A 176,458-nucleotide genomic window follows, 5' to 3' on the forward strand; every position below is an offset into this window, starting at 1 on the left:
GAAAGAAAATAGTTATCAGGGCCTACCGATCCAAGGGACGCTTGACAGTAACAGTCTTCTTTACTTAGACAAGCTGTTAAACACGATAAATTTATCTCTATTAGAACATCCTCGAACTTACGCTATTAGGGTTGATCTTAGGCTTCCAGGTTTTGATGTCTATGATGATTGCTTAAGTCGAGATGAGATAATTAGCTACAATTGGGATCGAATAAACCTGATGAAGAGATTTATAGAATCGTTAAGCGCAAAGGTTAAAGCCCAAACAAGGAGGATGTGTAGAGAAGGTAAAAGAGCTCGTCCTTGTACTGTAAGGTATGCATGGGTAAGAGAGCGATATACTTCTAGAAACGATCATTATCATGTCGTTCTTTTCTTTAATAAAGACAGGTATTACAAAGCAGGTCAGTATTCGTCTGATGGAAGCTTAGCGTCAATGATTATTGATGCTTGGTCTAGCGCTTTAGGTTGTAGCCTTGCTAGTAACTCTCGTTTGGTCGAGTTCCCTAAGGATCATGGCTACTTTCTGAATGAAAATGATCGGAATTTTTCACAGCAGTATAGTGACCTATTTCATCGAATAAGTTATATGGCAAAAAAAAGAACCAAGCATTACGGGGAAGGTCGGCGATGTTTTGGTTGTAGCTCTCGTTGATGATTAGCAGAGGGCTCTTAAAGCCCTCTTAGTTAACGTTTCGTTAAATTCCATGCTCTCCATTGCGATGTGTCTAAAAAAAGCTTGGCGTCCTTTTTAAGCTGCCTGAGAGAGAAGGTGTTTGATGTGAAGTTCCCTGTGATGCAGTAACTACAAAATTGGTGGCAGTTATTGCTCAGTAGAGAATATGTGCTATTGGTTCCAATCATCATTTCTGCATCATTAGCTACGTGCTCATCACCTATTGGTTCTCCATTGCTATTACAACTTATGTAGATCGTAATGGCGCTAATGGTGTTTTTGAATTGATTGATCGATACGAGTTCAACCGCCCCCTGGCCATTCTTGTGGACTACTTGGTTATTGCCGACATAGATGCCGGAATGTTCAGCAGCACCAAATGCCAAATCACAATAAAGAATGCTTCCTCTGACGGGGCCATTTGTTTTGTAGAAAAGATTGTCGGTTAGGCTTTTAGCTAAATTGCCTACTAGTATATTTCCTAAGAGTGCTAATGGATTCATAACTTATTACTCAGCTGAGCCAGCGTAGATCGTTGGCAATTTTGTGGAAGGGGTTACTTAAGCTGACAGTTGTTTCTGTGACTACAGCTCAAGCGATACAAAGTCTTTGTCTAATTCATCTTGGGTAATGCCTATGTAACGTAAGGTGACGCCCTCCGAGCTATGGCGAAGCATCTTCATTACTCGGGCAATGTCCTTCGTTGCTTGATATAAAAAGTAACCTCGTGTTTTGCGCATAGAGTGTGTCCCTAAAATAATATTCACCTCTTTTCCTACTTGCTGAAAAGCCATAGACACGGCACGTCGTGAAATCGGTTTGGGCGCTGTGTGCTTTATTTGCTGACATCGATGGGATTGGAATAGATAAATATGTGAAGGGTACTGAGCTTGGATTCTTGAAATATGTTCAAGAGTTTTAGTGTTCAATTGAATGTTGGCTAGTTTTCCTGTTTTGCTTTCTCGAATTATTAAACGGCTTCCATGAATATCTTCAAAACGAATAGAAAGCAGATCTGATATCCGTAACGCTAAGTTGAGGCCAATGTTCCATACATCCGCCATTTGTGGGTTAAAGCGAATACTTAGTAGATGGCCGATCAGATGGATCGTGTCGCTGTCTTTTACCGCTTGCACTTCAGCCATTGTCTGTTTCCTTTTTTGTTTGTAGGTGGGAGTTTTGAGAAGCAGAGAGGGGGCGCGATAGCTAAACCCTTATTTCATGGGCGGTTGCAGCTTCCCGTTTTAACAATATGGGAAGCAGTTGCTTAGGCGCGTGTCTGTGCTGATGGGGTTAGTTTGTTGCGATAGATTGAAACGTGATGAACTGAAAAGATGAGTTTGCAGAGAGAGTGATGGTGTTAAAGACTTTGTATTTGAATCTGGTCGTAAACATCCATCGTTAAGTAAGCGATAAAATTACTTTCCCATAGCTGATAAAGCTCAGCCATCTCTGGCAACGAAATGTCTATCCAGCCAAAAGGACGAGAAAGGGCCAATGAGTTACCAAAATCAAAATCTAAGTCTCTTTCAAGTTCTTCTGGTGAATGCCCACAGTAACTGAAGTCCGTGATGTAGCTAATCACGTAATGGTGCTCAGCCATTTTGATCAAAGAAATTTCAACAGGATGATACCCACCTTTGGCTGCTGAATAGCTGCTGTCCTTAAAGTTAATTGTGATGTGGTTGTCGTTTAGATCCACGACATGTTCACCAATAACACGCCTTAGTTGATCCATAAACTCAGTAGAAATGGGTAACACTGATTTGCAAAATGAAATAGCAGAAATTTGAGCAGACATAAGTACTCCTTGGTATTCGCTGAGTAACACCATTGTTAGATTTATATAGAACGAAAGGTTTTGGTCAGACAAGTTGTCATTTCAATAGCAGGTAATTTAGATCAGTCCTCTTTCTGCGAGCGACACGCATTGTTCCCCCACGACGATATGGTCGAGCACCCTAACATCAATAAGCTTGAGTGCTCGGACTAACGTGTCGGTGATGTTTATGTCTGCCTGTGATGGCTCTGCTGAGCCTGACGGATGGTTATGAGCCAGAATGACAGCGGCAGCATTGGCATTTAAAGAAGCTTTAACCACTTCTCTTGGATAAACCGCAGCGGCATCAATCGTTCCAAAGAACAACTCTTCAAATCGAATTAACTGATGCTGGCTATCTAGCAGCATAAGAGCGAATACTTCTCGATCATAAGACCCAAGCTTTAGTTTTAGGTATTCCTTCACGTTGCTAGCGTTGGTGAATGTGCCTTCGCGTTTGTACTTCTGAGCAAGCGCATCAGCAGCTTGCTCAAGTAGTTCGGTTAGGTGTGAGGCTTGGTGTGATGGATAAGATGCATTATTGGATAACGGTTTAGATGAACGCATAGAGTGTCTCCTTTGACATGGTTAATGGGGCTATGCGTAACGATGATATATATCTGAAAAAGCTTTCAGTTGTAGAGGGATTAAGACATTAGGAAAAGACCATTCATAGGATCGGGTATGGTCTAAAAAGCACACTTCAGTAACGTCCATTACGGTATTTTTTAATGATGAAAGTTATCCATTGGAAGAAATTACATATAAGGGGATTCCAATGAGATTCATGAAATTAAAAGAAGTTATCCGTGTTACTGGGTTGGGTCGTTCTAGTGTATACAGCTTTATGAGCAAGGGGGAATTTCCACAAAATATTACCCTAGGTGAGAGAGCGGTAGGGTGGCTTGAGTCAGAGGTTTTAGAATGGATGCAAGATAAATTAAAGCAAAGAGATGAGACTTCATTTAAACGGTAATGATCGATTCAGATCAAAATTAGTCCAATTGGCCTCATTATAAGACACCAACGCCTTAGATTAAATCCAAGAAGACAAAAGCTCAAACTCATTAACAACATTGCGCTATTCATGGGAATAGAAGAGAGTACCAGCGTTGCCGTGCAAGTGGCTGGGATAATCACGGTCTAAACCATCGAACGTGTAAAAAAGATACTTCGGGAAGTGTGAGAGCAATTAAGAAGCTCAAGGGGCATTTAAAATCCGAGTCTTTAGCTGAAGGAGGAATGTGGTGGACAGGTAAAAAAGAAAGTGAGCGGACAAAGCTTATAAATACCCTAGTAAAAGAGCTTAATTGTTAAGCATTCATTCTACGCTAACTGTTTCAGTAATTGCTTTTCCAGAATTGTTCAAAATGCAACATTTTTACACGTTGATCTTGATGATCAGCAATGTATTTTTCATGGCCCCTTTGTGATTCAGTTCAGTAGATAAGAAAAGAACGCTCTTATGAGTGGGATGGGCTTTCATTAATCGGTCTTTACGGATTTCGGCTTTTATCAAACAACCGGTTTGATCAAACGATGAGTCGATTGCTAAGTAACTAGACTTAACTCCTTACACTTATGAAATAGCACTGGAAAGCTAGTGACCATGGAGTATAGTAATAAGAACAAGGAGATAAAAAGGAAGCGATAGTGTCAAATACCGATTTAGTACGAGCCAGTAGAGACGGAGATCAATTTCACTATATATGGGCGGCTCGTCGGTGTCTGTTGTTGCTTTCTCCAACAGCAGAGTTAAAGGCTGTCACCATTGAAGGTCCTTCACTAAGGGAAGGGACAGAGCAAATTAAGGATGGGGAAGAGCTGGTTGATGTTGGCGAATACTTCGGTAGTGAGCATATAGAACAAGCTTCTCGAATCCGTTATGTTCAGATTAAGCATTCTACTCATCAAGAAGATGAGCATTGGTCCCCAAGCGGTTTACAAAAAACCATTAAAGGTTTTGCTGAGCGCTATAAAAAACTCCTTCTAAATTATTCAACAGTTAACTTTCATGAAAAGCTTGAATTCGTTTTTCTAACCAACCGACCAATCCATACAGAGTTTGTTCAAGCGGTAAAGGATGCTGCGTTAGGTAAGTCAATTACTGATAAAACTAACCATGAGAAGCTTAAAGGCTACACAGGCCTTAGCGGTCAAGCGTTGTCAGAATTTTGTCAATTACTGACTTTAGAGGGAGAGCAAGATGGTTTAAGGAGTGAAGCGCTGAGTTTGGTTCAAGACTTAAAAAATTATTTACCAGATTCTGATGCAGATGTGCCAACAGCGTTAAAAGAACTTGTCACAGGAAAGGCTACTTCAAAAGGTACTGATAATCCTTCGATTACGAAAATAGATGTTCTTAGAGTGCTGAAAACGACTGAGGAGCGTTTGTTTCCAGCCCCATGCTTAATAAAGCAAGTAGATAACCTAATTGCCCGTAATCAAGAGCAAGATTTATTTGAGCAGATAAAAAGTACTGAAGGCGTTCCTATCATCATTCATGCTGATGGTGGTGTAGGGAAGTCAGCATTTGCTACACGGATTCTTTCTCAATTGGTTGATGATGAGAATGATGGGATCTTGTATGACTGCTTTGGTGACGGACAATATCGCAGTGCCAGTGGTTACCGTCATCGGCATCGAGATGCACTTATTCAGATTGCCAATGAATTAGCAGCAAAAGGTTTGTGTCACCCTCTAATACCAACTCCTCATGCCGATTCGTCTGCTTATATGCGGGCGTTTCTTTATCGTGTTCAGCAAAGCATCGCTAGCTTACGAAGCCATAATGCTAAGGCATTACTTTATTTAGTGATTGATGCAGCAGATAACGCACAAATGGCTGCAATGGAAGTAGGGAGTCATCATGCTTTTGTTCGAGATTTGATTCGTGAACAAATGCCGAATGGTGTTCGCTTAATCTTTTTATGTCGCAGCCATCGACGTGAGCATTTGTCTCCGCCTTCTCAAACCTTGGCTTTGTCTTTATTGCCATTTGAACAAGAAGAAACAGAGCGTTATTTAAAACAAACCTTTCCTGATGCTCAGGTACAGGATGTCAGCGAATTTCATCGACTCAGCTCCCAGAATCCTAGAGTGCAAGCGTTAGCCCTTGCACAGCAGTTAAGTTTACCAGATATGTTACGTTGGCTTGGCCCAACGCCTACGACGGTAGAAGACACAATAGCTAATTTACTTAAATCTTCTGTCGAGAAGCTGCGTGATGAAGCTGTGGGAAATATAGATAAAGAACAAATTGACAGCGTCTGCGCTGGGCTAGCAGCTTTACGTCCTCTTATCCCAATATCAGTGCTGTCGTCTATTTCTGGTGTGGATGAAGCGGCAATAAGAAGCTTTGTTTATGATCTTAAACGTCCGTTATTTATTGCTGGTGACCGAATACGCTTTTTGGACGAACCAACCGAAACGTGGTTTAGAGAACACTTTAAACCTACTAAAGAAAAGTTAGCACTATTTATTGCAAAGCTTATTGTTATTGCGCCAAGCAGTGCCTATGTCGCAGCAACCTTACCGCAATTAATGCTAGAAGCTGGAATGTTGGCAGAATTGATTGAGCTTGCTTTATCGTCTCAAGCGCTTCCCGATACCAGCCCTATCGAAAAACGAGATATTGAACTACAGCGATTAGATTTTGCCTTTAAAGCCTGCTTGCGAGAAAAACGCTATACCGATGCCACGAAGCTGGCACTTAAAGCGGGTGGTGAAAACGCAGGGGATAAAAGGCAAAGAGCAGTATTACAGCAAAATACCGATCTTGTTTCCTGCTTATTGAGTAGCGAGAAACTGGAAGAGCTTGTGGCCCAGCGCGTCTTTAGCACTTCATGGATGGGTGGACACTATGCTTATGAAGCCTCAATGCTATCGGGTAAAAGTGATCTTTTAGGTGAGGCTCGTTCTAAATTGCGCATGGCTGATGAGTGGCTTAGAAATTGGAGTAAGTTGTCAGAAGATAGAAAAGATAAGGAAAGGGTTAGTCGAAAGGATATTGCTAATGTGATCTGGGCTTATCTTAATATTGATGACGTTAACTCATGCGCTGTTGAGTTGAGGCGTTGGAGTCCTAAATCAATATCCTATGATGTGGGACGAATCCTAGCCCAAAGGCTAATAGATCAAGGACGTTATAAAGAACTAGAAGCTTTATCCATCGCAGCGGAAAATAATGTCTACCTTGTGTTGGCAATCAATCAAGAACTAAGAGAAGTTCATAAGGTCATCCCCAAAAAGTCAGTGGAACGCTGTTACAAATTAGTCAATCGAGCTAAATTTAATTCCGCCAATAAGCTTAATTTGCAAGCTATTACTGCGTTGGTGGAATCTGTCTATATCCATTCTATTACCAGCAACCAAAATCTAACAGATTTACTCACTCGTTATTTGCCAAAAACGCCACCACCAAGCTTCTCTGCACGCTACGAAGCCACGGCAAGTAAATCCGTGTTGCTATGGGCTTATGTGCTTAAAGGTTGTTTACTGAATCGGCCTGTTGAGTTAGTGGATCTAGCTTCTAGTGAAATAAAAAAAGAGCTGCAATCAAACAAGAGCAGCTACTCTCATGTAGAGGGTGTTCGCCGCCTTAAAGAGAATATTGGAGCGTTGTTACCTTGGTATCAGCTATGGGGAAAAGTGTTTGTTGGTAGCATTGGTGAACAAGAATACGCTCAGGAGCTGATAGTCACGAAAGCTCTGTCCGGTAACGCCGCTGCACATATCTATGATCATGATAAAGTGCTGATTAGCAATGAAATCATCCTTGTCTGGTTTACGAGTTTGCTATCTTTACCCAAGGTTAGTGAATCCAATTGGCAGGCCTTTTATGACTATGCAACAGAAGAGATAGAAAGATTACTCACTCCCACTTCGACATATCTCTCTCGAATATCCTCTCGCCGAGAAGAACTGCAAGAATACGGTTTAGAGTTTGCTAGCGCCTCTTTTGAGCGCATCAATGCAATAAGAGAAGATGCTGACACGCAAATTAACCAATGCATCGAATTATCACGGGCGGTATTGGCGTTAAGCCAGTCTGAGGCAAACGCTTATTTTGATCAGGCTATTCAAGTTGCCAGTAAAGTAGGGGATGAAAACTTTGATCGGTGGAAAGCTTTGCTAACCTTAGCGAACTATCCTCAGGCAAGCTCTGATTTTCAGCCAGAGACAGCATATAAATTAGCACGCTGTGCGGAGCTTACTCATGAATATCTAGGGCGTTCTGAAGATTTGGGTTGGGATGATACCATTAAAGCGATAACTACTTTATGCCCTACTTCCGCTTTAACCATTGTCAGCCGCTGGCGAGATCGAGATTTTGGTTATCATCAAAGCATTCTTCCTGTAGTAGTTCTGCATTTGCTGGAGCAACAAGCTTTAGCGCCAAAATCTGCATTGGCTTTGCTGTGTATTCGGGCAGATTGGAATATTCCTCAATTACTGTCTTATTATCTTGCGAATGAAGCCGATCAGCAAGAAAAGCAGAGAGTTGCAGAGTATATGTTCCGCTACTTCTCGTTGGAAGAGCAAAGTTGGAAAGACTGGCAAGCATTCCAAGTCTTATTGCAGAAGTATAAGCTTACTATTGATGACTTCTCCCAATGCATGGAAAACAACACGCCGCAACAGATAGGTCAAAGACATGATGACTATGATGATTTGAAAGTGGGCCGCTCTACTGAAGAAGAAAAAGATTGGACGAGTATATTTTCAGAGGTGGATTTATACCAAGCGGATGGTGTGCGAAAGGCTTATAAGAAATTTCGTGCAAGTGATCGGTCTTATTCTGAAGGGCCGTTTTTTAGCGAAGCTTGCCGTCATGTAGGTGTGGGTAAGGAAGCAGATTTTATTAATGCTATAAGCGATGCAACTTGTTTTGGTTTTAACGAGATTAGAGATCTTTTGGAGTATTTTCCCGAAAAATGGCAAAAGCGTTTAGCGATCAAACCTGCTTTAGCCAATATGATCAAAACACTTTGTCGCCGATCTTTCTCCAGATTTAGCTTAAATCAATATTACCAATCCCTACCGATGCAGCAGGTATATGAGCTCGCTGGCTTAACTCAGGAAGAATTAATTGATCAAGTCTTGCTTGGTATCGCAGAAGCAACCGAAACACCAGAAAAAAAACATTATTTCAAATGGGCGGGCTTTCTTGTCAGCAAACTGGATAGAGAGCAGTCCATTGAGGCTCTGAATTTTGGCTTGGATTTACTTGAAGATGTATTAGAAGAAAAAGATAGTGATGGCCCTTGGTCTACCGAGCTTATGCCTCCTGCGGATATAAACACAGCGTTAGCAGGTTACCTATGGAGTTGTTTGGCAGCGCCTCAAGCAAGCCTTCGCTGGGAAGCAGCTCATGCAGTACGGACATTAGCCTACTTCAACGATAAAGCCGTCTTACCTCAAATTGTGGTAATGGATGGACATACCATTTCGTCGGTATTTGTCGATGCCAGTTTGCCTTTTTACCACTTACATGCTCGTCTTTGGCTACTGATTGCCTTAGCTCGCTCAGCCCAAGAATCCCCTGAGCAAGTGGCTTGCTACCAAGATTATCTGCTACAGAACGTTTTCTTAAATGAGCCTCATGTATTAATACAAGCATTCGCTAAACAAGCACTATTAGAGTTAGTGAAGCAAAAATGTCTTGTGCTACCAGAAGAAACATACCAGCGTTTAGTACAGGTAAATACTTCACCTTTCCCTATTATTAAATCTGAAAAAAGGATTCGTTCTTCAAGGTCTCCTAAGCATGTTGTTTATGAAAATACAGAAGAAAAGCAATTCTATTTCGGCATTGATATGAGGCCTTATTGGTTTGAGCCGTTAGCAAGGTGCTTTGGTGTTACTCAGCAATACATTGAAAAGGAAGCCGCTCAAATCATTATAGATGAGTGGGGAGGGCAAGGTAGTGCGCGAGGTGATAACGATGCCCGTTACACCAAGAATATTTATAAATGGCAAGATACGCGTCATTCACAAAGTTCCTCACCGAAAACGGACGATTTGCAGTTTTATCTTTCATACCATGCCATTATGGTGGTCGCAGGGAAATTGTTAACTCAAAATCCTGTATGCAAAGATGTTTATAGTGAAAGACAAACAGATCAATTTTCCATTTGGCTAAGAGAACATGGTCTTTGTCGATATAACCAACGTTGGTTGGCTGATCGTCGTGATCCCAATCCACTGGCAAAATCTGCGTGGCAAAATGAGCCTGATTTCAAAGAATGGCGCTTGAATCTCAATAAAACAGATTTTGAGCGAGTTTTAATCACTGAAACAGAGCGTTTAAATCTATGGGGGCAGTGGATTCAGGTTAATAATGAATGGGCTCGGGAAAGTAAAAGCAGAAAAGAATCTATTAGTATCCGCAGTGCCCTAGTGTCACCTGACAACTCTCAGGCCCTATTAAGAGCTTTGCAAAGTACTATTAGTCCCCATGATTACTGTATTCCTTCAACGGAAGATAACGAACATCTCCAGCTAGATTTCAATGACTTCAAATTGCAAGGCTGGGTTTCTGATGACTATTCTTGCAGTGGGCTAGATGAGAAAGACCCTTGGCGAGGAGAGATCCAATATCCAGCACCTAAATTAGCGTCTTATATTTGTGAATTGATGCAGATAACCTCAGATACTGAGAAACGAAATTGGTTCACCGAAATGAAAGAAGAGGTGGCTCGATCCTATTTATGGGGGCAGTTAAGTGAAAATGATCGAGATACCGAACTGGATCATGGCTCACTGCTACAAGTCTCTTATCCATTTGTTATTCGGCTATTACAACGACTCAATATGGATCTCATCGTAAAAGTTGAGATTGAGCGCACTGCGAAATATTTTAATGATGAAAGGAGTGATGATCATGGCTTCCGCTATATCCCCCCCAATACCAGACTCTTCCTTATCCGAACCGACGGTCGAATTGTTACGGTGTGAGGCGGTATTAGAGCTGGGGAAGAAACTGACCCAAGAGCTCGATTTGGATAAATCCGTTGATACATTAGGGCGATGGATGGCTCATTACATTGCTGAATTAATGCAAGAAGCAGAACAGGCCGTGGAAGAAGAGCGTATTGAGAAAAGACGAGTTTGCGCTGAAGCAATATTATCTCTTTGGAAACACCGAGCTGGTCTAGCAGAGCATTCAACGCCGTTAAGCGAATTCCGCCCATTGCTGGAATTCTTGCATGACCTAAATCCGAAAAGTACGAGGCCTTGCTATTCTGACCCATCAGAAAAAATTACTGAGGAGTATCAATTAGACGAGTCTCAAACACAGAGTTTACAGCTTATAGAGTCTATAGACACCACCGCTAAGATTCTTATCCGACATGCTTTAATGTGCGCATCTACATCCGCCGCCATAGGCTCTAAAGAATGGCTCAACCTGATAGAAAATGCAGGCTTAGAAGACGATCCAGAAACCTTTCTAGCAAAACTTATGTATGGAGAAGCCGACACCCACTTTGGCGCACACTCGGATAAAAAGAAATACCAAGAACTGGAAAAGCGTATCAACCAATTAGAAAGCTTTAGCAAGGTGGCACAATGCTTTGCCGCAGATTGGCGTAAACATTTAGCTAATGCCGAAGCACAAGATGCGATAGAAGAATAAATAATGGGCAGTTATACATTTAAAGGTTTAGCTAAATACTTCTAGCTTCCTGTAATACTTGTTATCGCCATTATTCAGGGACGACTATCCAAGCCTTTAAGAAGCGTCTTACTTTTCTACTACGTTTGGTATTGGAGCCAGTCTGTTTCTGGTGCAGCATTAGGCTTGGCAATTTATTCGTTTGTCTTACAGCAACAGCAGAATGATCAATTTGAGCAAGTTACTATGAAATCATTAGAGGGGCAGGTCGAAGCGCTTGACCTTCTGAAAAAAGCCATAGATGAACAGGCTTCAACAGCAAAAGTAACTGCGCTTAACACATTAATAATGATGGATGAGCGACGTGTGCAAGACCTAAAAGAGTGGGGTAAAAGTGTTGGCGATATTAATAAATAGGCTGGTGGAATAAATAAAGCGAAAACTCGAATAGAAGAAAATCGAGTAAAGATAGAATTAATTAATGACTCAATATAAGGATAAATCGATATGGATGTCACTACACACATCCCTCATTCAAGCGAGTACTGGTTAAAAACCATGCTGCACAAGCGTGGTTTGGAGAAAGCGACTTTCAAACCATTATTTACATATCAACTCACAGATACTGAGTACCAAGAACTCAAAATAGTTCTTAAGCGGCAATCAGTCAGTGGTGAACGAATAAAAAGTCATGAGTGGTGCGCTGCTTTTTGTTTATTCTGCTCGGAGTGGTATCGACGTGAATACAAGGCGGGTTGGTCATGGGATGGTATTTGGGTTGCTTTGAGTTATAAAGTGGAGGCAAATCAACGACCTGGCTTGATTGAAAAAGGCTTTGTCTATTGGGGGCGACGAGTTAATCGTTATGAAAGTGAGCGTAATGATTATCTTGGCTCTATTTTCAGTGAAGGTGGTCTTCCTTTTGGCTTGCTCGCTAGTGAAGGGAGCCGTTTTCAGCAGCTATTCAAAAAGCTTTTGGGTGAGTTCGATAAAGCAAAATCGTTTGGCGTGTCTCCTATTCCTCTTATCCAAAAGCAATTAGAGAGAATGCCTGATGCATTTAAGCAGGACACAACAGTACTGTTGCTGAATGAGATGGTTGAGCGTCTATATGGCTTTATTGATCACTATGAGCTCGATACTCAATCTGATCCAGTAATGCACTTGGATCATTCGTTACCGTTATGGCGTAATAGCTTCCCGATTCCACTAGATGATTCAACAGGCAATGAGTTTTTAGCTGGACTATTAAAATCTGCTGCTTCACAACGTCAAGAAACGAAGAAACAACAGAGGCGGCTAACGCTTACTCAATGGCTTTCAAACACGGATGAACTGGGTTTCTCAGCGAAAGTTGTTTGCGATAAACAGCTACAGATATCAATTGGGCGAAAGGCGTTTTCACACCCAAATGCAGAACTATTGATTTACGAAGGTAAGCAGCAGCTTAAAAGCATGGGCCGCGTTCGCTTAGAATCCTCTGAGAACCATACAACGTTACATTTGCGAGCAACAAGTTTTCAACTATCGAGAAAGCGCTGGGAAGCGCCTTTAAGTTTAGTTGTCATGCAAGATGGTACTATTCGGTATCAAGAGCTGATTCCTAGTTCCGCTATTTTACTATCTGATATGCCTGTTGTGCTTGAGCAGGTTGACGAAGTAAATCAAATAGTAGGGCAGGGCAGCTTCAGTAAAAAAGCCTCTAATCTTTGCGTTGTCGCCCCTAGCTTTTTTGAAATATCTAATTCAGATAACTCTGCTGTGATTTTAGATCACACAGAGTTTGACGGAGCACTCCAATGCATACGGTTTTCAGGTGACCTGACGCTTAGCTCAAATATTGAAGGTGAATCAGATCAGTATATTATTTCTACTAAAGCAGATGCTTTTTCTAAGGAGCTTCTTGAGATTGAAGGCCCTGAGCTAGAGTTTGAGACAGTTCAAGGGTACCCAGTTTATAAGGGGCTCCCTAAGTTGAGGTGTTTATACCCAGATGCAAAGCTCTATATAGGGGATCATGAACAAGGTGAATGGGATCGTATTGCCAGTATGTATGGTCGACAGGTTTTACGCGTAAAAGTCGATAATAAGACACTCTACAGAAGAAAAATTGCTATTTTACCTAACAGCTTAGAAATTAAAATCCAGCCAGGAAACTCTCCGCGAAAAGGATCATTGTTACTCAATTGTGAGCAAAATCTGAACTCCAGAGTTACCACTGATATTACAAACAAAGTGTTCAAGACTGAAACTGGTAAACGTTTTGACTTGTCTGTTGACGATTCGCCACCAGCTCAGATAGAGCTTGAGATTAGAGCGAATCTATTAGCCGAGCCAATCGCCTTGAAAGTACCTTTCCCTGCCCGAGGCGCACTGTTATTTGATGGTGGTGGGAACCAGCTAAGTCGCCGCATAACTGTAGAAGATTTGCTAGGAGCACGCGCTTTACTATTCTCAGAACCAAATAAGGGTATCACCAAATTCGATATTGAGCTTAGAGCGCCCACGCGCTCAATGGATAGAGTATCAGTTAATTATAGTTACACCGTGCGCGAGTGTTTCAGTGAAATCAACCTATATGAATTAAGCGATAAAATCAAAGAGCTGCTGGCGACTTCTGATGGATTGGATGAAACTGTTCGAATGGTTGTTAGTAGTCCGAGCTGTGACTCTATACAGTTTCAAATAGGGCGCTATACGACGAGCCCTCGTAAAGAGGGCTTGATCTTGTCGTTTGATGAGCGGGAGGTCATTGATTTCGGCGATTTACATGTTGAGCTTATTAATTTAGAAAACCCAGAGGAAAAACCAATAAAACTTCAACAGAGGACTTCTAGTGAGGCTCCAATAGGTAAATTCGAGCTGCCTTTGTTAGTTAGTTCGCCAAGACTTGCCGTACCGGCAAGGTCATCAAAAATACCTTTTAGATCGGTATTCATAGCCGCCAACCATTCTAGCTTGAATGTTGACAAAGCTAAGACGCTCAATAAGGCGGTTTCAGAGTTTCATCCAGTAACAAATCCGAATGCTTTTTTACCGATCTTTGAGGATATGGTCGTTAATTTTTCGCATTCAGGCTGGTTGTATCTTGATGCATTATTTGAAAATTATGCTTATTTACCCATGCAAACTTTTGAGGTGTGGAAATCTTTAGCACATCATCCTAAGTGCCTTGTGTGTTATCTATTTGTAAGTAAGCATAAAACAGAAGAGCTGATGCAGCGATTTCAAACAGAGTTCAATATTGTATGGGAATTGATTCCCCTGCAATTGTGGCATAGCGCCATATCACGCTACCGAGCATCAATGGCAGAAGAGGCCTACCCTGAAGAGTTAATTAATATTTTTTCTTCGCGAAAAAAAGATGAGCTAGTCAACTTTTTAGGGCTATCTGGGATATTTAAGCTAAGTAAAGCCTATGGGGCCATGTACCCAGCAATAGTCAACAGTTGGCGGGAGGAGTTGCTTCGTTCTAACGCTGAAAATGATAATTGGCCAACACATTATTCTTATGCTTTTAATCAGTGGGTTTTACAGCATAACTCGGAGTTAATGTGTTTTGATATCCCGCATCAGTTTCAGACTTCTGTGATGCTATTTCCAATTGTAGCAGCAGCGGTTGTTTCAAATCTGACTACTTGGAGTGATGTATTGGGCGTTCCTGACGTAAATAATTTATTACTAAGACAGATCATGGATTTTGATCATGACTGGTTTAATTCTGTTTTCCAATGTTGTTTATCTATTTTTGCTACGGAGTAAATCATGGAAGAGTATTTTTCAACACTTAAAAAGCAAGCTAACTCTCGTGCAAAAGAAGCGACATTGAGTGTCCTAGGTATTAATAAACCTAATTTGCGTATCCATTTAAATGATTTATTTGAAAACGATGAGCCTTTTGTTCATGGGCCAGTTTTCGAACAGATGTTTGGTTGGGAGCCATCAAAAGTCACAATCAAAGATCTAAATGAAGCAAAATACGGTGCAATTTTAAGCACAGAAGTTCTAAACGCATTAGATGATACGCCACATAAGCCGAATTGTAAGCGGGATGAGAAATGTAGATGCCGATATGTCTTGAGCAGAAATATTCGACCTTATGCGCACCAATACCAGGCATGGACTGATCTACTTGATGAGACTCCTAAGTCCCGAATTATTACCAGTGGTACTGGCTCAGGTAAGACAGAATGCTTTATGGTGCCAGTGCTTGAAGATTTGTATCGCGAATCAGTGCAATCAGTGCAAGCGCTCACAGGCGTCAGGGCAATTTTTTTGTACCCACTAAATGCATTGATCAACTCTCAACGAGAGCGTTTGAATGCTTGGACCAAGCACTTTGAAGGTGATATACGTTTCTGTCTTTACAATGGTAAAACGCCAGAAAATCTGAAAAGCAAAGATCGCCAAAAGCAAACCGCAAATCCGCAAGATGTAATGTGCCGTAAAGGAATGCGAGATGATCCAGCGCCAATATTAGTGACAAATGGCACTATGCTTGAGTATATGCTGATCCGCCAAGCGGATGCGCCTATCATTGAACAATCTAAAGGTAAGTTACGCTGGATTGTGCTAGATGAGGCACATACTTACATTGGCTCACAAGCCGCTGAGTTAGCATTACAGTTGCGTCGTGTGATGCAAGCTTTTGAGGTGAAAGCGGAGGACATTCGTTTTGTAGCTACATCCGCAACAATCGCAGGAAAAGACGCAGAAGAGAGTTTAAAGCGTTACTTAGCTAATTTAGCAAATATTTCGGTTGATCAGGTTGCGGTGATTGGCGGCAAACGAGTTGTCCCAGAACTTACTCAAGTAGATCTTGTTAGTCGTACGATAGATGAAATAGAAGCTATCGAGCCTGAAGGGCAACAGCCTTCTAAGTCAAAAGATGAGCAAAAGGAAGATGTATCAGCCGAACGTTTTAGAGCACTAGAAGAATCACGAATTGCTGTCTCTCTTCGCAATATCCTAACTACTGAAGGTACAGGACCGAAGTCAATTGATGATTTGGTTTCTGATATGTCGCTCTTTAAGCTAAAAGAAAGCGAGATTTATCGCTGGTTAGACTTATGTACAAACACTAAAGCATCCCCTAAATCTGAAGCCTTTTTAAAAGTACGTTCGCATTACTTCCAGCGGACTCTAAGTGGGCTTTGGTCTTGTGTGAACCCAAATTGTTCTCATAAACAGCACACAAAATTAGAGCAGGATTGGCCATATGGCTATGTTTACACAAAGCAACGCCCACACTGTGAATGTGGCTCGCCTGTCTTAGAGTTAGCATTTTGTAATGAGTGTAGTGCCCCACATTTATTAGGTACGATTGATACTAATAACAGCAAGCTAATGCCTTGGGTTGATCGCTCCCATGATGAGTTTACCTTAACGGAAGGTGATTTAGATGAAGAAGAGGGTGATAGCCTAGATAGTTCAGAAGGTAGAGCGGATGAACAAAGTCAAACTTCAAAACCTTCTGGTCTTATTGTCGTAGGAACAAAGGCATCTGATGAGTACAACTATGTGTTGCGGCAATTTACGAAGGATGGCAATGAGTCATTAGATGAAAAAAACATTCAACTTTTTGTACGTGACGGCGCGAAGAAAGAGAAAGAACCAGATAAGCCAGTATGCTCAGATTGTGGTCATTCTGGAAGAGGGGTTCACGGTCAAGCATTAAGACGTTGTATGTTGGGTGCTCCGTTTTACTCTACAAATGCTGTACCCACCATATTAGAGTATTGTCCAGACTTTGAGCCGGAGGATGATGCTGAGATCAAGCGAACACCTGCTGAGCTTCCTGCACGTGGCCGACGTTTAATTACTTTTACAGATAGTCGGCAAGGCACAGCCAAAATGTCAGTGAGTATGCAGCAAGAAGCTGAACGCTCTTTGTTACGTGGCATTATGGTTCGCGAATTAAAACAACATATCGAAGAAAAAGCAGATGTTGATCCCGAGCTTCTAAAGCGTGTCAAAGACTTCATTTCCATGTCATCTGAAAAGATAAAGAGTCTTTTGAAATTTATTGAAATGGAAAGCCCTAATGAAGCGAACGACCTCAAAACTTATCTCTCTTTATTGACCGAAGCAAAGAAACAGACACCTATGCCTGTTACATGGAATGATTTGATTCGGGAGCTGAGAATGGATCAAAATGTTTCCCACTCTATGACTTGGGAGAATCGATACTTAGATCCTGATGCATTTGATAATAATGACGCAACTAAGTTATCTGAGATGATATTAACAAGGGAGATAGCTCGTCGACCTAAATACCGCAATAACGTAGAGACTCAGGGGTTAGTACGTATCGTATATCCTGGGATTGAATCGATCACCTCTGTGCCGGAAAGGTGGTCTGAGTATGGGCACTCTCTAAAAGACTGGAAAGATTTTCTCGTGGTTTGCATGAACTTCCATGTTCGAGAAAACACCTTTGTTCAGCTCAATGATAATTGGTCTAAATGGATTGGAATGCGTTTCTTCTCTAAGTCATTAATCAGTCCAGAGTCGAAAGATGATCAAGGAAATAGAGTAAAGCCTTGGCCACAGGTGAGACCAAAAGCCAGACAGCAATCTCGACTTATTTCTCTGTTGGCTAAAGCAAGCAAGTTAGATCCAACAGAGGCAAGGGCTGAAGCCATCATCAATATTTGGTTAAAAGCTGCATGGAATTGCTTGGTTAGTGGAAAGTCGAAAGCGCTTAGTGAGTTTTCAGGTAAACAGTACCAGCTTAGATTGGATACCATTAGTTTTTCCTTGATGACAAAGGCTTACGTTTGCCCAATCACGAACAAATTAATTGACACTGTTTTTAAAGACATTACTCCCTATATCCCTTGGAATAAATTTCCAGAAAAAGAACCTGAAAAGTACCTATGTAAACAGGTTGATTTGCCTAGTATCTGGGAGCTTGATACATCTACTGATAACAGTCGTTATATCTCAGTTATTCGAGAAAATGTGTCCGCTAACGAAACTATCAGTCAGCTACGACAGCAGAATTTATGGACGGATATCAATGATCGAGTTGTTGAAGGTGGATTTTATTATACGTCTGCAGAGCATTCTGCGCAGCAATCAGCAGAGAAGCTTGAGAGGTACGAAGAACGATTCAAGCAAGGACAAAAAAACGTTTTAAACTGCTCAACTACAATGGAGATGGGGGTAGATATTGGTGGTATTTCAGCTGTTGTAATGAATAATGTTCCGCCACACCCTGCTAATTATCTTCAACGTGCTGGCCGTGCAGGGCGTTCTAAAGAGGCACGGGCTATTGGTTTTACGATATGTAAAAATAACCCACATGATCAGTATGTGTTTAACAAGCCAAAATGGCCTTTTGAAACTGTCATTCCTGCGCCTCATGTGGCCTTCAGTTCAGCTAAAATAGTCCAACGTCATATCAATGCGTTTTTATTAGGGATATTTTTACGCAATGTAATTGGCGAGACAGCAAAAGAAAAGTTTTTCTTAAGTTTAGAGTGGTTCTATACGTCTGAAGCCTCAGAGCATGCTCCTTGTTCTCGCTTTATAAATTGGCTTGGTGGGAACCAACTCCTATTAGAAGAAGAAATTGAAACGCTTAAGCTACAGACGAAGCTTGAAAATTCAAGAGTAGAAAGTTTAGTCAATACAACCTCAGAAACGATCGAACTTTTAAACAAAAGATGGCTGAAAGAATATCAATACATTCAGGCAGAGCTTGGTTCTGCGGATAAAGAAAGTGCTTATGCTTATAAGCTGAATGGCGATTTAAATCGCCTGTGTAATGAGTACTTGCTACGTGATCTTGCTAGTCGCGGTTTTCTTCCTGGTTATGGCTTTCCAACAGATGTGGTTAATTTAAATGTAGGGAACCTTGAAGATTATATCCGTGAGAAAGAAAGTAAAAAGACAAAGCAAGATGACCGTGAAGACAATGTTTCGATCAATAGAGGCTTACCAAGCCGAAATCTCGCAGTAGCCATTCGTGAATATGCACCAGGGACAGAAATTGTTCTTGATGGTCGTGTGCACAAAACGGCTGGTATATCATTGGGTTGGCAGAAAGCCCATGTAGAAGGGCTTAAAGAAATACAAAAATTTGATGTTGCGTGGCACTGCTCAAATTGTGGACAAACTGGATATGAGCCGGATCTTAGTCAACAAAACAATATTATGTGCAGTAATCCCGCTTGTGCCAAACCCATCAAATTAAAAGATCAACGTAGGGTAATTCAACCAATAGGTTTTGTAGCAGATTTCTATCAGCCTCCAAGCAATAATGTATCGCAGACGGCTTTCATTCCCGTTCAGAATCCATGGGTTATGGGTAAAGGTGATAAAATATTATTGCCTAATCCTGAACTAGGTCACATGGTTATTGATACATCAGGACATGTTTTCTATCACAGTTCAGGCTTACATGGTACTGGCTATGCTCTTTGTCTTGGCTGTGGGCGTGCCGAATCTATGACGGCCACTGAGGAGAAGCCAAAGACGATGTCGCTTGATAAACTGCATAGGCCACCTATGCCAAATAAGTTTCAACGTGATGAAAACGGTAAACCGGAGTGTGGTGCAACTGGTAAAATAATGGAAAGTATCCATCTTGGTTTTAATACCACAACGGATGTTTTTGAATTAGTGCTCCGAAACCCAGTAACAGCTGAGTATCTGAATGATAAAAATATTGCGGTGACTTTAGCTGTCGCTCTTAGAGAGGCATTAGTCGATAACCTTGGTATTTCATCTAATGAAGTTGGCTACGGAACTAGACCTGCGATTGTGGGCCAAGGCGCTAAAGTACAAGTCATTCAGTTATTTGATACGGTGAGTGGTGGAGCAGGATTCTCGATCTCGGCTGCTACTTTAATAGATAGTCTGCTTCGAAAAATGACGGCAACCCTTAAGTGTAAGGATGAGTGTGACCGTTACTGTCACTCTTGTTTGTTGGAGTCTGACTCTAGGCATGATATCGACCGACTAGACCGCAAGTTAGCATTGGCTTGGCTCGAAGGAGCTGAATTCGCTAATCATATTGATTTGCCAGAAAAGTACCTCAGCATGTTTGGTTCCGAAAACGTTAAATATAACCCAATGTCGATCAAAGAAAAATTTGTCGCGTTACAGCGTGATAAACCAACGCTGGTTAAATTTATTCTTTCTAGCAATGTTGATGATTGGGATATTTCTCTAGGTTTCTTAAAATCATTTTTTCATGGTTTGCTTCATAATGGGCTGAATGTTCAAGTGATTGTTCCTGTGAGGCATTGGGAAGGCGAGGTGAGAGATTTCCTAGCTGAACTGTCCGCTATGAATATAGCGATTTTAGAAGCTAACGTAACAATACCTGCCGTTATTCAAGTGCGCACTGATAGTGTTTGCAACACTATTGGATGTTTAGATGATAATGCTCGTAAATTTGGTGATAGCTGGCTTTCTACGTCAGACATTTCGGTTACCTCGGAATTTGTGTCTGAAATAGTTGGAAAAGAGTTAACTTTTGCTGAACCTACAATTATTCAAGGTGCTACAGATTGTGCAATTCTTGCTGAGCTTGATGGTCCTTTGAAAGGCTTTGGTAATCGATTAATCACTTACTTGAAAAAAAGTGATTCAAGGCTGAAAAGCTTAATGGAAAAAGATGAAATCATGTCTATTCGTTATACAGACCGTTATCTTCAAAGTCCTTCTAGCCTTCTTATGTTGGCTGAAATGCTTGGCGAGCTTTCAACGCAAGAAAATGAGATAACTGTAATAACATGCTTTGATGATAAAAAAAGTGCCTCTCCTGGCTTTGCAATTCATCATGATTGGGTATACGAAGATGACTACGGAGTCATTTTTAAAGGATGGCTAAAGAAAATTTGTGGCCCTGATACATCTGTTGTGTTCAATAATAAAGCAGAAATTCCTCACAGGCGTAGTCTTGAATTGGCTTTTAAATCAGGCTCAAAAGCTCAAGTGATTTTTGATCAAGGGCTTGGCTACTGGCGTTTAAAGACCGAACGAGGCTTTCATAATTTTGATTTTCGTCGAAGTATACTTGATCAAATCAACAGGTTAGGTGAAACTAAAAAAGAAGCAAAAATAGGACATAGTGACAACTGTGATTGGCAAACATATTTGTCGGTAAGCGTTAAGTCATAACGAAGAAAAACTCACTGCTATTTAAAGCTGGTGGTGAGTTATTGAATATAAATGATCAATACAACATACCTTAGAAATATACTAAAGCTTCAAGTAAAGGAAACTTAAAGAAATGCCTATTTTCGATGTCAATGACATTAAAATTTCTATCGCCAAATAGATCAAGTGGCTTGAAAAATACCTAGAAGGAAGTTATGTATGTCAGTTAGCGTTTCGCACATAACACATATTGATAATCTGGCCAGTATCATTGGTCAAAACTGTCTGTGGTCTGATGCTAAACGTATCGAGCTAGGTTTGCTGAATCAGAATATAGGTTACAGTCACATCAAGGCAAGACGACTTCAAAAGCCAGTCAATGTAGCTTCTGGTGGAATGATTGGGGAATATGTTCCTTTTAATTTTTGTCCACGCTCGGTGATGTTATATGTAATACATCGTAGGCATAAGGACTTTGATGGTGGCCAAGAAAGAGTACTACATTTAATTAGTGATACAGATACAGTTAGGTCAACGAATCAACATTGCTTCTTTACTGACATTCACGCAGACTTGGATTATGCAGAACAGATTGATGATTTCACGCGTATTTCAGAGTTAGATATTCAACGAATAATTAATGAAAGATACTGGCAAGACTTCAAAGAAGAAAAACAGGCTGAATTTCTAGCTTATGAGTCTGTTCAATGGCGTGCTATTAATCGTATTGGTGTTAGGTCGCAAGCAGTAGCCGATGAGGTACATGTATTGTTACAATTAGCACGCTATAAGCCACTGGTCGAAGTTCGACCTGAATGGTACTACTAGAGGTTGTTATGATTATTTATCAAACTGGAAATATATTGCATGACCAAGCAGATGCCATCATCAATACCGTCAATACAGTTGGCGTGATGGGAAAAGGCTTAGCTCTGCAATTTAAAAAAGCGTTTCCAGACAACTTTAAAGTTTACAAAAAAGCGTGCGATGACAAAGTTTTTCATACAGGACAGGTATTGCCTGTATCCTTGAACTCCATGAATGCTCCGTTTTACATAATTAACTTTCCAACAAAGTCTCATTGGAAAGGTAACTCTAAATTTGAGTACATAGAACACGGTTTAGAAAGCTTAAAGTTAGAAGTAAAACGCTTAGGGCTTAAATCTGTTGCTATACCTGCATTAGGTAGTGGTTTAGGTGGCTTACCATGGGATCAAGTTGTGAAACTAATCGAATCTTCTCTGGTTGAATTGCCTGATGTTAAATGGATTATTTATCCTCCCCAAGTTGCTCCAGCAGCTGAAGCTATGCCGAATAAAACAAAGCGACCTGCTATGACAATAGGTAGAGCCGCTGTACTTGGTTTGATTCAACAATATGTGTCAACAGGTTTTGAATACCGGCTATCACTATTGGAAGTACAAAAACTCGTCTACTTTTTAACAACAGCAGGAGAGCCGTTAAATAAGGTTGCGTTTCAGAAGCATCACTATGGTCCATATGCTGATGTTCTCCGTTATGTTCTTGATAAAATGGAAGGACACTTTATTACTGGCTATGCTGATGGATTGAATAAGCCTGAAACACCCATTGAACTTAAAGGTGATGCAGCAAAAGAAGCTTTTAGTTTTCTGGAAAAAAATACAGAAACTAGGCTGCGGTTTGATAAAGTCTCAGAGCTGATTGAAGGTTTTGAATCTCAAAATGGTATGGAGCTACTGTCAACTGTTCATTGGGTAGCGACTCAAGAGCTTGGCGGTAAGACAATTACTAACGATGAACTAGTGGATCAGGTTCATAGCTGGAACCCTAGAAAGGCGCAAATGAAATCTGTTCACATTATCGCGGCATTTGACAGACTAAAACAACAAAATTGGTTAGAGCTAAAAGCACCAACTGTTTAAGTTTCCTAATGAAGCTTTTGAATTTAAAAATACACCGTGATTGGATTAGCAAATCACCCTCTTATCTATGCTAATTCTGTCACTTCTTGTTAAGCTCTCAATTGCGATTAGGAAAATCAGAAAGGATTTGTATGCTTAAAATGGACTTAAGCCAAATTAACTATAAACTTTGGTTAGCTTTAATTTTCGGCAGTTTCATCCCCCTCATTTACTCGACAACTCGTATTCATTTTATTGGAAGTATGCCAGATAGTTGGTCCCTCAGCATTGCGGCTCAAGTTGCCTGGTTAAACATTGGTTATGAGGTTATTGGTGAAGCTCTCATGCTTCCATTGGCCTTCATATTGGGACAAGCTTTCCTAAACCCCGTAGAGTTTAGAAAAAGGGCAGTTTCATCTTTAGCTATCATTGTTTTGGTTTATGCCATCATGACGGCTTTTGTCATTCAATTTACTGCTCAACTTGTTACAGTTATGCAGCAAAACAGCATGCTGTTGCAGGACACTATTGTTTATATCCGCTTAGAAGCACTCGCTATTTTTATTGCTAGTGGGTATATGTTTATGAATTTGCTTCTTGTGCTTCATAGTAAGTACAAAGCACTTTATACGCTTTTAGTCATCCAAACAGTACTTACCGTAGTTTGTGATAGTGTCCTGGTTAGCCAACTACCGTTCTCTTATAAGCTTGGTATAAATGGCATTGCAGTGACAAATATTTTGGTGAATTCATTGTCGATTGTTGCTGCTCTTCAGTTGCTTAAACGCAATGCTATTAAGCTGTCTTACAAAGACATACGTTTTAAAAAACAAGCCTGGTTAAGGTTATGGTTCAACGTAGGCAGCAAGTCTGGCTTAGAGTCTTTTGTTAGAAACACCGCATTTGTGGTTATGATTCTTCAGTTGATGAATCAGCTTCAGCAGGCAGGGACGTTTTGGGTTGCAAATGGATTTATTTGGGGGGGGTTGCTATTACCTATATTGACTCTAGGAAAAGTGGTGAAGAGAGATGCAGCAACGAACAACGGGCTTAGTGAGGAGCGTGTTAATAGCTATTTAATAATCACGCTAGGTGTAGTTGCACTATGGTTGCTGACGCTACCGTTTTGGGAAAGCTTTGTTCACAATGTCATGGGAATAAACAATGCTTCTGAAGTAACACATTTAGTAATGGTTATGATTGGCTTCTATGTTGTCTTTGCCTTCAACAATGTCATCGATAGCTATTTTTACGGCATAGGTCGAACTGACTTAATGTTGTATCAGTCGTTGATCGTAAACACCCTGTTTTATGGCGCTGCATTTGTTAGCTACCAACAAGGCTGGTTTATTCCATCGTTGAATAAAATCGCGATTATGTTTGGACTTGGCATCATTCTAGATGCGGCCATTACTTGGCTTTTATATCGAATGGTAAGGAAACAGACAAAAGTTATGGGGAAAGACTGTAAGCTTTCGCTATTTTAAGTAAGACACGCTTAGTCTTGATGGGGAGCGGACGGTAACTAACACAGATAAACTAGTCCCTAAACTCAAAAAAGAAAACCGTATAAGAACTATATAGGCTTCACTTGTCGTCGAACAAAATACATTATCGTTAGAGCAGGTCACCGCTTTGGTATATGGTAAGACTGTATTAGGTTCTCCTATAGGGCTTCAAGAAATTCATAATCCCTTACTGTCTACAAGTAGATGGATAAGTGGTCAGAAAAGAATTTTGTGGATTTACTCCATGCACATGGTCTTATGATGAAAGGGCTTATTGCCGATGCCGGTCATTAGCAAAATGGAGGGGTAGATATTGATCGAGGTGAACATCAAGTTTAGCGATTAATAATTTGTCTAATAGAATGTGTTATTTTCACCGTTCAGTGGGCGTATAGGGCGCTTCATATCAGCTCAAATTCTCTCAATTTCACATTATTTAAAAACTCTGGATTATTATAAATGAACACTATGCTACCAAATTGGTAGAGTCAAACTACGTGTTGTCGAACATCAACATGTAGGAAGATTACTATGCGTTCTATCGTTATTCTAGGGAAATGCTCTAATCAAATTTTATCAAAGGCAATGCTTCTAATTAGGTCACTTCAAAGTGAAAATGTTAGGTATAAAAAACTATCCGGATTGCGGCGTTACTCTGCTATCAAAATCAATAAAAATTACCGTATTCTCTTATCTCCGTCTGGATCTATTTTTGTTGGTTCTCACAGTCAGTATGAGCGAAAGATTAAGCAGTTAAGGAAGGTAGGAGAAGGAAAATGAAGAATAAATCCATTGCTTTGAAAGATATGGTGAAAGAGCTTGGCTATGAAAATATTGACTCATTATCAAACCAAATCAGAGACATTCTAAAAGATAAGGAAGATTTTAAGAAGCGTTATGTTATTGACGAAAGTATGGATGTTAGAAGCCGTCAAGAAAGATTTTTAGTATCGAATGATGCGGAGACGTTAGTAGATAACATTGCCATAATTCAGCAGTATTCAAACTTATTTGGAAAGGCACCTGAAGGTGAAAAATGGAAGTTACCTTATTACCACCAGTTAAAAAATGGTGTTGATGAAAAATCATTCAAAAAAAATATTCATAAACAGATGGATAAGTTGAATAGCAACCTTAACAGAACAAAACGTAGTTTGAAAAGCTTGCCTATTTTTAGCAATACCGTCCTAAACAACCCTAAGCTTGATATCCGAGATACCAGTATTCGAGAGCTAATGGAGAAGGATTTAGGATCGGATAATCTGATTGATTTTGGAAAGGTATATGAGCTAACCACATGGAACGAGCTTCTTGATCTACAAGAAAAGGTAGCAGAAGGGGAAACTACATCGCTGAATTATCAGTTGATTGGTGACAAATTGATGTCTCTTGGAGATATCGAACAGTCCATAGTGGCACTTGAGGAGTCAGTAGAATTAGATTCTGAAAACGGAGTTGCTTGGGCTCTTCTCTCTCATATTTATTATCAGATATTGGCAAAACATCTGAACGAACACCATAAAGCACTTGCACGAACAGAATTTATTGGTTTCATTGAAAATCCAATTAACTCTGAAGAGTATTGGATTAACGAAAGAGTTGAGGATACGTTTAATGATGTATCAAAATTGAGAGAGCAGTTTGTTAATGTTGCCATTAAAGCGTTACGGTATTGGCCATCTTGGGAAGGGCTACCGATAAGATTAGATGATGGTACCGAGAAGCCAAACTACTACCATTCTCTACAACAAAGTGGAGGAACATCATTAGAGCTAAAAAGAAGTGATTTATTTTTAATATTCCTTAACCAAATCAATGAACAGGACTTCCTGCAGAACCGCGATCAATACATTGAAATTTTACGCTCTTTTCAGCATTGGAATATAGATTTATATCCACTTACAAATATCCATTTTTTTCCATTAGATTTTTATGGCCCCTTAATACGTTACATAAGTTGGGTTAATAAAGGCGAAGTGGCTAACGTTATTAAAAAGTTAGCGAAGCAACTAGAGTGCTATAGCCATTCTGCAGATAAAAGCATTATGTTTCTTCAAAATCCATTTGTTAGTCAAATGTTTTGGAAGCACCTTGGAAGAAAGGAGTATACAAATCTCCTAATGTCGTTGGAAGGTATGGTGTGTAAGAATATTTGTAATTCACGAATCGAGACATTAGCAACGTTACAATTGGAAGAGATTCTTAATTGCTTCAAAGACCTTAGTAAGTTATTGCAAGAAGAGTGGTTCACTTGCCATAAGCTACTAGATGTAAGCGAAAATCGAGAAATATCCGGTGTTTCTAGCGAAGCAGTTAAGAGTCAATTAGACGTTTCGTCTCATAGCTCACTGAAGCTTATCGATAGTTGGAAAAGTTATCTCGATGATGCTTTATATACCAAGAACGTGCACGCTCCAGGAGATAGGCATGTACTTATTTTTATGGCTTCATTTATTGAGGTTTACCATAACCTTAATATCAATGAAAACTCAGAAATTATGATGTTATTTGTCAATAATAAACAGTATTTTTCCTACGTTAGGGCACGTCTTGACGAACGCGTGATATCACTGTTTTTTAACTATATTTTAGATAAAAAACAATTTTTTGAGACAAACCTATATGACGCGACACAGAAATTAATCCTTCTAGATCAGGAACTAGCGATGGAAGACTTAGAGTTTTATTAAGGCTAATTGATTAGAGATTTGTAACCAATGAAAAAACATAACCAGTTTTAAGCTGGTTATGTTTTATTAATTTGCCATGCTCCTGAGATACCAATCCTCCATAAGTAGCTTTCTTTTCTGTAGTAGATCCCCACGCTGATACGCGGCCTCAGCCTGGTCCTTCAGTTTATGTGCAAGAGCATGCTCAATCACTTCTCTTGGATAGCTGGTTGTTTCACCGGCCCAGTCACGAAAAGTTGAACGAAAACCGTGTTGAGTTAAGTCTTTTCTATCCATGCGCTTAAGAACGGCTGTAAGCGTCATATCTGACATCTGCTTACCTTGTTGACCTGGGAAGACTAAATTTCCACCAGCAACCCTAGGGAGCTCTTGAAGTATCTTAATGGCACCTGTTGAAAGAGGGACTCGATGTTCCTTGCGAGCTTTCATGCGCTCTGCTGGAACAATCCATATCTTGTTATCAAAATCGATTTCATCCCATGTAGCACCACGTACTTCACCAGAACGAGCAACCGTTAAGATTGAGAATTCAAGCGCTCTGGCTGAAAGGCCGGGGCGCTTGGATAGCTCTTTCATGAAGTCAGCAATTTCAGCATAAGGGAGGGCAGCATGATGTTTGCGTTTCTGAATCTTACTTGGTTCTGGAAGCAACGGTTTGAGCATGCCTTTCCAACCGGCTGGATTATCACCTTCTCTAAATTCTTTTGCTTTCGCATAGTCCAAGATCGTTTCAATACGACCACGCAGACGACTAGCGGTTTCATTCTTTTCAAGCCAGATCGGCTGAAGCACTTCAAGTATGTGTGTTTTATTAATTTGATTGACAGAGAGGTGACCAATAATAGGGAAGGCGTATTGCTCTAAGCTTGAGCGCCATTGAGCTATATGCTTTATGTTCTTAAGCTCTTTTTCTTTCATGTTTAAAACTAATTGAGCGCACTCATTGAAAGTAGTATTTCTACCCTGTTGACGAATGATTTCAGCTTTTCGCTCTTTCTTAGCTTCTATTGGGTTGATACCGGCTTTGATCTCACTACGAAGCTCTCTAGCTTTATCTCTTGCTTCAGAGAGTGTTACTTCAGGATAACTGCCTAAACCAAGAAAGAGACGGTTAGGGACTTCTTTACCTTCTTTGTTTATTCTGGTCCCCATAAGCATGTTGAGAACCCAGCTTCTGGAGTTACCAGCAACTTTCAAAGATAAGCCACTAACACCACCAACAGCATGACGACCATCTTGTTTTATCTTAGAGACAGCTAGGGCAGTAAGCTCTTTTGCAATTTTTGGCATCGAATTACCTTGTACATCAACCAGTACATCAATAGAAGTGAGATTTTAGTATATCCGGCTGGACGCTATTGGAAAAGGGTTTTTTATAAGTTACTGATATATAATGCTTTAATATATCATAATGAACTTTATTGGAAGCTATTATGGCGGACTTGCTCACCGCCATTATTAAAAAAAGACATCATATGATGTCTTTTTTTTCATCTATAGTTTATCAACTCTGCGCTCTTTACTCCCAAGTAGCATCTTGCTCAGAAAGTCTAAAATGTATATCACGACCATCCGAACACAGTTGGATAACTGTAGATGGCGAGCCATCTTTATTTAATGATACTAAGCTTACACCTGATGCATTTAGAAGGCGTTTTCCATTATCTGATGTTTCTGGCTTATGAGGAATAACTTTCATGCTGCGCCGTCTAGTAAACCAGTTTAATGGCGAGCGTGGTGAGTAAAGCCAACGGTTTAAGCGATCAAAAATCCCCAATAACCGCTTAGGAAATTCGTTTTTGATTCCACTGCTGGTAATTTGCCATAAGTCTGACCCTTGTTTATTACCGCGCAGTTGGATGTCGTAAACAAAAGAGTAATGAACATCTCCTGATAAAATGACAAAGTTTTGTGGCGTTTTATTGTGTCTAAACATATTCACTAGGGTGTATGCTGAGCCAGGATGGGCCATCCAGTTTTCTGCATCCACCATCAGGGACTGGCCAAACCAAGTAAACACTCGTTGAACACTTTCAATGAGTTTGACTCCAAAAATGGGCGCAGGCGATACAAGGATAACCGCCTCTAGACCTTTCAACTGCTGCTGTAGATCCGTTAACGCCTCCCAGTCCATTAAACCTGACGGTTTTTCTAATGATTTTTCAGAGCGCCAGCGATGAGTACGTGTATCCAATACAACAAGAGGTGGTGTTGTCTGCCAAGTGTAGTTCCAATTAGAGAAATAGAAGAGCTTGTGTAGTAATTCATCATGATGCTTTTTGCCTGGTTGAATCAGTACGGTTTGTATTTCGTGAATCAGCTCATTCGAAAAATGTTCGGGGGCATTGCCCCACCCTTGGCACATTAGATAGCCGAGTAGGGCGTTGCCAATAATTCGAGCCGAAAAATCATGATTATAGGCTGCGTCTTCCCAAGCTGCGGTAAGGTTCCAGTCATCCGTAATATCATGATCATCAAAAATCATGGCTACGGGAAGGTGGGCAAGGGAACGACGAACTTTAGGTAAGCCTTTAACAAAATCTTCGATGATCGGTATTTGTTTAGTAAAAATGGCTTCATGCTCATCAGACAAGCCTGGAGGGACAGATATTCCCCCTTTCTCAAATATTAAATCCCAGCCTTTAGGAGACCAAACAAGTGCATACATAGCAAACACTTCAGCTAATGAAATCAAATGATTTTGAGCTGTGTCTGTTGTAAAAACAGGCTTTCGTACGCCACCAAAAACTTGATCTATCATGCCTCGGTTCTGTTTGTTTTCGGGTAGAAGTGTCTCTCGTGCGTAGTAGTAAGCCGTTGTTTTATGTAGTTGATGGGAGCTATTAATCTCCGCGCAGGGGAGTTTTTCGTCGGGCATTCTGAGGCGTGGAATAAGTTGATGAATAGCCCATAACATTGGCGCTGCGACATCGTCGGCGTATATTTGATCGCCACTCATCATCAAGACGCTTGGCCAATCACTGGGAGCTGTATCTTGCAACAACTCATCAACTCGTAATAATCCATCTTTGCTTGGATGGTGAGGCTTTCGGCAGGAGCCATGCAAGATTTTATTTATATTCGGTTGAATGATAAAAAATGGTAATGGCTGATTAGGATAAACAAGATCTTCAGCCCAATACGTCCAATCTAAGCCATTAAGTCTCAGGTCATAATGAATCGGTTGGCTAGTTGGTAAAGTATTCTCTAGGGCAATATCAAGTAGGTTGATGAAAAGACCATCACCCGCTTTCAGTTGTGTGTGGTATTTGGCTATTTGATGAGTCTTAAGTGTCAATAAAATAGCATCGTTTTGAAGCAACGTGAGATCTAATTTTACGGACTCTGTAGTCATCAACCAAAGCGTTAGCCTATCGGCTGTCATTCTTCTTAATAGCGGCCCAGCTAATACCTGCATAATTTCTCCCATATCAACTTAGTGATAATACTTAACAGCATTTAACACGTCGTTGGTTTAGGGTGCAGCTAAATGGTCGACAATAGCTTTTCCTTTCTTGGTGGTAGAAGTGACTGTCATTTTTGCACTGAGTATTAATTGATCATTATCAGAACGATGAACTTGTTGAAGAAAGTTTAGTTTGAGCTTAGATAGGCGTTCTACCGTTGACTGAATATAAAATACATCACCACTTCGCATAGATTGAATATAGTCGATTTCCGCTTTGATCAAAACAAGATAAATGCCTTGTGCGGTGATATTGGCAAAGTCTAGCCCTCTTGTCTTTATAAATTGATGCCTAGCGTGCTCTAAATAATTTTGATAAACGGCGTTGTTAACAATCCCTTGTATATCGCATTCATAATCACGGACCTCAAAATAAATACGATCTTTTTGACTCAAGTTGTCCTGCATTGTATTACCTTATACATAGTTGTTTATTCATGGTGGGCAATCTGATTTTTGCCAGACCGTTTTGCATACATCAAATAGTGCAGTGAACGTTGCACTAGTTCATTAGGACTTTCATCACCGAACAATGTCGCAACACCAACGGATACAGTTACTTGACGGAATAAAACCTTGGTGTTTTTATAGCGAATTTTTTGGATAGATACTTTATTGCGGATAGACTCAGCTAATTGAGAGGCGACACTAAGCTCGGTTTCACTTAGGAGCATGGCAAATCGACCTCCTTTTAAGCGCGCAATAAAGCCATTATCAGGCAGGAGAGCATGCAGAAGTTTTGCAATGTATCGAATAAGTGAAGTGCCTGCTTTGTTTCCATACTCTTTATTAACAAGGCCGAGATTATCAATATCTATCAGTAATAAAGTTAAGTCGTCTTCCGCATAAGGAATCATTGAAAATAATGATCGCTCAAAGCCCTTTTCATTAGCTAGTAAAGTCATGGAATCAAGTTCAGTATTCTTCTTTGCATCTAATAATTCTGAACGTAGCGTGGCTAACTCTTCTTGAGCAGACTGTAGAGCGCTGCTAAAAGTATCAACGGCCTGACTCGCTTTGAATGCACCTTGCTCTAGAAGTAGTGCGATTTGTTCAATTTGCGTTGCTTCCTTAGCATTTGTCAAAGCCGCTTTGCTGGCGCGTAGGTTACGATTAAAAGAATCTAACTCAATGGATATATTTTTCGTGTCTGTTTCTAATGTAGTGGTTAACTCTCTCAACGCTGGCTCTTGGCGATGAGCATGATGAAACTCTTCTGGTAATAGGAACTCATTAAACAGTTCTTGAGATACGAATGCGGGTAAACCGCCAAATCGGCGTAAAGCGCGGTCAACAACCTGATTAAATTGAGGGTTTCTATTAGAGGCGTACTCGTACCATATTCCATAATTATACGGAGTTGGTGGAATATCCAGCTTCGCCATAAGTGGCACCGCTGAACGCAATAGCTGATTAGCTTGCTTTATATTATGTTGGAACATCGGAACCTCTGTTGCCATGATTTACCTCCAAGACGTCCCATTTCATTGGTGATAACTTTTATGTTTATAAAAGAGCGCGAAAGCTCGGTAACATTACGGCTTCGATTTTATAACGACTTTGTCACGTTTTCGTATTCTTGAAAACAAAAATATAATAGTTCTTTTAAAAATTAATAACTATTAACCGCCAGTAAATTTACTAGAATAGCCTTCTTTTTCAAGTAGTTCTTTTACTTTTGCTCTATTGTCACCTTGAATCTCTATCTGGCCATCCTTGACAGCACCACCAGTGCCACACTGAGTTTTTAGTTTTTTACCGAGTTGCTTTAAGGCATCCTCAGCAAGAGGAAGCCCTGCAACAACAGTAACGCCTTTCCCTTTTCGACCCTTTGTTTCTAAGGATATCAGGACTTTACCATTTCCAATAACGCTCTCTTTTTTACATTTGCATTGAGAAGTAGAAAGCTCGCAGTCTGGGCAAAGGCGACCTTGATCAGTTGAATACACCAAGTTTCGATTTTTCATGGGCTTTGACAACCTTTAATATCTGTTCAAACTCAGCATTTTATCACTTCAATAAATTCGAAACAGATAAAAATTGCATATTTCAGCATTTCGATAAAATCTGCGCTAAGATAATGATAATAGTAGTTTTAAAAAGCGTGTTGGATATGAAAAAATTACTGAAAATTCGACAGGCCACAGAAGCCGACCTTAGACATATATTGCTGTTTGAATTCCGCAATAGGGGGTGGTTTTCCCAGTTTTTACCCGGTCAAGTGTTACAACAACAAACGGAAATGTATTTTAGGCGTTTGCTGCGAAGTGATTTTAAACATTTACAATATCTAGTGTACTTACCAAATGATGTTCTTATTGGGCGCTTTAATGGACAAATATTAGATAAAAAATCGGTAGAAGTCTCTTATCGTATAGCGAAGAATTTCACTAACCAAGGTATTGCAAAGCATGTATTGAAGCATGTGCTTATTATTTGGGCGAGCAATGGGATAACAGAGGTGTACGCACAAGTAGCGGATCACAATAAAGCGTCAATAAAAGTTCTTTTGTCATGTGGGTTCGAAATTAGTGAAGTGCAAAAAAATGCAATCAATTTAGGGCCTGAAATTCATGATAGCCTAGTCTTCCGCTGGTCGATAGCGGAAGACTTACCTTGCAACGTGGCTAAGTTCGATAGTATTCCAGTTTGCTGAGTATATTGACTATCCTGTCACTGAAGTCAGCGGTGAGAGTAATAGGCTGATTTGTAATAGGGTGTGTGAAATCAAGGCTTGAAGCGTGCAACATCAATCTAAAATCATCAACCCAGATGTCTTTGGCTACTTTATTGATATGACGACAACCATAGCAAGAATCACCAACAAGAGGGGTTAAGTGGTGTTTGAAGTGTCGGCGTATTTGATGCTTTCTGCCTTGCTTAGGCGAAACCTCAAGCCAACTTAGACGCATGCTGTCATAGCGGCTTACCGGAACAGGTAGCTGAAACTGTTTTAATCTAACAAAACTTGTCACCGCTTCTCTTTCCGTACCTTCAATTTTAAAGCGAGAACGACCTTTTTGTTCATTCAGCTTCGCTAATGGATAATCAATAACACCCGCGTCATCGCAGTAACCACGAACTAAGCAATGATAGATTTTTTTAGTTGTAGACTCAGAAAACTGAGTAGCAAGGCGCCTTGCCACTTCAGGCGTAAAGGCCATAACCAAAACGCCAGATGTCCCTCGGTCAAGGCGATGCACAGGGAAAACCCATTTCCCTGTCTGGTCTCTTAATCTTTGAACGACCGCGTCTTCTTCATCTTTGGCTAAATGTGTGCGATGAACCAGTAACCCCGCAGGCTTATTGACGGCAACTAGGTGTTCATCTTGGTATAAAATCTCTAATGTCATTCTGGCGTATCTATAAAAGAGGCTATTTTTTCCATCGCAATGTTGACTAGGGTTTGCATGGCTTCATCACTGGCCCAGGCAATATGAGGCGTGAGCAAAAAATTTGGCTGTTTAGTTAGTGCTTGAAGTGGGTGGTCTGACGGCATAGGTTCTTGGGTTGATACATCGAAAGCGGCCCCTGCGATGCTATTGCTCTGAAAAGCTCGCACTAATGCATGCTCATCAACAATGCCACCTCGACTGAGGTTCAATAGTAAACAACTTGGTTTCATTAACAAAAACTCGGCGTCACTAATCAAATCTTGCGTGTCTAGTGTTAATGGGCAATTAATACTGATGACATCGGCAACTTTTAACGCTTCTTCAAATTGAATATAACCCGCACGAATATTACTTTCCCCTTTGCGTTCGGCAAAGATTACATGCATCCCGAAGGCGAGAGCAATGGCGGCTACCTGTTTGCCTAGAGTTCCGCTACCTATAATGGCCATAGTTGAACCTGACAAATCTTTTATAGGGTAATCTAGAAAACAAAAATATTCAGAAGAAGCCCATTCGCCTGCTTTTACGGCATCCAAATAGGACACCAGATTTCTTCTAAGTGCCAATAACATCGCAAAAGTATGTTCAGGCACACTGATTGTAGAATAGTCAGCGACATTTTGAACGGTGATATTGCTCTCTTTGCAAGCGACTAGGTCTACATTATTTTTACCTGTGGCCATGACTTGTACCAGCTTCAAGTCTGATGCACTGTGAATCGCTGCCGCATCAACAATAGCCTTATTGGTCAGTACAATGGAAGCATTTTTGATACGCTCTGCAACTTGCTCTACCCTTGTATTTTGGTACTCAACAACCTCTTTAATACTCGCTGGCAACTGGATTTTAATGTGCTCAGGGAAGGAGCCTCTGTCTAGAAAAACCGCTTTCATTTAACTTTCCTTATTTTTGTACCTAATGTTATCTAATAATGGCTGTAAATATGGCAATATATTTTGCAATACAATAGGTTGACCTGCTTTATTTGGGTGCAGTCCATCGTTTTGCATCAGGTCTTTGTTTAATGCCACATTCTCAAGCATGAAGGGTAAGTAGGCGATATTGTACTTACTAGCAATATCCTTATATAGATTAAAGAACATTTGCGTATAACGCTTGCCATAGTTTTGCGGGATCTGGTTGCCTATTAACAATACTGTCGCATTAGCTTTATGGGCTTGCTCAACCATTTTTTCTAAATTCAGTATGGTCTGATTAAGAGGGTAACCGCGTAAAGCATCATTAGCACCGAGCTCTAACACTACCCAATTGGGTTTGTGGTTGTCTAAAAGATCACCAAAGCGAGATAAACCACCTTGGGTTGTTTCACCGCTAACACTGGCATTTACAACCTGTACTTCTGGGTGAGATTGAGAAAGTTGATTTTCAAGTAAACTAACCCAACCATCTTGTTGTCTTAAATTATAGGCTGCACTGAGACTGTCTCCCATAACAAGTAAGGTAGTAGCCGAAGCAAATGAGCTAATAAATAGCAGTGTAATTAGTGTACAGAGTTGCCTTAATGGCTTTTTTAAAAACATATCAAACCTTTTTAGAGTGAATCACCATGCCTAGAAACACCGCGATTAAAGTATCTAATTTAACTCATACTGTGACATCGAATACAGGGGATTTAACCATATTGAAAGGAATCAATATGGAAATCAAGGAAAGTGAGTCTGTTGCTATCGTTGGTTCGTCTGGTTCAGGGAAGTCCACTTTGTTAGGTCTTCTGGCAGGATTAGAGGTAAATACGTCAGGTGAAATCTTCCTATATGAACAAGAGTTTTCTAGCCAGTCTGAGGAGCAACGGGCTCTCGTTCGAGGCCAATATGTAGGCTTTGTTTTCCAATCGTTTCACCTTTTGCCAAGCCTTCAGGCCATTGAAAATGTCATGTTACCTGCTGAGCTAAAGGGTGATAAAGAAGCTCGTAACAAAGCAGAAGCACTACTGGAAAAAGTTGGTTTGTCACACCGTTTGACCCATTATCCCAATCAACTATCAGGTGGTGAGCAGCAACGTGTTGCCATTGCCCGTGCTTTTGCTTCTAATCCTAAAATACTCTTCGCCGATGAGCCAACAGGAAACCTTGATGAAGAAAATGGCAAACTGATTATTAAATTGCTATTTGACCTTAATCAATCACAAGGTACGACACTGGTAATGGTGACTCATGACAATGAACTCGCCAAAATGTGCGATCGTCAATTGGTTATGTCTGCTGGTCAACTAACGGAAAAATCCCTATGAATTTTGCCTTTCGTTTAATGTTCCGAGATATTCGTAGCGGAGACTTACTCACGCTTTTATTAGCTTTGGTTATTTCGGTAAGTACTGTCACATCGATAGGCCTGTTTATCGACCGCTTGCAACTGTCCTTTGAGCAAGAGTCAGCCAATTTATTAGCGGCGGATCGTCTCATTCGTTCAGATGATGATATTCCAAAAGAGTGGGAAGCCAAAGCTAATGAGCTTTCTTTACAAGCAGCACAAAGAACGTCTTTCACCACCATGATGTTTGCAGGGGATTCACTCCAGCTGTCCCAATTAAGTGCGGTTACGGACAGCTACCCATTAAAGGGCGCTTATTTGGTCGATGACGTTTTGTTCGGTACCGGAAAGCGTTCCACTGATACACCTAAGCAGGGAGAAATTTGGGTATCATCTCGGTTAGCCAGTTTACTCAAACTGAACCTTGGCGATCAGGTGGAAGTAGGCGATGCTTCCCTTAAAGTGAGCCAATATTTGGTCCGAGATCCGGGCTCCAGTACCTCTGCGTTTGCCATTTCCCCTCGTGCAGTGATGAATATGGCAGATCTTGCAGCGACAAATGTCATCATACCTGGTAGCCGAGTGCGTTACTCTCTTTTACTTGCAGGAAGTAGAGAGGCGCTTGATGAGTACGAGAATTGGATTACTCCGCGATTAAGCGAGGGACAGCGTTGGCAAACCCCCACTCAGCGTGGAGAGCGCATCGGCGATACTATTGGTCGAGCCGAATCTTTTTTATTGTTGGCTGGAACGTTAGCGGTGGTCATGTCCGGTGTTGCTATGGCGCTGGCTTCAGCACGCTTTGTAAAGCGCCATTTGATGCAGGTCGCGATTTTAAAAACCATTGGTGCCACACCAAAGCTACTAGGACAATTGTTCCTTTTGCAGCTGTCAATATTATTTATGGTTGGCGCCCTAATAGGTTTAGGAATTGGCTGGGGGTTACAAGAAATTATCGCCTCCTTGCTGTCTGGGCTAATGTCGACCACATTACCAGAGCCATCTATTAGTCGTCTGTGGTTAGGTGCGGCTACAGGGCTAATTTCTATGGTTGTTTTTTGCTTGCCCTTGATGTCGCGCCTCATCAAAATTTCACCATTATCCGTGCTTCAACCTAATGCCAGAATTGAACTTAATGGCTTTGCCATTTACGTAATTGGCTTCATTGGGATGTTCGGCTTGATGTGCTTGTATACCAATGGTTTCTTGCTTCCAAGTATTATGACAGCAGCCATTTTGGGGATTGCCTTGTTTGTTGCCGCCATTGGTTGGTTGGCTTTTAAATTAGGGCGTTCATTAACATCGGGGGCCACTAGCGGTTGGCAAATAGGACTTGCTTCGCTATATCGAAGGTTGATCCCAAACCTATTTCAGCTATTGGTTTTTACGTTAATTATCATGCTGACTCTTATTTTGATTGGTGTGAAATCCAGCTTGATTGCTGACTGGCAACAGCAGCTACCAGAAGATGCGCCTAATCATTATTTGTTCAATGTGCAAGCCAACCAGATTGATCAGATTAATAGTGATACCACTCAATTGGGCCTCAAAAAATCCGATTGGTATCCAATGGTGCGTGGTCGAGTTACCGCAGTCAATAACACAACAATTCAGTCTCTGTATCCTGAAGAAAGAGGTGAGCCAGAACTCTACGAGCGAGAGTTGAATCTCACCTGGTCAGACACATTGGGAAAAGGCAATGAGCTTGTTGAAGGAGATTTCTTCGCTGAAGGGCTTTCTGTAGAACTGAAAGCCGCTAAAGAGGCTAACCTAGAAATGGGTGATGAGCTGACCATTAATATTGGTGGCAACATCATTACCTTGCCAATCACTTCAATTCGTACTGTAGATTGGGGGTCAATGCAGCCTAACTTTTATTTGATTTTACCTAAAAGTGCGTTAGAGGATTACCCGGCAAATTTTGTGAGCAGCTTATTTATTAGTGATGCACAAGCGCAGGCTTTTTATCGAGCCATGGCGCATTTTCCTACGGTGTCTATTTTGAATGTGGGTGATATTTTAAAACAAATTCAAACCATAGTAGGGCAATTATCCCAAGCGATTCAGTTGGTGTTACTTTGCATCTTGAGTGCTGGCGCTTTGGTATTATTGGCTAGCGTTCGTTCGACATTAGAAGAGCGTTTAGAAGAAGGGGCTTTATTGCGAGTACTAGGAGCACGAGGGGCGTTAGTGAGACAAGCGCTATTGGTTGAATTTGGGGCTCTTGGTTTCTTTGCTGGCCTCATTGCTGCGATAGGCGCTGAAACTTGTTTGTTAGGATTGCAGGTTTTTGTATTTAATGCGGAAGCAAGTTTTCATCCTCTATTATGGCTGTTAGGACCGGCTATTGGTATCGTTGTCATTTCAACCATTGGTATATTTGCCAGTAGGACTGTGCTAAAAGTGCCGCCCGTGTTGTTACTGCGTGGGTTATAATTAAAAAACGTATTCTATGCGTTTTTGAATTATGTGCTTTTTTATATACTGGGCTGTTTAGATGTTTGTAGAAAAAACTGGCTATATTGTGAGTCGCCATACAAGAGAAGTTAACGGCCACATTGAAATGAGCCTTTTTATTAAAACGCCGGAAGGAACCGTTAAGGTCCTTCCGGACCGACAGCTTAGCGTCTTTTTCACCAATGCCCCCTTACAAAGCCTTCCTAATGATATGGTGGGCGTTCAATGTTCTGAATCCGCATTAAAGTCCTTCAATAATGAACCTGTCATCTTAGTTCAAAGTACTAGCCTGACGCTCCACCAGCAAATGATTAACTTGGTAAAACGTAATGGCTTCTCTGTATTTGAAGAAGACATCAAGGCACACAACCGTTATTTGATGGAACGTAAGATCCGCGGTGCTGTGCGCTTTATTGGGGTTGCTGATTTAAACAATCAAACATTCCGCCAAGCTAGAGTCATTGCAGGTAATTGGCAGCCTGATTGGAATGTGTGGTCTCTGGATATTGAAACCTCTGTTTCGACCAACACCTTGCTTTCTATTGGTATCACATCACGAGATCAACGCGTTGCTTTTGTTGTTACTGATCAAGAAAACAGCTCACCGATCATTCATCGCTTTAGTGATGAAAAAAGCTTGTTGTTGGCGTTTATTCGTTATGTAAGAAAGCACTCACCAGATATTTTTATTGGCTGGAATTTAATAGGCTTTGATTTGCAGTTTATTGATCAGCGCTGTCAAGTATTAGGTATTCGTCCGGCGTTTGGTGTGAATGGGGAAAATTGGAATATTCGTTCTTCAGATAATCAAGGGAAGTACTTTGCGAGTATTCCCGGTCGTGTTGCCTTAGACGGTATTGCTTTATTAAAAGTAGGTGGTTATCACTTTGAGTCCTACAGTCTTAACAATGTCAGTAATGAGATTCTTGATGATGGCAAGCTACTACATGGTGGTGAACGTTGGCAAGAAATAGAAAGGTTACATAGAGAGGATTTAAATGCTTTTGTTGCCTACAACCTTCAAGACTGTGATCTTGTCATGCGTATCTTTGAAAAACTTAAGCTCATCGAATTGCAGCAAACTCGGGTTGATTTAACAGGCATTCCTTTTGAACAGACAGGTGGATCGGTCGCGGCCTTTGAAAACTTGTATTTACCAAGATTGCATACTGCGGGTTGGGTCGCACCGGCTTGGAGTGACGACGACTTTGTCGCCAGTCCTGGTGGTTTTGTAATGTCATCCATACCAGGCCTGTATAAAAATGTATTGGTGTTTGATTTTAAAAGCCTGTACCCAAGTATTATTCGTACCTTCCATGTTGACCCTTTGGCTCGTATTACTGCTCAATACTTGTCCAGCAACCCCGTTAAAGGGACACCATTAGCGGCGCAGTTGGTGCCTGGTTTTTTAGGGGCCAGTTTTAATCGCCAACAAGCTATATTACCCTCTTTGGTTGGTGAGCTCGCTCAGGCAAGGGAAGAGGCCAAAAGAGTTGGTAACGGTATATTAAGTTACGCCATTAAAATCATTATGAATTCTTTTTATGGCGTATTGGGATCAAACGTCTGCCGTTTTTATCATGCCGAATTAGCTAGTTCTATTACTATGCGTGGTCATGAACTGTTAGGTAGGACTCAAGCTTGGATGGAAGAGCGTGGCGCAAGAGTGATATATGGCGATACGGATTCACTTTTTGTCACACTGAACAGTGATCTAGAAAATCCCCAAAAACAGGGTGAGCAGCTACGCGACGATATTAATGCTTGCTTATCACGTTGGTGTAATGAATACGCTCAACTTGATTCCCATTTAGAATTAGAGTTTGAACGTGTTTACGAGCGCTTCTTTATGCCGACTATACGTGGTCAAGAGGAAGGCAGTAAAAAGCGTTATGCTGGGAAGTCAAAGGGAGAGCTCGTCTTTAAAGGCTTAGAAGCAGCGCGAACGGATTGGACGCCTTTAGCAAGGCAGTTTCAACGAGCATTGTTTGAAAAAATATTTAATGATGAAAATCCTATTGTCTATATTCAACAAACGGTCGAGACATTGAGGGCTGGTGGCTATGATGAACAGTTAGTTTATAGTAAACAGTTAAGTCGCCCTTTATCTTCTTACACGAAAAATAAGCCGCCTCATGTCAGAGCAGCGGCAATCATCGATCAAAAAAGAGCGGAGCAGGGACTTCCCTTAGAATACAATAAAGGTAGGAAACGTGTTTATTACTTTTATCAACGTACTGGTGTAGTGCCTTACGAAAGTGCCGAGGACTTAATCGATTTGGATTACGAGCATTACATCGAAAAACAGATAGAACCTATAGCCGACAGTATATTGCCATTTTTTAAAACCAATATGGCAAGCTTACTCTCCCAACAAATTTCTTTGCTTTAATGCTTTGCTTGAGCGGTTAAACACGAATGCCAAATATAGCGTCAGTATTCTTTTCGGTTGCTTTCGTCAACTCTTCGATAGAAATCCCTTTTAACCTTGCAACTTCTTGTGCAACCCAGGGCAAATATTTAGGGTGATTTTTCTTAGGGCGCGGCCGAATAGTACGTGGTAATAAGTATGGGGCATCGGTTTCAATAAGCAGTCTGTCGAGTGGAATGTGAGGAACCGCAGCTTGTAACTCAGAACCTCGTCGCTCGTCACATACCCAGCCAGTAATACCAATAAACAACCCTAGCTCTAAATATTGATCTAACTCAGTTCGACTTCCAGTAAAGCAATGAATAACCGATTTTTGTGCCAAATTTGGGTGTTGTTTCAGTATTTCTACCATTTCCTTGTGGGCATCTCTTTCATGGAGATATAAGGGAAGTTTATGTTCAGTTGCTAATTCTATTTGCTCATCAAATGCAAAAATCTGCTCTTTTGGCGTTGAGTAGTTACGATTGAAATCAAGTCCGGTTTCACCAATGGCAACAGGTCTTGCTGAAAGAATTAACTCAGAAAAATGAGACTTACTTTCTTTATCCCAAGTTTTTGCTTGATGAGGATGGCAGCCTATTGTGTTCCACATAGCCGAATGATTTTGACTTAATGTTTGGATTTTTCGACTTTCTTGCAAATCAGAGGCAATGCAAATCATACCCTTGACGCCGACCTCTTGCATATCAATAAATGTCTGATCCATGTCGTCAAGAAAATGACGGTGATTTATATTGACTCCGATGTCTATCATACGTTCCCCATCTCTCTAGCTTCTTTTAACCCCTCTATATAGAGTTCTTTCAAGCATTGTTTGGATATGTTTTTGCTTTCAAGTAGATCAAATGGAATTTTTTCCCAGCGACCAGCTTCATAAGCAATGACTATTTTTAAGATGCCACCCAAGTTGCCTTTGTATTCTAATAAGGCTGTTTTTATATTTTCATCTAAGGGTAAATCTTTCAAAAGAGAGGGCAGATCTTCGTCAAGAAAGCTAGGCAAATATGAGAACAAACCTACCAAAAATGCGCCTTCTAATTTTGGAAACAAAGCAGCTGAAAGGTTTTGGCAAAAACAGGCTCTAGATACAGCCATGGGAAATAAGCAATCTGGTTTGCCTGGCACACTACCAAACATAACAAGACTGACCCATTTGATTAGATCTCTAATGCCAATAATTTCAATTGCTCTTTGTGCGTTAGAGACATTAAATTGACTTCGATACATTACTGTATGAGTCAGTTTGATAATCCGATAGGTAAGTGTTGGGTCGCGTTCAATGAATTCTGCTAATGCGCGTGGAGAGGACTCTCGATTATTTAATGCAACCAATAAATCCACTAAAATTGCTTTATAAGCCAAGATGCGCTTTCCCTTCACAGGCTTTATTTTATGGATGGCATTACCACTAAATTGGCCTTGCGGGATGCTGTTTTGTAGTTGGTGAAATTGCTCTACATCTTCTATTTTGTTTACCCAGATATTTTTTACAGATAAAGACGGGTGCTGAATAGCTTCAACCACGTCTTCAGTCGACTGACAATCCAACGTAAAAAGCAAATAAGAAAAAACGTTAAAAAAAGTTGCCGGGAAAAGTTTCGGGTCAGGATTTATCATGCCTAGCTGGTAGCCTTGTAGCCGGAATTCAGATAAAGAATCGAAATCCATTAGAGTTAATTCATCACAACTTAAAAAAATCACCATATTAATATTGGTTTGTAAGGGGAGAGCACCAAGCTCATGTAAAGTTGTTTGAAAATAAATGGTTTTTTGTTGTGTTATTTCGGTAAGATTAACATCAACAAACAGGGAGCTTAAAAAAGAGGCGTCTTGGCCTTGTACTTCGCTATTTGGATGCAATATGTAAAATGCGACAGTTTCGGATAGTCGATTTACAACTGTTTTGCGACAAAAAAGTACATCGGCGTCTTTCATGAGGAATCCTTGCTAGAAAGAGTGAACACAAAAAAATACTGTAAGATTTAGCCTTATAGAATATCATGGTTATAATGGATTAATGCCTTAATTTAAAAATGTTTGGAGTAAATATATGGCAAGCATGTTAGACGCTGTAGACCAAAGAACTAAGTTGGTGGGTGAAAACCGCTTAGAACTTCTAATGTTTCGCCTAGGCGGAATGCAAATGTTTGCAATAAACGTTTTTAAAGTTCAAGAAGTAGTCATGCTACCTAAATTGAACCTAATGCCTCATAGACACCCATCTGTGGCAGGAGTAACACATTTTCGTGGCAGAACAGTGCCTGTTATCGATTTATCTGAATCCATTGGCATGAGACCAATTGACCGCACTCAGCCATGCAATTTAATAGTGACCGAATACAATAATACCGTACAGGGTTTCATGGTCGGTGAAGTGGATCGCATTATTAATATGAATTGGAATGAAATTTTACCGCCACCAGATGGTACTGGCCGTCAACACTACTTGACAGCAATAACTCGAGTTAATGACCGAATAGTTGAAATTATTGACGTAGAAAAAGTCTTAGCCGAAATCTCTCCTTATGACAGCACAGTAAGTGACCATATAATAGATAAAGACTTGTTAAGTTTGGCCAAAGGTTTGGAAGTATTAGTTGTTGATGATTCGTCTGTCGGCTTGGCTCAATGCCGCTCAACATTAGATTTTATGGGCATTACTGTCCATGAAGCGACTGATGGCAAGAAAGGGCTAGAAAAATTAAAGCGTTGGGCCGATGATGGAGAGATTGTTCCTGAAAAACTATTAATGGTGATCACCGATGCAGAAATGCCTGAAATGGATGGCTACCGACTAACTCGTGAAGTGCGTGAAGATTCAAGGCTAAAAGACCTTTATATCGTCTTACATACATCCTTAAGTGGCAGTTTTAACAAGGCTATGGTGCAAAAAGTAGGCTGCGATGACTTTTTGTCGAAGTTTCAGCCTGATAAATTAGCGTCTTTGATTCAGGATAGAATTCGCAGCGTTGTTAATCAAGACTAATAAAGAAGCTATTCATTTATAATTTCTTAATCTTTCTTACAAAAAAGCAGGCAAAAGCCTGCTTTTTTGTAATCAATTCCCGTGGCAAGGAAAGGTGTTTTATCATATGCCAAGTATTGAAATGTTTCTTTTATTGATTTTTATAGGGGCAGCAACAGGTTCGGTGAGCTCTATTATAAAAATAGCGCCTGCGCTAATTGCAATCCCCGCCTTGTACTTTTTTCTACCGGTGTTTGACCTGTCCTTTCAAAGCCTTTTGCTTCCCGCCATTGCCACTTGTATCACGGCGTTTATTCCTGCTCACCTTTATGCCTGGATAGGGGCTATGAAAAGAGGGAAAGTCGATTCACAACAGCTGATTAATTTTGCTCCAGGTGTTGCCATGGGCGGTGTGATAGGTGCACAACTGTTATCTCTAAGTAATTCACTTGTCTTCTGTATTGCTTTTTCGTTCGTCTCTCTCATTGCGGTGTTAAACATTGTATTTTATTCCAAACTAGAAAGGTTGCATGTTAAGAAGTTAGGGCGGTACTGGAATTTGCCCATCGGCCTAGGTATTGGTGTGTTATCACTCTTGGCTGGTAGCTGCGGCCAAGTTCTAAGTCGTCTGTTATGTGGACTTGTAGGGGTTAAAGCGGAACGACAGCAAGGTACAGCTGATGGTTTTGTTGTTTTTGCTTCTATCGCTGCAATGGTGGGTTTTATATATCCGGCTCAACCATTCAACCAAATAGGCTTGTCCGGTTTTGCTGGTGCTGTGCATTTACCGGCAATGATTGTTCTTGCGTGCAGTCATATGCTTTTTTATTGGTTGTGCCGTCATCGTGGCAATGAGCTTGACAAAAGTGTCCTATCTATCAGCTTTGTCGTATTTATGGTTTTCTCTGTTATTCGTCTATGGCTTTCATAACTTGGCTTATTCCACAGTCTAAATATAATTTGCTGGACCTGAGAGAAGACTGACACTTGGATACGAAACTAAACAATATCAAGGCTGAAATAGCTTGGTATTTTCATTATTGTCCCCATTTTATTGTCTTATAATGCATTAAGAATTCAAACTAAAAGGTATAACATGAAAAACACGAGTGACTATGGCGTATTGATGATGAACTTGGGGACTCCAGATGCTCCACAGACACCTGAAGTTCGCCGTTATCTTAGAGAATTTCTTTCTGATTCTCGTGTTGTCGATCTAAATCCTTTGATTTGGAAGCCTATTCTTAATCTAATTGTATTGACGTTGCGTCCGCCAAAAGTGGCAAAAATTTATCAGCAAGTCTGGATGGATGAAGGTTCGCCATTATTGGTATTAAGCGAAAGATTAAAAGGCAATGTAAAAAAAGCGTTATTCGATAAAGTAGGTCAAAATGTTCCTGTTGAGCTCGCAATGACGTATGGCAACCCAAGCGTTGAAACAGCGGCAAAGAAATTACGAGAGCAGGGCGTTAAACATATCCTTGTGATGCCAATGTATCCACAATTTTCAGCCACTACCACGGCGGCGGCTTACGATAGATTCATGAAGTCGTTAAAAAAATGTCCTCATTGGCCATCCTTGCAACTTTTACATGATTATGCGGATCATCCCTTATACATTAAGGCGCTAGCAAACTCAGTCCGTACCCAATGGGATAAACAGGGGGAAAGGCGCCATTTGGTTTTCTCATATCATGGCATTCCTAAGCGTTACGTAACCAATGGGGACCCTTATGCACGACGATGTGAAACAACCAGTCGGTTAGTTGCTGAAGAATTGGAATTAGGTGATCACGAATGGACTCATGTTTATCAGTCAAGGTTTGGGCGTGAAGAGTGGCTTAAACCCTATGCTGACGCCACATTAAAAGCGATGCCTTCGATGGGGATTAAAAAAATCAATATTATTAGTCCTGCTTTTTCAATCGACTGCATAGAAACACTCGAAGAAGTTACTTTAGAGCTAGGCGATGAATTTAAAAATAATGGCGGTTTAGCCTTTGACTACATTCCTGCGTTAAACGACTCACTAGATCAAGTTGCTTTGTATGTTGACTTGATTGAACAAAATACCAAGCAATGGACATAAAATGCGTTTAAGTAACTCAAACATCCAAACAATTGCATTTGATGCAGACGATACACTGTGGCGAAATGAAGATATCTTTGTTCATGCTCAAGATGAGTTTATTAATTTGCTACTGCCGTATCATGAGGAAGCTTATATTCGCTTTCACCTAGGGGGCGTTCAGGTTAAAAACCTAGAGCACTTTGGCTATGGCATAAAAGGTTTCACTTTGTCTATGATCGAAACGGCAATTGAACTAACGGAAGGCCGTATCTCAGGAAGCGAAATACATGAAATTATTCAGCTTGCCAAATGCATGCTTGCTTCTCCAGTAGAGCTATTACCCAATGTAAAACAGGTATTAACCGACTTAAAAGGAAGCTATCGCTTATTAGTTATTACCAAAGGAGATTTGCTTGACCAAGAAAGTAAGCTTGCTAAGTCTGGGATTGCTGATTACTTCGACGCTATTGAAATCGTTAGTGATAAAACGTCTGATGCTTACCAGCAAATACTGCAGCGTCATCATGTAGCTAGCAAACACTTTTTGATGGTTGGCAACTCATTAAAATCAGATATTTTGCCTGTATTGGATCTTGGCGCTAAGGCCCTACATATTCCTTATCACAGCACTTGGGATCATGAAAAAGTAGCTGATGACACCTTGTTGCTTTACCCTCAGCTCGAAACCCTTAGTGATATTGCTCAACTTCTTGATTGGTTAAACGTGTCGACTACTGTAAATAGAAAGGCGATATGATGAAATATATAAAAGTAATTGTTTGTTCATTTATTCTTATTTCTACTTTGGCGCAATCACAGGAAAGTGCTCTTGATAAAGTAAAAGGAGGTGCGCAAAATCTGTGGGAGAAAACTAAAACAGCCACGGTTGAAATAGCTGACACCACAGCAGAAAAAGCGTCGGAGTTGGGAGATAAAGCATCGAAATTAGGAAGAAAAGCATCATCAACAACCAAAGAAACAAGCGGAATTGTTTGGGATAAAATGAAAGAAGCTGGAGCAGCAACGGCTGATAGCGCAAGAAAAGGCGCTTCAAAAATCAGAGAGTTCGTTGACCAAGACGAATGCCAAGGCAGTCATGCGCTTTGCGATAAGCGCAAAGAGTAATAGCAATGCCAGAAAACGACGATCAAGCACCAATATCACCTTCTAGCAATTGGGAGCAAGAATTCCTAGAACAAAGTGATGACGCCCATATCAGATCGGCTAAAGTGCGATATCGTTGCCCAAAATGTGAAAGTCTGCTGACCTTAAAAGAGGGCGCCAATGGGCTATTTTGGGGGTGCGAATCTTATCCTGCCTGCAACTACACCGCAAACAATGAAAATGGTAAACCAGTTAGAGCAAAGCGCTACCTGTGCCCAGCTTGCGACTCTCCTCTAAGAAGGAAAACGTTTAAAGATAATGCTTTTTGGGGGTGCTCCAGCTACCCTGAATGCAAAGTCACAGTAGAAGATGATAATGGCGTTCCTTCCAGCACAAAAAAATACCCTTGTCGTGCCTGCGGTCATTATTTAGTCCGGAAAAAAAGTAAAAATGGCTACTTTTGGGGGTGTATTACTTACCCTATCTGTACTCACACACTGAATGATGACAAAGGTTTACCTGTATTAAAAAGGAAACGATGACCAAAATGTCGGCTTATCAATGGCATCTTTCAATGTCTATTAGCGCATGATCTATATTCTTATACTGAAATTCAAAACCCTGTTTTTCTAACCTTTGAGGAACAACTTTTGCACCTTCTGTTAACAGTGATGCCATTTCTCCCAAAATAAGATTTAGCATCCATCTAGGCGTCGGAAAGAAGGTTGGTCGTTTTAAAGATGCTGCATAAGATTGAGCAAAACGTTTTTGTTCAATCAACTGTGGAGCGACTAGGTTAAAAGCCCCTTTATATGATTGATCATCAATAGCAGCAATAATAGCTCTAACTACATCGTCTATGTGAATCCAGGAAAACCACTGCTTACCACCAGCGATTGGGCCGCCTAAACCACATAAAAATGGCAGTCGCATTTTACCGAGTGCTCCGCCCATACCTAGCACAACCCCCAAACGAAATATCACAACGCGGGTATTGTTATTCGAAAAGGCATTCGCAGACTCTTCCCAAGCTGCACATAGGTCATGAGCAAAGCCAGATTTTGGTGGTGTATTTTCATAAAAAACATCGTGCCTTGCTACCCCATAATAACCAACCGCTGACATCGAAATAACCGTTTTAGGTGAATGCTTCAAAGCTTGCTGGATGTTATTTGTCAGTACTACTCTACTTTCGAATAAAGTCTGTTTGCGTTTTTTCGTCCACGGTTGACTAGCAATGTTTTCACCAGCAAGGTTTATAAACACATCTAATTGTTCTTCAAGTTGCGTGAGTGACTTTATCGTCAGTTGGTTAACTCTACTGTCAAGGCGATTATCAACTTGTTTCACCAGGGCATAAATTTCGTAACCTTTTTTTAGTAACGTTTGAAGTAAATGTTGGCCAATAAAGCCCGTGGCTCCTGATAACAAAATCTTCACTTTTACATGCTCCATGTGTTGCGATAGTTATTCATTGTACGTATAAAAAAGGAAATAGGATCAATAACTTCCTAAACTTAGCTCATAAACTATTTTTTGCCCAATTTGGTCAGAAGATTTGAAGCTTTTTTACTCTGCACCTTCTTTTTCTGACATAGGATGGCTAAAATGGGGGGATCAAGAAACATTAGGTATCAAAATGCTACGCAAAGAATACGATCACATCATACTTCTTGCACATGGAAGCCCTGATCCTCTTTGGAAAGAGCCCTTCGAATCACTTTATCATCAAGTGTCGCAAACATATGGTGAAAACAATGTGAGTTTGGCTTATATGGAACTGACTGCTCCCTCTTTGGAAGATGTTGTCGCTAAACTAAATAAAGATGTTCGTAACCTAGCTGTTTTGCCTCTATTTTTAGCCATTGGTCGTCATCTAAGACATGATGTACCAGCCCAAATAGAGTCATTGCAGAGTGATGAACTTCAAATAGAATTGCTACCGCCAATCGGGGACGATGTATTAGTAAAACAGGCTATGCAAACAGTCGTTGCCAATCATTTAGGTAAGGTTTAAACATGCCATTAGTTATCGTTAATTCATGGAGCCGGGTGAATGTTATTTAGACACTTACCTGATGAAATATTTCAGGCATTAAGCGGCTCTAATAGGGCGTTAATTGAAGCGGTATTAAATGATCTTGCAGATGTCTTTTATGATCATGCAGAAGACCCCATAAAAGACAAATCAACCATTATTGAATCAATTGAAGACACCTTACACAAATTGGATACACTAGCTTGGCATGACGATCAGAAAGAATCCTTTGATTCGCCAAAAACTATCCATGACTATGCACTAAGGATTTACCATCGCTTAGTTAATACCGGCTGGTTGGTTGAAGAGCAAGAACTGTATCGTGTTAGCGTACTAATGACACCGCAAATATCCATGTTGCTGCGTTCTTTAGTCGAAATTAGTCGACATGGTAAGCGTAATTACGGCGCAACCGTATTAAGTATTTTAAGTAATCTAGAATCTGTTGCAAAACACCCCAAAGAGCGTGGTGTAACATTACGCCAGTCGGCGGAAGCCTCTAGAGATTTTTCTGCACATTTGAATCAGATACTGCTTGGTATCCGCAGTTTGCAACGAGAGTTGTTTGCAAGCCGAGACCCTAAGGCAATAGTGGCCGGTTTTTTTGATTTATTTGTCGAAGGCATATTGATCGCGGACTACAAAACGATCAAAACCAGCAACAACCCATTCCGGTTTAGGCGCCAAATTCTTGAGTTGACTCAGGAGTTTCTAAGTGATCCTGAAGTCATGGGGCAAGTTGCTCAATGCTATGTTGATCAGCAGTTAATCACAATGGCAGAAGCTCAAGCCATGGTAGAGAAAGACTGTCGGGACATTATTCAAACCTTTAGCAATATTGAACAACGCTTAGAACGCATTGATGAATATAGGTACAGATTAGAAAAGCGTGCCGCCGATACAGCTCGTTATATGGACAGCTCAAGGCCTGGTATGGCAAATAAAGTCGCGGGGATCATTACTGATGTAGCGAAATATGACAAACTTCCTATTTTAAAAGAAGTAGTTGGCGCTCGGTTTGTCGGAATGGCCTCTGCAGCACAACCGACTAAACGCCGAGAGCCACCACCTCCACGAGTAATGACACCAGCTGAAGTGTCTGCGGATGCGATTAAACTTCGCGATCAACAGCGTCGCTTCCATGAAGCTAGACAAGTGACTATTCCAAAGATGCAAAGCTATTTAGATAAGCAAATCGCTTCGGCCGATAGCAAGCATATCTTGGATTTCACCATAGAGTCGGTAGAAGATTTTGTTTGTTTCGATCATTTGCGTTATGTCGGCTCACTTGGCGTGAGTGCAAAGAAAATAGAAGATTTATTTGAAATACAGTTTACTAACCAATATTTGGATGTGCACAACTTCGTTGAATGTCGCGAATTTACTGTAGTGCGTAGGAGCAAAGCGTAATGCTTAGAGAACTAAAAAAAGTCGTTGAAGAGTCCGGCAAAGACGCTCAAGAATTCCAGCAAACCGCAAACTTTGTTATTGCGAACCAATTTGCTAGCGCCTACAAACATGGCCAACGTAAGCATTATCTCCTTCTAGAGTCTTATCAGGACTACTTCGCTAATCTTTTCGATGCCTTGGGCATGACGCTCTACATTAATGAAAACGAGCGATTGGCGGGCGTTTTACCCGTTCAAAAAGAAGCGTTTGTACGCTTGAAAACTGATGAAACATTGTTTTTGTTGGTACTTCGCCAAATTTACGAAGAAAAAATAGAAAATTTTGAAGTCGATAATGGTTTTGTAGCGACAAATACTCACACCATTTTGGATAGATTTGTTCAGCTGGTCAAACGTGAAATTCCAAATGAAACACGTTTTAAAGACATCTTGGCTTTGTTTAGCCGCCATGGGATCCTTATCCGTGGCAAATCTTACGAAGAAGACAGTAAGAATCAAATGATCAACATTACCCCAGTAGTAAGATTGATTGTAACCGAAGCATATTTAAGGCAATTGGAGTCTTTTAATGGCACAGACCCGGATGAAGACGAAGTTGCCGATTCAGATGCTGAAACAGAAACAACGCAAGAAACCAATCAAGACTAGGGCCAAAATATGAAAAAGTTAAATCGAATCGTATTAGTAAATTGGTACCTGCTTGGTGCAGAAGAAATTAACATTCGTGGCAACACGGCTATTATCGGCCCAACCGGTTCCGGTAAATCATCTTTACTCGATGCCATTCAAACCGTACTAACAGGTGCCAGTAAGCGTCATCTTAACTACAACGCCAGTGCCAATGATGGAAAAGCCAGTGGTCGAAGCATTCGCTCTTACATTTTGGGGATGATTGATTCAGGCCAAGCCAATGTAAAAGCCTTAGGGACACAACCGAGACAGGATGCAACAAGTTACCTTGCATTGGTGTTCGAAGACAGCATCACAGGTAAAGAGTCAACGGTTGGTTTAGCACTAAGTGCTTCATTAGCATCTCCTGAAGAAGATGTGCTTGGCCGCTTTGTTCTATCAAACTTTGGGGTAAGGAAATCTGATTTTATCGACTCGATGGAGGGTAATAGTTACAAAGCTAAACCTTGGATTGAAGTTCGAGAAACAATAAAAAAAGTTTGCCTAGATCCTTACATCAAATCAGGTAGCGCGTCAGCGACACAATACATCAACCGCTATCTTGAAGAGCTAAGTCCAAGTCCAGATCATTTGATCACACTGGATAGCTTCCTTAAAAACTTTAAAAATGCCTTAAAGTTTGTCCCCATTGCCTCCCCAACGCGTTTTGTCCAGGATTTCGTTCTGGCAGAAGCTCCATTACAGGTGGGTGCATACCAAAAGTCGTTGAATGAATATCGTCATTTGGAAGCTAAAACGCTTGAAGTTTCTAAGCGAATTGATGATCTCAAGCTTATTCAGCAGGATTGTGATAAAAAACATCAGCAGGAACAAAGCGCAGTCAATTATCAATGGATCGCGACTGAGGCACGTTTTGATGAGTTAGGCAGCAAACAAGACGACATTCAAGATCAATACGAGCTACAAAGAGAACGCGAAGAGGAGATTGAAGAAGAGTTAGCAACTCAAAATAGTTTGTTAAAACAACTTCAAGGACAACTCCTACGGTTTGAGCAACAATACGAGCATTCTGATGTTGGCTTGAAACTACAGCAGCTTGAGCAAAATAAGAAGCTACTTACTTTGCAAGGTCAGCAAGATCAAAAAGCCATTTTACAAGTTCGTCAGTTAACTTTGCTTTTATCTGCACTGAATTCCTTTGAGGACCTATTGTCCCAAGAAACTATCGCTCTGGTAAAAGAGTTCTCAGCTTTCAACGGCTTGATAACAGAAGAGGGACGTGTTGAGGGCAGTCTTAAACCGTTGACACAGAAATTAGTCGAGCTAAATGAAATATTAGACAAAGAAAAATCTCAAGTCTTTGCTCAACGTTCGGAACTAAACCGTACTATTCTGAATTTAAAAGACGAATGTAAGCAACTTGAATCCGATGTTTCCTCACTGAAAGGTGGTGTAAGCCCACTCTCTCAAAATACAAAGCGTTTAATTGCGTTATTAAAAGACGCGAGCATCACAGCGACTCCACTTAGTCATTTAGCCGAAGTAACAGACAGAAAGTGGCAGGATGCCATCGAAGGTTATCTTGGTGCTCAACGTGAAGCTCTTATTGTTGAGCCTGAGGATGCAGAAGAAGCAATTCGGATTTTTCGCGCGCATCGACGCCAATTAATGGGCTGTCGTGTTATCGATACCACGCAGACTCGACTATGGCTCAATCGTGGTGACCATCATTCTGCCTTGCGTTTTATTCGATGCAATAATGATCATGCTCAAGCCTACCTGAATCGTCGTTTGGGTGGCATCAAACCTGTCGACACAGAGCGCGAGCTGTTGCGTGAAGACAGCGCTATGACTGCTGATGGTATGTTAAAGCTTGCTGGTACTATTTCTACCATTCGTTTCGTACCACACATGATGGTTGGTATTAATACTGAAGGCATGCGAGAGTCACGTGAAAAACAACTTGCCAATTTAAGTGGCGAGCTAATGAACTTTCTAAAAGCAGATCAACGTCTTGAGCAAGCAGATTCCTTGCTTGGGCGTGTTATGGCGAATAACCAATTTGATGCCGAAAGCATTGGCAATGCAAGCCACACAGTGGCGCGATTAACACAAGAATTAGAGTCAGTTGAAGCGGAAATTTCGCAACTACAAAAGCATGACGATACCGAATTGCAAGAACGTATCGAAGCGCTTAAGTCGCGCATAGCTAATGTCGAACTAGATCAGAAAAAATTAGATCGTGAGCGCCAACAAATAGCGGAACAATTTGGTGCATTAAACACGCAAAAGAGTCAATTAAGTTCCGCTTTATCCGCGCTTGATGAAGAGCGTAACCGCCTGACATCAAACCCAAAATACGATGCTGAGTTTGCTAGTGAGCGATATGCTTTATTGGAAAGTAGCATGGTAAACGGTGCGGCTATTTATAAAGAAGCGATTAGCCGTGCTGACAAAGCCAGTGAAAAAGCACGCAGTTTTGATCAGAAGGTCCGAAAAGAAGTGGCTGATCATTATGGCAAATACCATCATGCTAATTTAGATAACGATATTCAATTAGACTACTTAGAGTCTAAGTTCGAAGAGTTTGAGCACTATGTGACGTATCAAATAGACGTATTGAGCGACACTGAATTGGCAAAATACGCTAAGCGTGCTGAACTGGCCCGAAAGGAAGCCGAGGAAACTTTTCGCTCAGATTATGTTTCTAAATTGAAAGATTCTCTAGATCAGGTTGCGCATATTATTCGTGAGCTTAACCACAGTTTGAAGCGTCGCCCATTTAACCAAGAAATTTATCAGTTCCGCTATTACCCAAATGGCGACATGAAGGATATTTTAGATCTTGTCGAACGCTTTAGTGCCCAAGATCAAGCTAATGTAGGTGGGTTATTCGATCCGCATTTAAGTGACGACCCTGATCACGTTCGTGCTATCGCATCGATTCAAGAGCTAATATCGGATGATGAAAAACAGCAGGACCTGGCGGATTATCGTAAATTTTATAACTTCGAAGTCGATATCTTAGATGCAGAAGGCAATAAAAAAACAACCCTTAGTCAGCGAATTCAGACTGGTTCCGGTGGTGAGCACCAAATCCCTTTCTACTTGGCAATTGCTGCCGCTTTATCTACTACTTATCGCTTACATGAAACCATGGAAGGCGAAATTGTTGGTGGTTTTTCATTAGCCATGTTTGATGAGGCTTTTAATAAGATAGATATGGTGAAAACATCTACTTGTATGGGATTCATGAAGGATATTGGTCTACAAGTTATTGCGGCAGCACCAGACGATAAGCGTGCTGTTATGGCCGCTAATATGGATACTGTTATTAGCGTATGGCGAGAAGGTGGTGCAGTGTCTATTGATGTCGCTTACCCGAAAGAAAAGGGTCAAGTACTACTTAATGGTGAATCTGACGCCTCAGCAACTCCAGCATAACTGAGAATAATATGATCGTACAAAATCAAATAGATCAACGCATAAATGAACAGCTGGAGGTTCATCATATGACACTCGAAAACGAGAGTTATATGCATAATGTTCCAGAAGGAAGTGAGTCTCACTTCAAATTGATTCTTGTTAGCGATATTTTTGAAGGTAAGAGATTGGTCCAGCGCCATCAGCTTGTTTACGGTGTACTGCAAAAAGAGATGACAAAAATCCATGCTCTTGCTATGCATTTATACTCAATTAAAGAGTGGCATGAGCGCAATGCGCTTGCGCCTTTATCGCCAAAATGCCACGGAGGCGAGCAGGGTGAATAGCCCTAACTCGATTAACTAATGAGTATTTCAATAACAGTTAATGAAACCAAAGACATTGCTACAATCACCATTGTAGGGAGTTTTGATTTTTCTTTGTTTAACGAGTTTCGAGCTGCTTATTCAGACCTCGAGAGATGCTACAAAACCTACGTAGTTGATATGAGTATGGTTGAGTATTTAGATAGTGCTGCGCTTGGTATGTTATTAAGTATGCGCAATGGGATTGAGGAAGAAAGTAATATTCAGTTAACTGGAGCAAATGCTTTTATTAAGAATATCCTCATGATTTCTCGTTTTGATAAACGCTTTGATATCCAATGAAGGCTAAATAAATGAAGTTGTTATGCGTAGACAGTGAACCCGTTTATCGCGAAATTATTTCTTTATGCGCTGAAAAAGAAGGGGTAACGGTCAAAGCTGTGGCCAGTTACCAAGAAGCTATTATAGCATTCGAAAGCTATGCTCCAGATATCGTCACTTTGGATGTAATAATGAAGGGAGGTAGTGGCTATGCTTTGGTACAAAAGCTTAAAACTTTATCTGGTAAACGGTTTGTACCAATGATTTTCCTTGCATCGCATACTACCGATTCTGTTATGGATAAGTGTTTCAAGGCTGGCGCTGACGATTTTATCCCCAAACCATTCAATGAAATGCTGCTTAATATTCGACTGAAAACACACATGCGTCATGTCGAACTCATGAAAGAGATGTACCGCAAGAATAAAGCGCTAACCTATTATCAAGCTATGATCGAACGAGAGCATGAAATGGCTCATCATGTGCTTGATCACATTCAAAATCGCAGTGATAAAAACTCAGAACAAGTTGCGATTACAAGATTATCCGCAGCCAGCTTTAATGGCGATTTAGCCTTGATAAAAACCCGTTTGGATGGTGCCCGTCTTGTATTTGTAGGCGACTTTACTGGACACGGTCTTCCAGCCTCTATCGGCGCATTGCCAGTTATGCAGACTTTTTTTGATGCTGTTGATGAGGTTGTTTGTGTTAATGAGTTAGCGGTACGAATTAACAAAATACTTTTTAGTATTCTACCAGACTATATGTTTTGTGCTGGTTATCTCTTGTTAATGACTCAAGAAGGTGGCATTACATATTGGGGTGGAGGAATGCCCAACGCATATATTCGACGGGCCAATGGCGGGTTTGATTATTTACAGTCAAGTCATATGCCATTAGGAATTCTTTCAATGAATGACTTCGAGGCAGACTTGCAGAGTAACCAATTAAATTCCGGAGACACCTTAATTATTGTGTCTGATGGTGTGTTAGAGCTTAAAAATTGCCACAACGAAATGCTTGGAGACGATCAAGTTAAAGCCCTCATTTCGTGTATTTATGCCGACGCAAGCTTAATAGCAGCCCAACAAAAAATTGAGTTGAAACTTGCTGAATACCAAGGGGAATCAGAGCAACTAGATGATATTACTCTCGTTGCTCTGAGAAGCTCTTACTTGCAGTAGCATATTACAAGTAAGAGCAAGATTAAGATTTTTTACCGTTCTTTTTCTTGTTATTACCCTTAGTTTTAGCTTGAGCTTTTGGAAATGGACGCTTTTCAGGCTCAGTACGAAGCACTAAAAATAAATCAGTTACTACTTCTGGAATTTGAGCGATGCATGAATTGGTTAGTTTTTCGCTCTGACGAATTTGCACGACTTCTTCGTCATCAAACAAATCAGACGCTACCATTATCGGCAACAAAAGTTCAGCGACAACTTCTTCTTTTTCTGACTCAAACCAGTGACTTTCTGACATGAATACGCCTTCCATAAATCCGGTAGCCCACTCTTGCAATTCACTAAGTTCTTCTGGTGATGAACCCATTTCAATCTCACAAGGCACCATAAAACCATCTTCGGACTCTAGTTCTTTTTGAATATCGACAAAAAGACGTGATAAATACTGAAGTATTTGTTTTTCTTGTTTCTCGTTTTCAAATTGCGGCGTGTCTTCGAAAATCACTGGCAGCCATTTATCTTCGGTTGTAAGAACAGGGCAAATAGACAGTGCGGTTAAGAAGCCATGAGCCATAACAAAGTTCTGACATTCCTCATGAACGTGATCTGACTCCAAAAAAATTTCTAACGTCTCTAATTCAAGATCATCAAGAGGTTGGTGTGCCATGTAAATGTTTCCCTAATACAGATTAAGTGAATGATTCTAGCGAAAAGAGGGTGAAAAATCGATGCAGAAAACGTTGTGTTAAGGGATAATTCATAAATGAATGTAAAGAAGCATACACTTTCACGTCTGGGCTACTCTGAATATCGTCCTTTGCAAGAGCGGGCGATCGATGCCCTATATTCAGGACAAGACGTTTTGCTTGCTGCGCCTACCGGAGGCGGTAAGTCTTTAACTTATCAAGCAGCCGGACTGATGCGAAATGGAGTGGCTGTCATTGTTAGCCCTCTATTATCTCTTATGTCTCAGCAAGTAGAGGAATTGAGCAAAAAAGGCATTAGAGCTAAATTTCTAAACTCCACTTTAAACCCCGGTGAACAAGATGACCTTGTTTGGGCCTTGCGGCATCAGCATATTGACTTGCTGTATTTATCACCAGAGAAATTGGTTCAACCTTCGGTTATAGGTTTTCTGCACAGCTTTGATATTTCACTGTTTGCTATTGATGAAGCACATTGTATTTCTCAGTGGGGAAGTTTTTTCCGTCCAGAATACAGTCAACTTGGGCAACTAAAATCTTCATTTCCTGATGTTCCTATTATTGCTCTAACTGGAACCGTTGATCAAAAAACCATGACAACGATTCAAGAGTCATTGCAGCTTAAAAATTGCTTGGTATTACGCAATAGCTTTGATCGTTCCAATATTAAAATTCAAATTGCTCAAAAAAGAAAAGCCAAACAACAAATTTTGTATTTTTTACACCACGAAGTACCTGGTGAAACTGGTATTATTTATTGTCGCTCACGGAAGAAAACAGAGGAACTTGCCAGCTGGTTAAGTGACCTTGGTTTGCCCAGCTTGAGTTATCATGCTGCCATGTCAGAAGAAGACAAACAGAAGAATCATAATATCTTCTCCGAACAGCAAGGCACTATTATGGTGGCAACCACAGCTTATGGTATGGGGATTGATATTGCCCATGTGAGATTTGTGGTGCATTTAGATTTGCCAAGTAGTCCAGAGTCTTATTTTCAAGAAGTGGGGCGGGCAGGGCGAGATGGGAAACCAGCTAAATCTCTTTTGCTCTACGGTTTACAAGACATGCTACAAGCGCAGCAATTGGCGACGCTCCAACCTTTGTCCGCAACAACCGAAGTACAGCACTTAAGCAGCTTGTTTCGTATTTTAGAGGGGCGAGGTTGCAGGCGGCAAAATTTGCTAGCGCATTTTGATGAACATATTCCAGCTTGTCAGCACTGTGATCGATGCCTTTCAAACAAGTCTGAGCAAAATATGACGATTGCTAGCCAGAAGTTTTTATCTTTGATTTATCATACTAAAGGGCTACAGCCCTTTTCAGTGCTTATCCAGATTTTACTGGGAAAAAAAACCAAACCTGTTTTAGCTATTAGCGCTCAATCGTTGACCTTATTTGGTAAGGGTAAAGAGTTAAGCGAAGTTCAGTGGAAGTCAGTTATTAGGCACTTGATTGCGTACAACTACATTACTCTTGGTACATTTAGTGTTTTTAGCGTACACATCAATGAGAAATCACGAAATGTTCTTCAAGGTAAATCCCAGATAATTATTCCTAGCGAGCATTACTATCCGACACTTCAAGAAGATCATATCGCAATAGATAGCCTTAATTGGCATAAAGTCTTGGCATGGAAATACAGCCATGGCAAAACGGACCTTAGTGAAACCCAGCTCAGGCTCATTTGTTTACACAAGCCTAACTCGGTCGCCTCACTAAGTCGGTTAACTGGGCTATCAAAAGATAAAGTGGCCGATTTTGCTGAAGCACTCATTAAACTCATTCATGACGTTGATTCAAAAGAGGCTGGTACCCTATGCCCTTAAGCTCCCAACAGACAAACACAAATGGTGAAGAAGACGTCTTAACGCTCGTTATCGACAAGGCAAATGAGTGTTTTAATCAAGCCGATGTTTTTTTTGGCCATAAATTCAAACGCTCAAACTGCAATTTAAAGCAAAGAGGTCGGGCGGCAGGTACTGCTCATCTACAAAAGAATGAGCTGCGTTTTAACCCTTTTATGTTTCAGCAAAATCCAGCCGAATTTCTTGAGACTGTGGTCCCTCATGAGGTTGCACACATTATCGTTTTCCAGATTTATGGTAATGCAGTAAAACCTCACGGAAAGGAGTGGAAAGCCGTCATGCTAAAGGTGTATGGCCTTTCACCTAGTAGAACACATACTTTTGATGTACCTCCTCAAAAACAGAGCTATGAATACCGCTGCTCTTGTCAAAGACATCAATTTACTAAACACCGCCATACAAGGGCCCAGAAAGGTGTTGAATATATCTGCAAAGGTTGTCACGCCACATTACAGTTTGTTAACGCGAATAAGTAACAACTCTTAAAATATAAGTGAAAAATGATTTTTCATGCACTTTTGCCTTATATCCTCCATTTTTGATGCGATAGCTGCGTCCTTATAGTAATATAAACGCGTTTTGTTTACAGCGTGTATATGATGGATTTATCTAATCGACCTAAAGAAAAATTAGAGCTTAATAAGCTCCAAAAACGCCTTCGCAGATTAACTGGCCAAGCAATTGCTGACTTCAACATGATTGAAGATGGCGATAAAGTTATGGTGTGCTTATCCGGAGGAAAAGATTCCTATACCATGCTTGAGATTCTGAGAAATCTACAGGCAAGTGCGCCTATAAACTTCAGCATTATTGCTGTGAATTTAGACCAAAAACAACCAGGCTTTCCTGAGCATATTTTACCTGCGTACTTAGAAGAGCTTGGTGTAGATTTTCACATATTAGAACGTGATACCTACAGCATAGTAAAAGAAATCGTGCCAGAAGGAAAAACCACTTGCGGCCTGTGCTCTAGACTACGCCGCGGTTCTTTATACGGTTTTGCTGAAGAAATTGGCGCAACAAAAATTGCACTTGGCCACCACAGAGACGATATACTTGAAACGCTATTTTTAAATATGTTCTTTGGTGGCAAGCTAAAGTCCATGCCACCAAAATTGCTAAGCGATGATGGGAAACACATTGTCATTCGACCTTTGTCCTACTGCAAAGAAGAAGATATTGAAGCTTTTGCAACGATGAAGGAATATCCGATCATTCCTTGCAACCTTTGTGGTTCACAAGAAAACTTACAAAGACAAGTCGTAAAAGATATGTTGCAAAAGTGGGAAAAAGAATTTCCCGGCAGAACAGAAACCATGTTCTCTGCTATGCAAAACATTGTTCCATCACATTTAGCAGACACAGACTTATTTGACTTTAAAGGGTTAAAACAGTCCTCTGCAGCTCTTGACCGATTAAATATTATTTCACTATAGGTAATAGAAATGAATCTTACACATAAAACGTTACTACTAACCGCCTGTATTTTTGGGTCGTCTGTCGTTAGCGCTTCTACTGCTGGTGTCAGCTTAACAAATGATACTGTAAAAGGTGATGTAAACTTAGATATGGGTAGTTTTGGTATAGACGCCGGAGTTACTCATGATAAAGATGAAAGTACCTCTACAGCGCATCTTGGGTTAAGTGTACAAGATTCAGATACCAGCGGACCTTTACAAGTTGGCATAGGTGCTCGACTATATGCTATCGATGCTAACCTTGATGAAGAAGATGACCTATCTATTGCATTAGCGCTAGGTGGTTGGTACCGATACACTGTCCCTCAAGCAAATCGCGTCAGTATTTACGGCTCTGTGTATTATTCACCTGAGGTATTGTCATTCACTAATCTTGACCATATGTATACTTATGAGTTCCGTGCTGAATATATGACAATGCGTAACGCTAGAGCTTACATTAGATATGGTAAGACCATCACTGTATATGATGATGGCTTCCGCAAGGAAAGTAATGAGGGATTCTCTATTGGTGCTACTGTAGATTTTTAGTTCAAATAGTGTGCATTATAAATAAAAAAGGTGGCTTAAAAGCCACCTTTTTTATTTATATATAGCGTATTTTATTCGCCGTCATAAGCGCATAAGCTGAATACGGGAGTCTCATTGTCTCTCAATTTTTGGCTACCACCTAAATCAGGCAAATCAATAATGGCAGCGACTTCTTTGATATTTGCACCTTGGCTAGTTAATAACTTAATAGCTGCAAATAAAGTACCACCAGTAGCGATCAAGTCATCAAATAAAAGTACTTCATCACCTGTCTTTACTGCCCCTTCTTGAATCTCTAGCTCGGCTTCCCCATATTCTAAAGCGTATTTCTGCGAAATCGTTTTGCCTGGAAGCTTTCCTTTTTTACGCACCAAAATAAGTGGCTTTTGTAATTCATAAGCCAATACTGCAGCGATCAAAAAACCACGGGCATCAATGCAAGCTATATGAGTAATATCTGTTGCTATGTAACGATGCACATAAGCATCCACGACCATTCTCATGCCTTTGGGATCACTGAAGATCGGAGTGATATCTCTAAAGCTGATGCCTTGTTTTGGCCAGTCTTCGATTGTCTGAATTAGTGATTTAACGTAAAAATCATCGTAAAGCATTCCGGTAGAGCCTCGTCTTATTAATCAAATGCGGGCGATTTTACCACAATCACTAGCAACCCCAACGAGTTTTTGCATTTCATGGAAATCAACTATCTCTATTTCTTTGCCATCAACGTGTATCAGCTCATTTTTTTGAAAGCGAGTAATAACACGACTAACAGTTTCCACAGCCAAGCCTAGGTAATTGCCAATTTCGCCACGTGACATGGATAGACGAAAAGAACTTGCTGAGTATCCACGCTTCTTAAATCGATTAGAGAGATTCAACAGGAAAGAAGCCACTTTTTCATCTGCATTTTTTTTACCTAACAAAACCATCATCTGTTGATCGTCAGATATTTTCCGACTCATGACTTTAAACAGCTGATGCTTGAGTGACGGAATTTGTGAAGACAGCTCCTCGAGATGACTAAATGGGATCTCACATACTGTGGTTGTCTCTAGTGCTTTTGCGGAGACAGGATAAACGTTGGAATCAATACCACTCAAACCGACTAATTCACTAGGACAATAAAAGCCTGTAATTTGCTCCTCACCAACAGAAGTAATGTTAAAGGTTTTTAGCGTGCCAGAACGAACAGCATAGACAGAGTCAAACGCCTCTCCTTGTCGGAACAAAAACTCGCCTTTTTTAAGGGGTTTTTTTCGCTCAATAATTTGATCTAATCTATTAATGTCTTCGTCCGCCAACGCAATTGGCAGGCAAAGAGCACTTAAGCTGCAATTTTGACATTGCGAGGTGAGTGTACTGTTGAACCGTGACTGTGTGTGTGTCATTGACATGTTTATCTCCCTGATCTCGATCTATATAACTTTTGAGTATTTTATGGCGCCATTGAGATATTTATCAAAAACCATGCAAATACAACGAATTAATAATCTACCACGCTCTGTAACCTTGATAGTGGTCTGCATTCCACTAGGGTTAATATCCAGCATCCCATCTTCTAGCATCGGGTTAAGATTTTCCATTTCTGCACCAAAATACTCAAAAAAATGAATATTATACTTCTGCTCAATAACGGCGGTGTTTAGCTCAAACTGAGAGATTAGCGTCATGATGACTTGATGTCTAATCCTATCATCCAAATCGCTAATATAACCCTTAGCAATAGCTAATTGCCCTTTCTCAATACTACTCCTATAAATTGATAAGTCAGTATGGTTTTGAATATAAACGCCATTTAAATCGCTAATAGCGGAAACCCCAAAGGCCACTAAATCTGAACCTGCATGAGTCGTGTAGCCTTGAAAATTACGTTGTAGTTGGCCTTGTCGTTGAGCGATAGCTAAGCTATCAGATGGTTTGGCAAAATGATCCATGCCAATATAATCATAACCAGCCGAGATTAAAAACTCGATGCTCATTTTTAACAAATCCAATTTCATGTTCGATATAGGTAAACTGTCCTCTGGAATTCGTCTTTGAGCCCTAAATCGATCGGGTAAATGGGCATAATTAAAAAGTGAAATTCGTTCGGGGGACAATTCAACTACTTGAGCTAGCGTCTTTTTAAAACCATCAATAGATTGATAAGGTAAGCCATAAATTAGATCAAAATTAATTGATTTGATGCCTAACTCCCGAGAGTCTTTAACAAGATCAGACACCATTTCAAAGGGCTGCACTCGATGAATCGCTTCTTGAACCTTTAGATCGAAGTCCTGTACACCGATACTGATGCGATTTATTCCTTTTTCAGTCAGCAGTTTCAATTTTGATTGGCTAATTTCTCGAGGATCAATTTCAATACTGTAATCTTGTGTGCCATCATTGATCAAATTGAAGTGCTGTTGAATACTATCAAATAGAACATCAATTAACTCTTCGGTTAAAAAAGTCGGTGTGCCGCCACCAAAATGTAGTTGCGATACTTCTCTTGTATGATCAAGCATCAGGCTACGTAGCCTCATTTCTTCACCAAGCAGCTCAACGTACTCGGCACCTTTCTCATATTGCTTGGTAACAATTTTATTACAAGCACAGTAATAGCAAAGGTGTGCGCAAAATGGAATGTGAAAATACAAGCTAAGAGGCGCCTCTGAAGGCATTAGCATCTTATCAATCAGCGCGATTTTACTAATGCTTGAGTCAAACTGCGGCGCAGTTGGGTAAGAAGTATAGCGAGGTCCAGATAGATCATACTTAGCTATAAGAGAGGAGTCCCAGATCATGATGCGTTCCTATTAAATTTTCTAATAGGAGTTTAACCCTTAGTGACAAGCTATTTGCTGACCCAGATCAAGAGTTACAGTAGTGTAAATGAAAGCTTTCACTGTTTTCGCAACAATAATGTTGCTAACAAGGTTCTAACCATCCTTTTAATCTGATTTAATATGTTTTTTTGACTAGTGTAATATGATTCTTCCTCCAATATATCTCGCTCATGGTGCTGGCGCTGGCCATAGCAATCACTTTTTAAAGCTACTTTGTGATGCTCTATCTGCACAAAATCAACAACCAGTTGTTCCTGTAACCTTTTCCTATATGAAAGAGCAAGAGTGCTCAGGAAGAAAAAGGCCACCGCCTAGGTTCACAACCCTTATTCCTGAATACAGCAATTATGTTGAAAACGAGGCGGTCTGTATTGTTGCAGGGAAATCTATGGGAGGAAGAGTTGCAACGCAACTATCACACCTTCCTATGGTGAAAGCGGTTGTCTGTTTTGGTTTTCCTTTCTATCCGGTAGGAAAACCCGAGAAACACAGGCTGTCTTTTCTTTCTGAGCTAAAGTCACCTTGCCTTATTATTCAGGGCACCAGAGATCAGCTTGGCTCCTATGAGTGGGTAAATCAGCAATCATTGCCTGCTAATGTAGAGATTATCTGGGTAGAAGGTGCAGACCATGATTTTAAAACTTTAAAGAAATACAATAAAAGCCTAGAAAACACAGTATTAGAACTGGCTATTCACACAAAGAACTGGCTAAAAAAGAACATCAAATAGAGAGATTTATTATGGAATACCAAGCACTGCTTGATGCTACAAATTTGCTTTGTCCCGAACCCGTTATGATGCTTCATGTAGAAATGCGAAAGTTAGCTGCCAAAGAAGTACTAAAGGTTATCGCAACCGATCCATCAACAACGAGAGACATTCCAAAGTTCTGCCAATTTCTTAGTCATAATCTCATAAAGCAAGAGCAGAACGGTGATACTTATTACTATTGGATCGAGAAGAAAGAAGGTTAGACCGAAAAGAAGCCCACATTATTTTATGATCTGGGCTTCTTTTCGACATGAATGAATTAAGTTTACGGTAACTTACGCCACTTTTAGTTTGCTAGATTGACCTTTTTGACCAAGTACTGCGTTTTGATAAGTATTGGCGAAACAAGAAAAGGCAACATCAATATCTAATCTAAGTTGGCGAGCAACATCATTAGATGAGACCAGACCACGAATTGCCTTGGTATCTTCATCAATAACAAGCAAGTGTTGTAGCTTATTACTGCGCTGACTAAACAAAAGAGACTCAATGTCTGAATTTTTAAGAGAGGTATAAGAGAGGGCGAGTAATGTTTCTTTCGCTCTCATTAAGTCTGCCACCATCAACTCAGAGCGCTGAAAACCATTAGCGACTTGTTTAATGAATACATCTTCAGACAAATCTTCGAGACTAATAACGCCAATAAATCGATTATCAGCATCTACAACGATTTTCATACGCACATGCTCTTTTTTCATCAACTGAACTAACTCATCTGCGCGAGTATTAGATTCAATAACTCTGGGCCCAGCGGTTTGAAAATCTGTGAAAACAGACAGGGCAGGAGAGTATAGATTGATGTTTTCGATAGTTTCGGGCCAAGTTAAATCAGTAACGCTTTTTGTAGAAACATAAGTTAATGTTTTCATGATAAATCCCCAGTAAAAAATAATAGATAGATTGTGGGTGGGCTATATCAATGAAAAAGGAGGGGCTCTTGGGTTGATGTTACCACTATTTTTTGTAACAGCAGATAAGTGGTAATGTAAAAAAGGCGCAGGAGCTAAGGTAGAAGCTTTAGTTCGGAACTGAGTAAATATCACACAACCGTTATCTGATCCATTGCCTTGATCTGGGACAACGACTTCATCACACCTTTGTTCTACAGTAGGTTCTAGCCAGCGAAATTGACTTACTTCTTGAGCATTAGCACGTTGTGATATTGTCAATATAGACGATATCACAACGGCAATGATCATTAGTAATTGAATTTTCATGGCAACACCTAGTCCTTGATTTGTTTAATAAATATAGGCCTGCTAATCAGTAAAGCACAGCTTTTTTTGCAAAATGCCGCATTTTTTCACGATCACTCACTTTGCCTAGTAATTGTGATGTAAATAAGAGTGATTAATCGGCTAACAGAGAGCTGATTCGAATACACGGTGTATAAAAAAGAGCATTGCTATATAAGCAATGCTCTTTTGAAGGTTAATTATTTTATAGAGCAACTTATGCCGGCAGCATAATTGTAGCTTCGCCAGTCACAACCACCTTACCATCACATTCGCATACTGTTTTTAGTGTCGCACGTCGGCGGCGTTCGTTGATATCAGTAACCGTTACCGTGGTAACCACCTCTTGACCAACAAAAACGGGGGAACGAAACTTTAACGTTTGCTCTAAATAAATACAGCCAGGTCCTGGTAACTTAGTCCCGATTGCCGCAGAAATAAAGCCTGCTGTCAGCATGCCGTGAGCAATTGGCTTACCGAAAGCTGTTGTTGCTGCATAATCTGCATCCAAATGAACCGGGTTTGTATCGCCTGTTACTTCGGCAAAAGCTCGCACATCTGCTTGAGCGACCACTTTACGATATTCAACACTTTGATCAATTGAAAGTTGCTCTAATGTATAACCAGTCGTCATTACCAATCCTTATTTTGTCAATTTCAGTTATGGTACACTTTCGCCAAATTATTCTTAAGAGGTATCTATGGTTAAGTTGGTAATTTTTGATTGGGACGGTACCTTATTCGATTCGATCGATACTATATGTCACAGCATGTTACAGGCTGGCCACTTAGCAAGCGCACCAGCAAGAACAAAAGACGATATAAAAAACATCATCGGCTTATCTCTCGATAAAGCGGTCGATACTGTTTGGCCAGAGCTCCCATTAAATAAGCAGAATATAATTATTGAGCACTATAAAGCGATATATGTGGCGGCAGATCAAACGCCATCATTGGCCTACGCAGGAGTAATTGATGGGCTAAAAAAGCTACAATCCACCAACATTCAAATGGCAGTCGCAACCGGAAAAAGCCGCCGAGGACTTGATAGAGCCATGACTTTAACCAATACAAGAGATTACTTCACTGTGTCTCGTTGTGCTGATGAAGCGTTATCTAAACCACACCCTTTAATGCTAGAACAAATATTAGCTGAACTAAATATTTTGCCCGAACACGCAATCATGGTTGGTGATACTGAATACGATCTAAATATGGCCACAAATGCCGGAATAAAAAGCATAGGTGTAACTTATGGCGCGCATCAAGAAGAGCGATTAAAAGCTTGCCAACCACACGCACTAATCAACGATTTCAATCAATTATCAAACATTCTAGGGTTATAGCAAATGAGCTGGACAGAAGACGAAGATCGCAAACAGTCACTTAATAAAGCACCAAGCGAATACGAAAATACTGAGAAAACAACCGAAATAGAAGGCTCGGATTCAAATAAAGAAATTTGGTTGCTGTTAGAAAAAACGCTTAGTGAAAACCTTATTGAAAAGCGCCGCGCTAGACGCTGGAGAATTTTTTTCCGCTTTACCACACTTGTTATTTTCTTGGCAGTCATTGGTGGCTGGTTTGCAACATCTAACTTTCAAGACGTTAGTTTAGAAGGTGATGTCGTTGCCATGATTCCAATGCGTGGGGTTATCGGTGCTGACAACGAAATTGAATCCTCTGAATTTGTTGGCTTGCTTGATGCTGCTTATCAAAGCTCTCGCCTCAAAGGTGTTGTCATTGAAATGAACAGTCCGGGCGGAAGCCCAGTTCATTCAGGCATCATTTATGATGCCATTCGAGCCAAAGAGCAACACTATCCAGACATCCCAATTATTGTGGTTGTTGAAGATATGGCTGCTTCAGGTGGCTATTATATAGCGTCTGCCGCAAATGAGATCTACGCAGATAAAGCCAGCTTAGTAGGTTCTATTGGCGTTATTTCGTCTGGCTTTGATGCAAGTCACTTACTCGAAAAAATTGGTGTAGAGCGACGTACCTTCACTGCAGGACGGAACAAAGCCTTTCTTGACCCATTTGCTCCAATGACCGAAGAAGCAAAGGTAAAATGGCAAGCCGTATTGGATGAAACTCATCAGCAGTTCATCAATGCAGTTAAAGAAGGCCGTGGCGATAGACTTGAAATTACGAATGATGTGTTCTCAGGCATGGTTTTTACCGGCTCACAAGCGATTAATATAGGTCTGATTGACGGTTTAGCTAGCGTAAACGAAATATTAGACTCTCGCTTTCCCGACGCAGAGCCTGTTGTTTATGAACCAAAGCAAGATTCATGGAAAGAGCTAGCTAAAGAGTTTGGTGTGGAGATAGCTACACGAATGATAAGCACTACCAGCATCCAATAAACATCAACTCGATATCATTAAAGATCAGTTTAGTACTATTAAGCTCCTACGGGGGCTTTTTTATTGTCTAAATATAACAAAGCAAAAAATAAAAGCAGCAAAGCTTGGCATCATATTATTTCACAAAAAAGATAATAATGATAAAATAAATTCATAATTTATGATAATAAGATCTAAAACCATCAACAAGAGGGTGAAACATGGCTCGCAAAGCAAACATAGCAAGAGAAGAAATCCATCAGGCCTGTTGGGAGTTAATCGAAAAAAACAGTTTCCCAAACATTCCCCGTTTGGCGGACTATTTCCTACAAAAAGATGGGCGACGCTGCTCAAATACTACCTTTCTTAACGCCATTACCGACTGGGAAGAAGCTTATAAAGAACAGCAACAGCATGAATTAAGCGAGCTCAGTGATGTATTGCTTCCTGTATTTAAACGTTTCTCAAGAGAAGTGACTCAAAATCTAGGGCAATTACTCGATGAAAAATCATCCGAAATTGAGCAGCACCAAATACGCAAGCACGAGGCGACACAGAGTGGTTATTTATCTTTATCTACAGCGTTAGTCGAATTACAAAGTGCACATGACTCCTTAACGTCAGAACATAAAAGAATAAGCAACGAAGCCGAAGCGATTAAACAGAAACTTACTTTTAGTGAGCAAAGATACCAAGAGGTGATGGCTCAAAACGCCGTACTGACTAGCCAGATCAAACAGGAACAGAAAGAGAACACAGAGCTTAGAATCAACCTTGCACAAAAAGAAGTAGATCTAGCTAAGCAAGACAACCAAGTCATCCGATTTACTGAAGAAAATACAAAATTAGCCGCACTACTAGAAAAAAACCAATCAACAGATGAAATGAAGAAATGGCAAGAAATGACAGCAAAGCTTGATGCTTTAACCCTTTCAGTGAAAACCATACAACGCAAAGATAGTGGCACGAAACAATAACCGTTATAATGCATCACTCGCTATATCCGTGCACTTATAATTAAGAAGAGAAGATGAGCTACAAACAATCAGCCGTTCGTGATTTAACCACTATCAAAGACTTCATTCGTTGGACATTCAGTCGCTTTCAACAGGCCGACTTGTTTTACGGCCATGGCACAGATAATCCATGGGATGAATCCGTTCATCTGGTTATGAGCGCATTAAGACTTCCGCTCGACTTTGATCGCGATATGTTAGATTGCGCTCTGACATACAATGAAAAAAAACATATTCTTAAACTAGTAGAAACTCGTATTACTAAACGCGAGCCATTGCCTTACCTTTTAGGCGAAGCTTGGTTTATGGGGTTACCGTTTAAAGTCACCAAAGACACATTGATTCCACGCTCTCCGATTATCTCTCTATTAGAAAGCGAATTTGCACCTTGGCTTAAAAATTATCCGCTGAATATTTTAGATATGTGTACGGGATCTGGCTGTCTAGGCATTGCTGCAGCCTTAGTATTTGAAGACGCAGAAGTTGATATTTCAGATATCAGTGAAGCGGCATTATTAGTTGCCAATGAAAATATCGCACGCCACCAAGTTGAAGATCGAGTTCATGCCATTCATTCAGACATGTTTAAAGGCTTAGCTGGTAAGCAATACGATCTGATTATTTGCAACCCGCCTTACGTGGATGCTGACGATTTTGCAAACGCTCCAGCAGAATTCCATAATGAACCGGAATTAGCTTTAACATCGGGTGAAGATGGTCTCAATTTTACTCACGAATTTTTAGCCCAAGTCGCGCATTATCTGCAAGATGACGGTATATTAGTATACGAAGTAGGAAACACTGAAACAGCCTTACAAGCCACTTACCCTAACATTCCTTTTATGTGGGTTGAATTAGAGCAGGGTGGTAACGGTGTTTTTGTCCTAACTAAAGAACAACTTAGCGAACTATTACAAGAGCAGAAATAAACTATGTCTGGTAATACATTTGGAACACTTTTTAAAGTCACCACGTTTGGTGAAAGTCATGGTCTTGCGCTTGGCGCCATTGTAGATGGCTGCCCGCCAGGCATCGAAATTTGTGAAGCAGATTTGCAGCGCGATTTAGATCTGCGCAAACCTGGCACATCGAAACACACCACACAGCGCCGTGAAGCTGACGAAGTTAAAATTATGTCTGGTGTTTTTGAAGGCAAAACCACAGGCACACCGATTGGTTTAATAATTGAAAACACAGATCAACGCTCAAAAGATTATGGCAATATCGCAGATACTTTTCGTCCTGCCCATGCAGATTATACCTATGACCAAAAATACGGCTTCCGAGATTATCGTGGTGGCGGCCGCTCATCTGCTCGCGAAACAGCAATGCGCGTTGCAGCCGGCGCCATTGCCAAAAAATATTTGCAGCAACAGTTTGGTATCGAAATTCAAGGCTTCTTGTCACAACTTGGTCCAATAAAATTGGAAGTTAAAGATTTAAGCCAAGTTTACGATAATAGCTTTTTCAGCCCCGATCCAGATGCAATCCCAGAACTTGAAAAATACATGACAGCGCTACGCCGTGAAGGTGACTCTGTAGGAGCAAAAATCACGGTTATTGCAACGAATGTTATGCCTGGTTTAGGGGCGCCAGTATTTGATCGCCTTGATGCCGACATAGCCAAGGCCATCATGAGCATTAACGCAGTAAAAGGCGTTGAAATTGGCGATGGGTTTGATGTTGTTGAACAAAAAGGCAGTCAGCACCGTGACGAAATGACACCAGAAGGCTTTTTGAGCAACCATGCAGGCGGCGTGTTAGGTGGTATTTCATCTGGGCAAGACATTGTTGTTCATATGGCTTTAAAACCCACTTCTAGCATCACTATTCCAGGTAAAAGTATAGATCGTGCTGGTAATCCTATAGATGTGATTACCAAAGGGCGTCATGATCCATGTGTTGGAATTCGCGCTACGCCTATTGCTGAAGCCATGTTAGCCTTGACTATTATGGATCATTTGCTAAGGCACAGAGCACAAAACGCCGATGTAGTTTGCCCAACCCCCATTATTAAAGGGCAAGCGTAGGCTTAGAATAGGCTAAATACCAAGCCGCTATTTACACTATAGCGGCTTTTTTATTTTTACCTTTTGGTAATTTGAGGCAGTAAAATGACTACCAAACTAGGTTCTACAGTTATTCGAATCAGCGTTGGATCAACCAACCCAGTGAAGATAAATTCTGCTCGACAGGCTTTCTTACAAATATTCCCCAATCACACTATTCATTGTGAAGAAATGCATGCGCCATCAGGCGTTGCAGACCAACCAATGACAGAAGCAGACACTCGCCTTGGTGCACAAAATCGTGTTCGACATTGTTATGAACATAATGCCGACCGAGACATGGACTTCTTTGTTGCTATGGAAGGAGGAGTTGATAAATTTGAGGAGGGCGCCGCAACCTTTGCGTATGTTGCCATTATGAGCAAAGAAGGCGAATTAATGATAGGCCGTTCGGCCAATTTACCTTTACCCGAAAAAGTTTATCAGAGATTACAAGGTGATGAAGAGTTGGGAGCCGTCATGGATGACCTGTTTCATACGGATAACATCAGACAAAAAGGTGGCGCTATTGGCTTATTTACCAATCACGTAGCCACAAGAGAAAGTGTATACACTCAGGCATTGGTTCTTGCGTTAGCACCATCACTTCACCCTGAACATTATCAATAAAGCACATATAAGTTGAAATAATGAAATATCAATGGATCCTATTTGACGCAGATGAAACTCTTTTTCATTTCGATAATTTTGCAGGCCTAAAATACATGTTTGCCCGACATGGAGTCACATTTGGAAAAACTGAGTACGATGAATACCAAATCGTAAATAAGCAGCTTTGGGCCGAATATCAAAACCATCAAATTAGCGCAGATCAATTACAAACTCGACGTTTCAAATTATGGGGCGATAGACTGGATATCAGCCCAAAAGAGCTTAATAAACAGTTTTTAGACTCAATGGCTGCAATCTGTACAACATTGCCAGGCGCTGTAGAACTCGTAACATATTTGCATGAAAACAAAATAAATATGGGCATCATAACCAATGGATTTGCTCAGCTACAACATATCCGCCTGGAACGCACAGGGTTTCAGCCATATTTCTCGCCAGTGGTTATTTCAGAACTCGTTGGTGTTGCCAAGCCACACTCAAAGATCTTCGAGTACGCATCAGAGCAAATGGGTTCACCAAATAAAAATCACGTGCTGATGGTTGGTGACACACTGGAGTCTGACATCCTTGGTGGCAAAAATTTTGGCTTTGATACATGTTGGTTGAATCATCATAACAAGGAACACCCGCAAGAGATTACACCAACGCATCAAATTAATTCACTGACAGAATTACTGGCTTGGTTAAAATCTCTTAAGATCAATAATCAAATTCCATAACAGCTAGAGTACTTTATTTCCGCTTACTATTTCCGATAAATGTTATTATCGGAAATAGTGTATAGTTGTGTATTACGTTAATCGCCCGCTTTTTTAGGATATTTTTGCGATTTCGGATCCACTAATATTGAGCTCTTATTTTTTCATTGCATCCTGAGCAAGATCTGCAAGTGTTGTCGCACGATATCGTCGTAGTACTAACAATTCAGCTTCTGCATTTACATTGTTGAGCATGTCGTTCACTGATGCCTCAACCGGACAAGTTGGATGGTCATGCGCTAGACCTGTTATCAGTAAATTAGGCTCATTAAGTGCTTCGTAGACATCGTTTACTGTTATTTCATCCAGTTCTAGTGCCATATACCATCCGCCGCTCGAACCTCTCGTCGTTTGAAGATAACCTCTATCTCTCAGGCCTGCCATCATACGACGGACTACAACAGGGTTAATGCTAAGCATCTTAGCAATTTCAGCCGAAGACATTGTTCTATTTCTAAGAGACAAGTGAATAAGAACGTGAAGGACACGAGAAAGACGTGCATCCTGACTCATTGTTTTTCTCCATTTATATGTGATAGTGTTTGTTACATTAGGCATTGAAAATAACATCGGTCAATGAGTAAAACAAGTTAATTAGCTGATTCCTATGCTTTATTCTTCATGGGATATCAATCTATTACAGCTTTTATTTACCCATCTTAGAATTTAGAAGCATGAGGAAATACGGTATGTGTAAGCTAGATTATCGTGAGATCGAGGCAAATGGACTAAAGATACGTATCATCGAAAAAGGCGATGGGCCACTTATACTATTTTGCCATGGCTTTCCAGAAACGTCCTACGCTTGGCGCCACCAGATTACAGCTCTGTCTAGGGCTGGCTATCACGTTGTTGCACCTGATCTACGTGGGTTCGGTGGAAGCTCTGCACCAAAATCAATTGAAGATTATGCAATACAGGTACTAGTGGGCGATATGATAGCTATTCTCGATACGCTAGAAGTCGCGACAGCAGTCATTGTCGGCAATGACTGGGGAGCGACACTGGCCTGGCAGGCAGCTCTGCTGCGCCCAGATCGATTTTATGCTGTTGTTGCAATAGGAGTCCCTATGATGGGATCGCCACCAGTCCCCCCTACTCAGCTATTTCCAGCTAACGACAATGCGCTGTTTTATACACTCTATTTTCAAGATCCCGGTGTCGCTGAAAAGGAGTTCGAGCGTGACGTACGTGATACACTTTTGAAAATTTACTACACGGCTTCTGGAGAGGCGGGGCCGCGACTTGAAGGTGATGAAACTCCAAACCCCTTTTCAATGGTTTCACGAGAGCAAGGTTTGCTTGCTACGCTTCCAACTTTGTCTGCACCTCCTTCTTGGCTAAGCGAAACTGATCTTGATATTTTCGTTAAAAACTTTGAGAAAAGCGGCTTCCAAAACCCACTTAACCTCTACCGAAACCTTGATCGTAACTGGAAGCTCCAAAAGACTTTTTCTGGTTGTCGAATCAATGTTCCAGCTCTTTACATATCAGGAATGCAGGACCCTGGCCTAGCGATACCTGGTATGAAAGAACTCATAGACTCACAGATCACTCTAGTGCCAGAGCTTAGTGACTCGATATTCATTGAAAATTGTGGGCATTGGGCACCACAGGAAAAACCAAAACAGGTTAACAAGGCGCTCTTGGCCTTTCTTAGCCGTGTTGCTAAATAAAAAAACCAAGACTAATTTACACCGCCAAACAACAAACCTATGGATTATGCATTCTTTGTTGCTTGGTGGTTAAACCATATCGCTTCAAGCTTAACATGCATCAGATTAGGTTAAGCCTTGTATACTTCTACAAGAATATACGAAGCTTAATTTGTAATTCATTTTTAAAGTCAAATAGGACCATTAGCAATGATACAGCGGTTTCGCCCTTGTTCTTTGGCCTGATAAAGGGCTTTATCCGCTAATGAAAGTGTTTTTTCGGCGCTAATAACTTTCGAGATCGACCAGTGTGAAACACCAATTGAAACCGTAATATTGCCAACGACATCAAATGTTTCTTCTGAAATCGCAATTCGTAATCGTTCAGCGACTAAGAAAGCGTCTTCTATAGAAGTTTCTTTTAATAGCAGAACAAATTCCTCACCGCCAGTTCGGGCAACCATGTCACCCTCTCTACAATAACGATTCAATATTTTGGTTTGCTGCTTCAGGACCTCATCGCCCATACTATGACCATAACTATCATTAATGCGTTTAAAATAATCAATATCTAAGGCTAGTATTGAAAAAGGCACCTCAAGTAAAGTCAGCTGCTTTAGTCTGAACTGAAAGGCTCGACGATTATTCGCACCTGTTAGCGGATCTGTCTCAGCATCACGCTTAAGGTCGCCAATCTGGCTTTGAATAAGTTTTACGCCACTCAACATAGCTCGTTTAAGCCCTAAACTTTCAACATACCAAGAATGAATTTTTTCAATTTCTTCATTTACTGTCGGGCTATCAAGAGACCTAGCCTTGTCTGCAAGCTGCTGTAGTGGTTTAGAGATGGCTCTAGCAAACAACCAAATGAATAGAAATACGGCCAAAGCTAAAGGTAAGGTGCGTAAAATGACTTTTTCCATAATCCCTGTTAATGGTACTAAAGTAGATTCCAATGGGCTTTGAGTAATCACAACCCAACCAGTACTTGGGATAGTGGAATAACCTGCCAGCATATCGATCCCTTTGCTATTAGTTAATAACATCCCTCCTTCTTTATTCGCTACAATTTCGTCAATGCCATTATTTTCAGCGACAAAAGAACCAATTCTACTTTTCTCAGGGTGATAAAGAACCTGTTTATCTTGATCGATCACATAGATATAAGAGCCATTTTTGTAGTAATGCTCGCCCAGTATTTTACTCAAAATATTGGGGCTTTTTAGGTAAATAGAACCACCAAGAAAACCAAGGTAACTTCCATTCATGTCAAATATTGGAGCAGAAAGAAAAACGATTAAATTCTTTAATGTAGAAAGGTAAGGGCTACTGATTAAAGCTTTTTTTTCTTCTAACGCTTCAACACTACCAGCCGAGGAAAGAGTTCTACCTACTAAATCTAACGTTTCAGGCGAAGCTGCATGAGTTAACCCGAATGCATCACTGATAACAACAGAATTAAAACTATCTGTTTGAAATTTAAGGCGGTTGGCTTCTTCCTGTAAGCGAGAGTCGTCATTCATGCTGTTGTAAAGCGAGTTAGCTGTATAGCTTAGCTGTTGTTGAGAAGATTTTATAAATACTTCAGTAGTGTCTGATAACTTACTAGCATAAGCTCTATTGACTTCTATTGTTTGCAGAATCAATTGCTCTTTCTGAACTTCATAATTCGAGTAAAAACTATTAATGAAAGTAAGAACCGTCGCACTAAGTGCCAAAAACAATATAAGTCGATTGAGCTTTAAGAATGTACTTTTTAATGCTGTCAAAACAGAATATCCATTATATTGGTTTAAATATATGGGCAAAACACCCCAAAATACGCGCATAGTAAAAGAGAAGCCATTGCTCCTCTTCACACCATATTTCTTGAATTTTCTCTAATGCTCTACTTTTTTTGAACTTCACCGTTTAGGAGTTGAGCATTTATTGTGTTATGGCGATTAAGTATAACCATAATAAGTGCTAAAAAAGACAGGCCCCCGGCGACAGCTGGAATCCAATCAAAGCTAAAACCAATACTAATTACTAGCCCACCAAGCGCAGCACCTAAAGCGTTGCCTAAATTAAATGCCCCAATATTTATAGATGAAGCTAATCCTGGTGCTTGATCTGCTATTTTCATGACCTGCATTTGTAATGGCGGCCCGCTACCAAAGATAACCACACCCCACAATAAAGTTGTTAAACCTGCACCTATTAGCGTCGTTGAGGTAAAACGAAACATTAGCAACACAATAACCTGCAAGCCTAAAAACACAATCAATGCTAAATCTGGCGACTTATCTGTCACTTTTCCGCTAATGTAATTTCCTAACGTAAAACCTATACCAACCAACATTAGCATAGTTGCAATGGCATTGTCTGAAGCTTGCGCTAAAGTCTGCATAATTGGCGTAATATAGGTGTAAAGGGTAAACATCGAACCGGCACACATTACTGTAGTAGCGAACGCTCTTAATGCTGCGGGCTGCATAATAGCTTTTAGCTCTGATTTCACGTCCGGTTTTTCAGCTCTAGGCATGGCAGGCAGATTGCGACTGATACCGAGAAAAGCAACAATACCGAGGACTGCAGTCACTGCAAATGAAATTCTCCAATCAAAGGTTTGTCCTAGCCAAGTGGTAATAGGAACACCAACAATATTTGCAATGGTTAGTCCTAGAAAAATAGAGGCCACTGCAGAGCCTTTTTTATGAAACGGGGCTAAATTCATAGCGACAACAGCACCAATACCGAAAAAAGCACCATGTGAAAGACTGGTGATGATTCGAGATATCAAAAAGGTCTCGTAATTAACTGAAATCGCAGAAAGTACGTTCCCAATAACAAAAACCACCATTAATACAAGTAAAGACGTTTTATGGCTATAGCGCGTTAAATATAAAGTAATTAGTGGTGCGCCTATCATGACACCTACTGCATAGGCACTGATTAATAAACCCGCCGCAGGAATAGAGGCATGCACACCATCAGCAATTACAGGCAACAGCCCCATAGGCATGAACTCAGTTGTCCCTATACCAAAAGTTCCTAGGGCTATGGCAAAAATCCCCCACTGATAAGCCTGCATATTCAACAGCTCCGATATTTAATTTAGAAAGATTATACAAAATAAGCCAACAGCAGGCGCTCTTGGCTTATTGATCTACAAAGTAATTTTACAACATTTGCGCCGCAATTACTTATTCGAAGATAGCTTTACTTTGTTGTTTTGGTTTTTCTGGTGAGTTGGCCACCAGAACCAATAAACAACAAACATTATTAACAAGATGCCTAGCACATTTATGAGCACACTCATTAAGCCTCCTTAGCACTTTTAAAATTAGAATGGGAGATTCGGAATAGCCTAAGTCTATTCGCATTGGTGACTACCGTTACGGACGATAGAGCCATGGCAGCGCCAGCAATAACAGGGCTGAGCAACCACCCCGTAAACGGGAAAAGGATTCCCGCCGCAATAGGGATACCTAAACTGTTATAAGCAAATGCTCCCCATAAGTTTTGCTTAATGTTTCTCAATGTAGCCGTGCTTATTTGAATTACATCGGCGACGCCTTTTAAGTCATTATGTATCAAAGTAATATCAGCGCTCTCCATAGCTACATCCGTTCCAGCCCCCATTGCAAAGCCCACATCGGCCTGAGCTAGAGCTGGCGCATCGTTGATGCCATCACCAATCATGCCAACCACCTCACCATCAGCTTGAAGCTTCTTAACCCAGTTCAGTTTATCATCTGGCATCAGTTGCGCATGATAATCCTCAATGCCAACCATGCTTGCAACTGAAGCGGCTGTTGCTGGGTTATCGCCCGTCAGCATGACAACTTTTAACCCTTGCTCTTTGAAGTTTGAAATAGCGGTTTTAACGCCCTGTTTAATGGGATCTTCAATATAGAAAACAGCCAACACCCTAATATTATCCGAGAAATATACACGAGTTGCTGCATTGTATTGCTGATCAGGCATGTTCAAATCTAAAGAAATCCCCTTTTCTTTCATTAGGCGTTCATTGCCAAGATAATAAACTTCCCCTTCTATGTTGCCTTTTACTCCTAAACCAACAAGTGACTCAAAGTCCTCCAGAGTAATATTTTCTTGTGCTTTAGCGTTTATCTGACAATGTTCTAATAAAGCATCCGCTAAAGGATGATTCGCTCTAGCTTCTAACGCTGAAACAATCTGAGCCACAAAGCCTTTATGAGCTTGCTCAGTTAAGACCTCATTAACAACCTTAGGTTTACCTTCTGTAATCGTTCCCGTTTTATCCAGTACAACAACCGTCAACTCACTGGCTCTTTGTAAGACATCACCGTTACGAATTAAACCGCCATACTCTGCTGCTTTACCTATACCTATCATGGTAGAAATAGGCGTCGCTAATCCTAAAGCACATGGGCAAGCGATAATTAGTACCGAAACAGTCGTTACCAACATATAAGAAAAGGCTGATTCGACACCCTCATAAAAATACGAAAGATTAAACCAAGTAAGTGCCGTCAAAATGGCGATAATAACCACGCTTGGAACAAAGATAGAAGAGACTTTATCGGCCAACACACTAATAGGTGGTTTGGAATTCTGGGCCTTACCCACCATGGTGATAATCTGTGCGAGTAAAGTATCCGAACCAATACGAGTCGCTTTGAATAACAAGCTACCTTGACCGTTTACTGTTCCTGCAGATAACAAGCTACCTGCGCTTTTCTCTATTGGCTCAGCTTCACCAGTCAACATCGATTCGTTTACTGTTGAAAGCCCCTCTATGACTTCCCCGTCAACGGGTATTTTGTCACCTGAACGAACTCGTAGAATATCATTCAACCTGATATCTGATACATTAATACGAGACTCAGTACCTCCATTAACACGCGTGGCCATTTTTGGGCGTAAATTTAATAGGCGGTGTAAAGCTTGGCTAGTTTTACGGCGCGCCTTCAGTTCTAAAGCTTGCCCCAGATTGATTAAACCAATAATCATGACCGACGCTTCAAAATAAAGATGACGAGCGTTATCAGGCAGCCAACTCATTGGTGCCAGCACAACTAACATTGAATACAACCACGCGCTGCCAGTACCAAGAGCGATTAATAAATCCATATTAGCCTGATGACTAGTAAAGGCTTTCCAAGCACCACGAAAATAATGTTTACCCGCACTCACCATAATAAACAGTGTGACAACACCGACGACAAACCAAACAACCTTTTCGGTGAGCGAGCTCACCATCATGTCCCCGCCTAACAAGCCATACAGCATCAAGGGTAACCCTAACCCCAACCCCAGCGCTGAAGATTTACATTTTTGTCGATATTCTGCTAGCTCTCTTTCACCTCGCTCTTCCTCACTTTTTTCAGCATCATGAATAAGGCTTGCATGATACCCCGAATTATCTACCGCTTTGATTAATGCGTCTGGAGAACCCTTGGTGACAACTTGTGCTGTATGGTTAGCAAAGTTAACGTCAGCAGAGATAACACCCTCAGAACTCAACAACGCCCTTTGCACTGTATTAACGCAACCTGCGCAGGTCATTCCCCCAATAGAAAGCTGGTAGCTGGGTGAACTGTCTACTTTGCGCTCCTTACTTAGCGTATTGACTGCATCAATTTTTTGATCGCCTCCTGATTGAGCAAGCTCATTAAATATACCTACTGATTGATATCCAGCTTCTTGGATGCTGGCTTCAATTGTCGTTAACTCTAAATCTGATGTGACGGTTAATTTATGCTCTTTTGGCAAGCCTTCGATAATCGCTTCCGGGCTTATCTCTTGAATAATTTTACGGACTTTCGACACACAACCTTGGCAAGACATACCGGTAACATTTAATGTTAGCGTTGTCTTTTTTTCGGCTGCTTTTGAATTTAGATGTGTCATTTCAACCCTCCTCTATATCACTATTTACCGCCTTACTTGGCGTCTTCCCAACCTTCAATCAAACAGCAGATTGAATGGCCATCAGGCGCACCATTTGGCATACTTTCCCAAGCGGCTAACGCATCTTCCATTTTGACTAAATGCGCCTGAAGTTGAGCTATTTTCAATTTTGTTTCAGGAACTTTCCTTTCTAACAAATCCCGAACCATAGGACAGGGTGAATCGCCACTGTCAGACTGCTGAAATATTTCTTCAATTTGCTTTAGGCTGAATCCTAAATCACTGGCTTGACGAATGAAATTTAATCGCTGTAAAGCCGTCTGATCGTATAACTGATAACTATTTTTAGGGTCTCGTTCTGCTTGAATCAGCCCAAGCCTAGTGTAATGACGGACAGCTTCGGCCGTTACACCTCCCTTTTTAGCTAGCTCACTCACCCTCATAGAAACTCCTTTAAAATACCTAAAACGTAGCTTTAGTGTAAAACCTGTGTGTAGCACATAGGTCAAGCTTTACTAGAAATCATAAAATAAAAAATGAAGCAAAAAAAACCGAGTACATAATGTACTCGGTTTCTAAATTATCGTAGCGGCTAATAATTAATGTAATTTCAATTTTGGCTTAACGACTTTACCAATCTTTTGCGCAGCCATAATCACTGTCGCTTTAAACCAGCCATGTATCGCGATGAGATGAAGCCGGTATAGAGAAACATAAACGAATCGCGCTAGGCGCCCTTCGATAAACATTGAGCCTCCCATTAGATTCCCCATCAGATTACCAACAGTGCTGTAACGGCTTAAATTCACCAAGGAGCCATAATCTTTGTAAGTGTATTCCTTTAATGGCTCACTCAAAAATGATGCTTTGATGTTATCAAAAACTAATGACGCCATTTGATGAGCTGATTGCGCTCTTGGTGGAACGAAAGAGCCATCGGCTTGTTTGCATGCGCAGCAATCACCGATCACATAAATATTTTCAAATTCTGAAGTTTGCAAAGTGCCTTTAACTAAAATTTGATTGTTTCTAGTTGTTTCCAGCCCAGCAATGTCCGCCACAAAATCTGGCGCTTTAACACCCGCAGCCCAGATCATGAGATCGGCCTCAATATTTTTTTCATCCGCTGTTTGAAACCCACCATCATAAGCTCGAACGACCCGAGTACTTTGGCTAACGGTGACACCTAAGCGGATTAATTCTTTGGTTGCTAAAGAGGCAATTCTATCTGGTAAAGCAGCCAAAATTCGTGGGCCCGCTTCAATGAGTTGAATATTGACTCGTTTACCTGACATTTCAGGCATGCCATACGCTTTTAGCATATCGGCAACATGAAACAGCTCTGCCGACAGCTCTACACCCGTTGCCCCACCACCTACTATCGCCAGCTTCAATTTCGCATCCATTCCTTCTTGATGAATACGTAAAAACTGGTTCAAAAGCGCTTGTTGAAAACGCTCAGCTTGCTTATGAGAATCTAGAAAATAACAATGCTCTAGTACCCCAGGCGTACCAAAATCATTACTGACACTGCCTACTGCCATAACCAAAATATCATAAGAAATCGTACGTTCTGGTAAAACGATGTGACCCATATCATCAGAAAGAGAATCCAGAGTCAGTGTACGAGACTCTGGATCAACGCCCATCAAGGTTCCTAATTGAAATTGATAGTGATGCTTCGCAGCGTGCGCCCGGTAGTTGACACCATCGTTATTAATATCTAATGAGCCAGTGGCCACTTCATGTAACAGAGGCTTCCAAATATGAGTTTGGCTTTTATCAATAAGCACAATCTCTGCTTGGCGCTTTTTACCAAAGCTATGTCCTAGCTTGGTCACCAACTCCAAACCACCTGCGCCACCACCAACTACCACGATTTTTTTCATATAAAATCACCTATAAACATTGAATAATCTGGAAAACACTCACTAAAAGCACTTTCCAGATTCCTCAGCAGAAAAGCTTTATTTGATTCTTTGAGCTAATAACTTATCAAGTGTATTTGCAAAAGCCATTCTATCTTGTTGGCTAAACACTGCTGGGCCACCCGTTTGAATTCCAGAGGAACGCATCTGCTCCATGAAGTCTCGCATACCCAAACGCTGTTTTATATTTTCTTTTGTATAAAGTTCGCCTCGCGGGTTAATTGCCAAAGCACCCTTTTCAATGACATCAGAAGCCAAAGGAATATCAGCGGTGACGACTAAGTCTTGGATATCGATATTATCAACAATATAATTATCAGCGACATCAAATCCAGAACTCACAACACGGCGTTCGATCCATTTTGATGGCGGAATAGATATGGCTTGGTTAGCCACTAAAATACAGGGGATTTCAACACGTTCCGCAGCACGAAACAAAATGGTTTTGATAACATTTGGACAGGCGTCAGCATCGACCCACAAGCGCATAAAATTCCCCTTTTTTTGTAGGGTACTATTATTGATCAGTCGAAAAGTGAAATCTAGTGGTGAATGAGAACAAACGGAGCACATATAAGTAAACCGCTTGCTCTAGCACTCAGAGGGACTACATATTTGGGTAATTGGGCCCACCAGAACCCTCAGGTGTTACCCATGTAATATTTTGCGCGGGGTCTTTAATGTCACAGGTTTTACAATGGATGCAGTTTTGTGAGTTTATCTGAAAAACAGACTCATTATTGGACTCCACAATCTCATATACGCCAGCTGGACAATAACGTTGAGCAGGCTCACTGTATTTAGATAAATTACTTTGAATCGGAATCGCCGCATCTTTTAACTTTAAATGACATGGCTGATTTTCTTCGTGGTTCGTATTCGATAAGAACACTGAGGAAAGCTTATCGAAACTTAACAACCCATCCGGTTTTTTATATTCTGGGGCGACATGCTTATCTGCCAGCTCCATACTCGCATAGTCAGGCGTCATATCATTAAACGTAAATGGCAAACCACCCGAGAAGATATTCTGATCTAGCCAGTTATAAGCACCACCCCAGAAAGTGCCTAATTTGTGCATTACTGGAACAAAATTACGCGCTTGTTGTAACTCCTTACCTAACCAAGAATTGCGCACAGTATCATTAAATTGAACCAAATCAGCGGTAGACGCTTCTGATTGCAAAGCATCATAGATGCTTTCTGCCGCTAACATACCGCTCTTCATCGCCGTATGAGTACCTTTGATCTTTGCTGGATTTAGTGTACCGGCGTCACATCCAATCACTACTCCACCAGGGAAACTCATTTTAGGTAATGAAGCCCACCCACCTTTGGCAATTGCTCTAGCGCCGTAAGAAACCCGTTTCGCGTCTTTTAAATGCTCAGAAATAACAGGATGGTGCTTGTATTTTTGGAACTCTTCATAAGGGCTTAGATAAGGGTTTTTATAGTTCAAATCAACAATTAGACCAACCACTACTTGATTGTTTTCTAAATGGTACAAAAAGCCGCCACCGCCCGCTTCGTTACCTAACGGCCAGCCAGCTGTATGAATAACTGTTCCAGGCTTACTTTGAGATTCGGGAACATCCCATAATTCTTTAATACCAAGTCCGTAATGTTGAGGGGCTTTGCCTTTATCTAGCTCGAAATGAGCAAGAAGCTCTTTACCCAAATGGCCTCGGCAACCTTCAGAGAAAATAGTGTATTTGGCCTTCAACAACATACCCGGCATAAAACCATCTTTTTCAGAGCCATCAGCCGCTAATCCCATATCTCCTGTGATAACACCTTCTACACTGCCATTATCATCGTAAGCAATATGTGCTGCAGAAAAACCAGGAAAGACTTCTACCCCTAAAGATTCTGCTTGCTCAGCGAGCCAACGACACAGGTTGCCTAAGCTAATAATATAATTGCCATCATTATGAAGCGTTTTTGGAACCATCCAATTACTAAAGGTTTTAGACGCGGTCTCAGAACCTAGCCAATGAAGTTCGTCGACGTTTACTTTAGTGTTTAATGGCGCGCCCATTTCTTGCCATTCTGGGAAAAGCTCAGTTAAAGCGGATGATTCAACTATTGCACCGGATAATATGTGCGCTCCAATTTCTGAACCTTTTTCAACTAAACAAACACTAATTTCTTTTTCTTCAGCTTGCGCTTTTTGCATAATACGGCAGGCAGCAGACAACCCAGCAGGGCCACCGCCAACGATTAAAACATCAAATTCCATTACTTCTCTATCTGACATTGTTGCCTCCCATTATTCTTGTTTAGGGCTTTTCCTATAGTCATGAAATGCTATCAACGATTGAAAACATTTTTGTTTAGTTTGTCAACAGTTTCTAATCCAAACATTATTGAATGGACATGACCTAAAGCACGAGGCAAAACATGATCACAGTAAAATGCAACAGAATGCTCCCAAGAGTTCTTTTGTGATTCATCCAGTATTTCATCACCCTGTGCTGCGTGTAATGCTCTAACTTGTAACCATGCGCCAATTAAATATCCCATTAGCATCATATAAGAATACGCTAAGCCTGTACCTAAGACAGGATTCTTTTCCATAGCAGTCAAACAGGTTTGCGTCGCGGTTTCCGCCTGAGCTAGTATTTCCTTTACTTTGTCAGCATAAATACTAACAGACGATGAATGCCATTGAGCTATTTCAGCCTCAATGTCTGTTAATAACGACATCATCGCCACACCTTTATCTGAGTGCAGTTTACGACCGATCAAATCAATTGCCTGTATGCCATTCGTGCCTTCATAAATAGGCAGAATTCGTGCATCCCGTGCATGCTGAGCAACCCCTGTTTCTTCAATAAAGCCCATACCGCCATGTACTTGAATCGCTAAGGACGTTATTTCTTGAGCTTGCTCAGTAATCCAGCCTTTCACAATAGGTGTATAGAGTGCGGTTCGAGCGATGGCCTGCTTTTGATCATCCCCTGAGGCAAGGTGTGATAAGTCATTTTCCACCGCTGCCACATAGATCAGAGAACGCATTGCATCAATCTGCGACTTCATCGTCATCAACATACGAAGAACATCTGGGTGCTCAATAATCGCAGCTCGACCTGTTCGCTCGGCATTCATACCCTGCTTGCGTTCTTGCGCATAAGCTAGCGCTTGTTGGTAGGCTCGTTCTGATACGGCCAACCCTTGTAAGCCAACACCTTGTCTTGCATTGTTCATCATAGTGAACATAGCTTTTATGCCTTCGTTTTCTCGACCTACAAGATAGCCAACCGCTCCTTCTTTATCACCAAAGCTCATTACGCAGGTTGGTGAAGCGTGGATCCCCATTTTATGCTCAACAGAAACCACATGAAGATCATTACGATGAGCAGGCTCACTGTCTTCGTCTAGAATAAATTTTGGCACAATAAATAAAGAAATACCTTTTACACCTTCAGGTGCATTTGGCAAACGAGCCAATACCAAATGGATGATATTGTCACTCATTTGATGGTCGCCCCAAGTGATGAATATTTTTTGCCCTTTAATGCGAAATACATCTCCATCAGGTGTTGCTTTACAAGCAATAGCCGCAAGGTCCGAACCAGCGGCTGGTTCGGTAAGATTCATTGTGCCAGCCCATTCGCCAGCCAACATTTTAGGAAGGTATAAATTCTTTAGCTCTTCGCTAGCGTGCAAGCTAATCGCCTCGATCGCCCCTAGGCTTAACAAAGGGCATAAAGAAAAAGCCAAATTGGCCGCTTGAACGCCTTCGTTCACAGCCGTTGCAACATAAGAAGGAAGCCCTTGACCACCGTATTCTGGATCACCAGATAAGCCGATCCAGCCTCCTTCTGAATACGCCTTAAAAGCATTTTTAAAGCCTTTCGCTTCAATAACCTCTCCATTCTCAACGCGAGAGCCTTCTTTATCGCCACTGCCATTAATGGGCGCAATCACTTGTTCTGCGAGTTTACCAGCTTCACTAAGAATGGCCTCTAATAAATCGTTATCGACAGCATCTTCTAAAAAAGGTGTAAGACGTTCCGTTTTAGCAACAGAACGTAAGCTGAATAAAATATCGTTGATTGGGTACAGGTATTCGCTCATTTTTTATTCTCCGGTTAGTTTATCCGAGCGGATTTATACCTATAGAATGGAAAAATAATGCAAATCTCTCAATAACAATTCAAGCCTATATTTCTGACAAATACATTCAAAACCCACAAAAATAACCGCTAAAGCTATAATTTAAAGGCCTTTCATTGCTTTGCCAAACTTTAAGTATTCATCACTTTTTCGATATTCACCCGGTGTCATTCCCGTCCATTTTTTAAAAGAGCGGAAAAAGGCACTAGGTTCATCAAACCCCATTAAGGCGGCAATATCGTTAATGCTTAATTGCGGAGCATTCATATAGGTAATTGCTGCTTCTTTACGACAATCATCTTTAATGTTTTGGTAGGAGGTTTTTTCGTCATTTAAGCGCCGACGTAATGTGGATACACTCATATTAAGTGCACTCGCTACTTCATCAGCACTTGGCATTTCTCGTGAAAAGTCCTTACCTAGCATAGCCATAACTTGCGACTTCAAGCTATTGTCATTTTCAACCATTACTAACAATTGATAAGGTGCCGTTTTTAAAAAGCCTCTTAAGCTGTCTTCTGTTTGCACAATAGGCATATCAAGGTAACTGGCAGGAAACACTAAAGCATTAGCATGCTGATTGAATTTTACTTCTGACTGGAAAAGAGTCTTATAGTATTCAACATCGTCTGGGCGTCCACTGGTGAAGTAAGCCGCTTTCAAGTTTAATCGGCGGCCGATTAACCAACAAATAAAATGATGCCACATTGAAAGGGTTGTTCTTAACTGCTCTTTTGACTCTGGGGCAACGAGTTCAGTGATATTTTCTTCAGATGACGCAAGGGAAGCAAAAGTCACCATCGCGAAGCGACCTTTTTTGATCAATACTGGTTTAACGGTTGGGCCACGGCAAATCTCATAAAAATCACTACAACGATACAAAGCATGAGCCAGACTACGTGCATGAATGATGCAAAGACACATCATTCTAAAAGTGCCGTTTGGTACCTTACCACCACTTAGCATTCCAAAAGATTCATCTTGCATGAGCCACATGATTTTCTGATAAAGCATACCGTAGCGATAAGCAGGGAATGAATCACTTTGCTCTAATTCATCTTGCGTTAATTCCAAACTATCTAACACTGATTGACGATCTAACCCTTGACCCTCAACTGCTTTTAAAAGATAGCGAACACTCGACATCGGAACAGAAGCTTTCACACACATCACCTTAGTTAACAAATGACTTTAGTTAATATTGTTATTTCACGACGTTTTTTAGCATAAAAAAAGGCTGCAGATGCAGCCTTTTTTTATTTTACATTGATTTAATTATTTTTCTGCTTTTACTTTTGCTCGCTTATTTTTGCTCAGTAAAGGCAGACAACAATTCATCTAATGACATATCTTCATTATCTGTATCAATGTTATCGGATTCTTCCATTACTTCCGCTTCATCTGCTTTCTCACTCACAGGTTTAACGAAAACAAAACGACGAGGACGCACAGGGGCAGATTCAGCTTCTTTTTCTGGAAGCAAACCTAGTCGTTCTAGTTTTTTGTGCGCTTGTTCTTTGCGCTCCTTGGATTTCTTCGTAACAAAACGGCGAGTTGATGAAGATTTACGAGCTTTGTTTTGCTCTTTCATCATCTCTTTTGAACCAGTTTTTCCAAGTTTGCCACGCATACTGCGCGATTTTTTAACACGAGCCATAATATCCTCTCTTTATCGCTCGCAATTGTAACAGTGAATTAACCCTAGGTCATCCAACAGTATTAGCAATCTTTAAAAGAACTGTGACCTAACTTTCTTTGCTCACCCATTGCTCCAAACAATTCTCTGACTTTAGAAGAGTCACCAGACTGTAATGCGCGTTCTAGGTCTTTAAGCACCACAATCGTTCCATCAACAACTTTTTGGTATTCAGCATTTTGAGACTTTAATTCTGCCCCCTTTAGATCGTCATGGATAAATTTATGAGGCGTTTCGCTGCGTGATTTTTCAAAATAACTAATTAGAGAATCTACATGCTTCACTGCAGATTGATTGTCTCCAGATTTAACATCGGATGACATAGCGCGCATCTCATCTTTGATATTTTGCATATAACCATGTAACTCTGTATCACATGAACCATGTGCAAACACAGTAGAAGAGCAGGTTATCGAAAGAACTGCAGCAGAAAGGAGACCTTTTTTCATAAATATACCTTTTATTCCCAAAAGCTATTAACTCTAGGCTTTGTTAATCATGCAAAACAATACGTTTAAAGTAGCATGCTCGTGAAAAAAACACCTACTATAAATTGTAACCGCTAACACAACTTTACCTTTATTAATTCATATCCTCTAATGACACTGGGTATGATTGACGTGTATCTTACCAACCTTGCTATCCACCTATTAAATTAGTCATTTGAATTATCAGGGAGTTCAATATTTTTAAGCTTCGCCCTAAATCGCTTATTATGCTCAGTCTATTCATGAGTGGTTTTACGTTAGCAGAATGTAGCGACTATGACGCAAAACTTGCAGCCGACAAAGCCGCAGAAAAGTATATGAGTGGTAAAACGTTTAAAAATTCGTTGGTTTTGAAAAGGCACCTGCCGAGCAAAAGAAAAGAGGTCGCCAGCTATGTTTATGTGAAAGCTGACGACCTCTATTACACGATCTTCTCTCTAGTGAATTCTCAATGTAAGATTCAAATCATCAAAAGAACTCACGGCAAGCATTAGCTTCGCCATTATTTTTTCACTTTTTCTGATCCTTTAGCTTTCTCAGGTCTTTTGTCTTTTTCTGTATTTGAGGTGTCATCGGATTCTTCAGAATCATCTTCTTCGCCTTCCTCTTCTTCACCAAGCTTAGATATTTCTTCCAGCCTTTCGATCACTCGAGCAGATACCGTGCCTGCTGGGTATTCACCCTCTTCATCAGCAATCCCCGGTTCAAGGCCTGTCAATAAATGCAGCGCTTCATCTGCCGTTGAAATAGCATAAACATGAAACATTCCTAATTTAACGGCGTCAATGATTTCATCACTTAGCATCAAATTTACAGCGTTGGATTTTGGAATAATCACACCTTGAGTACCCGTTAACCCACGCGCATTACACACATTGAAGAAGCCTTCAATTTTTTCATTCACACCGCCAATGGCCTGAATTTCACCGTACTGATTTAAAGAGCCAGTTATAGCAAGATCTTGGCGTAAAGGAGCTTGAATCAAGGCCGATAACAAACAGCACAATTCCGCCGTAGAGGCACTATCACCATCGATATAACCGTAACTCTGCTCCATCGCGATTGAAGCTGAAATATCTAACGGGAAGCGCTGAGCATATTTATTGCCAAGATAACCAGACAAGATCAACACACCTTTAGAGTGAATATTTTGACCTAGGTTTGATTCTCTTTCGATATCGATAATCCCCTTGCCGCCCGGATAAACCGTAGTAGAAATACGCGCAGGCGCACCAAAGCTGCTATCACCAATTTGCATGACCGTTAAACCGTTGATTTTACCAACCGCGAAGCCATCACTTTCTAACAGCACTGTACCTTCGATAATTTCTTCAATGATCTTTTCACTAACACGACCTGTACGATGTTTTTTGGCTTTCAAAGCACGCGTAATATGATCAGCAGCAATTTCATCGTCTTTTGCCATTTGGCGTACAAAATCTGCTTCACCTAATAACTCAAACACATCACCAATTTTTGCAGCCATTTCACGTTGATGCTCTGCTAAACGGCTGCTGTATTCGATCAAGGCAGCAACGCCGTCACGAGTAACATTGGCATACTCTTCTTTATCTACTCGATCCTTCATTAGACGAGCAAAGGACAACTCAGAATCCTTAGAACGCTTTAGGGTATCGTCAAAGTCAACTAAGACACGAAACATTTCCTGAAAATCAGGGTCAGCATCTTGAAGCAAGTAATAAATATCACGAGCACCGATCAACACAACCTTCACTTGCAAGGGCAAATCCTGTGGAGACAATGTCGTAGTATTCATTAACCCCATGTCAGCATAAGGGTGTTCAATTTTTATGGTTTTACTCTTTAATGCACGTTTAAGAGCTTCCCACAAATAATGATCTGTAAGCAGTTTTTCTGCGTCTAAAATTAAATAACCGCCATTCGCTGCATGTAAACTACCAGAACGAATCAAACGATAACTAGTAACCAACATACCTTGATCACTACTGTGCTCTACCTGACCAAATAAATTACGATAAGTAGGATGCGGTTCATATACAACAGGCTGCCCACCATTGGTTTCATGTGTAATAGCGATATTTGGTAGATACAATTCTTCATAAAACTGACGACGACCAATCTCATCGCGGTTTTCAGAGGCCTTATCATCTGCCATTTGGTCTATGATGGTTTTATCCAAGTCATCTCTTAACGCGTTTAAGTGCGCAGTAATATCAGCATCGTCTTGGTATTTTTCAAACAAACCTGACATTAATGGATCCAAAGCTTCTTTGACAGTATCCAAGTTTAATTGACGAATTTGTTCATAGGTTGCACGTTTCCACTGCGGCAATCCCAATAACTCTTCATTAAGTAATCCTTCAAGTGTCGAAACACCTTCCTGAAATGCATCGCGTTCATCATCAGTTAATGCAGCAAATTCATTCTCTTCTAGAGCCTTACCGTCTTTCATTGGCGCAAAGCTAACAGAGGATGCATCACGAAACATGGCAACACCAATCTTTCCGGACACTCGCTCTACTTTATTAATCGCCGCTTCATATTGATCATTAAAAGCCCGGTCAATGATGCTTTTTTGTTGCTGATACGTTGGGTTCTCAAAAGCCGCAGGAAAGGTAAGCATTAGACCATCAATTAATGTTCGAATTTCTTTTTCAAATTCAGACGCTTGGCCAGGAGAAAACTCTAATGCTTTCGGACGATGACTTTCGGTAAAGTTATTGATATAAGCCCATTCATTAGGAGCCGGACGGCGTTTTGCCTCACTCTTTAAGTAATTTAATACATACGAAGAGCGACCTGTTCCAGAATCTCCCATGGCAAAAATATTGTACCCCGGACGCTGCATTGCCACACCAAACTGAATGGCTTCAACCGCACGCTCTTGCCCCAGAATACCGCTAAGAGGCTCTATATCCTTTAATGTTTTGAAAGTCAGGTGATCCGCAGGAACTTTGGCTGAAAGAGCTTGATACGGTAGAGAAGTAACCATGTTGGACATCAATCGATTTCCTTATGTCAACAAGCCATTGAGAAAGCAGGCTTGCGAAAGAAGAAGACTCTTCTTTCAAATATTTTAAATAAATACAATACGTTGAGACTAACACTCTGATTTCATTGCGACTATATGTAGACAGAGAAATCTTGCTTTATTGGCAAGTAAACATCAGTTCCCAACTTTTTGTTAATCAATTACGCTACACCTTTTTAAAGGTTGGACAACTGAAGCTGATGTTGCGGATTTGCGCGTGTAAAAACTCGATGGAAATTTGCCGCTGTTGCTTCCAGTAAGGCTTCATAACGAATACCTTTCAAATCGGCCACATATTGAGCCACTTCGGAAACATACTGAGGTTCGTTTTTTTTGCCGCGATAGGGAACAGGCGCCAAATAAGGCGAATCTGTTTCAACAATTAGAGACTCTAAAGGCAATTTTCGAACCGTTTCTTTTAAGTCTTGTGCGGTTTTAAAGGTCACAATGCCAGAAATAGAAATAAGATAATTTTCATCTAACGCCGCTTTTGCCATTTCATAATCTTCAGTAAAACAATGCAATACGCCCGCACTATTCGGGTTACCATATTGTTTAATTAGCGCTAAAGTCTCTTTTTTGGCGCTTCTTGTATGTACAATAACCGGAAGCTTCAGATCACCGGCAGCCTTAAGGTGATGCATAAAGCTAATCTTCTGGGCATCATGAGCTTCCTCTGATGCTTCATAAAAGTAATCTAAACCAGTTTCACCGATTGCGATCACCTTAGGGTCTGCTGCGTATTTGCACAAAAGCACGTCATCTTTAATTAAGCCTTCGCTCTGTAACGGGTGAACACCACAGCTCGCGTAAATACCAGCGCGCTTGGTAAAACCTAATACTGTATCCATCTTATTAAGATCAACAGAAATAGTAAGAAGCTGTCTAACGCCCTTGCTATATGCAGCATCGATGACTGAGTTTATATCATTGTTATGTGGAGCCAGATCAAGCATATCAAGATGGCAATGGGTATCAATTAGCATAGTAGATTTACCACTGATTCAATTCGTGTGTGAGTTGCATAATGGGGTTTAAATTTGTCTTTTGAAGGTCTGACTTCATTTTTTGCAACGATTGGTAACGCTGCATAAGAGTTTGAATCCCAAGGCGAGTAATAAGGGTGTCATAGATTGGCTGTAAAACTTCATCTATAGGCGCCCCAGTGGAGTGGCAAATGCATTGGTGTAGAATTGCCGCCAAGCCATTACAGTAATCTTCAATATTGTGACTATCTACCCCTTTCAGCACACCACTAACTGGGGTTACTCCTCGGAGCATGCTCGTCAATTTATCTGGCAAGGCAGCATATAATTGAGTCTTATTTTGCTGTTGGATCGATAACAAGCGAAACGGTTGAGTCGTTAACCAAAATAACGAACTTAAGATTTCGCCATCTGGTTGCCTCCCTAACCAAGCCCTCACGTCTACCATATTCGGTGTGGGCACGTTCACCAGTAAGCAGCGACTGCGAATAGTTGGTAATAGGCTTGTAGACTGGGAACTCGTCAACACAAAAAAAGTACGATCAGCTGGCTCTTCTAAGGCTTTCAGTACCGCATTGGCCGCATTTACGTTCATTGCTTGGGCATGAGTTATTAAGACAACTTTATTCTGGCCAACTTGAGGCTTCTGGCTTATTTGGCGAACCAATAAACGTACCTGATCGACTTTAATCGTGGAGGCTTCGCCATCCAATATACGATAATCAGGGTGCGTATCAGCATTCATCAACTGACAAGAATGACAGGTCCCGCATGCAGCAGCCTGATCTTTTTCGCACATTAAATCTTTCACCATTTCATGGGCAAGCTCTTCTTGCCCTACACCATCTGCGCCAGTAATCAATAAAGCGTGAGAAAGACTATTGGTTTGTTTCAATACCTGCACTTGACGCAAACAAGGCAGTAGCCAATCAGCAATATTTGTCATCTAACAGTCACCAGCCCAGGCTAAATTTAATTGCACCAACTGATCTTCAATCTGTTTTTTTACAGACTCTAAAGACTGACTAGCATCCACGACTTTAACTCTTTTTGGGTCCGCTTTAGCACGCTCAAGAAAACCATCACGCACTTTTTGATGAAACGCTAATGATTCCTTATCTAAGCGGTCTTGGTGTTGACGCAGAACAACACGTTCTTGACCTAACTCAACAGGTACATCTAAGAGTAATGTAGCATCTGGCTTACTCTCGCCTACCACCCAGGTCGCTAATTGATCAAGCATGGCGATATCTCCGCCTCGTGCTTTGCCTTGATAAACATAGCTAGAATCCAGGAAACGATCACTGATGACCCAAGTGCCTTTATCTAAAGCGGGTTGTATTTTCTCTGCTAAATGCTGAGCTCTAGCTGCAAACACTAGCAACAACTCAGTGACATCATTTACCCTTTCATCTCGTGGCGATAAAATAAGCTGACGAATTTCTTCGGCAAGTGGCGTTCCACCTGGCTCACGAGTCATAATGTAGGGAATATTGTGGTCATCTAGCCACTGACGGATGAAGTGAATTGCCGTCGTTTTACCGCTGCCTTCACCACCCTCAAGCGAAATAAATTTACCCTTCATACAAACCTTCCTCTATTTCGTTTTCGCTGGTGTGGAGCGATAATCTTCTCGACGTTTAAACTGATACTTTCGTACTGCTCGGTTATGTTCTTTCAGAGTATTCGAAAAAGCATGAGTGCCATCACCCTTAGCAACAAAATACAGAGCTTTAGTTGGCTCTGGGTTTAATGCCGCTTCAATGGCTTCACGGCCAACATTGGCGATTGGCGTCGGCGGTAACCCATAAAAGCGATAGGTATTATAAGGTGATGAGTCTTGCAAGCCCTTGCGTGTTAAATTGCCATTAAACAGATCACCAAGCCCATAGATAACGGTCGGATCTGTTTGCAGGCGCATACCTTTTTCTAATCGACTAATGAAAACTCGAGCGATCAATGGACGCTCATAAGCAACACCGGTTTCTTTTTCAATGATAGAAGCCATAATCAAGGCTTCATAAGGCGACTTATAGGGTAAGTTCTTCGCTTTCTTTTGCCATAAATCGTCTAATGTTTGCGTCATCAATTCATGCGCATGCTTTAAAATACTCACGTCTGTGTCGCCTTCATGGTAACGATAAGTATTTGCAAAAAACTGGCCTTCAGGATGCGAGGCGTCGATCCCAGTTTGTTTAACTATCTCTTCATTTTTTGCATCAAGCAAGGTCATAGTAATATTGCCACGAGCTTGCATAGCTAACAAAAAATCTCGCGTTGTCTTTCCTTCCAGTAAGGTGATGGAATAAAAAATAGACTGCCCAGAGTCAAATAGCGCCATAATATCCAATAAGTTCATTTCAGGTTTGATGGCATATTTTCCGACTTTAGGCACCCACTCTGGATGCAACCTAGCAACCACACGAGTTAAGTAAGGATTCGCAATCAAGCTCTTTTCAGTAAGTTCGTAGCCCAAACTATAAGCAGTATCACCCGCTTTAACTTCAAATTCTACTTGGTTTGTTACCTCAGCAGGAGCTGTCAGAGAGACATAAAGATAGCCAGCTAGTAGAGCTGACAGAGTAATGGATAAAAAAACAACCCGATAAAACCACTTAATGAGCGCCATGCACATCCTTAGCTTGCATTAAAATCTGTAATTTTCGAGTATGAACCCCAATAGGAAAAGATACTCCTGAAATACCAGTGACAGGCACTATACCCATTAGACTATTCGTAATAAACACTTCATCTGCAGACATTAGGTCGCTCAGTAAAAAATGACCAACTTGAACCGTATAGTCATATTGATTTTGTATGATGGCTTTTCGGTAAGTGCCCTGCACACCAGACAGCTCTAGCGAAGGAGTATAAAGAACGCCTTGCTTATACCAAAATAAATTGCTCTGAATACACTCAACCAACTCGCCATCACCATTCATCATGATTGCTTCAAAATCAGCCGACGACAAAAACTGCTTAGCAATGACATTCTCAAGCCTATTTAAATGTTTCATTCCTGCAAGAAAGCGGTTGGAACTGACTGGAACAGGGGAAATAGAAAGCGAAACGCCTTTTTCTCGATGAAGTTGGTAATTGGGTGCAGGCAGGATACCGATAATAACGGAGTGAATGCAGTTCTCAGGAGCTAAATAGCCTCTTCCCCCCTCGCCTCGACTAACAATAATTTTCACGACAGATTCTTCATCGATCAATGGTAAAACATTGGAGTGTAAAAAATTATACAGAGAAGATTTTTGTTCTAGAGAGAAAGGCATAGCAAGCTTAGATAGCCCACGATAAAGACGAGAAAGGTGGTCATTTATTTGCAAGAAATGCCGAGGAAAAACACGAATAGTTTCGAACACACCATCGCCATAAGCCAAACTACGATCAGCAACGGAAACCGAATGGTCTAATCTGTAATTGACGAACCAAGTCATGGCTAAAAACTCAAAAGTTAAGGTTAGCTATGATAGCGAAAAATAAAGATGGCGTCCCATAGGGGGTTCGAACCCCTGTTACCGCCGTGAAAGGGCGGTGTCCTAGGCCTCTAGACGAATGGGACATATAAAAACTTTCTCAATCAAAGAAAGTGGAGCGGGAAACGAGGCTCGAACTCGCGACCCCAACCTTGGCAAGGTTGTGCTCTACCACTGAGCTATTCCCGCATTTGCATTGCTATACACTACTTAGCAATTTTCACCTTCTATAATACAAAAGGTAAAAGTGGCGTCCCGTAGGGGGTTCGAACCCCTGTTACCGCCGTGAAAGGGCGGTGTCCTAGGCCTCTAGACGAACGGGACATAAACTTTTTACGATACTAACAACACTATTAATGCACTTTTCATTTAATTAAAAAGTGGCGTCCCGTAGGGGGTTCGAACCCCTGTTACCGCCGTGAAAGGGCGGTGTCCTAGGCCTCTAGACGAACGGGACACAATCTAGCTTTTATAGAGCTATAACTAACTACTCACTTTCTACTTAAAGAAAGTGGAGCGGGAAACGAGGCTCGAACTCGCGACCCCAACCTTGGCAAGGTTGTGCTCTACCACTGAGCTATTCCCGCATTGCTAACACCCCTACTCTTTATTCGCATAAAGCAGTGGGCTGTCTTGTTTATCGTGCCAATGCGCACGATAAACTTAAAAGTGGCGTCCCGTAGGGGGTTCGAACCCCTGTTACCGCCGTGAAAGGGCGGTGTCCTAGACCTCTAGACGAACGGGACACAATCTAGCTTTTATAGAGCTACAACTAACTACAAACTTTCTACTTAAAGAAAGTGGAGCGGGAAACGAGGCTCGAACTCGCGACCCCAACCTTGGCAAGGTTGTGCTCTACCACTGAGCTATTCCCGCAAAAAAATCTCATTCATCACAGATTTTATGTAGACTATACAGCCAACCGTATGAAAGGATGGCGTCCCGTAGGGGGTTCGAACCCCTGTTACCGCCGTGAAAGGGCGGTGTCCTAGGCCTCTAGACGAACGGGACAACGTTTTAATCTTGCTGTGTGAGCGGGTGCGTATATTACTGTTACCAATCTTAAAATCAACAGTTTTTTTCATTAATTTAAGCAACTTAGAAAAAAGTCGCTTTAGAAATCAATCTGATCGGAGCTATTATGCTAAAGAAACAACTATTTTTATCCCTGTCCCTATCGACGCTTTTATTAGCAGGCTGCTCCACAACGCACTATATAAGCATCACTCCACAAGAAGATGTTAAAGCCGCAACCCTCTCTAATGAGAGAGTCATCAACGTAACCACCAGCACAAATCTAACCAACGCCGTTGGCTCTATTAAAACAGGACTTAATGAACGAGCAGACATTTTCACAACTAACGATGTAAAACAAAGCGTTAAGGAAAGTGTACTAGAAGGCTTACGCAAAATGGGCTTCACTCCAGATCAAGGCGTAATGCCTGCAGCAGATCTGCAAATTGAAATAACTAAGATGAGCTACACAACTAAAGTAGAAACATTAAAAACAGTGGCCACTTTAGAGTTTGAACTAAAAACAACACTTGCTGCCAAAGGCCAAACCTATAAAGCCAACTATGGATCACAAAAGGTGAATGAGTATGGCACCATGCCTTATCAAAAGGCCATAGAAGACGACATGAATGCGCTTGCTAGCCAAACAGTCAATCGCTTATTGAGCGATCCAAACATCATCGCCCTACTCAAATAAGATTTAGTCAATAAAAAAGGGTCAAACTTTAATAAGTACCAGTGCAGTTTGACTCTTTTTATTCCCTCCGCTATTCCCTCCGTTATACGCTAGCACTTTACATCAACAGACCACTGGTTTTATCTAAATAGTTTTATTGCTTATAAATTCATTCTGTACCTTGAATGCGCTGAAGTAAGGAGTAAAGTTAGCACTTTACTCCGCCCAGCTTCAGTAAGGATAAAGTGGTGCAAATTCGCAAATCAAACAAACTCGCCAACATATGTTATGAAATCCGTGGCCCCGTTCTAAAAGAAGCCGTTCGCATGGAGGAAGAAGGTCAGCGCATACTTAAATTAAATATAGGTAACCCTGCCCCATTTGGATTTGAAGCGCCCGATGAAATTCTTGTTGATGTAATTCGTAACTTGCCAACAGCCCAAGGCTACTGCGAATCCAAGGGTCTTTTTTCTGCCCGCAAAGCCGTCATGCAAAAATATCAAGCCATGGGGATCAAATCTGCCGATATAAACCACGTATGGATGGGGAATGGCGTTAGTGAACTTATTGTCATGGCTATGCAAGGTCTATTAAACGATGGTGACGAAATACTCATACCCGCTCCAGACTACCCTCTTTGGACGGCAGCCGCTACATTGGCCGGCGGTTACGTAAAGCACTATTTGTGCGATGAAGGCTCTGGCTGGCAACCTGATATCAACGATATTCGCTCTAAGATTTCAAACAAAACAAAAGCCATTGTCATTATTAACCCAAACAACCCAACGGGTGCGGTTTATGAAAAAGGCATTCTTGAAGGTATCATAGGTCTCGCAGAAGAGCACAACCTACTGATATTCTCTGACGAGATATACGATAAAATCCTATATGATGAGGCTCAGCACATTCCGACCGCTACGCTGACAGAAAGTCGAGTTCCCTGCATAACGTTTGGTGGATTATCAAAAGTATATCGAACAGCAGGTTTCCGGTCAGGGTGGATGGTAATTACGGGCGATCGAAGCAGTATAAGCGACTATATAGAAGGCTTAGACATTCTTAGCTCAATGCGACTGTGCGCCAACGTACCTGCTCAACACGCCGTACAAACTGCCTTAGGCGGCTACCAGAGCATAAATGAGCTTATTGTCCCTGGTGGCCGTTTCTATGAGCAGCGTAAGGTGGCTTGGGAGGCTCTAGACTCAATCCCAGGTGTACATTGCCATAAACCTGAAGGCGCACTGTACTTATTCCCTAGACTCGACCCTAAAATGTACAAAATCAAAAATGATATGGACCTTGTTTTACAGTTCCTACGAGAAGAGAAGGTGCTTATCGTTCAAGGAACAGGCTTCAACTGGCCAACACCAGATCATGTTCGCTTTGTTTTTCTCCCTCATGTTGAGGAGCTAGCACCCGCCATGGAAAGATTTGCCGCATTTCTTAGCCGATTAAGAAAGCGCTAATCCTCTCTTGAAATAATCCAATAAAGCCCTACTATGCTCCCTAACAGTCTTTTGAGGAGCATAGTGATGCGTATTATTCTGTTTTTACTGACAAACCTAGCTGTCATGGTGGTAGCGGGTATTGTCTTAAGCCTTTTAGGCGTTAACGGTTACATGACCAGCAACGGTCTAGACTTCACATCACTGCTCATTTTTTGTGGTGTATTTGGTTTTACTGGCAGCTTAATTTCACTTCTTCTTTCAAAATGGATGGCGAAACGTGGATCGGGCGCGGTTGTTATTGAACAGCCACGTAATCACAAAGAAGTATGGTTACTTGATACTGTCAAAGAGCTTTCTCAAAAAGCAGGAATTAAAATGCCAGAGGTGGCAGTTTTTCCAGCACATGAAGCTAACGCCTTCGCAACAGGCTGGAACAAAAATGATGCACTGGTTGCTGTTTCAAGCGGCATGCTAGATCGATTTGCCCCTGATGAAATCAAAGCCGTTCTTGGCCATGAAATTGGCCACGTGGCAAATGGCGATATGATTACCCTGTCTCTTATTCAAGGCGTAGTAAACACTTTTGTTATGTTTTTTGCTCGTATCGCTGCCTATGCAGTCGATCAATTCCTTCGTAAAGACGACAACGAGGGCTCTGTTGGCTGGGGCTATTATATAGCAACATTCGTATTTGAAATTGTTTTTGGCATTTTGGCATCCATGATCGTAATGTGGTTCTCTCGTTTTCGTGAATTTAGAGCGGACGAAGCTGGTGCTAGATTAGCCGGCAAAGGCGCCATGATTGCTGCTCTTGCCAGACTACAGCAAGAACATGAAGAAAGCCGCATGCCAGACTCCATGCTTGCTTTCGGCATTCGCCGCGGAAAAACACCAACAATGGGCGAGTTGTTTTCAAGTCACCCACCTATTGAGGTCCGCATCAAAGCGCTTCAAGCTCTTTAATATTCGAATATTCAAAATAAAAAACGCCAGATTAAGCTGGCGTTTTTTATTAGCAAAAATAGAGACACATAGCGCGAGACTTTATTTTGCTTTATTTCGTATTGTTTCGAGAATAAAGGCCATTAGTGGAATCCCCACCTCCTTCTCAACATCAACAAAACGCACGCCATAAACATAGAAATATTCTACGCCCATACGACTCAAAAAATCATTATCCACCAAGGTTGCCTGAACTTGTTCAAGCATTTGAATCTCTTGAGATCTGATTTCACAATCCACCTTAAGAATATGATTATAAGGCCCAATTTTAATATTACAGGCTAAGCGCATCGTTTGATTAACTGAGCCAAAGTCCTCTTTGGAAATTAATTTTGCTCCTCCAAGACTAAGATCAATAATGATAGCCGATGCTGAATTACTAATTGAGGTTGCTGATGCGTTTGACTCTATGTTCGATATTAGACGTGTTTCAACACGTGCCGCCTGTCTAACTTCCGATGTTTCCACGTAATCTGGGTAAGCTATATGGAGATGAGCGGCGGGCTCCATATAGCTTTTAGCAATCTTGCTTGAAAAAGCACAAACATGAGTACTAAGCATCAAGCGAACATTAACCACTTGGCTCTCTCTCACCAATATATTTTTGCCATTTAATCTTGGGCAAGACACAATTAAAGAATTTTTTGGAATATTGCCAAGGACCTTTACCATGTAACGTCCTGGGGGCGAAATAAACTCAATTTGTACATTCGTCCCTATTGGTACCTCAAGATCTCCTAGATCAACCTGCATTACTCCAGCCATGCAATTACCTTAGTTATGATTAATTTGTACCGAAAAACCGATAGCGCCCATCATTTCAGACGCATCGTTATCATGGGAGCGAATCAAACAAGTATTTAATTCATCTCTTTCTACATAATGCTTTCGCAGCCAATCAAACACATTTTTCTCTTTATTTTCTCGATATTTATAGCGCAACCTAGCGTCATCTCTTGCCACATCATAGATTGCTTGTACGCTGCGAGCTAGCATTTCTTCTTTAAGCGCTTCAGCATTGGCATTAATAGACGAAATCCATCCTGCACTAATAGCATCACGCTCATTCACAACCCCCAAATTTAACCGAAGATAATGACAAAGAGCTTGATACACCATCCATGTACCTTTTTCACGACCTTGCTTGCTATAACCGGCTATATGAGGAGTAGCAATATCAGCAATAGCAACGAGTTCCTGGTTAATTGAAGGCTCATTATCCCAGACATCAAGCACTAAGTGGATATTACCGTCCAACTGAGCATGTCGTTCAAGCAAAGCGCGCTCATCTATTACCCCGCCCCTTCCGGCTGAAATAACAACCACACCCGCAGATAATCGAGCAAGCTCTTCTCTTCCAATCATTCCACTGGTTGCATATAACCCTGAATGAGTTAAAGGTGCATGCAAAGAAATCACATCACAAGAAAGAATCTCATCCAAAGTGACAAAGTTAGCAAAATCTCTGCTCTTTTCTTTAATAGGATCATATACGCATACTTGACACCCAATGTTGGCAAAACGGTCATAAACAGTTTTGCCAACATTGCCATATCCAATAATGCCAATTTTTTTATTTAACCAACTGACTTTCTTAGTCATATAAAGGTGGCTCAAACTACTGAAGACATAATCCGCAACCGCTTCAGCATTACAGCCAGGCGCACTACTAAAAGCCACATCTAATTCAGCCAGACATTCCAAGTCAACATGATCCACACCTATTGTTGCACTACCAACAAAGCGAACCGAGCTTCCTTCAAGCAGCAGCTTAGTGACTTTTGTCACCGACCGCACTAAAAGTACATCCGCATCTTTTACTTGTTCATGAGTTAACGTTCGACCATTTACCAACTCAACATCACCCAAGTGCGAAAATAGAGCCTTCGCATTTGGCATATTTTCATCTGCAATAATTTTCATACTGTCGCTTTAAGAATTCATTAAATATTTGATCGGGAAGGCGCTGTGCCAATAAATACCTAGAAAAGGTCTCAGCCCTTTCGGGTAAACCAGAAACAATATATTTACTAACTTGAGACATAACAGCCTGCTCAAAATGTTTTGCGTCGTAATCAGGCATAGACAAGTTATCAACACTGACACGAAAGGGTAACCCTGCGGCCCAATGTAAAATGCATTCAACAGCCTGAGGGATCACTTCAACCTTCTCAAACTCTTTTTGCGTTTGCAGGTTACGAGAATCCGATTCGTACCAGTACCCATAATCTTCCAGCAATCGCCTTTTATGTCCGGCAATACACCAATGACTCACTTCGTGCAGCGCGCTTGAAGGATAGTCAAAACGAAAATATATAGTAGCCACGCTATTCGATTCAGCTGGCAGATAAAGAGGTTCATCTGCACCACCAATTAAGCGGGTGTTAAAACTTGAAAGGAAACAGGCGCTGAAGGCTTCCACAAGCTGAGTTGCACTTGTCAACGGTAGACTCCACAAAAGTAAGGAATTATCACATAAGAAACAAAAATGCGCCACGCAAAGAATTAAGCTTCACGTAACGCATTTTATTAAGCTCTATAATTAGGCGTATTAGACTTAATATTTAGAACTAAAGCTCACAAGCTCAAAGAAACATTATCCACGATAGTATCGAGAAGGCACAAAAGGCATCGCCGCTTTCTTCAATGGAATATTTTTTCCTCTCACATTTGCGAATAAAGCCTCTCCAGCATCCAAAGCTTGAGTAGACACATAAGCCATTATGATAGGCTGAGCAAGACTTGGTGAAAAGCCACCACTGGTTACTGAACCTTTCACTTCCCCAGAAGCATCCACTATTTCGACCCCTTCACGAACAGGTGCTCGACCATCAACCAAGAAGCCAACACGCTTTCTGGCAGGCTTACTCGTAAATTGTGGCAATATGATGTCGGCACCAGGAAAACCACCAGCACGATCCCCCTCTAAGCGACGAACTTTTTGTATTGCCCAATTAAGAGAAGCTTCGATGGGAGTGGTTGTAGTGTCAATATCATGGCCATACAAACACAGGCCAGCCTCAAGACGCAAAGAGTCACGCGCCCCAAGACCAATCCACTCAACCTCATCGAAAGACAACAGAGCATTAGCAAAGGCTTCTGCATGATCATTTGGCACAGAAACCTCATAACCATCTTCACCAGTGTAACCTGAGCAGCTTACCCATAGCTCAACACCTTGCCATTCAAATTTTAGGCTTTGCATAAACGTCATAGTAGAAGCATCAGGCACCATGCGAGCAAACACCTCGCGTGCTTTTGGACCTTGAATAGCAAGCAGCGACCGATCTTCAATGATTTCAACATCACAGCCAACCAAAGACGACTGCAAATAAGCAAAGTCTTGCTCTTTACAGCCAGCATTTACTACCATGAAGATATCCTCTCCCCAATTGGCGAACATCAAGTCATCGGTAATGCCACCTTCTTCGGTAGTAAACATGCCGTAACGCTGCGTACCTTCAGGCAATCCAAGCACATCAACAGGTAAAATAGCCTCAAGCGCCACCTTAACATTTTCACCCCGTAACATAACCTGCCCCATGTGCGACACATCAAACAAACCTACATTTTCACGAGCCCACAAGTGCTCTTTCATCACTCCTAACGGATACTGAACAGGCATTTCATAACCCGCAAATTCAACCATTCTAGCGCCTGAGGCGACATGTAGATCACAAAGAGCAGTACGTTTCATAGCGAAAACCTTTATTAAAGTTGTGTTTACGTTTGTTTCCAATTGGAAACAGAGTATCTAAAATTAACTTGTTTTGACAAGCCTTAAGAGAGATTTATTCTGCACTATTGACAATCAAAACCAATAGACATCCACAAAAATCCTAATCAATCGGTCAACATTCTCAACAAACAAACTTTAAAATTCCCTCGCGTTTGCTGTTTCCAATTGGAAACTTTTTTATTATGATAAGCAAAATTGACGAAAACCGAACAATGACTGACGCTCTTAGAAAGATGATCTTTTTTCATCATTTTAGACTGCCTTAGTGTTATTATACGCAAGACTCATTGTCTTTTGGGCATACATGTTTATTTAAGAGGAATTACCCATGGCCAACACCGAAGCATTTTTCAGCCAAACTCTAGCTGAACGAGATCCAGAGCTTTTTGCAACAATCGTTGAGGAACAAGAACGCCAAGAAACTGGCATTGAATTGATAGCATCTGAAAACATCACTTCAAAAGCAGTTTTAGAAGCTCAAGGTTCTGTTCTGACAAACAAATACGCGGAAGGTTACCCGAATCGTCGTTACTATGGTGGTTGTGAAGCGGTTGATGTTACTGAACAACTTGCGATTGATCGTGCTAAACAACTGTTTAGTTGTGAGTTCGTTAACGTACAACCTCACTCTGGCGCCCAAGCAAATGGCGCAGTGATGCTTGCTCTACTTCAACCTGGCGACACAATCCTAGGTATGTCTTTGGATGCTGGCGGTCACTTGACTCATGGCGCGCCACCAGCTCAGTCTGGCAAATGGTTTAATGCCGTTCAGTACCAAGTTAATCCTGAGACACTGCTGATTGATTACGATGCTATCGAAGCTCAAGCTCTAGAATGCAAACCAAAAATGATCATCGCGGGTGGCTCAGCTATTCCTCGTGTTATTGACTTCAAACGTTTCCGTGAAATTGCTGACAAAGTTGGCGCTTACCTTTTCGTAGATATGGCTCACATCGCTGGTCTTGTCGCAACTGGCGCGCATCCATCTCCGCTTCCGCACGCACATGTTGTGACAACGACAACACACAAAACACTTCGTGGACCACGTGGCGGCATGATTCTCTCCAACGATCTTGATCTTGGTAAGAAAATCAACTCAGCCGTTTTCCCAGGCTACCAAGGCGGTCCACTAATGCACGTTATTGCTGGTAAGGCAGTAGCATTTGGTGAAGCACTTAAACCTGAGTTCAAAGTTTACATCGATCAAGTTGTTGCTAACGCAAAAGCATTGGCTGCTGTGATGATGGAACGTGGTTGCGATATCGTGACTGGCGGAACAGATAACCACCTAATGCTTGTTGACCTTCGCCCTAAAGGATTGAAAGGTAACGTTGTTGATAAAGCGCTAGAGCGCGCCGGTATCACTTGCAACAAAAATGGCATCCCTTTCGACACTGAAAAACCAATGATTACTTCTGGTATCCGTATCGGTACACCAGCAGCAACATCACGCGGTTTCGGCGTTGAAGAATTCGAAAAAGTAGGTCACCTTATTAGTGACGTACTTGACGGTTTAGTTGAGATGCCTGAAGGCAACCCAGAAGTTGAAGCTCGCGTACTTGCTGAAGTAAAAGAGCTTTGCAAACGTTTTCCACTTTACCGCTAAAAATCACATACCCAAGGAGCTAAACTCCTTGGGTATTTTTTTAAAGAGGCATTAATACCATGAGCACTATTCCAGAAAATCTAAAATACGCAGACTCTCATGAATGGGTTTTAGACAATGGCGACGGCACTGTTACTGTTGGCATTACCGATCATGCGCAAGACCTACTAGGTGACGTTGTTTACGTTGAACTTCCAGAAGTAGGCGCAGAAGTTACGGCGACAGAACAGTTTTCTCTAGTAGAATCTGTAAAAGCCGCTTCTGACATTTACGCTCCCGTTAATGGCGAAGTAATTGAAGTAAATGACGCTCTAAACGATGCGCCAGAATTAATCAACGAGGTCCCTTTTGAAGGCGCCTGGATCGCAAAAATCAAGCTTAGCGACGCCGCTGACCTTAATAAACTACTTGATGCTGCAGGCTATTCAGCCACTATCGAATAGTCTCTAAATGGCTCTCCTATTCCTTTTATAAAGAGAGCCCATTCTCCCGATTTTATCTTAATAGGTGATTAAACCATGACCTCGTGCATTCGCGATTTGTTAAACAACGATGAATTTATTGCTCGCCATATTGGCCCTGATGAATCAGAACAAGCCAAAATGCTAGCAACAATCGGCATAAACAGCCTTCCAGAACTGATCGAAAAAACAGTACCTGAAGCCATTCGTCAAGCAAATCTAGACCTTTCAGCCAACCCTGTTAGCGAAAGCGAAGCACTTGTGCAATTAAAAGCCATCGCCAATCAAAACAAAGTGGCGCGTTCTTTTATCGGCATGGGTTACCACGATACTCATGTGCCATCCCCTATTTTGCGCAATTTATTAGAAAACCCAGGCTGGTATACAGCGTACACACCTTACCAACCAGAGATTTCTCAAGGTCGTCTGGAAGCACTACTAAACTTCCAACAAGTCATCATCGACCTAACGGGCATGGAAATATCTAACGCTTCCTTGTTAGATGAAGCGACAGCTGCGGCTGAAGCCATGACTCTGATGAAGCGCTCCAACCGCAAGAAGAGCGACAAACTGTTTGTTGCAAACCATTGCTTACCACAAACAATTGACGTCATTAAAACGCGTGCTGAACTACTTGAAATTGACGTTATTGTTGATGACATCGCCAACTTTGCACAACATGATGTGTTTGGTGCCATCTTCCAATATCCAGGCATTGACGGCACAGTGAGCGATTTGACACCCGCCATTACACAGGCACACGAACAAGGTGCGCTTGTAAGTATTGCAGTAGATCTACTGTCTCTTGTTTTATTGAAATCACCAGGTGAAATGGGGGCCGACATTGTGTTCGGTTCCGCACAACGTTTTGGCGTACCAATGGGCTTTGGCGGACCTCATGCAGCCTTCCTAGCAACCAAAGACGCATTCAAACGCTCTATGCCAGGTCGCGTTATCGGCGTATCTAAAGATAGCCATGGAAAACCAGCACTTCGCATGGCGATGCAAACTCGTGAGCAGCACATTCGCCGCGAAAAAGCGACTTCAAATATCTGCACCGCTCAAGCATTACTTGCCATGATGGCTGGCTTCTATGCGGTTTATCATGGCCCTACAGGCCTAAAGAAAATTGCTAATCGCATCGCTGCATTGACGAATTGCTTTGCTAGTGCCATCCAAAAGCAAGGCTTTACAACTAACGCAAGCTACTTTGATACCGTCATTGTTAACACTGGCGAACAAACAGACAACATAATGGCAACTGGCGCCGCGAAGTTAATGAACTTCTACAAAGTGTCTGAAGAGCAAGTATCTATCGCACTAAACGAAACCATCACACCAAATGACCTTATCGATTTGGCTGAGTGTTTCGGTGCAGAACTGTCACTAGAAGACATTACCAACACTGAAACGGCGTACGGTTTTGATGCTGCACTATTGCGACAAGATGACATCCTGACTCACCCAGTGTTTAACAGCCACCACAGTGAAACTGAATTGATGCGCTATATGCATCAATTAGAAGTTAAAGATATTGCACTTAACCAAAGCATGATCCCTTTGGGCTCTTGCACAATGAAACTAAATGCTGCCTCTGAAATGATCCCTGTCACCTGGGCAGAACTTGGTCGCATTCACCCATTTGCGCCAAGCAATCAAGTTTCTGGTTACCACGCACTATTACAAGAACTTGTTGACATGCTTTCTAAGGCAACGGGTTATGACACCGTCTCTTTGCAGCCTAACTCAGGTGCCCAAGGCGAATACGCAGGCCTTATTGCTATTGATAAATACCATAAATCTCGTGGCGACCATGATCGTGATGTATGTTTGATTCCAAGTTCCGCTCACGGCACAAACCCAGCATCTGCCGCATTAGCCGGCATGAAAGTTGTTATTGTTAAGTGTGACGAAGATGGCAACATCGATTTAGTCGATCTTGCTGAAAAAGCAGAGAAGCATGCCGCACAGCTTAGCTGCATCATGGCGACGTATCCGTCTACTCACGGTGTATTCGAAGAACACATTCGCGAAGTCTGTGACATCGTTCATAAATTTGGCGGCCAAGTGTACATTGATGGCGCAAATTTAAACGCACTTGTCGGTGTTGCGCCTCCAGGTACGTTTGGTGGTGACGTATCTCACCTTAATTTACACAAAACATTCTGCATCCCACATGGTGGTGGCGGTCCAGGTATGGGCCCAATTGGTGTTAAATCTCACCTTGCTCCTTTCCTACCGGGTCACGCAGTTGCACCAGTGATGGGCATGCTTGAACAGCACGGCGCAGTATCTGCCGCTCCGTACGGCAGCGCAAGCATTCTTGTTATCACTTGGATGTATATCAAAATGATGGGAGACAAAGGCTTACGCGACGCAACCTTCAATGCCATTTTGAATGCAAACTACATCGCCAAACGCCTAGGCGAACATTACCCTGTGCTTTACACAGGCAAAAACGGCACTGTGGCACACGAATGTATTATCGACATTCGTCCACTAAAAGCAGAATCAGGCATTAGTGAAGAAGACATCGCTAAACGCCTGATGGACTTTGGCTTCCATGCGCCAACTATGTCCTTCCCTGTTGCTGGCACCTTGATGATCGAACCGACCGAATCGGAAAACCTAGAAGAGCTAGATCGCTTCTGCGACTCTATGATTCAGATTCGAAAAGAGATCAGTAAAGTACAAGCTGGCGAATGGCCGCTAGAAGACAACCCACTAGTCAATGCACCACACACAGCAGACTGTCTTCTAGACAGCGAATGGGCTCACGCCTACTCACGCAAAGAAGCCGCTTACCCACTTACTTGGATCAAAGCACGCAAATACTGGCCACCAGTTGGTCGTATCGACAACGTTTACGGTGACCGCAACCTATTCTGCGAATGCCCACCAATAGACAGCTACGAAGACTAATCGCCCAAGCAACTAAAAAGCACTAGAAACGAAAAAGGCGAATCCGCAATGATTCGCCTTTTTTAGTTCCGCTTAAAACAACATCAAAAACAAATAAGGGGAACTTCAAATCAAAAGATAAATAGCTTACTTATATGATCATATTTATCAAATCAATTCATTTTTATTTACTCACGACCACCCCAGTGCTCAAGCAACGCATCACGAAACACCATTAACTTGGCTGAACGATGTCGAGCGGATGGATAGAGAAGCGTTAAAGGCGTCGATGATCGAGCATACTCACTTAAAACTGGCGCCAGCAACCCGTCTTTCAAATAACCCTCTACGAAAAAAGTCATCAATTGTGCCATACCAATATTTAATAACGCGGCTTCCACCAAAGGGTCTCCGTGATCAACAACTAAACTTCCTCTAATAGGGAAGTCAGCATCCTTCTCACCCTTCCTAAATGTCCAAGGAAATAATTGCCCAGTAGTTGGACTTCTGACTTGCATACAATTATGTGCAGGTAATTCCTCTAACGTCTTTGGGGAACCATAAGATTCGAGGTATTTTGGCGATGCAACTGTCACCCAATCAGCGGCTTTAAGAGGCCTCGCAATCACTCGGCTATCCTGAATACTTCCGCTACGAATGACAGCATCAAACCCTTCTCCTACCAGATCAACCACTCGATCAGTTAGCACCAACTCTATAGTGAGCTTTGGGTACTCATCCAACAATTTAGCAACAATAGGCATAATAATAACCCGGCCAAATGCTGATGGCGCACTAATTTTTAAACTACCTTTAGGTTCAAGCCCATATTCCAGTAACTCTTGATGCGCCTCTTCAAGGCCGCTAACTAACGGTTTAACACGTTTTAAAAATAATTCGCCATCTACCGTCAACTTTAAATTACGCGTATTACGGTGCAACAGTCGAAGACCTAACTGGGATTCCAGCCGATTGACTGCCCTAGAGATACCAGATTGAGTCACATCTAATTGTTGAGCGGCAACAGTAAAACTCAGATTTTCAGCCACTTTAATAAATTGCCTTACAGCATTAAGATCGTATTCCATGATTTTATTCATCACTCAAATGATTTAATTGCATTTATTAAACTTAAATCATTAAACATAATCTCACAACGTAAAATTATGTTGGAGAGAGAAATGCGAACACCACTACCCATTAGTGTTTATATGCTGAGTTTTGGCATTTTCATTATGATCAGTTGTGAGCTACAAGTATTAGGAATGATGGAACAAATATCAGCAGCATTAGCTATCAGCATCGCTCAGACAGGGCATTTGGTCTCTATTTTTGCTGCCAGTATGGCCATTGGTGGCCCCATATTGGCAATATTAGTGTCTAGATTAGCCGTGAAAAAAACCTTGATGATGCTCTACATCATCTTTATTTTGGGTGAACTACTTGGCGGTTTTTCGAATACTTTATAGCCAACTAGTCATCGCTCGATCTATAACAGGCATGGTTTCAGGTGCATTTTTTGGCGTTTCTATTGGTTTATCAGCTCGACTTGTCAATTCGGATAGCAAACTAAAAGCCATATCAACGGTTTTAGCAGGCATTATGCTTGGCACCATCATAGGCCTGCCATTGGCAAAAATTGTGTCTGAATACAGCAACTGGCAAGCAAGCTTTTTCCTTATCGTTGGCCTAGCAAGTATCAGCGCTTTATTAACATACTTAGCCCTACCCGACCTTTCGCCCGAACCGCCACGCCCCCTTAGAAAAGAATTAGGCGCTATCTTTGACGTTCGGCTTTGGTGGGTGTTTTTTACCAGTTTCTGCATCATAGGCGCCGTGTATGCTCCATTTAGCTATATTGTCCCTATTCTCAATCAAACATCAAAAATACCTCAAAACAGCATCACATTCATTCTTTTTACATATGGCGGCATTATGCTCATCGGAAATAATTTAGTTGCAAAAATGGCAGCTATACACACAAAAAGAACACTCGTAATAGGCATCAGCTTTCTCGTTATCAATCTGTGTATATTTGCCCTCTTTCATAATTGTCATTGGTTAGCAATAACCTGTACTTTACTTCTTGGATTATGTGGCGTGAGCTTAAACCCTGCAATGGTTAGCCGATTAATGGAGTTACCTCAAGGTGGTCGTGCATTTGTCAATACACTACATGCGTCAATGATAACGTTAGGTATCATGTTTGGCAGCTTTACCGCTGGAATATTGTTATCGTACGGCTACTCGCTAACAATAACTATTTGGCTAGGCGCAGCTATCGCTCTTGTCGGACTGTTAACCCTAAAACTCAGCCCAGCCTTAACCATTTCAAGTCGTTAAAGCATCAATCAGCAGAGCCCAAGTAACCCTTTTAATATAAAAGCCGTGAATTAAAACCTTTTGATTCAATTTTCTATCGAGTATTTCTTGCCTTTTCACTTACAATAAGGGGGACTTTATTGTGAGTGAACAAGATGTATAGGCACTATTTATCTAAAGTTTTAGAATGGTTACTTGTAAACAAAGATAAACCTTTTGAATACACACACCATTCAGTACTACTTGTAGGAACGGTTCTGTTTTTTTACGCTGCGGTGGTAAACTACCATCTTGGTTTGGCGAGTACATTTACCGTAATTGCTCTTTTGGCCCTGTCTTTTCTGATATTTCTTGTTTGGTATTTATCTCGCTGGCGAAACCAATTCAAACTCATGAGCGTCGCTTTCCTTGGCTTGATCACCCTAGTCGCCATTCCGATAAATTGGATGGGGAACGGAGGCTCAAATGGCCCCACATTTTTTGTTGCATTAGGGCTACTTATTTATATTTCTGGTTCATTTAAAAATATCGGATTATATCGTCGAGTTGGTCAGCTTTTCTGCCTGATGGCCCCTATTCCTTTAATTATGCTTGAAAATGCACACCCAGAACTCGTTTTTCATTACACCACCGATTCACTAAAACAAATAGACCTAACAATAACCTTCATCATTATTGGTTTATTTCTGATCATAATGGTGGAAAGCTTATCCACTCGCTTCAAACTCGAACGAGAAAAAGCTACGCAACTATCAGAAAAGCTTAAAACGCTATCTGAACAAGATTCCCTGACTGGCTTATATAACCGCAGGAAGTTAGATGAGCAATATACAAGCTGGAAACAGCAAGGTCGTATATTTAGCCTAGCCTTATTAGATATTGACCATTTCAAAAATGTAAACGACCAATGGGGACATAACTATGGAGACAAGGTTCTACAGTCCGTTGCTGATCTATTGATAAAAGTCGCCAAGAAAAATCACGGCTTAGCTATACGATTCGGTGGAGAAGAGTTCATCCTTTTCTTACCTATATCTTTGGATGAGGTTTATAAAGCTACCACTCAGACGGCACAATCCCTCAGTGAAATACCATTTAAGCATGCTTCAGTGACATTTAGCGCAGGTATTTCTCAAGATAAAACCGAGGATTCTCAAGATGAGTTATTAAAACGCGCTGATAATTTAATGTATCAGGCAAAAAGCAACGGCAGAAACTGTATTTTAAAGTAGAAAATCATGCACTCTGCAACGCTCGACCAAGCAGACTGAAATAACTATGAAAGGCTTGGCTGATACGGTGTCGCTGTTCACCTTGCGGATAAAGCCCTATTTTGGCTTCTTCAGAGTAGCGACTTCCTTTCACTAAAAAAGCGCTGTTAGGCATTGCGTCTTCTACGAAAGCTTCAAAGGCTCTTGCTGACATCTCTTCTGGTTTGGCGTAATAGACTATTTTAAGCTTTTGGTCAGCAAGGCGAGAAGCTTGAAACATGTCGCTGGGCTCGTCTCCCTTTTCATTTAACATAATGGCTTTGAAGCATTCAGCCAATAATAAGCTCAGTGGGTGAGGCTGCCTGTTACGAGACAGTTGTAATTGAGTGCTATTAAGCCAGCATGCAGAAGCAAAATGAGAAGGCGAGACATGCTGGAACATTTTTTCACCCATGTAATGGTCGAAAGCATGAAACCATTCGTGAGCAAGGCTGCCAGCACCTGCGTTTTTCGCTAGAGACAATTGCCTAGTTGCCGGAACATAATGAGCTGCCACACCGGGTCGTCCACCCTTTCCATACTGAAGACCAAGAGTACCCCGTAAAGATATCAGCTGTTCCGGCCCTTGCAGTACAGACATTAGATCTTCTAGCGCTCGATAAAAATTAACCGCCGCGCGATCTCTTTCTTCTGGCGTTACCCAACGCCCCATCTCAATGCCACGAAAATCGAATTGCCGACGTATAATGACAAAATTAACTGGGGCTTGATAAGCAGACATTTAGACTCGCTAATTAACTGTAAAGACCTTAAAGTAAAGTCGTTTTTTAAGTGATACCAAATTGTTGGTTAAATTCAGCAATTTTCGCACGTCGCATATCCTTTAGATCCCGCAACTGGCTCTCCACTCTACTTTTTACAACCTCTATTGTACCTAGATCGGCAGTGGCAACAGCATTTTCTAATTCGCTCTCATATTGATCTAATAAAGTATCATAATCGTCTTGGTACGCTTCTTCCACCAACGCCAAAGCTACTTGGTGCTGATAGCTAACAGCCTGTTCCGTATGTTTTTGAATGTACGCCAGTGAATTATCAAAATACAGTTGCTTTAATGAGTCCGTTGCCGTGATGGGGCCCTTAGAGGCACCTCTCCTTTCATCCGACACGATTCTTGCAGAGGAAATTTCTGCGTCATAACCCATGCCGGTTTGTGCAAAGCTGGCAGGCACAGTATTTAAAACGAGAATTGCGGTAAGAGACTGCAGTTTTTTTAGAAAAACTTTCTTCATGATGGTCATTCTCAACGAGTTATCTGGTAAAACTGTCTTAGAATTAACTGCATGATTAACTCTAAGACTGTTATTGATTCTATTGGGGCACCGAGGTAAGAACAACAGCAAACATAAGGATGCACATTTTAACCTTATCTTTGTGCTTTTAAGATCACCATCTGACAGAGCATTTTTTAAAGCGCTACAAAACACTTTTATAAATATGACACCCTCTTATGTATAGTACGATCCACTTTGTCCTTGCCTCCAACAAAGGCCGTTACGTTACGGTGCGTCATTAGTTACATCCTCCCAATATTTAGGGGTAAAGCATTCAAGCACAAACTTTCAAAAATAAAAATTTAAACAAAAAGGATAACTACATATTTGCGCACGCCTTTATCTAGAGATTACGGCAACAACAATACAACAATTGAAAAACAGACAAACATCGAACCTGTAGCAGCATCTACCCACATCATATGTCGCACAAAGAAGGCTGACACATAACCACACAACGTGCTATAGACTAAATGCACACAAAAAGTACAAAGCAACAAAATCAGAGTAAGAGTAACAGTCTGTGAAATCACGCTGCTCTCTGGATGGATAAAAGCAGGAAGTAGAGCAGTGAAAAACACTAAGGTTTTCGGATTAAAAATAGACAGAATAACACCAGTTACGAATGTTGTTTCTTTGTCGGACTTTTCAACTCTCACCTCACCTTGAATGCTTTTAAAGATAGGCCATAAAATGCGAATACCTAAATAGCCAATATATAATCCACCAAAGTATTTAATCGCCAAAAAAGCAAACGTTGAGTGCAAAATCAAAGCACTTAAGCCGGTTACCGTTGCTATAGAAACGACGCCCATGCCAAATAAAATCCCAAACATCACTGGCAATGTTCTCCTGATGCCAAAGAACAGAGCAGAATTCAATACAGCAAGCGTGCCTGGACCCGGTGTCCCTGCCGCAATCAAACAAATTGCAATGTAATACAAAACAGTATCGCTACCAAGATCAAACATAAATCCTCCCATATAAAACAAGAATCTATTATCTATGTAGAGATATTTGCTTATAGGATAAAATTGCGTTTTTATGGCATCTCAACAACCCAAAAGGTATTTTATGGAAACGGAAATCGGATCACATTTCTTTAATCTGGATTGTTACGATGGGATTGAATGTGTTCGAGCAAACTTCAAAAATCAGCACTTTTCAAAACATATTCACGAAGGCTACGCCATTGGCATCATTGAATATGGGGCACAAAGATTTTTCAGCGGAGGAGAAAACCACACATCTGGAGCAGGCAGCTTAGTCATTGTTAATGCGGATTCAGTTCACACTGGAGGCCCAGCTTCAGAAAATGGCTGGGGATATCGAGCCATGTACCCTACTCCGGATTTTTTCGATGACCTTCTAAGTGACTTTACATGTAAGTCAAAAAACGCACCTTATTTCCATAACCCAATTATTGATAACGAACAACTTATAAGAAAGCTCAACCTAATATTCAGCTCTATCGCTGACAAAGCGTCAAGGCTGACCCTAGAAATCATGATTTATGATTTTTTCATACAATTAACACTCAACAGTAAGACAAATAATTCAGTCCCCCCTACGGAAAAGGCAAAGAAATCATTGCTCAATGCTAAAGAATACATTCATGCTTATGCTAGTCAGGAAATTAGCCTAGAAAACTTATCAAGAACGGTTGGCGTGAGCAAATACCATCTCATTCGCCAATTCCAATCTTCATTTGGCATCACCCCTCACCAATATCAAATTCAATCTCGGTTACAAAAAGCAAAAAATTTACTTAAAAGTGGTAAGGAACCAAGCAGAGTTGCCTTAGATTGCGGGTTTTTCGATCAAAGCCATATGAGTCGTCATTTTAAAAAGGCACTAGGAACAACACCTCACCACTACCAAAAGAGAGTCAACCTTTAGCCTAATGCTTACCTCTACCAATAACCTAACACTTTCCACCATAGCCCACCAACAACGCCCCATACCGCTAGATTAACGACACTCATAATAAAGCCCATGATCCACCAATCTTCCATTGAAACATAACCGGAACCAAAGATGATTGGAGATGTGCCAGTCGCATAATGAGTCAATGACATCATTAAAGAAGAAGCACCAGCAAGCAACAAGCCAAGATACAAAGGCGGTGCGCCTAACGCCAACCCTGCGGTATAAAAAGCCGCAAACATGGCGGTAATATGTGCGGTCGTACTTGCAAAGAAATAATGGACATAGAAATAAATTGTAACCAAAATAACAACAGAAATGGCCCAATCAAAACCCAAGTGTTCAATATTGCTTTCCACTACAGTTGAAAACCATTGCACTAGTCCTAGTTTATTCAAAAAAGTAGCCATCATTACCAAAGCCGAGAACCATACCACCGTGTCCCAAGCGGATTTCTCTTTGAGCACATCATCCCAGCTCAAAACCCCCGTTACCAATAAAACCGACAAACCTAAAAATGCTACCGCGGTTGTATTCACTGCGTAGTTTGCACCAAACAACATTTCAGGAATGCCAGCCCAGAGAATCAATAAAAGAGCAAACACCGCCACCATAACTTTTTCACCATAAGACATAGGCCCCATTTCGGTGAGTCTAGACTTTGCGTAAGTTTTTGCATCTGGCGTACTTTTGGTCTCAGGAGGATAAATGGCATAAACAACCAAAGGCACAAGTGCAATACACACCAAGCCTGGCAAAAGTGCCGCTAGCGCCCATGTTCCCCAAGTAATGCTAATGTTAGCACCAGTGGCGTCAGAAATTAATTTAACAATTAAAGGATTCGGCGCAGTGGCGGTAATGAACATGGCCGAAGTAACAGGATTGATATGGTAATTGACCAGAGCAAGATAATGGCCAATTTTACGAGAAGTTCCTTCTTCTGGCGAAGAACCAAAACTAGTCGCAATTGATTTCATAATCGGATGAATTATACCGCCTCCCCGTGCAGTATTACTCGGCGTTACTGGTGCGATAACCAATTCTGATATAGCCAAAGCATAGCCAATACCAATGGTCTTTTTTCCAAATAAAGAAATGAAATAGTAACCGATACGATTTCCAAGCCCTGTCTTCGCCAAGCCCCGAGAGATGACAATCGCAATACCGATCAACCAAATCAGAGAATTCGAAAAGCCACTCAATGCATCTTTAATCGCGCCTGCAGGCTTATCGTTAGTGACACCGGTTACAGCCACGAGAGTAATCGCCAAAATCGCGAGCGCTCCAATGGGCATCGCCTTACCGATAATAGCCACTACAGTGCCAACAAATAAAGCCAGTAAATGCCAAGCACTTACAGATACACCATCAGGTACAGGCACAACAAACCAGATTAGGAGAGCGATAAAAATAGAAACAAGTCCCGGAATGATCCGGGTATCAAGGGCTTTCATGAAATATCCTTTCACTTAAGAATAAAATCCCCTCTAGATAAGACAGGGAAATACCCCTACATGTTAGTACATGTAGCACCAGCAAAAGGTGATACACATCATGGAAGCAAGATTAACCAATAACAAGGTAAAAAAAGACCTGCATCAGCACGTCTTTTATACAATGATCTCAAAACGACAAATAGTTAAGAAAAGACTCCCGTTAATTTCTCATTCATCAAGAGTTGCCACTCCTTATCAAGCGGCGCTTCAAAAAGCATACGCTCACCATTCAACATAATGTCTAATCGTGTTGCGTGCAGACATAAACGTTTAAAGCCAAGAGCTTTTGTCGCTTTTAAAGATTCTGCTGGTGAATATTTTTCGTCCCCCACAATCGGGTAACCCGCATATTGAGTATGAACCCGAATTTGATGTGTACGCCCTGTCACAGGCTCGCACTCAACCAAACTATAACCTTCAAACTGTCTAACCAATTTAAACCGGGTCAAACTCTCTTTTCCATCAGTGTGGACTCTGACAACCCGCTCTCCAGATTGCAGTTCATTTTTCAATAAAGGGGCATTAACTTGCAATTTTCGCTTAGGCCAGCTGCCATAAACCAATGCTAGATACGTTTTTTGTACGCCTTCTTTTTCACGCAACGCCGTATGCAACTCTTTTAGGACTGCACGCTTCTTGGCTATCATGATCAGGCCAGAAGTGTCCCTATCAAGCCGGTGAACAAGCTCAATAAATTTTTCCAATGGTCGCATTTGACGAACCACCTCAACCAAACCAAAACTCAAACCACTGCCACCATGAACCGCCAAGCCAGAAGGTTTATTAACAACGATCAACCCCTTATCTTCATAGACAATACGAGATTCTATCTCGCTTTTAAGGCGATCCGACAAGACAGGCTTATCAGATTCTGGTGCAATTACAATGGGCGCAATGCGCACAACATCTTCATTTTGTAGACGATAGTCTGGCTTAGTCCGCTTTTTATTAACACGTATTTCACCTTTCCTAAGTAAGTTATAAATCTTGCCTTTCGGAACACCCTTCAAAAAGGTAACCAAAAAATTATCGATTCGCTGACCTGTATTATTCTCGTCAATAGTGACGTAACGAACCGCGGGACGCTCTGCTGATTTTAGTTCTGAGTCCGACATAAGCTAAGATTGGTTTCCTTTATAATTGAAGCACTTAGATTTTACTGTTATATTCACATTCGCAAAGGGTAAGAGGCAACAAAACACCTCGAAGATAAGATGCAAGAATTGAATGACAATTGCCGAAGCGACACTTTGGCCCCCTATCTTACCTCTGTAACAGTTAATCTTAAATAATAAACCGCATGATTCGGAAAAATCCGCTTCAGTGGAAGGAACTCTCATTAAATTGCTAGGCCACGCGTTCGCGTTGTTTCGTAAAAGCAAAAAACGAGACCGGTTAAAGAGACTATTTGGTATTGATCACGGCAGCGACCGCATAAAAGCGTTTAAGATAAATAAACGAATCGCGTACTCCTCTCGCCAGAGAACACTAAATGACTTGCTCTAATTCTGAGTCAAATTTATTAATGGTTACCTATCACTGTTGTGGCTCTTTCGTATCCGCTAACAGAGTTCACACATATAATGATTAGAATGCTTATCAATGCAACTCAACAAGAAGAGTTGCGCGTCGCCCTAGTAGACGGACAACGTCTATATGACCTAGACATTGAATCCGGTTCGCGCGAACAAAAGAAATCGAACATATACAAAGGCCGTATCACTCGCATTGAGCCGAGTTTAGAAGCGGCATTTGTTGACTTCGGCGCAGATCGCCACGGATTCCTACCTTTAAAAGAGATTTCCAAAACCTACTTTTCCAAAAAATCCAACCACGAAGGCCGAATTAACATCAAAGATGTGTTAAGTGAAGGTCAGGAAGTGATTGTTCAAGTGGACAAAGAGGAGCGCGGAAACAAAGGCGCTGCCCTAACCACGTTTGTTAGCTTAGCAGGTCGTTATTTGGTTCTGATGCCAAATAACCCACGTGCTGGTGGTATTTCTCGTCGTATCGATGGAGATGACAGATCACACCTAAAAGAAGCTATGTCAGGCCTCAACACCCCAGAAAACGGCGGGCTTATCGTTCGTACCGCTGGCGTTGGTCGCTCAACAGAAGAGTTACAATGGGATTTAGATTACCTTGATACGCTTTGGTCTTCCATTACCAAAGCCGCATCTGAAAAACCGGCTCCTTTCTTAATTTATCAAGAAAGCAATATTGTCATCCGCGCTATTCGCGATTACCTGCGCGAAGACATTGGCGAAGTATTAATTGATGAAAAAAGCGCTTATCAAGACGCGATCAATTTTGTTATGCAGGTTATGCCGCACTTTAAATCGCGCATTAAAATGTATACCGATTCAACACCTCTGTTTAACCGTTTCCAGATCGAGACTCAGATCGAAACAGCTTTCCAACGTGAAGTTCGTTTACCTTCAGGTGGTTCTATCGTTATCGACCCTACAGAGGCGTTAGTTTCTATCGATATCAACTCAGCCCGTGCAACGAAAGGGGGGGATATCGAAGAAACAGCACTGCAAACAAACTTAGAAGCCGCAGATGAAATTGCTCGCCAGCTACGTCTTCGTGATATTGGTGGTTTGGTTGTTATCGACTTCATCGATATGACACCAGTACGCAACCAAAAAGAAGTAGAGAGCCGCATGAAAAACGCTTTAGAAGCGGATCGTGCTCGCGTTCAACTTGGTCGTATTTCTCGCTTTGGTTTGTTAGAAATGTCACGTCAACGCTTGCGCCCTTCTCTTGGGGAAACCAGCGGCATTGTGTGCCCTCGCTGTAATGGGCAAGGGTTCATACGTGATGTAGAATCTCTAGCACTGTCCGTACTCCGCCTCATTGAAGAAGAATGCTCCAAAGAACGCACAGCGCAAATACGTGCGGTCTTACCTGTATCTGTTGCAACCTTCTTGCTTAACGAAAAGCGCACCAATATTGCGAAGATTGAAAAACGTAACAGCGTTCATATTATTCTTGTGCCAAATCCACATATGGAAACACCGCACTTTGAAGTAGAACGGATTCGTGATGACAGTACAGTTGTCACTCAAAACGATAACAGCTACACCTTAGTAGAAACACCAGAACAACCACCTTACGAGCCTCGTAAAGTAAATGAAAATGTTCGCCCTCAAGCTGCTGTAACAAGCATCGCCCCTAAAGCGCCGGCTCCTGAACACACAGCTCCCGCAGCAGCTCAAAAGGCAACTAAGAGCACACCAAATAAGCCTAGCTTGCTCAAACGCATCATGACGGCTCTATTTGGTGAAACTCAAACCAAAGCAAAACCTAAAGCAGTTAATAAAGCAAACGCTACAACACCTTCACAAAATGATCGTGACACATCGAGTAAGCCTAACGGTAAGCGCGTAAATAGAAACAAGCGTAACGTTAAGCATCAGAATACAGATCGTGACGATAGCAATACGACTGAAAAAAATCGTTCAACTCGTCAATCACGCCGTGAACAAGCTGAAGCAGGCACAAAAGGCAACAATCGTCGCAACAATCGTGGCAATAAACAAGACTCTCAAGAGCCGAAAACCGAGAAGCAAGAGGCTGTCGTAAAAACAGCTCCGCGCCAACCTCAAAAAGAAGTTCCTGACGTTAAAGAACGTAAACGTGATCGCAATGATAATCGCCGTCGTAATGGCAAACTTAAAGACGAAGCATTAGAAGCTGTTAAACTACAAGAGCAAGAAGATGCAGCTCTAGTAGAAGCAACTAAAAATACTGAAGCAGAAAGCAGCGCAAACAGTGATGAACCTCAACGTCGCTCACGTCGCTCACGCCGCTCACGTCGTCCACAAAAAGAAGAAAACAGCACACAGCAAGAAAATGTTGAGTCTGAAAATGATCAAATCCAACCTACTGAAGCCGCTGCCGCAAAAACAGAAGAAGTGAAACCAACCACTTCAGAAGCTAAGCAAGCTAAAACAGAAGTTGAAGTTAAATCAAAGTCAGAAGAAGATATGGCAGCAAAGTCTATCTCTGAAGATAAGCCTGAAACGGCAGAAGCAGAGAAAGCTGTTGAAGCTGTTGAAGCTGTTGAAGCTGTTGAAGCTGTTGAAGCTGTTGAAGCTGTTGAAGCTGTTGAAGCTGTTGAAGCTGTTGAAGCTGTTGAAGGAAAAGCATCTCCGGCAGATACACAAAAAACAACGGCAGAAGCTGTTAAAGATGAGTCTCCTGAAACAAAACCGTCAAAACCTAAGATGTCTGTGAAAGCGCAAATGCGCAAGATCGAGAAAGAGACACCTGAAGTAGCTGACGAAGCAACAGAACAGGCCAAAACCGAGCCAAAGGTCACTTCAAAAGTAGAGCACACTGAAGCTAAATCAAATACAGCACCTACATCAGAAGAAGCCCCACAGGCGGAGGCCGCTCCAGCCGTAGAGCAAACTGAAGCAGCATCAGATGAAGCCCAAACAACTGCAGAAGAAGCTAATATGGCAGATGAGTCAAAATCTGAACCACAAGAAGCTCACGCCGTTATAGCAGAAGCCGCACAGAAAGAGACTAAGTCTACTGACGACGCTTCCACTTCAGATGCAGAGAATATTGAAGTAAAAGAGACGAAAGAGGAAAAACCAGAAGAGACACCTGGTCGTTCCACTCGAACTCCTCGTCGCGGACGTGGCAAACCTACTGCCAAACAAGCAAATACAGAAGTTAAAGCACCTGTAGAGTTACCTGCTGCCATCTTGGCACAGCAAGAAAAGCTACGCTTAGAACAGGAAGAAAAACGCAACGCTGCGACATCACGTCGCCGCGCATCTTCGGGGAGAGTGAAAAACGATCCAAGGATTGCAAGAGAAGAAAAGTCTGAATCAACTTCAGAAGCTAATGTAGAGTAAACACTGCGGTGTCTATTTAGCAAATCACAAAGGGCCCGCATCATGCGGGCTCTTTTGTAAGAAGGGTACTATGGATTATTTCAACGGATTGATTTGAACATAAATAGCGGACAGGTAATAAAATAATGATCATTGATTTCTCGCGCTTTAAAGATTGGACTCTTGTAGGCGATTTATTTGGCGGCGCCACGACCGCTATTGTGTCACTTCCCCTTGCGCTCGCTTTTGGAGTGGCATCTGGAGCGGGGGCTGAGGCTGGGCTCTGGGGCGCCGTACTCGTCGGCTTATTTGCCGCGCTATTCGGTGGATCCACTAGCTTAATATCTGAGCCTACTGGACCCATGACAGTCATCATGACTGCTGTGCTGACTAGCATGATGGCTAGCAGTCCAGAAGGCGGCGTAGCAATGGCCTTTACCGTGGTGATGATCGCAGGGCTATTTCAAATTACACTGGGTTATTTGAAGCTAGGTAAATACATCACTCTTATGCCATACAGCGTTATTTCAGGCTTTATGTCTGGTATTGGCATTATTTTGATTATATTACAAATTGCTCCCTTTCTTGGACATCCATCGCCAACTGGCGGTGTCACAGGAACCTTAAGTGCACTACCAAACCTTATTGTAAACTTGAAGTTTTCTGAATTATTTCTTGGGCTATTAACCCTTGCTGTGCTTTTTTATCTTCCTAAACAGTGGCGTCGATTTATCCCTCCTCAACTTGTTGCCTTAGTCGCAATCACTCTTATTTCTGTGTTGTTATTTAATGATTCAGATGTGCGCCGTATAGGTGTGATTCCATCAGGCCTGCCATCAATCCACTGGCCCACCTTTGAGCGTTCTGTCTTTATAGAAATGATCATAAATGGATTAGTGCTTGGCACACTAGGCTGCATCGATACATTATTAACGGCCGTCATTGCTGACAGCCTGACACGAAAAGAACACGATTCAAATAGAGAGCTCATCGGCCAAGGTACAGCCAACTTTTTCTCCGGCCTACTTGGGGGCCTTCCTGGTGCTGGCGCAACTATGGGAACGGTCGTCAATATACAGTCTGGCGGAAAATCACCACTGGCAGGTATTACCAGAGCATTAATTCTATTATTAGTTGTACTTGGGGCATCAAAGCTAATCAGCCCCATTCCAATGGCTGTACTTGCTGGCATTGCCTTGTATGTAGGAATCAACATTCTCGACTGGAGTTTTTTAAAGCGCGCGCACAAGGTCGCCCTCTCGCCAACCATTATAATGTATGGAGTAATGGCGCTTACCGTATTTGTCGATCTTATGGTTGCAGTTGGAATCGGGGTTTTTATTGCAAATATAATGACAATCGAGAAGCTTAGCCGACTTCAATCAGGAAACGTGAAAGCAATCAGTGATGCCGACGATGACATCCCGCTGTCAGATGATGAAAAAAATCTATTAGATAAAGCAGATGGAAAGGTATTACTTTTCTACTTGTCTGGTCCTATGATTTTTGGTGCAAGCAAGGCTATTGCCAAACATCACAACCGCATACATAACTATAAAGCTGTAGTATTGGACCTGAGTGCTGTTCCAATGATGGATCTAACCATTAGCCTTGCATTAGAGAACGCCATTAAAGACGCCATAGAAGCCAACTGTTCCGTTTATATCTTCAGTCCTAACGGACAAACAACAGAACGACTTGAAAAGCTGGGCGTATCAAACAGATTGCCACACAATGCGTTTTGCGATTCACGCAAATCCGCCTTGCAGCAAGCGGTTAACAACCTACCTATTGTCTAACAAAACCATAAAAACATTAGATCAAAAAAAGCCGCTTAGATAAACTGACCCGATAAAGTTGGGCTCATTTCTATCTAAGCGGCTTTTTTACTCATAAAACGAACTGAATGCGAATGCGCTTTTAGTTATAAAATTTTTCTGTATCTATTCGGCCCGCTTTCATCGTCACCGCATGATCACACATATAATCCACCACCTCAGGATCATGACTCACCATAACCATGGTTAAATCGCGCTTTTCTTTTAAATCATTTAATAAATTCAAGATTTCAGCTTGCACAGACATGTCCAAGGCAGATGTCGGCTCATCCAATAACAAAAGTTTTGGTTCCAACAACAAGGCACGAATAATGGCTACTCGCTGGCGCTGGCCACCGGATAATTGATGGGGATATCGATCAATCATATTTTCAGCCAAACCAACCTGCTTAAACCCCTCACTCAAGCGATCATCAATATCCTGATAGCCTAGCAATTTTAATGGTTCAGACAAAGCACGACGCAGGCGATGCTTAGGATGCAAGGAAGCATAAGGATCTTGAAAAACCATTTGCACACGACGGCGTAAGTCTCCAGAGAACACCTTGCCAGCGGTTAATGGCTGCCCCAACATGTTAATGCTACCACTCCAATTAGGATTCAATCCTGCTAGCGCCCACAGCAAGGTAGACTTACCGCAACCAGAAGGCCCCACCAAACCAAAACACTCGCCAGCTTTAACGGTTAAACTCACATCATGAACAACAGTATTTCGCTCCGAGCCTTGCACATGACTAATACTGACCTGATTCAATTCGATCAAATTCATCGCACGGCTCCTCCTGTTAAACTCGCAATTTGTTTACGATCTAAAATGGGTAAAGCTTCCCCGCGTTTATCAATATTAGGACGACATGACCATAAAGTTTTCGTATACGGATGAGATGCATTCGATAGTTCTGATGCCGCCAACTGATCAATCAGTTGCCCTTGATACATAACCAAGACACGTTCACAATGATCAGCCACTTGTTGTAAATCATGACTAATCAGCAACAAGCCCATATTACGCTCTTCAACTAAAGAAGAAATCAACTCTAACACTTGATCTCGCACAGCATGATCCAAAGCTGAAGTCGGCTCATCTGCAATCAAGAACTGCGGGTCATTAATTAAAGCCATCGCCAACATCACCCGCTGCCCCATCCCCCCAGATAGCTGGTGTGGATACATCTTGCATAATTGGGCAGGATTCGGCAAACCGACTGCATCCAGCATATATTCGACTTTTTCGATCCGGATTTTTTTTGCTAAAGACTGATGCAACACTAAAGATTCAGCCACTTGTCGCCCAATATTTTGAGTTGGGTTTAAAGCATATTTGGGATCTTGCAGGACCATAGCAACTTGCTTGCCGCGCAACTTATTCCATTGCCGTTGGCTATACGATAAGACGGTTTCCCCAAGCAATTCAAACTGATTCGCCTGAACAAGCAAAGAACCTGGCAACAATCCCATTAGCGAACGCGCAGTAAGCGATTTCCCTGAACCAGACTCTCCAACAAGCGCAACCCGTTCATGCCCCATTGAAAAATTAATACCTTTGACCAACTCAGTACCGTCTTCCAAACCAATTTTCAAATTTTTGACTCGAACCAAACTTGAGTTATTTGTCATGACGAGGATCCATTTTATCTCTAAGCCCATCACCCAGCAGGTTAAACGCAAGACTGGCGAACAAAATAGCAAAACCGGGCACCGCAGCAACCCACCATTGATCGAAAATAACACGACTACCGCTGGACACCATGGAACCCCACTCTGCTGTCGGTGGCTGGATTCCCATACCTAAAAAACCAAGACCTGCCGCCGCTAAAATAATGCCGCCTAAGTTCAGTGCAGCACGCACAATTGCACTCGGCAAAACCAAAGGTAAGATATGACCAACAATCAAACGCAAACCTGTCACACCTTGCATTCTCGCCGCCGACAAATAATCACTGCGACGAATGGACAAGGTCTCCGTTCGAGCTTGACGTGCAAACGACGGCCAATTTGTAAAAGCCAACGCTAGTGCACCATTCATCAAGCCAGGCCCTAAAATAGACACCAGAGCCAGGGCAATAACCAAACTAGGCAAAGACATAACAATGTCAGTAATCCGCATTAAGATGCGCTCTACCCAACCGCCAAAATAGCCGGCAAAAATACCCACGGCCAAACCAATAGGAACCGTTAGAATTACAACCAAACTCACTAAAATAAGTGTTGGACGCGCTCCATATAAAACACGAGAAAATAAATCTCGGCCAAAACGATCGGTACCAAACCAATGCACCAAATCGGGAGCCAATAGTCTGTCTTGGATATTTTGATCATTGGGATCAAAGGGGGAAAAAAGCGGTGCCAGTGACGCTAAAATTAATAGCATCACCACCATTACCAAGCCAATATTGAACGTATTCAACCAACGAGGTAACCGGAAACCCGCCTTCTTGAGTATTAATTGAGATTTCAGGTTATTCATAAAATCCATCATCTTGTTCTTGGGTCCACCCATTTAGTGAGTGCGTCGGCAAACGCATTTAGCAAAATAAAGCAGGTACCAATTAATAACGTTGAACCTAATACAGCAGAAATATCTGAAGCAAATAATGCACTGGTTAAGTAACGGCCCAGCCCAGGCCAAGCAAATACCGTTTCAGTTAGTACTGCCCCTTCTAATAAACTTGCATAAGACAAAGCCAGAATCGTGATTAAAGTGCCTAACACATTAGGAAAAACATGAACCACTACCACTCGAAGACGGCTTGCACCTTTAGCTTGTGCCAAAATGACATATTCTTTATTAGTTTCCTCCAGCATTACAGCGCGCAATAATCTCGTAATCGATGCCATAGACAAAAGCGCCAAAACCGCCACAGGTAACCATAAATGCGCAATGGCATTTTTAATAATGTCGGCATCACCGCTACGAATAGCATCAACTAAAATAAAGCCACTGTTTTGCGTCATCGTATAGGTATAAATATCGTCTAATCGCCCAGGCCCCGCGGACCAATGCAAGGTCGCATAAAACAATAATAGTCCCAATAAACCAAGCCAAAACACTGGCACGGAATAGCCGAGTAAAGAGACCAAACGCGCTAAGTGATCCATCCAGCTCCCCGGTTTATATACCGCCATTCCAGCAAGCAAAATACCGAAAAAAGCGCCAAAAAACATCGCACACGTCGCCAACTCAATCGTCGCTGGAAAAGTTCGCATTAAGTCGCTGACCACAGGCTGCTGAGTCAATTGGGAAACACCCAAGTCACCTTGAAATAACCGTCCTAGGTAATGCAGAAATTGCATTGGCAAAGGCTGATCTAAACCCAATTCATGACGTGCCTGTTGATACGTCGCCTCACTGGCATGATCACCCACCAACTGCAAAACAGGATCGACAGGTGCAGCACGAGACAGAATAAAGGTGAACACCAGCAAGCCGAATAAGGTCAGTGCTAATGAAACAAGGCCGCTCGCCAAATTCTGGCTGCGGCCTATCCAAAGTCGGCGTTTTACGCCGACAGAAGGTGTTGAAGCGCTCATTGTTTAGAGGTGCCCATTATTTAGAAACGTTCTTGTAATACACCATATCTGGCATAATGCCTTGAACATAGCCTTGTAAATCTTCACGAATCGCAACTAGCTTTTTGTTTTGTAAACCAACCACAATCGGCGAACTTTCGCGAACTTTTTTCTGCAAGGCTTGGTACATTTCCGTACGTTTTGCCTCATCTGTTTCAGCGCGCGCTGCAATAGTCATCTTGCTTAATTCAGGAATTTGCCAGTTAGCACGCCATGCGAGTGTTTTCGAGCCGTTTTCAGGGTTATAAGCAAACGCTGACGCATTGGTGTTAGGATCAAAATAATCTGGCCCCCAAGCCGAAACCGTCGCTTCAAAATTATGCTCTTTCACTTCACTTGCAACCTGACTGCTAATACCCGGTATCAATTCAACCTTAATACCAGCACGAGCAAAACTTGCTTGTAGAGCTTGAGCTACATCCAAGTACGGAGGCTGGTTACTGACGATTAGCTTGAAGTGAGGATTTTCAATCCCAGCCTCTTTCAGAATAGCTTTCGCCTTTTCAGGATCATAGTGGTATGGCTGATCTGTCAACGCACCATTAAAACCAACAGGTAAAAACGATTGTTGCACTTGAAATTGACCGCGCATTAAATCAACACCAATTCCCCTGTAATCAAATGCCCAGTGTGCGGCTTCCCAGAACTTCGGATTACCCAAATCAGGGTTATCTTCCACTTTGGCATTAAACAAAATGTAATACAAAGAAGCGTAAGGCAAGGCTAAGGCTTTCACCCCTTTTTTACCTTGCAAAGATTGAAACTGATCAGACCCCAAATTACGAGCAATATCCGCATCGCCTTGTTCGATGAGCAACTGACGCGTTGCTGCATCTGGCACGTTTTTCATCAAAATCAAGTTTAGCTTAGGCGCGCCACCTGGTGAGGTTTTATTCGCAGACAACACCAGAGCTTCATGAGGAATATATTTCTTAATTTGAAAGGGGCCACTGCCTGCTGAATGAGTATTTAACCAAGCGTGTCCAAAATCACCATTTTCTGCATTTGCCATCACGACTTTTTCATCAACAATAGAAGACACTGGTGCAGACAATAGGCTCAAAACAAATGAAGGTCCGACGTTAACGTCCCACATAATTTTGACTTTATCATCAGCAATTTTATGAATATGGCTATCAACATTGGCTTTATTCCAACCCAACTGGGTCAAAATGAATGACGGAGCTAGATTCAACTTAACCACACGCCCCAAAGAAAAAACAACATCTTCTGGACGAACCGGATTACCGCTAGCAAACTCAGCGTCTTTGCGTAAAGTGATAGTCAAGCTATTGGAGGTGGATTCCCAGCTTGAAGCCAAAGTAGGAGCCAGATTCGTCGGATTCTGTGGATCAGATTGCACCAGACGTTGATATACATTAGTAAACGTTTGCACTGAGGTTAACTCAAAACCTTGCGCCGGATCTAAGCTGGTTACATCATCTAATGATTGCGCCACGACTAAGGCATTAGGCGGTGTGGCGGCAAAAGCGGAAAAGCTACTGGCACAAACCAGCAGACTTGCAGCTAATAATTTCTTCATGATTATGGCATCCTTATAATCGGTTCATTGTATATAACATAATGATTTTAAAAAAATAAGCTAAAAAAATAGCCATGTAATCTATAAAAAATATAGATTTCTTCTGTAAGTGAGATGAACTTTTTTAGAGTTGTTTTTGATGTTCTTCCGTTAGAGTGAAAGGTCGCTTTGCCTAGAGGATTAAGCAGTGCCGCAAGCAAACGTTACGCTCACATCTATGATAACAATCTAAATATAAAACCGATAATCAACATTACTGATAAGCTTATTACCTAGGGAATAAAGCTTTAAAATACAGTCGCAAAAAACGCCGGATGAAAATCGAGCGTTTTATGCGGCTACAGATAAAATGATAAAACAATTAGCAGTAAGGTCCATTTGAACAAAACTACAAACGCAAGCCGATGGGCAAGCTCTCTCCGACCAAAGCATTAAGCTCATCGCTGTTGATCTCAATTTGGCTTTCTAAACGTTCAAGCCACTGGATCGGACATTTATCTTTTTTGAGTTTATTTTCCACTTTTTTGCGCATAGCGCTAAGCTTATCAGATTCCTCGACACTAACTTGGCACATCAGTACCGCTGCTAACCCTGCCTGCTTACGCTTTTTCCAATCTTCTTTAAGAGCAACCTCCAAAATCGGAAAGAGTTTGTCCTCTACTATTCTTTGCTCTTGCTTGCCAAATAATAGATGACGGGAAGCAATACGCCCTATCGTCCACCAAGCTGTATCTGGCTCAGAAGTCTTTTGTAAACGCTTCAACAACCAATCAATCGTGGTGACTTTGTCTTCATTCGACAAACTCTCTAACGCGCCAACCAAACGAATTAAATCATCGCTGGATTTAGTCGTCAGTGCTTTCATCTTGTCACGAGAACGCTGCCCTGTTGGCGAATAATATTGGCTAAACTGTTTAAACAAATGCGTTTGTTGCTCTACCGATAAGCCACCAGCAATACGGCGATACAAGGTCCAATATTGCCCCCAAACGGGTGCCGTATCGAACTGAGTGCCTGCTTTAGTGGTATTAACCACTTGCTGAACTCGCGTCATATCATCCTTAGCACCAAAACCTGGGCGTAAACAATAGCCCATGAGCTGCAACCATTGTCGCTCATGCGGAGCGCTTTTGGTTCGAGCTGATTTTACACTTAACAATTTATCCACTAAACGTCGTGACGTGGCAAGATTCCAATCATCTCGATTGCCCAACAGCTGATCCAAATCCTGTTTGAGTGATTTCACCAAATCCGGATTTTGCTTTTGACCCGCACTGGAAAAACACTTAGCTAGATGCTCTTCAGCTTGCCCCATATTGGCATGCAGCAAATCATTTTCATCAGCTTGCTCAGAGCCTTGTGAGGAACCCACATGGGTGGAGAATTCCAAACGCCATTGATCTTTCTGGTTGTGGGCGCATAGCTGGACTTGCAACACACCCACTTCGGTCATTTGAACTGATAAGGTGACTGCTGTCTCTTGCAAATCAATGGAGCCATCTAACTCTGTCATCAAGGTAGAAATGTAATGCAGTCCATTTTGATCACGAAGGTTGCCGACGATACAATCAATATGATCATCGGACCGAAACAAGGGGAACTGCACTTGCTGACCGAGAGTGACAAAGAACTCTTGCTCCAAGCGAATGGTCTCACCTTTCAGAGTGCCCTTTGGCAAGATGCCGACGAACTGATCTTCACCAAGCTTCAAGTACAAACTGTGCGCCACTCCACTTTCAATTCGTGTACTTTCGCCCGCCAAAGCACTTAAATACATGGCTGCGCCTTTGGCAACGGCATCGTTAGGTTCGTCTGCAGAACAGACAAGGATAGGTTCAGAAGACCAAGTATTCAGTTGTTCTAATAACCGAGTTTTCAATACAGGACTATTAAATAAGCCGCCGTTAAACAACACTGCATCCGGCATAGGCGAGCCTGTTGCCGCTTCGATTACAGTTTTATGCTGCTGTAAAAACGCCGCCAAATGACGTGTAAAAGCAGGGTCAGATTCGTAAGGCAAACCCAAAGTGTGCATGGCGTAATCGCTCTTTTGTACCTTGTCATTGCCATTCACCAAAGGAAAAAAGCCATTGTGAATTTGTTCTAACAAGGCGTCTCTGGAGACATCAAACTTTTGCGAGCCACCAATTAAACGACTACCACCACCAAGCACCGTAATACTTAGCGAATCTGGTGCACCATCTCCCAACAAGGTCTCTTTCGCCTGACGAGTTTGCTGAACCAAGGCCGCTAAGCGCGTGGCTGATAAAGCAGAAATTTGTTTTGGATCTAACTGAAACGCCAAGGCTTGATCTAGGTTATCGCCACCCAGTAATAAATGTTCGCCTACGGCAACACGCTTCAGAGATACGCTGCTATTGTTTGAAGACGCAGACTTGATCGCCACCAAACTAAAATCACTGGTACCACCGCCGATATCGACAACCAGAAGCATTTTTTTGTCCGCTAACGCAGCAAGTTTTCCGTCATCACTGATGTAGTGATAACAGGCCGCCTGCGGCTCTTCAAGCAGATATAAATCCTGCAAACCTGCCAACTTCGCCGCTTCTAATGTCAAAGCTCGCGCCTCTTCATCAAAAGAGGCAGGCAAGGTTAACGCGATGGATTGAGACTCTAGCGGTGCCTCTGCAAAGCGATGATTCCAGCTTTGCTTAATGTGTAATAACAGAACCTTACTCGCCTCAAGAGGACTTAGTTTTTTCGGGAACTCACTCGCCCAAGGCAAAATAGCGGAGCGTCTATCAACCTGACGATGGCTCAACCAGCTTTTCGCACTTTGCACCAACTGCCCGGCTCTTCGCTGACCCAGAGTCAACGCTCCCGCACCAACGATGCGCTCTTTATCATGATGACGCCAAGGCAAAACTGGATCAATCTTTCCAATTTCATCTGACGCCAACACATAAATAGCACTCGGCAAATGTGTAAGCTCTTGAACCGAACCATCCGCCATCACTTGAGGAATAGGCAACAATTCTGGTTCAGCTTGCCCATAAGCAGGCACATAAGAGACGACACAATTAGTTGTCCCTAAATCGATACCTACGCGATAAGAGGAACGAGAAGCGGTTTGCGCCATGGTCTAAGCCTCCCTAACTTGAAACTCAATTGTCCAACTTAGGTCAGATTGAGTATCGTGCGCTTGCAGCAGCAGCAATCCCAATTCAGTAACACGGGCAGTCAGATAAACTCGCACCATGTCGCCAGCTTGGTAATGACCTGCGTCTAATCGTACCGACAAAGGGTTCAATTCACTTAGCTGGGGAACAGAAAACGACGCAATGACCTTACCTACCGAATCCACTTCGTTGTTTTTTGATTGGAAAAAACGGAAGGTCACACTTTCACCAACCACAAGAGAAAATTCATTCGGCAGCATTTGCTCTTCTGAACCTTCCTCCAAACCAAATGGCGCTACACAAATGGCATCAACAGGAGGAGCCATTCCAGGAATCGCCGGCATTGGACTAGCCACACCAATGTAATAGTTCGCCGCTAGACCACTTTTTACTTTGACACCGCCCTCAGCTTGCACTTGGGCATAGTAAGTCGCACCTTTAGCAACCGCATAATCCAAATGAGACGGCGTTAACAGAGTTAATGCGCAGCTATCCATCGATTCGGCCAGCATGGAAGCCAAACGAGTTTCTAGGGTATTGCGAATGACAGTGGCATTGAACACACCTCCGTTTAACAACACTTTGCTTGGTTTCACATCGTGCTGAGCTAAGAATTCACTGATATGGCGAGTGATCGCTGGATCACCTTCGTAATCCAAGTTAATCGCACTGAAACCACTACGAACTGTTTTTTGAGCTTGCTCACCCAACTGTGCTTGTGGAAAAAAACCATCAATTAAAAGCCGTTGAACATCGTTTTGTGTCAGCGTTGCCTTGATACTGTTGTTAAACAAACTACGACCACGACTAGGCACAACAACGCTCACGTCATCTAAATCCGCGTTGGTTAGCAAACGCTCTTTTGCTTCTCGGCAAGCTTGGGTCAAACCGCTGATTTGCCAAGGTTCAAGATTAGTGCCGCTTTGCGCTAGCTGAGCCGCCAAATGGTAAGTCAGCGTCAAATCCATATTGTCGCCACCAAGAAGAATATGACGACCCACAGCGACCCGCTCTAGACCAAGCACTCCATCTTGCTCTACCGCTTGGATTAACGATAAATCTGTTGTACCGCCACCCACGTCGACAACCAAAATATGCTCATTGACATCTAGGCTTTCAGACCAGCTTTGCTGATCACTTAACCAAGCATAAAAGGCCGCTAACGGCTCCTCAATCAAACGAGCACGCAAACCGACTTTTTCCGCGGCTTGTTCAGTAATAGCACGAGCAGCAGGATCAAATGATGCAGGCACAGTAATAACAAGGGTTTGCTCGGCAATTGGAGCAGCAGGAAATTGATGGTCCCATGCACTGACCAAATGCGCCAATAAGGTTTCTGTCACCTGTGCTGGAGACACTTTTTCTACTTCTTCAAGCGCATCCACAGGCAATACCGCTTCATCAGCACTAACACGAGAATGACACAACCAGCTTTTGGCACTTTGCACCAATCGACCAGAAGACTTCGCACCCAACTCACGCGCTAGTTGTCCGACTACCGAAGGGGCCCTGCCCCAAGGAAGCTGTAAATCGCTCTCTAAAAATTCACTTTGGTGAGGAAAATACACAAATGAAGGAAGTAAAGGACGAGCATCCACTTGACCTGCCGCGATAAACTGCGGAATCGCCAATTGCTGAATACGACCTACTTGATCTGATTCGGTTGCCGTTTGGCTAGAAGGCGAATAATAGACAGCCGAATGCGTGGTACCTAGATCGATACCAATGAAATATTGACTCATGAGTTATACCTCGATTTCAGCTGGCGCTAGAATATTTAGGCTTTCTGTATTGGTTACTTTTGGCAGACGAGTTTCCGTCACTTTCCAACCAGGATGAATCAGCGTGCCAGAATATGGGCCATCACCTTCCACTCGACCTTCAAGCTTAATCTGCTTGGAATCGTAACCAGATGGTACTTCTACACGGCTATTTTCCGCGGCGCTGTTCACAGCATCAAGAGACACGACATCGATGGTAAAATGTTGCTTCAATACTTTAGAACAACCTGCGTGAATTTGACGAGATGCCGCCCCCACATCCGCATCGCTGTAATCATCAATGCTTTCTTGGATGAAATCGATAAAGCGCGCTTCTTGTTGCAGCAATTGTAGTAACTGGTGCGCTCCGTCAGCGTTGACCGTATCCAAAACAGGTGCAGCGACTTCGATTTCACGAATCACTTCCACTTCTTCTGTTATGACTTTAGGCTCGACTTCGAAGGCAAATTGCTCGCCTTGATCAACCGTTTGACAGCGAGCGGCATAGTCGCCGCTCCCCATGTATTTAAAGAACTGACCAAAAGCGCCAAAAAAGCGCGGTATAAATGAAACTGGTTTAATTTTATTCGTCATAATCTACCCGTTTTGCGCTGTTTACCCATTTTGCATCTCTTCAAGCTCTAACCAACGCTCCATGGTTGTTTCAAGCTCTTCTTCTTTATGCGCTAATTTCGCCAAAGTTTTCTGAACCTTATCCGCATCATCGGTATAAAATTCTGGCGCGCTAGTGGTGACATGCAACGCGGCGATCTCTTCTTCCAACTTCGCAATGGTCGCAGGCATATTGTCAAATTCGCGCTGCATTTTATAGCTTAGCTTCGCTTTTGGTTTCGCCTGGATAGAGGTTTTTTTATCCTCTTCGACTTTTTTTGCGTTTGTCTTGGCTTTTTCTTTTTTACTTGGTGTGTCGTCAGTTTGCGATGTGGATTCTGTTGGGAATTTACCACCTTGACGAATCCAATCTTGATATCCGCCAACGTATTCTTTCACTCGGCCTTCGCCTTCAAAAGCAATCACGCTGGTTACCACGTTATCTAGAAAGGCACGGTCATGGCTTACCAATAACAAGGTGCCATCGTAGCTCATTAGAAGCTCTTCAAGCAGTTCTAATGTTTCCACATCAAGGTCGTTGGTTGGCTCATCCATGATTAACAGATTGGCTGGGCGAGTAAATAACTTCGCTAGCAATACTCGATTTCGCTCACCGCCAGACAAGGCTTTTACTGGAGTACGGGCACGCTCAGGTGGGAAAAGGAAATCACCAAGATAGCCAATAACATGTTTGTTCTGACCATTGATTTCGATAACGTCTTTACCTTCACCAACGTTTTCCGCAACCGTTTGTTCTGGATCAAGTTGCTCACGCAGCTGATCGAAATACGCTACGTTAAGTTTCGTACCTTGACGCACCAAACCCGTTTCTGGCTCAAGATCCCCTAATAGAATTTTAAGGAAGGTACTTTTACCGCAACCATTTGGTCCAATTAGACCGATTCGGTCTCCGCGATTTACCACGAAGTCCATTGGTTGCAAAATTACTTTATCCTCAAATGAATGACCTACTTGAGTAAATTCTGCGACCAACTTACCAGACTTATCTTTGGTCTCAATCGCCATTTTGGCATTGCCTTGGCGATTAATGCGTTCAGAGCGCTCTTCACGTAAGGCTTTCAAAGCACGAACTCGACCTTCATTACGGGTACGACGTGCTTTAATACCTTGGCGAATCCACACTTCTTCTTCTGCAAGGCGCTTATCGAACAAAGCGTTTGCACGCTCTTCTTCTTCCAGCATCTTCTCTTTAAAAGCAAGAAAAGCGGTGATGTTGCCGCTGAAGGAAATTAGATTACCGCGATCAAGTTCGATGATACGGTTAGCCAATTTTTCTAGGAAACGACGGTCATGGGTAATAAATAAGATCAAACCGCGGAATTGCTGAAGCTGTTGCTCCATCCATTCGATTGTTGGCACATCCAAATGGTTAGTTGGCTCGTCTAGTAGCAAGACATCTGGGTTAGAAATCAGCGCCTGCGCCAAAATAACGCGACGACGCCAACCACCAGATAATTCAGACATCAATTTGTCAGCCGGCAAAGCCAAACGCTGAATCATGTGATTCACACGCTGCTCTAGATCCCAGCCTTGAATTCGATCTAATTCAGTCTGAATATCACTTAATTCATTGGTGTGATCATTCTCGAAATCTTCTAATAACTTAAAGTAACGAGTCATTAACGAGTGCGCCTCACCGGCGCCCTCACTGACCACTTCACGAACGGTTTTTTCATTCGCATCAGGCAATTCTTGTGGAAGCTGACCAATAGTCATGCCTCCTTCTAAGCGAACAACGCCTTCATCGGCAACTTGCTCGCCTAAAATGACTTTTAACAGTGTCGACTTACCCGCACCATTACGACCGATAATTGCAACACGCTCTCCAGCTTCGGCTGAAAAACTAATTTTTGACAGCAGTGGATTATGCCCAAAAGCAACACTGATCTGTTCTAACGACAATAGACTCATATCTATCCATATAAAGTAAAAATTTTGTGGCGGTATAGTATCATCCTTCTAACCGAAGGTTCAGCAAATAGACGAGACTAGCGATTAAAAAGAAACAGTTTTTTTGCGTGATAAAATCATTTTTAGCAACTTTGGTCATAAAATGACGATGTTATCTTGCTATTGTCTGCACAAGGTTTAATCAAAAACACTTTCTTCCTTATTATTTACGCATATACTAACCCCAACATAATGATAAATTTTATATCTCACGGAGTGTCAAATGGAGTTTAAGAGCAAGGTAGGACCAATTACAGCAGTGGTCGTTGCCGTCGCAACCGTAACTTGGATGATTGCAGGAGGGAATGGCGTCACGGTTAGTCCAACAGGGGAAAAACCTCATGACAATACCCTTACGTCTCAAACATCAGAAAGTCAGCTAGCATATCCTGTTCAAGCTAAAACTCTTACTACCAAAACCATTGAGATGCATTTGCCATTAAGTGGAAAAACCTTAGCCGGCGAAACTCTTCAACTTATAAATACCTACTCTGGCCGTATTACAAAGCTACCAGTAGAAAAAGGCCGCTTTATCAATAAAGGCAGCTCAATCTTGCAAATCGACACTCGAATATTAAAAGCACAAATAGAACAAGCTGGATTGCTAGTGAAACAAAAACAACTTGAGCTTGACGGCATTAGAAAGCTCAATGCTGGCAATTTGACATCGAAAGTCAATTTAGCCCAAGCAGAAACGGACTTAGCATCCGCAAAAGCAGCAAAAGAAGCATTTTTAATTGACCTAGAAAACGCAAACGTCACAGCGCCCTTTTCCGGCATATTAAACAGTCTAAATGTGCAAGAAGGACAAGTGCTAGCACCAAACACAACGATCGGCACCTTGGTTTCTGTTAACCCAATAAAAGTTAGCGTGAATATCCCACAAAATAAAATCCAACTTATAAAGCTTGGTACTCAAGGCAATATCCGCCTCGAATCAGGCTATGAGACAGAAGGTTTTGTTTCTTATATCAGCACAACAGCCAACGAATCCAGCCGAACCATTAGCGTCGAAATGCAAGTAAGCAATCCAAACAATACCATCCCAGCGGGATTAACGGCGGCTGTAGATTTTGTTTTAGACCAACAAAGAGCTCACGCTTTCTCCCCAGCACTGCTTACTTTAGATGACTCCGGTAGGACAGCCATAAAAACCATTAACATAGACAATACGGTTGTTGTATCAACAGTCGAAATTATTAAATCAGAGCGTGACCAAGTCTGGGTGCGCGGCCTTCCCGATAATGTGAACATCATCACCGTCGGACAGGGTTTTGTTTCTGCGGGCGATAAAGTCGAAGCCCACTACCAAAACTAAGGAGGCCCATTATGCAAACATTAATTGAGGCGGCTTTAGCTCGCTCTCGCACCGTAATGATGTTTTTCGTACTCATACTTATTATGGGCACGGTTTCTTATATAGAAATAGCGAAGGAAAGCGACCCTGATATTACGATTCCAATGGCTTATGTTTCAGTATCACTTGAAGGTATCTCGCCCGAAGACGCAGACAGCTTATTAGTTCACCCGCTAGAAAAAGAGTTAAAAGGATTAGAAGGGCTAAAGGAACTAAAATCTACTGCCTCAGAAGGTCATGCTTCGATCATGCTAGAGTTTGAATCTGGTGTTGATATTGACCAAGCGATTAGCGATGCTAAAGATAAGGTGGATCGAGCAAAAAGCGAGTTACCAGATGATGCAGACGAACCAACTGTCACAGAAATTAATCTTTCAACGTTTCCGGTATTACGCGTAAATTTATCAGGTAATGTCAGCTTTGCTACCCTTAGTCGTACGGCAAAAAATTTACAAGACTCTATTGAAGCAGTCGATGGCGTCTTAGAAGCCGAAATCAGTGGAGACCGTGATCAACAAGCACAAATCATCATTCGCCCTGAGCAACTTGAATCGTATAATTTGTCATTATCGGATGTTGCTAACTTCGTTTCTGCCAACAATCGTTTGGTTGCTGCTGGCAATTTGGATACAGGTGCTGGGCGCTTTTCACTAAAGGTCCCAGGCCTACTTAAAACCAAGGAAGACATCCTTAACCTTCCCATTAAAGCCGATGGCGATCAGGTTGTGTTACTGGGCGATATTGCCACCGGTGAACTAACCTTTGAAGACCCAAGCAGTTATGCTCGCGTCGAAGGTAAACGCAGCATTACGCTTGCTGTGTCCAAGCGCGTTGGTGTTAATATCATCAATACCATTGAAGCGGTAAAAGCAACTGTAAAGAGCGAAAGCGAACAATGGCCTGATGGCATCGAATACAAGTTAACCGGTGATAAATCCACAGACATCGAGACTTCTCTAAACGACCTATTTAATAACGTTCTAGCAGCAACCTTGCTGGTAATGATCGTTATCGTATGGGCACTTGGAGTACGGAGCGCTTTCTTAGTCGGCCTAGCTATTCCTGGCGCCTTCCTATCTGGTATTTTAATTCTCGATTTACAAGGCTACACCATCAACATGGTGGTACTTTTTGCCCTAATACTCAGTGTCGGCATGCTCGTTGACGGCGCCATTGTTGTTACCGAGTATGCAGATCGCAAACTAGCAGAAGGTGCTTCTAAGCGACAAGCCTACAGTGAAGCGGCAAAACGTATGGCATGGCCAATCACCGCTTCTACAGCGACCACTTTAGCCGTATTTATGCCATTACTTTTTTGGCCCGACATAGTCGGAGAGTTCATGCGCTTCATGCCCATTACCATCATAGCAACTCTGGCTTCGTCCTTGGTCATGGCACTAATAGTCTTACCGACCATCGGTTCCATTATTGGTAAAAAAGGCGCATACACAGAAAAAACCATGCGCGCATTACGTATCACAGAAACGGGCGATCTGACCGAACTGACAGGCCCAACCGGCTTCTATGGCAGAATGCTAACTCGTTTAGTTGAATACCCCGCTTGGGTTTTACTGTTCACTATTGTGTTACTTTTCAGTATTTTTGCTAGCTATGGACAATTTGGCAAGGGTATTGAGTTTTTCCCCAATATCGAACCTGAATCCGCTAACCTAGATATACGCGCCCGCGGAGATCTATCTCTGAAAGAAAAAGACGCACTGGTAAGGCAGGTAGAAAAGCAAGTGATTGGTACACCAGCATTAAAAAGTGTTGTGGTAACAACTTATGCCACACCAGGAAACAATGCTGCTCCTGATAGTATTGGCTCAATCAGTATGGAATTTATCGATTGGTATAAACGAGAACCCGCTGGGGTCATATTGGATCAAATTAGGGAGAAAACCAAACAAATTTCCGGCATCGAAATCAGTGCAGAAAAAGAGCAAGGCGGACCACAATCGGGCGCAGATATTCAGCTACAGCTTAGCTCAAACTACTCTGATGCTCTTAATGTTGCCGCTGACGAAATCAGTAAACAACTTTTATCTAGAGACGAAATCATTACTGTTAGCGATGACAGGTCTCTCCCTGGAATTGAATGGCGTATCGATATCAATCGCGAAGAAGCCAGCCGATATGGCGTCGACGTTAATAGCTTGGGGAATGTCATTAAACTGGTCACCACTGGTATAACTTTAAGTGATTTTTTACCAGAAGGGGCAGATGACAAAATTGATATCGTTTTACGCTATCCCGTAAATCAACGCAGCCTTGATCAACTGGATCAGCTACAGATCCCAACCAACCAAGGCAGCATTCCTGCAAGTAACTTTATTCATCGCTACGCAGCACCAAAGCAAGGCATCATCAACAGAACCGATGGAAAGAAAACCATTAAAATAGATGCTGATGTAAAAGATGGTTTAGTCGTGGATGAAGTCATCAAAGCCATAAAAGTGAAACTAGACGCTGCTGGTATAGATAAATCCGTCAGCTATGAGTTTCGCGGCAACACTGAAGACCAACAAAAATCCATGATCTTTTTGATCAAGGCATTTGGCGTCGCGTTTTTTATCATGGCGATTATTTTGGTGACTCAATTTAATAACTTCTTCCAATGTTTATTAATTCTGAGCGCCGTGGTTTTTTCGACTATGGGAGTGTTCATTGGCCTTATGGTCAAAGGGCAACCTTTCGGTATTGTAATGAGTGGCGTAGGTGTTATCGCTTTGGCAGGCATTGTTGTTAATAATAATATCGTTCTAATCGATACTTTCAACGGCCTACGTAAGCAAGGCATGATGGTACGAGAGGCCGCTATTAGAACAGGTGTTCAACGTCTAAGACCTGTCATGCTCACCACTATTACCACCATTCTCGGCTTAGTTCCTATGGTGTTTCAATTTAACATTGATCTCGTGCACCAATCCTTTAGTATTGGTGCGCCATCTGCCCAGTGGTGGACACAATTATCTACAGCTATTGCAGGAGGACTCACTTTTGCAACGCCATTAACACTCATTCTTACACCTTGCTTATTGGTTTTAGGTTACCGCCGCAAAGAACGAAAACAGCAGCAAGCACTAGAACAGCAAACGTCAGAAAAACAAGCACTGAAGAGCGAGCCAAAAAGCAAAGTGCTTGATGAAGTTGACTCTAGAAACAATATCAAAAAAGATAGTTAGAATTGTCATCAAAAAAGCGGATTTAGAGCATATTCTAAATCCGCTTTCTTTGTTATCACTAGTTACTAATAAACTTAGATCAATTGGTCTAGTGCAGCTTTAACATCGGCAATAATATCATCAATATCTTCCAGGCCGACAGAAACACGAATTAAGCCTTCCGTAATGCCCGCTTTAGCTTTTTCATCGTCTGTTAAGCGTCCATGAGTGGTAGTAGCTGGATGAGTTACCAGAGTCTTAGTATCTCCTAAATTACCTGTGATGGACATTAACTTGGCAGCATTGATAACAGACCAAGCGGCCTTGCGGCCACCCTCAACTTCAAACGACAACAAGCCACCAAAATCTTTTTGCTGCTGTTTAGCCAGCTCATGATATTTATGGCCCGGCAACCCACCGTAATTGACTTTAACCACTTTAGGGTGAGCGTCCAAAAATGTAGCTAGCTTCATAGCATTAGCCGAATGAGCTGTCATACGCAAAGATAAGGTCTCAAGGCCATTCAACAACACCCAAGCATTAAATGGGCTCATGCATGGACCAGCACTACGCATAAAAGCGGTGAAAACATTGACGATCTCTTGACTCGCAATTAAAGCGCCGCCCAAACAGCGACCCTGGCCATCAATAAACTTCGTGGCTGATTGCATGACAATATCTGCACCCTGTGTCAAAGGATTCTGCAAAGCAGGCGTTGCCAACACGGTATCAACACACAGCAAAGCCCCTTTGGCATGAGCTAATGCCGCCACGCGAGCAACATCTACTACTTCATAAAGTGGGTTGGATGGCGTTTCGAAATAACAGAAGCGTGTATCTTCATTAATTGCCTCTTCCCATGCAGCATAATCTGTTGCGTCAACATACAGCACTTCCACACCAAACTTCGCAGTATAGGCATTAAAAAATTTCACGGTTGAACCAAAGATATTACGTGAGCAAACTACACGGTCACCTGCTTGTAACAGACTGTATGCCAGCGTCATTAACGCCGCCATACCAGAGCTTGTTGCAATTGCGGCTTCGCCTTTTTCAAGAGTCGCTAGACGTTTTTCAAATAACTCAACCGTCGGGTTAGTAAAACGAGAATAAACGTTACCATCTTCATCACCAGAAAACTTACCTGCCGCCTCTTCTGCGCTGGCATAAGCAAAGCTCGAGGTCATAAAAATGGCTTCGCTGTTTTCTTGCTCTTGTGTTTGACGAATACCTGCACGAATCGCATTCGTTGCGTCTTTATAATCAGCCATTACTTTACTCCAAACCTCTTTCCAAAAATGATTATCCAAAAACAACTAAGCCAGGCGTGACCTGGCTTAGTTTCATCCGTCACGAGATAATATAAACACTACATAGGGTGCATCATATCGCTGGCTTGGTCTTCAGCCGTCACTTTATTTAAGTCATTACGGGCGCCTTCAATACCTTCTAGATACGCAGCATCAATATTGCCTGTAATGTATTTTGCATCAAACACAGATGTATCAAACTCACGAACATCTGAGTGTTTTTCATCAATGCATGCATCAATCAAATCTTGTAAATCTTGGAATATTAACTTATCCGCACCTATTAATTCACAGATTTCATCGACATTGCGATCATGAGCAATCAGCTCTTTAGCCGCAGGCATATCAATACCATACACATTAGGATAACGAACTTCTGGAGCAGCAGAAGCGATGTACACCTTCTTCGCGCCAGCTTCTCTTGCCATTTCGATAATCTCTTTACTCGTGGTACCACGAACAATTGAATCATCAACTAACAAAACCGTTTTATCTTTAAACTCAAACGGTACCGGATTCAACTTCTGACGGACAGACTTCTTACGAATAGCCTGACCTGGCATGATAAAGGTACGACCAATATAGCGATTTTTGACCAGACCTTCACGAAACGGAATATTTAATGCTTGAGCAATCTGTAACGCCGCCGTTCGGCTTGTATCAGGAATTGGAATAACCACATCGATATCATGATCTTTCCATTCACGCTGAATTTTTTCTGCAAGACGATCCCCCATATTGATACGCGCTTTGTAGACAGAAATACTGTCAATAACGGTATCTGGACGAGCAAAGTACACATATTCAAATAAACATGGACGGGCGACTTTTTTCGGCGTGCACTGACGAACATGAACATTATGCTTTAGGTCAAAAAAGATTGCTTCACCTGGCTGAATATCACGTTCGATTTTAAACCCCGCAGCATCCAGTGCAACACTTTCAGATGCAACCATATATTCGATACCAGTGTCTGTCTGACGAGAGCCATAAATCAAAGGACGAATACCATCTGGATCACGGAAAGCTAAAATACCATAACCAGTAATCAAGGCAACAACCGCATAGCCGCCTTCGATACGCTTATAAACACGCTCAAGCGCATTAAAGATATCTTCTGGTGATGGAACTAACTTTCCTTCTTCATGAAGCTCATGAGCCAAAACATTGACCAGAACTTCTGAATCAGAAGTGGTGTTTATATGACGCAGATCAGATTCAAATACTTCCTGCTTTAATTTTCCGGTATTTGTTAGGTTGCCATTATGCGCAAGTGAAATACCGTAGGGAGAGTTAACATAGAAAGGTTGAGCTTCTGCTGAACTAGATGTTCCTGCTGTTGGATAACGGACATGGCCAATACCTATGTTACCGTGTAGTTTTTTCATATGACGAGTGCGAAAGACCTCACTCACCGGACCATTGTCTTTGCGTAAACATAATCGTCCGTTATGGCTTGTAACCATACCCGCAGCATCTTGCCCACGATGCTGAAGAAGGGTTAACGCATCAAAAATTGCTTGGTTAACCACAGACGTGCCTACGACACCAACGATACCACACATGTTCTAGATCCTCGTGTTGGGGAATTGCGACAAACGCCGCAAAGGTTCTTTATCTATTTGGTTGCTATTTCGAGCAACTAATTTCCAAGGGCGCGGTCAATGAGAGACGAATCCACAAGATCCGAGCTCTTGCCTAACATATCACGCGTCCAGTCATTCAACTGACCCAATTGAGGGATCAATTGTGAAGTTTTCCAAAACTCTGTTTGTTCTATCGCTGGACTCAAGCTCAACAAAGAAACAAAAGCTACAACAATCAAACTACCACGGGCAAAGCCAAACAGCATACCCAGAACTCTATCCGTACTCGTCAACCCCGTTACTTGGATCAGAGATCCCAGTAAAAAACTAACCAATACCCCGACCACTAAAGTAGCGATAAATAGAGAAACAAAAGAAACGATATAGCGAATCTGATCATTTTGAACCTGATCAACCAGCAGCACCTGCATTTGATCTGAAAACTTTACAGACACGACAAAAGCAACAACCCAGGTTAAAAGTGATAAGACCTCTTTTACAAAACCTCTCTTCAAACTCAAAAGAGTAGAAAGAACCACTACTGCAATGATTAACCAATCAATGGTCGACATTGAATTTACTTGTTCCATGTATACCTCTAAAAATCGCCGCGAAGTTTAACAGATGCCTGTGATTTTCCAAATACAGAGACACCATTCCTTGGACTAATTCACTGAATATTTAACGACAATGCCGTTTAAACTAAATTTTTTCTTAATCTCTTCACGCATTCTTTCTGAGGTTTCTCGTTTGAACTCAGGACCAACATAGACTTTATAAAGTGAATTGGTCGTCAAACTATATGCTTCGTACTTTGCACCTTTAAGCTTTTCGACCAAACGAACTGAATTATCTTTGCTTTTAAAGGTGGCAATTTGAAGCGTCCAACGATCAGCGATAGGAGCAGGCGTGGATTTCTTCACTGATTCTTTCTCAGCAGATTTCACTTCCGCCTCGGTAGAATTCGGTGATTCTTTCTTAGTAATATTTGCAACGTCTTTCGCCGATTGAGGAAGGGGAATTAAACGAATATCTTCTGCTGCGCCATCCTCACCAACAGACGTTTCAATTGGCAAACTATCAACAGGCTGAACCGGAGCAATGTCAACAATAGGAAACGCTGGAGGAGTAGTGACTTGAACCTGAACATCTAATTCTGCAGGACGTTCACCATCTAAAATCAATGGCAATATTATTGCGGCTGATAACACCATAATACCAGCACCAATAAGTCTGTATGTAACCCTTCTATCTATCATAAATCACTCTTTCGATTGATTAAGCGCCAAATAATCCGACACAGTTACAAAGGAGCCAAACACAATCACTGAGCGCTGTTCTGCTTCCGCTTTGACCATTGCCGCACTCAAAGCGTCACCAACAGAATGAAAGGCCATTGCGTTTGAAGCAAGATTGGGCGAACTATGCTCTATATGCTTGATCAGCTCTTCTGCCTTAGCTCCACGTGACCCAGCTAAATCGCTACAAAACCAACCAGAAAAACGGTTCGCAAGATGCGTCATCACAGAGGCTATGTCTTTGTCTTTCAACATACCACAGACAGCAACAGGCTTGCGCGGTAAGCTAGCAATACGATTAGCAAGCTCAATGGCAGCTTCAGGGTTATGGGCAACATCAATATACACGTCAGGAGAAGCGGCAACTTTCTGAAAGCGCCCCATTAGCTGGACATGACTAAACAGAGCGGCCAAATCAGCATGAGTCGGAGACAGCTCCATATAAACCAGAGTCGCAATTACAGTCGCCGCGTTTTGTAGCGGTAAAGATGGAACCGGCAAGTTTTCATAACACACACCATTGCCAGTCCATGACCAAGAATTTTCACCTAACTCGAAGCGAAAATCACACCCTTTCTGACGCAAGTTTGCCCCGATTTCTAATGCTGTACTAGCAATAGTAGGAGGAGGATTCACGACACCACTAATGAGTAACTTATCTTTTCTCGCAATACCGGTTTTTTCTCGAGCTATAATATCAAGATCATCACCCAACCAATCAATGTGATCCAAGGAAATAGAAGTGACTACTGCGACATCAGTATCGATCATATTAACTGAATCTAAACGCCCTCCTAACCCCACTTCAAGTACCCAATAATCCAAATTAGATTGCTCAAAAACCCATAAGGCTGCAAGCGTGCTGAATTCGAAATACGTTAAGCTGACGCCTTCACGCGCCGCTTCAACTGCCTCAAAAGCTCGACATATAATATCGTCATTACAAGGAGCATCATTTAGAGCGATACGCTCATTGAAAGCAAGAAAGTGAGGGGAAGTATAGGTGCCAACAGAGTAGTTTTGGGAACACAAATATTGAGTCAGCATGGCACAGGTTGACCCTTTACCATTCGTGCCAGCAACAGTGATCACTTTGCCCTTAGGTCTAGATAAGTTCAACCGAGCTAATACGGTATTTCCCCTGTTTAGACCTAACTCTATTTCAGAAGGGTGCTGACTCTCAATATATGAAAGCCAGCTAGCTAATGACGTGTGCGTCATTTAATTAAGCAACCTTATTTTCAGTAAGCAAAGACAGGATATTGAATAGGCGATTACGCATTTCATCACGTTTGATAATCATATCCAACGCACCTTTATCCAACAAAAACTCACTACGCTGGAAACCTTCTGGTAGTTTTTCACGAACAGTTTGCTCGATAACACGAGGGCCAGCAAAACCGATTAAAGCATTTGGTTCAGCAACATTTAAATCACCAAGCATAGCAAGAGAAGCGGATACACCACCAAACACAGGATCCGTCATCACAGATATGTAGGGAATACCTTCTTGCTTCATGCGCTCCAAACCAGCACTGGTTTTAGCCATCTGCATCAAAGAAATAAGGGCTTCTTGCATTCGGGCTCCGCCACTAGCAGAAAAACATACAAGAGGAATACGCTTTTCTAAGCAAACATTAACCGCTTGAATAAATCGTTCACCGACAATAGCCCCCATAGAACCGCCTAAGAAGCTAAATTCAAATGCTACAGCCACTACCGGCATACCATTTAAAGCACCTTGCATCGCAACCAAAGCATCTTTTTCACCCGTTGCTTTCTGAGCATCGGCAATACGATCTTTATAGCGCTTAGAGTCTTTAAATTTCAACTTATCTTCAGGTTCAAGGTGAGCGGCGATTTCATGGCGACCTTCTTTATCCAAGAAAATATCTAAACGACGACGCGCGCCAACACGCAAGTGATGATTACATTTAGGGCAAACATCGAGATTTTTCTCTAACTCTGGGCGATACAAAACGTTTTCACATTTTGGACATTTCTTCCAAAGACCTTCAGGCACGCTACCTGCAGTTGCGCGCTTCGATTCGCTACGCACAATGGAAGGTACAAATTTATCTAACCAGCTACTCATTTACTTCTCCACATTACTCGTTTGCTACCGCTTAAGCATCCATCTCATTGCGCATAGGCAATAAAATAGTACGTAAAGCGTCAGCCACATATTCTTTTTGATGATCTTTATTCTCAGCGATAGCATTCACTAATACACTACCAACAATGACGCCATCAGCACATTTACTTACTGCTGCTGCAGTTTTTGCATCACGTATACCAAAACCGACCCCAATAGGTAAGGAGGTAATTTCACGTAATGAATCCACATGTTTTTTAACACTTTCAACATCTAGTTCAGCAGAACCGGTTACCCCTTTCACTGAAACGTAGTACACATACCCTGAAGCCAAATCACAAATTTTCTTTGCTCGCTCCGGTGTTGTCGTAGGTGATAGCAAATAAATAAGATCTATCTCGTTCTTTCGGAAGCATTCTACTACATCTGTCGCCTCTTCAGGAGTCAGATCTACTAATAAAATGCCATCAACGCCCGCTTCTTTTGCTGCATCAGAAAATGCCTGGTAACCAAAAAACTCGATTGGGTTCAAATATCCCATCAAAACGACCGGCGTTGTTGTATTGCCTAGTCTAAATTCAGAGATGATTTGCAGCACTTTTTTGACGCTGGTTCCTGCGGCTAAGCTTCGTTCACAAGCCAATTGAATCACTGGACCATCAGCCATAGGGTCTGAAAAAGGCATGCCGATTTCAATAACATCCGCTCCAGATTCTACCAAAGCATTCATTAAGGTCACTGTAGATTCAGGATTAGGGTCTCCAGCTGTGATATACGGAATGAGCGCCTTTTTACCAGATTTTTCTAAATTTTCAAAACATTGTTTAATGCAACTCATACATCTATCCCATCTAATTCTGCAACAGTAAGAATATCTTTATCACCGCGACCAGAAAGATTAATGACGACAATCTTATCTTTTTCCATCGTCGCGGCTAATTTCATCCCGTAAGCAACGGCATGGCTTGATTCAAGTGCTGGCATTATTCCTTCCAAGCGCGTTAAATCACGGAAACCATCCATTGCCTCATCGTCATTGATTGCCACATAGTTAGCACGACCAATATCTTTCAGCCAAGCATGCTCTGGACCGACACCGGGATAATCCAAACCCGCCGAGATAGAATGAGTACCAATGATTTGACCATCATCATCAGCCATGACATAAGTACGATTACCATGTAGAACACCAGGACGACCAGCACTCAATGGTGCGGCATGGCGACCAGTTTCAACACCGTCACCACCCGCTTCCACACCATACATAGCAACACTTTCATCTTTTATAAATGGATGAAACATACCAATAGCATTAGAGCCTCCACCAACACAGGCCACTAAAGCATCAGGTAAACGACCTTCTTGAGCCAAACATTGAGCCTTAGTCTCGCGACCGATAACCGATTGAAAATCGCGCACCAGTTTAGGATAAGGATGAGGACCAGCCGCTGTACCAATAATATAAAAAGTATCGTCTACATTTCCAACCCAATAACGCATCGCTTCATTCAGCGCATCTTTTAATGTCTTAGTACCAGACTCAACCGAAATCACTTCCGCGCCCAATAGTTTCATCCGATAAACATTAAGTGACTGACGACGAATATCCTCCGCCCCCATAAAAACCTTACACTTCAACCCCAACCGAGCGGCAACAGTTGCAGAAGCAACACCATGCTGGCCAGCTCCGGTTTCTGCGATAATGTTTGGCTTCCCCATATGCTTAGCAAGTAAGGCCTGACCAATTGTATTGTTTATCTTGTGAGCGCCAGTATGATTTAAATCCTCACGTTTCAGATAAATTTTGGCTCCACCCGCTTTTTCCGTTAATCGCTCTGCAAAATACAAAGGCGATGGGCGACCAACATAATGCGCTAAGTCATGATCAAAAGCGGCTTGAAAAGCACTGTCTTTAGATAAGCGTTCATACATTTCTGCCAGATCATCCAAAGCAGACATCAGCGTTTCTGAAACAAATATGCCGCCGTAAGGACCAAAACGACCATGAGAATCAGGTAAATCTAAGTTAATATCTTTGCTATCCACATTTCGCTCCACTAATAAATTCTTGAACTTTAAGATCACTCTTAATGCCCTTGGATAATTCAACACCGCCGCTTACATCAACGGCATAGGGCTTCACTTGTTCAATTGCTTGCCTAACATTTTGTGGTGTAAGACCGCCGGCCAAGACAATCGGCTTAGACAAGCGTGCCGGTATTAAAGACCAATCAAATACTTCTCCGGTTCCCCCTGGAACACCTGCTTTATAGGCATCCAATAACATAGCACTTGCAGTTGGATACTCAGCAACTAAAGCCGCAACATCATCTCCTGACTGAATTCTTAATGCCTTCATATAAGGCCGCTGATAAGCAGCGCACTGAGACTCTGACTCGCTACCGTGAAACTGAATAACCCACCGGGGACTACCAGTAATTACAGTCTGAATAAGAGATTCATCCGCATCAACAAATAAAGCAACGGGCGTTACAAATGGCGGTAATTGAGAAACAATTGAATTCGCCACATCGGGAGTAACGCTCCTTGGGCTTTTATTGTAGAAGACAAAGCCTAAAGCGTCAGCACCATGACGACACGCCATAATCGCATCATCCAAATTGGTTATCCCGCAGATTTTAACTCGGCAATTCATAAGTAGGCTCGTCTACATAAGGTAAAAAATGAGGACCTAAATGTCGCTTAGGGACATTAAAGCTATCAGGGTATTGAGCATCCACAAAATACAGCCCAGTTGGCGGAGCGGTAATCCCCCCCTTGGTACGATCCTTTGCATCAAGAGTTTCTTTAGCCCAAGCTACTGGCTTCTCACCGGCTCCGATTGACATCAAAACACCTGCAAAATTACGAATCATATGATGCAAAAAAGCGTTAGCTCTTACATCTAGGACAATATATTGCCCTAGCTGCTGTACATCAAAATTTAGAATCGTGCGGATAGGCGTATTGGCTTGGCAGCCAATCGCCCTAAAAGAAGAGAAATCGTGAGTCCCTAAGAATACTGTCGCAGCTTCTTTCATAGCATCGACATCAAGTGCTTTGTATGTCCAAGTCACTCCTTTAGCCAATATTGCCGGACAAAAATCCGACGAGTAAATGACATAACGGTATCGACGGCTTAACGCACTAAAGCGAGCATGGAAATCATCTGAAACAGATCTCGCAGCTACAACGGTAATATCTGTAGGAAGATAGGTATTAACTCCTACCGTCCATGCACGCTCGTTACGTTCAACGTCTGTCTCAAAGTGAACCACTTGAGCGCTTGCATGAACGCCAGAGTCAGTTCGACCAGCACAAACCACCTTAACCGGATGATTTGCGATAACGGCCAACGCCTTTTCTAAATTCTCCTGAACACTTGGAACACCAAACTTTTGCGCTTGCCAGCCCTTATATTCAGAGCCATTATATTCAACAACTAGTACTACTTTTTTAGTCACTTGGGAACATTCGCTCCATCATATTCTGCGCTTCAGCAATTTGCTGCTCATTACCCGATTCAATGACATCATCTAAAATGACTCGTGCACCCTCTTCATCACCCATATCCATATAGGCTCTTGCTAAATCTAACTTGGTTGCAACTTCATCACCGCTGGCATCAAAGAAATCAAAGTCTTCTTCCTCATCACTCACTTCCTCATCCGCAGCGGCTTCTGATTCACCAAATGAAGGAACTTCAATCTCATCTTCTTGTTGAGCTTCCGCTAATGTTTCTTCTATCGAATTGGCCAAAGAATCGTCTGGAGTGCCACTAAAAATAGACGACTCATCAACATCATCCTGATCCGCATCATTTAGTAAACTAGAAACAAAAGACTCTTCCTCGCTTTCGACTGCATCATCGAAATTAACATCTGTCTCTACATCATCATCTGATTCAACCGAATCAGGTGTCATTGTTGGAATATCATCTTCCACGAAAGACTCTAGTTCGTCCTCTTCATCAAGATCAGCAACAGGCTCAGGGATATCATCAGCTTCATCAAACGATGCAAATACATCCTCTTCTAGCGCGCTTTCAAACTCAGCATCTGAGTCTTCAGAAAAATCAACATCATCCGTCACGGCTGAATTTTCAATATCTGCAGAGTCAATTTCATCCCCAAAAGAGCTAAAATCGTCTAAGTCGTCATCCTCATCAGAAGTATCGAAGTCAAAGGCAAAAGGATCCTCTTCCTTCAACTCTTCTTTGAACTCTTCTTCCTCAGCGGTATCTTCATTACCTAGAGCAAAATCTGTCGCCACGACGGGAGCCGCAGCGGCAGCAGAAGACAAATCAAACTCATCCTTTTTTAGAGGCTCTTGATCCTCCTGTTTCTTTCCTGCTCGGCGCATCACCAAACCAATCAAGAATCCAAGCAAGAGCAATACTACAGCACCAATAGCCACAACAATTGGGTTGCCAAATATCTTATTAACTAATGAATCCGCTTCAGCCTGCTCTTTTTCTCTGCGCATCTGGTCAGCTTCTAGAAGCTGATCGACGGTGTTTTTTTGCTCTTGCAATGCTTGTTGAGCACTAGCAAATTGCTGCTGCAAATCTGCCATTTGCTTATCTTTCAAGCTAATAAGCTTCTCTAGCGTTTCCAACTGCTTATTAAGGTCTCCTAATTGACCTGATAATTCAGCTTTTTCACGCTGCTCTTTGTCTAACAGCTCTTGCGAAGCAGATAGCTCTCCCTGCAAAGCAGTTAAAGCCGCGCTGTGACCATCTCCCGCATTGGAGCTAGCCGCATTTTCAGGCAGTAAACTTTGCCCAGAGGCCAACGTTAACTTATCACCGCCCGCCGCGCTGTCAGGCGCTGCCGCCTTCGCCGTAGCCTGAGTGTTCAATTGAGCTTGTTCTACGGTTGAATTCCCTTGAGCGCCTTTTAAAGCCATCCAAGCATCATGCTGGCGTTGAAACTCTTCCTCTGAAATGGATTTATTAAAGAGTGCAATTTGATCCTGCGTCGGTAAACGTAAGATCGCCCCCTCTTTTAGAAGGTTAATGTTATCAGAATAAAATGCGTCTTTATTAAGAGCCTGAATTGCCATCATCGTTTGATAAATGGTGAGTTGATTCGTTGGCCGATTTTGACCCGCAATAGACCAAAGCGTATTGCCTTTCACCACATTCATTTGACCTTTGGCAGTCAATTTTTCTGCCGCAAGCGTAGCCTCTCGAAAGACAGTCTGATCAGATTCATTAGAAACAACAGGTGTAGACTGGACAACTTCTTTTTGCGCTTTGTTAACCAGTGCAGATTGATTCAATGGCGTTTGATATTCTCGAACGATCTGACCACTAGGCCAACGAGCAGCTAACACAAAATGCAATTCATCCACTCTTAATGGCTGATCAGACGACACGGCAACGACATAATCACCATTTTCACGAACTACATCGAATTTTAACTGAGAAAGAACTCTGGTCGGTGCAAATCCTGCTTGACGAAATTCACTTTCACTGCCCAGACGAATTAATATATCGTTGTCAGTCAAAGTCCCCACATCAGAGAGCTCAATTTTCCCACGATAAGGTTCGCCCAAATTTGATTGAGAGGTCAACTCACCCAGTTCCAATGCGTAACTGCTGGACACATATAGCGCACCTGACACAGCAATACTAACGAGGGTTTTTCTGAGCATAAGCTTCCCTTTATTTACAAATTATGGACATAAATATCTGAACAAGTATCTTACACAGGTGAGCATTTATCAATAGCTTTAGAATCAATGGTTTGCACTTAACGTAAGAGAAAGATAAAAAATACAAAAGCAATGCATCTTTTACAAAGAATACTCCAAAAAACCACTCCTAAAATAAAAGCCTTGAACAAAGTCGACCCCAATTTTTCGAGCAAAAATAAGATCCTCTTCACATTCAACACCTTCGAGGATAACTTGTTTACCCGTTGCATGAGCAAAATCAATTATTTTTGATACGAATACCATAAAATTAGCATCCAATCTCTTTTCTAGCACATATTTATCCAACTTCACCCACTCTACCAGCTGCAGAACGGCAACAGACAGCATAGATTTAGGGTTACATAAATCATCTAATGCCGTCCGAACTTCCAATCCGTTAAACGCCTCAATCATCGATAAACTCATCAATGCATCACTGATTTCAGAATTCTCTATTAACTCAACGACCACCCTATCTCGTCCAGCAGACTGTATAAGCTGAATAAAAGCGTTGTCTTCCACACTTTGACCACAAGCATAAAAAGCATCCTGATCAAGATTCACAAAAATCCTTTCTGCTGAAGACAAGTTCTCCAGCTGTATTTTCTTTTGAGCAAATTCCACCTGAAATAACAGCAATGGATTATCATGTAGAGCAGCATAAACATAATCAGGTCGAATAAAGTCACCCTTTAATGACCTAAACCGAGAGAGAGCCTCAAACGCAAACACATCACCTGTTTTCAACTCTACTATCGGCTGGTACTCAACACCAAACCGCTTAGCCTCTATCAACTCCAACAACACCTTCTGCGACAACAGTCCCATTAAGAACACCTTCAACAACCAACGTTTGATAATGAATCTCATTACCCTGAAAGCAGATTATAAAAAAAAACCCCGCCAAATAGCGAGGTTTTCTTTTATTTCAGTGGGTTAGAAAGGGATCAGGGATCACATCATCCCGCCCATACCACCCATTCCGCCCATGCCACCCATATCAGGCATGCCAGCAGCTTCTTCTTTTGGCAAATCAGCAATCATCGCTTCAGTAGTGATCATCAGACCCGCTACAGATGCCGCTGCTTGAAGTGCAGAGCGAGTCACTTTAGCCGGATCTAGGATACCCATTTCTAGCATATCGCCGTATTCACCCGTTGCAGCGTTGTAACCGTAGTTACCTTCACCTTGCTTAACCTTGTCTACAACGACAGACGCTTCATCACCAGCGTTAGTGACGATCTGACGCATTGGCGCTTCCATCGCACGCAAAGCCAAAGCAATACCCACGTCTTGATCTTCATTGTCACCTGCTAGCTCAACAACTTTAGTCAATGCTCGAACCAAAGCCACGCCACCACCAGCAACAACACCTTCTTCAACTGCAGCTCTAGTCGCATGAAGAGCATCATCTACACGAGCCTTCTTCTCTTTCATTGCCACTTCAGTTGCCGCACCAATTTTGATAACAGCAACGCCGCCAGCCAATTTCGCAACACGTTCTTGAAGTTTTTCTTTATCATAATCAGAAGATGAGTTCGCGATTTCAGCGCGAATTTGCTCAACGCGGCTTGTGATGTTAGCGGCTTGGCCTGCACCATCGACAATCGTTGTACTTTCTTTAGTCAAAGTAACACGCTTAGCCGTACCTAGCTGCTCAAGAGTCGCTGTTTCTAGACTCAGACCAACTTCTTCAGAAATAACAGTCGCACCAGAAAGAACAGCAATATCTTCAAGCATTGCTTTACGACGATCACCAAAACCAGGCGCTTTAGTAGCAGCAACTTTCACGATTCCGCGCATACTGTTAACAACTAAAGTAGCTAATGCTTCACCTTCAACGTCTTCCGCAATGATCAACAAAGGACGAGACGCTTTCGCAACACCTTCCAATACTGGTAGCAATTCACGAATATTAGTGATTTTTTTATCAACCAATAAGATGAACGGATTTTCCAATTCAGCGCTCATTGTCTCTTGATTATTAATGAAGTAAGGAGATAGGTAACCGCGGTCAAACTGCATACCTTCAACTACCGCTAGCTCATCATCAAAACCAGAACCTTCTTCAACAGTAATCACGCCTTCTTTACCTACGCGCTCCATTGCCTCAGCAATGATTTTACCAACAGAAGAATCCGAGTTTGCAGAGATAGTACCCACTTGCTCAATAGCACGAGTATCAGTACATGGCGTAGACAAAGCAGCAAGTTCTTTAACAACAGCCGCTGCTGCTTTATCAATACCGCGCTTAAGGTCCATTGGGTTGCGACCCGCAGCAACAGATTTTAAGCCTTCCGTTACAAGCGCTTGAGCTAAAACAGTTGCCGTTGTTGTACCATCACCAGCCACATCATTTGCCTGAGACGCAACTTCTTTTACCATTTGTGCGCCCATGTTTTCGAACTTATTTTCTAGTTCGATTTCTTTAGCAACAGTCACACCATCTTTGGTCACAAGCGGTGAACCAAATGATTTTTCGATTACGACGTTACGACCTTTTGGCCCCAAAGTTACTTTTACTGCATCTGCAAGAACGTTCACACCTTTCAGCATTTGCTGACGAGCACTATCACCAAATTTAACTTCTTTAGCTGCCATTTTTTTACCCTTAACTGTTTTTAAGTGTTACAAATAGAATATGAACCACAAAGACAAACTAGGCTTCAACCACACCGTAAATTTCGTCTTCTTTCATAATAAGTAGCTCTTCACCATTGATTTTCACTGTCTGACCCGAGTACTGACCGAACAGCACTGTATCACCAACACTAACAGCTAAAGCCTGCACGTCGCCATTTGATTGAATACGGCCAGTGCCAACAGCCAAGACCTCGCCTTGAGTAGGCTTTTCAGTTGCAGATCCAGGCAGGACGATACCAGATGCGGTTGTTGTTTCTTCTTCTTTACGTCGAACAACGACACGATCGTGCAAAGGACGAATATTCATTGATCAATCTCTCCAATTAAAAACGATACCAGGACTCCCCTGGCTGGATAACCCTACTGATACATAGTAGGAATCTTTAACAAGGTTCTATATACGGCTATACAAGCCAATTTCAACCCTGCAGAAAAAATTATTTTTTATCTATTAAGTCATTGTCATCTTTAGTTTCTTTTGAATACTCACCATCAAACGTCTCGCCTTGAGACTGAGCATCATAACCACCATAAGGTGCCCATTTAGACCCTTTTTTCACCATAGATGCAACGAAATTAACCAACAAACCTGCCGCAAATAATTTACGCAAAGCCGGAATTAGCAGCAAACCACCAATGACATCAGTCACAAAGCCAGGAATTAACAAACATAAGCCAGCAAAAAGTAACATAATACCTTCAGCGACTTCAGAAGCGGGTAATTCTCCACGACGCATTTTCTCTTGGGCTTTCAATGACGTCTCTAAGCCTTGCTTACGAATTAACGTCACGCCTAAAATAGCGGTCAAAAAGACCAAACCAATCGTTGCTAGCGCGCCAATTTGGCTACCAACCTTAATCAGTACGGATAGTTCAATAACGGGGACGAGTATGAAAAGCAAAAGTGCAAATCTCATATTTACCTTCTTTGTTTTAAATGTAGTTATTTATTTAAGGGCCAAATGTGACGAATCAACCGATAGATAGATTTAAATCACAGGTGTTTCATATTTTAAGTGAAATTCCCAAGGGCGAATGCATTGCTTACGGAGAACTTGCAAAACTCGCTGGTTTTCCTGGTTATGCAAGACAAGTTGGCAGTTTAATGAAAAAGCTCCCAAAGAACACTAAATTACCCTGGCATAGGGTGGTCAACGCTCAAAAAAGGATTAGTTTTGCAGAAAACACCGATGGTTTTTTAAGGCAAAAAGAGAAACTGGAAAAGGAAGGCTGGATCATTGTAGGTAACAAATTAACCATCAATGAGTTCTCAAATCCGTGAAGGAGGCCGCCAAGTAAGCATGACTGGCGGCTCTCTCAATAGCGCTAATCTCTAAAATTTGTAAATTGAACTGGCTGAGCCAAATCCGCACCACGCAATAATGCCATCACTTGCTGAAGGTCATCACGCTTTTTGCCCGTAACACGAAGCTGATCACCTTGAATCTGAGCTTGAACTTTCGCCTTGCTGTCCTTGATCATTTTGACGATTTTTTTCGCTTCGTCTGTTTCAAGACCTTCTTTCATTTTAACCGCTTGAGAAACGCGCAGATTCCCTTTGACAACATCCTCTTTTTCTAAACTTTTCAAATCAATGCTACGGCCAACCAGTTTTTGGTTTAAAATATCGGACATCTGACGAAGTTGAGGCTCAGCCTCAGCTTCCATGACGACGCTTTTTTTATCTTTAATTTCGTAGTGTGCTTTCACACCCTTAAAGTCATAACGCGTTGTAATTTCTCTGTTTGCCTGATCGACTGCGTTAGTGACTTCGTGCCAATCTAACTCAGAGACTACGTCAAATGATGGCATTTTCTGCTCCTTTGCATTTTCAATAATGTATTTTGGAGCGATAATAACAGGGATTGAAATAAAACACCTAATGGAAACCTATTATGAAGAATACGCCCTGGTTAGTCATCGGCGCTGGCGCTATCGGCCTTTTTTGGGCCTGTAAGCTAGAAAAACTCGGCAATAAAGTCCATCTAGTGTACCGCTCAGAGAGTCCGGGAAAAAAAATCACCCTGGAATCACTAACCGATGAAGACGGTCAACAACAAGTTTCGGTGTCTAAACATAAGATCAAAAGCTTCAAAGCTGAAGAGCTTACCGATCAATATGACAAAGTTTTAATTTGCACAAAGTCATTCGATCTAAAAAATGCCTTCTCCCAAGTGGCTGCCCATGTTAGCGATCAGGCAAACATCGCCTGTCTGTGCAATGGAATAGGCGCCCAAGCTGAACTTCAAAATATATTATTAGAGACACAAACTCTATGGGCGGGAACAACCAGTGAAGGGGTTCTGAAGATTGAGGCAAACCATATAAAACACACAGGATTAGGAGACACCTACTTTGGTGAATGGCAACAAACAACGCCAGCTAAATCCTTCCCTATTGAATCACTCACCGTTGCTAATATTCATCAAAGAATGATAGAAAAACTGGCAGTCAATGCCGTAATCAACCCTATAACCGCTATTTTTAACATTCATAATGGCGATATCCTTAATGAAGAGTTTAAACCTTTAATAGACGCTACATTATCTGAGCTATCAAATGTATTTACTCACCCGAAATTTAGCTACTCACAAGAAAGCCAGCATTTAACTCAAGAAAACTTAAAAAATCGGGTCAATACCATCGCCCAACTCACCCGCTTAAATCGCTCTTCAATGCATGAAGACCTCAGACTGCAACGCCAAACAGAAAACAGTTTTATCTCAGGTTTTTTGCTTGAGAACAGCCCGATCGAGTTACCAGTGCAACGCTTACTATACGACGGCGTCGCTTTTTCAGAGCAACGTGAAGAGGTCAAAAAAAAGCTACTAAGTCTTTCTTAGTAGCTTTTTCATTGATCAAACAAGACTAGATTTTAGAAATTTTTTCTTTCGTAAGCAGAATTTTTTTCTCTTTATAAAGCGCACCCAAAGCCTTCTTATAGGTTGCCTTACTCACCTTAAATACAGCATAAATGGCTTCTGGTGATGCCTTATCTGTCAATGGCGACTCACCACCATGAGCATCTAAATACTCCAGAATATCATCTAATATATTGCGTACTTTTTTATAGCCAACTTCTTGCAAGCTCAAATCAATCTTGCCGTCTTCACGCATCTGCTTAATAAAGCCCGTTGTTTTTTCACCTTTGCAAAGCTGTCTAAACGCATCTTCGAAAAACAGAACCCCCCAAAAGCGGTTATCAATAACGCACTTAAAGCCAATGTTAGTTTTATCACCAATGATAATGGAGACTTTATCACCTACTCGATAAGGAGCCTCTTCACGATTTAACAAGGCATCGACTTTGGTAGTCGCCACAATACGATTAGTCGTTTGATCTAAGTAAATGAAAAGCAAATGCGTTTCACCTTCCTCTACGCGATTTTTTTGCTGACTAAAAGGCACCAATAAATCTTTCGGCAAGCCCCAATCAAAAAACGCGCCGACTTGGTTTACAGCTATAGAGGTTAATGCCGCAAACTCCCCTACTTGCGCTTTAGGGAACTCAGTAGTGGAAATTAACTTATCATCCGAATCTAAATAAACGAAAACTTCCACTTCATCATCAACGGTTACGTCTTTTGGTACGTAACGCTTAGGAAGTAAAATTTCGCCTAACTGATCGGCATCTAAATACACACCAAAATCTTTTTCTTTAACGACTCTTAATGTATTTAAGCGTCCAATTTGTGTAGCCATGGTATCTCCGGCAAGCAATTTTTTTCGCACTATACGCACTTCATTTGTAAGCACAATACAGTTCATTTTTGAATTTATAAATTAGTCAATATTTGCTTTCATACAAGCGGCAAATAGAACATCTAACCTGGGCTTCCCAAGCTCTTCCATTTTTTCAATATTTTGATTCGGTATCTCAGCAGTATCACCATAGAATTCAATCGCCTTATCAACACTTGCCTCTCTTAAAAGGTGCAGCATTGGGTAAGGTGAACGGTTAGTGTAATTGGATACATCATCTGGCTCTGCGCCTGAAAAACAATAATCAGGATGAAAAGTGGCCAATTGATACACACCTTCACACCCCTGATCAAACATAAGGTTTTCAGCAGTTTCTACAAAATCTAAATAGCGATGAAAGTCTTTAAACAAGGTTGGAAATATCAACAAAGTTGTTTCGGTCTCAGGATGTTCATCCAACCACTGAATTTCCGCCATCAACTCCTCTAGCGCCACATCCATTTTCTTTGATCGCAGCACCATACAACGAACACTGTCGCGCTCCACTTCACGCTTAGCAAAAGGACAAACATTTAACGCCACAATAAAACTTTTTACCCATTCCATCGTTTGGGTGGTGACCAATTCATCTGATAACAGCATAACGTGTCTTCTTATAAATATTTGCTGTCATTTTAGAACAAAGCGAACAAAGGGTCTAACTTATCCAGCCATCATCTGATGTTTAGATTTCGAATCCTCATAAAACAAGGTATCATGATTCAAAATACAGTCCATTATAGTGGTCATACGCCCAGAATTATTATGATTTCCATAGTAAATTCATGACATTCATAATTGGTCGTACCACTTATCCCGCTACAGAGAGTTTACATGTCATTTGCTGAATTAGATTTGGATTTCACCATAGAACAAGCCATTAGCGATATTGGCTTTGAGTCCCCAACAGAAATTCAAGAACAAGCGATACCAATTGCCTTAGATGGTTCCGACTTACTTGCAACCGCCCCAACCGGTACAGGCAAAACCATCGCCTTCTGCGCACCAGCTATTCAGCATATCCTTGACCGTGATGAGCAATCCACTACGGCACCAAAAGTGTTAATCTTAGCGCCGAGCCGTGAGCTAGCACGCCAAATCTTTAATGTGGTAGAGCAACTTACACAGCACACACGCATTCAATCACACCTCATCATTGGTGGCACACCTTACGGCATGCAAGAGCAACAACTAAGTGAACCATGCGATATTTTGATTGCAACACCTGGTCGCTTAGTTGAACTAGATGAGAAGCAATGGCTTGATCTAACTGATGTGTCTTATTTCGTGATCGACGAAGCCGACCGAATGTTAGATATGGGTTTTGTTAACGCCATCAACCACATCGCCAAAGAACTACCCGATGAACACCAAACGCTAATGTTCTCCGCCACACTAGAAGGCGAGAAAATGGGACGCTTTGCCAGTGCACTATTAAATAGCGAGACCCAACAAATTCGCCTAGGTGAATCATCACGTACTGTACCAAGTCAAATCCGCCAAATCGCATATCGTGTAGACAGCGAAGAGCACAAAGAAGCCATATTAAAACACCTGCTCACCCAAGAGCGTGTTCAACAAGCCGTATTATTTGTTTCAAACCGCGAACATGTAGATGTATGGGTTCAACGAATTCGTAAAATGGGCTTAATGTGTGATGGCTTGCATGGTGAAATGAAACAAGGCGACCGCAGCGAACACATGAAACAAATGAAGCGTGGACGCTTGCAAGTGTTAGTGGCAACGGATGTCGCGTCTCGCGGCATCGACCTTCCAGAAATAAACACAGTAATCAACCTTCGTCTTCCACGTAAAGCCGATTCCTATATTCACAGAGCTGGACGTGCTTCACGCGAAGGCGCGCCAGGTGATTGCATCTCATTGATCGATATTAACGACTTGCCAATGATTGAAAAGATTCAACGCTTTATGCAAGCCAACATTAAGTTTGGGCGCATTGAAGGACTAGAGGCAAAAACAAAAGCTCGCTCACCAAGCAGTAAGAAGAAAAAGAAAAAACCAGCCCCTAGTAAAAAATAAGACTGATTCAGTACTATAGAAACAATAAAGGCGCTTCACCAGCGCCTTTATTGTTTCTCTCTTTATACACGTCTATCTAAAGCATAAAACTTGCAAGTTACTCTTAATCAAACTTCAAAGTATGCTGTTTACGCTTCGCTTTGGTTTCTAAATAGGAGCGGTTATGTTGATTAACATGCACCTTAGTCGGAACTAGCTCAGCAACATCAATGCCATGCGCTATCAACTGCTGCGCCTTATCTGGGTTATTGGTTAACAATCTAACTTTAGCAACACCAAGCGCTTTCAACATATCAGCGCCCACACCGAAATCACGCCCATCGTCTGGGAGGTGTAGCATTTCGTTGGCTTGATAAGTGTCATAACCTTGGTCCTGTAAAGCATAAGCTTCTAATTTTGCATACAAGCCAATGCCGCGCCCTTCTTGACGCAAATACAGAATATAACCACCCTGCTCATTAATAAGGTCGATGGCTTCATCTAATTGCTCGCCACAATCACAACGACCAGAGCCAAATACATCACCAGTCAGACATTCCGAATGCAAACGAACTAATGGAATACTGTCTTCGTCTTTTGATTTTGTACCTTCGAAAAATATCCCTATATGTTCTTTACCTGAATCATCACCATTAAAGGAAATAAATTCGGCCATTACGTCGCCCGCCCTGACGGGAATCGTCACTCGACGCTTAATTGTCAGATCACTCATACTACTTCTCTACTAGGGACTTTTTTACTGCAATAAGTATAACGCCCATTAATTTGGTCAAAAGCTAAAATATCAATACTAAATAAGGAAATAACCTCTAAATCAAATGATCTAGAGGCAAAGAGGTGCTCTCTTTGACGCTGCGCAGCAAAAAACTCGACTGAACACCAGTGACACCAGGAATACGCGTTAGCTTTCCTAATAAGAAATCATGATACTTTTCCATATCTTCTACTACGACTTCTAACAAGTAATCGCAGTTTTGCCCGGTCACTAGGTTGCAATTTCTTACTTCAGGAAAAACATCAACTTGATCTTCAAAAACACTAAAACGATCTGGCGTGTGTCTATCCATACTGATTTGCAAAAATGCCGTCAACTTTAGACCCAAACTCGACTTTTTCAGAATAGTCACCTTACGATCTATCACTCCAATATCTTCAAGCGCTTTCACTCGACGCAAACAGGGTGATGCAGAAAGCCCCACCCGATCCGCCAACTCCTGATTCGTTAAGCTAGAATCTTGCTGTAACTCGCGCAAAATATTCAAGTCGATTTTATCAAACCCCATATCATCAGCTCCAAACCATCAATTTTATTATCTATTGCGCAATATAATGCCACAAGAAAGGATTTTTTTATAAAAAACGCAATCTTTTACTCATATTTTTTAGTTACACTATACAAACTGAAAAACAAAGAAACACCAAGAAAAGAAAGCGCCTACTCAAGACGCACTAATAACAACGAGGTTTATCGACCTCCTATTTATAAGGACAAGATCATGTCGTCTTTTGACCATAAAAAGTACACGCCATTCAAACCAGTCGCCATTACAAACCGCACATGGCCTGATCAAGAAATCACTAAAGCCCCTATCTGGTCTAGTGTTGACCTGCGTGATGGCAACCAAGCATTGGTAGAACCAATGACAGTGGAACAAAAGAAACAATTTTTTGCCTTATTAGTAGATGTTGGATTTAAAGAAATCGAAGTTGGTTTTCCCGCTGCGTCACAATTAGATTTTGACTTTGTACGTTGGTTGATTGAAGAAGACCAAGTGCCAGACGACGTATACATTCAAGTGTTGACTCAAGCACGCCCAGAATTGATCGAGCGCACGTACGAATCCCTAAAAGGTGCTAAAAAAGCCATTGTTCACGTTTACAACTCAACATCTACAACACAACGTGAACAAGTTTTCCGCATGGACATGGAAGGCATCAAACAAATCGCAGTAAATGGCGCTAAATGCGTAAAAGAACATGCTGCAAAACACCCAGAAACAGAATGGGTATTCCAATATTCACCAGAAAGCTTCACTGGCACTGAAATCGACTATGCTATTGAAGTTGTTGATGCCGTTGCTGAAGTTTGGCAACCAACACCTGAAAACAAAATCATTATCAATTTACCTGCCACTGTAGAAGTTTCCACTCCTAACCGTTATGCAGACCAGATTGAATACTTCTGCCGCAACGTTAAACAGCGCGACAGCATGATTGTCAGCCTACACACACACAACGATCGAGGCTGTGGCGTAGCAGCAGCAGAACTAGGTGTGATGGCTGGCGCAGACCGCATCGAAGGCACATTGCTAGGCAACGGCGAACGTACAGGAAACATGGATGTCGTCACCATGGCGATGAACATTTATAGCCAAGGCATTGACCCAGAATTGGCACTAGGAGACATGGACCGCATCATAAGCGTAGTTCAAGCTTGCACCTTACTACAAGTTCATCCGCGTCACCCATACGCAGGTGAATTGGTGTTTACTGCCTTCTCTGGCTCTCACCAAGATGCGATTAAAAAATGCTTGGCCAACCAAACCGACGACAAACCTTGGGATGTAGCTTACCTACCAATTGACCCTCGTGATGTTGGTCGCAGCTACCAGGAAGTTATTCGCGTCAACAGCCAATCAGGTAAAGGCGGTGTCGCTTACACCCTTGAACAAGAATACGGTTTAGCTTTACCTCGCTGGTTACAAGTAGAGTTCAGCCCTATTGTTCAACAATATGCCGAAAAAGATGGCGGCGTAGTCAATGCAGAGTCAATGAAAGAGCTATTTGAAAGCCGCTTCATGACAGGGGCAACGCCTTATAAATTGGGTAAATATGATCTTGCAAAAGACGATGTAGATACCGTTCATGCAGAACTTATTGGCAACAACACCAGCGTTAAAATTACGGGGGATGGCAACGGAGCCTTATCTGCTTTCAGCGAAGCTCTAGGCAAACACTTCAACATGCGAGTGGATATAATCCAATACCAAGAGCACGCGTTAACTGTAGGCAGCAACTCTCAAGCCATTGCTTATGTTCAAGCTAATATTGATGGCGATCGCTTTAATGGTGTTGCGATTGATAACGATATTGTATCGGCCTCGATTCAAGCTCTGTTGGCAACAATAAACCAGAAAGTTGCTCAGGCAGAAGATTCTGCGGTTGCGTAATTTTCTTAAGTAAATCTGATACAGCATCACCTAGGGTGAGGCATTAGCGCCTCACCCTTCTTACAAAACCGCACACCTACTAAAGCCTTCATTTAAAAAAACACAACTTCTTAGCATACATTTAGACATATTACTCTCCTTCCACTCCTAGAAAAAAATCTTTAATGTTTTCAACTTCAGGAAAAGTCAGCGCCCTAACTGGCGGTTTCATCACAGCTAGCTTTAAAGCTACTGACCACGCTTTAAATCAACTAAGCGACCAATCCTTCGCGCTCTAAACGTGCTCGATATTGATAAAAGTGACCTCTTTCGTACCATAAATAGTTCAACACCTACCATTCAGTCCATCTACAACAATTAAAACACTTCATGTTGATAATAATTTATACTCCCTCACAAAAAATCGATTGGCGATAGTTTTTTTCTAGGAGTAAGATCGAATTATTGACTTCTAATGAGCCACTGACTATGTACAGCCTGTTACTGAATTCCACCTACCGGCATCTGTTTTTAGCTCAAATTATTGCGTTACTGGGCACCGGATTTGCCACCATTGCACTTGGGTTGCTCGCATTTGAACTGGCGGGAGGCAATGCTGGATTGATATTAGGCACAGCGCTGTCGATCAAAATGATTGCCTATGTCTTTATTAGCCCCATTGGCACAAGCCTGATTCGTTATTTACCTAGAAAACAGGCACTCATTACGCTTGATGTAATCCGCGCATGTGTTGCCTTATTACTTCCATTTGTTTCCGAGGTTTGGCATATATTTGTTCTGATTTTTTTACTTCAGGCAACCTCAGCGTGTTTCACACCATTATTTCAAGCGACCTTAGCGGATATCCTACCAGACGAAGAAGAATACACGAAAGCCCTCTCGCTATCTCGCTTAGCGTATGACCTAGAAAATATACTCAGCCCAAGCATCGCCGCGCTAATTCTCTTATTCACCAGCTGGCAAAGCTTATTCTTAGGCACAACGGTAGGCTTTACTTTCTCAGCAATATTAGTTCTTCAAGCATCATTGCCCTTATCAGATGGAAAAACTGGAACACCCCAATGTGGCTTTTTAGATAGAGTAACTAGAGGGATTCGCTTTTACTTGGCGACACCACGATTAAGAGGGTTGCTAGCTATGAACATGGCTGTCACAGCAGCCGGAGCAATGGTATTTATCAACACAGTGGTGATCGTTCAAGGAGAATTAGGCTTAAGTGAACAAACGACGGCTACCACCATGATTTTCTTTGGAGCCGGTTCCATGGTCGCTGCACTCGCATCTCCTTGGCTACTCAAGAAGCTAACAGAAAGAACCATTATGCTTATGGCTGCGGCAATACTTGTGGTTGGACTTATCGCTGCCTCGGCGATCGAAACACTGATGGGCATCATGATTATTTGGTGTGTTTTAGGTGCAGGGTATTCGTTTATCCAAACGCCATCGGGTAGACTACTTAACCGATCTGCACACAAAGAAGATAAGCCTGATTTATTTGCCGCTCAATTTTCTTTATCCCATAGTTGCTGGCTAGTTGCCTACCCTCTAGCGGGCTACCTCGGCGCAACGTATGGTATAGCTGTCACTTTCCTAATCTTTGCTGGCATTACCTTGGCCTCAATTTTATTAGCACTGGCAGTTTGGCCAAGAGAAAAATCCGTTAATCTGGAGCATTCTCATAACGATTTACCACCAAATCATCCACACCTAAAGGATGAGCACAAAACACATACACACACTTACATCATTGATGCTCTACACCATCACTGGCCAAAATGACAAAATACCTAAGGAATATGCGAATAAATCCCACTCATAAGAGCGATCACACTTTAAGCTTGCAAGTCTCAAACCATGCTCCGTATCCAATGTATGCAGCATGGACACAACATAAGCGACCCTGCCATGGAAGACGCCCTGTATAAAATTACGTCAATGTGCCTGTTTGCTAGGTTGTCTTAGATATAACAATACCCAATCACACCACTAGCACGAACTTCTAGCACTTATTAGAAAAGCGCAAACGCTCACGCCAGCTTTTTAAAGAAGCGAATTTTATAATTTATTTGATGATAAGCTGTGACTCAAATAAAGCGATTGAGGGTGAGAATTCAAAATGAAAGCATCAAACTCTAAGGTACTTTCACACATAATTGTCCTAGCATTTTTAAAACTAGAAAATTTGAAAATATTTTTTGGGCTTGGTTTGCGTAGATTGCGGTTGTACTAACCGATACCTGTAAGCTGTAAGCTGTAAGCTGTAACAAAATAACAGCTTAAAAATAGGTTATGTCAGCATATACTGCAAATTTGACAACTTATGGTTCAAATTTGTCACTTTATGCTTCAATCAATAAAAGGGAGATTAAGGTGGCATCTCTACCAGCCGCACCTCGGCACACAAGTCCACCGCTGTGGCTGCTTCCTTCCGGACCTGACCAGATTAACGGTTTATCGTTGCGAGGGGACCAGCAGAGACACCATAAAGGAGGCCTGTTGACCTTGGAGCGCAATTATACGCAGCCAAATCGAAATATCAACCGCCTTTCTTATGTATTTTCAAATACTTAAATCTTTTTGCTTATCTAGCGCCCTTTCCTACTATTTATCTATTCCTTGACCTTTTAGTATCGAGCTATAACGCCGCTTCTATTTACGGTAAGATATACGCCATTAAGAATCATAGGAGTAGCGAGTTGAAGCTATTTGTTAAAAACCTGACCCACGTAGATTTTTCCTACTTTGATGCCAAGCGTGGTTTGTTAGGTGAAAGCTGGCAAACCGATATTGTTTTGACTGGCAAACTAAACGATGAAAGCATGATTTGTGATTTCAGTATTGTTAAAAAACAAATCAAGAAATGGCTCGATGACAACATTGACCACATGCTGGCAATTCCTGCTGAACACAGCGGATCAAGGCTCACACCATTAGCAAACGATCGCGCTTCTTTTCTGTTTGATCATAGTAAAGCAACGCCTGATGACAAACGCGTGTTTCAGTGTGATGCGCCCACTCAAGCAATTTGCGTATTACCAATGACTGATATCACACCAGAAGCGGTTGCTAAATGGGTTGAATCGCAAATTCTTAACTTATTACCAGCAGAACTAGAAGCGGTTAGCGTACACTTTGCTCCAGAACAAATCATAGGCGCCCAGTATCAATATAGCCATGGCTTGAAAAAACACGCAGGTAATTGTCAGCGTATTGCTCATGGCCACCGCTCTACGGTTGAGATTTACGCTGATGGCGTTCGCAACCAAGCAATGGAACATGATTGGGCACAACGCTGGGAAGACATCTATTTAGGCACCCAAGAAGACTTGGTAAGCCAAACCTTCGAAAATGGTATAAATTATCACGGCTTTAGTTACACCAGCCAGCAAGGTTTATTTGAACTAAAAATAGACAGCAATCAAGTTTACATGTTGGATTGTGATACCACGGTTGAATCCCTTTCCGCACACATTGCCGATATCTTGGCAGAAGAGAATCCAGGTACGCATATTGAAGCCCATGGCTTTGAAGGTATTGGTAAAGGTGCGATTTCAGAAAAAATGAAGGCAAGAATATGAGTTTAAAAGAATATGAAAATCTCGCCAAAGGCGAAAAATTATCTTTGGATACCGTGTTAGCTAACCTAAAAACAGACGAACATGGTTTGGTTGCGGCAATCGCACAACAACATGATACTGGCGAAGTTTTGATGTTGGCCTACATGAATGAAAAATCAATTAGGGAAACTCTAGAAACAGGCCACGTTTGTTATTGGTCTCGTTCTCGCCAAACATACTGGCGCAAGGGTGAAAGCTCTGGTCATCGCCAAACATTAGTGTCTATGTCTTTCGATTGTGATGGCGATGCAATTCTAGTCAAGGTGGATCAACAGGGTCCAGCGTGCCACACAAATCGACGCGACTGCTTCTTTTTTACAGTGGAAAATAATGACGTTGTTATAAGCTCCGCACCATTATAACCCACAAAAAAACAAAAACGCACAAAAATGAGGCATTTTGATAAAAATCACTATGCTTCACCCTTCATTTCGAGTTACCTTAGATCTTGTCAGCTTTATTTGCACATTCTACAAGAGTGATGCGATTCAATCTGAGCCATAAAAAAAATAATTTTTTACACTCTCAAAGAAAAGCGGATATTTCGCCAAGTTTTAAATCAATAAAGCACAGGTTGCAGGGACGATAATAAATCAGCCCCTTCGTACGAGAGAACACAACTTGATTGGCATAAGTATTGCTGCATGAGAGATATCAACCAATACTCTTAATTCATTGGATTAACTATGTTAAATCTATCTGTACGTACCAAAATACTTTCCCTTGTTGCACTATTTTCACTGGTTATTGTTGGTATAAGCGTTAGTTCTGCACTGACCAGTAAATCCGTATCATCAGAATTACAAAACCTTTCTTCACAAAGCCTCCAGCTGGTTAAGAATTTAGAAAAAAGTCGCCAACTTTTATTACAGCAATCTGTAGAATTCGAACGCGGCTATTTCCAAGTATCCATTGCCAAAACAATTGTTGGATACGGCACGGAACAAATTACAGAATCAGCCGAAAAATTCAAAACCTATACTGGAGACCTTGTCACCAGTATCAAAAATGTCAAAAGCATTCTGGCCACTATGCCAGTACACGATGGATTAGAGGATTTGCTAGAGCAAATTAAAGCGCTAGAAGAGCAACAAGCCATATTCCTAGAAGCCAGCACAGAAACCTACAGCTGGTGGCTTAAACTCAATACGATGAAAGCAAACAAATATCGACGCGCAGCCGATAAGAGCTTAATAACCGTGAACACACAGATGGAGGATATTATCACCTCTATTAATGAATACAGTAGCGCCATTGCCGTCAGTCAAAATCATAAACTAGATCAAACAATATATGCGAGTGGCATATTGGCTGCTGCGCTCATTGTAAGCGGCATGATTATTAGCATCATCATTGTTAACGGTATATGTAGACCGCTTATTAAAGCCGTACGCCGGGCAGAAGAAATTGCCTCCGGCGATTTAGCTCAATCAAAAACGGCCAGCACGCGCAAAGACGAAATAGGTATGCTGGAAACCGCAATGGATAAGCTAGTCATACAGCTTAGTGGTATTTTACATGATGTCGCTGAGTCTAGCTCTATGCTGACCAATGCAGCCAATGATCTCAATCGCATTACAGGCGAATCTTCTGAAATGGTTGACCGTCAGCAAAAAGAAACCAACTTTATTTCGCAAGCCATACAAGAAATACAAGCGACGGCGGTGCATGTTTCGGAATCCACAACAGACGCCAGCCAAGCAGCACATAACGCGGAAACAGCCGCCAATGAAGGCACAGCAATCGTCACGCAAACAATTGCCAGCATTCAAGAGTTAGCGACTGAAATCGCCAGCTCAGCGAATACCATTAATGACTTACAATCCAACACTAAAGAAATCAGCAACATCCTTAATGTTATTTTAGGAATTGCCGAGCAAACTAACCTACTCGCACTAAACGCAGCAATCGAAGCGGCGCGAGCGGGAGAACAAGGTCGAGGTTTTGCCGTAGTTGCCGATGAAGTGCGCCATCTTGCACAGAATACGCAAAATGCCACACAAGAAATCGAGAAAATGATCACCCTATTACAAAGCGGTACCAGCTCGGCCGTAAAAGCCATGACGTCGAGCCATCAACGATCTACAGATGCGGTAAACCAGGTAAAACACGAAGAAGACTCACTTCGCCACATCAATCAATCCGTGTCAAAAATTCGCGACATGAATGATAGAATTTCAGCCACGGCAGAAGAACAAGCATCAGTCACTGCTGAAGTAAGTCGTAATGTTGAAAACATTACCGAAATTGCATCACGCACCACAAAATCAATTCATTCGATTAGCAACTCAGCCGAACAATTGGCATCCTTAGCCACTCAATTATCAACAAAAATCAGCTATTTCAAAGTTTAGAGCTACAGCAGTATGCTCTTTTAGATTAAGATCTTAGGGGGAAGTAACTCACTTCCCCCTTTTTATTTCTAGGAGAAAAACATGTGTCGTTGGATGGCCTATCAAGGTGATGCAGTTTACCTTGAGTCATTACTTTTTAAGCAAGAGCACTCTTTAATTCATCAAAGTCTAAGCGCCAGAAAATCCGAAGTCACTGTCAATGCTGACGGCTTCGGCCTAGGTTGGTACGATGAACGAGAAGAACCAGGCCTTTATCATGAAGTCTTACCTGCGTGGAGTGACAGTAATTTAAAAAGCTTAGCGAGGCACATTAAAAGTGGACTATTCTTCGCCCATGTTCGTTCTTCTACTGGCACAGAGACTAACCGATCAAACTGCCACCCGTTCAGTTACAAAAACTGGTTATTCATGCATAACGGACAAATTGGTGGCTACGAGTCCTTGCGCTGGCAATTAGACCGCCTGATTCCAGAACATCTTTATAGCCATCGCCAAGGTGCGACTGACTCTGAAGTGATTTTCTTATTGATGATCGCCAATGGTTTAGAAGCAAATCCTGAAGCCGCTATCGAAATGACCCTAGCGCAAATTATGGATATGATGAAACAGAAAAACATCAAAGACCCATTTCGCTTTACTGCCGTTTTGTCTGACGGAGAAGAGATCACCGCCATTCGCTTTTCTAGTGATGAGCTGGCTCCGAGCTTGTACTGCAAACAATTTGAAAAGCACATTGTCATTGGCTCAGAACCCCTAGATCATTCTAGCGAAAGCTGGACACAAGTACCGGCAGGTCATATTGCCAAAATCAAAGGGCAAAATTATCGAATCCAGCCTTTGTCTGAATTATTAAAAATGACCGCCTAGCGGTCATTTGTGTTTTTTACTTTTCTACATTTTGATAAATACTTTATCTTTTATATCATTGCCGCGCTTTCATCACGGGCTTCTTTGTCTCTTCACTAAGCTTGTTCTTTTTCTCGATAGGCGTAAGTCGCATCAAAGCGAGATTGGATCCAGTCGCCACTCAAAATAGACTCGTATTTCGCTGGTTTTTCTATCGTAGCGCAACTCGGCACACACTCGACCTTGGTCTCATAATCTGGCTCTACAAAAAACGGGAACGAGTAACGGTGCACATCCGCCAACGAGGCTCTCACTCGGTGCGCTGTCGACACGTATTCATCGTTGGTCCAACGCTGCATCAAGTCACCAATATTCACCACTAACGCATTGTCGATGGGTGTTGCATCAACCCACTCACCTTGGCGGTTTTTCACTTGCAGACCGCCAATCTGATCTTGCAATAACAAGGTGACACAGCCGTAATCTGTGTGCGCACCCGCACCATTATCATGTTCGTTGGCTGGACGCGGCGGGTAGTGAATCATGCGTAAAACCGTTACATGATCTTTAAAGCCACGAACGAAAAAATCGCTTTTCAAAGACAAGGCTTCAGCCATAGCAGTCAACAACTTCTGCGCCACTTGAAAAGCTTGTACATAATATTCTTGCAGCACTTCTAATGTCGCTGGATCGCTTGGATTTTGGTTAGGGCCATAAGCTGTAGGATACTTAACCGCCAAAGGATGATCCTTAGGAAAATCCAACGCCATATCAAAGGTTTCCTTCCAATCTGCATGGCCAACCTCATCAAGCTGCTCTTCGCCAATATTGCCGTATCCGCGATGATTGATGCTATTTTTAATATCGATACTATTTTTAATCACTTGTGGCTGATTAAAAAAACGCTTGGCTTCACGCATTAAAGCCGCCATCAATTCTTTAGGGATTCCTGTGTTAATTAGGTAAAAAAAACCAATTTCACGACATGCCTTATCTAGGGTGCATATTTCATTCTGCCGAATGGATTCGTTCTCATGAATCAGTTTTGATAAATCAATCAATGGAATGGACATTATCGCGTTCCTTAAGCTCTTGAAGATACTTTAATAAGTTGTGTATGTTTGGGATTAAAGCGCTTTAGACCGACTTCGCCAAAATCCACAAAAATCATTTGTTTGGCGTCTTGCTCTTGTCGCACAACAACGCCCTGACCGAACTGGTCATGGCGGACTTTGTCACCGGGCTGTAAAAGACTTGTGCCTTCCACACGGTGACGAAAGGTCAACGATGGGGAAGGATCGACCGCGTTTAAATAACGCTGAAACACCAAACCTTTTTCTGTATCAATTGGCGTGCCAACATTGTCGAGATACCAAGCTTCACAAATTCGACTCACTGCATAAGGCTGCGCTTCAAATACAAAACGCGATAAAGACAAGCTCTTCAATGCCGCGCGCGGAATATCGCCCTGCTTCATGCGCTTATGCTCGTCTGTACTTGGTGTTTCCAGCAATACGAGTTTTTGTTTTGCACGGGTAATCGCCACATAAAACAAACGACGTTCTGAAGCCAAATCACTGGCAGCTTGCTTATCAATGGTACTTAAATCCTCATCGTAATAAGGGAAACGCCCTTCTTGTAAGCCCGACAATAACACCTGATCGAACTCCAAGCCTTTCGACTTGTGAATTGTCATTAAATGCACGCCATGGACATCGTCCGTTTGCTTTTCATTTAGGGTAGCGAGTTGCTCTAGAATCGATTGTGCATCACCGCCGACTCCTCGAACATAGGCCATAAAGGCGTCGCAGGTGGCAATTTTCTCTTGAGTCTGAATATCTTTACTACTGGTACTTTCGAAGTAGCGATAAATACCTAACTTTTCTAAAGTGTGGGCCAAACCTTGCGCTGGATCGGTGCGATAAATACTTAAGCTGCGCAACCAGTCAGCACGCTCATAAAGTTTTTTGGCTCGCCATCCATCCGTCGCATCGGCCACGGATTCAATAATCTGCGGTAACAAATGTGGGGATTGTTTGGCTTGTTGAATCAAGGTTTTACGCTGTGCTAGTGACCCTCCAAGGCTTGGAATCATTAGCAAGTATTCGATATCGTCAGGGTGAAAAAACGTGCTGGCATTTTCCAAGCCACCAGCAATTACCGCAAGATACGCCATTAGCATGCGAATTTGACGATTTTCTAATAATGGCGAATCTCCGTGCAATTGGTATGGCACACCCTTGTGCATTAACGCTAATTGCACAGGCACCATGTCACTATAAAGACGCACCAATACCGCGGTATCGTTTAATGCGTGGCCGTCCTCAAGCCAAGATTTTAATTCACCCAATAAGGCTTTGCCTGTCTTCGGAGCACGCGCAAAAGATACTCGCGTACGTTCGCCAGCGCCAATCACTAAAGCATCCGGATCGTTTTCACTGATCACGCTCGACGCCATTAAACCAACCGCGTGGCCGAAGCGAAAGCTGGTGCTTAATGGGTACGTCGCCACATGCTCAAAGTCTTGGTCAAACTGACTCGCCATGATGTCTGGACTGGCACCGCGCCATTCATAAATACATTGCTGCACATCACCCACAATCATCCATTGGCAAGGCGCAGGATAGAGTCGCTTTAGCAGCTCATATTGGCAAGGGTTGATGTCTTGAAATTCGTCAATTAACAAATAACGGAAATCCGGAACCAAGCCACGCACTCTAACCCGTTCAGGTTCGTCTAACTCATTGATCAGCCCATAGGGGTCACTGAGTAAATCGGCAAAAAAACGCATATTATTGCGTTTGCGTAGCTTCTCTAATTCATCGTATAGCGCAGGAAAAAACTTGCGCTCGTTAGACCAGCCTAAGGCTTCAAAGACGATTTGCGCTGATTGGTCAGACGCTTTCACTTGGTCGACAAACAACAAGACATCTTCTAGCCAATCTTTCTCATCCAAAATAGCGATTTTCTCACCATGGCGAACCAGGCGCTGCAGTGCCTCGCGTAACATTTTTACCAAGCTAAAATCGTCTGTAACCAACTTGGCAGCAGACAACCAGCCCTGCTGCTCTAAGCGGCGACAAAACTTCATCCCAAAGGCGTGAAAGGTCATCACGCTGGGCGAACGGAAATGCCCTGCTCCCAGGAGTCGCTTACTCAAACGCTCAGAGAATTCCTCTTGCGCGCTTTTATTAAACATAAACACGCCAATATGAGATGGGTCCACCCCCTGAGCTAATAAATGCTCAATACGAGAAATTAAGGTGGTCGTTTTACCCGCGCCCGCCACAGCGATGACTTTCGCAGGTGACGTTAGATCGTGATGTACAACAAGCTTTTGCTCATCGGTTAACGAGGTAATTACCTCTGCATTGGGCTGTACTTGTGTCAAAATAATTTTGCCTAGTGTTTATACTGTTGGATCTTGATTTCTTTACTTTTAACTCGTCCCGTTTTTAGTGTTTCTAGTCTTCAAACAGCTTACCAATCTCACGAAACGCAAGATGTTCTCTACCAGCGATCTTGGCGATAGATTCACCACACACAACCAAACGACGCTGCACTCGGGCGAAAAATACGCCATTGGTTCGCGCGACTAGAGGGTAACTAGAGGTTTCCACATCATCGTCCATCAGGTTCACCACTTCGCCAATCACCTCGCCCACTTCCACTTCTTCACCAATGGCTTTGTGGTAACAAACAATGCCAGCACACGGCGCTTTGACTAGATCCATAGCATCTAACGGATAGTATTCCACTTCACTGTCGTTGATAGCTGGCGCTTCTCCAGAGACCACCTCACGCAATACCAAGTAATCGAACAAAGCTTGTGCATCTTGCTCGGCAAACTCATTGGAGATGTCATTTTCGCCACGCAATTCTACCGTTAAAGAACGGCTTCCCCAAGGAATCAAATGGGCATAATGAGCTTTTAAATCGCGCCACACACTGACATTGGTTTCGTCAAAAGACGCTGCGCCAGTTTCCAATTCAGACAAACCAACTTTCGCGCCCAGTAGCGCCAACAAGGGCTTGAAGTGGCTTTCAAACTCTTGCGCCACGTAGGCATGCATACTGGCTTCACCAGAACAATGTAGATCAATCACTTCATCTGCATCCATAGACAAGGCTAACAAGGTTTTCTTCATGCCTTGCAGCTCTGTGGTTTCTGGTAACAAAGCTAATTCTTCATGAATCGCTTGGCGAACTAAATCAATATTACGGTCAATATTGCCGGTTACATCACCCTTGATGCGTTTTTCTACTTTCGCACCTAATTGGGGCCAGTTGCGGTTAAAGTTTCCACCACCATCCGAAAATGCAAAGCGACCTGGAATATAGCCATGAAAGTTCTGCGCCAAACCAATCGGATTCGCTACAGGCACAATGACAATTTCGCCTTGAATCAAACCTGCATCATCGGCTTTTTTTAGCTGTCTTAGCAAGGTGTTAAGCACCAAAAAACCCGGCCATTCATCCGCATGCAATCCGGCCTGAAAATAGACTTTGGGACGAGCACCCGCTTCGCCAAAATGATGGGCTTTTAAAATACGCTGGGTACCCGGTGTCGCGCTCGGTAATACGTGAGAGTAAATTTGATAAGACATAACACCTCGCAAAAACGGTAAAACATTCGCCCAAATTGAGCCTGCAACATGGTACGCTAAAACTGATTTTTAATAAAAAACAATTCCTTAAATAAAAACTGTAATAAATGGCGCATTAAGTGCGTCTAACAAAGACAACCCTGCCCTAGCCCTTGTATCTTTCTAAGTGAATTGCTTAGCTAGTAATTCACTCTAGTCTGGTAAGTATGTTCCTAGCCCAAGCACTTTGATGCTGTAGGGGAGA

Annotated in this window: 148 protein-coding genes, 8 tRNA genes, 1 other RNA gene and 1 pseudogene (1 of these 158 running past the window's edge); 67 read left to right on the plus strand and 91 right to left on the minus strand. The window is 42.0% G+C overall.

Annotated features, from left to right (window positions below; translation table 11 throughout):
• Positions 1 to 655 carry the 3' portion of an inovirus Gp2 family protein gene (locus DFP80_RS21040; RefSeq protein ID WP_113915757.1) on the plus strand. The gene continues 2 nt to the left of window position 1, outside the view, so only the last 655 of its 657 coding nucleotides appear in the window; the start codon is cut by the window's left edge — 1 of its three bases falls inside, at position 1; it ends in the stop codon at positions 653 to 655.
• 32 nt (positions 656 to 687) lie between these two features.
• On the opposite strand, the gene DFP80_RS04435 is transcribed toward DFP80_RS21040, so the two are convergent.
• From DFP80_RS04435 to radC, 4 genes are all read right to left on the minus strand, one after another.
• Positions 688 to 1,179, minus strand: coding sequence for a lecithin retinol acyltransferase family protein (locus tag DFP80_RS04435; RefSeq protein ID WP_113915612.1), 492 nt, complete (start codon positions 1,177 to 1,179; stop codon positions 688 to 690).
• A gap of 81 nt (positions 1,180 to 1,260) precedes the next feature.
• Entirely contained in the window at positions 1,261 to 1,821 is a 561-nt protein-coding gene (locus DFP80_RS04440) for a tyrosine-type recombinase/integrase (protein ID WP_113915613.1), read from the minus strand.
• Positions 1,822 to 2,036: 215 nt separating this feature from the next.
• On the minus strand, positions 2,037 to 2,477 hold the full coding sequence (locus tag DFP80_RS04445; protein ID WP_206610561.1) for a DUF2787 domain-containing protein: 441 nt from the start codon (positions 2,475 to 2,477) through the stop codon (positions 2,037 to 2,039).
• Between the two features lie 96 nt (positions 2,478 to 2,573).
• Entirely contained in the window at positions 2,574 to 3,062 is a 489-nt protein-coding gene (gene radC / locus DFP80_RS04450; protein WP_113915614.1) for a RadC family protein, read from the minus strand.
• A gap of 211 nt (positions 3,063 to 3,273) precedes the next feature.
• Between radC and DFP80_RS04455 the strand changes: the two genes are divergently transcribed.
• From DFP80_RS04455 to DFP80_RS04505, 11 genes are all read left to right on the plus strand, one after another.
• Positions 3,274 to 3,471, plus strand: a complete 198-nt coding sequence (locus tag DFP80_RS04455; RefSeq protein ID WP_113915615.1) for an AlpA family transcriptional regulator — start codon at positions 3,274 to 3,276, stop codon at positions 3,469 to 3,471.
• 677 nt (positions 3,472 to 4,148) lie between these two features.
• Positions 4,149 to 10,454, plus strand: coding sequence for an ATP-binding protein (locus tag DFP80_RS04460; RefSeq protein ID WP_158601342.1), 6,306 nt, complete (start codon positions 4,149 to 4,151; stop codon positions 10,452 to 10,454).
• Positions 10,381 to 11,133: an AVAST type 3 anti-phage protein Avs3b gene (avs3b, locus tag DFP80_RS04465; RefSeq protein WP_147243835.1), complete on the plus strand. Its 753-nt coding sequence runs from the start codon at positions 10,381 to 10,383 to the stop codon at positions 11,131 to 11,133. The genes DFP80_RS04460 and avs3b overlap by 74 nt, the downstream gene beginning before the upstream one ends.
• Positions 11,134 to 11,298: 165 nt before the next feature.
• Positions 11,299 to 11,529, plus strand: a complete 231-nt coding sequence (locus DFP80_RS04470; protein ID WP_113915618.1) for a hypothetical protein — start codon at positions 11,299 to 11,301, stop codon at positions 11,527 to 11,529.
• A gap of 90 nt (positions 11,530 to 11,619) precedes the next feature.
• A complete protein-coding gene (locus DFP80_RS04475; RefSeq protein ID WP_113915619.1) occupies positions 11,620 to 14,874 on the plus strand; it encodes an STY4851/ECs_5259 family protein in 3,255 nt (1,084 codons plus the stop codon).
• A gap of 3 nt (positions 14,875 to 14,877) precedes the next feature.
• Positions 14,878 to 21,246, plus strand: coding sequence for a DEAD/DEAH box helicase family protein (locus DFP80_RS04480; protein ID WP_113915620.1), 6,369 nt, complete (start codon positions 14,878 to 14,880; stop codon positions 21,244 to 21,246).
• A gap of 198 nt (positions 21,247 to 21,444) precedes the next feature.
• Positions 21,445 to 22,053, plus strand: coding sequence for a type II toxin-antitoxin system toxin DNA ADP-ribosyl transferase DarT (darT, locus tag DFP80_RS04485; RefSeq protein WP_113915621.1), 609 nt, complete (start codon positions 21,445 to 21,447; stop codon positions 22,051 to 22,053).
• A gap of 8 nt (positions 22,054 to 22,061) precedes the next feature.
• Entirely contained in the window at positions 22,062 to 23,129 is a 1,068-nt protein-coding gene (darG, locus tag DFP80_RS04490; protein ID WP_113915622.1) for a type II toxin-antitoxin system antitoxin DNA ADP-ribosyl glycohydrolase DarG, read from the plus strand.
• 131 nt (positions 23,130 to 23,260) lie between these two features.
• The gene (locus tag DFP80_RS04495; RefSeq protein WP_113915623.1) at positions 23,261 to 24,595 is read left to right on the plus strand and encodes an MATE family Na+-driven efflux transporter; all 1,335 of its coding nucleotides are present in this window, start codon (positions 23,261 to 23,263) and stop codon (positions 24,593 to 24,595) included.
• Positions 24,596 to 25,147: 552 nt separating this feature from the next.
• A complete protein-coding gene (locus DFP80_RS21105; protein WP_113915624.1) occupies positions 25,148 to 25,396 on the plus strand; it encodes a ParE family toxin-like protein in 249 nt (82 codons plus the stop codon).
• Positions 25,393 to 27,306, plus strand: coding sequence for a tetratricopeptide repeat protein (locus DFP80_RS04505; RefSeq protein WP_113915625.1), 1,914 nt, complete (start codon positions 25,393 to 25,395; stop codon positions 27,304 to 27,306). Before DFP80_RS21105 ends, DFP80_RS04505 begins: the two co-directional genes overlap by 4 nt.
• A gap of 66 nt (positions 27,307 to 27,372) precedes the next feature.
• Here DFP80_RS04505 and DFP80_RS04510 read toward each other — a convergent pair whose 3' ends face one another.
• From DFP80_RS04510 to DFP80_RS04530, 5 genes are all read right to left on the minus strand, one after another.
• Positions 27,373 to 28,596 (minus strand): tyrosine-type recombinase/integrase, encoded by a 1,224-nt coding sequence (locus DFP80_RS04510; RefSeq protein WP_113915626.1) that lies wholly within the window; start codon positions 28,594 to 28,596, stop codon positions 27,373 to 27,375.
• Positions 28,597 to 28,825: 229 nt separating this feature from the next.
• Positions 28,826 to 30,724: an alkaline phosphatase D family protein gene (locus DFP80_RS04515; RefSeq protein WP_113915627.1), complete on the minus strand. Its 1,899-nt coding sequence runs from the start codon at positions 30,722 to 30,724 to the stop codon at positions 28,826 to 28,828.
• Positions 30,725 to 30,781: 57 nt separating this feature from the next.
• The gene (locus tag DFP80_RS04520; RefSeq protein WP_113915628.1) at positions 30,782 to 31,180 is read right to left on the minus strand and encodes an acyl-CoA thioesterase; all 399 of its coding nucleotides are present in this window, start codon (positions 31,178 to 31,180) and stop codon (positions 30,782 to 30,784) included.
• A gap of 23 nt (positions 31,181 to 31,203) precedes the next feature.
• Complete coding sequence (locus DFP80_RS04525) at positions 31,204 to 32,232, minus strand: GGDEF domain-containing protein (protein WP_113915629.1); 1,029 nt, start codon at positions 32,230 to 32,232, stop codon at positions 31,204 to 31,206.
• Positions 32,233 to 32,394: 162 nt separating this feature from the next.
• On the minus strand, positions 32,395 to 32,739 hold the full coding sequence (locus tag DFP80_RS04530; protein ID WP_113915630.1) for an SUI1 family translation initiation factor: 345 nt from the start codon (positions 32,737 to 32,739) through the stop codon (positions 32,395 to 32,397).
• A gap of 146 nt (positions 32,740 to 32,885) precedes the next feature.
• Between DFP80_RS04530 and DFP80_RS04535 the strand changes: the two genes are divergently transcribed.
• Positions 32,886 to 33,428, plus strand: coding sequence for a GNAT family N-acetyltransferase (locus DFP80_RS04535; RefSeq protein ID WP_158601341.1), 543 nt, complete (start codon positions 32,886 to 32,888; stop codon positions 33,426 to 33,428).
• Here the strand turns inward: DFP80_RS04535 and DFP80_RS04540 are convergent.
• The 3 genes from DFP80_RS04540 to DFP80_RS04550 are packed head-to-tail and all read right to left on the minus strand — an operon-like array spanning position 33,400 to position 35,708.
• Positions 33,400 to 34,125, minus strand: coding sequence for a pseudouridine synthase (locus DFP80_RS04540; protein WP_113915632.1), 726 nt, complete (start codon positions 34,123 to 34,125; stop codon positions 33,400 to 33,402). The genes DFP80_RS04535 and DFP80_RS04540 overlap by 29 nt on opposite strands.
• The gene (locus tag DFP80_RS04545) at positions 34,122 to 35,060 is read right to left on the minus strand and encodes a D-2-hydroxyacid dehydrogenase (protein WP_113915633.1); all 939 of its coding nucleotides are present in this window, start codon (positions 35,058 to 35,060) and stop codon (positions 34,122 to 34,124) included. The genes DFP80_RS04540 and DFP80_RS04545 overlap by 4 nt, the downstream gene beginning before the upstream one ends.
• Positions 35,061 to 35,708, minus strand: coding sequence for an arylesterase (locus DFP80_RS04550; RefSeq protein WP_113915634.1), 648 nt, complete (start codon positions 35,706 to 35,708; stop codon positions 35,061 to 35,063).
• A 26-nt stretch (positions 35,709 to 35,734) separates the two neighbouring features.
• Here DFP80_RS04550 and DFP80_RS04555 point away from each other — a divergent pair, with 26 nt between their 5' ends.
• The 3 genes from DFP80_RS04555 to DFP80_RS04565 all read left to right on the plus strand — a co-directional run bounded on the left by DFP80_RS04555 (position 35,735) and on the right by DFP80_RS04565 (position 41,287).
• Positions 35,735 to 36,418, plus strand: coding sequence for an ABC transporter ATP-binding protein (locus tag DFP80_RS04555; RefSeq protein WP_113915635.1), 684 nt, complete (start codon positions 35,735 to 35,737; stop codon positions 36,416 to 36,418).
• Positions 36,415 to 38,874, plus strand: a complete 2,460-nt coding sequence (locus DFP80_RS04560) for an ABC transporter permease (RefSeq protein ID WP_113915636.1) — start codon at positions 36,415 to 36,417, stop codon at positions 38,872 to 38,874. Before DFP80_RS04555 ends, DFP80_RS04560 begins: the two co-directional genes overlap by 4 nt.
• Before the next feature lie 61 nt (positions 38,875 to 38,935).
• Positions 38,936 to 41,287: a DNA polymerase II gene (locus tag DFP80_RS04565; protein ID WP_113915637.1), complete on the plus strand. Its 2,352-nt coding sequence runs from the start codon at positions 38,936 to 38,938 to the stop codon at positions 41,285 to 41,287.
• 16 nt (positions 41,288 to 41,303) lie between these two features.
• Here DFP80_RS04565 and DFP80_RS04570 read toward each other — a convergent pair whose 3' ends face one another.
• Both DFP80_RS04570 and DFP80_RS04575 read right to left on the minus strand, forming a co-directional pair.
• Positions 41,304 to 42,080 (minus strand): TatD family hydrolase, encoded by a 777-nt coding sequence (locus tag DFP80_RS04570; protein ID WP_113915638.1) that lies wholly within the window; start codon positions 42,078 to 42,080, stop codon positions 41,304 to 41,306.
• A complete protein-coding gene (locus tag DFP80_RS04575) occupies positions 42,077 to 43,261 on the minus strand; it encodes an EAL and HDOD domain-containing protein (protein ID WP_113915639.1) in 1,185 nt (394 codons plus the stop codon). Before DFP80_RS04575 ends, DFP80_RS04570 begins: the two co-directional genes overlap by 4 nt.
• Positions 43,262 to 43,376: 115 nt before the next feature.
• Between DFP80_RS04575 and DFP80_RS04580 the strand changes: the two genes are divergently transcribed.
• From DFP80_RS04580 to DFP80_RS04605, 6 genes are all read left to right on the plus strand, one after another.
• Entirely contained in the window at positions 43,377 to 44,312 is a 936-nt protein-coding gene (locus DFP80_RS04580; protein ID WP_113915640.1) for a chemotaxis protein CheV, read from the plus strand.
• Positions 44,313 to 44,418: 106 nt separating this feature from the next.
• A complete protein-coding gene (locus DFP80_RS04585) occupies positions 44,419 to 45,222 on the plus strand; it encodes a sulfite exporter TauE/SafE family protein (RefSeq protein WP_113915641.1) in 804 nt (267 codons plus the stop codon).
• A gap of 165 nt (positions 45,223 to 45,387) precedes the next feature.
• Positions 45,388 to 46,380: a ferrochelatase gene (hemH, locus tag DFP80_RS04590; RefSeq protein WP_113915642.1), complete on the plus strand. Its 993-nt coding sequence runs from the start codon at positions 45,388 to 45,390 to the stop codon at positions 46,378 to 46,380.
• 1 nt (position 46,381) lies between these two features.
• Positions 46,382 to 47,119: an HAD family hydrolase gene (locus tag DFP80_RS04595; RefSeq protein WP_113915643.1), complete on the plus strand. Its 738-nt coding sequence runs from the start codon at positions 46,382 to 46,384 to the stop codon at positions 47,117 to 47,119.
• Entirely contained in the window at positions 47,116 to 47,487 is a 372-nt protein-coding gene (locus DFP80_RS04600; protein WP_113915644.1) for a hypothetical protein, read from the plus strand. The genes DFP80_RS04595 and DFP80_RS04600 overlap by 4 nt, the downstream gene beginning before the upstream one ends.
• A gap of 5 nt (positions 47,488 to 47,492) precedes the next feature.
• Positions 47,493 to 48,008 carry a DNA topoisomerase family protein gene (locus DFP80_RS04605; protein WP_113915645.1) on the plus strand — a complete coding sequence of 172 codons (516 nt, stop codon included), beginning with the start codon at positions 47,493 to 47,495 and terminating at the stop codon, positions 48,006 to 48,008.
• 16 nt (positions 48,009 to 48,024) lie between these two features.
• Here DFP80_RS04605 and DFP80_RS04610 read toward each other — a convergent pair whose 3' ends face one another.
• The gene (locus DFP80_RS04610) at positions 48,025 to 48,906 is read right to left on the minus strand and encodes a TIGR01777 family oxidoreductase (protein WP_113915646.1); all 882 of its coding nucleotides are present in this window, start codon (positions 48,904 to 48,906) and stop codon (positions 48,025 to 48,027) included.
• 118 nt (positions 48,907 to 49,024) lie between these two features.
• Between DFP80_RS04610 and DFP80_RS04615 the strand changes: the two genes are divergently transcribed.
• Genes DFP80_RS04615 through DFP80_RS04645 form a run of 7 tightly spaced genes read left to right on the plus strand, consistent with a single transcriptional unit; the run spans position 49,025 to position 56,797 of the window.
• Positions 49,025 to 49,483, plus strand: a complete 459-nt coding sequence (locus DFP80_RS04615; protein ID WP_241560194.1) for a sirohydrochlorin chelatase — start codon at positions 49,025 to 49,027, stop codon at positions 49,481 to 49,483.
• A 39-nt stretch (positions 49,484 to 49,522) separates the two neighbouring features.
• Positions 49,523 to 50,914, plus strand: coding sequence for a Wadjet anti-phage system protein JetA family protein (locus DFP80_RS04620; protein WP_113915648.1), 1,392 nt, complete (start codon positions 49,523 to 49,525; stop codon positions 50,912 to 50,914).
• Complete coding sequence (locus DFP80_RS04625; RefSeq protein WP_113915649.1) at positions 50,914 to 51,561, plus strand: DUF4194 domain-containing protein; 648 nt, start codon at positions 50,914 to 50,916, stop codon at positions 51,559 to 51,561. The genes DFP80_RS04620 and DFP80_RS04625 overlap by 1 nt, the downstream gene beginning before the upstream one ends.
• A gap of 9 nt (positions 51,562 to 51,570) precedes the next feature.
• Complete coding sequence (locus DFP80_RS04630) at positions 51,571 to 54,987, plus strand: SbcC/MukB-like Walker B domain-containing protein (RefSeq protein ID WP_113915650.1); 3,417 nt, start codon at positions 51,571 to 51,573, stop codon at positions 54,985 to 54,987.
• Positions 54,988 to 54,998: 11 nt separating this feature from the next.
• Complete coding sequence (locus DFP80_RS04635) at positions 54,999 to 55,313, plus strand: BolA family protein (protein ID WP_113915651.1); 315 nt, start codon at positions 54,999 to 55,001, stop codon at positions 55,311 to 55,313.
• Positions 55,314 to 55,331: 18 nt separating this feature from the next.
• Positions 55,332 to 55,634, plus strand: a complete 303-nt coding sequence (locus DFP80_RS04640; RefSeq protein ID WP_113915652.1) for an STAS domain-containing protein — start codon at positions 55,332 to 55,334, stop codon at positions 55,632 to 55,634.
• An 11-nt stretch (positions 55,635 to 55,645) separates the two neighbouring features.
• On the plus strand, positions 55,646 to 56,797 hold the full coding sequence (locus tag DFP80_RS04645) for a SpoIIE family protein phosphatase (RefSeq protein ID WP_113915653.1): 1,152 nt from the start codon (positions 55,646 to 55,648) through the stop codon (positions 56,795 to 56,797).
• Positions 56,798 to 56,819: 22 nt separating this feature from the next.
• On the opposite strand, the gene DFP80_RS04650 is transcribed toward DFP80_RS04645, so the two are convergent.
• The gene (locus DFP80_RS04650) at positions 56,820 to 57,461 is read right to left on the minus strand and encodes a YecA/YgfB family protein (RefSeq protein ID WP_113915654.1); all 642 of its coding nucleotides are present in this window, start codon (positions 57,459 to 57,461) and stop codon (positions 56,820 to 56,822) included.
• Between the two features lie 96 nt (positions 57,462 to 57,557).
• Here DFP80_RS04650 and DFP80_RS04655 point away from each other — a divergent pair, with 96 nt between their 5' ends.
• From DFP80_RS04655 to DFP80_RS04670, 4 genes are all read left to right on the plus strand, one after another.
• A complete protein-coding gene (locus DFP80_RS04655; protein ID WP_113915655.1) occupies positions 57,558 to 59,324 on the plus strand; it encodes a RecQ family ATP-dependent DNA helicase in 1,767 nt (588 codons plus the stop codon).
• Entirely contained in the window at positions 59,315 to 59,839 is a 525-nt protein-coding gene (locus DFP80_RS04660; RefSeq protein WP_113915656.1) for a SprT family zinc-dependent metalloprotease, read from the plus strand. Before DFP80_RS04655 ends, DFP80_RS04660 begins: the two co-directional genes overlap by 10 nt.
• Positions 59,840 to 59,959: 120 nt before the next feature.
• Positions 59,960 to 60,799, plus strand: a complete 840-nt coding sequence (ttcA, locus tag DFP80_RS04665) for a tRNA 2-thiocytidine(32) synthetase TtcA (RefSeq protein WP_113915657.1) — start codon at positions 59,960 to 59,962, stop codon at positions 60,797 to 60,799.
• A 9-nt stretch (positions 60,800 to 60,808) separates the two neighbouring features.
• A complete protein-coding gene (locus DFP80_RS04670; RefSeq protein ID WP_113915658.1) occupies positions 60,809 to 61,372 on the plus strand; it encodes a YfaZ family outer membrane protein in 564 nt (187 codons plus the stop codon).
• A 71-nt stretch (positions 61,373 to 61,443) separates the two neighbouring features.
• Here DFP80_RS04670 and DFP80_RS04675 read toward each other — a convergent pair whose 3' ends face one another.
• The 3 genes from DFP80_RS04675 to hemN are packed head-to-tail and all read right to left on the minus strand — an operon-like array spanning position 61,444 to position 64,164.
• The gene (locus tag DFP80_RS04675) at positions 61,444 to 61,986 is read right to left on the minus strand and encodes an adenine phosphoribosyltransferase (protein ID WP_113915659.1); all 543 of its coding nucleotides are present in this window, start codon (positions 61,984 to 61,986) and stop codon (positions 61,444 to 61,446) included.
• A gap of 24 nt (positions 61,987 to 62,010) precedes the next feature.
• Positions 62,011 to 62,772, minus strand: coding sequence for a fumarate/nitrate reduction transcriptional regulator Fnr (gene fnr / locus DFP80_RS04680; protein ID WP_113915660.1), 762 nt, complete (start codon positions 62,770 to 62,772; stop codon positions 62,011 to 62,013).
• A gap of 21 nt (positions 62,773 to 62,793) precedes the next feature.
• Entirely contained in the window at positions 62,794 to 64,164 is a 1,371-nt protein-coding gene (hemN, locus tag DFP80_RS04685; RefSeq protein WP_113915661.1) for an oxygen-independent coproporphyrinogen III oxidase, read from the minus strand.
• Positions 64,165 to 64,348: 184 nt separating this feature from the next.
• Between hemN and DFP80_RS04690 the strand changes: the two genes are divergently transcribed.
• Positions 64,349 to 64,936 carry an alpha/beta family hydrolase gene (locus tag DFP80_RS04690; protein ID WP_113915662.1) on the plus strand — a complete coding sequence of 196 codons (588 nt, stop codon included), beginning with the start codon at positions 64,349 to 64,351 and terminating at the stop codon, positions 64,934 to 64,936.
• Positions 64,937 to 64,947: 11 nt separating this feature from the next.
• A complete protein-coding gene (gene tusA, locus DFP80_RS04695; protein WP_113915663.1) occupies positions 64,948 to 65,181 on the plus strand; it encodes a sulfurtransferase TusA in 234 nt (77 codons plus the stop codon).
• A gap of 72 nt (positions 65,182 to 65,253) precedes the next feature.
• Here tusA and DFP80_RS04700 read toward each other — a convergent pair whose 3' ends face one another.
• The 3 genes from DFP80_RS04700 to DFP80_RS04710 all read right to left on the minus strand — a co-directional run bounded on the left by DFP80_RS04700 (position 65,254) and on the right by DFP80_RS04710 (position 66,847).
• Positions 65,254 to 65,847, minus strand: a complete 594-nt coding sequence (locus DFP80_RS04700; RefSeq protein ID WP_113915664.1) for a CBS domain-containing protein — start codon at positions 65,845 to 65,847, stop codon at positions 65,254 to 65,256.
• A 42-nt stretch (positions 65,848 to 65,889) separates the two neighbouring features.
• Positions 65,890 to 66,195: a hypothetical protein gene (locus tag DFP80_RS04705; RefSeq protein ID WP_113915665.1), complete on the minus strand. Its 306-nt coding sequence runs from the start codon at positions 66,193 to 66,195 to the stop codon at positions 65,890 to 65,892.
• A gap of 235 nt (positions 66,196 to 66,430) precedes the next feature.
• Positions 66,431 to 66,847: a MaoC family dehydratase gene (locus DFP80_RS04710; RefSeq protein WP_113915666.1), complete on the minus strand. Its 417-nt coding sequence runs from the start codon at positions 66,845 to 66,847 to the stop codon at positions 66,431 to 66,433.
• Positions 66,848 to 66,914: 67 nt separating this feature from the next.
• On the opposite strand from DFP80_RS04710, the gene DFP80_RS04715 reads away from it, so the two are divergent.
• From DFP80_RS04715 to yjjG, 7 genes are all read left to right on the plus strand, one after another.
• Positions 66,915 to 67,559 carry an HAD-IA family hydrolase gene (locus tag DFP80_RS04715; RefSeq protein WP_113915667.1) on the plus strand — a complete coding sequence of 215 codons (645 nt, stop codon included), beginning with the start codon at positions 66,915 to 66,917 and terminating at the stop codon, positions 67,557 to 67,559.
• A 3-nt stretch (positions 67,560 to 67,562) separates the two neighbouring features.
• Positions 67,563 to 68,582 carry a signal peptide peptidase SppA gene (sppA, locus tag DFP80_RS04720; RefSeq protein WP_113915668.1) on the plus strand — a complete coding sequence of 340 codons (1,020 nt, stop codon included), beginning with the start codon at positions 67,563 to 67,565 and terminating at the stop codon, positions 68,580 to 68,582.
• A gap of 200 nt (positions 68,583 to 68,782) precedes the next feature.
• Positions 68,783 to 69,538 (plus strand): hypothetical protein, encoded by a 756-nt coding sequence (locus DFP80_RS04725; RefSeq protein WP_113915669.1) that lies wholly within the window; start codon positions 68,783 to 68,785, stop codon positions 69,536 to 69,538.
• Between the two features lie 53 nt (positions 69,539 to 69,591).
• A complete protein-coding gene (prmB, locus tag DFP80_RS04730) occupies positions 69,592 to 70,506 on the plus strand; it encodes a 50S ribosomal protein L3 N(5)-glutamine methyltransferase (RefSeq protein ID WP_113915670.1) in 915 nt (304 codons plus the stop codon).
• Positions 70,507 to 70,509: 3 nt separating this feature from the next.
• Positions 70,510 to 71,607: a chorismate synthase gene (gene aroC / locus DFP80_RS04735; protein WP_113915671.1), complete on the plus strand. Its 1,098-nt coding sequence runs from the start codon at positions 70,510 to 70,512 to the stop codon at positions 71,605 to 71,607.
• Positions 71,608 to 71,691: 84 nt separating this feature from the next.
• Complete coding sequence (gene yjjX / locus DFP80_RS04740) at positions 71,692 to 72,255, plus strand: inosine/xanthosine triphosphatase (protein ID WP_113915672.1); 564 nt, start codon at positions 71,692 to 71,694, stop codon at positions 72,253 to 72,255.
• Between the two features lie 20 nt (positions 72,256 to 72,275).
• Complete coding sequence (gene yjjG / locus DFP80_RS04745) at positions 72,276 to 72,977, plus strand: pyrimidine 5'-nucleotidase (RefSeq protein ID WP_113915673.1); 702 nt, start codon at positions 72,276 to 72,278, stop codon at positions 72,975 to 72,977.
• A 135-nt stretch (positions 72,978 to 73,112) separates the two neighbouring features.
• Here yjjG and DFP80_RS04750 read toward each other — a convergent pair whose 3' ends face one another.
• Positions 73,113 to 73,529 (minus strand): RrF2 family transcriptional regulator, encoded by a 417-nt coding sequence (locus DFP80_RS04750; RefSeq protein WP_113915674.1) that lies wholly within the window; start codon positions 73,527 to 73,529, stop codon positions 73,113 to 73,115.
• A 176-nt stretch (positions 73,530 to 73,705) separates the two neighbouring features.
• Between DFP80_RS04750 and DFP80_RS04755 the strand changes: the two genes are divergently transcribed.
• Positions 73,706 to 74,692, plus strand: coding sequence for an alpha/beta fold hydrolase (locus DFP80_RS04755; protein WP_113915675.1), 987 nt, complete (start codon positions 73,706 to 73,708; stop codon positions 74,690 to 74,692).
• 170 nt (positions 74,693 to 74,862) lie between these two features.
• Here DFP80_RS04755 and DFP80_RS04760 read toward each other — a convergent pair whose 3' ends face one another.
• The 25 genes from DFP80_RS04760 to DFP80_RS04885 all read right to left on the minus strand — a co-directional run bounded on the left by DFP80_RS04760 (position 74,863) and on the right by DFP80_RS04885 (position 97,274).
• Positions 74,863 to 76,440, minus strand: coding sequence for a sensor domain-containing diguanylate cyclase (locus DFP80_RS04760; protein WP_241560193.1), 1,578 nt, complete (start codon positions 76,438 to 76,440; stop codon positions 74,863 to 74,865).
• Positions 76,441 to 76,559: 119 nt separating this feature from the next.
• Entirely contained in the window at positions 76,560 to 77,744 is a 1,185-nt protein-coding gene (locus tag DFP80_RS04765) for an MFS transporter (RefSeq protein WP_113915677.1), read from the minus strand.
• A 227-nt stretch (positions 77,745 to 77,971) separates the two neighbouring features.
• Complete coding sequence (locus tag DFP80_RS04770) at positions 77,972 to 80,551, minus strand: heavy metal translocating P-type ATPase (protein WP_113915678.1); 2,580 nt, start codon at positions 80,549 to 80,551, stop codon at positions 77,972 to 77,974.
• 32 nt (positions 80,552 to 80,583) lie between these two features.
• Entirely contained in the window at positions 80,584 to 80,994 is a 411-nt protein-coding gene (locus DFP80_RS04775; RefSeq protein WP_113915679.1) for a MerR family transcriptional regulator, read from the minus strand.
• 156 nt (positions 80,995 to 81,150) lie between these two features.
• Positions 81,151 to 82,440, minus strand: coding sequence for an NAD(P)/FAD-dependent oxidoreductase (locus DFP80_RS04780; RefSeq protein ID WP_113915680.1), 1,290 nt, complete (start codon positions 82,438 to 82,440; stop codon positions 81,151 to 81,153).
• Between the two features lie 78 nt (positions 82,441 to 82,518).
• Entirely contained in the window at positions 82,519 to 82,968 is a 450-nt protein-coding gene (locus DFP80_RS04785) for a YaiI/YqxD family protein (protein WP_113915681.1), read from the minus strand.
• A 118-nt stretch (positions 82,969 to 83,086) separates the two neighbouring features.
• Positions 83,087 to 84,736, minus strand: a complete 1,650-nt coding sequence (locus DFP80_RS04790; RefSeq protein WP_113915682.1) for an electron transfer flavoprotein-ubiquinone oxidoreductase — start codon at positions 84,734 to 84,736, stop codon at positions 83,087 to 83,089.
• Positions 84,737 to 84,789: 53 nt separating this feature from the next.
• Positions 84,790 to 86,559: an acyl-CoA dehydrogenase family protein gene (locus DFP80_RS04795; protein WP_113915683.1), complete on the minus strand. Its 1,770-nt coding sequence runs from the start codon at positions 86,557 to 86,559 to the stop codon at positions 84,790 to 84,792.
• A 141-nt stretch (positions 86,560 to 86,700) separates the two neighbouring features.
• A complete protein-coding gene (locus DFP80_RS04800) occupies positions 86,701 to 87,762 on the minus strand; it encodes an AraC family transcriptional regulator (RefSeq protein ID WP_113915684.1) in 1,062 nt (353 codons plus the stop codon).
• Between the two features lie 139 nt (positions 87,763 to 87,901).
• On the minus strand, positions 87,902 to 88,255 hold the full coding sequence (locus DFP80_RS04805) for a hypothetical protein (RefSeq protein WP_113915685.1): 354 nt from the start codon (positions 88,253 to 88,255) through the stop codon (positions 87,902 to 87,904).
• A 62-nt stretch (positions 88,256 to 88,317) separates the two neighbouring features.
• Positions 88,318 to 88,743: a cytochrome b562 gene (locus DFP80_RS04810; RefSeq protein WP_113915686.1), complete on the minus strand. Its 426-nt coding sequence runs from the start codon at positions 88,741 to 88,743 to the stop codon at positions 88,318 to 88,320.
• Between the two features lie 541 nt (positions 88,744 to 89,284).
• A complete protein-coding gene (locus DFP80_RS04820) occupies positions 89,285 to 91,765 on the minus strand; it encodes a Lon protease family protein (RefSeq protein ID WP_113915688.1) in 2,481 nt (826 codons plus the stop codon).
• A 206-nt stretch (positions 91,766 to 91,971) separates the two neighbouring features.
• The gene (locus DFP80_RS04825) at positions 91,972 to 92,781 is read right to left on the minus strand and encodes a TatD family hydrolase (RefSeq protein WP_113915689.1); all 810 of its coding nucleotides are present in this window, start codon (positions 92,779 to 92,781) and stop codon (positions 91,972 to 91,974) included.
• 7 nt (positions 92,782 to 92,788) lie between these two features.
• A complete protein-coding gene (gene holB / locus DFP80_RS04830; RefSeq protein ID WP_113915690.1) occupies positions 92,789 to 93,727 on the minus strand; it encodes a DNA polymerase III subunit delta' in 939 nt (312 codons plus the stop codon).
• The gene (tmk, locus tag DFP80_RS04835) at positions 93,728 to 94,366 is read right to left on the minus strand and encodes a dTMP kinase (RefSeq protein ID WP_113915691.1); all 639 of its coding nucleotides are present in this window, start codon (positions 94,364 to 94,366) and stop codon (positions 93,728 to 93,730) included.
• A gap of 12 nt (positions 94,367 to 94,378) precedes the next feature.
• Complete coding sequence (gene mltG / locus DFP80_RS04840; protein ID WP_113915692.1) at positions 94,379 to 95,410, minus strand: endolytic transglycosylase MltG; 1,032 nt, start codon at positions 95,408 to 95,410, stop codon at positions 94,379 to 94,381.
• The gene (gene pabC, locus DFP80_RS04845) at positions 95,397 to 96,224 is read right to left on the minus strand and encodes an aminodeoxychorismate lyase (protein WP_113915693.1); all 828 of its coding nucleotides are present in this window, start codon (positions 96,222 to 96,224) and stop codon (positions 95,397 to 95,399) included. The genes mltG and pabC overlap by 14 nt, the downstream gene beginning before the upstream one ends.
• 49 nt (positions 96,225 to 96,273) lie before the next feature.
• Positions 96,274 to 96,349 (minus strand) — tRNA-Glu (locus tag DFP80_RS04850).
• A 28-nt stretch (positions 96,350 to 96,377) separates the two neighbouring features.
• A tRNA-Gly gene (locus tag DFP80_RS04855) sits at positions 96,378 to 96,452 on the minus strand.
• A gap of 59 nt (positions 96,453 to 96,511) precedes the next feature.
• A tRNA-Glu gene (locus DFP80_RS04860) sits at positions 96,512 to 96,587 on the minus strand.
• A gap of 57 nt (positions 96,588 to 96,644) precedes the next feature.
• Positions 96,645 to 96,720, minus strand: a tRNA-Glu gene (locus tag DFP80_RS04865).
• A 55-nt stretch (positions 96,721 to 96,775) separates the two neighbouring features.
• Positions 96,776 to 96,850: transfer RNA gene (locus DFP80_RS04870), tRNA-Gly, on the minus strand.
• An 83-nt stretch (positions 96,851 to 96,933) separates the two neighbouring features.
• A tRNA-Glu gene (locus tag DFP80_RS04875) sits at positions 96,934 to 97,009 on the minus strand.
• Between the two features lie 55 nt (positions 97,010 to 97,064).
• A tRNA-Gly gene (locus DFP80_RS04880) sits at positions 97,065 to 97,139 on the minus strand.
• 59 nt (positions 97,140 to 97,198) lie between these two features.
• A tRNA-Glu gene (locus DFP80_RS04885) sits at positions 97,199 to 97,274 on the minus strand.
• A gap of 130 nt (positions 97,275 to 97,404) precedes the next feature.
• Between DFP80_RS04885 and DFP80_RS04890 the strand changes: the two genes are divergently transcribed.
• The 3 genes from DFP80_RS04890 (at position 97,405) to htpX (ending at position 100,364) form a co-directional block, all read left to right on the plus strand.
• Positions 97,405 to 97,974, plus strand: a complete 570-nt coding sequence (locus DFP80_RS04890; RefSeq protein WP_113915694.1) for a YajG family lipoprotein — start codon at positions 97,405 to 97,407, stop codon at positions 97,972 to 97,974.
• A gap of 227 nt (positions 97,975 to 98,201) precedes the next feature.
• Positions 98,202 to 99,419: a pyridoxal phosphate-dependent aminotransferase gene (locus DFP80_RS04895; RefSeq protein WP_113915695.1), complete on the plus strand. Its 1,218-nt coding sequence runs from the start codon at positions 98,202 to 98,204 to the stop codon at positions 99,417 to 99,419.
• A 63-nt stretch (positions 99,420 to 99,482) separates the two neighbouring features.
• On the plus strand, positions 99,483 to 100,364 hold the full coding sequence (gene htpX / locus DFP80_RS04900; protein WP_113915696.1) for a protease HtpX: 882 nt from the start codon (positions 99,483 to 99,485) through the stop codon (positions 100,362 to 100,364).
• Between the two features lie 81 nt (positions 100,365 to 100,445).
• Here htpX and DFP80_RS04905 read toward each other — a convergent pair whose 3' ends face one another.
• The 4 genes from DFP80_RS04905 to gcvT form a co-directional block, all read right to left on the minus strand.
• The gene (locus DFP80_RS04905) at positions 100,446 to 101,168 is read right to left on the minus strand and encodes a flagellar brake protein (RefSeq protein ID WP_113915697.1); all 723 of its coding nucleotides are present in this window, start codon (positions 101,166 to 101,168) and stop codon (positions 100,446 to 100,448) included.
• 9 nt (positions 101,169 to 101,177) lie between these two features.
• Positions 101,178 to 102,326, minus strand: coding sequence for a 4-phosphoerythronate dehydrogenase (locus tag DFP80_RS04910; RefSeq protein ID WP_113915698.1), 1,149 nt, complete (start codon positions 102,324 to 102,326; stop codon positions 101,178 to 101,180).
• Complete coding sequence (locus DFP80_RS04915) at positions 102,307 to 102,846, minus strand: elongation factor P hydroxylase (RefSeq protein ID WP_113915699.1); 540 nt, start codon at positions 102,844 to 102,846, stop codon at positions 102,307 to 102,309. The genes DFP80_RS04910 and DFP80_RS04915 overlap by 20 nt, the downstream gene beginning before the upstream one ends.
• Positions 102,847 to 102,999: 153 nt before the next feature.
• Positions 103,000 to 104,100, minus strand: coding sequence for a glycine cleavage system aminomethyltransferase GcvT (gcvT, locus tag DFP80_RS04920; protein ID WP_113915700.1), 1,101 nt, complete (start codon positions 104,098 to 104,100; stop codon positions 103,000 to 103,002).
• A gap of 370 nt (positions 104,101 to 104,470) precedes the next feature.
• Between gcvT and glyA the strand changes: the two genes are divergently transcribed.
• The 3 genes from glyA to gcvP all read left to right on the plus strand — a co-directional run bounded on the left by glyA (position 104,471) and on the right by gcvP (position 109,131).
• Positions 104,471 to 105,748 (plus strand): serine hydroxymethyltransferase, encoded by a 1,278-nt coding sequence (glyA, locus tag DFP80_RS04925; RefSeq protein WP_113915701.1) that lies wholly within the window; start codon positions 104,471 to 104,473, stop codon positions 105,746 to 105,748.
• A 59-nt stretch (positions 105,749 to 105,807) separates the two neighbouring features.
• Entirely contained in the window at positions 105,808 to 106,191 is a 384-nt protein-coding gene (gene gcvH, locus DFP80_RS04930) for a glycine cleavage system protein GcvH (protein ID WP_113915702.1), read from the plus strand.
• Between the two features lie 75 nt (positions 106,192 to 106,266).
• Entirely contained in the window at positions 106,267 to 109,131 is a 2,865-nt protein-coding gene (gcvP, locus tag DFP80_RS04935) for an aminomethyl-transferring glycine dehydrogenase (RefSeq protein WP_113915703.1), read from the plus strand.
• A gap of 167 nt (positions 109,132 to 109,298) precedes the next feature.
• Here the strand turns inward: gcvP and DFP80_RS04940 are convergent, their stop codons facing one another.
• Positions 109,299 to 110,198 carry a LysR family transcriptional regulator gene (locus DFP80_RS04940; RefSeq protein ID WP_241560192.1) on the minus strand — a complete coding sequence of 300 codons (900 nt, stop codon included), beginning with the start codon at positions 110,196 to 110,198 and terminating at the stop codon, positions 109,299 to 109,301.
• Positions 110,199 to 110,291: 93 nt separating this feature from the next.
• Between DFP80_RS04940 and DFP80_RS04945 the strand changes: the two genes are divergently transcribed.
• The 3 genes from DFP80_RS04945 to DFP80_RS04955 all read left to right on the plus strand — a co-directional run bounded on the left by DFP80_RS04945 (position 110,292) and on the right by DFP80_RS04955 (position 112,664).
• Complete coding sequence (locus DFP80_RS04945) at positions 110,292 to 110,579, plus strand: MFS transporter (protein ID WP_113915705.1); 288 nt, start codon at positions 110,292 to 110,294, stop codon at positions 110,577 to 110,579.
• A complete protein-coding gene (locus tag DFP80_RS04950; protein ID WP_113915706.1) occupies positions 110,554 to 111,453 on the plus strand; it encodes an MFS transporter in 900 nt (299 codons plus the stop codon). Before DFP80_RS04945 ends, DFP80_RS04950 begins: the two co-directional genes overlap by 26 nt.
• Before the next feature lie 134 nt (positions 111,454 to 111,587).
• Complete coding sequence (locus DFP80_RS04955) at positions 111,588 to 112,664, plus strand: GGDEF domain-containing protein (RefSeq protein WP_113915707.1); 1,077 nt, start codon at positions 111,588 to 111,590, stop codon at positions 112,662 to 112,664.
• Positions 112,665 to 112,668: 4 nt separating this feature from the next.
• Here the strand turns inward: DFP80_RS04955 and DFP80_RS04960 are convergent, their stop codons facing one another.
• The 3 genes from DFP80_RS04960 to DFP80_RS04970 all read right to left on the minus strand — a co-directional run bounded on the left by DFP80_RS04960 (position 112,669) and on the right by DFP80_RS04970 (position 114,948).
• Positions 112,669 to 113,424, minus strand: a complete 756-nt coding sequence (locus DFP80_RS04960) for a CLCA_X family protein (RefSeq protein ID WP_113915708.1) — start codon at positions 113,422 to 113,424, stop codon at positions 112,669 to 112,671.
• A gap of 46 nt (positions 113,425 to 113,470) precedes the next feature.
• Entirely contained in the window at positions 113,471 to 113,935 is a 465-nt protein-coding gene (locus tag DFP80_RS04965; RefSeq protein ID WP_147243838.1) for a hypothetical protein, read from the minus strand.
• 392 nt (positions 113,936 to 114,327) lie between these two features.
• Positions 114,328 to 114,948 (minus strand): LysE family translocator, encoded by a 621-nt coding sequence (locus DFP80_RS04970; protein ID WP_158601340.1) that lies wholly within the window; start codon positions 114,946 to 114,948, stop codon positions 114,328 to 114,330.
• Positions 114,949 to 115,051: 103 nt separating this feature from the next.
• Between DFP80_RS04970 and DFP80_RS04975 the strand changes: the two genes are divergently transcribed.
• Positions 115,052 to 115,876, plus strand: coding sequence for an AraC family transcriptional regulator (locus DFP80_RS04975; protein WP_113915759.1), 825 nt, complete (start codon positions 115,052 to 115,054; stop codon positions 115,874 to 115,876).
• Positions 115,877 to 115,890: 14 nt separating this feature from the next.
• On the opposite strand, the gene DFP80_RS04980 is transcribed toward DFP80_RS04975, so the two are convergent.
• On the minus strand, positions 115,891 to 117,357 hold the full coding sequence (locus DFP80_RS04980; protein WP_113915711.1) for an anion permease: 1,467 nt from the start codon (positions 117,355 to 117,357) through the stop codon (positions 115,891 to 115,893).
• Positions 117,358 to 117,542: 185 nt separating this feature from the next.
• Positions 117,543 to 118,514, minus strand: a complete 972-nt coding sequence (gene rluC, locus DFP80_RS04985) for a 23S rRNA pseudouridine(955/2504/2580) synthase RluC (protein ID WP_113915712.1) — start codon at positions 118,512 to 118,514, stop codon at positions 117,543 to 117,545.
• 468 nt (positions 118,515 to 118,982) lie between these two features.
• On the opposite strand from rluC, the gene rne reads away from it, so the two are divergent.
• Together rne and DFP80_RS04995 are read left to right on the plus strand one after the other, a co-directional pair.
• Complete coding sequence (gene rne, locus DFP80_RS04990) at positions 118,983 to 122,273, plus strand: ribonuclease E (protein ID WP_113915713.1); 3,291 nt, start codon at positions 118,983 to 118,985, stop codon at positions 122,271 to 122,273.
• Between the two features lie 125 nt (positions 122,274 to 122,398).
• A complete protein-coding gene (locus DFP80_RS04995; RefSeq protein ID WP_113915714.1) occupies positions 122,399 to 124,051 on the plus strand; it encodes a SulP family inorganic anion transporter in 1,653 nt (550 codons plus the stop codon).
• A gap of 121 nt (positions 124,052 to 124,172) precedes the next feature.
• On the opposite strand, the gene DFP80_RS05000 is transcribed toward DFP80_RS04995, so the two are convergent.
• The 9 genes from DFP80_RS05000 to DFP80_RS05040 all read right to left on the minus strand — a co-directional run bounded on the left by DFP80_RS05000 (position 124,173) and on the right by DFP80_RS05040 (position 136,647).
• Complete coding sequence (locus DFP80_RS05000) at positions 124,173 to 124,859, minus strand: ABC transporter ATP-binding protein (protein WP_113915715.1); 687 nt, start codon at positions 124,857 to 124,859, stop codon at positions 124,173 to 124,175.
• The gene (locus DFP80_RS05005; RefSeq protein ID WP_113915716.1) at positions 124,856 to 125,707 is read right to left on the minus strand and encodes an ABC transporter ATP-binding protein; all 852 of its coding nucleotides are present in this window, start codon (positions 125,705 to 125,707) and stop codon (positions 124,856 to 124,858) included. The genes DFP80_RS05000 and DFP80_RS05005 overlap by 4 nt, the downstream gene beginning before the upstream one ends.
• Positions 125,697 to 126,557: an ABC transporter permease gene (locus tag DFP80_RS05010; RefSeq protein ID WP_175020594.1), complete on the minus strand. Its 861-nt coding sequence runs from the start codon at positions 126,555 to 126,557 to the stop codon at positions 125,697 to 125,699. Before DFP80_RS05010 ends, DFP80_RS05005 begins: the two co-directional genes overlap by 11 nt.
• Positions 126,558 to 126,565: 8 nt before the next feature.
• On the minus strand, positions 126,566 to 127,621 hold the full coding sequence (locus DFP80_RS05015; RefSeq protein ID WP_113915718.1) for an ABC transporter permease: 1,056 nt from the start codon (positions 127,619 to 127,621) through the stop codon (positions 126,566 to 126,568).
• 16 nt (positions 127,622 to 127,637) lie between these two features.
• Positions 127,638 to 129,203, minus strand: a complete 1,566-nt coding sequence (locus tag DFP80_RS05020; protein WP_113915719.1) for an ABC transporter substrate-binding protein — start codon at positions 129,201 to 129,203, stop codon at positions 127,638 to 127,640.
• Between the two features lie 388 nt (positions 129,204 to 129,591).
• Positions 129,592 to 132,303 carry a hsp70 family protein gene (locus DFP80_RS05025; protein ID WP_113915720.1) on the minus strand — a complete coding sequence of 904 codons (2,712 nt, stop codon included), beginning with the start codon at positions 132,301 to 132,303 and terminating at the stop codon, positions 129,592 to 129,594.
• A 3-nt stretch (positions 132,304 to 132,306) separates the two neighbouring features.
• Entirely contained in the window at positions 132,307 to 134,085 is a 1,779-nt protein-coding gene (locus tag DFP80_RS05030) for an Hsp70 family protein (protein ID WP_113915721.1), read from the minus strand.
• A gap of 3 nt (positions 134,086 to 134,088) precedes the next feature.
• Positions 134,089 to 134,697: a DUF2760 domain-containing protein gene (locus tag DFP80_RS05035; RefSeq protein WP_113915722.1), complete on the minus strand. Its 609-nt coding sequence runs from the start codon at positions 134,695 to 134,697 to the stop codon at positions 134,089 to 134,091.
• Between the two features lie 21 nt (positions 134,698 to 134,718).
• Entirely contained in the window at positions 134,719 to 136,647 is a 1,929-nt protein-coding gene (locus DFP80_RS05040) for an ATP-binding cassette domain-containing protein (protein WP_113915723.1), read from the minus strand.
• A 262-nt stretch (positions 136,648 to 136,909) separates the two neighbouring features.
• On the opposite strand from DFP80_RS05040, the gene DFP80_RS05045 reads away from it, so the two are divergent.
• Both DFP80_RS05045 and DFP80_RS05050 read left to right on the plus strand, forming a co-directional pair.
• The gene (locus tag DFP80_RS05045) at positions 136,910 to 138,004 is read left to right on the plus strand and encodes an efflux RND transporter periplasmic adaptor subunit (RefSeq protein WP_113915724.1); all 1,095 of its coding nucleotides are present in this window, start codon (positions 136,910 to 136,912) and stop codon (positions 138,002 to 138,004) included.
• Positions 138,005 to 138,015: 11 nt separating this feature from the next.
• Positions 138,016 to 141,228 carry an efflux RND transporter permease subunit gene (locus tag DFP80_RS05050; RefSeq protein ID WP_113915725.1) on the plus strand — a complete coding sequence of 1,071 codons (3,213 nt, stop codon included), beginning with the start codon at positions 138,016 to 138,018 and terminating at the stop codon, positions 141,226 to 141,228.
• A gap of 74 nt (positions 141,229 to 141,302) precedes the next feature.
• On the opposite strand, the gene DFP80_RS05055 is transcribed toward DFP80_RS05050, so the two are convergent.
• The 15 genes from DFP80_RS05055 to DFP80_RS05125 form a co-directional block, all read right to left on the minus strand.
• Positions 141,303 to 142,478 carry an O-succinylhomoserine sulfhydrylase gene (locus tag DFP80_RS05055; protein ID WP_113915726.1) on the minus strand — a complete coding sequence of 392 codons (1,176 nt, stop codon included), beginning with the start codon at positions 142,476 to 142,478 and terminating at the stop codon, positions 141,303 to 141,305.
• 98 nt (positions 142,479 to 142,576) lie between these two features.
• Positions 142,577 to 144,082, minus strand: a complete 1,506-nt coding sequence (gene purF, locus DFP80_RS05060; protein ID WP_113915727.1) for an amidophosphoribosyltransferase — start codon at positions 144,080 to 144,082, stop codon at positions 142,577 to 142,579.
• Between the two features lie 77 nt (positions 144,083 to 144,159).
• Positions 144,160 to 144,693: a CvpA family protein gene (locus DFP80_RS05065; RefSeq protein ID WP_113915728.1), complete on the minus strand. Its 534-nt coding sequence runs from the start codon at positions 144,691 to 144,693 to the stop codon at positions 144,160 to 144,162.
• A gap of 75 nt (positions 144,694 to 144,768) precedes the next feature.
• Positions 144,769 to 145,362: an SPOR domain-containing protein gene (locus DFP80_RS05070; RefSeq protein WP_241560191.1), complete on the minus strand. Its 594-nt coding sequence runs from the start codon at positions 145,360 to 145,362 to the stop codon at positions 144,769 to 144,771.
• A 3-nt stretch (positions 145,363 to 145,365) separates the two neighbouring features.
• A complete protein-coding gene (gene folC / locus DFP80_RS05075) occupies positions 145,366 to 146,622 on the minus strand; it encodes a bifunctional tetrahydrofolate synthase/dihydrofolate synthase (RefSeq protein WP_113915729.1) in 1,257 nt (418 codons plus the stop codon).
• A gap of 4 nt (positions 146,623 to 146,626) precedes the next feature.
• A complete protein-coding gene (gene accD / locus DFP80_RS05080; protein WP_113915730.1) occupies positions 146,627 to 147,496 on the minus strand; it encodes an acetyl-CoA carboxylase, carboxyltransferase subunit beta in 870 nt (289 codons plus the stop codon).
• A gap of 31 nt (positions 147,497 to 147,527) precedes the next feature.
• Positions 147,528 to 148,334: a tryptophan synthase subunit alpha gene (trpA, locus tag DFP80_RS05085; RefSeq protein ID WP_113915731.1), complete on the minus strand. Its 807-nt coding sequence runs from the start codon at positions 148,332 to 148,334 to the stop codon at positions 147,528 to 147,530.
• On the minus strand, positions 148,331 to 149,542 hold the full coding sequence (gene trpB, locus DFP80_RS05090) for a tryptophan synthase subunit beta (protein WP_113915732.1): 1,212 nt from the start codon (positions 149,540 to 149,542) through the stop codon (positions 148,331 to 148,333). Before trpB ends, trpA begins: the two co-directional genes overlap by 4 nt.
• Positions 149,535 to 150,152 carry a phosphoribosylanthranilate isomerase gene (locus DFP80_RS05095; RefSeq protein ID WP_113915733.1) on the minus strand — a complete coding sequence of 206 codons (618 nt, stop codon included), beginning with the start codon at positions 150,150 to 150,152 and terminating at the stop codon, positions 149,535 to 149,537. Before DFP80_RS05095 ends, trpB begins: the two co-directional genes overlap by 8 nt.
• A complete protein-coding gene (gene truA / locus DFP80_RS05100; protein WP_113915734.1) occupies positions 150,136 to 150,960 on the minus strand; it encodes a tRNA pseudouridine(38-40) synthase TruA in 825 nt (274 codons plus the stop codon). Before truA ends, DFP80_RS05095 begins: the two co-directional genes overlap by 17 nt.
• Positions 150,953 to 153,154, minus strand: a complete 2,202-nt coding sequence (locus DFP80_RS05105) for a motility hub landmark protein FimV (RefSeq protein WP_113915735.1) — start codon at positions 153,152 to 153,154, stop codon at positions 150,953 to 150,955. Before DFP80_RS05105 ends, truA begins: the two co-directional genes overlap by 8 nt.
• 141 nt (positions 153,155 to 153,295) lie before the next feature.
• Positions 153,296 to 154,024 (minus strand): EAL domain-containing protein, encoded by a 729-nt coding sequence (locus DFP80_RS05110; protein WP_113915736.1) that lies wholly within the window; start codon positions 154,022 to 154,024, stop codon positions 153,296 to 153,298.
• Positions 154,025 to 154,150: 126 nt separating this feature from the next.
• The gene (gene groL, locus DFP80_RS05115) at positions 154,151 to 155,797 is read right to left on the minus strand and encodes a chaperonin GroEL (RefSeq protein ID WP_113915737.1); all 1,647 of its coding nucleotides are present in this window, start codon (positions 155,795 to 155,797) and stop codon (positions 154,151 to 154,153) included.
• Positions 155,798 to 155,855: 58 nt separating this feature from the next.
• A complete protein-coding gene (locus tag DFP80_RS05120; RefSeq protein WP_024022707.1) occupies positions 155,856 to 156,146 on the minus strand; it encodes a co-chaperone GroES in 291 nt (96 codons plus the stop codon).
• A gap of 130 nt (positions 156,147 to 156,276) precedes the next feature.
• Complete coding sequence (locus tag DFP80_RS05125; RefSeq protein ID WP_113915738.1) at positions 156,277 to 156,756, minus strand: FxsA family protein; 480 nt, start codon at positions 156,754 to 156,756, stop codon at positions 156,277 to 156,279.
• A gap of 47 nt (positions 156,757 to 156,803) precedes the next feature.
• Here DFP80_RS05125 and DFP80_RS05130 point away from each other — a divergent pair, with 47 nt between their 5' ends.
• The gene (locus DFP80_RS05130) at positions 156,804 to 157,121 is read left to right on the plus strand and encodes an MGMT family protein (protein WP_113915739.1); all 318 of its coding nucleotides are present in this window, start codon (positions 156,804 to 156,806) and stop codon (positions 157,119 to 157,121) included.
• A 44-nt stretch (positions 157,122 to 157,165) separates the two neighbouring features.
• Here the strand turns inward: DFP80_RS05130 and DFP80_RS05135 are convergent, their stop codons facing one another.
• Positions 157,166 to 157,651 (minus strand): YajQ family cyclic di-GMP-binding protein, encoded by a 486-nt coding sequence (locus tag DFP80_RS05135; protein ID WP_113915740.1) that lies wholly within the window; start codon positions 157,649 to 157,651, stop codon positions 157,166 to 157,168.
• A gap of 83 nt (positions 157,652 to 157,734) precedes the next feature.
• Between DFP80_RS05135 and DFP80_RS05140 the strand changes: the two genes are divergently transcribed.
• The gene (locus DFP80_RS05140; RefSeq protein ID WP_113915741.1) at positions 157,735 to 158,682 is read left to right on the plus strand and encodes a ketopantoate reductase family protein; all 948 of its coding nucleotides are present in this window, start codon (positions 157,735 to 157,737) and stop codon (positions 158,680 to 158,682) included.
• Positions 158,683 to 158,707: 25 nt separating this feature from the next.
• Here DFP80_RS05140 and DFP80_RS05145 read toward each other — a convergent pair whose 3' ends face one another.
• Positions 158,708 to 159,541 (minus strand): CvfB family protein, encoded by an 834-nt coding sequence (locus DFP80_RS05145; protein ID WP_113915761.1) that lies wholly within the window; start codon positions 159,539 to 159,541, stop codon positions 158,708 to 158,710.
• Positions 159,542 to 159,622: 81 nt separating this feature from the next.
• Positions 159,623 to 160,183: a DUF1415 domain-containing protein gene (locus DFP80_RS05150; RefSeq protein WP_113915742.1), complete on the minus strand. Its 561-nt coding sequence runs from the start codon at positions 160,181 to 160,183 to the stop codon at positions 159,623 to 159,625.
• Positions 160,184 to 160,414: 231 nt separating this feature from the next.
• Here DFP80_RS05150 and DFP80_RS05155 point away from each other — a divergent pair, with 231 nt between their 5' ends.
• Complete coding sequence (locus DFP80_RS05155; RefSeq protein WP_113915743.1) at positions 160,415 to 161,620, plus strand: DEAD/DEAH box helicase; 1,206 nt, start codon at positions 160,415 to 160,417, stop codon at positions 161,618 to 161,620.
• 103 nt (positions 161,621 to 161,723) lie between these two features.
• Here the strand turns inward: DFP80_RS05155 and ribA are convergent, their stop codons facing one another.
• Positions 161,724 to 162,332, minus strand: a complete 609-nt coding sequence (gene ribA, locus DFP80_RS05160) for a GTP cyclohydrolase II (RefSeq protein WP_113915744.1) — start codon at positions 162,330 to 162,332, stop codon at positions 161,724 to 161,726.
• Between the two features lie 97 nt (positions 162,333 to 162,429).
• A complete protein-coding gene (locus DFP80_RS05165; RefSeq protein ID WP_113915745.1) occupies positions 162,430 to 162,903 on the minus strand; it encodes an Lrp/AsnC family transcriptional regulator in 474 nt (157 codons plus the stop codon).
• Positions 162,904 to 163,116: 213 nt separating this feature from the next.
• On the opposite strand from DFP80_RS05165, the gene leuA reads away from it, so the two are divergent.
• The 3 genes and pseudogenes from leuA to DFP80_RS20850 all read left to right on the plus strand — a co-directional run.
• Positions 163,117 to 164,790, plus strand: coding sequence for a 2-isopropylmalate synthase (gene leuA / locus DFP80_RS05170; RefSeq protein ID WP_113915746.1), 1,674 nt, complete (start codon positions 163,117 to 163,119; stop codon positions 164,788 to 164,790).
• A 444-nt stretch (positions 164,791 to 165,234) separates the two neighbouring features.
• Positions 165,235 to 166,569, plus strand: a complete 1,335-nt coding sequence (locus DFP80_RS05175) for an MFS transporter (protein WP_241560190.1) — start codon at positions 165,235 to 165,237, stop codon at positions 166,567 to 166,569.
• A 69-nt stretch (positions 166,570 to 166,638) separates the two neighbouring features.
• Positions 166,639 to 166,790 (plus strand): annotated as a pseudogene (locus tag DFP80_RS20850) (transposase); the annotation flags it as partial.
• 377 nt (positions 166,791 to 167,167) lie between these two features.
• On the opposite strand, the gene ffs reads toward DFP80_RS20850, so the two are convergent.
• Positions 167,168 to 167,264, minus strand: an RNA gene (gene ffs / locus DFP80_RS05180) — signal recognition particle sRNA small type.
• 222 nt (positions 167,265 to 167,486) lie between these two features.
• Between ffs and DFP80_RS05185 the strand changes: the two genes are divergently transcribed.
• From DFP80_RS05185 to DFP80_RS05200, 4 genes are all read left to right on the plus strand, one after another.
• Positions 167,487 to 168,368, plus strand: a complete 882-nt coding sequence (locus DFP80_RS05185; protein WP_113915748.1) for a 6-carboxytetrahydropterin synthase — start codon at positions 167,487 to 167,489, stop codon at positions 168,366 to 168,368.
• Positions 168,365 to 168,769 (plus strand): phosphoribosyl-AMP cyclohydrolase, encoded by a 405-nt coding sequence (gene hisI, locus DFP80_RS05190; RefSeq protein WP_113915749.1) that lies wholly within the window; start codon positions 168,365 to 168,367, stop codon positions 168,767 to 168,769. Before DFP80_RS05185 ends, hisI begins: the two co-directional genes overlap by 4 nt.
• Before the next feature lie 324 nt (positions 168,770 to 169,093).
• Positions 169,094 to 170,761 carry a methyl-accepting chemotaxis protein gene (locus tag DFP80_RS05195; RefSeq protein WP_113915750.1) on the plus strand — a complete coding sequence of 556 codons (1,668 nt, stop codon included), beginning with the start codon at positions 169,094 to 169,096 and terminating at the stop codon, positions 170,759 to 170,761.
• Positions 170,762 to 170,842: 81 nt separating this feature from the next.
• A complete protein-coding gene (locus DFP80_RS05200; protein WP_113915751.1) occupies positions 170,843 to 171,628 on the plus strand; it encodes a class II glutamine amidotransferase in 786 nt (261 codons plus the stop codon).
• Between the two features lie 95 nt (positions 171,629 to 171,723).
• Here DFP80_RS05200 and DFP80_RS05205 read toward each other — a convergent pair whose 3' ends face one another.
• The 3 genes from DFP80_RS05205 to DFP80_RS05215 form a co-directional block, all read right to left on the minus strand.
• Positions 171,724 to 172,680, minus strand: coding sequence for an isopenicillin N synthase family dioxygenase (locus DFP80_RS05205; RefSeq protein WP_113915752.1), 957 nt, complete (start codon positions 172,678 to 172,680; stop codon positions 171,724 to 171,726).
• 11 nt (positions 172,681 to 172,691) lie between these two features.
• The gene (locus tag DFP80_RS05210) at positions 172,692 to 174,998 is read right to left on the minus strand and encodes an ATP-dependent helicase (RefSeq protein WP_113915753.1); all 2,307 of its coding nucleotides are present in this window, start codon (positions 174,996 to 174,998) and stop codon (positions 172,692 to 172,694) included.
• A gap of 73 nt (positions 174,999 to 175,071) precedes the next feature.
• The gene (locus tag DFP80_RS05215; protein WP_113915754.1) at positions 175,072 to 176,214 is read right to left on the minus strand and encodes a succinylglutamate desuccinylase/aspartoacylase family protein; all 1,143 of its coding nucleotides are present in this window, start codon (positions 176,212 to 176,214) and stop codon (positions 175,072 to 175,074) included.
• Positions 176,215 to 176,458: the final 244 nt, after the last annotated feature.

The sequence above is a fragment of the Marinomonas rhizomae genome, assembly GCF_003315485.1.
GTDB classification, from domain to species: Bacteria; Pseudomonadota; Gammaproteobacteria; order Pseudomonadales; family Marinomonadaceae; genus Marinomonas; species Marinomonas rhizomae.

What these genes read in the sequence shown, in the direction of transcription:
- DFP80_RS04435 (WP_113915612.1), bottom strand. Translation starts at nt 1,179, where the DNA reads ATGAATCCATTAGCACTCTTAGGAAATATACTAGTAGGCAATTTAGCT.
- DFP80_RS04440 (WP_113915613.1), bottom strand. Translation starts at nt 1,821, where the DNA reads ATGGCTGAAGTGCAAGCGGTAAAAGACAGCGACACGATCCATCTGATC.
- DFP80_RS04445 (WP_206610561.1), bottom strand. Translation starts at nt 2,477, where the DNA reads ATGTCTGCTCAAATTTCTGCTATTTCATTTTGCAAATCAGTGTTACCC.
- radC (WP_113915614.1), bottom strand. Translation starts at nt 3,062, where the DNA reads ATGCGTTCATCTAAACCGTTATCCAATAATGCATCTTATCCATCACAC.
- DFP80_RS04455 (WP_113915615.1), top strand. Translation starts at nt 3,274, where the DNA reads ATGAGATTCATGAAATTAAAAGAAGTTATCCGTGTTACTGGGTTGGGT.
- avs3b (WP_147243835.1), top strand. Translation starts at nt 10,381, where the DNA reads ATGGCTTCCGCTATATCCCCCCCAATACCAGACTCTTCCTTATCCGAA.
- DFP80_RS04475 (WP_113915619.1), top strand. Translation starts at nt 11,620, where the DNA reads ATGGATGTCACTACACACATCCCTCATTCAAGCGAGTACTGGTTAAAA.
- DFP80_RS04480 (WP_113915620.1), top strand. Translation starts at nt 14,878, where the DNA reads ATGGAAGAGTATTTTTCAACACTTAAAAAGCAAGCTAACTCTCGTGCA.
- darT (WP_113915621.1), top strand. Translation starts at nt 21,445, where the DNA reads ATGTCAGTTAGCGTTTCGCACATAACACATATTGATAATCTGGCCAGT.
- darG (WP_113915622.1), top strand. Translation starts at nt 22,062, where the DNA reads ATGATTATTTATCAAACTGGAAATATATTGCATGACCAAGCAGATGCC.
- DFP80_RS04495 (WP_113915623.1), top strand. Translation starts at nt 23,261, where the DNA reads ATGCTTAAAATGGACTTAAGCCAAATTAACTATAAACTTTGGTTAGCT.
- DFP80_RS21105 (WP_113915624.1), top strand. Translation starts at nt 25,148, where the DNA reads ATGCGTTCTATCGTTATTCTAGGGAAATGCTCTAATCAAATTTTATCA.
- DFP80_RS04505 (WP_113915625.1), top strand. Translation starts at nt 25,393, where the DNA reads ATGAAGAATAAATCCATTGCTTTGAAAGATATGGTGAAAGAGCTTGGC.
- DFP80_RS04510 (WP_113915626.1), bottom strand. Translation starts at nt 28,596, where the DNA reads ATGCCAAAAATTGCAAAAGAGCTTACTGCCCTAGCTGTCTCTAAGATA.
- DFP80_RS04515 (WP_113915627.1), bottom strand. Translation starts at nt 30,724, where the DNA reads ATGCAGGTATTAGCTGGGCCGCTATTAAGAAGAATGACAGCCGATAGG.
- DFP80_RS04520 (WP_113915628.1), bottom strand. Translation starts at nt 31,180, where the DNA reads ATGCAGGACAACTTGAGTCAAAAAGATCGTATTTATTTTGAGGTCCGT.
- DFP80_RS04525 (WP_113915629.1), bottom strand. Translation starts at nt 32,232, where the DNA reads ATGGCAACAGAGGTTCCGATGTTCCAACATAATATAAAGCAAGCTAAT.
- DFP80_RS04530 (WP_113915630.1), bottom strand. Translation starts at nt 32,739, where the DNA reads ATGAAAAATCGAAACTTGGTGTATTCAACTGATCAAGGTCGCCTTTGC.
- DFP80_RS04535 (WP_158601341.1), top strand. Translation starts at nt 32,886, where the DNA reads ATGAAAAAATTACTGAAAATTCGACAGGCCACAGAAGCCGACCTTAGA.
- DFP80_RS04540 (WP_113915632.1), bottom strand. Translation starts at nt 34,125, where the DNA reads ATGACATTAGAGATTTTATACCAAGATGAACACCTAGTTGCCGTCAAT.
- DFP80_RS04545 (WP_113915633.1), bottom strand. Translation starts at nt 35,060, where the DNA reads ATGAAAGCGGTTTTTCTAGACAGAGGCTCCTTCCCTGAGCACATTAAA.
- DFP80_RS04550 (WP_113915634.1), bottom strand. Translation starts at nt 35,708, where the DNA reads ATGTTTTTAAAAAAGCCATTAAGGCAACTCTGTACACTAATTACACTG.
- DFP80_RS04555 (WP_113915635.1), top strand. Translation starts at nt 35,735, where the DNA reads ATGCCTAGAAACACCGCGATTAAAGTATCTAATTTAACTCATACTGTG.
- DFP80_RS04560 (WP_113915636.1), top strand. Translation starts at nt 36,415, where the DNA reads ATGAATTTTGCCTTTCGTTTAATGTTCCGAGATATTCGTAGCGGAGAC.
- DFP80_RS04565 (WP_113915637.1), top strand. Translation starts at nt 38,936, where the DNA reads ATGTTTGTAGAAAAAACTGGCTATATTGTGAGTCGCCATACAAGAGAA.
- DFP80_RS04570 (WP_113915638.1), bottom strand. Translation starts at nt 42,080, where the DNA reads ATGATAGACATCGGAGTCAATATAAATCACCGTCATTTTCTTGACGAC.
- DFP80_RS04575 (WP_113915639.1), bottom strand. Translation starts at nt 43,261, where the DNA reads ATGAAAGACGCCGATGTACTTTTTTGTCGCAAAACAGTTGTAAATCGA.
- DFP80_RS04580 (WP_113915640.1), top strand. Translation starts at nt 43,377, where the DNA reads ATGGCAAGCATGTTAGACGCTGTAGACCAAAGAACTAAGTTGGTGGGT.
- DFP80_RS04585 (WP_113915641.1), top strand. Translation starts at nt 44,419, where the DNA reads ATGCCAAGTATTGAAATGTTTCTTTTATTGATTTTTATAGGGGCAGCA.
- hemH (WP_113915642.1), top strand. Translation starts at nt 45,388, where the DNA reads ATGAAAAACACGAGTGACTATGGCGTATTGATGATGAACTTGGGGACT.
- DFP80_RS04595 (WP_113915643.1), top strand. Translation starts at nt 46,382, where the DNA reads ATGCGTTTAAGTAACTCAAACATCCAAACAATTGCATTTGATGCAGAC.
- DFP80_RS04600 (WP_113915644.1), top strand. Translation starts at nt 47,116, where the DNA reads ATGATGAAATATATAAAAGTAATTGTTTGTTCATTTATTCTTATTTCT.
- DFP80_RS04605 (WP_113915645.1), top strand. Translation starts at nt 47,493, where the DNA reads ATGCCAGAAAACGACGATCAAGCACCAATATCACCTTCTAGCAATTGG.
- DFP80_RS04620 (WP_113915648.1), top strand. Translation starts at nt 49,523, where the DNA reads ATGTTATTTAGACACTTACCTGATGAAATATTTCAGGCATTAAGCGGC.
- DFP80_RS04625 (WP_113915649.1), top strand. Translation starts at nt 50,914, where the DNA reads ATGCTTAGAGAACTAAAAAAAGTCGTTGAAGAGTCCGGCAAAGACGCT.
- DFP80_RS04630 (WP_113915650.1), top strand. Translation starts at nt 51,571, where the DNA reads ATGAAAAAGTTAAATCGAATCGTATTAGTAAATTGGTACCTGCTTGGT.
- DFP80_RS04635 (WP_113915651.1), top strand. Translation starts at nt 54,999, where the DNA reads ATGATCGTACAAAATCAAATAGATCAACGCATAAATGAACAGCTGGAG.
- DFP80_RS04640 (WP_113915652.1), top strand. Translation starts at nt 55,332, where the DNA reads ATGAGTATTTCAATAACAGTTAATGAAACCAAAGACATTGCTACAATC.
- DFP80_RS04645 (WP_113915653.1), top strand. Translation starts at nt 55,646, where the DNA reads ATGAAGTTGTTATGCGTAGACAGTGAACCCGTTTATCGCGAAATTATT.
- DFP80_RS04650 (WP_113915654.1), bottom strand. Translation starts at nt 57,461, where the DNA reads ATGGCACACCAACCTCTTGATGATCTTGAATTAGAGACGTTAGAAATT.
- DFP80_RS04655 (WP_113915655.1), top strand. Translation starts at nt 57,558, where the DNA reads ATGAATGTAAAGAAGCATACACTTTCACGTCTGGGCTACTCTGAATAT.
- DFP80_RS04660 (WP_113915656.1), top strand. Translation starts at nt 59,315, where the DNA reads ATGCCCTTAAGCTCCCAACAGACAAACACAAATGGTGAAGAAGACGTC.
- ttcA (WP_113915657.1), top strand. Translation starts at nt 59,960, where the DNA reads ATGATGGATTTATCTAATCGACCTAAAGAAAAATTAGAGCTTAATAAG.
- DFP80_RS04670 (WP_113915658.1), top strand. Translation starts at nt 60,809, where the DNA reads ATGAATCTTACACATAAAACGTTACTACTAACCGCCTGTATTTTTGGG.
- DFP80_RS04675 (WP_113915659.1), bottom strand. Translation starts at nt 61,986, where the DNA reads ATGCTTTACGATGATTTTTACGTTAAATCACTAATTCAGACAATCGAA.
- fnr (WP_113915660.1), bottom strand. Translation starts at nt 62,772, where the DNA reads ATGTCAATGACACACACACAGTCACGGTTCAACAGTACACTCACCTCG.
- hemN (WP_113915661.1), bottom strand. Translation starts at nt 64,164, where the DNA reads ATGATCTGGGACTCCTCTCTTATAGCTAAGTATGATCTATCTGGACCT.
- DFP80_RS04690 (WP_113915662.1), top strand. Translation starts at nt 64,349, where the DNA reads ATGATTCTTCCTCCAATATATCTCGCTCATGGTGCTGGCGCTGGCCAT.
- tusA (WP_113915663.1), top strand. Translation starts at nt 64,948, where the DNA reads ATGGAATACCAAGCACTGCTTGATGCTACAAATTTGCTTTGTCCCGAA.
- DFP80_RS04700 (WP_113915664.1), bottom strand. Translation starts at nt 65,847, where the DNA reads ATGAAAACATTAACTTATGTTTCTACAAAAAGCGTTACTGATTTAACT.
- DFP80_RS04705 (WP_113915665.1), bottom strand. Translation starts at nt 66,195, where the DNA reads ATGAAAATTCAATTACTAATGATCATTGCCGTTGTGATATCGTCTATA.
- DFP80_RS04710 (WP_113915666.1), bottom strand. Translation starts at nt 66,847, where the DNA reads ATGACGACTGGTTATACATTAGAGCAACTTTCAATTGATCAAAGTGTT.
- DFP80_RS04715 (WP_113915667.1), top strand. Translation starts at nt 66,915, where the DNA reads ATGGTTAAGTTGGTAATTTTTGATTGGGACGGTACCTTATTCGATTCG.
- sppA (WP_113915668.1), top strand. Translation starts at nt 67,563, where the DNA reads ATGAGCTGGACAGAAGACGAAGATCGCAAACAGTCACTTAATAAAGCA.
- DFP80_RS04725 (WP_113915669.1), top strand. Translation starts at nt 68,783, where the DNA reads ATGGCTCGCAAAGCAAACATAGCAAGAGAAGAAATCCATCAGGCCTGT.
- prmB (WP_113915670.1), top strand. Translation starts at nt 69,592, where the DNA reads ATGAGCTACAAACAATCAGCCGTTCGTGATTTAACCACTATCAAAGAC.
- aroC (WP_113915671.1), top strand. Translation starts at nt 70,510, where the DNA reads ATGTCTGGTAATACATTTGGAACACTTTTTAAAGTCACCACGTTTGGT.
- yjjX (WP_113915672.1), top strand. Translation starts at nt 71,692, where the DNA reads ATGACTACCAAACTAGGTTCTACAGTTATTCGAATCAGCGTTGGATCA.
- yjjG (WP_113915673.1), top strand. Translation starts at nt 72,276, where the DNA reads ATGAAATATCAATGGATCCTATTTGACGCAGATGAAACTCTTTTTCAT.
- DFP80_RS04750 (WP_113915674.1), bottom strand. Translation starts at nt 73,529, where the DNA reads ATGAGTCAGGATGCACGTCTTTCTCGTGTCCTTCACGTTCTTATTCAC.
- DFP80_RS04755 (WP_113915675.1), top strand. Translation starts at nt 73,706, where the DNA reads ATGTGTAAGCTAGATTATCGTGAGATCGAGGCAAATGGACTAAAGATA.
- DFP80_RS04765 (WP_113915677.1), bottom strand. Translation starts at nt 77,744, where the DNA reads ATGCAGGCTTATCAGTGGGGGATTTTTGCCATAGCCCTAGGAACTTTT.
- DFP80_RS04770 (WP_113915678.1), bottom strand. Translation starts at nt 80,551, where the DNA reads ATGACACATCTAAATTCAAAAGCAGCCGAAAAAAAGACAACGCTAACA.
- DFP80_RS04775 (WP_113915679.1), bottom strand. Translation starts at nt 80,994, where the DNA reads ATGAGGGTGAGTGAGCTAGCTAAAAAGGGAGGTGTAACGGCCGAAGCT.
- DFP80_RS04780 (WP_113915680.1), bottom strand. Translation starts at nt 82,440, where the DNA reads ATGAAAAAAATCGTGGTAGTTGGTGGTGGCGCAGGTGGTTTGGAGTTG.
- DFP80_RS04785 (WP_113915681.1), bottom strand. Translation starts at nt 82,968, where the DNA reads ATGCGCTTGTGGGTCGATGCTGACGCCTGTCCAAATGTTATCAAAACC.
- DFP80_RS04790 (WP_113915682.1), bottom strand. Translation starts at nt 84,736, where the DNA reads ATGTCAGATAGAGAAGTAATGGAATTTGATGTTTTAATCGTTGGCGGT.
- DFP80_RS04795 (WP_113915683.1), bottom strand. Translation starts at nt 86,559, where the DNA reads ATGAGCGAATACCTGTACCCAATCAACGATATTTTATTCAGCTTACGT.
- DFP80_RS04805 (WP_113915685.1), bottom strand. Translation starts at nt 88,255, where the DNA reads ATGGCTCGTGTTAAAAAATCGCGCAGTATGCGTGGCAAACTTGGAAAA.
- DFP80_RS04810 (WP_113915686.1), bottom strand. Translation starts at nt 88,743, where the DNA reads ATGAAAAAAGGTCTCCTTTCTGCTGCAGTTCTTTCGATAACCTGCTCT.
- DFP80_RS04820 (WP_113915688.1), bottom strand. Translation starts at nt 91,765, where the DNA reads ATGTCCAACATGGTTACTTCTCTACCGTATCAAGCTCTTTCAGCCAAA.
- DFP80_RS04825 (WP_113915689.1), bottom strand. Translation starts at nt 92,781, where the DNA reads ATGCTAATTGATACCCATTGCCATCTTGATATGCTTGATCTGGCTCCA.
- holB (WP_113915690.1), bottom strand. Translation starts at nt 93,727, where the DNA reads ATGACAAATATTGCTGATTGGCTACTGCCTTGTTTGCGTCAAGTGCAG.
- tmk (WP_113915691.1), bottom strand. Translation starts at nt 94,366, where the DNA reads ATGAAGGGTAAATTTATTTCGCTTGAGGGTGGTGAAGGCAGCGGTAAA.
- mltG (WP_113915692.1), bottom strand. Translation starts at nt 95,410, where the DNA reads ATGGCGCTCATTAAGTGGTTTTATCGGGTTGTTTTTTTATCCATTACT.
- pabC (WP_113915693.1), bottom strand. Translation starts at nt 96,224, where the DNA reads ATGACTTGGTTCGTCAATTACAGATTAGACCATTCGGTTTCCGTTGCT.
- DFP80_RS04890 (WP_113915694.1), top strand. Translation starts at nt 97,405, where the DNA reads ATGCTAAAGAAACAACTATTTTTATCCCTGTCCCTATCGACGCTTTTA.
- DFP80_RS04905 (WP_113915697.1), bottom strand. Translation starts at nt 101,168, where the DNA reads ATGGCTGGAGTAATGCAGGTTGATCTAGGAGATCTTGAGGTACCAATA.
- DFP80_RS04910 (WP_113915698.1), bottom strand. Translation starts at nt 102,326, where the DNA reads ATGAAAATTATTGCAGATGAAAATATGCCAAATGCGAAGGCTCTATTT.
- gcvT (WP_113915700.1), bottom strand. Translation starts at nt 104,100, where the DNA reads ATGAAACGTACTGCTCTTTGTGATCTACATGTCGCCTCAGGCGCTAGA.
- glyA (WP_113915701.1), top strand. Translation starts at nt 104,471, where the DNA reads ATGGCCAACACCGAAGCATTTTTCAGCCAAACTCTAGCTGAACGAGAT.
- gcvH (WP_113915702.1), top strand. Translation starts at nt 105,808, where the DNA reads ATGAGCACTATTCCAGAAAATCTAAAATACGCAGACTCTCATGAATGG.
- gcvP (WP_113915703.1), top strand. Translation starts at nt 106,267, where the DNA reads ATGACCTCGTGCATTCGCGATTTGTTAAACAACGATGAATTTATTGCT.
- DFP80_RS04940 (WP_241560192.1), bottom strand. Translation starts at nt 110,198, where the DNA reads ATGGAATACGATCTTAATGCTGTAAGGCAATTTATTAAAGTGGCTGAA.
- DFP80_RS04945 (WP_113915705.1), top strand. Translation starts at nt 110,292, where the DNA reads ATGCGAACACCACTACCCATTAGTGTTTATATGCTGAGTTTTGGCATT.
- DFP80_RS04955 (WP_113915707.1), top strand. Translation starts at nt 111,588, where the DNA reads ATGTATAGGCACTATTTATCTAAAGTTTTAGAATGGTTACTTGTAAAC.
- DFP80_RS04960 (WP_113915708.1), bottom strand. Translation starts at nt 113,424, where the DNA reads ATGTCTGCTTATCAAGCCCCAGTTAATTTTGTCATTATACGTCGGCAA.
- DFP80_RS04965 (WP_147243838.1), bottom strand. Translation starts at nt 113,935, where the DNA reads ATGAAGAAAGTTTTTCTAAAAAAACTGCAGTCTCTTACCGCAATTCTC.
- DFP80_RS04970 (WP_158601340.1), bottom strand. Translation starts at nt 114,948, where the DNA reads ATGTTTGATCTTGGTAGCGATACTGTTTTGTATTACATTGCAATTTGT.
- DFP80_RS04975 (WP_113915759.1), top strand. Translation starts at nt 115,052, where the DNA reads ATGGAAACGGAAATCGGATCACATTTCTTTAATCTGGATTGTTACGAT.
- DFP80_RS04980 (WP_113915711.1), bottom strand. Translation starts at nt 117,357, where the DNA reads ATGAAAGCCCTTGATACCCGGATCATTCCGGGACTTGTTTCTATTTTT.
- rluC (WP_113915712.1), bottom strand. Translation starts at nt 118,514, where the DNA reads ATGTCGGACTCAGAACTAAAATCAGCAGAGCGTCCCGCGGTTCGTTAC.
- rne (WP_113915713.1), top strand. Translation starts at nt 118,983, where the DNA reads ATGATTAGAATGCTTATCAATGCAACTCAACAAGAAGAGTTGCGCGTC.
- DFP80_RS04995 (WP_113915714.1), top strand. Translation starts at nt 122,399, where the DNA reads ATGATCATTGATTTCTCGCGCTTTAAAGATTGGACTCTTGTAGGCGAT.
- DFP80_RS05000 (WP_113915715.1), bottom strand. Translation starts at nt 124,859, where the DNA reads ATGAATTTGATCGAATTGAATCAGGTCAGTATTAGTCATGTGCAAGGC.
- DFP80_RS05005 (WP_113915716.1), bottom strand. Translation starts at nt 125,707, where the DNA reads ATGACAAATAACTCAAGTTTGGTTCGAGTCAAAAATTTGAAAATTGGT.
- DFP80_RS05010 (WP_175020594.1), bottom strand. Translation starts at nt 126,557, where the DNA reads ATGAATAACCTGAAATCTCAATTAATACTCAAGAAGGCGGGTTTCCGG.
- DFP80_RS05015 (WP_113915718.1), bottom strand. Translation starts at nt 127,621, where the DNA reads ATGAGCGCTTCAACACCTTCTGTCGGCGTAAAACGCCGACTTTGGATA.
- DFP80_RS05020 (WP_113915719.1), bottom strand. Translation starts at nt 129,203, where the DNA reads ATGAAGAAATTATTAGCTGCAAGTCTGCTGGTTTGTGCCAGTAGCTTT.
- DFP80_RS05025 (WP_113915720.1), bottom strand. Translation starts at nt 132,303, where the DNA reads ATGGCGCAAACCGCTTCTCGTTCCTCTTATCGCGTAGGTATCGATTTA.
- DFP80_RS05030 (WP_113915721.1), bottom strand. Translation starts at nt 134,085, where the DNA reads ATGAGTCAATATTTCATTGGTATCGATCTAGGTACCACGCATTCGGCT.
- DFP80_RS05035 (WP_113915722.1), bottom strand. Translation starts at nt 134,697, where the DNA reads ATGACGAATAAAATTAAACCAGTTTCATTTATACCGCGCTTTTTTGGC.
- DFP80_RS05040 (WP_113915723.1), bottom strand. Translation starts at nt 136,647, where the DNA reads ATGAGTCTATTGTCGTTAGAACAGATCAGTGTTGCTTTTGGGCATAAT.
- DFP80_RS05045 (WP_113915724.1), top strand. Translation starts at nt 136,910, where the DNA reads ATGGAGTTTAAGAGCAAGGTAGGACCAATTACAGCAGTGGTCGTTGCC.
- DFP80_RS05050 (WP_113915725.1), top strand. Translation starts at nt 138,016, where the DNA reads ATGCAAACATTAATTGAGGCGGCTTTAGCTCGCTCTCGCACCGTAATG.
- DFP80_RS05055 (WP_113915726.1), bottom strand. Translation starts at nt 142,478, where the DNA reads ATGGCTGATTATAAAGACGCAACGAATGCGATTCGTGCAGGTATTCGT.
- purF (WP_113915727.1), bottom strand. Translation starts at nt 144,082, where the DNA reads ATGTGTGGTATCGTTGGTGTCGTAGGCACGTCTGTGGTTAACCAAGCA.
- DFP80_RS05065 (WP_113915728.1), bottom strand. Translation starts at nt 144,693, where the DNA reads ATGGAACAAGTAAATTCAATGTCGACCATTGATTGGTTAATCATTGCA.
- DFP80_RS05070 (WP_241560191.1), bottom strand. Translation starts at nt 145,362, where the DNA reads ATGATAGATAGAAGGGTTACATACAGACTTATTGGTGCTGGTATTATG.
- folC (WP_113915729.1), bottom strand. Translation starts at nt 146,622, where the DNA reads ATGACGCACACGTCATTAGCTAGCTGGCTTTCATATATTGAGAGTCAG.
- accD (WP_113915730.1), bottom strand. Translation starts at nt 147,496, where the DNA reads ATGAGTAGCTGGTTAGATAAATTTGTACCTTCCATTGTGCGTAGCGAA.
- trpA (WP_113915731.1), bottom strand. Translation starts at nt 148,334, where the DNA reads ATGAGTTGCATTAAACAATGTTTTGAAAATTTAGAAAAATCTGGTAAA.
- DFP80_RS05095 (WP_113915733.1), bottom strand. Translation starts at nt 150,152, where the DNA reads ATGAATTGCCGAGTTAAAATCTGCGGGATAACCAATTTGGATGATGCG.
- DFP80_RS05105 (WP_113915735.1), bottom strand. Translation starts at nt 153,154, where the DNA reads ATGCTCAGAAAAACCCTCGTTAGTATTGCTGTGTCAGGTGCGCTATAT.
- DFP80_RS05110 (WP_113915736.1), bottom strand. Translation starts at nt 154,024, where the DNA reads ATGGGACTGTTGTCGCAGAAGGTGTTGTTGGAGTTGATAGAGGCTAAG.
- groL (WP_113915737.1), bottom strand. Translation starts at nt 155,797, where the DNA reads ATGGCAGCTAAAGAAGTTAAATTTGGTGATAGTGCTCGTCAGCAAATG.
- DFP80_RS05120 (WP_024022707.1), bottom strand. Translation starts at nt 156,146, where the DNA reads ATGAATATTCGTCCTTTGCACGATCGTGTCGTTGTTCGACGTAAAGAA.
- DFP80_RS05125 (WP_113915738.1), bottom strand. Translation starts at nt 156,756, where the DNA reads ATGAGATTTGCACTTTTGCTTTTCATACTCGTCCCCGTTATTGAACTA.
- DFP80_RS05135 (WP_113915740.1), bottom strand. Translation starts at nt 157,651, where the DNA reads ATGCCATCATTTGACGTAGTCTCTGAGTTAGATTGGCACGAAGTCACT.
- DFP80_RS05140 (WP_113915741.1), top strand. Translation starts at nt 157,735, where the DNA reads ATGAAGAATACGCCCTGGTTAGTCATCGGCGCTGGCGCTATCGGCCTT.
- DFP80_RS05145 (WP_113915761.1), bottom strand. Translation starts at nt 159,541, where the DNA reads ATGGCTACACAAATTGGACGCTTAAATACATTAAGAGTCGTTAAAGAA.
- DFP80_RS05150 (WP_113915742.1), bottom strand. Translation starts at nt 160,183, where the DNA reads ATGCTGTTATCAGATGAATTGGTCACCACCCAAACGATGGAATGGGTA.
- DFP80_RS05155 (WP_113915743.1), top strand. Translation starts at nt 160,415, where the DNA reads ATGTCATTTGCTGAATTAGATTTGGATTTCACCATAGAACAAGCCATT.
- ribA (WP_113915744.1), bottom strand. Translation starts at nt 162,332, where the DNA reads ATGAGTGATCTGACAATTAAGCGTCGAGTGACGATTCCCGTCAGGGCG.
- DFP80_RS05165 (WP_113915745.1), bottom strand. Translation starts at nt 162,903, where the DNA reads ATGGGGTTTGATAAAATCGACTTGAATATTTTGCGCGAGTTACAGCAA.
- leuA (WP_113915746.1), top strand. Translation starts at nt 163,117, where the DNA reads ATGTCGTCTTTTGACCATAAAAAGTACACGCCATTCAAACCAGTCGCC.
- hisI (WP_113915749.1), top strand. Translation starts at nt 168,365, where the DNA reads ATGAGTTTAAAAGAATATGAAAATCTCGCCAAAGGCGAAAAATTATCT.
- DFP80_RS05195 (WP_113915750.1), top strand. Translation starts at nt 169,094, where the DNA reads ATGTTAAATCTATCTGTACGTACCAAAATACTTTCCCTTGTTGCACTA.
- DFP80_RS05200 (WP_113915751.1), top strand. Translation starts at nt 170,843, where the DNA reads ATGTGTCGTTGGATGGCCTATCAAGGTGATGCAGTTTACCTTGAGTCA.
- DFP80_RS05205 (WP_113915752.1), bottom strand. Translation starts at nt 172,680, where the DNA reads ATGTCCATTCCATTGATTGATTTATCAAAACTGATTCATGAGAACGAA.
- DFP80_RS05215 (WP_113915754.1), bottom strand. Translation starts at nt 176,214, where the DNA reads ATGTCTTATCAAATTTACTCTCACGTATTACCGAGCGCGACACCGGGT.